This window comes from Bacillus sp. SRI_025 (genome assembly GCF_057592095.1).
Genome location: NZ_JBYEGB010000001.1, coordinates 1 through 230,075, shown reverse-complemented (window position 1 = coordinate 230,075; position 230,075 = coordinate 1). Strand labels below are relative to the sequence as shown.

Genomic DNA, 230,075 nt, shown 5'->3' with positions numbered 1-230,075 from the left:
AGGGATCTAAAGATTTATTAGATATGATTCTGTTTACAGACCAGTATTTAGCGATGCATGCTGATCATCACGATTCCTTTCCTTCTTTAAAGATCATTTTCACTGGGATTACGGAGGATAAATTAAGTGATCCCTATACATCGGCAGACATCGCAAGAGAAGCAAAGGCAGCCGAGCAGCGGGTAAGACGTGCGATCAACCAATCATTGAAACATATCGCATCACTTGGGCTAACCGACTTTTCCCATCCAACATTTGAAAATTACGCATCAAAATTTTTCGATTTCACCATCGTGCGAAAGAAAATGAGTGAATTGACGAAAGAGATGAGCGGAAGAGAAGAACACACCCGTATCAATGTGAAGAAATTTGTGCAGGTGCTTTATTACGAAGCAAAACGTATTTTTATGGAAGATTAAAAAAGACATGCTCTCCAATTAGGGAGACATGTCTTTTTTTGTGATGGATTGCAGGTGCATTTGCAGCACGGAGCGTATGAGCTGAGGCGGTAACCGATGAGGCTGTACAATTCCATTCAATGCAAGCCCATTAATGACCGCATAAAGCCGCTCAGTTTCTAATAAAAGATCGATATCATCTAGCAGCAGCCCATCCTCTTTCAATTTTAATAAACAATATTGGGCCGTTTGAAAAAGCTCGTCATACATCTTTGCATTGAGCGGCTGTAGATCTGGTTCAGTCAGTGCCTTGACTGAAAAAGCCTGCCACACCTCCATTTCAAATTTTCGTTCTTCATCAAGTGGAAGAACCTGCTCCAATAAAGTGATGACATTTTCCTCCGTTGAACCGTTTAATGGAAGCCCTGTAATCCGCTCCTTGACTCTTTCCTGAATTAAATTCATGGAGAATAAAAACAACTCTTGCTGTGTGGAAAAATAATGACGCATAGAGCCGGCTGAAATTCCAGCTTCTACTGCTATTTTTCGTACAGAAGCGCTTTCCAATCCCTCTTGTTTAATCACTCTCATTGCAGCTTGAGCGACCTTTTGTTTTTGTTTATGGTGATCGACGATTTTTGGCATACATTGATTTTAGCATAGCTGTTGTTTTTTTAACACATCTGTGTTATTTTTTATTTAATACAATTGTGTTAAAAAGGATGTGGGGGAAATTGGTCGGGTTATTGATTGTGGCATGTGAAATTGGTTTTTGGCTGTTTATTTTAATGGGGTTAACGCTTCGTTATGTGTTTAAACAGAAAAAGTGGGGTGCTTTCTTTCTTGTCTGTACGCCGGTTTTAGATCTCATCCTTCTTGCGGCTACTTATATAGATTTAAGACAGGGGGCTGTGGCGACTGTCATCCACGGGCTTGCGGCTGTTTATATTGGTGTGAGTCTGGCCTTTGGACATCAAATGGTGAAATGGGCAGATGCTAAGTTTGCTTATCGTTTTGCAGGAGGTCCTAAGCCAAAGGGAAAACCAAAGTACGGTAAAGAGCGGTCTATGTATGAAATGCTCGGCTGGGCTCGGCATGTCATTTCTTATGTCATCGGAGCGGGGCTGTTATATGGTTTGACCTATCTCATCCAAGCACCAGAGCGGACGGAAGCGCTGATGCAGCTTGTCAATACATGGGGAATGATCCTAGCCATTGATTTTGTCATTAGCATCAGCTACGTCATTTGGCCGAAAAAACATCCAGAAAATATAGCAGGCTGACAAAAAAGACAGGCGGATTCACTCCACCTGTCTTTCCTTATGATGACAACCCTTTGTAAATGGTGTCAATATTCCATTTCATCATCTTATAGTAGCTGTCTCCATCTTCACCTTTTTTTCCAATAGAGTCAGTGAAGACTTTCCCTTTGATTGGAACCCCGGTTTCCTCAGAGAGGCTTTCAAGGCTTCGTTTATCAACGCTTGTTTCAAGAAAGAGAGCAGGAACTTGATGATCTTTGACAAAATGAATGATGCGCTTCATTTGTCCTGGTGTTCCTTCACTTTCTGTGTTGATCTCCCAAATGTAGCCGGCTTTCAGTCCATACGCCTCTGCAAAATACTTGAATGCTCCTTCACTTGTGACTAGGAGCTTTTTGTCTTTTGGCAGCTGATCAAACTTGTCTTTTGCTTCATCGTGAAGCGCTTGAAGCTTTTTAATATAGGCTTCTGCATTTTTTTCGTAATCCTCTTTATGCTCAGGGTCCGCTTGAATGAGGGCATCTCGGGCATTTTGGGCATAAAGGATCCCATTTTCAACATTCAGCCATGCGTGGGGGTCCTGCTGGCTTTCGAGCCCTTTTGAAGACAAATGCTTCACTTTGACGCCTTTACTCAGCTCGGCTACAGGTGCATCATCCCCGTCCTTGCCGCTTGATTCGAGCAGTTTTTGAAACCAGCCGTTTCCTGTTTCAAGGTTCAAGCCATTATATAGAACAAGGTCTGCATCCGTCGTATATTGAACATCCTTTGGCAGTGGATCAAATTCGTGTGGGTCTGTACCAATGGGAACAATGCTGTGAATAGAGACATGCTGCCCGCCTACTTCCTTCACAATGTCATAAAGAATGGAGTAGGTCGTGACAACTTTTAAGGTGCCGTCATCTTTACCGGAATTACTTTGCTGGGTCGAACAGCCTGCGATGATCATAAGGGCAATGAATACTGCGGTCAAACGGATTGCAAATACCTTCTTCATATATGTCCTCCTTTTACATAGACGCTTCCTTTTTTAAGTGCGTTCGTTTTCGTTTAGATTTTAATGATCTCCATAGAATGCCTTGCTTTGGTGAAAAGATAAAGGCACTGCCGAATAAAATGGTGGCCACCAGCACGATGGAAGCACCAGACGATAAGTTATACGTAAAGCTAAGCCCTAGGCCTATGACAGCAGAAACCGCACCGAAAAAAGCAGATAAATAAATCATGATCCAGAGCCGGTCCGTCAAGAGATAAGCGGTGGCTGCCGGCGTGATCAGCATGGCAACGACAAGAATAATCCCAACAGTTTGCAGTGATGCAACGGTTACAAGGGTCAATAAGGTCATGAGAAAATAATGAATCAAGCGATTTGGTAAACCGTAAACCGAAGAAATCACCGGATCAAATGAACTAATGAGCAGTTCTTTGTAGAAAACGATGACGGCTAGCAAAATAAAAATACCGATGCCAAGTGTAATCCACATATCAGCTGATCGAACAGCTAGTACGTTTCCAAATAGAATATGATATAGGTCACTCGAACTTTTCAAAAATGTGATCAAAATAATCCCGATTGAGAAAAAGGCTGTAAAGACAATGCCGATGGCTGAATCATTTTTTATCCGGCTGTTTTGACTCACATAACCAATCCCAATCGCTGTTAACACGCCAGTTAAAACGGCACCGAAGAAAAAGTTAATTCCAAGCATATACGAGATGGCGACACCTGGCAGTACGGCGTGTGAAATGGCGTCTCCCATCAAGGCCATGCCGCGTAAAATGATAAAGCAGCCGATAACGCCGCAAATGATGCCTACCATGACGGATGTAAATAGCGCTTTTTGTAAAAAAGCATATTCAAAGAGTCCGGTTAAAAATTCCATTACACGTCTCCTCCTGCTGATTTTAAGAATGGCAGCTGTGTTTCATATGCTTCCAGCATGATCTCTGGGCGAAGAATGTCGTGTACAGGCCCTGCTTTGATGAGTTTTTTATTTAACAGAACAAGATGGCTGAAATAATCATCTGCCTTACTTAAATCATGATGGACAACCAAAATGGTTTTCCCTTCATCTCGTAATTCCTTCAAAATGCGCACCATCGTTTCTTCACTTGCCATATCAATTCCGACAAACGGTTCATCCAAACAGAAGAGCTGTGCGTTTTGAGCAAGAGCCCTTGCAAGGAAGACACGCTGCTGCTGCCCGCCGGATAACTCACCGATTTGTCTTTTGGCAAAGTCTTGCATTCCGACTTTTTCTAAACAGTGATACGCATATGCCCGGTCTTCTTTTTTTGGACGTTTCATTAGTCCGAGCTTCGGATATGTTCCAAGTAGTACGGTATCCAGTACATGAATGGGAAACGTCCAATCTAAATCATTTCTCTGCGGTACATAGGCGATCTGTTTTCTCACTTGTTTAAAGGGCTGTTCAAAAAAACGAATATCCCCTTGGTCTTTTTCAATTAAATCCAAACATGCCTTGAGTAACGTCGATTTACCAGCACCATTTGGACCGATGATTCCTGTCATTGTCCCTTCCTGTATGGAAAGAGAGACGTTCTCTAATGCATCTTGTCCGTGATATGAGACATGAAGACGGTCGATTGTTAAAGCATTTGACATCTCTTGCGGCCCCTTTCAATCATGATTGCACTTCCTAAAGATATATGCATAAAATAAATAATTTTGACTAAAGGATGAAATGATTCTCTAATGCTAATTTGTTTCCTTAGGGAAACTTTTATTTTATTCTAAGCGTCTGTCCTTCTTTTGTAAAGAGAAAAACTGAAAACGATCGTTTTTATGTTATGCGGGGAGCAGGGGACATGAGCTTGATTTATTGAAAATCCGTATGACAGAATCGGACACAAAAAAACCAATGATTTCTTCATAAATGATTGACAGAAGACAAGAACTCCTCATATAATAAAGGTAATCCAATATATGAATATATGCTCATATATAAAGTTTTTGATTTTTAATAGGTTTAATCGATCCAGGGAACGTTACTTATCATATAGAAAAAAGGTGAGAACATGAAAAAAATGAAGGATGAATACGTATTAAACGGTCTTGATTGTGGAAACTGTGCACGTAAAATTGAAACAGGTGTCAGCAAAATGGATGGCGTTGAAGCTTGTTCCGTTAATTTTGCGACAGGGACATTGACTGTCACACATGCAGATAAGCAAGAAACGATGTCAAAGCGTATTGAAAAAACGGTTCAGTCCATCGAACCTCATGTGAGTGTATCACCAAAAGAAGAAGGCCATCATCACGATCATGATCATGGGACAAAGAATTTAAAAGCGATTGTGCTTAAATTAATTGGCGGTGCAGTCATTGGAACAGCAGCTTATTTCATACCAGAAGATGGCTTACTAAAATTCATCACGTTTTTCGCAGCCTATTTACTAGTCGGCGGTGATGTTGTTTTTAAAGCGCTGAAAAATATCGTGCGCGGCCAAGTATTTGATGAGAACTTCTTAATGACCATTGCAACAGCTGGCGCTTTTGTGATTCAGCAATATCCAGAGGCACTTGCAGTGATGCTGTTTTACCAAATTGGAGAACTGTTCCAAGGGGCAGCAGTGAATCGTTCAAGACGATCCATTAGTGAATTAATGAATATTCGCCCTGAATATGCGAATCTCAAAGTAGGAAATGAAACGAAAAAAGTGAAGCCGGAAGAAGTAAAAGTCGGTGATCGTATCGTCGTGAAACCGGGCGAAAAAATTCCACTCGATGGCCTCGTCATTGAAGGATTTTCACTCGTGGATACCTCCGCATTAACAGGGGAGTCTGTGCCGCGGGATGTAGAAGCAGGGAAGGAAGTTCTTGCAGGATTTGTGAATCAAAACGGGATTCTTGAAATTGAAGTGCAAAAAGGACTTAGCGAGTCGGCAGTGACGAAAATTTTAGATTTGGTTGAGAATGCGAGCAGCCGAAAAGCGCAGACAGAAAATTTTATTACAAAATTTGCAAAATACTACACACCGGCTGTTGTTGTATTGGCATTACTGCTTGCCTTTGTGCCGCCGCTTCTCATTCCATCAGCACAATTGTCTGACTGGGTTTACCGGGCACTCGTTTTCCTTGTTATTTCATGTCCGTGTGCGCTTGTCGTATCCATCCCATTAGGATTCTTCGGGGGAATTGGTGCAGCTTCTAAACGAGGCATCCTTGTAAAAGGCAGTAACTATTTAGAAGCACTGAACTCTGTGAGCTATGCTGTATTTGATAAGACGGGCACACTTACAAAAGGAAACTTTACAGTGACCAATATCGTGACAGCTAGCGAAAAGTGGTCAGAAGAGGAGCTGCTTTCTTTTGCAGCTTTAGCAGAAGCTCATTCTTCACATCCGATTGCTGAATCAATTAAAGCAGCATATGGTTCGCCGCTTGATGAAAGCCAGATTGAAGCATATGAGGATATTGCAGGACATGGAATTAAAGCGACCATCAGTGGTTCACAAGTCTTAGCGGGAAATCATCGCTTGATGGAACGAGAAGGCATTTCATATGAAAAAGAAAAACGAAGCGGAACGGTTGTGTACATGGCCATTAACGGTGAGTTTGCCGGATCGATCTTGATTGCAGATGAATTAAAGGATGATGCAATTGAAGCCGTCTCCGCTCTAAAAGCGTCTGGCATTCAAACTGTCATGCTGACTGGTGATGCCAAGCAAGTCGGAACAGCGGTCGCCCAGCAAATTGGCATTGATGAAGTTCATGCAGAATTATTGCCGCAGGATAAAGTAACAAAATTAGAAGAAATTGATCAGAAAAAAGCGCCTCAAGAAAAATTATTATTTGTTGGGGATGGCATTAATGATACACCGGTATTAGCAAGAGCAGACATAGGTATTGCGATGGGCGGACTTGGTTCAGATGCAGCGGTAGAAGCAGCTGATATCGTCATTATGACAGACCAGCCGTCAAAAGTTGCAGAAGCCATCGCTGTCGCTAAACGAACAAGAAGAATTGTATGGCAGAACATCGCATTTGCTCTTGGGGTTAAAGGGGTTTTCCTATTACTCGGTGCATTTGGTATTGCGACCATGTGGGAAGCCGTCTTCTCGGATGTCGGTGTGACCGTACTCGCTGTTTTAAATGCCATGAGGGTGATGAAATAAAATTGTAAGGAAAAATTCATGAATACCATCTTTCATAATGAATCCCCTCTTGTTAAAATAGAAGAAGTTGGATAATGGCATTATTCTAAGCTATTATCCTTTTTCTTTTGAAGGAATGAAAAAGATAAGGTAGGTGCTTATGTGAGTAAAAAAAATAATCAATCTTCATCCATTAAATTTGCTGTTATTTTAACCATTATCGCAGCTCTTCTCATCGGATTATTCGTCGTCATTGGGAACAACAACAGCAAAGAAGCACAAACGGTTGACAGTAAGCCTTCTATTAAAGGACAGCCTGTCATGGGAGATAAAAACGCAGCCGTGCAAATTGTCGAGTTTGGGGATTATAAATGTCCTTCATGTAAATCATTTGAAACAGACATTTTCCCAAAACTGAAAGCGGACTACATAGATAAAGGCGATGTATCATTTTCGTTTATTAACTTACCACTTCCTGTTCATGGAGATGGCGCTGTATTAGCAGCACTAGCTTCTGAAGAAGTGTGGAAAGAAGATCCGAAAAACTTTTGGGCATTTCATGAAGCTGTCTATCAAGCACAGCCAGATAGTGAAGCAGAATGGGTTACGCCTGCTAAGCTGACGGAGCTAGCGAAAAAGACAACAAAAATAGATACGGACAAGCTTAAAGATAACCTATCAAAGAAAACATATCAGCCGCAGCTGAACACAGACGATCAGCTTGTGAACCAATATAAAGTGAATGCAACACCAACTCTTTTCATTAACAATAAACAAGTCCAAAACTTTTATGACTATGATGAAATCAAAGAATTAATTGATCAAGAGCTCAAAGGGAAAAAATCATGAAGAATAAGCTTGTTTACTTATACAGTGCTTGGATCGTCTCTATCGTTGCGACGATGAGCAGCCTGTATTTAAGTGAAGTAAAAAAGTTTATCCCATGTGATATGTGCTGGTTTCAGCGCATTTTCATGTACCCGCTTGTGCTTTTACTTGGAATTGCGACATTCAGAGGCGATGTCAAAATAAAATATTATGTCCTGCCTTTGGCTGTGATAGGCGCTTGTTTTTCTATTTATCATTATATGGAACAAAAGATACCTGGCTTTGCATCGATTCGCCCTTGCCTGAGCGGTATTCCTTGTTCTGTTGATTATTTGAACTGGTTTGGTTTTATCACGATTCCACTACTAGCCCTTATTGCATTTATTCTCATCATCATTAGTATGCTGCTGTTAAATGCAAAAGAAGATTGAAGGAGATAGCCTGCTTATAAGCGGGCTATCAGCGTGTAGACAAACCCTCGCATTCGTTGTCAGTCCTGCGCGCTGGTGCTCACGAATGTCAAATTCGCTCCGCTCCAGTACTCGTCCTTCCTAGACTTCAAAGGTTTTCTATCACGCTGAAAAGAAGACAAAGAGCTAAAATAAAGATCATTTTAGCCCTTTGTCAACAATCTGTAGCCTGCTTATAAGCGGGCTATTTTTTATTTTTGCAAAAAGATAAAATTTAAAGAAAATTTGTATTGCTTTTCGCCTGTGTCAGATATACATTAAGGGAGTAGTATTAGATGATTAGATAATGGTAAGGAGATAAGCGGAAAATGGCATGGGAAGTCTTAAGTATCATTGGCATTGTCGCATTCGCCATTAGTGGTGCGATTGTGGCAATGGAGGAAGAGTACGATATTCTTGGTGTGTACATTTTAGGGATTGTAACAGCATTTGGCGGTGGAGCGATTCGGAATCTATTAATTGGTCTTCCGGTGTCTGCTTTATGGTCACAGGGCAAAATGTTTACCATTGCCCTTGTATCTATTACGATTGTGTTTCTTTTTCCGAAGCTTTTGCTTAAGCACTGGAGCACATGGGGAAATTTCTCGGATGCGATCGGTTTAGCAGCGTTTGCGATTCAAGGCGCACTATTTGCTGTGCAAAGAGAACTCCCGCTCAGTGCAGTCATTGTGGCAGCCATTTTGACTGGAAGCGGCGGCGGAATTGTACGTGATTTATTAGCAGGACGAAAGCCGCTTGTGCTAAAAGCAGAAATTTACGCCGTATGGGCAGCCCTTGGCGGCTTATTCGTCGGACTCGGCTTAGCGCAAGGCGAGCTTGCTTTATATATGCTGTTTGTCATCCTCGTCGTATGCAGGGTTTGTTCCTACTTATTCAAATGGCGTCTTCCCGCCAGGTCTTATTTTTTAAATAAAGGGTGAAACGAAAAAAGGGCGATTCCGCTCTTTTTTTTTGTTTATTAAGAGCTCAATGTCAGCAGATGTTGGAGTTTTCGTGTAAAATAAAAAAAGGTCTATTGTTCATCATTTGAACAATACATATGATGAAAATTTTGTCAGCAGGCTGAATATCTGGATTCAGCCTTTTTTTGCCTAGATGGATTGTTATGTGTTGGTTTCACTTTTTGCGGAATACTAAAGAAGCACTTCTGATCGGACGGATGGATGAAATGAACACATCTTTGCATGTAAGCAAAACTTGACGAAAAATATACATAGGAGGGATATGTACTAGTGGAGATTTTTTTGGCAGTGCTCGTACTACTGGCACTCATTGCAGCATCTAATATTATCAATCGTTTTGTCCCCTTTATTCCTGTTCCGTTAATTCAAGTGGGCTTAGGAATATTGGTGGCAGCTTTTCCTTCAGGTTTACATATTTCTTTAAATCCTGAACTCTTCTTCGTTCTATTTATTGCGCCGCTGTTATTTAATGACGGGAAGCGTACCCCAAGGGACGAGCTATGGAAATTAAGAGCACCTATTCTTCTTTTAGCGCTCGGTTTAGTCTTTGCGACTGTCGTTGTAGCGGGATATACCATTCATTGGATGATTCCAAGCATACCGCTTCCAGCCGCATTTGCGCTTGCAGCGATTTTATCACCGACAGATGTGGTGGCAGTAAGTGCTTTATCCAGCCGTGTGAATATGCCAAAGGGCATCATGAGACTGCTGGAAGGCGAAGGGCTGATGAACGATGCATCAGGACTTGTCGCCTTTAAATTTGCCATTGCCGCAACAGTGACGGGAGCCTTTTCAATTGCTCAGGCATCCTTTAGCTTTGTACTCATTGCCGCAGGTGGTTTATTAACTGGATTTATTCTATCCTTCTTTATCATTCGTTTTCGCTATTTTCTCCGCCGTTTAGGAATGGACGATGTCACGATGCATATCATCCTGCAAATCCTTACACCATTTGTGATTTATTTAGCAGCAGAAGAAATTGGTGTATCCGGAATTTTAGCCGTTGTGGCCGGTGGTGTGACGCATGCTATTGAGCAAGATCGAATGGAAGCGAATTTAGCCAAACTGCAAATTGCTTCATCAAACACATGGAATATTATTTTATTTATTTTAAACGGACTTGTTTTCGTCTTACTTGGATTGCAGATTCCGGATGTTTCTACAGTCATTTTCCAAGATGAATCCTTTAACAATATGCAGGTGATTGGCTACATCTTAATTATTACACTATGTCTCATGGTGCTGCGGTTCTTATGGGTATGGTTGTTCTGGGCAGGAAAATGGAGTGCAACAAAAAAGCAAAATGTGAAAAAGCCGAAGTTTCGCGCCTCGATGCTGATGACATTCTCTGGTGTCCGCGGGGCTGTGACATTAGCCGGTGCCTTCTCTATCCCATTTACGCTTGCGGACGGATCACCATTTCCAGAGCGGCACTTGATTATTTTCCTCGCAGCAGGCGTGATCTTATGTACACTCATTTTAGCTAGTGTGTTACTGCCTCTTTTATCTGAGAAAAAAGACAAGCAGGTCGACGTGGACTTGGATACAAAGATTCAGCATGCAAAACGGAAGCTGCTCAGAAGTGCTATTAAAACGTTAAAAGAAGGGATGAATGAGGACAACAGGGAAGTATCCCTTGCACTCATCAATGATTACCGAATGAAGCTGAGAAATATCCAGCGTGAACCATACCAATTCGGGATGAGAAGACAAGAGAAAAAAATCAGACTGCATGGTATCAAAGCAGAACAGATGAAACTTCAACAATTAATTGATGATGAGAAAATTGACAAGGAAGAAGCTTATGAGCTGCAAGAGAGATTTCATGAGCTGGAAATGCTGTACTCAAACTCATTCAAAATTCGTTTTTCAAAGGTGAAGTTTCTCCGCTTGCTTCAATGGCTGCAATTATGGCGGCCGAATCAGCACATTTCAAACGGTATTTTAGAAAAAGAGGACTCGTATAAACAAATCCGTAAGAAAACGGCTGAAGCTGCGGTAGACTCGATCAAACAGCATATGACAGATGAAAACCAGCAAACGTGCCACCAAGTTATTGGTTTTTACAACCAAGTGATTTACCGCTGTGAACACGGTCCAAGCTTCTTCCAGCAAAAAGACCGTTCATTTGACCGAAAGAAAAAAGAGCTAAACTTCCAAGCTGTACAGACGATTCGAAATGAAATACAAACCTTATATGAAGATGGTGAGATCAACCGTGATATTGCCCATCATTTAAGAGAGTATATCAATGACATGGAAGCTGTTCTGCTCACTAATACGTGATGTTGTCATCTTCTCCCCCATGTTTTATGATGAAGAAAGAGAACGAGCAGGGGGAGATCAATGATGGCTTATTATGGAGCAATTGAAGCTGGGGGTACAAAATTTTGTTGTGCAATCGGTAATGAGCATGGAGACATCTTAGAGGAAATGACGATTCCGACAGAGCACCCGGATCAAACAATACAAAAGCTCATTCCATTTTTCAAGCAGCATGACATTGTAGCATTAGGGGTTGGCTCCTTTGGACCCATTTGTGTACAACAGGACGATCCTTCATACGGTTATATCATGAACACACCGAAAGTGGAGTGGAAGCAATACCCGTTCATTCCTGAGCTTGAGAAGCAATTAGGTGTCCCCGTATCTTTTACAACCGATGTCAATGCCGCAGCACTAGGTGAATTAACAAAAGGGGCAGCCAAAGGGCTAAGCAGCTGTTTGTATATCACGGTCGGTACAGGCATTGGTGCGGGGGCTGTTGTGAAAAATGAGCTTCTACACGGTCATTCACATCCTGAGATGGGGCATATCCTTGTCAGGCAGCATGAATCTGACTCATTTGCAGGTGTCTGCCCGTCACATGGAAATTGCTTAGAAGGACTGGCAGCTGGACCAGCGATTGAGAAAAGGTGGGGGAAACCTGCCAAAGAGCTGACGCAGGATGAAGCGGTTTGGGCACTTGAAGCGGACTATTTAGCACAGGCGCTTATGCAGTACTCGCTCATTTTAAGCCCAGAGCGCATCATCATGGGCGGAGGCGTCATGAAGCAAAAGCAGCTATTCCCACTCATTCGAGAGAAGCTAGCTGCTTATGTCAATGATTATGTGGACCTGCCGCCGCTTGATACATACATTGTCTCCCCTGGACTTGAGGACAAGGCTGGCATGACTGGTGCGCTGCTCTTAGCCATCGAAGCGAAGAGAAACGCCTGATAATAGAGTTTTGAAGCGCAACATGAGATAATGAAAGAGATGGAATCTATAAAAAAGGTGGTTGTTAAAATGGTCAAGAGCTTGAATGATACCGTAACACTGAATAACGGAGTGGAAATGCCTTGGTTTGGTTTAGGTGTATTCAAAGTGGAGGACGGCAATCAAGTGGTAGATGCCGTAAAAGCAGCCATACGGAACGGATATCGCAGCATTGATACGGCAGCTGTTTATAAAAATGAGACAGGCGTAGGAAAAGCGATTAAAGAATCTGGCGTGAAACGAGAAGACTTATTCATTACGTCTAAAGTATGGAACACAGATCAAGGCTATGATAAAGCGCTTGAGGCGTTTGACGCAAGCTTAAACCGATTAGGTCTTGATTACTTAGACCTCTATTTGATTCATTGGCCTGGACCAAAAGCAGATACATTTAAAGACACATGGCGCGCACTTGAGAAGCTTTATAAAGACGGGAAAGTCAGAGCTATTGGAGTCAGCAACTTCTATATTCAGCATTTAGAAGAGCTGTTAAAAGATGCTGAGGTTGTTCCAGCTGTGAACCAAGTGGAGTTTCACCCGAAACTGACACTTGTTGAACTGCGTCAATATGCAAAGGAAAAAGGGATTCAAATTGAGGCATGGTCTCCGCTAATGCAAGGGAAGCTATTAGATCATGACGTTTTGAAAGACATTGCTGCACGCTACAACAAATCTGTTGCTCAAGTCATCTTGCGCTGGGATTTACAAAGCGGTGTCGTGACAATTCCTAAATCAATCAATGAAGAACGTATTAAACAAAATGCAGACATCTTTGACTTCGAGCTTTCTAAAGAAGACATGGAAAAAATCGATGCATTAAATAATAACGAACGCGTCGGCTCGAATCCAGAGACGATGACGGTTGGGTTTGAATAAATAAAAAAATCCTCTTTCTCATGTGAGAAAGGGGATTTTTTACGTACTGCTTCGGCGCACAGCCAACAGCATGATAAAAGATAGAATCACAATACAAATCGTCCAAGCCCAAGCAAGCTCCATTCGTCCAGAATCAATTGCCACATAGATAGCGGTTGGGAGTGTTTGGGTTTTTCCTGGGATGTTGCCGGCAAACATTAGGGTTGCCCCGAATTCGCCAAGTGCTCTGGCAAAACTGAGGACACTGCCTGATAGAAGGGAAGGCAGAGCAAGTGGTACTGTAATGTAGGCAAAGACTTGAAATGAATGAGCACCATCTACTTTTGCAGCGCCTTCAATGTCTGACTCAATCGTAGAAAATCCAGCCTTTGCAGATTGATACATAAGCGGGAATGCCACAACTGTTGATGCAATAACTGCCGCCCACCAAGTGAAAATGACCGGCTGGTGGAAGATCCATTCAATCGCGCTCCCGATCATGCTATGCCTTCCGAATATGACGAGCAATAAAAAACCTACAACCGTTGGTGGAAGGACAAGCGGCATCATTAAAAGCGTTTCTACGATCATTTTTCCCTTAAATGTAGTTCGCGCCATCCAATAGCCAATCAATGTACCAAAAACAGTTGCCAGCAGCCCGCTTACAACGGCAACTTGCACGGACAGCCAAATGGGAGATAGGAATTCTTCAGTCAACATGGGCATTATGTCACTTGAAAGCCGTACTTTTTAAAAATTGATTTGGCTGTTTCTGATTGAAGAAATTGAAAAAAGGACTTGGCTTCCTCTACATGTTCTGTCCCTTTGACGATTCCTACTGGGTAAATGATTGGGGAATGCATGTCCTGATTGGCTTCAGCTGCAATTTTTACTTTTTTGGAAACGAGGGCGTCTGTCTTATACACAACACCAGCCTCCACATTTCCTGTTTCTACGTAGCTTAAAACTTGCCGCACATCCTTGCCGTATACAGCGTTCTTTTTCACTTGATCCCAGATGTTCAGCTTTGTGAAAATCTCTTTGCCATATGTACCAGCAGGAACGGATTCTGGTGTGCCAAGAGCAATCTTCCCTTTTATGTGCTGGGCGTCTTGAAAGCTTTTAATAGAGGAAGAATGATCATTTGGCACAATGAGTACAAGCTCATTTTGGATGGCATCCTTGATAAAATGTTGATCGATATCTCCAGATTGCACAAGCTCATCAAAGGGCGCTTCAGCTGCTGAGAAAAAGAGGTCCGCTTTTGCCCCTTGCGCAATTTGCTGCTTCAATGCGCCGGATGACCCGAAATTATTTGTTAATGTCACATTCGGATGCTCATCATTAAAGGCGGATTCAATTTCCTTTAGTGCATCCTGAAGACTTGCCGCTGCTGAAATGACAAGTTCTGTTTTTTTGCTTGTATCCGATGACTTCATCTCTGTTTGACACCCGCTCAGAAGCAAGCAGATGGCGATGAAGGGGAAGAACGCATACTTCATGTTCACACCTCTTATTCAATATCATGTGTATCCTATATTATAAGCAAACTTATTTGACCATTCATAGGCTTTCAGTAAAAAGAGAAAAGAAAAAGCCGCCAGATGGCGACTTTTTAATGCTGATAAAAACGCAGCAAATTCCCATTGATCACTTTGTCTGATAAGGAAAGTTCTTTATTGGCTTTTTCGATATAAGGCTGACACACCTCATCCTGTTCAACAGGTTCTTTTGTTTTTTGATCATAGCAGGTGTTCTTTGTATAGAGATAATCATCTGTAATAAAGTTCCCGTTTCTCAAAACAGCAAAAGGCGTCCGTTCGTTTGAAAATAAGTCATTGCCAAATTGAATGGCATCCTTCGTTTCAATACCGAGTAAGTGCAGGAGTGTCGGCTTCACGTCGATTTGCCCAGCTGTTTCAGAAATTGTCTGCGGTGCTTGATCTGTGACCCCCGGAATGTAAATTAAAAAGGGCACCCGCTGCAATTTCACAGCATCAAACGGTGTGATTTCATCTTTTTTAAGCAGCTCTGCCATTGCCTGATGATGTGCCTCGGAGATACCATAGTGATCCCCCATGAGGACAAACATTGTATTGTCATACAGTCCTTCTTCTTTCATGCGGTCAAAAAATGTCTTAATGGCTTCATCCTGATAGCGGACGGTCGTCACATAGCGGTTTAAAATGGCGCTGGACGAATCATATTCATCAATCAATTGATCCTTTGGATCGATTTCAAATGGAAAGTGATTGGTCAAGGTAATAAACGTGCTGTAATAAGGCGCCTTCAACTTTTTTAAATAATCAATGGATTGGTCAAAGAAGTCAATATCCTTTAAGCCCCAGCCAGTTGAATTCTGTTCATTGACCTGATACGAATCGACATCATAAAAACGGTCAATCCCAAACGATTCATACATGACATCACGATTCCAAAACGTTTTATTATTCGCATGGAATTGGACGGATTGATAGTTCTCTTTTTTCAACTGCTTGTATAACGTGTCGTATTCGTTGTCACTCGCTGTGAAAAAGACAGCGCCGCTGCTAGATGGGTAGAGGGAATTTGCGACAATAAACTCTGAATCCGATGTCTTTCCTTGCTCAGTCTGCTGATAAAATTCATCAAAATAAAAACTCTTTTTAGCGAGTTGATTTAAAAAGGGGGTGATGTATTGTCCATTCACCTTTTGATCAACGACAAATTGCTGTGTTGATTCAAGTGAAATGAACACAACGTTCTTACCTTTAGCAAGTCCAAAATACTCTTCGTTTGGTGCACTGTAATCAGCCTTTGTGTAGTTTGCTACGGTTGAAAGTGTATCTTCATCTGCAAAGGCTTTTTGTCCAATACGCGCTGTTTGGGCAGCGCCGTCATACAGGTGGAACTGGAACAGCCCAAGGTTTCGTACAATCACTTCTCGATCATAAGAGCTTGTCAGAAAGCGAGGGTGATCCATCATGGCTGAACTGACATGAAACAATAGAAAGCTGCAGCACACCGCATAATATGTTTTGATCGTTTTAAAGGAGGCTTTTGGCGCTAAAGGTTTGCGCTTTAACAGCCACGCCAGCACCACGAAATCAATGAGCATCAGTAAAAACAGCGGGTGAAATAATTCTGTCATACTGCTGCCCATATCTCCCATGTTTTTCGCTTGGAATAATACAGGGATTGTAATGAAATCAATATAAAATCCATAAAAGATCGTATTCGATATGAGAATCGCTGTCAAAATCAAATTTGCGGTTAATAAAAATACCTTTTGCTTCTTTTCATTTAAAAAAAGAGCAATCCCAAACAAAGGGAGCAAAAAGCTAAGTGGATTGATCAAAAGCAGCCATTCATGAAACAGATTGGCCGTTCGTATGTGAAATCCGAATTGATAAATGATGTATGTTTTCATCCACATGAAGAGGATGGAGTACACTAAAAACCAGTGATTTTTGAAAAACGCTTTCATTTATGTAGCTCCTCACCATTCTGTATTCAGCTGCAAGGCAAAAACACTTATCTTAAACCTACTAAAAAAATGAGGAATGATCAATTCATATCCTGTGTTTTTCGGAAAACTCTTTCTGATTCATTAGAATGGGATGGAGATGCCGCAGAGGACAGCGATGTAATAGCAGGTAACGACGGTGAGAGCAGCTAGTACGACTTGTTCTCCTGTGCTGCCTGTTTTGACATAGAAGGGAAGACGCACTTTAATGGAAGCCGGAAATAAAAATTTAATCCCATTCACTGTTCCTGCATCCAGAATGAGATGGCTTGCCATCCCGACTAGTAAACCGATACTTAGGCTGTCATTTGGAATGTATGTTGTTGCTAGAAAATAAATGATCAGCAAAAATAATAAACTGTGTGTAAACGTGCGATGACCGAACACACTGCTGATCAGTGTCGAGAGCAGCGGGAATTTTCTGCCGATTTTACTTTTTGTATGGCAAAGATCAGGGATCAGAGCACCTGCTGATCCAGCAGCAGCCATCGTCACTGGGTCGAATCCATAATAGTAGGCAACGGCTGTGGAGGCGGCAATTCCGCCCATGATGTGTGTTTTTCCTGTCATGATGCGTACTCCTGTTCTATCTTTAGTTCAAGTACTCACTATATCAAGGGAGGATTCATTCAGCAAGGCTTATTTCTAAAGAAAAAGAGGCCAAAAGGGTTGGCTGAATGGAAAAACATTCTATAATAAGGGGGAAGTCATGTTGATACTAACGATAAGGATGCGATTCGGATGGGTAATGCAGACATTTTAAAAGAAATTGTTCTTGTACATTATGAAGTCAGCCGTAAATTAAACCGCAAGTTACTTGAGTTAGAGAAAGACATCACGCCCCCACAGATATATGCTCTTTCTATTTTGATACAAGGCAAAGTATCACATGCCGAAGAGCTGAAGCAAAGACTCTCTTTAAACCCTGGTGCAGCCTCTATCGCACTCAATAAATTATGTGAGCAGGGTTATATTCAAAGAGAACGGGACAAGGACGATTCGTCACTTGTCCGTTTAGAAGTCACGGAAAAAGGGATGGCCATTTATGAAAAGCATACACGTCTTTTCGGAAAGGTGATTCAGCATATGATGTCAGACTTCACAAAGGATGATTTAAAAACCTTTCTGTCGTACTTGCAAAAAATGAGACAGACCTTTCATGATGATTGAGCCTCTTCCCTTGTATAATGCTGAGCGCTGTAGCACAAATTAAACAGGCAACCGCATTATATGAAAAGGGAGGAAACAGCGATGTCATTTTTCCAAAAGGATAAAAAAGCGAAAAGTGAGAAAAACCATCAGCAGGTAGATCAGCTGTTAGAGGAAGCAAGTAAAGAGCTAGCAGGCGATCCGCTTCAGGAAGCTGTACAAAAGAAGAAAAACAACCAACAATAAGCAGGTAAAGGGCAGAGAAAAGGTTCTCTGCCCTTTTTCTATGTTTTACCCTTTGACAGAAATGAGAATGTTTGATAACCTTCGTGTAGTAAAAATGAATAGAAATCCTCACGCTATGTCTCAGTGAGGTAGAGGTTGCGCGGATGATGAGTCACTCATAGGAGAGATGGAATCGTAGATCATGAGAAAAAAGGCATCAGCGCCGAAGTGTAGAGAGAGCTCCAACTTTCTTTATGCTGGGTCTGCATTGAATAAATGCAGGACTGCCACGTCTTTGAAGCGTGGAGGGCTATCCGGAGATCAAGGTGTATGTTTTGAAAAGCATGGACTTTTGTTCAGGCTTTTTTTTATGTTCTGAGTCACAAAAATAAGGGTATGCTGTTAAAAAGTAATCCATTATGAACATAAAGAATGCAAGTCATTGCTTCACAAATATATCAATGAAGATACTGCCGGGTCTGGTCCAAAGTGAATAAAACGGAGGTACGGAAATGGAACAGACAAAAAAATGGGGTTTTTGGTTATTGACGGCTTTTGTCGTCGGAAATATGGTAGGTTCAGGCATCTTTATGCTGCCAAGTACGCTTGCCCAGCACGCAAGTCCTTTAGGTGTGACGATGGCATGGCTTGTCACAGGCGGCGGTGTGCTGATGATTGCGCTTGTATTTGGGCATTTGTCCATTCATAAGCCGCAGCTGACAGCTGGACCACAAAGTTATGCAAGGGCGCTTTTTAAAGATCCGAAAAAAGGGAAAGCAGCTGGATTTACAATGGTTTGGGGATACTGGGTGGCAAGCTGGATTAGTAATGTCGCAATTATTACAAGTCTTGCTGGTTATTTAACGACTTTTTTCCCGATTCTCACAGTGAAGACTGAAGTTTTTACCTTTGGAAAAGAAGCGGTCACGCTTGGTCAGCTCATGACGTTTATCGTATGTACCCTTCTTCTATGGGGAACACATACCATTTTAATTACAAGCTTAAGTGCTGCAAGTAAATTGAATTTTATTACGACCTTTTCAAAGGTGCTTGGATTCGTCCTTTTTATTGTTGCGGGATTATTTGCATTTCAAACGGCATTATTTGAACATTACTACTTCCCGGTTGAAACAGGCAGCGAAGGAGTGCTTGGCCTTGGAGGTCAAATTCATCATGCGGCTATTTCCACACTATGGGCATTTATTGGAATTGAATCAGCTGTCATTTTATCAGGAAGAGCATCCTCACAGCGTGATGTGAAACGTGCGACGATTACAGGTCTTTTAATCGCACTTTCGATCTACATGATTATCACATTGATTACGATGGGCGTTCTGCCGCACGATCAATTGCAAGGCTCTGACAAACCATTCGTAGATGTGCTTCAGCTTATTATTGGGCCAGCTGGCGGAATTGTCATGGCTCTGCTGGCGATTATTTGCTTGTTTGGTTCGATGCTTGGGTGGATTTTACTTGGTTCAGAAGTACCGTATCAGGCAGCAAAGGCTGGTGATTTTCCAGCAGTATTTGCAAAAACAAACAAAAAAGGAAGCCCTGCTTTCGCTTTGACTGTTACAAATATTATGTCACAGCTGTTTATCTTCTCTGTGATGTCACGTACGATTAATGAAGCTTTTACCTTTTTAACTACATCAGCGACACTTGCGTATCTTATTCCGTATATTGTGTCTTCCATCTACAGCTTTAAGGTCATTATGCAAGGTGACACGTATGAGCTTCAAAAAGGAAATCGAACGAGAGACGGCATCATTGCACTTGTTGCCATGGGGTATTCAGCTTGGGTCATTATTTCAGGAACAGCCGACTTGAAAACTTTTGGTCTTGGAATCGGTCTATTCTTAGTAGGTATTTTGCTTTATCCATTCATGTCAAAAGGATTTGCCAAAGGAACGGTATAAGGAAGACGTTTCTCCATCTCTGGAGAAACGTTTTTTTATGATGCAGATGTCAATCGATCCACAATAAACTCTAGCTGACCTTCTAGTGACACTGGGTCATTAAAGAAGAAACCGACTGGATCTATTTCGAATACATGTTTATTTTTGACGGCAGGAAGTGATGTCCAAATGCTGCTTTGATACACTTGGTCACCTTTACTTTTTGAGCCGCTCCATGGACCTGTGAAAATATAGTCGCCTGCGAATTCTGGCAACTTCTCAAGAGAAATATTCGCATAGCCAACACCGCTGTCGATCGCTTCTTTTTTGACAGCCTTCGGTGCTTTTAATTTCAGCTCGTCATAAATGATTTCGCCCCCGCGGGCAAAGGTGTTTCCGAAGATATAAATGCCTTTATCAAATGGCGATACGATCGAGACCGTTTTGCTGCCAACAGCTTTGGTTACCTTTGGTTTCACCTCAGCAATTTTGGTATCCCATTTTGTGATCCATTCTGTTGCTTTTTTTGGTGTACCTGTCATTTTACCGAATTCTTTTAGCTGGTCTTTGAAAGAATATTGATTGTATTTTACCGCTACAGTTGGGGCGATTTTTTTGTATTGATCAAACTTCTCATCTTCCCCCCAAGCAATAATCATATCTGGCTTCGAAGCGGCTACTTTTTCGACCGATGGGGTCCTTCCGAGATTTTCCACTCCATCTGTTTTCCCTTTATAAAAAGGGTTTTTAAAGATGGGTGATGTTGTAGCAACCGGAGTTTTGCCGAGTGTGACGAGGTCCCCGTAATAGCTTTCTGCAAGAAGCACTATTCGTTTCGGATTTTTCGGAAGCTTCACTTCACCTTTTGCATCCTGATATGTCATCATGTCATTCTTTTTCGCTGCAGATTGTTTATTTGAAGTGCTGCCGCAAGCGGCTGTAAAGATCATAAGAATCGATAAAGAAATCAAAAGAAATCCAGTTCGTTTTTTCACAAAAGTTCTCTCCTATTCATTTTTCCTTGATAATGATTCTCAATTTCATTTTTTATCGTAACATGATAGGAACAAAAATGCATTGGCTAATTTAGGCCTAAAGAAAAATGGTGAAATTCTCACAATTTTTTTGTGAAAATAAAGAAATTTATCAGAACAATGATTTCAAAAAGAAAAGAAAGTGATATACTAGACTTCGAGATTGATAATCATTATCACTAATAGAGAATAAACATGAACGGAAAGGAAGAGACTGGTTTTGGGCTCACAATCGAATAAACAGCTGCCAGCCAGCGATGATACGATCGATATTGTCACGAAGCCTTTTGGAACAGCAGCTGTTATCATCATAGGAATCATCGCTTTAGCATTTGGTCTTTTTTTATCAGTATCATTAGGAGCGGCAAACATTCATCTACAGACTGTATGGGAAGCCGTTTTTCATTTTGATTCACAAGAAACTTCACATCAAATCATTCGGGAATTGAGGCTGCCGCGCACAGTTGGAGCCGCGCTCGTCGGTGCCTTTTTAGCCGTATCAGGTGCCATAATGCAAGGAATGACAAGAAATGCGCTGGCGTCACCGGAGATTATGGGTGTGACAAATGGCTCCGCATTTGCGATTGCCATTGCATTAGCATTTTTCCCTGGCCAATCTTCTTTCACATTAATTCTTTGGTCATTTATTGGAGCCGCACTCGGAGCTTCTATTGTATTTGGTGTCGGTACTATGTCAAAAGGGGGACTGACTCCGGTTAAACTCGCACTAGCTGGTACAGCGGTTGGAGCACTTTTGAGCTCAATTTCTTCAGCCATTGCCATCCGTTTTGACGTCGCTCAAGATATGAGCTTTTGGTATGCTGGCGGAGTGGCAGGTGTGAATTGGAGCAACATTCATATCATCATTCCAGTTGCCATTGCAGGACTAATCATTGCAATGATCCTTGCCCGTTCGATCACGGTTCTGAGCTTAGGTGAAGAATTGGCGAAAGGACTTGGACAGTATACGAAAACGGTCAAGGTGCTTGGCGTATTGGTTGTTATTCTTTTAACGGGTGCTGCCGTGTCGGTAGCAGGCTCTATTGGTTTTATCGGGCTTGTGATCCCTCATGTCACTCGATTCTTGGTTGGAGTGGACTATCGCTGGATTATCCCATGCTCCGCTATTTTAGGGGCCACTTTGTTAATTTATGCAGACATTGCTGCGAGGCTGGTCAACGCTCCGTTTGAAACGCCAGTCGGTGCCATCACGGCGATTATAGGCGTTCCTTTCTTCTTATATTTAGCTAGACGTGAAAGGAGCGGAATCTAAATGGAAATGGTGCAGCAAGCAAAGAAAAAGAAATATCAACGAACGATGCTCATGATCTTTTTCGCGATCGTAGCTGTGTTCCTTATTAGTTTAAATACCGGAGAAATTCGGATCTCTCCGATGGATACATTGAAAACACTTTTTGGATTCGGAAGTGAGATGGATGAGCTCGTATTATTCGAATTCCGACTTCCAAGAATGGTCATCGCTTTACTTGTCGGTGCTTCTATCGCTGTATCAGGCGCGATTTGGCAAGGCGTTTCTCAAAATGGTTTAGCTGACCCAGGTATTCTCGGCGTCAATGCCGGCGCTGGCTTTGCCGTTGTGCTATTTATTTTTGCATTTCAAGGCACGATGGCGAATTTAGGTGACTTTACGATTTTTGTACTGCCGCTTTTCGCGTTCGTAGGTGCAGGCTTTGCTGCATTTCTTATCTATGTGTTAGCGTGGAAAAAAGGCATCACACCTGTCCGATTGATTTTAACTGGTATTGGTGTGAATGCTGCATTTTCAGCAGCGATTGTGGTCATTCAGTTAAAAATGAGCCCAAATGATTTTAACCAAGCCATCGTGTGGTTATCTGGAAGTATTTATGGCTCGAGCTGGACGTATGTCCTGTCTGTTCTACCATGGATGGTGATTTTCCTTATATTCGCGATTGTCAGATCACGCTATTTAAATATCATGAATTTGGGTGATCAGCTATCCTATGGATTGGGCATTTCAGTTCATAAAGAAAGAAGCTTGTTCATGCTGATTGCCGTTGCATTAGCTGGTGCGAGTGTTGCTGTTGCAGGGAGTATTTCTTTCCTAGGGTTAGCCGCACCGCACTTGGCGAGAAAGCTTGTTGGGCCAAAGCATCAAGGAATGATACCGGCCTCCGCGTTAATTGGGGCGCTGTTATTATTATTGGCGGATACACTTGGCCGCGTCATACTTGCACCATCAGAAGTGCCAGTTGGCCTTGTCGTTTCTGCTTTAGGCGCACCTTACTTCATTTACTTATTGATGAAATCGAACTAATGAGGAAGGAGAGACAACATATGAAATCGCTCGAAACAGAAAAGCTTTGTATCGGTTATCAAGACCGTTTGATTGTAGAAGATTTGAATGTCAGTATCCCAAAAGGCAAGGTGACAACACTGATTGGACCGAATGGCTGCGGGAAATCAACCATTTTAAAAACGATGTCTCGTATTATGAAGGCCAATCGAGGAGCTGTTTATTTAAATGGCCAGGCTATCCATGAGACGCCGACAAAAGAAATTTCAAAACAAATGGCGATCTTACCGCAAACACCCGAAGCACCTAGTGGACTGACAGTGTATGAGCTTGTGTCATATGGACGTTTCCCACATCAAAATGGGTTTGGTCGCTTATCAAATGAAGATAAACGAATCATCAGATGGGCACTTGAGGAAACGGGAATGATCGCTTTTCATGATCGGCCAATTGAAGCACTTTCCGGCGGACAGCGCCAGCGAGTATGGATTGCGATGGCACTTGCCCAGGAAACAGAGCTGCTCCTATTGGATGAACCTACGACGTATTTGGATCTTGCACATCAGCTCGAGATTCTTCAGCTGTTAGAACGCTTAAATAGAGAGCAGGGGCGAACTGTGTTGATGGTCATCCATGATTTGAATCATGCGGCGCGTTTTTCACATTACATGATTGCCCTCAATCAAGGGAAAGTCATAAAAGACGGTACGCCTCATGAGGTCATGACCAAAGAGGTACTCAGTCAGGTATTCCATATTGATGCAGAAATTGTGCTTGATCCAAGAACGAATAAGCCGATTTGTTTAACATATGATTTAATGAATCATGAACGAAAGCTAGAAGCTGTAAATGGATAATAGATGTAAAGGAACTCGGTGCAGATGCCGGGTTTTTTTGCGTGTTTGAAACTTCCTAGTGCTGCTATTTTCTCCAGTTGATTTTTTTCTCTTTTATGCAGAAAAGAGGTACTTTTTTACTTTAGACAATGGTAATATACGGTTAGAGATCATAGCTAGAAAGGAAAGAGATGCGTGGAAACAGCAAAAATATTGATTGCAGATGACGAAGAAGCAATTGTGAAAATGGTTGAACGCGTATTAAAAAAAGAAGGATTCAAGCATATTTATAAAGCCTACCATGCAGATGAAGCATTAGATGTTGTCAAAAACGAGGACATCCACCTCTTACTTCTAGATGTGATGATGCCCGGTAAATCTGGCTTTGACGTTCTGCCTGAAATCAGAAAAGTAACGAAAGCGCCTATTTTTTATTTAACTGCAAGAACGTCTGATGTCGATAAACTGACGGGCTTTGCGCAGGGGGCAGACGATTATATCACGAAGCCATTTAATCCGCTTGAGCTAGTGGCTAGAATTAAGGCTCATCTAAACCGAACATACATCTCCTTACAGGAGGAACAAGAAGACACTCAAAGCCAGTATCATTATGCCCATTTCTCCTATCATCCTCATGCAGCCGAATTGAAAGTAAGAGGAGAGGTGACGGCATGCTCAGCTCAGCTTCTTTCTTTGCTGAAGTACTTTTGTGATCATCCGAATGTGGTTCTTTCAAAAGATCAAATCTATGAGAAAGTATGGGGCGTCCCATCATATGGTGATAACAACACTGTCATGGTTCATATTCGAAAGTTGAGAGAAAAGATCGAATTAGATCCGAGTCAGCCCGAATATATTGTGACGATCCGTGGTATGGGATATAAATTTATACCACACCCTGCAAAGGTCCTTCAATAGTTTATGAATTTACGAGCAAAACTTTTCTTTCACTTTGTCGGACAAATGTTTATTGTCATTGCCATTCTGATGATCGGGAATACGTTCTCTGAGAACTTATATTTAACAAAACACTATGAGAACATGACTGAAACTGGTTTAACTAAAGCTGATGGAGATACACTCATGAGCTGGCTTTATTTTAACGAGGATGGACAAATGGAAGCCGACGATCAGCTCAAGCAAGCAGTAAAAAAACGAGACGGCTGGCTGCAAGTGATTGATTCGAAAAAGAAAAACGTTTATAGCTATCACCGCCCTAAATCCATTCCAACATCCTATCAAAAGGATGAAATGATCAAGATCTTTGAAAAAAGAGAATTTAAAGATTACAAGATGTACTTCTGGCCAATTGAGATTGATCAAAAAAGCTTTATTGTGTTATACGGGTTCAAAACGAACAGTACAAAGGTAGCCAATTATCTGAAGCAGCACGAGAAAAATTTGGCTGCATTATCTCAATATTCGGTTGAAACGAAAGAATTCTTGAAGAGAATGAACGGATCTGTTCATCTGTTCAATGAAGAAGGAAAATATTTAAAAGGCATTCGGACCAACACCAGTTTGAAACATAACGTAACAGATATTGAATTGCTCAAGTATCAATCGAAGCCTTGGGAGTTTAGAAGTGACCTCACTTATATGAAGGTGAATAAAAACCTGTATATCATCGTTTCGGTACCAAATAAAGTATACAGCCCAGATGAGCTTTACGATAAAGAGAGAGACGCTTTAAATCAATATACAACCATCTTAATTGCAGGTCTTGCTCTCACTATTATCATTGTCATGACATTATGGTATTCGTATCGCTATGGGCTGCCAATTTATCACATTATTCGCTGGCTGATTTTCTTATCAAAAAATAAATTGCAGGAACCAACAAATAGAAAGGGAATTCCAGTCAGTAAAAATAAAAAAGGCCGTATTAAGCGGGAATACCGTTTATTTGAGGATATCCTAAAAACAATGGATCAGCTCACACATACGTTAAAAGAGAATGAAGCAAACCGAAGAAAAATTCAAACCACAAGGGAAGAATGGATTGCAGGATTGTCTCATGATTTGAAAACGCCTTTAAGTACGATTTACGGCTATGGACTCATGCTTGAATCCGATCAATATCAATGGTCCAAGGAAGAAGTCATGGAAATGGGACAGGTGATTCGTGAGAAATCAGAATACATGTCGACACTGATTGAGGATTTAAACCTCACGTACCGATTGAAGAATGGCGCCCTGCCTATTAATCGGAAACCTGTTGAACTCAGTGAATTTTTAGCTTCCATTATGGACGAGTTCTCAAGAAGCTCCTCATCAGAGGATTATCCATCCACCTTTGAAGATCAAACAGATGGTGTCATATTTGAGATCGATAAAGCCTGGTTCAGACGAGTGATTGAGAACCTGCTGGCGAATGCAGTGAAGCATAACGAAAAAGGCACTCATATTACAGCTGTTTTATCTGAAACAGATGAAGAAGTTCGGATCGAAATGAAAGACAATGGCCGCGGAATGGCACAGGAAACGGTGGATCACCTATTTAACCGCTACTACAGAGGGACAAATACAAATGATCCAACGAATGGAACTGGTCTCGGGCTTGCGATAGCAAAAGAGCTTGTCTTGCTGCATGACGGTGATATTCAAGTTGAAAGTGAACTAGGCACTGGAACAACTATTGCGATTATCCTAAAAAAATCATCACCTGTAAAATAGCCAAAAAACGATTTTCTTTTCTAAAGGGGATCGTTTTTTCCTGTTTTAGGATTGAAATCAAATTTGTAAACGATTACAATAAAATTGTTAACGTGAACAAATCATTTTTATTTATAAGAGAGATGGGGGAGTTTGATGAAAGCCTTTTTAGATGATCAGTTTTTACTCAACAATCAAACGGCGGAAAAGCTATATCATGAGTTTGCTAAGGACCTTCCAATTATAGATTACCATTGTCATTTAAGCCCCAAAGAAATCTATGAAAATAAAACCTTCCATAATATCACCGAAGCATGGCTTTACGGAGATCATTACAAATGGCGTGCCATGAGAGCAAACGGCATACCAGAATCACACGTCACAGGGGATGCCTCAGACTATGAGAAATTTCTGGCGTGGGCGAAGACTGTTCCCATGACCCTTGGAAACCCGCTCTATCACTGGACTCATTTAGAATTGAGACGATATTTTGGAGTTGAGGAACTTTTAAACGAAAAAACCGCACACATCATCTGGCAAAAAGTAAATGAAAAGCTGCAAGGAGAGGGTTTTGGTGCAAGAGACTTCATTGTGAAATCGAATGTTGAAACAGTCGTGACGACAGATGATCCAGTCGATTCGCTTTGCTATCATCAAAAACTGCGGGAAGAAGGATTCACTGTGCAAGTGCTGCCCGGATTTCGGCCTGATAAGGCACTTGATATAACGAATCAACTATTTACAGCGTATGTTCACGAACTGGCAGAGGCTTCTTCTACTCCAATCCAATCCTATCAAGACTTTTTAACAGCACTCCGTGCAAGAATTGATTTTTTCCATGAACAGGGCTGCCTGATCTCAGATCATGCTATTAACGAAATGACGTTTGAAGAAACGACGGAAGAAGAAGTGGAAACCATCTTTCATAAAAGAATGTCTGGGCATGCATTGACGGAAAAAGAGAAGATTAAATTTAAAACACAAACATTCATTAAGCTTGGTCAGGCTTACTATGAGCGGGGCTGGGCGATGCAGCTTCATATCAATGCGCTTAGGAACAACAATACGAAAATGTTTGAGCGGCTTGGGCCAGATACAGGGTATGATGCGATGAATGATGAAGACATTGCCAAGCCGCTTTGCCGAATATTGGATCGTTTAGAACAAGAACAGGCACTGCCAAAAACCATTTTATATTCCTTGAATCCAAGGGATAATGTTGTGATTGCCACATTGGCTGGAAGCTTTCAAGACGGAACGGCACCTGGGAAGATTCAGCACGGTACAGCTTGGTGGTTTAACGATACGAAACAAGGGATGACAGAGCAGATGATGGCTCTATCCAGTATTGGACTGATCAGCCGTTTCATTGGGATGCTGACAGATTCAAGAAGCTTTTTGTCGTATACAAGGCATGAATATTTTCGAAGACTGCTTTGCGATATCATCGGAGATTGGGTAGAAAAAGGGGAAGCTCCATATGATCTTGATCTGTTAGGGGGAATCGTGAAGGGAATCGGCTATGAAAATGCCAGACAGTATTTCCAATTTGACCGGGCGAAGCAGCTCCAGCATCCGAACAAAATGACATGAAGAAAATGAAAGCGATTTTATGATAAGATGGTAAAAAATCATAAAAGGCGGAATAGCATGACAGTCACAATTAAAGACATAGCAAAATTGGCAAACGTCTCTCATACCACGGTATCAAGGGCTTTGAATAACAGTCCTTTTATTAAAGAGAAGACAAAACAAAAGATTTTGTCGATTGCAAAACAGCTGAATTATTCACCGAATGTCCATGCGAGAGGCCTTGTATCACAAAAATCATTTACAATCGGTCTGTTTTTTACGAGTTTAACAGAGGGCACATCTTCAAGCTTCTTTGTGGATGCGTTAAAAGGTGTCAATAGCGTCATGACAGAGTATTATAATCTCTTTGTCAGAGGAATTGATGACTTTCACGATTATACAACCATTCATAAACAACGCTATGATGGCATTTTGCTCATGAGTCAAAGCGAGCACGATGAGGCGTTTATCCATCATGTGAAGAAACAGGGCATTCCCATCATTGTGCTGAATCGCCGTGTAGAAAGTCATGAAGTCATGAATATATTAGCAGATGATAGTCAAGGAGCTTACCAGGCTGCACAACATTTCATTCAGCAAGGTCATGAACAAATCGCCATCATTGAAGGGAAAGAAGGCTTTAAATCAACTCAAGAAAGAAAAGCTGGTTTCCTGCAAGCGTTAATTGATCACCAAATACCTATGAAGAAAGAATATATGATGAAAGGCGATTATCACATGAAAAGCGGCTATGAATCAATGGAATCGCTGCTGGCCCTTGATGAACCGCCAACAGCGCTCTTTTGCTCAAATGATGACATGGCGATCGGTGCAATGAATGCTTTATTTGCAAAAGGCAAAACGTGTCCAAATGATATTTCTATTATTGGTTTTGATGATATTGCATTTTCATCCTATACCACACCTGCATTGACAACGGTGAAAAAGCCGATTGAAAAAATGTGTGCACTTGGAGCAGAAGCCATCCTTTCAGTAATAAACGGTGAAGAGCAAGAAGAAGATCATATGGAAAAAGTGTATGTTCACACAGAGCTGATGATCAGAGATTCAGTTAAAAAGGTGCAGTAATCAGCACCTTTTCAGAAAAATGTTCACGTGTGCATATTACTTGGAGAGGGGAATCCATTTGAAACGATTATCAAAAGCCATTTACCCGGCACCTGAGTATCCGGAAACGATTTTGCAGATTGGTGAAGGAAATTTTATGCGAGGATTTATCAATTGGCACATCCAGAAGCTGAACGACTGCACAGATTTTAAAGGAAGAGCGGTTGTTGTCCCTCCTCGAAAAGGATCAGTGGCAGCCTTAAATGAACAAGATGGCTTGTACACATTATGTATTCAGGGATATCATGACCGGCAAGAAATGAATGAACGTATAATCATCCAATCGATTAGCAGAGGAATTAGTACGTATACGGATTACGAGGAGTTTTTACACGTAGCGGAAAACCCGGATCTCCGCTTTGTCTTCTCAAACACGACGGAGGCAGGACTTGTGTTCAAAAAGGAGGATCGTTTGGAGGATCGGCCACAAGCCAGTTTTCCAGGAAAGCTGACAGCGTTCTTGTATCACCGGTTTAAAGCTTTTGCTGGAGATGAGCGGAAAGGTCTGATCATTCTACCTTGTGAATTGGTTGAACAAAATGGTGATCGATTGAAAGAATATGTGATCAGTATGGCAACTGAGTGGGAATTGCCGCCTGCGTTTATGACATGGATAAAAGAGGCCAACACGTTTTGTAATACGCTTGTGGACCGGATTGTCCCTGGATTCTCTAAGGAAGCGGCTGAAATCGTAGAAAAGGAAGAAGGGTATATTGACGAATTGCTTGTCACGGCAGAATATTATCATCTTTTTGTCATTGAAGCACCTGCCTTCGTACAAAAGGAGCTCCCCTTTCAAGAAGCAGGGTTAAATGTTCTTTTTGTAGAGGATATTGCGCCTTATCGTATGAGCAAGGTACGAATTTTAAATGGTGCACATACAGCGATGGTGCCGATTGCTTACTCATGCGGTATAGAAACTGTAAAAGAAGCTGTGGATGATGAGCATGTTGGTCCGTTCATCCGGCGTATGCTGGAGGAGGAAGTACTTCCAGGACTTGAACTTCCTCAAGATGAGCTTCTTCTTTATACACAATCCGTTTGGGATCGTTTTTGCAATCCATTTGTAAAGCATCAATTGCTGGATATTGCACTGAATGGGGTATCCAAATTCCGAACCCGTAATCTTCCGTCATTGCTTGATTATGTCGAGCAAAAGAAACAGCTGCCAATGAAACTTGTGTTTTCACTTAGCAGTCTCATTTATTTCTACAGAGCATATGCAGGAAGGGTAAAGGATGATGAAACTGTGCTCACGCTCATGAAGGACGCATGGGAAAACCGTTCCAATGAAGCGGTTGCAGCGAGTATCCTTTCATACGAATCATTATGGGGCAGAGATTTAACCGATGTAAAAGGATTGAGTCAAGCTGTAGCTGATCAGCTTACCCTCATACAGAAGTACGGGATGAGAGCGGCTGTTCACCGAATGATGCGTCATCAATATGAAAATCAGGGGGAGAAGGCATGAAAGACTTTATTGTAATCCACCCTTCAGATAATGTCGGTATTGCTTTAAAAGGATTGGAACAAGGGGAAGAGCTGCAGCATCAAGGACATACGATTATCTTAAAAGAGACCGTTGGCAAAGGTCATAAGTTTGCATTGGCTGATATCAAGCAAAGAGAGAATATTATCAAATATGGCTATCCCATTGGTCATGCAGTGACTGCCATTTCTGCTGGGGAATGGGTGCATACGCATAATATTAAAACCAATCTATCTGGCAAGCTAGAATACGAATACCAGCCTTCATTATCAGAAAACCCCTATGAAAAAACGAATCTTACATTTAAAGGATATAAACGAAAAAATGGCGAAAGCGGAATCCGCAATGAGCTTTGGATTGTTCCTACCGTTGGATGTGTGAATGGCATCGCCGATCAAATGATCCAAATATTCACCGCTGAAATGGGTGGAAACATCCATCCTTTTGAAACAGCCCTCGTATTAAAGCACAATTATGGATGCTCCCAGCTTGGGGACGATCATGAAAATACGAAAACCATTTTACAAAATGCGGTGAAGCATCCTAACGCTGGAGGAGTACTTGTTCTTGGACTTGGGTGTGAAAACAATGACATTGAGGATTTTCAGTCCACATTAGGTGAATATGACCGTACGAGAGTGAAATTTTTAAGAAGCCAAGAAGTAGGAGATGAGATTGAGACGGGAGTCGCTTTACTCAAGGAAATTTATGATGCGGCGAAAGAAGATCATCGTGAAGATATTCCGTTATCTGAGCTGAAAATTGGCTTGAAGTGTGGAGGATCAGATGGATTTTCCGGTATTACTGCAAATCCGCTTTTAGGCAGACTGTCCGATTTTATTGTCGTGCAAGGCGGAACGACGGTGCTGACAGAAGTGCCCGAAATGTTTGGTGCTGAAACGATTTTAATGGAGAGAGCAGCATCAGAAGCGACTTTCGACAATATTGTGCAAATGATCAATGACTTTAAACAATACTTCTTGGATCATCGACAGCCGGTATATGAAAATCCTTCCCCGGGAAATAAAGCTGGTGGAATTTCGACATTAGAGGATAAGTCTCTCGGCTGTACACAAAAAGCAGGCACTTCTGATATTAAAGATGTATTGAAATATGGGGAGCTGCTGAAACAAAAGGGATTGAACTTATTAAGTGCACCTGGTAATGATTTGGTTGCTTCATCTGCTCTTGCTGCTTCCGGTTGTCAAATGGTGCTTTTTACAACAGGCAGGGGGACACCATTTGGTACGTTTGTGCCAACAATGAAGATCTCGACCAACACAGCTTTATATGAAACAAAAAAGCACTGGATTGACTTTAATGCCGGAGAACTGCTTGAAGATGTACCGGAAGATGTTGTGTTAGAAAAATTCATTTCAACGGTTATTGATGTGGCGAGTGGGAAGCTGTTAAATCATGAAAAAAACAATTTTAGAGAGCTGGCTATTTTCAAAACAGGTGTCACACTTTAAGGCGACTGGGGGATGAGAAAGTGTCTAAAAAACGGAATTTGATGTATATCACAGCAGGAACGGTACTAACTGGAGTCGGAATTGCTCGTTTAGCAAAGCAAGGGAAGAAAGATAAAAAAGCAAACGGGATCGATCAAGTGTTAAAGCAGATAAAAGCGCCGCATTTCCCAGATCGTGAATTGAATGTGGTTCATTATGGAGCAGATGCGGAAGGGAAAGAGTTATCTACAAATGCCATTCAGTCTGCCATCGATGAAGCACATCGGTTGAAAGGAGGAAGGGTGCTGATCCCAAGAGGGACGTTTGTGACAGGTGCTTTAGAATTGAAAAGCAATGTAGAACTTCATCTGCAGGAGAAAGCCTATGTGACATTCAGTCAAGACCCAAAGGATTATCTGCCTCTTGTACTGACAAGATATGAGGGGATTGAGCTTTATAATTATTCACCTCTCATTTATGCACACCATGCAGAAAATATCGCTATTACTGGAGCCGGAACGCTTGATGGCAGAGGGGATGAGCATCATTGGTGGCCTTGGAAGTATGGGACAAATGGCCAGCCCTCTCAAGATCAGGATCGTCAGCTCTTGTTTGAAATGGCGGAAAAGAGAATACCGGTAGAAGAAAGGGTATTTGGAGAAGGCCATTATTTAAGATCGAGCTTTATTCAGCCATACCAATGTCAGCAAGTTCTAATCGAAGGAGTGACAGTGAAGGATTCACCAATGTGGCAAATTCATCCTGTATTAAGTAGTCACGTCATCGTCCGCGGCGTTAAAATCATTGGGCATGGACCAAACACAGATGGTATCAATCCGGAGTCTTGCCGGAATGTGCTCATTGAAGATTGTTACTTTGATAACGGAGATGATTGTATTGCCATCAAATCGGGCAGAAACGAGGATGGACGGAGAATAGGGGTTCCATCTGAAAACATCGTCATTCGTAGAAATGAGATGAGGGATGGACACGGCGGTGTGACGATCGGGAGCGAGATTTCTGGCGGGGTAAAGTTTGTTTATGCAGAAGATAACGTAATGGACAGTCCGAACCTTGATCGGGCACTGCGTATTAAAACCAACTCTGTCAGAGGCGGTACGATTGAACATATTTATTTTAAAAACAATACAGTCAAAAGTCTAAAGCATGAAGTGATCTGTATCGACATGATGTATGAGGAAGGAGATGCTGGTCCGCATCGTCCTGTTGTACGTCATATTGAAGTAGAAGGACTCAAAAGCAACGGCGGACGATATGGTGTGAAAATAGCCGCATACGCACATTCTCCTGTTACTCATTTTAAAATGAAAGATTGTGTCATAGATGAAGTGGCGTATCCCTTATCTTTAGAGCATGCAGTTTCTCCTGATTTTCAGAAAGTCGTTATCAATGGAGAACCAATCAATCAATAGAAGAGTGAAAAACAGTCTTTTTAGAGGCTGTTTTTTTGTTTTATGAACAGAAAAGACGCTTTTAGAAATCACATATACAACCTATCTGCACTGTAGTATAATATTCCCGAAATTAGAAAAGAATTGACGAAAGAGATTTCGTTAAGCAGTACATAAACCAGGGGGTTCGCTCATGAAAAAGTTAACAGCTATTTGGCTATCGTTATTGCTTGTGATGGGTGTTTTAGCAGGATGTGCAGGCGCTGAGACAGATCATAAAGCAACAGGGTCACAAAATAAAGAAACGGCCACTGCGGCATTTCCAGTATCGATTAAAGATGCAGCTGGAAAAACGGTCGAAATCAAAGAACAGCCTAAACGAATTGTTTCGTTAATTCCAAGTAATACAGAAGTTGCCTATGCACTCGGCCTTGGAGATAAAATGGTTGGACGATCAGACTTTGATAATTATCCAAAGGAAGTCGAAAAGGTAGAGAAGATTGGCGGACTTGAATTCAATGTCGAGAAGGTCATTTCATTAAAGCCAGATCTTGTGTTAGCACATGCATCTCAAATGGGATCAAAAGAAGGATTTAAACAGCTTGAAGATGCAGGGATAAAAGTTCTGACTGTAAATGATGCAACCTCCTTTAAGGATGTGTACAAATCAATCGATATGATCGGTGAAGCAGCTGGCGTGAAAGAAGCATCAACAAAACTTGTAGACGAGATGAAAACAAAATTGAATGACATCAAGAAACAAGCAGAGACGATTTCAAAAGACAAACAAAAAACTGTCTTTGTCGAAGTGTCAGGTGCGCCTGAAATCTATACAACTGGTAAAAATACATTTATGGATGAAATGCTTTCTGTTATCCATGCCAAAAATGCTGCTGGCGATCAAACTGGCTGGGTGCAAATGACAGAAGAATCGATCATCAAACGAAATCCTGATGTCATCGTGACAATTGATGGTTCCAGCTTAGCTGATTTGAAAAAAAGAGACGGCTGGAATGCAATGAAAGCAGTGAAAGAAAAACAAGTCTTTCAATTGAATACGGATCTCGCATCAAGACCGGGACCGCGATTGGTTGAAGGAGTCGAGGCTCTTGCGAAAAGCGTCTATCCTGACACGTTCAAATAAATTGATCATCGCATATACATTAAGTGCTTTACTTCTTGTGATGAGCATTGGAATGGGAATCTCCTTTGGAAGCTTAGGGATTCCCATTCCTTCTATTCTTCGTATATTTATTCATGAACTATTCGGAATACAGTTTGGAACCATTGATTCCATCGATCGCAATATTATGATGAACATTCGGCTGCCAAGAGTCATATTAGCGGCATTAGTCGGAGCAGCACTGGCGTTATCTGGTGCAGCTTTTCAAGGTTTATTAAAAAATCCTCTCGCTGACCCTTATACGCTGGGGGTATCTCAAGGGGCATCAGTTGGAGCCGTAGCGACTCTGTTTTTTAGCTTGCAGCTCCCGCTTGTTGGCAGTTTCACATTGCCATTATTCAGTATGACAACGGCGCTTGTGACCCTGTGTCTCGTTCTCTTTTTTGCGCGTCTTGTTCATCGGGGGATGAGCATTTCTTCTTTAATTTTAACAGGAGTGATTTTTAGCTCTTTTTTGGGTGCGCTCATTTCATTGATGATTGCTTTAACAGGTGATGATCTAAAAGAGATCATTCATTGGCTGCTTGGCAGTGTGTCCATGAGAGGCTGGCGTTATATTGCGCTTTTTCTTCCTTTCTTTCTTATTGGGACCTTTACGTTAATGTTGATGGGGCGAGATTTGAATGTCATGACATATGGCGAGGAGAAGGCAAAGCTATTAGGTGTCCATGTGAAAAGGAGCAAATATATTGTGCTGCTGGCGGGCTCGATTCTGACCGGAAGTGCAGTAGCGGTATCAGGGACGATCGGTTTTGTAGGACTTGTTATTCCGCATTTTATCCGCCTCTTAACTATCACGGATCATCGGCATCTGCTGCCTTTGTCTATGTTGAACGGTGCTTCCTTTCTCGTATTAGCAGATGTGTTATCCCGTACCATCATTGAGCCGACTGAATTACCGATTGGCATCATTACTGCGTTAATTGGTGCACCTGTATTTGGCATCATCCTCATTCGTCAATATAGAGGGGGGACGCACGTATGATTCAAGTGAAGGAAATCAGAGGTGGCTATGGAGAGAAAGAGATCATTCGTGGCATTAGCCTTGAAGTAAAGCAAGGAGAATTTCTCGGTATACTCGGCCCAAACGGGAGCGGGAAGACGACCCTGCTTAAAATGATGGCAGGAATTTTAGCCCCTGAGAGCGGTGAAGTGCGCCTCGGCAGTCACCTTGTTCAATCCTATCAGCCAAAGGCGCTTGCGCAAAAGATGGCAGTTCTGCCGCAGAAAACGGATCAAGTTTTTTCATTTACGGTGGAAGAAACCGTCCAATTCGGCCGTTATCCATATCAAAAAGGGTGGCTGCAATCTGCCACGCAAGAAGATGTGCAGGTCGTCAGAAAAGTAATGGAACAAACGGGTGTTGCACAGTTTAAGGATCAACCCATCCATGAGTTAAGTGGCGGTGAACAGCAGCGTGTGTATTTGGCACAGGCATTGGCGCAGCAGCCTGAATATTTATTGCTGGATGAACCAACCAGCTTCCTTGACTTAGCCTATCAAAAAGATTTGCTTGATTTAATTAAAGAAGAAACGACTTCCTCTAGGTTAACGGTCATTGGCGTATTCCATGATGTGAACATTGCTAGTTTATATTGTGATCGGCTGCTGCTGCTTCATGAAGGAAAGACTGACATGTTAGGACTGCCGCATCACGTTTTGACCACCGAACGAATCAACCGTGTGTATGAAACAAATGTGACACCGCTCCAGCATCCAATTAGGGCAAACCCTCAGCTGATGGTTGAACCTTCCGCCCCTTCTAAAACATCAATTGTAAACATAGCGGATGGCTGGAGGACATATGGCTCAGAAGGAATGACATTTTCCATTAATCAGCCTCTTCGCATCCTTACCTCACATAAGGAAAACGGCGGGTTCTTTTGGAAAAGGTCGATTGGAACGGGAACGAAGACGCTTCATCATCAGTTAGAGCCAACTGAAGATATGCTGTTTTTCGAGCAAGCTAAAGGATTAGCGAAATACGCTGCAGAAGACGCCGAAGACGATATGATCCTTTACAGCATGCTTCAGCAGGAAAAGTTGAACATTTGGCTTATCCTGAAACGATCTTTATCAGACGGCGCAGCTGTTCAGCTCATAGGTCAGCTTATGCACATCATAAAGCAAGAAACAAGCATTCCAATCCATCATCTTTGTATTGCTGCACCCAATACGCAGGAAACGGAAGATGTTGACCTTCTACACGAAAGATTAGGACAAAAGGTGTATGGGCTTCTTCATAAGTTGAAAGTCATTCAAAAGTGAACGTACAGTTATATTTAGGTTAGTTGAGTAAAACAGTTGATATTGTAATGACTACACATATCTAAAATGTGTAGTCATTACAATTGTTCTTAAGAAAAAAAGCTGCCACAATGACAACCAGTTCTAATTTTATATCTAAGACGGTTGAATTCTAATTAGATGAAATGCCCTTTCCGCCTTGTGTTATTAAAGTATTGATTCTATCAATACCAGTAATAATTGGTTTCGCACGACTTATTAATGTTTGGGTAGCTTCATGACCTAGAGATGCTTGATGGGCATCTTCGTTTGCCCACACTTCATAAACATAAACAGAATTTGGTTCATTCTCGGAAATATTCACAAGATATATTTCACATTCATCCAAATTCTTCATTGATTCTGCTGCTTCTAACAGAATATCAACCATTTTTTCTTTTTCGCCTTCTTGTACCATAAACTTGTTAAATAAACTAAATTTACTCATACCATCCTCCTTCATTTTGTCTTAATCACATTTTAGACACTATAAACTATATCTTCAATCATTATTTTATAAGGAAATAAAAGGGGTGGTTGGCCTTCATAATGGACAAATGGTTCACTTTTCTGTTTCATTAATGACATTCATTCACCATGTTTTAGTAAAACAACTACATCCTATTTAGTTCGGGTTATACTAAAAGGACAAAGCAGTAGAAAAGGGGGAATACCGTTGAAACTTTATACGAAAACCGGGGATCAGGGACAAACAGGCTTGATCGGAGGAAGAGCCGATAAAGATGACGTGAGAGTTGAAGCTTACGGCACATTAGATGAGGCGAATAGCTTCATTGGACTTGCGCATGCAAATTTACGGCAGCATGGCGAATTGTTTCAGGACCTTTTGTCAGAGCTGATCGTTATACAGCATGAGCTGTTTGACTGCGGCGGTGATTTGGCAGCAGTGAAACCACCTAAAGAGGGCAAATTAACAGAAGCCTCTGTGGCAGTCCTTGAGGAAAGAATGGATGTCTATGTAGAAGAAGCTGCGCCGCTCACCAAGTTTATTTTACCGGGCGGTCAGGAAGGTGCTGCTCTTTTACATGTGGCGCGGACAGTCGTTAGAAGAGCAGAGCGGCATATTGTGACGCTTGCGAAACAGGAGGAGATTCCAACCGTTGCGCTCACATATGTAAACCGTCTATCCGATTATTTATTTGCTGCTGCCCGAATCGTGAATTATCGGCTTGGTGAAGCTGATGTTGAATATGAACGAAGTGCCGACGTGTTTCATTCTAAATAAGGAAAGCACTCTTCGAATGAGAAGAGTGCTAAACGTCTTCGTTCTGTAAGCACAGAAGGGATTCCAAGTCTTGCTTGTGCAATGAACACTTTATTTCGTATACAAATGCTTCATCAGCTCTTTGTTTTTTTGAATAAATATGTCATTGTGCGAAGAAACCATTCCACGAGCGCTTGCATCAGGCATTACGTATTGCTTCGCTTGGTTTACCGCATTCGCAGCATCTTGGAAAGCCCCAGCAATCAAATGTAATTTTCCTTCATGATGCAAAATATCGCCTGCTGCATAAATGCCCCGGACTGACGTCTCACTCAGTGGAGTTCCTGCAATCCAGTAATCCTTCTGCTCTAGTTTAATGGTACTATTCGCAAGTAATTCTTTGTCTCGTTCGTATCCATGATTGATAATGACTTCATCTATGGCTAGCTTATATAAAGTATCGTCCTGATTATTTTTGAGGACAACCGTTTCAATCCGCTCATGATCGTCTGCTGCGATGAGCTTTTCAATTGAGGTATGAAGCAGACATTGGACAGAGCTGTTATTAAGTCTTGATATTTCGGCTTCATGGCCTTTTAAAGCATCTTTCCGGTAGGTTAAATACACTTGCTTGGCAATCGGCTCCAGCTCATTCGCCCAGTCAATGGCTGAATTACCACCTCCTGAGATCAACACGGTTTTATCTTTAAAACGTGCAAGGGATTTGACCGTATAATGCAAATTTTGAACCTCAAATCGTTCTGCACCCTCAATATCCAATTTAATCGGCTTGAGGATACCTCCTCCAACAGCTAAAATGACGGTTTTGGAGTAATGTTTTTGATTGGACGCGGTGTGGAGAACAAAGTGACCTGTTTCATCTTGAGAAATAGAGGTCACCTTTTCTCCAAGTACGACCTTTGGATCAAAGGTCAGTCCTTGAGTAACAATTTGTTCAATCAGCTGCGAGCCTGGAACTGGCGTTAATCCTCCTATATCCCAGATCATCTTTTCTGGATAAACATGAACCTTTCCTCCAAGGAAAGGCTGGAATTCAATCAGTTTCGTTTTCATTTCACGCAATCCACTATAAAAGGCGGAAAACAATCCAGCAGGTCCGCCGCCAATAATGGTTACATCATAAACTTCCATATCCTGCATCGTATAATTCTCCCCACTTCTTTTGCTTCATTTATTTTTAAAAATGACCATAGTCATGATTTCATAGATGATTCATGCAGTCTCATTTATTTTCTAATTGCTGCTGCAAGGCTTCTAAAAACTGGATGCGGCTATAAGCAGGTCCTCCTTCAAGGAGTGGATGTACCACATTGATATAAACCTGATCCTTTTTAAAGGCCGTCATGTTTCGAATAACAGGATTCTTTTTCATGTCATCAAATGCCTGCCTTGCCTCTTGATTTTCATCCGTAGAAAATTGTACAAATAGATAATCCGGATTCATTTCCCCTAGCTGCTCGACAGAGATTGCTTCTTGTGTCTTTGCCAAACTAATCGGCTGAGGAACGGCGAGACCCAATTCGTTATACAAGACAGGATTGAAATACACATCTTCTGGATATACGAAGGCTTGTGCTCCCCGAATGCGAATGATGGCTACTTTTTTATCCTTGAGCTTTTCCTTTAACGAAGCTTTTGCGTCTTCGACATCTGTTTTGTATTGAGTGAGGATTTTCTCTGCTTTCGTTTGTTTTCCTGTTAATTCGGCCATTAGCTCTAAATTAGCCTCCCAATTTGTCGCGATATGGGAGATTGGAATGGTCGGCGCAATTTTCTCTAACTTGTTCAGTACGACTTGTTGAAATTTAGAGGAGCCTAAAATAACATCAGGCTTCAAACTTAATATTTTCTCAAAATTTGGCTGCTGTTTTTCACCGATTGATTCGGAATCGCTTGTGATTGAAGCAAATATTTTCGGAAACTTTCCTCCTACTGATATTGCCCCTGCCGGATGAACATCAAGTACAACGGCATCTTCCATCGCTTCCATTGCCCCAGTAATGACGATTTTTTCGGCTTTTTTCGGGATGGTATACTTTTTCCCAAGATACTCTATTGTTTTCGTAGCAGCATCACCTGAATTTTCAATTCCGGCATTTTTGCTTCCGGAGGCAGTAGTTGATTGCTTAGGCTTGTCTCCTCCGCCGCATGCCGCCATGATCAGCATCAATAAGGAAATGAAGCCGATGATCATTAATTTCTTATTCATCTTTTCAAAACTCCTCTCAAACTGTCTATTGTAGTCGTGCTTTATTTCATCCCCAGATGCTCACGTAAGGTGGATCCTATATATTCACTTCTAAATAAGCCATGTTGGACGAGTAAGGGGACCAATTCGTCAAAAAATAATTCTAGTGATTGTACTGAGCCCGGAAGAGCAATGAAACCGTCTAAAGCGCCTGCTTCAAACCATCTGGTTATTTCTCTCTGTGCATCCTCAGCTGTTCCCACGATGACCCAGTGTGCCGATCCAATGACCTCTGGTCTGGAGAGTAGTTCTCTTACGGTAGGCTGCGTTTGTACAATCAACCTGCGCAGCAAATCAGCATGAGTCTGACTGCGTACCTGCTCATCCAATCCTTGCAGCATATCGGCAGGAACGGGTTGATCTAAGGGAAGGTGACGAATATCGAGACCTAGAATCGATTGTATCGCTGCATAACCTTGTGCAGTGCTTAAATGGGAATGAGCCTCTCGATACATTTCATGCGCCTCATCACGTGTTTTTCCTATAAAAAAGTACAAGCCAGGCAGCACACGGATCTCATCCGGCTGGCGGCCATGCTTGCATGCTCTTCTCCTCATGTCTTTCCGTAATTCAATGCCTGAGGCCATATCAGGGGTTGCTGCAAACATCGCATCTGCAGTTGAAGCGGCAAAATCCCGCCCCGTTTCCGAAGCACCTGCCTGAAACAAAGGAATGGTTCCTGACGGATGAGCTGGCACATTAAGCGGCCCCTTAATTTGAAAGAAATGCCCTTCATGTTGAATAGAATAAATTCTCTCCTTGTCAGCAAACTGTCCTGTCGCTCGATTGATGAGCAGCGCCTCATTTGGATAGCTCTCCCAAAGCTTGCGTACAACATCCGTAAATTCCATCGCCTTCTTATATCGTTCTTCTGAGGTTGGCATGGGTGAATGGCTAAAATTATCGGCTCCGTCGATCGAAGTGACAATATTCCAGCCGGCACGTCCATTGCTGATCGAGTGCAAGGACTGAAGCTGTCTCGCCACTACATAGGGAGGGTTGAACGTAGTCGAGGCAGTTGAAACAAGTCCGATTCGATCCGTCTCATGAGCAATCGAAGCAAGCAGAACCGTTGGATCAAGACCGCCAAAGCCAGGGGAGTGATCCAATGACTCTATGTGGAGTGTCAGTGCATCCGGCTTAAAAAGAAAGTCAAGCTTGGCCATCTCTGCTCTCTTTGCAAGCTCAACGTAAAAGTTGGTTGAAAATAAGTGTTCTACCATGCTGCTCGGATGCTGCCAGCCTTTTCCCTTCAACCAGGTCGCTGACAAGGACAATCCGATACAAATCTGCCTTTTTTTGTTCACATCATCTGCCTCCCTGTCGTTGCTGATTATTAGTCAGCAATAATCGATATTGATAATCATTATCATTTAATAGTATAGCAAGGACCTCGTGAAATGCGAATACACAAATAGCGAATATCATATGCATTATTATCTAATCTGGACTGACAGAAGAGCGATGATCTTGATCGACTTCAATTTATGAGGCAGTTAGGCTGGTTATTTCATAGAGAGCTGTGGAATTCCTTTAAGGAATGAGGCTGGCGTCTATCGTTTTGAGAAGAAATACGACAGATTTATTTAGCGATATATGCGCTAGGCGGCACTCCGAATTTCTTTTTAAATAGTCTGCTAAAATATAGCGGATTGGGATAGCCGACAGTCATAGCAACGTCACGAATCGAAATATTGCCTGCCTTTAGTATTTCAAGCGCTCTTTCCATACGATACTGGATGACATAGTCAATTGGGTGAAGTCCGGTATATTTATGGAAAAAGTATGAGAAGCTTTTAGGATTCATATCGAACAGTTCAGCGAGATCCTGAAGTGTTAATGGAATCATATATTGTCCTCTAATATAAGCGATGGCTTCCTCAATGACCCTTTCATGAGGAGAGCTCTCTTCCTGCTTACAGCCCATTAGTATTTGATATAGGATGCGTAAAAATAATTCTTTGACTCGAAGTTTCCCCATTCCGCCAGGTGTATGGACATTCTGATGGAGCATGGTGAGTAATTCAATGATTCTCGGATTTGCTCCCGTTTCCAGCTTGAAAACAGTGTCACAGTCAGATTCTTTATCACAATTCAAATGATAGAAAAGTGAATGGTACTCGTATTCTGATTGACTGATCACCTGCAGGGCAAGCTGGCATCCTGGTGTTACATGGATGACGGACCCTGGCTGCAAATCGTAGCTCTTTCCATTAACATTCAGCCTAGCTTCCCCGCGAATACTGAAAAGAAAGCAAGCACTTTCTGTCTTAAACTCCCTTAATGTACTATGGGGCTGGATGACTAAACGATAGATTTCTTTTATGTGAAAAGGATGACTAGCAAATAGATCAGCTAGTTGATCTCTATTTATCAATATACGACACCTGCCTCTTACTTGATTTAGATACAACTTATTCTGTGATTCTACCATACGTTTAACAACACTCTTCTTTTCGATGAGTGTTTTTTGTTTGATTCAACCGTTCAGTCTGAGCATTGTTACGACTCTAGTCGCAATCAAAGATCAATCTGTAACACGTTTTGCCGGCTTTCTTTTTTGACTATAGTTAAAGCAAGGAGCAAGAAAGGAGGCATGAAGATGAAAATAACAAGTAAAACCATTATCGGTTCAATTTTATTGTTTGTCGGTTTATCCATCTTCTTTGGTGGTTCATTAGGTGGACTGATTCCGGTTTTGATTGGGGCATGGCTCATCTATGTAGGTGTTAAAAAATATGAAAAAGGCAGTAAAACCTCAGGGATCATTCTAGCAGTCATTGGTGTACTGATCGTCGTGCAATTCCTGCCGTTTTTACTCGGCATCGCATTTGCAGGGGTACTTCTTTATTTTGGCTGGTCGATGATTAATGGTGAATCTACCAAAAAATCATCAAGCAGAGCCTATATGGAGCCAAACACGGCACCCAATACGGAAGAACCGATTCACACGTCATTTGATCAAGAATGGGAAGACTTTTTAAAGAAAAAATAAAAGGAGGAACATCAAATGGTATTAAGAAGAGTAAGAGATATGTTTGTTGCAACTGTCAATGAAGGGTTAGATAAATTGGAGAATCCGCGTGTCATGCTGAATCAATACGTTCGTGATATGGAGGATGATGTTGCGAAAGCGAAACATGCCATCATCAAACAGCAAACGATTCAGCAAGGCTTCCTGCGAAAAGCAGAAGAGACGGAAGCATTTGCTGAAAAGCGAAAGAAACAGGCAGAGATGGCATATCATGCGGGAGAAGAGGAGCTTGCACGAAAAGCGCTCACAGAAATGAAGTATTTTGAAGAAAAGCACAACGAATATCAGGAAGCGTACCAGCAGTCTGTGAAACAATTGAAAGAGCTGAAAGAGCAATTACAGCACTTAGAAACGAAGCTGCGTGATATAAAAGACAAGAAACAGGCACTGATTGCAAGAGCCAATGCCGCACAGGCAAAGCAGCATATGAATGATTCCATCAATAAAGTAGACAGTGAAAGTGCATATAAAGAATTTCTTCGAATGGAGAACCGTATTGAAGAAATGGAAACAAAAGCAGGCAGTTATGCACAATTTGCGGATCAAGGGGCATATGCTCATTTAGACTATGCCGACGAGGTTGAAAAAGAATGGCAGAAACTGAAGCTTGAGAAAAAGCCTGAACAGCAGCAAGCAAACGTATAGAGATCACATCGGAAGAAAAGCAGGCTTTTTCTTCCGATATTTGATTTCTTTCTGTTTCGCTTTTCCTTATAATGAAAAGGTCAGAAGATAAAGGGATGGTATGAATGAAGCGATTAATCGGTCTAATTTGTATACTTGTAGGTATCTTTTTAATGATTGGCATGCTTTTCAAAAATGAAGGTCTCTTTCATTTAAGTTTTTCCCGTGAAAAACCAGTGACAACAGCTTCAGCAAAGACAGAGGAGATTGATCAATTAGATATTTCTCTTTCTGGGTTTCGCGTGAAGGTAAAACCTGAAAATCGTTCCGATATTTCCGTGACTGCTGTCAATGGAAAAGGGAAAATGTATGCGGAGCAAACAGGTGGTACCTTCAAAATTCGGGCTGAAAATAAAAGCTTCTTGTTTTTCACTCAATTTGAAAAAGGAGAGCTTTTGGTTAAAATTCCAACAGATTATCATAAAAATGTGAAGATTACAGGTGGAAGTGGCGTCAGTGAGATTGACGGAGGAGGAAAGCTGTCCCTTCAAGATGTGATACTCAAATCAACGAGTGGAAACCTCACAGCCGAGAATTTTTCAGCAAAAAATGTAGAAATCAAAGCAACCTCTGGCAGGATGGCAGTGTCGCATATCGATGCGAAGGATAGTGATATTGGGGCAACTTCAGGGCGTGCCGATATTAATGATGTCAAAGGCAAACTGCAATTGGGCATGACAAGCGGCCGAATGACGGCAAGTTTTGATACAATTGAGTCACCTGTCTCCTTTCAGATGACATCAGGGAGCGCGAAATTTAATTTGCCAGATGACGGAGATTTCAACGTTCAGGTGAAAAAAACAAGTGGAAGCGTCGATCACTCGTATGACTTTGATCAAGTGGAGAATGAAGGTCGAGGCTTTACAGGTACGCAGGGAAAAGGGACACATTTAGTCGATATTGAAATGACAAGTGGTAACCTCAAGCTGCGGTAATGAATGAAAGAAAAGGAAGGAGGCGAGTCAACTGCGTTTTACAAGGAATCAAATATTAGGCATCATTGTTGTGATTTTTGGTATTAATTTATTTCTCAAAATTATTGGGATCGGAGCAGATCTGTTTTGGCCTGTGTTTTTTGCGCTGGCGGGTTATTGGCTGCACTCACGATCCAAACGTTGGCTCGGTTCAGTTTCCTATATTTTTGCCGGCTTTCTCTTCTTAAAATTTCTGCTCAATATTACATTTAGTTTAACAGGTTACTTATTTGCGGCCTTTTTGATTTATGCCGGCTATCGCTTATTGAAAAATAAACCTGTTTTTGATGTCGATAAAAAGGAAACATCAGACGATGGGAAGCCTTCACTGAAAGTCAATCTTGAAAAAGAGGGCGATCAGAAGAAAACAAAAAGCCAGACAAAGCCGCGCAAAGAGCATGATTTTTTTATCGGTGAAGTCAGGCTGATGAAAAAGCCTTTTCAACTAAGTGATTTGACGATTTCAGGTTTTATTGGCGATGTTAAAATCGATTTATCAAAGGCGATCATTGCAGAAGAAGAGAGCACAATCGTGATTAGCGGACTGATCGGCGATGTGGATATTTACGTACCGCAGGATATTGAAGTATGTGTGAGTGCTTCAGCCGCGATTGGTGATATGAAAATCATAGATGAAAAAAGAAGCGGCTTCGGCAGTAAAGTGTATGTGATGACCAACGATTATGATGAGAGCAAACGAAAAGTGAAAATCTCCATCTCTCTACTGATCGGAGATGTGGATGTGAGATACTTATGAGGAAATTGCATTTAGGTATCCAGTGGCAATCTGTTCGTCTTGGAGTCGGCGTCTCGCTCGGTGTTGTAACGATGACGACACTGCTGATGTTTTTTTATTATCAGCTTGATCCAATGATCCTGCTTTCTACCCGCTGGTTTGGCATACCGTTTTTTTGTATTTTACTCATCGTTAGTCTTGCGATTGGGATTTCTGCCGCGAGTGTATTTGGCTATCAGCATAAGAAGAGGCTCGACCAGCTTGTAGAGTCGATTTTGAAGTTCGAAAATGGAAACTTTGCATACAGACTGCCGTCGCTTGGCGATGATGAAATTGGCTTAGCCGCCGATCAATTAAACGAAATGGCGAAGCGGGTGGAAGGGCAAGTAGCCTCTTTGCAAAAGCTTTCGAATGAACGGGCTGAATGGCAGGCTCAAATGAAGAAATCGGTTGTCTCAGAAGAGCGTCAGCGGCTGGCACGAGAGCTCCATGATGCGGTCAGCCAGCAGTTATTTGCGATTTCGATGATGACCTCAGCTATTCTTGAAGGCATGAAGGAAAAGGACGAAAAGATTTTAAAACAAATGCAGCTTGTCGAACGAATGTCTGGCGATGCACAAAATGAGATGCGTGCTCTTCTGCTTCATTTGAGACCGATCACTCTAGAAGGAAAAGACCTGAAAAAAGGCTTAATTGAGCTGCTAAATGAATTTCAAGCAAAGCAGCCGATTGATATTGATTGGGAAATCGAAGATGATGTTCCGTTATCTAAAGGAGTAGAGGACCACCTCTTCCGAATTGTGCAAGAAGCACTGTCGAATGTGTTTAGGCATGCAAAGGCGACAAAAGTGACAGTGCGTCTGCTCATAAGAAACCGTCAAGTGCAGCTAAAGATTATTGATAATGGTATTGGCTTTCAAACAGACCATGTGAAGACGGCCTCCTACGGACTGGAATCGATTCGAGAAAGAACAAGTGAGGTAGGCGGTGTCGCAGAGATTATGTCATTTGAGGGAAAAGGCACACAAATTGATGTGAAGGTTCCCATTTTTGATGAAGGAAAAGGAGAGAACGTTCGATGATTCGAGTGCTTTTAATCGACGATCACGAAATGGTTAGAATGGGGCTTGCGGCCTTTTTAGAGGCGCAGGCTGATATTGAAGTCATTGGTGAAGCGTCAGATGGACAAAAAGGTGTAGAGCTAGCCGTTGAATTAAGGCCAGATGTGATTTTAATGGATCTTGTCATGGAAGGGATGGATGGCATCGAAGCAACGAAAAGAATTTGTCAGGAAATTGAAGATGCCAAGATCATTGTTCTGACGAGCTTTATTGACGATGATAAAGTCTATCCAGTGATTGAGGCGGGTGCTTTAAGCTATTTATTAAAAACATCAAAGGCAGGAGAAATTGCGGATGCCATCAGATCTGCAAGTATCGGCGAACCAAGACTTGAATCGAAAGTGGCAGGAAAGGTCATGAATAAACTCCGTCATTCATCAAATGGGTCTATCCTTCACGATTCATTAACAGCAAGAGAAATGGAGATTTTGAAGCTGATTGCGGATGGGAAATCGAATAAGGTCATTGCTGAGGAATTATTTATTACAATTAAAACGGTGAAGACCCATATTACCAACATTCTTTCCAAACTTGATGTGGAAGATCGAACGCAAGCGGCTGTGTATGCCCACCGCCATAAGCTGATTCAATAAAAAAACAGCTTTCAAGTGAAAGCTGCTAGAACATGCGTAAAATTAGTCCTTCTGTCCTGTGATCGGACGTTCGGATAGTTGATGGAGCTCAGGAACTGGAAAAGCCTCCTGCTCCTTGGCCGATTTTTCTTCCAGGGTTTTCTTCATTTCGGATAAAAGCTTTACGCTCTCCTTTGCTGCTGCCGCTTTTTTTTCCTGCAAATCAATGATCTGTGAAAGTCCGACGAATAATCCGCCTCCCAATAGAAGGAGCGCAGGGGTTTGTCCATAATAAACCACGATCAAAAATGTGCTTGAAAAGCTGTCGGCTTCAATGAAGAAATCTTCTTTTGATTGCATGAATACAACGATTAACAGAAGTATCCCTAGAATCAAAAATAGAATGCCGGCCGAAAGTAAAGCTCGTTTCATGATTGACACCCTTTTTTTCTTACCATTTTAACATACTCTATAAAGATTGTGTTGCGCCCTTAGTCCCGAAGTCACGGATTTTCACATTTGCCTTGTAACGAATGTCCGATTCACTAAAAATCTCATCCCAATGCTTCGCTTCTTTTCGAAAGTCCTTCGGATATGCAATACTCGCTTTTTGAGAAAACCCGCAAATATCTGCTTTGATCTCATGCTGTAATTCCCCAATGAAATCTTTTACGGTTTTCTTTAATTGACGCTCCACTGCACCCTCAATCTCTTGAAGATACTTTTCATTAAATGCATTCTCACGCTCATTCCAATCCTCAGATAATCTTCCATCAAGTTCTACTGATACATCAAATTGATATCTTCCGCTGGCTTTTTTCTTCGTTTCAATGTTGTGTTTCAGTTTAAATATTTCATAAGAATAGATGCTGTGGTCATATTTAAATTCAATGACTCCACCTTTTCCTTCCCCTGTCAATAGGTTGTATGACTGCACGGCTAACGGAGAGATGTCGGTGAGAAATCGTTTGTTTTTAATAATAGAGGCACCGTCGAGTATTAATTTCCCTTGATCCACACTGACTTTTGGAACAGCAAAAGATACGTTGTTTTGCATAGCAGTAGAAATATCTCCTAATGAAACAGGCTTTAACATACGGATGGTCGATTTTGTATTCCCCGAAATATCATATAATGTAGAAGAAGCAGGCTGCCCATCATCATTGATTTTCAGCAAGTCTCCAGGCTTTTCAGCGGTCATAAAGACAAGGCTTCCTCTCCGCGTTTCATTGTCGCGAATAAATTGATTGATGACGAGGTCGAAATTATTTTCATTGATAAGCTCCTCAGAAAATAAATACACCCTCAGCTGCTGGGCGAAAATCCGATGGCTTTTGAGAGTCGTTGTTCGGAATATTTGATGCACGGAATCACCGCTAGTTTCAATAATCTTTGTTGGGTCTTTTACGCTGGATTCCTGTTCAATTTTTTGAGGAACAAGGACTTGCATAGATATTTTCAGCTTATGACCGTTATCTCCTTTATCTAAGCCATAACCAATCGCCATGTTGAGCTCCTCAATATTGGTACTATCCCAGCATCCACTTAATAGAACAAGGGCGAGTAATGCAAAGACCTTCTTCTTTTTCATGCTGTTTTCCGCCTCCTTTTCAAAAACACGATGATAAATAAGAGAAACGGGAGGATACCGAATAAAAGGAAAAATAAATGGTTTACATACGTTAAATAATTGCGCACTGTATCAACATCCTTTGGGAAAATGGCGGCAAAGTAGATGACAATTCCCATCAGCGCGAGCACGATCTTTTTAGGGAATTTTGTGAGTTTTGATAACCCCATTGCAGCAAAAAACGTATATCCTACAAAGCTCGTATAAAGTTGAACAAGCCAAACGATGAGCAAAAAGGATTCGATTCGCTCAATAAAGATTCCTTGTATATCAAACGATTGAAATAAGGCAATCGTCGGCCAAGTCAAAGTCGCTGTTTCTTTCACCGTGAACGCACCAACGACAAGAATATAGGTGAAAATATAGATGATCGCAGGAATCAAAAAGCCGACTGCGCCATAAGCAAAGGTGTGTTTTTGCGTTTTCATATAGACAGGCATAAACAGTATCATTTCAATGCCAACAAACGAAATGGCTGATGCGTTAAGGGATTTGAAGACAGGGGAGAATCCCTCTCCTAAAACAGGCCGGAGGTTATCTAACTTAAATTCTTGAACACTGAGTCCGTATGCAACAAATAAGATAATCAAGGTGACAATGAGGAAAAAGGGGCACAGTCTGGCAAAATCACCAATCCCACCGACTACGAGATAAAGGCCAACCAAAATAAAGCTGATCATTGTCACTGCTACAGGTGTGTTTTGAAGCAAAAAAAACTTCACCATTTCCGACATCGCTCGTACTTCATAGCTGGCAACGCCAAGAAAATAAATAATAATCAATATGTTAGCAAGAGCGCCAATGTACTTTCCAAGACCCTCATTTGTATAATCATAGTAAGAGGAGAAGGGGACTTTTTTCATCATAAGGACATTCGCAAAAATAAATACAATGTAAATGGCACTCATGAGCAAGAGCGCAATCCAGCCGTCAGGTGTAGCTGCAGCTTGAGCCATTGCTCTTGGCAGAATCATCATACTGGCACCTAATGTTGTATTGGCAATAATGGCACTTGCCTGATAGCTGGTGATCGACTCTTTATGATTGACCATATCGTTCTCCTTTCTTTTGATTTTTCAAAGGCAATCGAATGATGGAATTGTCTTCATTTTTATAGCTGAACACAAAATCTGGTGAAAAATAAGGCGTACCAAAACTTTTTTGCCGTGTTAAATGAGTAAGGAGAACGAGCATGAACAGCACAATCCCATATAAACCCAAAGTAGCTGCCGTAAACATAGACACAAAGCGGAGCACGCGGAACGACATGCCCATCCCGTATTGAGGAACAGTAAAGGACGCAAGGGCAATCACACTGACGATAATCACCATGATTGAGCTCACAATATGAGCCTGAACGGCCGCCTGTCCGATGACAACTCCACCTACAAGTCCAATCGTTTGACCGAGCGGATTTGGCAGCCTTAAACCCGCTTCCCGCAGCAGCTCAATCGTTATTTCCATAATGAGTGCCTCCACAATAGGAGGAAATGGGACATTTTCTCTTGTACTTGAGATCGAAATAGCCAGTGTTGTTGGTAACAGTCCTTGATGGAAGGACACAAGCGCAATATAAATAGCTGATAAAAATAATGTCAGAAAGATAGAGGTAAACCGCAGCATCCGAATGAGAGAGGCGGCGATCCACCTTTCATAATAATCATCAGGTGATTGCATAATCGTCGCGAGAGAAGCAGGTACAATTAACACAAAAGGAGAATGATCAACAAAAATGGCGACACGTCCATTATTTAAAGCAGACGCCACTTTATCCGGTCGTTCTGTGTTTTGGATTTGCGGAAAAGGAGAGTACACATTGTCTTCAATCAGTTCCTCAAGAACCCCAGAGTCTTGTATATCATCAATGGTGACTTGCTTGAGTCGTTTTTTCACTTCTTTTAAAACAGACGATTGAGCCATGCCATCTATGTACATGATGGTCACTTGGGTGTACTTCTTTTGTCCAATCTTCATATCAACCGTTTTGAGATCGGGGTTTTTCAAGCGCTGTCTTACAAGAGCTAAGTTCGTATCTAAATCTTCAATAAAGCCAATTTTCGGTCCTCTCACAACTGTTTCAGAGGTAGCATCCCCTATACTGCGTTTCTTCGTTCCATGCGTTTCTAAAATGTACGCATGCTGAAAACCGTTAATCAGTACCACGCAATGCCCATCAAAAATCGCAGCGACCAATTCCTCAGAAGTCTTCACCGAACGGGTGGTCATCATCGATAAATTGGATTCCAGCTTCTCTTTTGTGAGAGACGTATGATCTTGGAGAAGCAGCTTTAAAAAGGTTTGAATCTCCATCGTTTCGTTCATTTCTTTTATGTATAAATAGTAAACAACCTGTCCGTGAGGCAACGTTTTTTTCTCATGAACCAAGTCGTCCATTTCTTTTAATTGTGGAAGAATGACGGAGAGGTTATCGTATAAGTGCTCTTTTAATGGAGTTTGATTCATTCGGATCACCCGCCTCAAATCTTTTTCTTAGCATTACCTGCTTGAAAAAACAATATTCTGTGTTACATTATTTTGTGGTAAAAGAAAGAATGAGGGTTTTGGAGGAAACAAGATGGCACAGATTCGTTTAGCAGGAACAAAAGAGGAGATCGACCGTATTCTACAGTCGTTTGACAAGCATTATGAGGTGACTTATACATCAAAGGACTACGGAAAAACGAACCCAAAATACAAATATTCGAAGGATGTTCGCGTTTATATTGAACTAAAATTAAAATAAAGATAAAATTTTAATTGAAAACGCTTAAAGGATTTTCGTTTTTTGTATAGAATAGAGTTGAGTGATGAGAAGCTATGGAGGGATACATAATGACGGAATTTAGAATCGAAAAAGATACAATGGGCGAAATCAAAGTGCCGAAGGACAAGTTCTGGGGTGCACAAACACAACGAAGCAAAGAAAATTTCAAAATCGGTTCTGAGAAAATGCCAAAGGAAGTTGTGAATGCGTTTGCAATTTTGAAACGTAGCACAGCGATTGCCAACGAGCGTCTTGGCAACCTTGAAAGCGAAAAAGCAGAAGCAATTGCTGCTGTATGTGATGACATCATCAGCGGAAAGTATGACGAGCATTTCCCGCTTGTTGTTTGGCAGACAGGTAGTGGAACACAAAGTAACATGAACATGAACGAAGTCGTTGCAAATAGAGCAACTGCTTATTTGAAAGATAAAAATAGTGAGTTCAGCATTCACCCGAATGATGACGTTAACCGCAGCCAAAGCTCAAACGATACATTCCCAACGGCTATGCACGTGGCAGCTGTTTTAGCTGTGTACAAAAAGTTGCTGCCTGCTATTGACCAGTTAAGAACAACTCTTGATGAGAAAGCAAAAGCGTATCAAGAGATTGTGAAAATCGGCCGTACGCACTTGCAGGATGCAACACCGCTGACAGTTGGTCAAGAAATTAGTGGCTGGGTATACATGCTGGACCGTTCAAAAGAAATGATTCTAGAATCAACTGAAAAAATGAGAGAATTAGCCATTGGCGGAACTGCTGTTGGTACAGGCATTAACGCACATCCTGAGTTCGGTCAATATGTTGCTGAGGAAATCAGCCAGCTGACAGGTCAAACATTCAATTCTTCACCAAACAAATTCCATGCGCTGACAAGCCATGATGAAATTACGTATGCACACGGTGCCTTAAAAGCACTTGCAGCTGATTTAATGAAAATTGCCAATGATGTCAGATGGCTTGCAAGTGGCCCACGCTGTGGAATTGGCGAATTGATTATTCCTGAAAATGAGCCGGGAAGCTCTATTATGCCAGGAAAAGTCAACCCAACTCAAAGTGAAGCTTTAACTATGATTGCAGCACAAATCATGGGGAATGATGCCACAATCGGTTTTGCGGCAAGCCAAGGAAACTTTGAGCTGAACGTATTTAAGCCAGTCATCATTTATAACTTCCTGCAATCAGTTGAACTACTTGCTGACGGCATGAACTCATTCCATGACAAGTGTGCAGTTGGAATCGAACCAAACCTAGAAACAATTGAGAAAAACTTGAACAATTCATTGATGCTTGTGACGGCACTTAACCCGCACATCGGATATGAAAATGCAGCGAAAATTGCGAAGCTTGCTCACAAAGAAGGATTAACATTAAAAGAAGCAGCACTTCAATTAGAGCTGCTAACAGAGGAGCAGTTCGAGCAATTTGTGAAACCAGAAGAAATGGTGACACCAAAAGCGAAATAAGAAACCAGGGGCGGCTGCCCCTGGTTTTTTTCATTAAAAGTGATGCGTTTACAAATGATCCTCTTTCAAAATACGCAAAAGTGAATCAGAGTTGCTTTGCAGCGGTGCGTATAATTTTAATTGGTACAGCATGCCTTTCACGATGACTTGTCTTGGTTTTTGTTTGTTTAATTCATTTTCTAGTATGCCAAGCGCTTCAAATAATTCAGGTTCGTTCTTCACTTCATAGTGTGATTCAGCAATCTCTCTTAACTCCTTTAAAAGAGATTCTGTGAGCGGATCGAATGACCGTTCATAAATCGGACCAAACCAATCGCTCGCTTGATCTACAGAAATGAGAGGAAGGTCATTTCGCTTCATCATACCGCCCATCAAATCATCGATACGATGAATCATGGTTGTGGCAAGTTCTTCTGCTTCCAGCTGAAAATCATATAAAATCGCCAGCTCGAAATAAACGTGGCTCATGCCCTCAATCGTCAAACATAAATCAGCCATATAAGGAATAGCAGCATCTCCATATACTTGTTTAATGTTATCAATGTGAAGCTGGACGGTCGCAAGCCTAATTTGTTTTGCGAGCTGCTGCGTTTCTTCATTCAGTGGAAGCGCCCTGTCGCTCAGCTGCATTTTAATAAAATCCTTTTGCTGCAAAATATTATCATAATAGACAGTGAGCTGTTTTCGGTAGGCTTCTTTTGGTGTGCCGCCCTCTGTTTGAACCTCATGAATCCGGGTAAATACCTTATCGTAATAGTAATGAAGGATTGAAATGAGCAGTGCTTCCTTTGATTTAAAATAAAGATAAAAAGCACCCTTTGACATGTGGCATTCATCCGCAATTTCCTGAACAGACGTTGTGTTGTAGCCTTTGCTGGCAAATAATTTCATGCCAGCCTCAATGATCATTTTTTCTTTCTTTTTCAATATGAATGTCATCCTTTCTTACCGAGAGACAAATGTCTTAGGAAACGTGCGCAAAGAGATATGACTTATCGGTCATAAACGACGAAAGTTTTCAAAAATTAATCAGATTGTAACTTGTTTTTTACAGTGTAATTCTTTATATTATAAAGTAAGGTGACCAACTGGTCAAAATATGTGAAAGGATGATGTTCCATGAGAGAAATCGATGATATGATTAGACGCTTGCGAACAAAAGGGATTCAAGTAGAAAAAGTCAAAATGCCAAAAGAGACAACCATTGAAAAGAAATGGATGTATCAAGCTGGCAAAAAGATCAAAGCCACATACCGTGATTTCAATGGGTATTCATTCATCTAAAAAAGACTGCGGTCAAAAACCTACAGTCTCTTCTTTGGAACTATGATTGTATAACGTACACCTAGATCATCATTTTCAATAGATATGGACGCTTGATGCATTGAAAGGATTCTTTTGACAATGCTTAATCCAATACCGAATTCGCCCTTTTTTCCCTTACTAAAAGGTTCGTATAGGTTGGACAGCATATGTTCTTCAATTGGAGGACCGTCATTTCGAATAACAATGCGGATTTGCTCCTCTTCCTGTTTCATCTGAATATCAATCTTGCTTTTTGCGTATCGAAGTTGATTTTCTAGTACATTCTCAAATAATTTGCTCCATTGTTCTGGATCGCCTTCAAGAGCAGCCTCATCATCTAAGTCCACGTTCCACTGCAATTCATTTTTCGACCAGCGTATTCGGTCGACCACTTCCAGCATCGTATTACTGATTAGGAAGGAAGAATGTGCGGGATGTTGTTTTGATAAATAATCAAGCTTTGTTAAGTACAGCAGATCCTTGATTTTCTTCTCAAGCTTTTCCGCTTCACCTTCAATGACTTCCACCGTTTGTTCAAGATCTCCCTTAGGAAAAATACCATCTTTAATGGACTGCGTGTAGCCGCGGATGACCATGACAGGTGTTTTTAAGTCATGTGAAATATTCTGCAAAAGTGTCCGTTCTGTTTCATCCTTTTGAATGAGTTTTTGTCTCATTTCCTCAATGGTATGACCAAGCTTGCCAATTTCATCTTGCCGGTCAACGATGACAGGATCGTCCCAGTCCTCTTGTGCAATCCGTTTGACGTGTTTTTCAAACGCAACGATTGGTCGGGATAAATAGCGGGCAAGCCATATCGATGGAATCCAGCTTAGTAAAATAACGGTGCCTAAGATAAAGATCAGCTGTTTAAACAGCGTAAAGGACAGGTCGTCTCGATAAGAATCTGGTGCATAGGACAGAAGAATATATGGTGTATTGCCTGATGATACCTTTTTGATGACAAAAAAGATATGCTGGCCGTTCACCTCTTCAGAATACCGTTTCGTTGCGCTTTTTTGTTTTTTCACAAACGATTGGATTTTCTCAATAAAGGCATGCGGAAAAAACTGCGCCATTTGATCTAATTCATTTGACGGAATCAAAATGTGCTGCACGGAGCGGTTTTCCGGTGTCGACTTTGGCGAGCCGTCTCGGTTTAATGGATATTCTGTCAGCACTTGCTGTTCATTTTCAATATTTTTATAAATTTCATTTGTGAAGAAGTCACGTAATGTATTAGAAAATAGAATGATCAGGACAATGGAAATGGTGAGCAAAATGCCAGAGATCACAACCCAAATTTGAAAAGCGAGCGGTTTGTTCTTCATCCTTTCAGCATCCTATAACCAAATCCATAGATGGTCTCGACCTTTAAGTCGGGCATTTTTTTGCGCAGCCGTCTAACAAGGTCATCGACTACACGGTCTGTCCCGAAGTAATCATGTCCCCATATTTTGACGAGGATATCTTCACGAGAAAAAGCATGTCCCTGGTGATGTGTAAATAAAAGCAGCAAGTCAAATTCCTTAGAAGTTAAGTTAATGAGCTGCCCCTCTTCATACACCTCTCTTACATCCTCATGAATGACATAAGAAGAAATGGTTGTGACGCTTTGCTGCTGCGGGGTATCACTGTTTTTATACACAAGCTCCAGCAGCTTTTGTACCCGAATGATCAGCTCACGCGGAAGAAACGGCTTTGCAATATAATCACTGCTTCCCAGTTCTAAGCCGAGGACACGGTCGATATCGGCATCACGTGCTGAAATGAAAATGACCGGTACGTCAGGTGATGCGGCTTTGATTTCTTTAATGAGGGTGTAGCCGTCTGTATCAGGCAGCATGATATCTAAAATCCATAGATGCGGCGGCTTGTTCATTGCCTCGCGTGCCGCTGCTCCGGTTAAAAAAGAGGAGACATTCCAATCCTCACTCTCTAAATATTTGGTTAACAGTTCATTTAAGTTTTGTTCATCTTCAACTAAATAAATGGTGTACGACAAAGTCTTCCACATCCTCTCAACGTCATTATAACGGGATACAAAGGCGGCATGTCAACAATCACACGCTTTTTTCACAATTTCACATATTCTTCTCATCATTATCCCATAATGTTTGATTATGATAAGGTCAAGGGAAAAAAGGGCATAGAAAAAAGGCGGATGAATAGGTGCTTTTCATCAATGTGCGCACCTTGCTTTTTTTCTATGAATAAGTATTATATAATTTGACATATTGCCATAAAGTATTTTTCAATGATCTTTCCATTAAGAGGACATGAGTCCTATCTAGACATATGAAATGAAACATGATGTAAAGGAGTGCAAGCGATGGATTTCCGAAGAGAAGATGAAGAGAATAAGATGAATCATCCAGAAAACACGAATCAAGACAATGAAATGAACCATCAAGAAGATACCCATCAAGAGAATGAGAAACAAATAGACGCACCAGAAAAAGAGAAGGAACTCGTTTTACACCAGCATGAAATCGAAGCATCTGCCGCGCAGGAGAGTGTGACGAATCATTCTCCTCAAATGGTGGATGACCGTGCGTCAAAAAAGGAGAAAAAGCGGAAGGCGGCATGGCTCAGCCCGATTCTTGGAGGAATTATTGGCGGGGGTCTTGTACTTGGCATTACACCGCTTTTGCCGCAGTCACAGGATACAGCTGCCAACACGCAAACGCAGACCGCATCAAGTGAGCCGGCAGCCTCAGATAATTTCTCGACAAAACAAATCACCAATGCGACAAATGTTGCTGATATGGTAGAAGATTTAGAGCCCACCATTGTAGGGGTCTCAAACTATCAATCTACACAAAATTCATTTGGCCTGAGCGGTGATCAAACAGAAGCTGAAGCTGGAACAGGCTCTGGTGTCATTTTCAAAAAAGATGGTAAAAAAGCGTACATTATTACAAATAACCACGTTGTCGAAGGGGCCAATAAATTAAAGGTCACACTATACGATGGTAAAACAAAAGATGCAAAGCTTGTCGGCAGTGATGTCATGACAGATTTAGCCGTTGTTGAAATCAATGCAGACGGCATTGATAAAGTGGCAAGCTTTGGTGATTCTTCTAAGCTTCGTGCTGGAGATAAAGTTATTGCCATTGGGAATCCGCTCGGTGCACAATTTTCAGGTACTGTGACAGAAGGAATCATTAGTGGTCTTGATCGTACCGTAGAAGCAAATACGTCATCTGGTACAGTGGAGATGAATGTACTGCAAACAGATGCAGCCATTAACCCAGGAAACAGCGGGGGGCCACTGATCAATACAGATGGTCAAGTCATTGGTATTAACAGCTTGAAAATCAGCGAAAGCGGTGTGGAATCACTCGGATTTGCGATCCCAAGTAACGATGTCAAACCGATTGTAGATGAGCTGTTGAAAAATGGAAAAGTTGAACGTCCATACCTTGGCGTACAAATGATTGACCTTGAGCAAGTGCCTGAGACGTATCAGGAAAATACGCTCGGCTTATTTGATAAACAAATCGGCAAAGGCATTTACGTAAAGGATGTTTCAAAAGGTTCACCTGCGCAAAAAGCAGGCTTGAAATCTGGAGATGTCATCATCAAGTTCAAAGGGAAAGACGTAGTGAACAGCTCTCAGCTGAAAGAAATTCTTTACAAAGAAACAAAAGTCGGCGATAAAACCACAATGACTGTCATCCGTGAAGGAAAGAACAAAAATTTAGATATTACCCTTGGACAGTCAGAGAGCGAATAAATGAAAAAAACAGGTGGAGGTCAACATATCCACCTGTTTTTTTGTGCTTATTTTTTTGAAGAGAGTGTACGCAGTATGAGGTGTTCCCACATGTTCCACGGCAGAAGCTGTTTTGCTGTGAATGAAAGTCGTACGCCTTTTCCAACAAGATATCTCAGCCGTTTCAGCCGCTTTTTCTCTGCTAACCGAACAACAAGCGCTGCCACTTCACGAGGATCTCCATAGTTGGATTTCTGGGCATCAATATGGGCCATCATCTTTTGATAGAGTTTTATGTATTTCGATCCCTCTGCTGGCCGAATCATTTGCTCGTTCATGGAGGTATTCCAAATATTTGTTTGGAAAGAGCCCGGCTCAATTAAGGCCGCCTGGATACCGAACGAAGCTAGTTCAATCCGTAAGCTTTCTGTATAGCCTTCCAACGCAAACTTAGACGATACATATGGAGAAAGTGCAGGCATTCCCATTAATCCGCTGATACTGCTCATATTGAAAATCTTTGCGCCGCTCGTCATAAACGGCAGGACTGCTTGGGTCATTTCCATCACACCGAAGACATTCACTTCAAATTGCTGGCGGTACGTGTCAACAGGAATCTCTTCCGCAAAACCAGCAAAGGCTGTTCCCGCATTGTTCACAAGCAGGGTAATAGGTGCATAGGCATGAAGTTTCTTCTGAAATGCTTGGATCGACTGCGTATCCGTCACATCTAACGCTTCAATATGTATCATGCCGGATAAAGAGGCTTGCTCGATTTCTTCAGCGAGCTTTTTTGCATTGGTTTTCTGTCTGACGCCGGCAATCACTGTATAGCCCTGCTTGGCGAGACGTATCGTGATGAGCTTGCCAAAGCCGCTATTGGCACCAGTTACAATGGCTGTTTTTTTCATCATCCGGTTCTCCTTTTTGTTTAAATTTATCATAGTGAGATGTTTTATTGAATAACAAAAAGGAGCCTAGAGAAGAATAAAAAGCGATGCTATGAAATAGGAGGAAACACATGATGTGTTGGAAGAAGGCGGGACAAATAGGAGTGCTGCTCTTTATGCTGTCCGGCTGTCAATCAATTGAACCATTACAACAAACACATGAAGCAGAGGCAGAAAGTCTGTCAGCTGTTCAAATGAAGGAACTGCCATTTCAGCATCTGCATCTGCATGTACAATATGGACAGAAAAACGAATTATACGAAGCGACCTACCGTCAGGCAAGAGGCAAAGAGGAGGCAATCATTCGTGATCATATGAATGGGGTCCGCTATGAAGGGGAAGAAGCCTTGCGCGAGATGAAGATGAAGCTGAATGATATGTCGATTCCTAGTGCAAAGATCAATGAAGCGTATGTAAATGAACTATTAGCTGCTTTTAATTTAGATGATGATTATCAGCGGATTCAGATCGATCTGAAGCTCGAGGATGGGACCAAACGTACATTCCAAAGGAAGAAATAAACGAGACTTTCTCATTTTTTAATTGAAAATGATTTTCAAGATCACTTAAATCTGATACACTAAATTGAGATAAGTGATCTTTTACGTCTGTACATAGACGATATTTCATATAAAAATTTGGATGAGAAAAGGAGCGTTTGAGCGGAATGAGTGCCATTTCTACTGAAGGTTTAAGCTTAGGCTACGGAGAAACAATGATCATCGATGAACTAAATGTATCAATCCCTAAGGGTGAAATCACAGTATTTATTGGCAGTAATGGATGCGGTAAATCCACGCTACTTCGCTCTTTGGCCCGTCTCATGAAGCCAATGGGTGGTTCTGTCCTGCTTGAAGGTCATTCCATTGCAAAATTACCAACAAAAGAAGTAGCGAAACAGCTCGCTATTCTTCCACAAGGACCAGAAGCGCCAGAAGGATTAACTGTGCATCAGTTAGTGAAGCAAGGCAGATATCCTTATCAAAATTGGCTGAAGCAGTGGTCGAAGCAAGATGAAGAAGCAGTGAATCGCGCATTGAAGTCAACAAAGATGGAAGATCTTGCTGATCGGACCGTTGATTCATTATCAGGTGGACAAAGGCAGCGTGCATGGATTGCGATGACGCTGGCCCAAGAGACCGATATTATTTTGTTAGATGAGCCGACGACATATTTAGACATGACGCATCAAATCGAAATTTTGGACCTTCTGTTTGATTTAAATGAGAAAGAGCAGCGCACGATTGTGATGGTTCTTCATGATCTCAATCTCGCATGCAGATATGCTCATCATCTTGTCGCGATTAAAGACAAGTCAATTTATGCAGAAGGCAGACCAGAAACAGTGATTAATTGTGATCTCGTGAAAAATGTCTTTGATATGAATTGCCAAGTGACAACAGATCCTCTATTTGGAACACCATTATGTATTCCGCACGGTAGAGGACGCTGTATTGTGCAGCAAGCGCAAGCTGAAACATTTCTTGCTGCAAGATAATCGTATGTCAAAAGCCTGACATCTGTGTCTCACAGAGTCAGGCTTTTTTCTGAAAAAGGAGCGGAATGTCAATGGGAAAAGAATTAGAAGAAAAGCTGGAAGGCTTGCTTGATAAATATACAGAGCTGCTGCTCGGTGAATCAACAGACGAGCTGAAACAAGATGTGAAACAATGGGTGATCTACTCTCATATTGCCAAAAGCATGCCGCCGCTAGCAAAGCATTTCAATGAAACGTATCCGGAAGCAAAAGAAGAAATCAAACACACGATTCAACGAATCAAACAGTTGAACGAAGCTCATCGCGCCAATAAAGACCGTTAAAAAACTGCCAGCATCAGACTGGCAGTTTTTTTCTTATGACATTTGTGATGATCCGTACGGAGATTGATCTGTCAGTGTTTGCTGGAATTTCTGGTGTGTCTGCTGGAGCTTTTGCTGATCAGCCGCTTCAACAGAATACCAGCCATATCGGAACATGACATCATATAAATGTCTTTGTGTTTTCTGTGTTTCCAGCGCAATTCGCTGAATATCCTGGTAAAGAGATTCATGACTGAATTCATTGAGCGCTGTGTTGTATCCACTTGTCATGTATTTTTCAGTCGACAAGAGATCTGTAACGAAATCACGATCGTTCATGTTTGTAGTTGTGGGAACCGGGGTTTGTGGATTCCCGATTTTTTGTTGGTTTTGCTGTTCCATGTTTTTTCCTCCTATTGCATAAAGCCAGTAGACTGGCCTTGCCCTGAGCTGCCTAAATGCTGAAGAATTTGTGTGTAATGCTGATGATGCATTTGGCCAACTTGATTTAATTCTTGTTTCAATGTTTGATCCTGGCAATGCTCGGCCATAAAATGAGCCTTTTTCATGGCGATCAAGTTCCAGTTGAGCATATCCTCTAAGTACAAGGAATCCTTCACTGAAATGACTTCTGGGGGCATATTCATTGGCTGATTGTTCAACATGTGTTCCTCCTTACGATTTTGTTTCCTTACTGATTCTTTTTATATTGCTGATTTTGACTGGTTTTTTTCCCGCCTAGGTCTGCTTCCTGTGATGGACCTGCGTTTCCTTTTACACTTGCAGCACTTACGCCTGCTTTCGATGGGTTTTTCTTCAAACGAGACATGTGGACATCACCTCCATTCTTACAATTCCCTTTGATCTTTAATTCATACACCGCAAAATAAGGCACATGAGAATGTGTAAATTTTTGAAATCCGCTATTGAACTGTTTCGGAAAATCTTTTAAGATAAAGAAAGAGGCATTGCTTTTTTTTGGACAAAAAATGAATGACTGTTCATTCAAAATGTTTAGGGGGATATTTATGGGCAAACATATTCGCAAGGCGGCTGTCATTGGTTCAGGTGTCATGGGCTCAGGCATTGCTGCGCATCTAGCCAATATCGGGATACCAGTAACACTGCTAGATATTGTGCCAAATGAACTGACAAAAGAAGAAACGGCGAAAAAGCGAACGCTTGATCACCCTAGTGTTCGGAATCGATTAAGTCAAGAAGCGATGAAAAAATTGTTAAAGCAAAAGCCAGCACCTCTTACTTCAGCAAAAAACCTATCATACATCACACCGGGAAATTTCACAGACCACCTTTCCTTATTACACGATGCTGACTGGATCATTGAAGTCGTCACTGAAAAGCTCAGCATCAAACAACACGTATTCTCTCTCATCGACGAACACCGCAAAGAAGGAAGCATCGTTTCGAGCAATACATCTGGTATTTCGGTTGAAAAAATGGCAGAAGGGCGATCAGATGATTTTAAACGCCACTTTTTAGGCACACATTTTTTTAACCCAGCTCGTTATTTAAAACTCTTAGAAATCATTCCTATTCAGGAAACAGATCCAGAAGTACTGTCATTTATGAAAACGTTTGGCGAGGATGTACTCGGCAAAGGTGTGGTTGAAGCAAAAGACACACCGAACTTTATTGCAAACCGCATTGGCACGTATGGGCTTCTTGTCACAGTGCGTGAAATGCTTGAGAACAAATACACCATTGGAGAAGTGGATTCAGTCACAGGACCCCTCATTGGAAGACCGAAAAGTGCGACCTTCCGTACACTCGATGTAGTGGGGCTTGACACATTTTCTCATGTGGCACGAAACGTCTATGAACAGGTAGAAGGAAAGGAAAAAGAGATTTTCCAGCTGCCTGAGTTTATTGAAAGAATGCTTGAAAAAGGATGGATTGGCAGCAAGGCAGGACAAGGATTTTATCAAAAAAATGGCAAGGTCATTTTAGAGCTTGACCCAGTGACGCTCACATATGGAGAGCGCACAAAGCTCAAAGATCCAGGCATTGAGATGGCGAAACAGCAAAAGGGAACAAAAGCAAAGTTGAAAGCGCTTATTTATCAAGATGGCCGTGCAGGGCAATTGCTTTGGAATATGACAGCGCCCGTACTTCTTTATTCAGCGCATCTAAAAGGCGAAATTGCGGATGATATTCAGTCCATCGATAACGCAATGAAATGGGGATTCGGCTGGCAGCACGGCCCATTTGAGCTGTGGGATGCAATAGGCGTCAAAAAAGCCGCCGAGCGCATGGAAGCAGAAGGCCACAGCATCCCAGCATGGGTGCAAGACATGCTGTCAAAAGGACACGACACATTCTATCAAGAGAATGCTGATGGAGAGCGTGCGTTTTATCAGGATGGGGCTTACGTACAGGAAAAAGGGAACGACAAACATATTTCTTTAGCTAGATTGAAAAAGAAACAGGACGTCATCTTCAAAAATTCTGGTGCGAGCCTGATTGATATTGGTGATGATGTCGCCTTGCTCGAATTTCACTCTAAAAGCAATGCCATTGGACTAGATGTCATTGATATGATCAATCGCGCTGTTGATGAGACGGAAAAGAATTACAAAGGGCTTGTCATCGGAAACCAAGGGAAGAACTTCTGTGTTGGCGCCAACCTTGCCCTGATTTTAATGGAAGCACAGGACGACAATTTCTTTGAAATTGACTTTGTGATCAGGCGCTTCCAGCAGGCGATGATGAAGGTGAAATATAGCGACCGCCCAGTTGTAGCCGCACCGTTTGGGATGACATTAGGAGGCGGTACGGAGGTTTGTCTGCCGGCAGCGGCTATACAGGCGTCCAGCGAAACTTACATGGGACTTGTGGAAGCGGGAGTTGGACTGATTCCAGGGGGCGGTGGAAATAAAGAATTATATCTTCGTCACCTGCAAGGATCAGCGAAGCCGTCGCAGACGGCTATACAGGATGCCACGCTAAAAACATTTGAAACAATTGCAATGGCAAAAGTGTCAACTTCAGCTGAGGAAGCGCGGGATATGAACATGCTCCGCGTGAGCGACCGGATTAGTATGAACGGGGATCACCTGATCTATGATGCAAAACAACTGGTGCTCTCTCTTGATGAAGCCGGTTATCGTGCGCCGCTCAAGCAAAAGGTGCCGGTCATGGGAGAAACAGGCTATGCAGCGATGATTTTGGCTGCTGAAAATATGAGACTGTCAGGATACATTTCAGAGCATGACATGACTATCGTAAAAAAATTAGCTCATGTCATTTCCGGCGGGAAACTGCCATTTGGAACAGAGGTAGAAGAGCAATACTTATTAGAGCTTGAAAGAGAAGCCTTTTTAAGTCTTGTAGGAGAAGTGAAATCACAGGCACGTATGCAGCACATGCTCGTCAAAGGAAAACCTTTACGTAACTAAGGGGGAGTCAAAATGAGAGAAGCAGTCATTGTCGCTGGCGCAAGAACACCAGTAGGGAAGGCGAAAAAGGGATCGTTAAAACATGTCCGGCCTGATGATATGGGCGCATTATGTGTAAAAGAAACGTTAAAGCGTGCCGGTGAATACGACGGTCAAATAGATGATTTGATCATCGGCTGTGCAACGCCAGAAGCAGAGCAGGGGTTAAATGTAGCCCGAAATATTGGAGCACTAGCGGGACTGCCTTATACGGTACCTGCCATCACCATAAACCGCTACTGCTCGTCAGGTCTTCAGTCTATCGCTTATGCGGGTGAACGAATTATGCTCGGTCAGGCAGACACGATTTTAGCCGGAGGAGTCGAATCGATGTCGCAGGTGCCGATGATGGGGCATTCCATTCGTCCGAATGCTCTCTTGGCAGAGCAAGCACCTGAATACTACATGAGCATGGGGCACACGGCAGAGCAAGTGGCGCAAAAGTATCAGGTCACACGTCAAGATCAGGATGCCTTTGCGGTGAGGAGTCATCAAAAGGCAGCAAAGGCACTTCAAGAAGGGAAGTTTTCTGATGAAATTGTGCCCGTTGATGTAACAGACCGGCGGATAGGAGAACAATATCAATTAGAAGAGCATCAATTCACGTTCTCACAGGATGAAGGTGTGAGAGCAGGTACAACGGAAGAGATTCTTTCCACTTTGCGTCCAGCCTTTTCGACAAAAGGTACGGTGACTGCAGGGAACTCGTCTCAAACAAGTGACGGGGCTGCGTGTGTGATGATGATGGACCGCGAGAAAGCATCCTCACTTTCTCTTCAGCCGCTCGCTAAATTCAGAGCATTTGCTGTTGGCGGTGTACCGCCTGAGGTGATGGGAATCGGTCCGGTTGAAGCCATACCGCGTGCGCTGAAAATCGCTGGACTTGAGCTGAAGGATATTGGTCTGTTTGAATTAAACGAAGCGTTTGCCTCTCAGGCAATTCAAGTCATTCGCCATTTAGGAATTGATGAAGAAAAAGTGAATGTCAACGGCGGGGCAATTGCGCTTGGACATCCGCTCGGCTGTACAGGAACGAAACTAACGCTGTCACTTATTCATGAAATGAAACGGCGAAACGAGCAATTTGGCATTGTCACAATGTGTATCGGCGGGGGCATGGGAGCAGCAGGCATTTTTGAATTGATCTAAAGGGGGAAATCAGGATGAAAGCATTGGAAGATGTAAAAAAGGGTGGAAGCTTTTTAATTGATGAGACGAATTATGAGCATATCTTTACACCGGAGGATTTCTCTGATGAACATCAAATGATTGGAAAGACAACAGAGGATTATATTTTACAAGATGTGGTTCCGCATATAGATCAAATTGAAAACCATGAGTTCGAGCATTCGGTCAGGCTTCTCAAAAAGGCTGGTGAGCTTGGCCTTCTAGGAGCCGATGTACCTGAAGAATTCGGCGGGCTTGGATTGGATAAAATCAGTTCAGCAATCATTACTGAAAAATTCGCTAGAGCAGGCAGTTTCTCACTTTCCTATGGCGCTCATGTCGGTATTGGTTCTCTGCCGATCGTGCTCTTCGGAAATCAAGCGCAAAAGGAAACGTACCTGCCAGGACTCGCCTCTGGTGAAACCATTGCGGCGTACGCACTCACTGAGCCAGGATCAGGCTCTGACGCTCTTGGAGCAAAAACAACTGCGGTTCTGAATGAAGCAGGTACCCATTATGTCCTCAATGGAGAAAAGCAGTGGATCACAAACTCCGCATTTGCCGATGTCTTTGTTGTGTATGCGAAGATTGATGGTGAACACTTCTCTGCTTTTATTGTCGAAAAGGATTTTCCAGGTGTCAAAACGGGACCTGAAGAGAAAAAGATGGGCATTAAAGGGTCATCGACAAGAACATTAATTCTTGAAGATGCCCAAGTACCGAAGGAGAATTTGCTTGGTGAAGCCGGCAGAGGACATGTGATTGCCTTTAACATTTTAAATATCGGACGCTATAAGCTTGCAGTCGGCACAATCGGTGCATCAAAGCGCGTCATTCAATTGTCGGCCGAATATGCGAACCAGCGTAAGCAGTTCAAAACACCAATTTCTCAATTCAGCTTAATTGGTGAAAAAGCAGCCAATATGTCAGCAAAGCTCTATGCGATGGAAAGTGCTGTTTACCGTACGGTTGGATTATTTGAACAGCGGATGGGTCTATTAAGTGACGAAGAGCAAAAAGACGGCAAACAAATTGCTCAATCCATTGCGGAATATGCGATTGAATGTTCTCTCTGTAAAGTCCTTGGCTCTGAAACGTTAGATTATATTGTGGATGAAGGCGTGCAGATTCACGGCGGATATGGATTCATGCAAGAATACGAGGTCGAAAGAGCCTATCGCGATTCACGAATTAACCGGATCTTTGAAGGGACAAACGAAATCAACCGTTTGCTTGTACCAGGTACATTCTTGAAGAAAGCGATGAAAGGAGAGCTTCCGCTGCTTCAAAAAGCGCAGACCTTACAGGAAGAGCTGATGATGATGATGCCGGAAGAGCCAGGCGATCAGCCGCTCGATCAAGAAAAATATTTGCTCACCCATGCGAAAAAGGTCGCCTTAATGGTAGCTGGTATGGCAGCCATGAAATACGGGAAATCCTTAGACAAAGAGCAAGAAATTCTAGTGAACATAGCCGATATCGTCAATGAAATTTTTGCTGCTGAATCAGCAATTTTGCGTACGGAAAAGGCAATCGCTGCATCAGGCGCAGAAAAGAATGCTCAAAAGCTGGCTTACACACAAATTTTCACGCAGGAGGCTTTCTTAAAGATTGAAGCCCATGCAAAAGAATCCTTGATTGCGATGGAGGAAGGAGATTCACTCCGCATGAGCCTGTCAGCCCTTCGCAAGCTGACAAGATTTACTCCAATCAATGTCATCGCCAAAAAGCGTGAAGTGGCAAAACGAATCTTTGAAGCAGAGAAATATATCGTATAAGGATGGCTTAAAAGGTGCGGATATCACTCCGCACCTTTTTGTAAGCATACATTTAGGTTTTTAAAATATTTTGTGATAAAATGTTGTCACAATTTGCAGGAGGTGAAAATGGTGGCTTTAGATTTTTACGAATACCCATCTTGCGGTACATGCCGAAAAGCAAAAAAGTGGCTGGAAGCACACAATAAAGACATCAACAGCATACATATCGTCGAAGAGACGCCTGATAAAGAAACATTAAAAGCCCTTTACGAAAAAAGCGGTTTAGAGCTGAAGAAATTCTTTAATACAAGCGGACAAAAATACCGGGAGCTGCAGCTGAAAGATCAACTTCCTGCAATGTCAGAGGACGAGCAGCTAGAATTACTCGCGTCTAACGGAATGCTGATCAAGCGCCCGATTACAACAGACGGTAAACGAGTAACAGTTGGATTTAACGAAGATACATTTAAAAGCGTCTGGAAATGATGTAACTTTCATTCAGATTGTGGTATCTTCAATATAGATTGTAAGAAAAGACTGGAGGGGTATTGAATGAGCACACCAAAAGATTTACGTTATTCAGAAGAACATGAATGGGTCAAAGTAGAAGGAGATAAGGTGCGTATCGGTATTACGCATTTTGCTCAATCTGAGCTGGGCGATATCGTGTTCGTTGAGCTTCCTGAAGTAGGAGACAAAATCACAGCGGACGAGCCTTTCGGAAGTGTAGAATCAGTGAAAACAGTTTCTGAACTTTATGCACCGATCAATGGCACAATCGTCGAAGTGAACGATGAGCTGGATGACAGCCCAGAATTCGTCAACGACTCTCCATATGAAAAAGCATGGATGATCGTTGTAGAACCAGCTGATGCATCTGAAATCGAGAACTTAATGACTGCTGAGCAATATGAAGAAATGACAAAAGAAGACTAATTCATGTGAAATTGGACACTCTACCTTTATGGGGGGTGTCCAATTTGTCTTTTCAAAAAGAACAGGTGGATATAACAGAGCATGTCACTGGACGATTCAAAGAAAGCGGCATGGTGCTTTATCATCAAAATGAAGAGATTGGCACAATGATTAGTGAAAACCAATATGAGCTGAAATCGGGATATTCCTATGATCAAAATCGTTTTTATCGTCTAACGGATACGTTGACCGATGGGACAGAAAAATATGTAGACTGTGACGATGAAAATGGGTGGTGCTAATCACAGAGGAGACTGCAGTGAACAAAAACTGCAGTCTTTTTGATGACGAGGCGCCCAATCTTTACAACCTGGATGAAAGATTGTAATCTAAGGAAGAAGTGAATCAACGTCAAAAGGGCCGGGTGATCGTGATGAATGTCGAGATAGAAAAGGTCATCATTGTAGAAGGTAAAACAGATAAACAAAAGCTGAAAGAAGTCATAAGTGAACCTGTTACCATCATTTGCACCAATGGCACGATCAGTACATCGAAGCTGGACCAGCTTGTGGACGATTTAGTGGGGAAAGACGTTTACATACTAGCAGACAGTGACGATGCAGGCGACAAACTGCGGAAGCAATTTCGAAAAGAATTCCCTGAAGCACTTCATCTTTTTGTCGACAGAACGTACCGCGAAGTGGCCGCTTCACCGTCAGCCCACATTGCATCTATCCTATTAGCTGCAAACATTGATGTTCATTCGAAATATTTATGAGGGTGGACGTATATGAAAGAGATTGAAGAACACGAATTCAAAGAGATAGAGGACGATTTATTTCTTTTATACTTATATACACCGTTTTGTGGAACATGCCAGCTGGCAAAGAAAATGCTGGCAGTCGTAGACGCCATGCAGCCGGATGTACCATTTTACGAAAACAATTTAAACTACTCACCAGGCTTTGCAAAAGCATTTGAGATCGAGAGTGTTCCTTGCTTTCTACTTTTTAAAAAAGGAGAATTGGTGCAAAAAGGCTATGCCTTTCACTCAGTTCCATATCTTCATGAAATGATTGAAACCGCTAAATAAAGCGGTTTTTTGTCATATTTCAAGAAATTCATTTGAAAATTTGTCGAGTTATTTATAAAGGACAAGAAGATGTTTGTAGAGAAATGTTATGTATAACCAAATGACAGGGAGGTTATACATGTGGAAAATGTGAAAGCCCATGGTAACACAGGGCAGCGTTTATTATTAAAACCGCTGCTCTCATCATCATCCTTGAAGATTACATTTGAGGCGGAAACTGACTCTTGTACATTGATTGTGGATGAACGTGGTGAAGTGAAGAAACTACCTGCAATTGAGTTATCGGATCTCATCTTTTATGGTGAGAGGAAAGAGATTCTACAATTATTAGATGGAGATATGTCCTTACAGCAGTTAATCAGCAGAGGACAAGTCAAAGTCAAAGGGTCATTCCGTGCGCTCCTTAGACTAGAGGCAGTGCTTTGGCTGACGAACGGTTTTTTTCGAAAAATGATAACGTAGTTGTTTACTTGGAAATTAGCGATTTACAGCGTTGACATATCTCAGATAGCATGATATTCTACGTTAGTAAAAACATGAACATCACATAAAACAACATATTTTCTCTTATTAAGAGAGGTGGAGGGACGTGCCCTATGAAACCCGGCAACCGTCAGCATAGCTGAAATTGGTGCCAATTCACTCAAAGCCGCAGCGCTTTGAAAGATGAGAGAAAGGCGTAATTGACATAAAAGGCCTTTCTGCTTGCGTTGCAGTTAGGTCTTTTTTACTGACCTGACGTCAGGCTAGAGTCATGACAGAAAGAAGAATAAATAACGTATGTGATGGAAACCTATAGATTCAGCAAGAAAGCAGGTGATCAGACTGTGATTCATTTACAGAATGTATCAAAAACGTATCATTCAAAAAGCGGAAATGTTGATGCCGTGAAAGACGTCAACTTGGATATTGATAAAGGTGAAATATTCGGAATTATCGGGTATAGCGGTGCAGGAAAAAGCTCGCTTATTCGCCTATTAAACGGTCTGGAGCTGCCAACAGAAGGAATTGTTGAAGTGGCAGGCAACCGGATCAATGAAGTATCGAATGCGAAACTTCGGAAAGCAAGACAAGAAATCAGCATGATCTTCCAGCACTTTAATTTACTTTGGTCAAGAACGGTGAGACAAAACATTATGTTCCCGCTTGAGATCGCAGGTGTACCGACATCGAAACGGAGAGAACGTGCGAATGAACTGATTAAATTGGTCGGTTTAGAAGGAAAAGAAAATGCATACCCGTCTCAGCTGAGCGGCGGGCAAAAACAGCGTGTCGGCATTGCGAGAGCATTAGCGAATGATCCAAAGGTTCTTCTATGTGACGAAGCGACATCTGCGCTAGATCCGCAAACGACCGATTCAATCCTTGAGCTTTTGGCCGATATCAATAAACGGTTAGGGCTCACGATTGTGCTCATTACACATGAAATGCACGTCATTCGCAAAATTTGTCATCGCGTCGCAGTCATGGAAAATGGACGTATTGTCGAAGAAGGCGAAGTATTGCGCGTCTTCAGACAGCCGAAGGAAGAAATGACGAAGCGATTTGTGAAACAGCTTGCGGAACCAGAGGAAGCGAAAGAAACAATCGAGCACGTCCTAGAGCGAGTAAAAGAAGGTCAGGTCGTACGGTTGTCCTTTATCGGTGATTCTGCCGAGCAGCCACTGATCACAGAAATCATTCGATCGTTTCATGTCGATGTGAACATCCTTCAAGGGAAGATTTCTCAAACGCAGGAAGGCGCGTTTGGAACACTCTTTATCCACATTAATGGAGAAGAGACCGAGGTAGAAAAAGCCATCGCCTATATCCAAAGCAAACAGGTTGAAATCGAGGTGATGACATATGTTTGAGAAATGGTTTCCGAACGTTGATTTAGACGTCATCTGGAGTGCAACAGGAGAAACAGTTTATATGACACTGATTTCATTGGCATTTGCCTTTGTCATCGGGATTATCCTAGGGCTCCTGCTCTTCCTTACAGGAAAAGGCGGTCTTTGGGAAAATAAACCGATTAACACCGTCATTGGGGCAGTCGTCAATATTTTCAGATCGATTCCTTTTATCATTCTAATCATTCTATTATTAGGATTTACAAAACTCATTATGGGCACGATTCTTGGTCCAAATGCAGCACTCCCTGCCCTTGTCATAGGGTCAGCTCCATTCTATGCACGTCTTGTCGAAATTGCACTGCGTGAGGTAGACAAAGGAGTCATTGAAGCAGCACGATCAATGGGAGCAAAAACATCGACAATCATTTTCAAAGTATTGCTGCCAGAATCATTGCCAGCCCTTATTTCAGGTATTACCGTAACAGCGATTGCTCTAATTGGCTCTACTGCGATTGCAGGTGCAATTGGAGCAGGCGGACTTGGTGACCTCGCCTATGTGGAAGGGTACCAATCTGGTAATACAGATGTCACACTTGTAGCCACTGTGTTTATTCTCATCATCGTCTTTATTATTCAAATAATCGGTGATTTGATTACAAATAAAATTGATAAACGTTAAGGGAGGATTTATTCATGAAGAAATTGATTTTAAGTGCACTATTTCTAGCATTTGCAGGTATTTTAGCTGCGTGCGGTTCATCTAATAACGCAAGTGAAAGCAAAACCATTACGGTTGCCGCATCAAAAACGCCGCATGCCGAAATTCTTGAAGAAGCAAAACCACTTCTAAAAGAAAAAGGCTACGATTTAAAAGTGAAAGTACTTAGCGATTATAAAATGTACAACAAAGCGTTAGCTGAAAAAGAAGTGGATGCGAACTTTTTCCAACATATCCCTTACTTAAACGAAGAAAATAAATCAAACAAAGATTATAACCTAGTGAGTGCTGGTGCGGTTCACCTTGAGCCTTTCGGTATCTACTCTAAGAAATACAAATCAGTAAAAGATATTCCAAACGGCGGAACAATCATCATGACAAACAACGTAGCTGAACAAGGCCGTATGCTTGCCCTTCTGCAAAATGCTGGTGTCATCAAACTTGATCCAAAGGTTGATACAATCAACGCAACAGTAAAGAACATTAAAGAAAACCCAAAGAACCTAAAATTCAAAAAAATCGCGCCTGAATTAACTGCGAAAGCTTATGAAAACAGTGAAGGCGATGCTGTATTTATCAACGTCAACTATGCGATCCAAAATAAATTGAATCCGAAAAAAGATTCAATCGAACTTGAGCAAACAAAGAACAACCCATATGCAAACATCGTTGCGGTTCGCAAAGGTGACGAAAAATCAGATAAGATCAAGGCATTAATGGAAGTTCTTCACTCTGATAAAATCAAAGAATTCATCGACAAAAAATATGACGGTGCAGTATTGCCTGTATCTGAATAACAACATTTCAACCTCGCTTCTTTCAAAGCGAGGTTTCAGCATGTAGACAAACCCTCGCATTCTTTGTCAGTTCTGCGCTCCGGTGCTCACGAATGTCAAATTCGCTCTGCTCCGGTACTCGCCCTTCCTAGAATGCAAAGGTTTTCTATCACGCTGAAAGGAAGACAAAGGGCTAAAATAAAGATCATTTTAGCCCTTTGTCAACAATCTGCAACCTCGCTTCTTTCAAAGCGAGGTTTTTTGTGTATTTTTTCAAATCTCGCTCATAATAAAAACGTACAAATGACCTGAAGGGATGGAATCAAAATGAATGAACAGCATATGAGCGGATCCATGCAGCAATCACTGACTGATTATAAAACCGCAATGGGTGAATTCCAGAAGAAAATGCCGGTGTTTGGAAAGAAATTTAATGAATTTACGGAGCAGTGCTTTCAAAGCGATTCATTAACGCAAAAGGAAAAACAAATGATTGCCCTCGGCATCAGTATTCACGCGCAGGATGAATACTGCATGATTTATCATACAAAGGGAGCGCTCGATCAAGGGGCGACAGAAGAGAATTTGCTGGAGGTTGTCAGCGTGGCGGCAGCTTTTGGCGGCGGAGCAGCACTAAGCCAAGGAATCACTGTCGTTCAGCAATGTATTGATGAATTTGGAGGACAGACGCATTAAAAGAAGGAAAACAAGGTATTTTTCCATATCACGGAGTTGAGTACTTCTCAACCGAATGTGTGAGAAAATATGACGTCATAGAGCGTCATATCCCTTTTGAGTGAAGCCGCATACGTTTGCTACAATAAAGCTATACTCAAGGAAGGGAATGGTTTATTATTTGTTCGGACCATAGTACACTGGGATTGGATTATACCGCCGAGATGGAAAAGGCCATGCATCAAGCTCATGGCATGAGCTATGCAGAGTACGAAAGAGACCATGACTTAAGGATGAAAGTGGAATATAAACGAGAGCAGTCCTATCGAGATGAGAAAAGACAGCTCGCAAAAATGAATATAAGAGGCTAATAATAGCTGAGGGGCGGGGAGAACAGTTTCCCGCCCTTTCTTTATGAAAACAGTCTTTTCGACATAAATCCTTTTATCTACCTGCTTTTTTTGTTAGAATTTTGAGAGCATCCTCTCACGCTTATCGTGAATGTGTTGTATTCAGTTTTAATTTGTTATAAAATTAGAATGAGAATAAATTGAGAATAATGATTATTTTGGAGGTATCGATATATGACTGCTTCGACATTAACAATTAAGGACTTGCACGTTGAGATTGAAGGGAAAGAAATCTTAAAGGGTGTAAACCTCGAGATAAAAGGTGGAGAATTCCACGCAGTAATGGGACCAAACGGAACAGGTAAATCTACTTTATCTGCTGCAATTATGGGTCACCCTAAATATGAAGTAACAAAAGGCAGCATCTTGCTTGATGGCGAAGATGTCCTTGAAATGGAAGTAGATGAGCGCGCTCAAGCTGGTCTTTTCCTTGCGATGCAATACCCATCTGAAATCAGCGGTGTTACAAATGCTGACTTCCTTCGTTCTGCTATTAACGCACGCAGAGAAGAAGGCGATGAAATCTCTCTTATGAAATTCATCCGCAAAATGGACGAAAACATGGAGTTCCTTGAAATGGATCCAGATATGGCACAGCGCTACTTAAACGAAGGTTTCTCAGGCGGGGAGAAAAAACGCAACGAAATTCTTCAATTAATGATGATTGAACCAAAGATCGCCATCCTTGACGAAATCGATTCTGGTCTTGATATCGATGCCCTGAAAGTTGTTTCTAAAGGAATTAACAAAATGCGCGGCGAAAGCTTCGGCTGCTTAATGATCACTCACTATCAGCGTCTACTGAACTACATCACACCAGATCACGTTCATGTTATGATGCAAGGTCGTATCGTGAAATCTGGTGGACCAGAACTCGCACAGCGTCTAGAAGCAGAAGGCTATGATTGGATTAAAAAAGAGTTAGGAATTGAAGACGAAACTGTTGGTCAAGAAGCGTAAGCGTTAGGAGGATTATTGATGACATTAGAAACGAAATTATCAGTAGATCAAGATTATGTCAAAAGCTTCTCCGAGAAGCATCAGGAACCGGCATGGATGAGCTCCCTTCGCTTACAGGCTCTTGAAAAAGCAGAAGACCTCCCAATGCCAAAGCCTGACAAAACGAATATTTCAAAATGGAATTTAACGAATTTCAAACAGCATACAGTCGAAAGTGCACCATTTGGATCATTAGAAGAGCTTCCAGAAGAAGTGAAATCTCTTATTGATTTAGAGGACACAGATAAGACAGTTTACATTCAGCGTGATCAAACGCCGGCCTATTTGTCTCTTTCAGCTGAAGCGAAAGACAAAGGTGTGATCTTCACGGATCTTCATACAGCAATTCGTGAGCATGGAGATTTAGTGAAACAATACTTCATGACAGATGCAGTGAAAGTGGATGAGCATAAACTAACAGCTTTACACGCTGCTTTAGTCAATGGCGGAGCTTTCCTCTATGTTCCGAAAAACGTTGAGCTTGAAGCACCAATTCAAGCTGTTTATCTTCATGAAAATGACGAAACGACATTGTTCAACCATGTCATCGTCGTAGCAGACGATCATAGTGCTGTGACATATGTAGAAAACTACATCAGTACAGCAAAACCGGAAGAAGCGATCTTCAATATCGTTTCTGAAGTGTTCACAGGTGCAAACGCCCGCGTCACATACGGTGCTGTAGATAACCTTGCAGAAGGTGTCACAGTCTATGTGAACAGACGCGGCATGGCTAATGGCCGTGACAGTAAAATCGAATGGGCGCTTGGTCTGATGAATGATGGAGACGTCGTATCTGAAAACATCACAAAACTGATGGGCGACGGTACATTTGGTGATACGAAATCAGTTGTTGTCGGTCGAGGAAACCAAACTGAAAACTTTACAACAAGCATCATCCACTTCGGTAAAAACTCTGAAGGGTATATCTTGAAGCATGGTGTGATGAAGGATCAAGCATCCTCTATCTTTAACGGAATTGGCAAAATCGAGCATGGCGCAACAAAGTCAAATGCAGAGCAGGAATCACGTGTCCTCATGCTAAGTGAGAAAGCACGCGGTGACGCAAACCCAATTCTTTTAATTGATGAAGATGATGTGACAGCAGGGCACGCTGCTTCTGTTGGACGTGTCGATCCAATTCAATTGTACTACCTCATGAGCCGCGGAATTTCCAAAGAAGATGCAGAAAGACTTGTGATTTACGGCTTCTTAAATCCAGTTGTGAAAGAACTGCCGATTGAAGGAGTTAAAAAGCAGCTGATTTCTGTAATTGAAAGGAAAGTAAAATAATGAATATCAAAGACGTTCGTGAGCAATTTCCAATCCTTCATCAGCAAGTGAACGGACATGATTTGGTGTATTTGGACAGTGCAGCGACTTCTCAAAAACCAAGAGTGGTCATTGATGCAATGAATGAGTATTACCGGTCTTACAACTCGAACGTCCACCGGGGTGTTCATACCCTTGGCACAAGAGCAACGGACGCATACGAGGGTGCGAGAGAGAAAGTTCGTGCATTCATCCGTGCTTCATCTGTCCAGGAGATTATTTTTACTAGAGGTACAACGACTGCACTAAACACAGTGGCGATCAGCTATGCTAGAGACAATCTCAAAGAAGGCGATGAGATTGTCATTACGCATATGGAGCATCATGCGAATATCATCCCTTGGCAGCAAGCAGCGAAAGCAACTGGCGCCACATTGAAATACATTCCGTTACAGGAAGACGGCACGCTATCGCTTGAAGATGTGAAGCAAACGATCACACATCAAACGAAAATCGTCGCTGTCACACATGTCTCAAACGTATTAGGAACCATCAACCCAATTAAAGAGATCGCCAAAATTGCCCACGAACATGGGGCAATCATTGTCGTCGACGGTGCACAAAGCACCCCGCACATGCAAATTGATGTTCAGGATCTAGATTGTGACTTTTTCGCATTCTCTGGGCATAAAATGTGTGGACCGACTGGCATCGGTGTGCTTTACGGGAAGAAGGATCTTTTGAATAATATGGAGCCTGCTGAGTTTGGCGGTGAAATGATCGACTTTGTGGATCTGTATGATTCCACATGGAAAGAGCTGCCGTGGAAATTTGAAGCGGGAACACCGATTATTGCTGGCGCAGTTGGACTAGGAAAAGCAATTGACTTCTTAAATGACATCGGTATGGAGGAAGTCAGCCGTTACGAGCATCAGCTTGCCACTTATGCGCTTGAGCGCTTTAAGGAGCTTGATGGTGCGACTGTTTATGGACCGCAGCACCGAGCTGGGCTTGTGACGTTTAACTTAGACGACGTCCATCCGCATGATGCGTCAACTGTTCTAGATACGGAAGGTGTCGCCATTCGTGCTGGACACCACTGTGCACAGCCGCTCATGAAATGGCTTGGTGTATCAGCGACTGCAAGAGCAAGCTTCTATCTGTATAATACAGAAGAAGAGATTGACAAACTGATTGCAGCGCTCCGTAAGACAAAGGAGTATTTTACGAATGTCTTTTAATGTAAACTTAGACACACTGTACAGACAAGTGATTATGGATCATTATAAAAATCCGAGAAACAAAGGTGTGTTAAACGACAGCATTGTTGTCGATATGAACAACCCAACGTGTGGTGACCGTATTCGTCTCACGATGAAAATCGAAGACGAAAAAGTCACTGATGCGAAATTTGAAGGAGAAGGATGCTCGATTTCGATGGCATCTGCCTCAATGATGACGCAGGCGATTAAAGGGAAAGATATTGAAACAGCTTTGAAAATGTCTCAGATTTTCTCCGATATGATGCAAGGAAAAGAATACGACGATTCCATTGATCTTGGTGACATTGAAGCGCTGCAGGGAGTGGCAAAATTCCCAGCCCGCATCAAATGTGCAACATTATCCTGGAAGGCGCTTGAAAAAGGCGCATCTGCCGAAGATAACGGCAAATCATAAGATTGGAGTGAAAATGGATGGCTAAAAAAATGCCAGATGTTGGTGAATATAAATACGGCTTTTCTGATAAAGACGTTTCCATTTTCCGTTCAGAGCGCGGACTGACAAAAGAGATCGTTGAAGAAATTTCTCGTATGAAAGAAGAGCCTCAGTGGATGCTCGACTTCCGTTTGAAATCTCTTGAGCACTTTTACAACATGCCGATGCCACAATGGGGCGGAGATTTAAATGCATTAAACTTTGATGAAATTACGTACTACGTAAAGCCATCAGAGCGCTCTGAGCGTTCTTGGGATGAAGTACCAGAAGAAATCAAACAAACCTTTGATAAGCTTGGTATCCCAGAAGCAGAGCAAAAATATTTAGCAGGTGTATCTGCTCAGTATGAATCTGAAGTTGTGTATCACAACATGAAGCAAGACCTTGAAGATCTAGGCATTGTGTTTAAAGATACAGACAGCGCATTAAAAGAGAACGAAGACATCTTCCGTGAGCACTGGGCAAAAGTCATTCCTCCGACTGACAACAAATTTGCTGCGCTTAACTCGGCTGTATGGTCTGGTGGTTCATTTATCTACGTACCAAAAGGCGTAAAAGTAGATACTCCACTTCAAGCATACTTCCGTATCAACTCTGAAAACATGGGTCAGTTTGAGCGTACACTGATCATCGTTGACGAAGGCGCACATGTGCATTACGTAGAAGGCTGTACAGCTCCAGTTTACACAACAAACTCACTTCACAGTGCGGTTGTTGAAATCATCGTCAAAAAAGGCGGCTACTGCCGTTATACAACGATTCAAAACTGGGCAAACAACGTCTTCAACCTTGTCACAAAACGTACGATTTGTGAAGAGAATGCAACAATGGAATGGATTGATGGAAACATCGGTTCTAAGCTGACAATGAAATACCCAGCAGTCATCCTAAAAGGTGAAGGCGCTCGTGGTATGACATTAAGTATTGCCCTTGCAGGTAAAGGTCAGCACCAAGATGCAGGTGCAAAAATGATTCACCTTGCACCAAACACATCTTCAACGATCGTATCGAAATCAATTTCGAAACAAGGCGGTAAAGTAACGTACCGCGGGATTGTTCACTTCGGACGCAAAGCAGAAGGTGCACGCTCAAACATCGAGTGTGACACACTCATCATGGATAACAAATCAACATCTGATACAATTCCTTACAATGAAATCTTAAACGACAACATTTCATTAGAGCACGAAGCGAAGGTATCGAAAGTATCAGAAGAACAGCTATTCTACTTGATGAGCCGCGGAATTTCTGAAGAAGAAGCAACAGAAATGATCGTCATGGGCTTCATCGAGCCATTCACAAAAGAACTGCCAATGGAATACGCCGTTGAAATGAACCGTTTGATTAAATTTGAGATGGAAGGTTCTATTGGTTAACAAAAAACATTGATGCACAACGCTTTTTGAAGGCATTTAATTTCGAGTGATACCACTTGTTAATTAAGCCTTCATGGCGTTGTGTTTTTTTATGTAAATGTGGAGAAGTATCCAGTGTTCATCATCAACAAATGGCTCTTACTCACATTCCTGAAGAAACGACAGATGTATTTAGTTCGTGAAGTCAGATCCATCCCTCCAATATCATCATCATTAAAGCCATCATATTTTTCTGTGGAATCAAACTTATTTCTAAATGAACATAAATACTTGCAACATTTAAATTAGTACTGTATAGTTCTAATTATGACAAAGGTAAAATTAATGAATCAAAAACGTGTGCTTGAAGTAGCTGCAACATTATTTTTGGAAAAAGGGTTTGCTTATACAAGTATGGATGAATTAGTTCGTGTAAGCAAAGTGTCAAAGTCTAATGTGTATTATCACTTTTCTAATAAGGAGGAATTATTAGCAGGGGTCGTTGATTATTGGATTGACATGTATCAAGCTGCAATAGACGACGTAATTTCTCAGACCCAATTTTCAGTTGAAGATCGTATCCAAATGTTTTTAAAGCAATTATCAAAAGGAGTTCAGTCGAGAGAGTATAAGGGCGGCTGTCCATTTATTACTCTTTATATTCAAAGTCCTGCACAGGCCACGCAAATAAAAGAAAAAATAGGTCTTTTTTTTACAGGATTACAAAAGAAAGTTTCTCTATTGCTGAAACAAGGGGTAGAGAGCGGGGAATTCCGAAATACGATTCAGATTGATGAGGTGGCATCACTTTTTATTACAAATCTTGAAGGAGCGTTATTTATTTCAGAAACATTGAAGGATGCTACTGTCATCTCGAAAACAGCAGATCATTTATTTAACTTGCTTCGATAAAGAAGCATTTTTTTTACATCAAATTAGTACTAAGTAGTACTAAAAGGGAGACTTTATATGAAAACAGTATTTTTAACAGGTGGAACAGGCTTTATTGGAAAGCAATTAGTCGAAGAATTAGCCAAAGAGGATGTGAACATTCTTCTTTTAGTGAGGTCGAAAAGTAAAGCAACACGTATTTTTCAAGAAAGAGGCATTTTAAAACAGGAAGTGATGCACTTTATTGAAGGTGATTTAACGAAAATAGATTTAGGTCTAAGTGCTAAAGATATGAAGATGGTGTTGAAAACAGATGTGCTGATTCACGCAGGAGGCCCCATGGATATTCAAGCGACAAGTAAAGAGGCAGCTTCTGTCTTTTTAAATGGCGCCAAATATATTGGTGAATTAGCTAAAAATATTCATCAATTGAAGGGCTTGCAGCAATTTATTCATGTTGTCGGTTATATGAGTCCCTTTGATGATGAAAATAGCAAAATTGCCATTGATGTGTTTAAAGAAGGAAACAATTATTTGAAAATCAAAAATCCATATGAGAGAACAAAATTTTTAGCAGACCTTTATATCCGTCAACAGGCGTCAGCACTAGGTTATCCGCTGTCTGTCATTAATCCGCCAACTGTCGTCGGCAGTAGTAAAACAGGGAGTACAGAGCAGATAGCAGGATTAGGTTTGCTTGTGACAAGTATACGAAGAGGGCTCATGCCAGTGATTCCTGGAGGTAAGGGATATAGGCTGCCACTGATTTCAAACGATGAGTTTGCAAAATTTATTGTGCAGGTTCTCAGGATCGAACAGCCCGCTATTCAAACATATACACTTGTTGACGACAAAGAGCATGATCAGAACATTGCTGAATTATTAAGTGTGATGTCGGAAAGTATGAATATGAGAGCACCAAAAATCTCTGTCCCAATGCCGTTTATGAAAGCAATGATGAAAAGTGGAGTAAGTAAAATAACAAACATTCCTTCTGATGGACTCAATTTTATGACTAAACGAACATTTTCAAATGCTTCAGTGAAAAATATAATGGGAGGAGATTGGTTTAAGAAGACGAGCGTCATGAAATTTTTACCTGCCGTAGTAGCTGATCTGGATTATCGAATGATGGATCAACATGGTGAGCATCATCATTTATTTGAGCGAACATTATGCGATAACAATACGGTTTACCAATTACACGGAGAGGGGAAACCTTTTATTTTATTACATGGTTTATTGAGTGATGGAGAGGATTTATTTCCTTTAGCACAAGAGCTTCATAAAAAAACGGGTCAGCCTGTATGGATCTTGGATCTTCCAGGTTTGGGGCGTTCGCCATTTAAACGAGAGAAACATCTTCTAGATATCTATTTGAATGTAGTGAAAAAGTTATTGGAGAAAGCGGCTAATGGTGCACATCTAATTGGCCATTCATTCGGTGCGTTTATTCTACTGGAAGCATTGGGACAAGGGTACATAGATAAGAAGTATTCAATCACTTTACTTCAGCCGCCAGTTGCTAAAAAAAATGCTAAATCGCTAAATGTTCCTCAATGGATGAACAAATGGTCTTTAAAATTAGCAACTCCTAAAATGATAGAGCGTTATTTATTAAGTAATGGTTTGTTTGAAAGGGCGGAGAGCATCCCTGAACATTATATTGAAAAAATCAGAAACAGCTTTACGTCTCCTAGAATTTTAAATACGACGGTTCAGCTTAACCAGTTACTTTTGAAAAACGATCACGGTGATTTCAATGAAGAAACAAAGCATAATCTTCACATGATTTGGGGGGAGTATGACAAAGGCTATTCTGCTCCATCGCATCTTGGTAAGGTTGATTTTGTTCCATATGGTCATCATTTTCCTCTTAGCCATCCGAGTGAAACAGCAGCATTGGTTATAAAAAATAGTATACTAGCAGATGAGAGTGTGGGATAAATAAAGTATGTCGTAATTGAAATGAAGTCGCAGTGCTTGAGTGCTTGGGGTCTCGCCGATACACATCAACTGAAAGATTTTATAGCACCCTAAAACGAAAAAGGTGATTTTTATCAAAAAAAGCACGATTTTTCGTTTTGGGTCTTTTTGATTAAATAGAAGTTAACTAGGTGCATAAAACTGATCTAAGGTTTTCGTCATATCATCAGATGCCGATTGTAAGATCGCATCTTGCTCTAAAATCGCTGTTCCTTGTGCTCGGACAATATGAAATTGTTGAAAGCCCATCAAGTTTTGGAATATTTCTTTTAGGTAATGATGTGAAAATTCCAGAGGTGTATATCGATCGTTATTTGTGAAAATTGAGCCGCTTGCTTGAAGTAAAAGTACACGATAATCGTCAGTCATCAGACCAACAGAACCACTTTCTGTATATTTGAACGTTTCTCTCGCAATAAAGATATTATCTATATAATCTTTCATTCGTGAAGTCACATTGAAATTATGAACAGGTGACACGATCACAATTCGATGATGTGCTTTGAATTGAGCCAATAAAGCAGATGAAGCAGCGGCGATTTTTTCTTCCGTAGCCGTTAATGTTTGTTCGGATGCTTGCTTATCCCAAATACCTAGCAGCTGTTCTTTTTCGATACGAGGAATTTCAGTTCCATATAAATGCAAAATGGTTGGTTCTTCATGAGGAAACCTTTCTTTAAACTGTTCTAAAAATAGTGTTTGGAGTTTGTTTGAATAACTTTCTCGATGAGTGAAATCTGGGTGCGCGTTAATGATTAATGTTTGCATGTACATGCTCCTTTTCTTTTGATAAGCTGAGTATAAATGATAAAGGTGACAAAAGAAGGCACCTTTTTAAGAGGGAAAACAAATGAAAAAATCAGAACGATTAAACCAAGAACTTATTTTTTTAAGCGATAAACACTCTTTTCAGTTAAAGGATTTACAATCCGAATTTGGCATTTCTAAAAGGACGGCTTTAAGAGATATAGAAGAACTAGAGTCCATGGGCTTAGCTTTTTACGTTGAACCTGGCAGACACGGAGGATATCGACTGGTGAATCAATCTCCATTGGTTCCTATTTATTTCAATATAGAAGAAGTCCAAGCTATTTTTTTCGCTCTTAAAGCGCTAAACCTGGTGTCAGCAACACCATTTAAAAAATCCTACTCACAAATTCGGCAAAAGTTGTTTGCCACAATGTCTGATGAGAGAAAGCAAATGATTACGGAGACTTTGGATGTGATTCATTACTATAATGTCGCATCAGTTAGTGAACAAAATCATTTGGAATTGATTTTACAGGCAATGATGAAAGATCAAATCGTGAAGATGACGTACACTCAATATGAAAATAAATGGATCAGGCTGCAATTTCTTGAGTTGTTTTATCGAAATGGCATTTGGTTTTCTCAAGCATATGATGTTCAAAATAAAAAGTGGGGCATCTATAGATGTGACTTTATGAAGGACATGGTGATTGAAGAAGACGGCAAAGACATCTTTACGAAGGAAGAATTAAAAGAACTGCAGCTCGAATACGAAAAAACTTATCATGATATCTCATTTAAATGTCGATTAACGGAACAAGGAAAAGAAAAGTTTTTAAAGCATCATTACCCAAATATGAAATTGGAGATCGTTGATCATATTCCTTATATTGTGGGTGGGTACAATCAAGAAGAATTATCATATATGACACACTATTTGATGTCATTCGGGAAACATGTGAAAATTGAATACCCAGATGAATTGAAAGAAAGTTATTTGAATCAATTACGAGAAGTGATTGACAAGTATTGAAAGTGAACAGATTGTCTCTGAATTACAAAAGACTTCACCTATTAAAAAAGGCGAATTATAGCAATTCGCCTCTTTTTTTACTTCGCCACATGCATTGTGCTTGTTTTCGATTTATCATCAACCTTCCCATATGTCAGTTGACGCCAAATAAACTCCATCGGACCATATTTAAACCGCTTTAACCATAGTGTACTGAAGAGCACTAGGAAGACATAAACCCCCAGCCCAATCATGAACGTGCCAGCTGGCTGAAGATGATTGGCAAGTCCGGCTCCGTATTTCAGAAATAGCATTGTGCCAATGATGGAGTGAAGCAAATAACAGGTCAGTGACATGCGTCCGACTTTGGTAAAGACCATCAAAGCACCACGCAGCTGAGGAACGTGAATAAACAGCATCGCAAGTGTACTCATATAGAACATACTGCCTGTTAATCCGCCGTTTTGTTCAAGGACAGAGGCTATGTCCACCAATAGTGTATTTTCAAAAGGATTGACCGCTACTATGATCGTGCTGCTCTGTGTAATTAGAAACGCGATTGTGAAAATGATCCAAATGCGACTCCAAATCGCTTTTTTCGCCCCCATGTTTTTGAATAACTCCATTTTCACAAAATACACACCAAGTAAAAACATGAGGAACATAGAATAGATCATAGAAAATGAACCAGAAGCCATTGTGGCCAAATCTGTCCACCGGTCACCAATAGATGCTAGATAAGTCAGGCTGTTGTGGCTGGCTAGCTCGAAGTCAGCAAAATCCGGCTTGCCTGATGATACTGTGTTAACGGTATTGAACAGCATCGTGAAAAAAGGAGTGAGCAATTGAATCACAAAGAGCGTGATGAGCCAGTACAGGATGGTTTTAGCTTTACGTTTATAAAAGAAAAGTAACAAAAAGCCAGCGGCAGCATAATGGGTCAAAATATCACCAATCCAAACAAAGGTGACATGCAGGAGACCAATTCCTAAGAGAATGGCTAACCTGCGTGCAAACAGCTTGTTTGGGCTGTCAACCTTCTGAGCAGCTCGGTCCATAAAAATCATAAAACCAACCCCGAATAGAAAGGAAAACAGTGTAATGAATTTCCCCGAGGCAAACCAATTCACCACATTGTGAAAGACATCATTTGACTGCATGTCAAATCCCTTGGCCGAATCCACGATCAAAAAGTAATTGACTAGAATAATCCCCATTAAGGCGAATCCTCGTACGATGTCCAAGAAATGAACCCTTTCTCGCAGACTCATCGGTTGTCCGTGTGCTACTTTGTTTGCATTCATATCCATGCTCCTTTTCTTGTTATGATAAATGTCATTCGGATCAATTCATTGATCCTTACAATGAATCAATATACGGCTCAATTCTTAACAATTTATGAAGATCCAATTTTTTGAAAATAAATGTGACAAATTGATGGCGTATGCTCAACTTCATAAACTGTTAAGGTTTATGCTGTATCTTTTCACATAGCTAGATGATATATAGTAAAGACATAAAAGAAAGAACATCACATTACATGAGGTGAGAGACATGACCCATCGAATATTAGTCGTAGAAGATGATCAGGATATTGGTGAACTTCTGCAGGAATCCCTTACACGTGCAGGATATGAGGTGTTAAGAGCGATGAATGGCGAGCAAGCATTGAAGGTTGTGGATGATTCGCTCGATTTGGTGATTTTAGATGTGATGATGCCAGGGCTCTCAGGCATCGAAACGTGCCAGCACATAAGAGCTTCATCTAACGTTCCGATTCTATTTCTGACAGCCAAGTCGAGCACATTCGATAAAACTGAAGGATTACTTGCCGGTGGGGATGATTATATGACAAAGCCCTTCTCAGAAGAGGAGCTTCATGCTAGAGTCATTGCACAATTACGCAGGTATACCGTCTATCAGGAAAAGAAGGAGCAGGTAGAGACCTTTCTTGTTGGGGGCAAACTGAGGGTAAGTGAAGAATTTAATGAAGTATGGAAAGAAAACCAGCAAATTAAGCTGTCTGATCTAGAATATCGGATGTTAAAGCTGCTCATGAGCAGGCGAAACAAAATATTTTCTGCTCAAAATATTTATGAAAGCGTATGGGGACAGCCCTATTTCTATTGTTCCAACAATACGGTGATGGTGCATATTCGAAAGCTTCGTGCCAAAATTGAAGATGATCCTGCGCGCCCTGTATATATCAAAACCGAATGGGGAAGAGGATATCGATTTGGCACATCGTAAATATACACTGGCCAAAAAGCTGGCGCTGTTGATTTTGGCGGCTGCAATCGTAAGTGGTATTGTCTTTTTGACACTGCAAAAGATCACCAATGATTTGATCGATGGATATTTGAGTTCAGACGAGTATTACGAGCAGGAGTCAGCCAAGTATATACAAAAATTCAGCCGCTACGTGTCTGAGAATGAGCTGTCTTCAACGGATCGAAAAGCGTTTGGCGAGTGGGTGAAAAAAGAGAATTACATTAATTTGACCATTTTCAAGGATCAAGTGCTGCAATATGACTCTATTTATTCCGCTGCCGATGAATCGGCGTACGGAAAAGAAAAGATGACCCAGTACGCTGAACACCATTCGTATCCGATTCAGTTTAGCGACGGTAAAGGCCGCGTCATGGTGGACGGTTTCTATTCATCTCGCTACCATGATCTTGCCTTTACACTCGAGCTGCTCGGGGCGACGCTTATATTTCTCCTCATAGTTCTTCTTGGCATTCGCAAAAGTCTGCGCTACCTGCAAACGATTCATCAAGAGATTCATATTCTTGAAGGCGGAGAGCTGGACTATGAGATGACGGTAAAAGGGCATGATGAATTAGCGATGATTGCCAAAAGTATTGAGGATCTGCGAAAAGCCTTTTTAGACAAGCTTCAAGCCATTGATGAACTGCAAGAAGAGAGCCGCAGCTTGGTCACCGAAATGTCCCATGATATGAGAACACCGCTGACGTCGTTGATGATGAATCTGGAGTTTGCGAAAAAAGAAGAGACTGGAGCGGATACCCGTAAAGATCAATATATAGCGAGTGCCTACGGGAAAGCACTGCAATTAAAAAATCTGTCTGACAATCTGTTTGCCTATTTTCTGCTGGATAAAGAACATGAATCTGAGCTTGAGACCGTTGCAGTCAAAGAGGTGATTTACGATCTCCTGTCAGATCAGGTGGCCATTCTGCATCAAGAGAACTTTAAGGTTCATCTTTTAGGAGAACTGCCTGACAGCTATATCAATGTGAATGTCGAGCTGCTTGGCCGAGTATTTGATAATGTGATGTCCAATTTACGGAAATACGCAGATCCCAAAAAGAATATCAATCTCACGTTTTTATCCGATCAAGAAATCTTTGAGATCCATATCAGCAATGCGATAAACGAGACAAATGACTCGCAGGAAAGTACTGGACTTGGTGAACGAAGCATCAAACGAATGATGTCCCGCATGCACGGGCAGTTTGAAAGGATGGAAAAGAACGGCGTTTACTACATCGTGCTGCGATTTTGGAACATCAAAATGTAGAAAACAAATGAATATACTGGAATGGAGAGACAACTCAATGAAACGATTCAACAACTTCCAAAAGATACCTGATCTCTTACAAGGCCTTCTCAATATCTGTCTGTTCTTTTTGGCCATCGCTTTAAGTGTTCTCTTAATCAGTGAAACATGGTACATTGTCCAATTTGTTTATAAGACACTGTTTAACAAAGGAGAAAGCTATTATGGAATGCTTGGGGAACTGCTGATCTTCTTTATGTACTTTGAGTTTATTGCCTTAATTATTAAATACTTTAAATCTAACTTTCATTTCCCACTTCGTTATTTTATTTATATAGGGATCACAGCTGTTATCCGTTTAATTATCATTGATCATGAAGAGGCGGTATCGACCTTCTGGTGGGCGCTGGCCATTCTTGCTATGACCTGTGCACTCTTTATCGCGAGCAAAAGAGATGCTGCTCAAGAGCATGAGGAAGTGAAGTAAGGAAAGAAGACGAACGATGGACGTTCGTCTTTTGATCATTCATAAAGAGATGTACAGTATGATGAAAGGCGTTTGACAAAGCACGACTTTATTGACATGTTCTTATGGTATGCTTTAGAAAAAGTAAGACCTTCCCTCTGCAGGATATGAATGAATAGGATGCAGGAAGGAGGATGACTAATTCGGTTTAGTCATTCTCATTTCTGGCTAAAGGAGCGAAATCAATTGACACACACCAAGACAGAACCATTCTCGTTTACAAGTATGCAGCAAGCAGCCTCTGTACATATTCCAGAAAGACAATTCATTTCATCACATGATGGTACAAGCCTTGCGTATTATCCCTTTTTATCAGAAAAGAAGACGCAGGCCAATGTGATCTTGATTCATGGCGGTGGTGCTCATAGTTTGGCTGGTTATGAGCATATCGCTTACACATTGCAACATGACTTTCACGTAAATGTATTTTTACTTGATCTAAGAGGCCATGGCCATTCACAAGGAAAAAAAGGGGATACACCTAGTGTCACGGATGTATGGCAAGATATGTCGCAGGTTGTGGATGCCATTAAACAGGATCATAAAGGTGCCATCTACCTTTGTGGTCATTCTTCGGGAGCAGGCCTGCTGCTTAACTACTTGTCTTGGCCAAAAAAAAGAGAAGTAGACGGTTACTTTTTTATTGCACCTGAATTTGGCTATAAATCAGGTACTGCAAGGGCTGATCAAATTCCTTTTGCCACCGTTCAAGTATGGAAGTTCATTCTGTCTGCGATGACAAAAGGGAGTCTAATGAGTCATTCTGAAGCGGTACGTTTTCATTATCCTGCATGGGCAGTTGAGCAGGATCCGCTTCTGTTAACGACTATCACCGTCAATCTATCTCTTGCCTTAACACCATCTGCACCTAAGAAACAATTTGCGAAGATGGATCGGCCGTATGGCATGTTTGTAGGCAGCAAGGATGAGCTGTATGACGTCGAGACATTTCTCCCCTATCATGAGCTGCCGAAAGAACCAATCAAAAAACAATCAGTCTATCAAGTGCTGGAAGGACATACCCATTTGTCGATTTTACTAGAATCGGGAAAACAGATTGGCAGGACGATCCAAATGTGGAATCCTTCTATTTAGTATGAACAACTAGTCAATACTCTCCCATTTAATTAAAAATTTACATTGACACCATCCTTTTCTATGATAAAATCATAATGTGATAATGAGAATCGTTATCAAACGAAATGACTACATATAGAATGGATAGGTGAGGTACATGTTCAAGAAATCTTTTTGGTCGCTATTAGTTGTGCTCTCCATCGTTTTACTTGCAGCTTGCGGCAGCAATAGCAGTGACGGCAAGTCAGGTAATAAAGAGAAAACAAGGACTGTTGAAAGCGCTATCGGTTCAACTGACAATATTAAGGATAAACCAAAGCGTATTGTGACGCTGTACCAAGGAGCAACCGATGCAGCAGTCGCTATGGGCATTAAACCAGTGGGTGTTGTAGAATCTTGGCTTGAAGCACCTACGTATAAATATTTAAGAGATGACTTAAAGGATGTTAAAATTGTTGGGCAGGAAACACAGCCAAACTTAGAGGAAATTGAAAAGCTCAAGCCTGATTTGATCATTGCATCAAAAATCCGCCACGAGCAAATTTTTGATCAGCTGCAAGAGATCGCTCCAACTGTTGCAACTGAAACTGTGTTCACCTTTAAAGATACAGTGAAGTTGATGGGTGAAGCGTTAAATCAGGAAGACAAATCAAAAGAATTGCTGACGAAGTGGGATAACCGCGTCGCTGACTTCAAAGAAAAAGCGAAAAAAGACATCAAAAACTGGCCAATGAGTGTGTCTGTGGTCAACTTCCGTGCAGACCATGCTAGAATCTATCAAACTGGTTTCGCAGGGTCGATTTTAACAGAGCTAGGCTTTGAAGGACCTAAGAATGTCAAAGATAAAAAGCAAGACATTATTACACTGACAGACAAAGAGAGCATTCCGCAAATGGATGCAGATGTGATCTATTACTTCATGGATGATCAAGATAAGGCGGTTGAGAAAGCATATAAAGAGTGGACGAGTCATCCTTTATGGAAGCAGCTTGACGCAGTGAAAGCGAAACAAGTGCATAAAGTAGATGAAATCACTTGGAACATGGGCGGCGGTATTATCGCTGCAAACATGATGCTTGATGATATTTACGATCGTCTAGGAATTGATAAATAAGTCTTAACAGAGGAGAAAATGTGAACATACCATTTTCTCCTTTTTTCCATAACAGATTGAAAGCGGGAATTAGATGAGAAGTTTATTAAAAAAGGATTCAAGCAAAGCACTGCTTTTTGCTGGATTCATTGTGTTGATGTTGGTCTTTTTTATGCTCAGTATTTCCCTTGGGCAAACCTCCATTTCCCTCAAAGCCACCATCCATGCTTTTCTTCAATTTGATGAATCGGATCCAAACAGTGTGATTGTCATGACATCCAGATTATCAAGAGCTTTAATCGCAACGGTCGTTGGATCTAGCCTGGCGATTTCAGGTGCACTCATGCAGGCATTGACGAGAAATCCGCTTGCGGCGCCTGATTTATTAGGAATTAATGCAGGTGGACTCTTTTTTATCGTGATTTCGATTGTCTTCTTTTCAACAGAGTCGTTAACAGGCTATATGTGGACAGCCTTTCTAGGCGCAGCGATTGCAGGGATGCTCGTTTTTCTATTGGGTTCCATTGGAAGAGATGGATTGACGCCGGTTAAAATTGTCCTTGCAGGAGCGGCGATATCTGCCCTGTTTGCGTCTTTTACACAAGGTCTTTTAATCGTGAATGAACAGTCGATTCAAAGCATTTTGTTTTGGATGGCTGGTTCAGTGTCTGGAAGAAGCATTGATATGTTAATCCCTGTTTTGCCTTATATTTTAGGTGCGACGATTGTGGCGCTGCTTCTAGGACGTTCTATTAATGTTCTTTTGTCAGGAGATGATATTGCCAAAGGACTTGGCCAGCGTACACTGCTGCTGAAAATAACGATGGGTGTACTCGTCGTCTTTTTAGCAGGTGGTTCGGTCGCTGTTGCCGGTTCAATTGGTTTTGTTGGTTTTCTTGTGCCGCATATTGTGAAAAAGCTTGTCGGACCTGACCACCGCTGGGTACTGCCGTATTGTGCCGTTGTGGGGGCGTCGCTTTTACTTGCCGCGGATCTAGCGGCTCGTTTTCTGATCATGCCGCAGGAAGTGCCGATTGGTGTCATGACGGCGGTAGCAGGAGCGCCTCTATTTGTTTATCTCGTGCGCAAGGGGTTGAAGACAGGTGGCTAAAACATATACAGTGCGTTCTAAAGGCGGGCGCATTTCATTTCAATTTTCAAAGCGGACGTTTTTGATTTTACTTTTATTGACGGCCATTGCCTTTGGTTTATTTATTCTCAGTCTCAGTATGGGGAGCCGGTTCATTCAGCCGGTGGATGTGCTGCTTCATTTAATCGGTCAGGGAGAGGGAAATTCCTTTGTGTTAAATACGCTGAGGATTCCACGAACGCTGCTGGCTGTCTTAGTCGGAGCCTCGCTTGCGGTATCAGGGCTTATTTTGCAAGGATTGATTCGCAACCCGCTTGCATCGCCTGACATCATTGGGATTACGAGTGGTGCTTCGTTTGGTGCGATTATGTTCATCGTTTTTTGGATGGGCACTGTGCCCATTGCTTATCAATCCTTATGGGCGATTGCCGGTGCTTTTGCGGTATCGTGCCTGATCTATTTGCTGTCATGGAAAAAAGGGGTCAAACCGATCACACTTGTCCTAATGGGAATTGGGATTTCTGCCATTATGAAGGCATGTGTGACGTTTACGCTTGTTCTTAGTGATACGATGACAACGACTAAGTCATATATTTGGCTGACGGGCAGCTTATATGGTTCTACGATGAAAGACGTCACGGCGATGCTTCCTTGGGTGATGATTATTTTACCGATTGTCATGGTGTTAGCAAGAACGATGAATGTAAAAGAACTTGGAGATGATCTTGCAACAGGTCTCGGGGTAAAAGTGCAGGCGAAACGATTATTCTTTCTCCTGATGAGTGTGACATTGGCTGGTGTTGCAGTCGCATTTGCAGGCGGCATTGAATTTGTTGGACTCATGGCGCCGCACGTCGCACGGATGATCATTGGACGTTCATTCATAGCACTTGTCCCAGCATCTGCGCTTGTTGGAAGTATTCTCGTGATGCTGGCTGATCTTGTGGCTAGAACCGCATTTCTACCGTTAGATGTCCCAGCAGGTGTTTTTACGGCGGCAATTGGTGCACCATTCTTTATTTATTTGTTATATCAACAGCGAAATCGATAAACGAAAGATAGGGGTTTTGATATGAGGCCAGAGTGGGTTGAGAGAGAATTACTTGATTTCGGGGTACACATCACAAATGGACCAATGACATCTGATCGCACACTTGCTGCGCTTTTTTCAGAAGCAGCCGTCATACGTTTATTAGAAGCTGAAAAGGAAGCGATGCATGCACCCAATCTTGCGGTAGCAGCTTCTATGTTTTCAAAGCGGTATGCCTATTTAGCCGTCAGTTCCTCTCTTTATTTGATGACGCTGTATGACGGTGTCTATCAGTTTTCACCAGCAGCATGTGCATTTAGAGAGGATCGGAAAATTGAAATTGATGAGGCAGCGTGTTCGTTTGTTCCACTAGAAGGAGATCGGCATGAATGGAGAGAGAAGGTCGTACGTGCACTGTTTACGGAGTGTGTCACACCTCTTTTAGACGTGCTGAACCGCACATCAAAACTCTCTTCTCGTATTTTATGGGAAAATGTAGCGGTTCGAATCAACTCTCTTTATCGAAGCATGATGCGGGAAGCGGAAGAACCTGCGGTGAAGCAGCGTGTGCGGGAGGATTATCTGTATCTGAAGCAGGCGGCTGGGGATGTATTTGGAGCTCAGCAAAATCCATTTCAGCACAGTTTAAACCTAGACGACAGCTTACTTGAAACATCCAACCGGAAAACCTGCTGTATGTATTATAAGCTTGAGAAAAAATCAGAGAGTCTTGATTATTGTCTTGTTTGTCCTCTTGAACAAAAGAAAGGCACTGCTTGTTTATAGCAGTGCCTTTTTTTATTCCCAAATCTCACTTGCCCATTCAGGATGATCAATAAAAGGATTGCGGTTGTGCTGATACGTTTGATATATGATCTCATTGCGGTTCCGTTCGATTTGATCGACTGGGTCCTGCTTGTGCCATTTGAGAAGCACAGACATTTTGCCGTGAAGAGGCGAGCTTCCATTATTCACTTTGTCGTTTAATTCTAAATCTGGAAAGCGGTCATCACCCTCGTAGCGAACCGCCATATAAAAGAGCATTCTCGCAACATCTCCTTTGACCCGGCTGTGAGGTTCGAATGAGTCGCTATCGTAGAAATTGCCCGGCGCCCCTTTGTATTCATTACCGCCTGTATCAAAATCTAAATTTCCACGTGTGCTGTTCGTTTGCACATCTGTCGCACGAAGGTGGTGGAGATCTGTCCCAGGCCCCTGACTTGTCCCAAAATTGCCATGAGACTTTGCCCAGACATGCTCTCTGTTCCACTGGCCGACATTTCCACCATTCGCTTGCTTTGAGCGGGAGGCACCACTATAAAGCAGCAGCACATTGTTAGAGTTATTGGGGTCTTCATCTGTTTTCTTTAATGCATCCCAAACCTGGCTGTAGGATAGCTGCGTATGATCATCAATGATATCGTGTAAAGCCTTTTTAAGAGCGGGTCCTGATTTGCCAGCAGCAGATTGGTAATAGGAATCGATTTGACTTGTGGCGGCAGTTTGCGTTTGTTGTGCAGATGTTTCGTTTTGAAGCTGTAACGGGGAAAAGGTGATCGTTTGACTAGGTTCATTCGGATTGAAACCTTGAGCGTTTGCAGCTGGAGGCAGCGGGGCGGCGAATGTGCCGAATATCATGATTCCGGCGGCCACAGTTCCAAATAAAGTTCTTTTCATTCGATTTCCTCCTTGATAGGGAATGTATTCTCTTTATTTCTATCATATTGTCATGAAGAAATAAATGGATTTATCGTAAATTTTATGTAATGAGTTCGTAGGAAAAGAGATTGCTATTTTAAGAGCATTCCTGTATAAGTGGGCTTATAAGGATGGACAGCAAGGGAGAGGATGGATAACGTGAAAGAACTGCAAACACCTTCAAGAACGATAATGACACCGGGGCCCGTAGAAGTAGATCCGAGAGTGCTCCGTGTGATGAGCACCCCTATTCTTGGTCAATTTGATCCAGCATTTACACACATAATGAACGAAACAATGACCTTATTGCGGTCACTTTTTCAAACAGAAAACAAATGGGCTTATCCAATTGACGGTACGTCCCGTTCAGGGCTTGAAGCTGTGCTCGCCAGTGTGATTGAGCCGGGAGATTCAATGCTTGTGCCTGTCTTTGGCCGCTTCGGTCACCTGCTCATTGAAATAGGACAGCGCTACGGTGCTGAAGTACATACAATGGAATGTGAATGGGGGACGGTTTTTGATCCTGCCGACATCATCCAAGAAATAAAGCAGGTCAAGCCTAAAATCGTTGCCATGGTTCATGGTGAAACATCCACCGGACGATTGCAGCCGCTCAAGCAAATTGGTGAAGCATGCCGGGCTCTTGATGTGCTGTTCATTGTAGACGCTGTGGCGACCATTGGCGGTGTCGAGGTAAAAGTGGACGAATGGAAAATTGATGCGGCGATTGGCGGCACGCAGAAATGTTTATCTGTTCCATCAGGCATGTCACCTATTACATATAATGACCGTCTCGCAGCTGTCATTGAATCGAGGAAGAAAGTAGAAAAAGGGATTGCGACACAGGATGAATTACAAAAACAGATCGATATTTCTCCAATCAAAAGCAATTATTTTGATTTAAGCCAGCTTCAGGATTATTGGAGCCCAAGACGATTAAATCATCATACAGAAGCGACAACGATGCTCTATGCACTGCGAGAAGGGATTCGTCTTGTGCTGGAAGAAGGGCTGTCTGAACGTTTTCAAAGACACGCGTATCATGAAAAAGCCTTGATGAAAGGTCTTGAAGCGATCGGGCTTGAATTGTTTGGTGATCCAGATTGTAAAATGCCGGTTGTGACCTGTGTTGTCATTCCAAAGGGTATTGACGGAGAAGCGGTCCGTTTCGACCTGCTTCATCATTTTGGAATTGAGATTGCAAGCTCCTTTGGACCGCTTGCCGGCCGTATATGGAGAATTGGGACAATGGGCTACAGCTGCCGAAAGGAAAATGTGCTGTTTGTGTTAGCAGGGCTGGAAGCGATTCTCATCAAACACGGTGCATCTATCCATTGCGGAGCAGGGCTTCAGGCGGCTCTTTCTATCTATGAACATGCTGAATAGATACATCATACTCGCCACTGGCGGGTATTTTTTTATTTGGAAAAGAACGCTAATTTTTGAAAAACTAGACTTATAGATAAGGTTATCGCTATACTGGAGAAGTTCTCATCCTTTTTGTCATCATTTTCATTTATTTTGCAGAAAGAGGTTTTTTGTATGAAGAAGATGGGCAGATTATACATTTTGATGCTCAATATTTTTATTGCCATGCTTGGCTTTGGCCTCATTGTACCTGTTATGCCGAGTTACATCGAAGCCTTTGGCGCAACAGGAAAAACACTCGGTTTTCTTGTCGCTGCAACAGGCCTCACACAATTTGCGTTATCGCCGATCGCCGGCGCACTGACCGATCGATTTGGACGAAGAAAATTGATCATTGCCGGGATTGCCGGCTTTACGATTGCTCAGTTTATTTTTGCTTTTGCTGATCAGCTTTGGATGCTGTTTGTGTCTCGGTTTTTAGGCGGTGCTGCCGGGGCTTTGCTCATGCCGGCCATGTTTGCATACATCGCTGATATCACAAGTGAAAAGGACCGAGGGAAAGGAATGGGTCTATTCAGTGCAGCGATGACACTAGGTTTTGTCATTGGGCCGGGCGTAGGCGGCTATTTGGTTGAGTACGGGATCGCTTTTCCATTTCTCATTGCCGGTTCCTTTGCCGCCCTTTCTACTTTGTTATCCATCCTATTCTTACCTGAAACTTTAACAAAGGAAAAGCAGGAAGAGGCGCGGCTCAACAAGGACATTCATTTCAATCCTTTTGTACAAATGATCGAGGCCCTAAAGACATCGTACGGCTTTTTGTTTATATTGGCCTTTGTCCTCAATTTCGGGATCATTCACTTTGAATCGATTTTCGGCTTATATGTAGACCAAAAACACGGATTTTCACCGAAGGATATTGCGTTTGTGATTACGGTTGCGGGTCTCGCTGGGGTGCTTGTCCAAGGTGCGTTAGTGAATGCCTGTGTGAAACGATTTGGAGAGATGAGAGTCGTGCGTTATGCGCTGTTAGGTGCGGCTTTCATGCTGATCGCCTGCCGTTTTGCGCCGTCCTTTTGGTTGATCTTTACAGGTTCGATTTTATTTTTATCGGCTACGTCATTTGTCCGTCCAGCCCTCAATACATTGCTGTCCAAGATGGCAGGCAATCAGCAAGGGATAGCAGGCGGTCTCAATACATCCTTTATGAGCCTTGCCAATATCGTCGGACCGAGTCTTGCTGGTATATTATTTGATGTGAATATTGAGTTTCCTTTTATGTTTGGAACACTGGTGCTTTGCGTCAGTTTCGCTGCATCCATCGTGTGGGGAAAAAAGTGTAGCATGTTCATGCAGCGCAAGGAAGATTGTAGTTGATCTACAATCTTTTTTTATTGAATGAAATACATTTAGAAAAAATTCCAATTAGAAATAGTATATGTTTTATATTTTATCTAAATGAATAGTATAGTTTATCAATATTTACACCTTTTACTGAGATGAAATCCATAGATTTAGGTCTTTAAGATCAATAAAAACTTGTTAATAAAATACTAAAATATACATTTTGTGTAAAAAGTGATTGATTGGTTTTTTCCGCAATGGTAACATCAATCTCGACAGCATGAGGTAACTGAGATAATCAAGAGAAAAGGGGATAGAAAATGAAGAAGTTTATGTTTGCCATTATATTTTTTATCGTCACCATGTTTAGTACAGCAGTGCCATCAGCAGTTCATGCGGCAGAAATTGATCATGACAAGGTAGTTGGTTTTAGAGAAGTCAATCCAACAACTGTTACACAAAAAGCAGCGAAAAAATTTCAGCCTTATTTGAAAGTATGGCATGGATGTGTACCATTCCCAGCTGTAGATGCTGCTGGAAACACAAGCAGAGGGTTAAAAACGAGCGGTTCACATAATGGTGGATGCAGCAGTAATATCGGTCAAGTATATTCACGTTCAGATTGGTACAATGGCAGCTGGGCAATTATGTATGCTTGGTATTTCCCAAAAGATAATCCTTCACCGGGCTTTGGTCATCGTCATGACTGGGAATCCATTGTCGTTTGGATTGACAACCCAGCTGTAGCGAGCCCGCGTGTTCAATCGATTGCTTACTCAGGTCATGGGCAATATAAGAAAGCAGCACCGAGTGCCGCAAGTATTTTAGGAACAAATCCTTTGGTTGGTTATGATAGCAATTGGCCATTGAACCACGAGCTGGATGTAAGCGGCAATGTGAGCGGTAAAGGGATGCAGCCTTTAATTGGCTGGGATGATCTAACGCCGGCAGCAAGACATGCATTGAATACAACAGACTTTGGTAGTGCCAACGTACCATTCAAGGACAGTAACTTTAAAAACAATTTAGCAAAAGCTTGGTATCGATAAGAGTTAACCATGATAAAACCGATCATCTAAAAAATGATCGGTTTTTTATCAATAAAATCGCATCATCTCTCATATTTCACGACAGGTGATTTTTCTTTATGAAGCGCACGAATCATTGCATCATCTACGTGTAAATGCTCTTTCACTAATTGAGGCGGAGTTAAGGCCATCCACTGATTCAACGAAATATCTGCAAACCGGTCACTTTTAAAAATTTCTAAAAACCAAAGGCTCGTTTGGCCGATATTTTGGATGTAATGCCCCATACCAAAAGGAACATATCCAACATCACCTGCTCTGTAATTAAAGGTGCGGGCAGTACCTCCTGCTCCAAAGACCGTCATTTTGGCCGTGCCGGTTAAATAGTATTGCCACTCATCATTATTAGGGTGCCAGTGCATTTCTCTCATGCCGCCAGGTTTTACTTCGACAAGTGCAGCGGCAATCGTTTTTGAAATCGGGAAATTCTGTGAGTCGACAATTCGGACGGTTCCGCCTGAGGTCGTTAGCGGCTTTTGGCGAAGAAGCTGGTGCGTAAATGGCGGCTTGATGCTCCCGTATGGATCAGATACCATTTGGCTTTCTAAGGATGCCGGCGGTGAGCCTTGAAACATATAGCGCTGCTTATTCGGAATACGGTCAAACAATTTCTTAGGAACACCAAAATTGGCGGATAGAATCTCTTTCGGTGTATGGGCAAACCAGTCTGTGATCGTGAATGTATCAAATTCAGAAAAATCGCCATCATCAAATACAAGAAGGAACTCACATCCATCTTCAAGTCCTTGGATGGAGTGCGGGATACCAGGTGGAAAATACCACAAATCGCCTTCTTCTATATCAGTGATCATATTTCGCCCTTCTGCATCTACAGATGTGATGCGGGCTTTGCCTAAAATCATATACGCCCATTCCGCCTGTTTATGCCAATGAAGCTCACGAACACCTCCGCGTGTGAGCCGCATGTTGACACCTGCAATCGTTGTTGAAACAGGCAGCTCCCGCTTCGTAATTTCCCTCGACCAGCCGCCGTGATTCAAATGCATGTGTGTATCAGAAAATGAAAATTTTAAATTAGGAATTGTTCCGGCATCGGTTTTAGGGGGAACGAGCATATCTGGGTTCTCTATATCTCGAAGGACATCACGCGGGCCTAAGTCGGTGGCACCCGCGCCATCCTTTCGAATGGGCTGCGGGATGTGACGGAGCTCATCATCCATTTGTCATCCCTCCTCGAGACTCATTTTTCTCTTCCAAACTATATGAAGCTTCGGAAGAAAAAATTCAATCAGGATGGGATGTGAGAAATCTTTGAATACGGAAGGCTAAGCGCAGCCGCAATGTTGCGTCAGGATCTTTTAAGCTGATTCGAAGCAATTCTTCACACTTCTCAAGGCGATAAATGACCGTGTTGCGATGAATAGACAATCGTTTGGCTGTTTCTGAAATGTGGCAATGGGTTTCTAAATAGACAGACAAGGTGTGAAGAAGACTTTGATCGACTTGTGATGGTTCAGATAACGGGTGTAGGTGCAGCTGGTGAAACGTGATCATATCCTTTCTTGGAATAAGCCTTAGTAAATCTGGTACATCCTTCGCCTGATAAAATTGAATATAATCAGTTCGCGATGAGAGATGTCCGGTTTGAAGAGCCTCTAATGCTTCATTGTAGCCCTCAGACAGATGGTGGATTAGGCAGGCGGTCAAACTCACCCCAAAAGAAATGGTGTGATTCAATTGCAGTTTAACAAGCAGCTGCAATTGTTTTAAAAAAGAGATGAGACTGCCGCTAACCTCCGGCCAACTGCCAGTCTCCTCCATCAATACAACACCCATATCACCTTTGACAAACAGAAAGGCAGGAAATGGGCAGGTTAGAAGTGCACTTTCGAGCAGATCAATCACATGATCTAAAACCATTTGCTGCTCCATAAAACATGTGGTATCACTACGCTGGTCAAGCTGACAGATCATACATAGATAGCGGCATTCGGCGCTTAATCCAAACGATTGAGCGAAATGTAAATGATCTTGCTGGGAAAACGATGCCCTCTCTATCCATCTGCGAAAACCTTCATTTCTAGCACGCTTGGCCGTTTGCAGGGCGGCATATTGTCTCATACGAGCAATCGACATTTCGTTCACTGCTTTTGCAAGCATCCCATGCAATGCTTTATTCTGCGGGTGAATGAAAGAAAGGATGACCAGGTAATCACATGTTTGTTCGTTTAAATCAATCGGAAAGATGGAAAAGGTTTGTTTAGCATGTATCATCGAAAAAGAATGAGTTGTCCTGCTTCGAAAAAAGGGGAGAATGTGCATCCATTCTGGGCTCGTCATCATGGAGTTCGAGGTATACAGTATACGTCCATACTGGTTAAACAAATAGACAGGCTCGTGAATATTTCTGGCTATTTTTTGTAATATGTCAAACTGGTTATCGTCTATGTTCATATCCACTCAATCTCCTTTATTGGTGAAGATGAATAAAAAAATGGACAATCACTGTCAACATCTCTGATATGCATTTTATGTTATCAGCTAAAATCATTTTAGATAGAAAGTTGTTAATTAATATGACAAACAAACAGAGCGTCAGGACAAAATCACGTGCCACCAGTCATCTTCATTCAGAATTACGAGCAAATATGATATGTTGTAAACAGAAGAATTTCTTTCAGAAATATGGGGATCACAAAAGACAAAGGCTTCGAATGAGGAAGCCGTCTATACATGAGAGTGGCAAGAGGTGAGAAACATGATTTATATCGGATTAACTGGCTGGGGAGATCATGACAGTCTTTATCCGCCGAAAATTGGCAGCGCGCAAAAGCTGTTTCACTACGCATCAACGTTTCCCATTGTGGAACTAGATGCCAGCTTTTATGCGGTTCAGCCTGAGCGTAATCATGAAAAATGGATAAAGGATACTCCGGATGACTTTCAGTTTGTTGTGAAAGCATACCAAGGGATGACTGGACATCAAAGGGGGGAGATTCCGTTTGCTTCGAAGGAGGACATGTTTGATGCATTTATTCTTTCGCTGACTCCGCTCATTCGTGAAGGGAAACTCGCCATGGTGCTCTTTCAATTTCCACCTTGGTTTGATTGCAAAAAAGAGCACGTCCACTATTTAAGATGGTGTAAGGAGAAGATGGGTGATATTCCTTGTGCTCTCGAATTCCGAAACCGTACATGGTTTTCAGAGGAATTTTATGAGCAGACTTTATCCTTTATGGAAAAGGAAGGATGGATTCATTCCGTCTGTGATGAACCGCAAGTCGGAGAAGGCTCCATTCCGCCAGTCATACAAGCTACACACCGTGATAAAACATTGGTCCGATTTCACGGAAGGAATAAACAGGGCTGGCTTCACCCGGCAGACCATGAGAATTGGCGTGAAGTGAGATACTTATATTTATATAATGAAGCTGAATTAAAAGAGTGGAAAAAGAATCTCGACATCCTGCACCAGCAATCGAAAGATGTCTATGTCGTGTTTAATAATAACTCCGGCGGAGATGCAGCAGCAAATGGACAGCAGATGATTGATTTGCTGGATATTACGTATTCAAGTCTTTCTCCGAAGCAGTTAGATTTATTTAGTTAACCGAGAGCTGACTGAAGCTTTCAACCTGAATGAGACGGTCAGTGACAACTTGAGGGAGAGATCAACATGCTGCAGAAGCTATGGTTATATCATACAAACGACTTGCACAGCCATTTTGAGAACTGGCCAAAAATTGCAGCTTATATTGAAGAAAAGCGTCAAGTTCACGATCAGATGCTCTTGTTTGATATTGGCGACCATATGGATCGAGTGAACCTCGTATCCGAAGCTGATTATGGAAAGGTAAATGTCAAGCTCCTCAATCAGCTTGGCTATGATGGAGTTACGATCGGGAATAATGAAGGCATTACGCTGCCTCATGATCAGCTGGATCACCTATATGAGAATGCACAATTTCCTGTGGTCCTGTCTAATCTATTTGAGAAAGGCAAAAGGCCATCATGGGCAAAGCCCTATCATATGATCACAATGGAAAACGGACTGAGAATATGTCTCTTAGGCGTGACCATTGCGTATACACCTGTTTATGAAAAGCTGGGCTGGAACATTACTGATCCATTTGACAGCATACGGGACATGTTGCAGGAAGTGAAGGGTCAGGCAGATGTCATTGTGCTCTTATCCCATCTCGGTATTATCCATGATCGAGAGGTCGCTCGTGATTTCCCTGAAATCGACGTCATCCTAGGATCACACACGCATCATCTGTTAGAACAGGGCGAAATGGACAATGGGGTGCTGCTTGCATGCGCTGAAAAGTATGGGCATTATATTGGCTGCGTCGAGCTGACAATCGATACAGCACGCAAAGAGCTGATAGAGAAAAAAGCGACAGTGCAGTCGGTGGATCAGCTCATCAGTGAATCAAACGAAGCTATCACCACCTTACAGCAGGCAGAAAGAAGAGCCAAAGCACTCATGCAGGAAAAAGTCACAACGATTGAATCGAAGCTAGAAACGAAGTGGTTCGATGAATCTCCGCTTCCGCAGCTCTTAACAGATGCTATTAAAGATTGGTGCGGAGCGGAGATTGGCATGATGAATGCAGGTATGGTGCTTGAGTCATTAGAGGCAGGAATTGTCACAAGAGAAGAAATCCACCGGATATGTCCGCATCCCATTAATCCCATTCGGGTGACGCTTACCGGTCAACAGCTCATCGAAACGGTTCAGCGGGGCTGTGAAGAAAAAATGGAACAGCTGCGCATTAAAGGCTTCGGCTTTAGAGGTGAGCTGATGGGGAAAATGCTATATAGCGGCCTCAGCTATACATTAGAAGAAGGCGAGGCCAAACGGGTGAAGGATGTCTTTGTACATGGTCAATTGATCAAAAACGACGCCTCCTATTCAGTTGGCACAGTCGATATGTATACATTAGGGTCTCTTTTTCCTCATATCCGTGATCACGAACACATTGAATATTTTATGCCTGAATTTTTACGTGATGTTCTGACATGGCGCTTGAAGGAAGCAACATGAAATCCGCTTCAGCCTAACAACACGCGCCCTCTTTTCACATAGATTGTGATGAGAGGAGTGAAGGGATTTGGTGAATTTAACACCTATTACAATTGATGGCCATTCCTTTACAGCGGTCACCGTCAAACTGCCGAAGACAAATTTCATGGCAGTAACAAATGAACACGGGTATATCATGTGCGGTGCACTTGATGTCGGGCTCTTGAATGAAAAGCTTGCAGATAGAGGAATTATTGCAGGAAGAGCAGTTGGTGTAAGAACCATTGAGCAATTGCTCGATGCTCCTTTAGAATCTGTGACATACGCCGCAGAAGCGCTGGGCATCTCAGCTGGAACAATTGGAAGAGATGCATTATTAAAAATGGTGAAATAAAATAGAGAGATGATTCCTATCCCCCCGCCTGTCTGCATACACATGTAATGGAGAAGGGGGGATTTTTTATTGAGAATGAACCGCCGTTATCGCCCCTACAAGAAGGGCCCTTTGCCATTTCGTTACGTCATGCTGCTTGCGATCTTATTCTTTGTGCTCTCAACCGTGATTAGTTTGTTTTTTATCAACCGATCCATTAAACCAACCCTTATTCACATTGCTGAACTAGAAACAGAGCGCATCGCCAATCACCTCATACAATATTCAGTGCAAGACTTTGCAGACGATCAGGAGAATATGAAGGATATGGTGGTCATGAATACAAGTGAGAACGGAAAAGTGACGACCATCGATTTTAATGCGCAAGCAACATCGAAAGCCATGGCTGACCTATCACGTCATCTTCAGAAAAATTTAGAGGACATTGAAAAGGGGAACTTTCAAAAAGAGGCTAAAGAAGCGTTAAAGGATCAAACAGATGGACATGACGGCATTATATATAACATTCCGCTTGGGCAAGCATCCGGAAATGCACTCATCGCCAACCTCGGCCCCAAAGTACCTGTACGCTTTAGTGTGATTGGTGATCCGCATACGGACGTTGAGAAAAACATTAAGCCTTATGGCATCAACAATGCCTTGATTGATATTAGTGTTCTGATCGAGGTTAAGGTAAGAGTCATTATCCCATTTGCTTCTGAAACAATCGTAGTTAAAAACTCTGTTCCTGTCTCCATACAAGCCGTTCAAGGAGACGTACCAGATTATTATAATGGCAGCGGAACAAATTCAGGTGCTCCACCAATTGTTCTCCCAGAGAAAAAGGAGAAAAAGGAATAACAGCCCAACAATGATTGGGCTGTTTTTTTACGATTTTCGTTTCCGTTCAGCTCTTTCCCACGCCCTCAAATGAGGGTATGGGTCAAATGACCATTCCGTTCTACCGTTGTCTTTGTACATGCCATAGTGAAGATGCGGCGGAAATTTTCCTGCGGTGCCTGGAGGGCCGTAACCGGAGCTTCCGACAGATCCAATCACCTGACCTGGTTCAACTATTTGACCTGTCTTAAGTCCTTTCGCAAAGCCATTTAAGTGAGCGAAGTAATGATAATGATTATGAATATCTCGAATGCCTATCCGCCAGCCGCCAAAGCGGTTCCATCCTTTCATTTCAATCACGCCATACGATGTCGCACGAACGGGAAGTCCATAATGGGCAAATAAATCGGTTCCCTCATGAATTCTTCTTCCTCCAAATCCTCTCGCATCTCCCCATGTACTTCGGTAGCTGTAGTCAGCTCCAACTGGTAGAGGAAAAGCATGCTTTCCAAGATCAAGATGGCCGTAGTGCTTATATAGCTTCATAAAAGATGAAATGATTCCAACGGTTTGATCACGTCCATAATAGTCCCATAAGCCAATTTTTAATTGATCAATGCTGCTGCCGTAGTGAAGCAAGTATTGAGCAAACGTGAATAATACATCCTCATCGTCATCGCTGTCCGCTTTGCCATCCCCATTCCCATCAAGCCCAATTCCGTCAAACACTTTAATGCTTAAAGGAGAGGTATCCTGTTTATTCGGGTTTTCTGGTCCAATCCACATTTCCCGGGGAATGTAGATGCCAATGACGCCTTTTTGTTTCGGTAAATCTCTTCTGCTTTTTCGAATATTGTGTTCATACTGATCAACTGCAGCAAGTACATACCATGGAACCTGTGTTGTGATGGAGACTTTTTCATATAGGGCCATTCTCTGCTTCAATTCATCTGGCTGTTTGCCGGTCCCTTCTGCATGAACAGGTAAAGGGAGCATTGAAAGAGCAATCATGATGGCTAAAACCACTTTCACAAACGTCCATCTCCTTTCATCGAGCATCGTCTTCTACCGTTTAGTGTGGTTAGATCACTCTATTTCATAAGAAGAAAATGTTAGTAATTTTCTTCTGTTTTTTTAGGAGGCTTTTGGGTATTTTTGCAGCTCATTCCCTTGTTGTTCAATCTGTACTATGTTAAAGTGTCTAAAGAAAAGGCTTTAGGCCGAAGATTCAATTTTTTGCAGCTTCTTGGCTGCATCCATCGTATATAGCAGGAAGATTTTTGTAGATGCACCTTTAACGAATTCATATGGAGATGATGGAATTGGCAAAGAAGGAAGAGCACGTAAGAAAACCGGACTGGCTTAAAATTAAGCTGAATACGAATGAAAACTATACCGGTTTGAAGAAAATGATGCGGGAAAACAACCTGCATACCGTTTGTGAGGAAGCAAAATGTCCGAATATTCATGAATGCTGGGCAGTGAGAAGAACCGCTACATTTATGATCCTTGGATCTGTTTGTACGCGCGCATGCCGTTTCTGTGCGGTGAAAACTGGACTTCCAACTGAGCTTGACCTACAAGAGCCAGAACGCGTGGCAGATTCAGTAGCATTAATGAACTTAAAGCATGCTGTCATAACAGCGGTTGCAAGGGATGATCAAAAGGATGGCGGAGCAGGTGTGTTCGCTGAAACCGTTCGTGCGATTAGAAGAAAAAGCCCATTCACGACAATTGAAGTTCTCCCTTCAGACATGGGCGGTAATTATGATAACTTGAAGACGTTAATGGACACTCGTCCTGACATTTTAAATCACAACATTGAAACAGTGCGCAGATTAACGCCAAGAGTTCGTGCGCGTGCTACATACGATCGTTCATTAGAATTCTTGCGTCGTGCAAAAGAAATGCAGCCTGACATTCCAACAAAATCAAGCATTATGATTGGACTCGGTGAAACGAAGGAAGAAATCATTGAAGTCATGGATGATCTTCTTGCCAATAACGTGGACATTATGGCGATTGGGCAGTACTTACAGCCTTCGAAAAAGCATTTGAAAGTTCAAAAATACTATCATCCGGATGAGTTTGCAGAGCTGAAGGAAATTGCGATGTCAAAAGGCTTTAGCCACTGTGAAGCTGGGCCGCTTGTGCGCTCTTCCTACCATGCAGATGAACAAGTAAACGAAGCGTCTAAAAAGCGTCAGGCGCAAGCATAACAAAGAAAACGCCAGAGCTCTCTGGCGTTTTTTCTCATATTAATTTTGGCCATAAGGGGTGTTTCTTCTCATCGTACGGTCGGAATTCGTCATCCCATTTGCATCTTCTTTCGTTGAAATATCTCCACCTTGAGGGGAATACTTCATTTGCTGAATCGTTTTGGTTAAAATCTGGTCAAAATCACGTGAATTGGTTTGAAGACGTGAAAAATTGGCAATGGATTGAAAGTGCTCTGGATTATCAGAGACGTATACATGATAATAACGAGGGAGAACAGAAACCGCCGTTTTCTTTACTTGATCGGCAGATTCATCACGGTTTTTGTTTCCTGTTCGATACACGATGAGTGCATCCTCATCTGTCACAAGTGTCGCTGCATCTTTGATGTTTGGCAGCTGCACCGTTAAACTTGTAATCACGTGGGCAAGATGCTCACGATTTAAAGCAGGGGTTCTTTCTTTCTGATCCGTTACTTGCTGGCGCTGATAACGAACATATCCTGCTTTGTTTGTGTCTGCTTCTGGCATGTTGGAATTATTTCCTTCATGACGATCCGACAGACGGATGGTTTTACTTGAAGAATCTTCATCCACTTGCCGGTTCATACCTGATTGAAAGCCGCACCCGCCTAAAAGTATGCTGAGGAGAATCGCGGCTGTCAGTTGTTTCTTCATAAATGTGACCTCCTTTTTCCTTTAGCTTCGGCTAAATCGGAAAAAACATGCTTTAGCAATTGATGGAGTTCTTCCAATGAATTATCATTAAAGATGGATCGTTTAAAAAGAGGTGAGAAGATGATCGTCATTCAGAATGCTACCTTTGATCTTGTAAGAGATATCAAAGACGGCTTTAATGAAGAAGCGTTTAAAGCAAGGTACTCAGATATTTTAAATAAGTATGATTATATTGTGGGGGACTGGGGCTATAATCAGCTCAGGCTGAAAGGGTTCTTTGATGACCAAAACCAAAAGGCCACATTTGATACTAAAATCAGCACACTCGATGAATACATTTATGAATACTGTAATTTTGGCTGTGCCTATTTTGTCTTAAAACGAATCAGAAAATAACGCAAAGGGGAGCGTCATAATGTATTTCGTAGACAGAAAAAAGATTGAAGAGACATTACGTTTTTTCGAGGAGCAATATGAGTTGATGCAAAGTCATCAAACATGGACAAGCCCTTTAGAAAAAAAAGCACTGGAACGAATTGTTCATTTGCTCGTCGAATGTATTCTTGATACTGGAAATGACATGATTGATGGCTTTATTATGCGTGACCCAGGAAGCTATGATGACATCATGGATATCCTTGTTGATGAAAAGGTCGTACCAGAAGGTGAAGGCAGTCAGCTGAAAAAGCTTGTCTCATCCCGCAAAACACTTGTGCAGCAATATCAGGAAGTGGATCATCATGACTTATTGCAGGTCATCAGCGAAGTAGAGCAGGCGCTAGAGGTCTTTCCAAGCCGCATCCGTACCTACTTGGAGCAGGAGCTAGGCCCAGTATCAGCGTTTAAATAAAACCATTGGAGTTGTGAGCATCATGAAATACAAAGGCTATTTAATTGATTTAGACGGGACAATGTATAAAGGAACAGAAAAGATCGAAGAAGCAGGTCAATTTGTTCAGAAGTTAAATGAGTTGAACATCCCTTACTTGTTTGTCACGAATAACTCATCACGCACGCCAAAGCAGGTAGCGGAAAAACTCGTTTCCTTCGATATTCCAGCCACAGAAGAACAAGTTTTCACAACAAGTATGGCGACGGCCAATTATATTGCTGAGCAAAAGAAAGATGCGTCAGTTTACGTGATCGGTGAAGAAGGAATCAAGCAGGCGATTGAAGAAAAAGGGCTGACGTTTGGTCAGGAAGACGCAGATTTTGTTGTTGTTGGAATTGATCGAGGCATTACATATGAAAAATTAGCAGTAGGTGCGATTGCCATCCGTCAAGGCGCACAATTTGTCTCAACAAATGGAGATATTGCTATCCCAACAGAAAGAGGGCTTTTGCCAGGGAACGGTTCATTAACATCTGTACTGACCGTGACAACAACAGTTCAGCCGACATTTATCGGAAAGCCAGAATCCATTATTATGGAACAAGCGATGCGTGTGCTTGGAACAGATGTGTCTGAGACGCTCATGGTGGGTGATAACTATGATACGGATATTATGGCAGGAATGAATGCAGGGATGGACACATTACTCGTCCATACAGGTGTGACAACAAAAGAGCTGCTTCAGCAGTATGAAAAGCAGCCAACCTATGTCATTGATTCATTATCCGAGTGGATTGAGCGATTATCATAAAAAAAGAGGACAAGCGTTACGCGCGCGTCCTCTTTTTCTTTATTCTGCATTTCTCGCACTATGTGCCAGCCTGCTTGATGCGGCAGCAGCAATAGCGCCGACGATGTCATCTAAAAAGGTGTGGCATTCGCCTGTGGATTTATCGTTGAGTTTTCCGAGAATTCCTGGTTTTTCTTTATCGATATATCCGTAATTCGTAAAGCCGATCGAACCATAAATATTGACGATAGCAAAGGATAAAATTTCATCAACGCCATACAGGCTTTCGTCCGTTTCAAGTATTGATTGAAGCGGCTCAGTCAGCTTCTTTTGCTCGGCGAGTACGTCTAGTTCGACGCCCGTTAAAATCGCATTTTGGACTTCACGTTTTGCGATGACACGCTCCACATTGTGGATGCACTCTGTCATGTCTAAGCCAGGATGATATTTTTCCTGTAAAAAGTAGACAAGGTCTGCTATATCTTGAATGGTTACGCCTCGTTCTTGTAAACGGCGTCTTGCTGTTTTTTCTACTTCGTTCATCTCATGATGATGCGGCATGTATTCCTCACCCAATCCTCTTAATTTGTCCACAACGTGTAAAAAGCTTCGGATAGTAAATAGTATTCATAAATCCCTCAACCTGCGACTACGATATGATAAGAGATTGATCATAGGAACGCAGGTGAAAACATGAAAGAAACCATTTATCACACATTTGGTATTGATGTTCGTCAGTTTATGCCATATGGCAGTTATCAGAGCTTTCAAACGGCGGAGGCTCTCTTCCTCATTGTTCCTGTGTCTCATTTGCGAGAAGAAGAACTCGCAGAGATGTATCATATCAGTCAGTATTTACTGAATGCTGGAGACCCATACGTCGCTGTGTTTGAATTAACAAATGAAGAAAAGCCCACCTTTACTCATGGGAAGGAGCAGTACGCTTTATTAAAAGCAGCGCCTCCGATCTCAAGCCGCTCGTTTCAGCAAGCGTCAGAGCTGGCGGCCTTTCATGTTAGGGGAAGAGGCTTTCCATATGAAGTATCCGAAACAAAACGTGTCGGTGCCTGGAAGGAATTGTGGGCAAAACGATTAGATCAGCTCGAAGGCTTTTGGATGCAGCAAATGCATCAAAAACCGCTGGAACGGTTTGAACAAAAATTCATTGAATCGTTTCCGTATTATCTTGGATTAACGGAGAATGCCATTCAATATTTAGTCGATACTGAGCTCGATGATGAACCGAAAGAAGGTGACTCAGGCACTGTCTGTCATCAGCGCTTTTCACGTATTACATGGCCGCATGAGCAGCCGCTTCGTTTACCTGTGGATTGGGTCTTTGATCATCCAACCCGTGATATTGCAGAATATTTAAGAGAAACCTTTGTCCAGCATAAGGAAGATTTAGTGGAAGAAGGCTTTTCCTTTCTTCAGCAATATGAACAGGTGACACCTCTTTCCTCCTTTTCAAAGCGTTTATTATACAGCCGCCTGTTGTTCCCGCTTCATTATTTTGAAATTGTAGAAGGCTACTACATGTCTGGAGAAAATGAAAAAGCATATTATGAAGAGCGGTTAGATTACGTTTTAAATGATGCCAATCGCTATGAATACTTTCTAAAGGTTTTTCAAGAAATGAGCGCCATGCGAAGCGGCGGGAGCCCCATTCCGGCTATTGGCTGGATTCAGCCTGCAGCTGATTTGAAGTTTCAGTGAACAGACGAAACGTCTCTTTTCTCTTGAGACGTTTTTCGTTATGCTTAAAGAAATCGATTAAAGGAGTGTTCTTCTTGACGAAACCTTATGTCTATATCACAAGAAAGCTTGATGAAGCATCACTTACACCATTAAAAGAAGTCGCTCATGTTGAGATGTGGCCGAGCGAGGATGAGCCGTGTCCAAGAGAAGAGTTAGAAACACAGGCTGCTAAAGCGGATGCGCTTCTCACCATGCTGTCAGATCAAATAGATGAGCCCCTTTTATCAAAGGCCCCTAATGTCAAGGTGGTCGCAAACCTTGCTGTTGGCTATGACAATATTGATGTTGAAGCAGCCAAAAAGCGCGAAATCACCGTATGTCATACACCAGATGTCTTAACAGAATCGACGGCTGATTTAGCCTTTGCCCTACTGATGGCGTCAGCTAGACGCATTGTTGAGGCGAGTGATTGGATTAAGGATGGAAATTGGACAGGCTGGGGGCCGCTTCTTCTTGCCGGTGCGGATGTTCATCACAAAACGCTCGGGATTGTCGGAATGGGTAGCATTGGAACAGCACTAGCCAAGCGGGCCAAAGGCTTTAATATGAATATCCTTTATCATAATCGTTCCAGAAAACCCGAGGCAGAAGCGCAGCTTGGTGTGACATATGCGGATTTTGAGGAACTGCTCAAACAGTCTGATTTCATCGTCTGTCTGACGCCGTTAACCCCGGAAACAAAAGACATGTTTAATGAACAAGCATTTGATCTGATGAAGAACTCTGCTTATTTCATTAACGTATCAAGAGGACAGACTGTGGATGAGGATGCTTTATACGAGGCTGTCACGACAGGAAAAATTGCCGGAGCAGGTCTAGATGTATTTAGACAAGAGCCTGTCAGTCCATCTCATCCATTAACGACATTACCTAACGTCACAGTCCTCCCTCATATTGGAAGTGCTAGTGTCGAAACGAGAAAAACGATGATGCGTTTATGTGCTGAGAATATTGTACTTGTCTTACAAGACAAGCCAGCCAAAACGCCGGTTCGTTCATAATATAAAGCTTCCCGGTGTTCGGGAGCTTTTCTGACAAAAATATTTTGAAAATATAGAATCTTGATATAAATAGCTGTTAAGCGGTTTCATTCTGACAATCTCTTATTTTATTACCTTGTCAAAATGAGGATACCCCTTTATAATGTGTGTACATTGAATGTCTGTGTAAGGTTAACAAATGTCTTTTTAGAGAGGACATTTACGGAGAAAGGTGGAATTTCAGGTGAAGGCAATTCGAGTTGGGCTATTAGGATTAGGAACAGTGGGGAGCGGTGTCGTAAAAATTATCCAAGACCATCAGGATAAATTAATGCACCAAATCGGCTGTCCGGTATTAATACAAAAAGTGCTTGTGAGCAATCCCGATAAAAAAAGAGATGTGGATGTCGCAAGAGAGGTCTTCACAACTGAAGTATACGATGTGATTAGAGATCCAGAGGTCGACGTCATCATTGAAGTGATGGGCGGCATTGAAGAGACAAAACAATATTTAATAGATGCGTTGAATGAGAAGAAGCATGTCATTACAGCCAATAAAGATTTAATGGCGCTTTACGGTACGGAGCTTTTACATGTAGCGAAAGAAAATGGCTGTGATCTTTATTATGAAGCAAGTGTTGCCGGAGGAATTCCGATTTTGCGCACGCTGGAGGAAGGGCTCGCCTCTGACCGAATCACCAAGATGATGGGGATTGTGAACGGTACAACGAATTTTATTTTAACGAAAATGAATGTCGATAAAAGCGCATATGAGGATGTCTTAAAAGAAGCACAGGATCTTGGCTTTGCAGAAGCGGATCCGACAGCTGATGTAGAAGGACTGGATGCAGCCAGGAAAATGGCGATTCTTGCAAGACTCGGCTTTTCCATGAATGTAGATTTAGAGGACGTCAAGGTGAAAGGTATTTCTGATATCTCTGATGAGGATATTAATTTCAGTAAGCGGTTTGGCTATACAATGAAGCTGATTGGAATTGCTCAGCGGGACGGAGAGAAAGTAGAGGTCAGCGTTCAGCCAACCTTACTTCCTGATCATCATCCATTATCATCCGTTAACAATGAATTTAATGCGGTGTATGTCTACGGAAGTGCTGTAGGAGAAACGATGTTTTACGGACCTGGAGCAGGAAGTCTGCCAACGGCAACAGCTGTTGTATCAGACTTAGTCGCAGTAATGAAAAACATGCGCCTTGGCGTGAACGGAAGCGGATTTATCGCACCGCAGTTTGAAAAGAAGATCAAATCATCATCAGAAGTATTTGCTCAGCAATTCTTAAGAATTCATGTCAGAGATCAAGTCGGGGCATTCTCCCGCATTACATCTATTTTTTCTGAAAGAGGCATCAGCTTTGAAAAGATCCTTCAGCTTCCTGTGAAAGGACACGATGAGCTGGCTGAAATTGTGATTATTACACATCAGACCTCAGAAGAAGATTTCTCAAATATCCTGCAAAAATTAAACGACCTCGACGTGGTGGTTCAAGTGAAGAGCACGTACCGAGTAGAAGGGAACGGTTTAAGCTAATGAAATGGAATGGACTCATTGAAGAATTTCAAGAATTCTTACCAGTAAACGAATCTACACCTAAACTAACATTAAATGAAGGGAATACACCGCTGATCCATCTCGCCAAGCTTTCAGAAAAGCTGGGAATCGAGCTTCATGTGAAAACAGAAGGCGTGAATCCAACAGGTTCTTTCAAGGATCGAGGAATGGTCATGGCCGTTGCAAAGGCAAAAGAAGAAGGCAATGATACAATCATGTGCGCTTCAACAGGGAATACCTCTGCAGCAGCAGCGGCATATGCAGCTCGTGCTGATATGAAATGTATTGTCATCATTCCAGACGGGAAAATTGCCTTCGGTAAGCTTGCACAGGCTGTTATGTACGGAGCAGAGATCATTGCCATTGACGGCAACTTTGATGATGCACTGAAAATCGTCCGCAGTATCTGTGAAAAAGCGCCGATTGCTCTTGTTAACTCGGTCAATCCTTATCGAATTGAAGGACAAAAGACAGCAGCATTTGAAATCTGTGAGCAGCTAGGCTCAGCCCCGGACGTACTAGCGATTCCTGTTGGAAATGCCGGGAACATCACAGCCTACTGGAAAGGCTTCAAGGAATATCATGAGAAAAAAGGAACTGGACTGCCTGTCATGCGTGGTTTTGAAGCAGAAGGTGCAGCGGCAATCGTTCGAAATGAAGTGATTGAGCAGCCAGAAACAGTGGCAACAGCTATCCGTATCGGAAATCCAGCGAGCTGGAAACAAGCTGTGGCAGCCGCAGATGAATCAAACGGAATGATTGATGAAGTGACTGATGAGGAAATTCTTCATGCGTATCAATTGATTGCACGTGAAGAAGGTGTGTTTGCAGAACCGGGCTCATGTGCATCGATTGCGGGCGTGTTAAAGCAGGTGAAATCTGGTGAAATCAAGCCAGGCAGTAAAGTTGTTGCGGTACTAACAGGTAACGGACTGAAAGATCCAAATACGGCTATTGATATTTCACAAATCAAGCCGGTTACACTCGATGCAGATGAAGATCAAATTCTTGAACACTTAGAAAAGGCCGCACGCGTATGAGTGAAGCCTCCATGCTTTTTTCAATCACAGTACCGGGAAGCACTGCCAATTTAGGACCAGGCTTTGATTCAGTTGGAATGGCACTCAGCCGCTATTTAAAGCTATCGGTCTATGACCATGATAGCTGGCTGTTTGAAGCAGAAACAGATGTCGTGTCTGGGATTCCATCAGGCACCGACAACCTGATTTATCAAACAGCCAAAAAGGTTGCAGATGACTTTGGAAAAACACTCCCGCCTGTTCATGTCAAAGTGTGGAGTGATATTCCATTGGCACGGGGGCTTGGCAGCAGTGCTGCTGCCATCGTGGCCGCCATTGAACTCGCCAATCAGCTTCTTGAATTAAACATGACAGATGATCAGAAGCTCTTTTATGCAAGTGAGGTAGAAGGTCATCCAGATAATGCGGGTGCCTCTTTATTCGGTGGTTTACTGATTGGTCTTCATGAAGAAGACAAAACCCATGCCGTTAAAGTGCAGCATGTGGATGTAGATGTCGTCGTGGTGATTCCTTTTTATGAAGTGCTCACAAAGGATGCCCGTGATGTCCTCCCAGAGGATTTTTCCTATAAGCATGCTGTTAGTGCGAGTGCTGTAAGCAACGTACTTGTTGCCGCCTTAATGACACAAAACTGGCCGCTTGTTGGAGAAATGATGAATAAGGATTTATTTCATCAGCCGTACCGAACAATGCTCGTTCCAGAGCTGTCGAAGGTAGAGCATGTCGCTTCGCTCAAAGGAGCGTATGGAACAGCTTTGAGCGGTGCTGGGCCGACGATCCTCACCTTAGTGGAAAAAGGAAAGGGAGAAGCGCTGAAAGAACAGCTTGCCCAAAATTTCCCGCATTGCGAAGTCGATTTGCTGACGGTACCTGTAGAAGGTGTTGTCGTGCAGCATCATCCTGTTAATCAAGTAAAGAACGTGCTGTGAATCTGCACGTTCCCAGCGTGTAGACAAACCCTCGCATTCTTTGTCAGTCCTGCGCGCTGGTGCTCACGAATGTTCAATTCGCTCCGCGCCAGTGCTCGTTCTTCCTAGACTTCAAGGGTTTTCAATCACGCTGAAAAGAAGAAAAAGAGCTAAAATAAAGATCATTTTAGCCCTTTTTCAGCAATCTGAGAACGTGCTGTGAATCTGCACGTTCTTTTTTATGCTTGTTTTTATGGGAAGAAGCAGGGATTATTATTTAGAGGATCGAACTATTTTTTATGCATATAAGGGGGAGATACATTCATGAAGAAATTGATGTCGGTAGAAGATTTAACGAAGATTGTTTCTGTTTCTCATCCGGTTTATTCACCAGATGGAAAAAAGGCAGTCTTTACAAAAGTCACTGTGAATGAGAAAAAGGACGATTACAATATCCATTTATGGGTTCGAGATGAAGAGACAGAGGAGCTGGCACAATGGACATTTGAGGATGGAAAGCATCATCAGCCAGTTTGGTCAAAGGACGGCAGGCAGCTTGCTTTTATTTTGCAAAAGCCAAAGGAAGTCCCTCAGCTCGCACTCATAAAGAGCGAAGGAGGCGGCGTGCGTACTTTAACGAAGATTCCATACGGAGTATCTCACCCTGTCTTTTCTCCCGACGCAGCATTCATTTATGCGGCTGTGTCATTGAAACAACCAGAATCTGTTCATGATGAAAAAAAGAAAGAGCAAGATGAATTTGCTCCAGCGATATATGATGATTTGACCTATAAAGCAGATGGAAGAGGCTTTTTAGATGGGCGTGTCACACAGATCGTGAAAGTGGATATCCGTTCAGGAGAGGTAGAGCCTATCACGAGCGAGCAGGTTCATCATATGAATCATACGATTTCTCCTTGCGGCAAATGGCTTGCCTTTATTCAATTAAATCCACAGATACCTTACATAAGTGACGTGTGTCTTCTTTCATTAGAAGATGGTCAGACAAAAAAGATCACACAAGCAAACGGTGCTTATTCCACCGTATCTTTTTCTCCAAATGGAGAGAGTCTTTTGTATATTGGACATGAGCGTGAATTCCAAAATGCCACCTTCCCATCATTATGGCTGTATGATCTGAAAGAAGACAAGGCGGTTCAGCTATCAGAAATGCTCGATATGTATGTTGGAAACTGTATGGCAGGAGATAGCGTGATGGGAGAGGCCTATCAAGTTCCACAGTGGACAAAAGACAGCCAAGGATTTTATACGCTTGTTTCTGATCAAGGCAGTACAGGGATTTATTATTTCTCTATTGAAGGTTTAGCCTATCCAGTTCGACTAGAGGCGGAACATATCACCAATTTCAGCCTTCATCCAGATGAATCCAAACTGCTGCTCAGCCGGCTTTCACCTGTTTCACCAAGCGAGCTATATGAGCTGACATTAGGGGAGACAGAACTGAAGCAAATCACGTTTGAGCATCATGATTTTCTAAAGGAGTACGTCGTATCCGAACCTGAACCATTTTCTTTTCAGTCAAAAGATGGCGACGAGGTGCATGGCTGGTTTATGAAGCCTTCCAAGATGGAAGAGGGGGAGAAATATCCGCTCATTCTAGAGGTTCATGGCGGACCGCATGCGATGTATGGTTATACGTATTTTCATGAATTTCAAATGCTTGCTTCTGAAGGCTATGCCATCGTGTATATCAATCCGCACGGAAGTCATGGATACGGACAGATGTTTACCGACCGTGTGAGAGGAAGTTATGGTGACGTTGATTATGACGATGTTATGCAGGCTGTTGATCATGTGCTCAAAGCCTATGATTTCCTTGATGAAACAAGACTCGGCGTGACTGGCGGGAGCTATGGCGGTTTTATGACCAACTGGATTGTCGGTCAGACCGACCGCTTCCGCGCAGCTGTCACACAGCGCTCCATTTCAAACTGGATTAGCTTTTATGGCATTAGTGATATCGGTTATTTCTTTACAAGGTGGCAGATTGATGGGGATATTTATGATTCTGTCGATAAGCTATGGGATCGTTCTCCGCTAAAATATGTGAAGCAGATGAATACGCCGCTTCTCATCCTGCACAGCGATGAAGATTATCGCTGCCCAGTTGATCAAGCAGAACAGCTTTTTGTGGCATTGAAGGAGCTTGGGAAAGATACAAGATTGGTCAAATTCCCGAAGGCATCTCATGATTTATCCAGAAACGGCCACCCGGGGCAGCGTATTCAAAGACTGACCTTTATAAAGGAATGGTTTAGAGAAAAGCTAGCCTAATAAAAAACGACCCTTCAGCGTGCTGACAAACCCTCGCATTCGGTGTCAGTCCTGCGTGCTGGTGCTCACGAATAGAAAATTCGCTCCGCGCCAGTACTCGTCCTTTTCTTATCACGCTGAAAAGAAGACAAAGGGCTAAAGCCTTTGTCAATCATGAAAAAAACGACCCTAATTGGGTCGTTTTCATGTCATATATGAATTAGAAAACCTGTTCAACTTCTACAACGCCAGGCACTTCTTCTAATAATGCGCGCTCAATACCGGCTTTCAATGTAATGGTTGAACTTGGGCAGCTGCCGCATGCACCAAGAAGACGTAATTTCACAATGCCATCTTCAATGTCTACAAGCTCACAGTCTCCACCATCACGTAATAGAAATGGACGAAGTTTGTCCAGTACTTCCTGTACTTGGTCTTTCATTTCGACTTCAGTCATTAGATATAATCGCTCCTTTCACAACATATCACCATTATATTCATCTGGACGATAAAAATCTATTGATTGGTTTCAAAGTTTCCTTCTCATTATAGCACAATCTCATCTTGAAACAAAAAGTGATTTTGACTTTTTTCATCCAGAAAATTCAGCTAAAATGAAGAAAGAATAGGGGGCTTGTCAAATGAACAAAACTGTCGATCTTTATGTATATGGAAGAGATGTACTGTGCGCTAGCTGCGTGAATCTGCCTTCTTCAAAAGATACATTTGAATGGTTAGATGCAGCATTAAAACGAAAATATCCGAATCAGCCATTTCGCATCACATATATTGATATTGAGCACCCGCCAGAAAACGAACAACAAAAGGAATTGTCTGAACGAATTCTTGATGATGAATTTTTTTATCCACTTGTCTTAGTAGAGGATCAAATCGTTGGAGAGGGCAATCCGAAATTAAAAGACATTTATCAAGAAATGGAGAAATACGGGTACAAGGAGAACAGTGAATAAGCTGTTCTTTTTTTGTGGTATAAAACGAACAAACGTTCCTTTTTGCGTTGAAAAAGAACGCTTGTTCGTTTATAATGAAATGAAAGGAGCGTGAGCATCATGAATTATTTACTGAAACAATCTCTTCATCAGCAAGTACCGATTGAGATGATTTATATGAAGAAAAATGGAGAGTGCACGAAGAGAAAAATCATTGTACACCGTCAAACGGATCAGCTTATCCAAGCGTATTGTTTATCGAAGAAGACGATGAGAACCTTTCGTAAAGACTGCATTCTTGCCCTTGCTCCGATCAAATGGACCAACTCATCGGCACATGCCGTTTCATAGAAAAAAGCTCCCTCGTCACGAAGGAGCTTTGAGAAAAAATTCACAAGATTTTAGCCGTTGTGATGCTTGTACATCCAAAGGAGTCCAGATTTCAGGAGTCTTGGCACCCGACCAACAAGTGGACGATCAGCCACTAAGCCAAAGCCGGCTTTTTTCCCTAAAGAACCTAAAACACCTTTTAGCTTAAACTGTGGATAAGCCTCAGGAAGCGGCTCATTTTTCCAGCGTTTTTGCAGAGATTGGACAATTTGTTCTGCCTGCGCCTCAGCAAGCTGTGCACTTGGGGCATGAGGCAGACTTGCGCAGTCACCTACGACATATACATGCTCATCCCCTGGAAGATTATGATGAGGAGTTAATACGACGCGGCCTTGTGCGTCTTTTTCAACATCCATCTCTCGTACCACTTTGCTTGGCTGTATTCCTGCTGTCCACACGATGACATCTGCTTCAATTGCGTCATCATGGTTGTAAACGACACCTTCTTCAACCTTTGTAATATTGGCACAGTTAATGATCTTTACGTCATTTTCTTCAAACCACTTTTGCACATACAAACTTAATCTTTTTGGGAAGCTTGATAGTATCAACTCTCCGCGGTCAAAAAGAATAATGTTTAAATCAGCACGGCTTTCTCTTAGTTCACTGGCCAGCTCTACCCCGCTAAGTCCAGCACCGACGATGCCAACCGTTGCACCTGCGCTCAAATTGTTTAATTTGTTATACGCATGTCTTGACTGATCAATGGTTTGAATGCTGTATGTATGTTCTTTTGCACCAGGGACATTATGATACTTGTCCTCACAGCCGAGTCCAATCACAGTATCATCATACGGAATCGGTTCACGGTCGCTGAATAAGATCTGTTTGTTTTCAATATCAATTTTTTCTACTTCCCCGTATTGAATATCCAGCTTCGGATGCTCTGGAAAAGATACTCGAATGTGATGATCAGAGATCGTTCCAGCAGCAAGTGCATAATATTCTGTTTTTAAACAGTGGTAAGGATTTCGATCAATTAATGTGATAGTGACATCATCAGGTAATTGATTTGGCAATAAGCGGTGGAGAACCCGCATATTCCCGTAACCTCCGCCGATCAAGACTAAATTTTTCATGACGATTCTCCTTTTCCCCGTAGACATTGAAAAACACTTATACTAAAAAACTTTAAGTTAAAATACCAAATAAAATTATATCGAATTTACTGTGAAACCACAATAATTGTTTCAAAATAACCTACATATTCATCAGTTAGTCCTAAATAGTAAAACATTTTACGAGGAATAGGCGTAACGATACAGATGAAGCTCATATTTTGACTAATACAAGGAATTTCGGTAGGATGGTAAGGCAATGTGAGGTGAAGCACAGTGTTTCCACTGATCGAATTTTGTGTAAGTAATCTTGCACAAGGGTCTCAAGAAGCAAAAGAGAAGCTTGAAAAAGACCCAAACCTAGACGTAATGGAATACGGCTGTTTAAGCTATTGCGGCAAATGTATGGACTCCCCATTTGCACTTGTGAATGGAGAATTTGTTTCAGGAGAAAATGCAGAGCAGCTAGTCGAGCGTATTTATGCTTTTATAGAGGAAAACGACATGTTTTAAATGCACCACATGGGTCATGAGGTGCATTTTTTTCACTCTTCCACCTTCCATTTTTAAGGAGAATGAATGGAAAGCGTATTCAATATGTTATGCTAATAAAATATCATCAATATGAAACATCACACGAGAGAAAAAGAGGCATATGCATAATAAAAGCCCTTTGCCATGGCAGCAAAGAGCTTCTATGTATGAAAAACGGGGGATGATAAGATTGTCTCCTGAATCGACTCCTTTTATACTATAAAGAAACAACATTTTTGGAGGAAGCTCATGACATCATTTCAATTCACGAAAATGCACGGATTAGGAAATAATTATATTTACGTTAATCAGATGAAGGAACAGCTTCCAGAAGAGCAGCTATCAGAAATAGCGATTCGCGTTTCTTCTGTTTATACAGGAATCGGTTCTGACGGGATGATCCTGATTTGCCCATCAGATGTTGCACCTGTGAAGATGCGCATTTTCAACAATGATGGATCAGAGGGCAAAAACTGCGGTAATGGGCTGCGCTGCGTTGCAAAGTATGTGTATGAGCATCAAATTGTGACGGACACAACGTTCCAGATTGAGACATTGTCAGGACTCGTTGAAGCTACCGTTCACGCTCAAGATGGTCATGTTCAGCTAGTCACAGTAGATATGGGAAAACCACGATTTGAAAAAGAAGCGATGCCGATGCTTGGTGAACCGGCCAGCACAACAGTTAATGAGCCGCTTGATTTTGGCACTGCGAAATTAAATGGAACGGCCGTTTCAATGGGAAACCCGCACATCGTTTTTTATTTAGAGGACATTGAAAAAGCGCCTCTTCATACACTTGGACCGATCATTGAAAAACACGATATGTTTCCAGAAGGCGTCAATGTAGAATTTGTTGAAGTTGTCAGTGAAACCGAACTGCATTTTCGTGTGTGGGAAAGAGGCTCAGGCATTACACAGGCCTGCGGAACAGGGGCTTGTGCTGCGGCTGTATCCACAATTGTGAATGGGCAGGCAAAAAAAGAAACAGACATGACAGTTCATTTAGCAGGCGGAGACCTCATCATTCGCTGGAAAGACAATGACCACGTGCTTATGACAGGACCTGCGGAGACCATTTGTGACGGGACATTTTATCTCTAAACCATTTATTTGAGAAAAGGCATCATCACGTTTATAATTGAAAAAGAAACATCCAGTCAAAAGGAGGGATGATCATGAGTACACCAGTAACCATTACAGAAGCTGCTGCACTGCAGATTAAAGATATGATGAAAGAACATGAAGAAGAAAATGCGTTCCTGCGAGTGGGCGTAAAAGGCGGCGGCTGCAGCGGTCTTTCATACGGCATGGGCTTTGACCATGAAGTCTCAGAGAAAGACACGCAGTTCGAGCAGCACGGCATCAATGTCCTTGTCGACTCCGAAAGCCTTGATATCATGAACGGAACCATCATTGATTTCAAACAATCACTAATGGGCGGCGGTTTCACGATTGACAATCCAAACGCCATCGCATCATGCGGGTGCGGTTCTTCTTTCAGAACAGCAACGAATACCGGTACGCCTGAAGAGTGTTAAGAGTTAAAGCGATTCATTCTGTAAAACCATTTGTATAATGAAGACCTCCTCATATTAATCATTTTCTTGAGGAGGTTTTTTGTGTTGTTTTTAAAGATGCAAAAAAAGGACATGACTTCAATCACTCAGCACGTCCTCTTTATAAAGATATTTAATTAGAAAAAAGCTCGCAGTTTCTTAGTATTTCCTCTGTTCATCTTTCACATCTTTTCAAAAGGTTTCATCATGGTGTGTCGGAAAAAATGTTCTTTGTTGTGTTTCGTTGAGAATAACGTTTCGTATTAATCGATTGTATTCTCAATCATCATTTTCAAAGCTGTTCCCTCTTTTATGAAGAGTAGTAAAGACTTTCATCGCTTCGCTCATAAATGATGCCAAGCCCTCACCATAACGATCTATATTCTTTGTGAAACGTTCATCTTGAATATAGAGTTGGCCTAAACCGTAAAAAGCATCAAGAGAGTAATAACGAAAGTTTTCGTTTAAAAAGTCGTACCATTGTTTGATGACGATTTGCACCTCTTTGGATTTAGGGGAATGGCTGCGAAGAGAGGCTAGTTTATTCAATATGCTATCCCAGCTATCAGATAATTCAATTTGTTCATCTTTAGACAAATGATTTAGTTTTGAGCTGACTTCATCAACAGCTTGATTTCCCCAACGGTGACGAGCTTCTTCTTCATATTGACTAAATTTCATATTCATATTCTCAAACCTCTCTTTATATGTGTATTGAGTTTCTCCCGTTAAATGTTGTAGCGTCTTATCAATATTTCCGATCATTTTATTGAGATTATCTCGTTTCTCTATTAACATTTTTCTTTGTAGCATAAATGCTTCTTTCTTATTAAATGAAGAATTGTGCATCATCTTTTGGATTTCCTTCAATGGAAATCCAAGTTCCCTGAAAAATAGTATTTGCTGTAATGTTTCAAGGTTTTCTTCTGAATAGAGCCGATAACGATTATCTGTGACTTCACTTGGAGTCAATAAACCAATCTTGTCGTAATGATGAAGTGTACGAATGCTAATACCAAATAATTCAGCTACTTCTTTCACTTTCATTTCAATTCACCTCTCTTGATATCCACTATAAAATATGACGTTGCGTTAGGGTCAATCATCTTTTTAAAAATTTATATCATTGTTGATCTTGTTTGTGTTTTTTTCGAAAATCGCTCAATTTTGTTACAGCTGGCCCGAACAACTGGCTATTTCCACTCGAAAAGAGTATCATGAAAACCAAACATAAACTGTAGTGAGAAAAGAGGTTGCTGAGGTTTGAGTGAACAAATCAATTGCAGGAACTGTCATGAACTGATTCCGTATCGTTCCAAAACGTGTCCAGCTTGCGGGATTGAGAAGCCGCTTCCGAAAAAGGAACGTGTGAAGGATCGGGTGATTTTGGTTGTGGCAGGGATTGTTGTGGTGCTGCTTGCTGCAATGGTACTTGGAATGGCAAATGCCTATATTGGGGTTTTTAAATAAACGAAAAAGGAGTTCCGCGAGTGGGAACTCCTTTTTTGATCCGTTCTTATTTGTTTTCAAATAAGCTTGTGGAATGGAGAGGCTGTACACGGGCTTTCGGGTCCATGTAGGCTTTCGCATTGTTGACAGCAGTTGGTGCTTCACCAAATCCGCTTGCAATCAATTTGACTTTTCCTTCATACGTGCAGATATCTCCTGCCGCATAGAAGCCTTCGATGTTTGTTTCCATTGTAGATTTCACTACGATGGAGTTCTTTTCGATTTCAAGGCCCCATTGTTTGATTGGTCCAAGGGAGGAAACGAAACCGAAGTTGACGATCACATCGTCCACATCAAGCACTTGTTTTTTGTCGCCTTTGACTTCTTCTAGCACGATCTGTTCAATGCGGTCTTCACCAATGAGCTCAGTTGGCACAAATGGAGTCAGCACATTGACTTTCGAGTTGTGCAGGTTTTCTACACTGTGCTCATGTGCGCGGAATTTATCGCGGCGGTGAATGATGGATACTTCTTTTGCGATTGGTTCAAGCATAAGTGCCCAATCCACCGCAGAGTCTCCGCCGCCAAGAACGGCCACGCGTCTGCCGGCAAATTGGTTCAGGTCATTAATGAAGTAGTGCAGATTGCTTCCTTCAAATGATTCTGCTGTATCCAATTCAAGCTTTCTCGGTTGAAATGCACCGTTACCAGCTGTGATGATGATCGTTTTAGAGTAATGAACCTCTTGATTTGTGACAAGTTTAAAGATCCCATCTGCTTGCTTTTCAACTGTTTCAACTGCCTGCTCTAAGCAAATGGTTTGATCAAATTTATCCATTTGTTCCTTTAAGTTATCAACTAATTCTTGTGCGCGGATTTTTGGGAAACCAGCCACATCATAAATATATTTTTCAGGGTAAAGAGCGGATAGTTGACCGCCGAGCTGAGGAAGGCTTTCAATGATTTTCACACTTGCCTGTCTCATGCCTCCGTAAAACGCAGTAAACAATCCAACTGGGCCGCCCCCGATAACGGTAATGTCATATACCTTAGAATCTTCTTGCATTCCTTTAATCCTCCCAAATGAAAATTGTTATCACTATATCATATCATACCACATATCGTCGTTTGACTTGTTTTGAAAAACTTGTCGTTTTTTGATGCTGAAGCTTTGAAAAGGAGGAAAAAGTGAGAAAGACCGTTTATCATAAGGATTTTCAGTTTAAAGCCTTGAAAATTGGAGCAGAACTCGCTATTATTGTTAAGGGAACTAAATATTAATTTTTTATGAATTTTTGTCGGATACGGTCAAATGCTTTCGTTTTATGTAGGTGAAAGTTCAGATTTTCACATACTTATTTTTTTGTTTAAATTTCATAAAATGCCGCAAAGCGGTTGAGAATAACGATATGTAATTCTTTATCCGTTTTACAGCAAATTTAAAAAAGGTGGATGTGATTCCAGTGAATAAACCGAAAATCGTTGTATTAGGTGCAGGTTATGGCGGATTAATGACTGTAACAAGATTAACAAAACAGCTTGGCACAAATGATGCGGATATTACTCTTGTGAACAAGCATAATTATCATTACGAAACAACATGGTTACATGAAGCAAGTGCAGGTACACTTCATCATGACCGCTGTCGTTATCAAATCAAAGATGTGATTAACAGTTCCCGTGTCAACTTTGTACAAGCAACAGTTGAAAGCATTGATAAGGAAGCGAAGAAAGTTGTGACATCAGATGGCGAACTTTCTTATGATTACCTTGTTGTTGCACTTGGTGCTGTTCCTGAAACATTTGGTATTGCAGGACTGAAAGAATACGCATTCTCAATCTCTAACATCAACTCTGCTCGTCAGCTTCGTGAGCACATCGAGCTTCAATTTGCTACGTATAATACGGATGCTGAAAAACGTCCAGAGCGTTTGACGATCGTTGTCGGAGGCGCTGGATTCACAGGTATTGAGTTCCTTGGTGAGCTTGGAAACCGTGTGCCTGAGCTTTGCAAAGAGTATGACATTGATCAAAAAGACGTGCGTATCATCTGTGTAGAAGCTGCGCCAACAGCTCTTCCTGGATTCGATCCAGAATTGATCGACTATGCGATGAACTACCTTCAAGGTAAAGGTGTTGAGTTCAAAATCGGTACAGCGATCAAAGAATGTACGCCTGAAGGTATCATTGTTGGAAAAGACGATGATACAGAAGAAATCAAAGCTGCAACTGTTGTTTGGGCTGCAGGTGTACGCGGTAACCCAATCGTTGAAGAAGCTGGTTTTGAAAACATGCGCGGCCGCGTAAAAGTTTCTCCAGATCTTCGTGTACCAGAAAATGATGATGTCTTCATCATTGGTGACTGTTCATTGATTATCAATGAAGAAATCAACCGTCCATACCCACCAACTGCACAAATCGCTATGCAGCAAGGTGAGACAGTAGCGAAAAACCTTGCAGCACTAGTAAAAGGCGGTTCTCTTGAAAGCTTTAAGCCAGACATCAAAGGAACAGTTGCTTCTCTTGGTGAACACGACGCTGTAGGTGTTGCGTTTGGTAAAAAACTTCAAGGAACAAAAGCTTCTGCAATGAAGAAAATCATCGACAACCGTTCATTATTCATGGTTGGCGGACCAGGACTTGTTCTGAAAAAAGGAAAATTCAAGTTCTTCTAAACCGATATAGACAAAAACGTGTATCCCTGTGGTACACGTTTTTTCATGTTTGACGGAATATTTTCTCACTTGGTACTGGACAGTAAAATATGTTATGATGAATTATCAGAAAATTTAGATTAAGGAGTGAGCAATATGAATGCACAAACAAAGGAAAAAACATCAGCCTGTCAATATTGTTCAGGAAAAGGGTATTTTCAGCTATTGCTCGGCGGATCTGAAACGTGTGAGGAATGTAAAGGGACAGGAAAGAAGCGTTAATCGTTCTGCTTTTTCCATTGATTGACTTCATCTCTATTTCCAAGTTAAACTAATGATGGGATATTTGGGGGTGGAGATGAAGTGATCAGTTTACCAGTCGTTATCATTTCAGTTATTTTATTTTTCGTGTTATTCTTTGGCATTGGCTTTTTGCTCAATATGCTGCTGAGAATGTCATGGATTATGGCTATTTTATATCCAATTGTATGCCTTTTCATTATTAACAATCAAAAGATGATCGCTTATGTAAGAGAGCCTGGCACTGCTTTTTCAGGAATAGGAGACCGGATCGTCTCACTCGCTGCGGCAGATATCATCATCTTATTAAGCGGCCTGATCGGTGCGATCGCATCAGGTTTTGTCATTAATGCACTTCGAAAAAGAGGGTATCAAATGTTTTAACTCACTTGTGGACACGCAAGTGGGTTTTTTTGTTTCTCCTTTGCATAGTTTCCATTTTGTTTGGAAACAAATAGATGGGTAGAGGAGTGACAAATAGAGATGAAAACATGGATGAAACGATTGTTCATGACAGCGCTATTCATGATTGCACTTTTGACAAGCTTTACGGGCATATCTGGAGTCGAACCAAGTGATTTAGCTGCGTGGGTGAAAGAGACCGATGCGGGCAAGCAAGTGTCTTCTTTTTTTCAGCAGCCAAAAAGGGAAACGATGGCACTCAAAAGTGAAGACATGCGATCTGTTTCTCTCGAAGAAGCGTTTAATTGGAACGATTATCCGAAGCAGAAGGTTGTGGCAACCGGCTATACAGCAGGTGTGGAATCAACAGGCAAAACGAAAGAACATCATGCATATGGCATTACATATTCAGGCGTCAAAGTGAAACGTGATTTATATTCAACAGTGGCAGCCGACCCATCCGTTTTTCCGATTGGAACGGTGCTGTTTATCCCAAACTATGGCTACGGTGTCGTTGCAGATACCGGGAAAGCGATTAAAGGTCATAAGCTTGATTTATACTATGAAACCGTTGATGATGTGTATAGAGAATGGGGTAAAAAAGTGCTCGATGTTTATATCATCAAAAAGGGCGAAGGAACGTTAACGGAAAAAGACTTAAATCAGCTCAATGAAGCAGAATCGATGCAAGTATTCCGTCAGCAGTTTCAAGCCAATAAAGAATAAAAAAGCTTTGGTCCATTTAAGGTCCAAAGCTTTTTCGCTTCTACATGAAGTAATAATCTAAGATGAGTGTCAGCAAGATCCCTGTTAAGCCGCCGAAGAAGACTTCAATCGGCTTATGACCAAGAAGCTCTTTTAATTTCTTTTGCTTTTCTTTTTCTTCCGCATTTGGGAAATTCTTTGCTTCGGAAACAAATCGGTTAAAATCTGTTACGAGCTTGTTGAGAACAGTCGCCTGTTCTCCTGCCTGTCTGCGAACGCCTGTCGCATCAAACATAGTAATAATTGCAAAGATGGCGGAAATGGCAAAGATAGATGTATCTAGCCCGTGCTCTAAAGCCACTGCTGTGGAGAGTGCTGTTACTGCTGCGGAGTGTGAACTTGGCATTCCGCCTGTGCTTGTAATGAGCGACCAATCTAGTCGTCTAGAAATAATAAATTGAATCGGTACTTTTACAAATTGTGCAAAAAAGATGGCTGCTAGGCTGGCAAGCAGCGGAAAATTCGTCAGTACGCTCATGAACAAGAAACATCCTCTCTTTAAGAAAAAATATCGTGCGAAATGATGAACTAAAAATCCTAGTATGATGAAAAAATGATAGCAGTAAAAAATGCTGCCAAGTCCATGTTCATTATAACATTAAAGAAACTAGATGTGGAACGAGGAGAACACGGACAGGCTGCTTAGGTTTTCGCTGCTTTTTCATGATGCCCTTCCACGTGTGAAAATATAAATGTTCATCAAGTAAAGACAGACTGGCAATGATCGTATAGGCACGCAAATTTTGATATAATAGAAGTTCCAATGTGAAAAATGGAGTTCATTAAGGAGCGTGTGATAAATATGTTTTTCTCGACAAATGAATTGCAGCATAAAGATACACTGGCGATCGGACTTTTTCAAAAGAGCCAATTATCAGGAAAAGCAAAAGAAATGGATGAATTACTTGAAGGAAGAATCACTGAATTATTAAAAGAAGGCGACATTTCATCCAAACGAAATCAGCTTTCGAAGTTTTTCCCCTCCCCTGAAACAGGCATCAAACGCATTTATTTTGTCGGGCTTGGGAAGGAATCAGATTACACGTTTGAAGAGGCTAAAGAAGTGTTTGCCCATTTATTTAAAAAGCTTCATCAAGATAAAAAGCAAGCGGTTTCTGTCTTGCTGGATACGTTTGTTGGAAAGGATCTGCCTGCTCAAGATGCAGCCCATGCCCTTTCTGAAAGCTGCCTTTTAGCTACATATGAATTGCAGGATTTTAAACATAAAACAAATGAACCAGATCGCTTTATCGAGTTTGTTTATGCAACGACGGAGCATGATCAAGCTGAAATTCAGGCGAGTCTGAAAGTCGGCGAAGTGTACGGACAGTCAGTCAATTCGGCCCGTACCCTTGTGAATATGCCGCCGAACATGCTCACATCCTCTGATCTCGCTTCGTATGCGGCAGAGCTTGCATATAAATATGAATTTGAGATTGAAATTTTAGATAAAGAACAAATGGAAGAGCTCGGAATGGGCGGTATTTTAGCCGTCAATAGAGGCTCAACCGAACCGCCAAAACTCATCGTGCTGAAATACCAAGGCAAGGAAGAATGGACAGACGTCATCGGCCTTGTTGGTAAAGGCATCACGTATGATACCGGCGGCTACTCTTTAAAGCCAAGAGCGAGTATGGTTGGCATGAAAACAGATATGGGCGGCTCAGCCTCTGTTTTAGGCGCAATGGAAATCATCGGAGAACTTCGCCCAGAGCAAAATGTCATTGCGGTCATCGCCTCAACGGATAATATGATTTCCGCAGACGCTATGAAGCCGGATGACGTCATTGTGTCACTAAGTGGGAAAACAATCGAAGTGCTCAATACAGATGCAGAAGGCCGTCTTGTTTTAGCAGATGGGGTGACATATGCGAAGCAGCACGGTGCCTCTGTCCTTGTAGATGTGGCCACATTAACAGGCGGTGTCATTGTGGCGCTTGGAAATGAGACAACAGGCGTAATGACCAATAACGATGAGCTGTACGCTCAGTTTAAAGAAGCATCAGAAGAATGCGGTGAAATGATCTGGCAGCTGCCAATCACGGAAAAAGATAAGAAACGAGTACGAAACAGCAAAATGGCTGATCTCAATAACTCACCAGGCCGTGATGGTCATGCGATCATGGCAGGTGCTTTCATTGGTGAATTCGCAGAGGATACGCCTTGGGTTCACTTAGATATTGCAGGAACTGCAACAACAGAAAAACCTTCATGCTTTGGGCCAACAGGGGCAACAGGTGTGATGGTAAGATCACTTGCTACATTTGTGGAACGATTTGAAGGAACAAAATAAGGGATAAGGCTCTGCCGGATGGCAGAGCTTTTTTATGTAGGACATACGCCATTTGACGAAGTTTTTTTTATATGGTAACATACGTTGGTACTTTAATTATCTACTACATTAGTAAACTAAAGGATTTCGGGGGTTTCACCATGAATGCAGTTGTTTTAGCGGTTGTTTTAATGTTGATATTAAGCTTACTGCGGGTCAATGTCGTGATTGCGCTGGCAATAGGCGCTTTAGCTGGCGGACTTGCAGGTGGATTAGGCTTGGGAGGAACAGTGAACGCCTTTACGGACGGACTCGGAGGAAATGCAACCGTGGCGATTAGTTATGCGTTATTAGGGGCATTTGCGGCGGCACTGACGAAAACAGGTCTGCCAGATGCTATGGTTGAAGGAGCAGTGAAGCTTCTAGGTAAAGAAGGCGATTCAAGACGGAAAACACTATCAAAAGTGCTCATCGTTCTTGTTATTTTGATCGTGTCCTGTTTTTCACAGAACGTCGTTCCTGTTCACATTGCCTTTATCCCAGTCCTCATTCCGCCGTTATTAAAGGTGTTTAACGAGCTTCAGATTGACCGCAGACTGCTAGCGTGTGTCATTACCTTCGGACTCACTGCACCATATATATTACTTCCAGTCGGTTTTGGACAGATTTTCCACGGAATGCTTCGTGACAATATGAAGGAAGCGGGTCTGACCGTAAACCTTGCAGATATTCCGTATGCGATGCTGATTCCTGTAGCAGGAATGGTTCTTGGCTTGATTGTTTCCATTTTTGTATATCGAAAGCCGAAGGTATATGAGAATCGTGAAATTACAGATGTAGAGAAATCGGCTTATACGAAAAAAAGCTTATTCTTTGCCGGTCTTGCTATTCTCGTTTCGTTGATTGTCCAGCTTTATCTATCGCAAAGCCTTGGTGTGGAAGGAATGATCTTCGGTGCACTCGCAGGACTGCTTGTCTTGTTTGTGACTGGAATGATGAAACGCGATGAAGCAGATGAACTCATTACATCTGGAATGAATATGATGGCATTTATCGGTTTTGTTATGCTTGTTGCCGCTGGGTTTGCCAACGTTTTAACAAAAACAGGAGACATTGAATCTCTTGTCAAGGCATCTTCCCAATTTATCGGCAACAGCCAGAGCCTTGCAGCGATTTTAATGCTGCTTGTCGGCCTGCTTGTGACAATGGGGATCGGATCATCATTTGCAACGATTCCGATTATTACAACCATCTTTGTTCCACTTTGCTTACACTTAGGATTTAGTCCAATGGCCACCATTGCCATTATTGGCTCTGCTGCGGCTGTTGGAGATGCAGGTTCACCTGCAAGTGACAGTACGCTTGGACCAACATCTGGATTGAATATGGATGGACAGCATCACCACATTTGGGGAACTTGTGTCCCGACTTTTATCTATTATAATATTCCGCTTGTTCTGTTCGGCTGGCTGGCGGCGATTATTCTGTAAAATGAAAAGCTTGTAGAGAAAACGATGATGTTTTTTCTATAAGCTTTTTTGTTGTTCGTAGATGAAAAAATAATTAGGACAAAAGTATGAATTAAATGAATCTTTCTTCCTCTATCTTACGTATATATGCTGATAAAAATGAAAAGGGGAAGATGGGATATGTCATTTTTTAAAAAGCTAGCGGCAAGTGCTGGGATTGGTGCAGCGAAAGTAGATACCATTTTGGAGAAAAACGCTTATTATCCAGGACAAGAAGTAAAGGGAACTGTCCATGTAAAGGGCGGGAAAATCTCTCAGGAAATCCGTCATATCAATGTTAAAATTGAAACACAGTATGTGATTGTAAAAGATGATGAAGAGCGTAGAAAATATGCCAACATCCATTCTGTCCGGGTGGCGGATTCTTTTACCATCCAGCCTGGAGAAAAGCATGAATTTCCGTTTTCATTTATTCTTCCTATTGATACCCCGATGACGATCGGAAAAGTAGAAATTGCAGTGGAGACAGACCTTGATATCCAAGGCGGAATCGATAAATCTGACTATGACCGCATTTTCGTTGAAGCACATCCTTGGGTGAGAAATGTACTGGAGGCCACTAGAAATCTTGGCTTCCACCTGAACGAAGCAGACTGTGAGCAAGCACCTTACTTTCAGCGGCGCCTGCCATTCGTCCAAGAATTCGAGTTCATTCCGACATCAGACTACTATCGCTATATGCTTGATGAGCTAGAGCTGATTTTTCTGATAGATGAAGGCGGCTTAGACATTGTTTTTGAAGTCGACCGCAGAGCAAGAGGCCTGAGAGGATGGCTCGAAGAGATGTATAATGAAGGAGAACAGCTTGCGCGCTACCGCTTCAGTCCATCAGATCTTGAAAATGTAGAAGTGCTTGAAGGAATGCTAGAACAAATCATAGATCAATACGCTGAGTAACGATGAAAAAAGAGCCTGAATGATGACAGGCTCTTTTTTCTATGATACAGCTTCTTGTTTTCGAAAGGATGTGGCTTTGGATACAGAGCGATAAATTTTAGGTGCCAGCATCGCAAGTAATATAGTCAATGCGTAGTCTTTTACCATAAACCAGATCATAAAGAACCATGTGGTTTGATAGGAAATCGGTGCATCGAGCCATACATTTAATGCGAGGTATGTATAGGTCGTTCCGATCACATACATCACGGTCGTACCAGCAATGGCTGCAAGCAAAAAGCGACCAAAGCCAGGGTTTTTTCTTTTTTCTAGAATGAATCCGGCAAGCCAGGCAGCAGGGATGTACGATAATACAAAGCCACCGCTTTTGCCTAAAATGACCCCAAAGCCCGCAGAGAACTGGGCGAATACAGGTGCACCAGCAATTCCAACCAAGGCATAGACAATCATAGCTAATGCCCCAAGCCGTCTGCCGAGTAAGAGACCGGCAAGCACACAAAAAAACGGCTGCATCGTAAGTGGAATTCCGCCGACTTGTAAAAACGGCACAATGGATGTGATATTGGCCCCGATAGCCATGAGTGCAGCAAACATTCCGACTAGCACAAAGTCAGCAGTTCGTGTCTTCTTTTGCATGATGTTTCCCCCTGTCTTATCTGTACAAATAGATTAAGGGGAAGAAGAAATTTTGTCAACTTGTTTTTATTTTAAGTTAACAATAAAAACCCGCCCATCAAGAGGGCGGGTAGTTGATTAAGCTTCAGTCATAAAAGTGGCATCGATGGCTTTGCTGACAGGTACGTAATCATAGCCGAGATCACGAGCAACCGCTTCGTACGTGATATGTCCGTTCATGACATTGACACCTTCTGCGATGGCATTGTTTTCTCTAATGGCTTTTGCAACGCCTTTATTCGCAATTTGCAGTGCATATGGAACAGTGACATTCGTTAACGCAACAGTTGATGTCCGCGGAACCGCACCTGGCATGTTGGCGACAGCATAATGCAATATGCCGTGTTTTTCATAAGTAGGCTGGTCATGGGTTGTGATATGATCAATGGTTTCGACAATGCCGCCTTGATCAATCGCTACATCTACAATGACAGAACCAGGTTTCATTTGTTTCACCATTTCTTCTGTCACAAGTGTCGGTGCTTTGGCACCAGGAATCAGCACAGCACAAATGAGAAGATCTGCTTCACTGACTGAATCTGCAATGTTGACAGGGTTGGACATTAACGTTTTCATTTGATGGCCAAATTGGTCGTCCAGCTGACGCAGGCGTTCTGCATTTACATCAATCAGGGTGACATCTGCGCCAAGTCCGATTGCCATTTTCGCTGCGTTTGTTCCAACAACTCCGCCGCCAATAATGGTGACCTTTCCTCTTGATACCCCTGGTACACCTGCAAGTAAAATACCCTTTCCGCCTTTTGGCTTTTCTAAAAATTGTGCACCTATTTGAGCGGCCATTCTGCCTGCTACTTCAGACATAGGTGTGAGAAGAGGGAGTGATTTTCCGTCCGTTACGGTTTCATAAGCAATGGCTGTAACGCCTTTTTGTTTTAATGCTTCAGCCAAGGAGGGCTCTGCGGCTAGATGCAGATACGTAAATAAGATGAGTCCTTCTCTGAAATAAGGATATTCCTCAGGTAATGGTTCTTTTACTTTCATGATCATATCAGAAGATGCCCATACATCTTTCGCCTGATCAAGAATCTCTGCACCAACAGATACATAATCGTCATCAGTGAATCCGCTTCCAAAACCAGCGTTTGTTTCAATTAAAATCTGATGTCCAGCTGAAAGCAATTGAGAAGCTGCTCCTGGTGTTAATGCCACTCGGTTTTCATTGTTCTTAATTTCTTTCGGAATGCCGATGATCATGTTTATTCCTCCTATGCTTATCTATTGATATTGTATGTCTAGTGTATCCTGAAAGTTTAGAAAATTCTTCGGTTGAAATAAAAAATAAAAAAACGCCTCTTTGTGAAATTTCACAAAGGGACGTTTTTTAGCTTCATATCAAGGTATATGGTCATTTTCTCATTCATGTTTTTTAAATCAATTTCTGCGATATCTGTAATCCGTTTTAATCGATAATTTAAGGTATTGATGTGGATATTTAATTGCTTTGCGGCAATATTGGCATTGCTGTCACAGTCAATAAACCGTTCAAGTGTTTCGACGAGGTTGGAATGATGCCTCAGGTCGTAATCCTCCAGCTTCGATAAAGAGTAACTGGAGTAAGAAGAGCCCTTTCGCTTCTCAGCAAGCACATCAAGGTATTGATAAATGCCTAGTTCAGAAAAGCTGTTTAAACGTTCTGTTTCAACTGGAAAGCGTTCTTTCGTTTTTAATACAGCCAGTGCTTCTTTATAGGAAGGCTGAATTTGAGAGATGTTATCGTAAATTCCTCCAATTGCTGCCTGAACATGCTGAATATGATACCGGTCCGCAAGCTGCTGCAGCATGCCGCTTGTGAATTGTTTAATATCTTGAAGTGGATGTTCTGTTTTTGGTGAGACAAGAATAATGAATTCGTGAAAATCAACAGTCGTTAACAATACCTGTACTTGCTGTGTTGTTTCAAGCAGATAGGACAGCTTTTTTTCTGTCTCCTCTGTGAGTTCGTCACGAAGACGGAAGATGATGATGGCATATGTGTCTGGACATCTGATGCCAAGTCTTAAAAAAAGGTCAAGCATCTCATCCTTTTCATGAATATGACCCGTAAGCATCTTCCAGAAAAGCTCCTGATTGCGTTCCTCTGTTTTTGTTTTTCGAATTTGTAAATTGAGTAATTTGTTTTTCACGGCATGTGCTGCCATTTTGAGAAGGTCCATTTCTTCTTCTGAAAATGGCTGTGCGGATTCAATCGCCCAAATAAATCCAAGCACTTCTTTGTCCTTCCAGATGGATATGGCGACCCTGCTAGATAAACCCACCTCTGCAATTTGAGGGACACGAAGCGGTTCGTCTGTTTTAAGGAGTGTAGGAATGATGCCGTCCTTCCAAAGCCGATTGATGACTTTTTCCGGTACCCGGCGGGAGATAATGGTTGAAGTTCTGGCGGGATCAGTAAAATCATTGTGTGTGCTATATGCCAATAATCGATGATGAGTATCTTCTATAGTAATAGGGCAATTGAGCACATCACTTATTTGGTCTGCCACATCCTCTAAACGATCAAGACTATACTTAAACGGATCTGTCTTTTTTGTCATAAAAAACCCCTGCTTTTTCGAATATTTCACGTACTTACATTATGAAGAGAATGAGGTACGTAAATCAACAAAAAACTGCCATAAACTTAAAAAAACAAAAAGTGTGAGAAGCAAGCAAGTGGATGTTGAAGCACGATGAAAAAGAAATAGTACAATAATAACGTAGTAAAAAATCAATAGGCGGAAAGGTCCACCAAAGTCGGTGGATACTTATTAAGAATATATGACCAAAAAACTGTTAAATACTAGATAAAAAGCGAAAAAACAGTAATTCTATAGACTCATTTTGTAAAATAAAAACAGATTTGTTTGACTGTGTATCATTTCTGTTTTTATAATAATAACGTCAAAAAATAAGTGGATTAGCCCATTATATGGCGGCTATGCACGGGAGGTAATGAGGAATATGTCAGGAATTATTCGCGTAACCCCAGAAGAACTAAGAGCGACCGCTAAGCAATATGGTGTTGAAAGTCAAGAAGTGTTAAACCAAGTTGATCGTCTAAATAGAATGATCTCTGATTTAAAAGGAATGTGGGAAGGTGCTTCTAGTGAAGCATTTGCTGATCAATACGAACAGCTTAAGCCTTCATTTATCAAAATGTCTGATCTATTAACAGATGTCAGCAATCAGCTTGATCAAACGGCAAATACACTTGAAAGCACTGACCAAGACATCGCAAGCCAAATCCGCGGCTAATCAAGGGGATTTCCTTTCTAAGTGTGAAAAGCAGAAACAGCGCCGAGTCTGTCAATGGATGCCGGCGCTCTTTCTATTTTGTGAGGTGGAAATTTGTGTATATCGATATTACCATCGACTTAAAAAATTATGATGGCAGTGTGTTTGATTTGAGACTATCAAATTATTTACATATTAAACAAGTCATCCATATCGCCTGGCAGGCAAAACAAATCTCGCTTCCAAAGCGGGAAGGCGGATGGGTGCGAGTAGTCAATAAGAAAGCTGTGTTTTCAGGCGAATATAAGCTGTCAGACTGCGGGATTACCACAGGAGACAGGCTGGAAATACTATGAAAGGACTTTTGTAAATGGCAGATAAAAAGAGTTCCTATTTAGAAGAACAATTAGAAGCAGTCATGAAAAAAGAGGGAGGCACCTATACCTTTATTTTTCAAAAAGAGACAATTAAACTCTTAGACGGTTTAGAAGCGGCACCGATCAAAGACATCAATCCTTCATTTCAGAAAGAGATTCAATTAACTGAAGATGAGGTCATCATTTCTATTCAACCGCCTCCTGCCTATCAGGAATTTCGTTTCATCCATGCAAAGGATGAAAAAAGCAAATGGATTTTTTCATACCAGCTTGTCGATGCAGTTCTTAAACACGACGTGAAGCGGCTGCATCCTATTGTTTCTCCTGAAAACATTGTTTTTCATCAAGGCTTAGCTCCTGCATTTTTGCATTATGGAGTCAAAGAAAGCATCCCGCCATATGAAACTGATCAGCATCGCCTGTTAAAAGAGGTCAAGGCCGTCGTTCTTCGAGTGGTTGACCATGAATATCAATTTCAAGAATATGTGGCTTACAATGAAACGTTGAAATTATCTGAGCTGGCAAAAGAAATTAGTGAAACGAAGTCGCTGGAAGAATTGTCAGCTTTGATTGAGCAAAAGATCAAAGCAATCGATACGAAAGAAAAAACGCTATTAACCATCCCTAAAAAGAAATGGAAGATTGAGCGATACATCGGACTAGGTCTGCTTGTTCTGCTAATCCCTGCATTGGTGTACACCATTTACACCTTCTTTTTTGCCATGCCAAAACAAGAAGCATACGTCGAGGCAAACAAATATTATCTCAACAAGCAGTACAGTCAAGTGGTGGATACGTTAGAGAAGTATCCAGCCAATAAAATGCCAGTCTCTCTTCAATATGAACTGGCCATTTCGTATGTACAAACGAATCAAGGCAGCCTCTTACTTGATCAGCATAAAAAAGAAATCACAGAAACGTACACATTACAGACAGATCCGCAATACTTCCTATTCTGGATTCATATTGGACAAGGCAATAGCAAGGAAGCACTTGATATTGCACGGGTGCTTGGAGACGACAGGTACATATTCACGGCACTCGTCGCCTACCGCAATGAAATTCAAAACGATGACAACCTTTCTGCTGAAGAAAAACAAAAACAGCTAGATCCAATCATTAAAGAAATGGCGAAATATGAAGAAAAAGAAACAGCCGAGACAAACACAAGTGACTCCTCGGGCGCAAGCCAAACAGATGAAACAGCTGAACAAAAAGAGCAGTCAAAAGCCGATCAAGAGAAAAAAGAGAAAGAATCTGAAGCGAAAAAGAAAACCTCTCAGACAAAAAAAGATGAGAAAAAATAATTCTTTCGATACAACTGACAGTTGGTGCTGTCCGATGAGGAGGTGGAGCGTTTGAGTCTTCTTTGGGTTTTTTATGAGGAGGATTATCAAACCGTCCGTTTAGATGAGCAGTTCAATCGAGAAGCTCTGATTGGACCTGAAATAGAGCATACGGTGACAATCCCTTCACTTTCATTTGATGAAGGGACAATTCGTTTATCTCCTGATGAACCTAATGATGGTTTTACTATTTATCAGGGGAATGAAAAGAAAGGCAAATTACTTCCACATGAACCATATCAGCTTGGTTCACTCACATTTATTTTAATGGATGCACATCATGATCAGCATATTTATTACCTAGGAAATAGAGTTGAGCTGTCTTTTTCACGTGATGAGAAAGATGAGATCGATGTGTGGAAAGAACAAGCTCATTCCATGTTTCAAGATGCCAACCAGTTCACTTTAGAGAAAATCAAAGGAACATGGTATGTCATGCCTCAGGACGAGACGATTTACGTGAACGGAAAGAAAATCAACGGTCCAGAGAAGGTTTATGCCGGAGATGAGCTGTTCTGGAACTTTCTGACGGTGACATTTATAGATGATGATTTATTACAGGTGACAGCTTACGAACCTTTTCAAACGCGTTTGGAAAAAACAAGACCTCCAAGCACAGAAACAAAACAAAAATACCCTTCATACAGACGTACACCGCGTTTGATTTATGATTTACCAGATGACCGGGTATCCTTTAGCTTTCCTTCGCAGGAGAGTGAAAATAACAGCAGAGGGCTTTGGCTTGTTGTCCTTCCGCCGCTTGTCATGCTCCTTGTGATGGGGATTGTCGCCCTTATCCAGCCGCGCGGAATCTTTATTGTCGTGTCGATGGCGATGTTTATCATGACGTTAATTACATCGTCCGTTCAATACTTTAAAGAAAAATCACAGCGCAAAAGACGAGAAGAGAAGCGGCAGCGAGTCTATTCTCTTTATTTAGAAAATAAGCGGAAAGAGCTGCAGGAGCTGTATGACCGCCAGCAATATATTTTGACGTATCATTATCCGTCATTTGAACAAATGAAGTATTTAACATCAGAAATCAGCGGCCGCATTTGGGAAAAGACGCTTGTGAGTGACGACTTCTTGCATCTGCGTCTTGGAACGGGCGCAGTCCCATCAAGCTATGAATTATCGATGAGCGGCGGCGATATGGCCAACCGGGATGTTGATGACTTAATGGAACAAACGCAGCACATGCAAAAAGTATATCGTGAAGTGAAGAATGTCCCGATTACATTCGGCCTTGCGGATGGTCCAACAGGATTAATTGGGAAGCCTGCGATTGTGAAAAATGAGCTTCATCAGCTTGTCGGACAGCTTGCTTTCTCGCACAGCTATCACGATTTGAGATTTGTCTTTATCTTTCATGAGCAGGAGTATGAGAATTGGGAATGGATGAAATGGCTTCCGCACTTCCAGCTGCCTCATACATATGGCAAAGGGTTTATTTACAACGAACAAACACGTGATCAGCTGTTGTCCTCGATTTATGAAATTTTACGTGAGCGTGATTTAGAAGAAGAAAAAGAGAAGAAAATCTTTACGCCTCATTTTGTGTTCATCGTGACAAATCATGAGCTCATTGCCGAGCATGTGATTTTAGAATACTTAGAAGGCAGCCGAACAGATCTTGGTATTTCCATCATCTTTGCAGCAGAAACAAAGGAAAGCTTAGCTGAAAATATTTCGACGCTTGTCCGTTATATTAACGAAGAAGAAGGAGATATTCTCATTCAGCACAAGAAGGCAGTACGAATTCCGTTTCAGCTTGATACACATCAGCGCGGGGACAATGAACTGTTTGCCAGAACCCTGAGAACATTAGATCATCAAGTCGGTATGACCAATTCGATTCCTGAGACGGTCTCATTCCTTGATCTTTTCCATGCCAAACAGGTAGATGACATTGGCATTCGTGAAAAATGGCTGACTTCAGAAACGGCCAAATCATTATCAGTGCCGATCGGTTATAAAGGGAAAAACGACATTGTCGATCTGAACTTGCATGAAAAAGCACACGGCCCGCACGGACTATTGGCGGGAACAACGGGGTCAGGGAAAAGTGAATTTTTACAGACGTATATTTTATCGCTCGCTGTACATTTTCATCCGCACGAAGTTGCTTTCCTGTTGATTGACTACAAAGGAGGCGGAATGGCGCAGCCGTTCCGAAATATTCCTCATTTACTTGGAACGATCACCAATATTGAAGGCAGCAAGAACTTTAGTGAAAGAGCGCTTGCCTCAATTAAAAGTGAATTGAAGAAAAGACAGCGGCTGTTTGATCAGTATCATGTGAATCACATCAATGATTATACGAAGCTCTACAAGGAGAAAAAGGCTGAGCAGGCAATGCCTCACTTGTTCTTAATCTCTGATGAGTTTGCTGAATTAAAAAGTGAAGAGCCAGACTTTATTAGGGAGCTTGTCAGTGCTGCACGTATCGGCCGAAGCCTCGGGGTCCATCTGATCTTAGCTACCCAAAAGCCAGGCGGGGTCATTGATGACCAGATTTGGAGTAACTCCCGCTTTAAGGTCGCACTCAAAGTGCAAGATGCGTCAGACAGTAAGGAAATTTTGAAAAATAGTGATGCAGCGTCCATTACCGTCACAGGCCGCGGCTATTTACAAGTGGGCAATAATGAAATTTATGAATTGTTCCAATCAGCTTGGAGCGGTGCACCATATATGGAAGATGGCTACGGGTCAGAAGATGATATTGCCATTGTGACTGATACTGGTCTTATTCCGTTATCAGGAGTAAGCACGGAGCCAGCAGTGAAAAAAGAGACAGTGACGGAAATTTCTGCTGTTGTGGATGAAATTGAACGTATGCAGCAAGAGCTTGGAATTGAGAAGCTGCCAAGTCCATGGCTTCCACCGCTTGAAGAGCGGATCCCTAAAACACGTTATGCGTCGAGTGAAGAGCATGTCTTCCATTTTGCGCTTGTCGATGAACCAGATCAGCAAAGCCAGCATCCACTTTCTTATCAAATGATGGAAGATGGGAACATTGGCATCTTTGGTTCCTCCGGCTACGGCAAATCACTTGCTGCTACAACACTATTGATGAGCTTTGCGGAGAGGTATTCACCTGAAGAATGGCACGCATATATTTATGATTTCGGAAACGGAACATTGCTTCCGTTAGCCAAACTGCCGCATACGGCGGATTATTTCTTAATGGATCAGATGAGAAAGATTCAAAAATCAATGAAGCGTCTGCGGGAAGAGGTTGAATATCGCAAGCGGTTATTCAGACAGCAAGAAATGAGTCATATCAAAATGTACAATGCCTTAAATGAGAAAAAGCTTCCTTTCATTTTTATCGTGATTGATAACTTTGACATTGTCAAAGACGAAATGCATGATCTCGAATCTGAATTTATTCAGCTGAGCCGTGACGGACAATCACTAGGTATATACTTCTTGATTACGGCGACCCGGGTAAATGCAGTGCGTCAATCGCTGATGAACAATCTGAAAACTAAGATTGTCCATTACTTAATGGATCAAGGAGAGGCGTACTCGATTATTGGCAGACCGAAATTCAGTTTAGAGCCGATCCCAGGACGAGTGATTATCAACAAAGAAGAGCTTTATTTTGCGCAAATGTTTCTGCCAGTTGAAGGAGAGAACGATCTCGAATTGTTTGAGCATCTGAAACAAGAGATACAGCTTCTTCATGACCGCTTTGAAGCAACCGAAAAACCAAAGCCTGTGCCAATGCTTCCTGATAAGCTGACAGTTTGGGAGCTTGAAAGTCGTTTAGATGAACAAAAACCGCCTTATGACATTCCAGTCGGATTAGATGAGGAATCTGTGGCACCTGTTTATTTTGACTTGAAAAAGAATAAACATTGCCTCATCATCGGTCAAACGCAGCGAGGGAAAACAAATGTGACAAAACTAATGCTTGATCAGCTTTTAGTGGCAAAGCCTGAAAAACTGGCAGTCTTTGATTCAATTGATCGAGGTCTATCCCATTATGCAAAAGAAGAGAACATTGATTACCTTGAAACAAAGGATGATATCACGGAATGGGCAGAAGAAATGGACCGCTTATTCAAGGTGCGGGAAGAGATGTATGTCGAAGCTGTACGCCGAGGAGAGACCGATCAGCTGTCATTTCCTCAAATTGTGCTTGTGATTGATGGCATTACGCGTTTTCAGCAGACGATCGATCCGCGTCTTCAAGATCAATTGGCTGATTTCATGAAGTCATATGCACACTTAGGCTTCAGCCTGATTGCATCAGGAAATCATACCGAGTTCAGTAAGGGTTATGATGCACTCACAAACGAAATCAAACAAGTTCGTCATGCCATGTTACTCATGAAAAAATCAGAGCAAAACATCATACCGCTTCCGTATGCAAGACAAGAACCAGACATTCAGCCAGGCTTCGGCTATTTGGTTGAAAACGGGAAAGAGAAGAAAATCCAGGTTCCTTTATGTGCGGTAGAAAGGAAGAGTGTTCAATGACAGAGCAGCAAAAAAGCTCCATCAAAATCATATCCACCATGATATTAATTCTTGTGCTGCCGGTTTTGTTTTTCCACCTGATTGGAGATGATCCGGCAAAGCAGAAGAAGAATGCCACACGAAATATTGCGGTGGTCAATGAGGATATGGGGGCGAGTGAAAGTGAAAACACGGCTCGTTTCGGACAGGATGTTGTGGCAGCATTGTCAGAGCGTCCTGATTATACATGGACTGTAGTGAATCGCAGTGCGGCGGAAAATGGACTGAAAAACAGAAAGTATGACGCTGTCCTCTATATTCCGTCTGACTTCTCTAAAAATGTGCTGAGCTATGATAAAGACCATCCGGAAAAGGCGTCCATTCAATTTTCGATTCAAGATCAGCTCAATGCAGTCAATAAAGAGAAAGTGCAAAGAGAGCTGGAAAATGCACAAAAGAAAATGAATGAACAGATGTCGACGTTATACTGGAGTTTTGTATCACAGGAAATTGGCAATGTGAGAGAAGAGTTTGAGCATATTGTCGGCAAAGAAGTCGAATTCCAAAACACGATGTACAACTTCTATAAACCGAACTCGAACAAACTATCAGATGCCGTACAGCAGCAGAAGAAACAAATAGAAGAATTAAAGAATGCAATGGCCGATTCACAGAAACAATATAAAGACGGCTTGAGTACAACAGAAGAAGCAAAGAACCAGTTAAAGGACTTTGTGAAAGTAGTCGATCAATACCAGCAGTATCAAGACAAACAAAAGGATCTCTTGATCAAAGCGCAATCAACAAGCCAAAAGCAAATCCAGCAAGGGCTCAAACAGCTCGCTGACATTCAAAACCAAAATGCCCGCAGCTTTAGTGATCAAATGGGCGGACTTAAAACAGACATCAACGGGGTACAAAGCCAGCTGAAAACAACTGACAGCGCCATCCAATCTGTTCAAAGGTCGAGAGAAGAGGCTATTCCTAAGCAATCAACGGGATTAACGGAACTTGTGAAGACGTCTCAGGAAGAACTGATTAAAAAGTATGAAGAGCGTTACTTAGAAGATTATCGAAATAAAATATCAGCCCTGCAGACAAAGCTATTAGCAAAAAGGCAAGAGTTAATGGACGAGCCGGAACCGCCAGTTGATTCTGATGATGACGGGCCATCAGACCAAGATAATGAAAACCCAGAAGAGATTGGGATTAACTTAGATGAAGAAACAAATGAACTCTCACAAATTTCAATAGAGATGAATGAGCTTGCGGATCAATTAGGAGAACCGGAAACACCGCCTTCGACTGAAGATGGGGAACAAGGTGAAAGCGGTGAAAATCCTGCTCAGCCAGATACTAGCAGTAAGAATTCATCGCAGGATGACCTAAAAGCACTCTCAACTCGCTTAGATGAAGTGAAAAAGAAAATTCAAGAAAAAGCTGCTGCTCATAATGACGAATTGAAAGATAAAGTGAGTCAAATGAGTAAAGAGCTTGAGAGTCTGACGAAAAAAGTAGATAAACTTGAAAAGATGATTCTATCGTTACAAGATCGATATAATGTCATTCCAAATGAAATCAAAAATCAGGAATCATCCATTGTCAGCAAAGTAAAAGAGCTGAAGCGCAGAAATTCACCGATTAGTAATGTCTTTAGCGATAATCTTTTTGAGAAAAAATTTGAAACGAAATCAACAAGAACTAAAAAATTAATGGACTATTCAAATCAACTCTCTCAGCTAGAGCTGATGATCGCAAATGTCTATCAACCATCTAATAACTCTTCTCTATATGACACAAAAGGAGAAGAAATCCAATCCATCCTCTCCATCAAAAAAGAAGAAACAGAAAACTGGGATAAGCTCAAAAACCAGATGCTGACATCAAACGATGATGTGTCTACTTTTATTGATGAGATGCAGAAGTTTTCAGATGGCTATGCGGAGTACATCACGACTCAGCAAGCAAGCATGGAACAGGAATTACAGACAATTGCTGAAAGTGCGGACAATGTAGCTGAGCAAATGGCTGATCAAGGAGATGCGGTATATACAGCAGACCTTGCAGGCAGTTCAATTGTTGTCAGTGCACAGGATTCAATTGGTCAGGAAGTGCTTCGTCTTTCTGAAAATATGAGTTCGTTAACCGACCGCCAAAAAGGGGTGGCGGATTATACGAATAACATTGAAGAGAGTGTCACAACAGTTCAAGAAAAAGCAGATACGCTGAATGAAAACTGGAGCAAGAATGTCGACTCTACAAAACTTGTTCAGCAAGATTTAAAAGGTATTTTAGGAAATACATTAAGTGATCAAGGCAACAGCAACTATGTGTATAACCATTTAGCCAATCCGCTAAAAATCAGCGGCGATGTGCCGGAAGAAAAAACGCAGACTGTACCGCCGGTCGTCATTTTGGTCATTGTGATGATCAGCAGTTTGTTAATTGGCTTTTTCAGCTCGTATTATGCGTCAGCTCCGATGCTGGTCAAAGGTGCACTGTTTGGCATCTTAAATCTATTAGTCGGACTCATGATCAGCTTGTTTGGACTGAACATTTACAAGCTTGCAGATGATCAAGCCATTCAATGGTCGATCTTCACCATTTTGTTATTAGTGGCGTGCTCTGCCTTTATTCGCACGGCCTTCCTTTTCGGTTCCATTGCCGGATGGATGGCAGCAACGGCGCTTATTTTCTTCTTTGTCGCACCATTAATTGATTTGGTGATGCCGAATTTCCACTTTACCAATCCAGTGACAGACGTGTACCTGTCGATCCAATATGGAAATGGAGACACCTTTGGAATGGGCGTCACAGGGTTAGTGATTTTAACTGTCCTTTTCATGGTCGTACCGCTTGTGAAAAAGCTATGGAAAGATAAAACAGAGGAACGTGATGTGACTCATGAAGCTTAATCTATTCGTGAAAGGGGCGGCACTCGCTGCCGTTTCCCTTTTTCTCCTCATCCCTGCCGCTTTTGCTGCTGGTGAAGATACGGATACGAATGTCAAGCCGAATGAATATCAGGAAAAGGAGCTCAATATTAACTCGAGTATATTGAGGGATCAAACGAAATATGAACAAAGTAAAACAACGTCAAAGGTCAAAACAGACATTCATTTTGCTGAACCGCCTAAAGCCCCGGGTGGATCTCTTTCTCCGCAGCTTTTCAGTGATCTAAAAGAGAACCCACCCAAAACACCAGCTCACATGATGAAAGAGATGAATATTTCTTTTAGTGATTCGGCTGTATCAGCACCTTCTGAGGATGAACATGAGAAGCAGACATCAGCACTGCTTCCGATTATCTTTGGTTTCTTGATAGCCCTTGGTCTCGTCGTGATGATTATCCTGATTCCAAAGGTGAATGCGAAGGCTGAAAAGAAATAGTCTGTCTCTTTTAAAAGAGGCAGGCTTTTCTTTATGCAGATTGCTTGATGTCATACCGTTTCACTACGTAAAATAGTGATATCAAGGGAGGAGATTGTCATTCGAATTTCAATCGTTACAGGCGGATCAAAAGGTTTTGGCCTAGCACTTGTGAACAGGCTGCTTTCACGCGGGGATCATGTGTACACAGCAGCAAGAAGTGCATCGCCGATATCCCATCCAAAGCTCACACATACTCAGGTCGATCTGACGGATGAAGAAGCAGCGGCCAAATGGCTTCAACATAGTCTCACGCCGCAAACTCTGGCAGATGATGATGACATCTTATTCGTCAATAACGCAGGAATGGTTACACCTATCAAACGCGTTGGACAAGGGGGACAGGATACGCTTCATGAGCATTACAAGTTGAATCTTGTCATTCCTGTTTTGCTGAGCCATGTGTTTGCCAAGCAGACTCAATCATTTAACGGGAAGAAAACGATCGTTCATCTCTCTTCTGGAGCGGCGAAAAACCCATACAAAGGCTGGAGTGCGTATTGCAGTTCAAAGGCAGGACTCGATATGTTTATGAGGACTTTTCATGAGGAACAGCAGGACGAGGAGCATCCGATCAACACGTTTACCTTTTCACCCGGCACGATCGATACAGATATGCAGGGGGAAATTCGGAAGTCATCAAAACAAGACTTTGAACAAATAGACCGTTTTCAGCAATTATATGAAACAGGCACACTGAAGAGTCCAGATGAAGTCGCAGGGATTTTGCTCGATCTTTTAGGAGATGATCCAGCTGGCGGATGTGTCTACGATGCACGTGAGTATGTGAAAAAGCAGTCATAACGACTGCTGCAGCGTAAAGACAAACCCTCGCATTCGGTGTCAGGCCTGCGTGCTGGTGCTCACGAATGTCAAATTCGCTCCGCGCCAGTACTCGGCCTTCCTAGACTTCAAGGGTTTTCATATCACGCTGAAAAGAAGAAAAAAGCAGTCATAACGACTGCTTTTTTCGTATTGTACAAGCAAAAACAGCTCATTTGACATAAGCTATTTTGGAGACTCATAGAAAATATAACAGAACATTTGAGTTTCTTTTCAGAATATGTTAGGATGCTAAAAATATAGATAAGGAGGGGTTTCCATGAGAAAGGTTACATTAATGGATGTTTACACCCATCCAGTCGCTCAAAAATATTTAAATCGTTCAGGTAAAGCCCATGCGATTGCTTGTGCTTATCACGCATTCAAACTGGCGGTGCAGGCTGGGATTAATCCAGATCTCGCTGTGAAAGCAGCCCTCTTGCATGACATCGGCCACTATGAATGGTATACAGCTGGCGGAGAATGGGATTACGAGACATATAGACGGAATGATATTCATGCCATTAAAGGCGCGGAGCGTGCTCACAAACTGCTCATACGCCTCGGTGAGGAACCAAAGGCAGCCAAAGATATTGCGCTTGCAATTCTGCTTCATACGGATTCATATTTGCCAGAGGGCGACCTTCATAAGGACACACTCCAGCAAATCGTTAAGAAAGCAGATGAAATGGATGAAGAGCCTGGCGGGCATCACCATTACAGACAAATAGACGAATCACTTGCAATGAAAAAAATCACGGAATTGGATCAGAAAGTGCAGCAGGCACTTCAGCCCATGAAACGCTCTGTTTAGTATGGAATGTCACCATGAATATTTCCATGCTGATCGACATACAATGTGCGAATAACGGTACGGTTAAATGCTGATGTACCTGATGCAGTGAGTCCAGTGTAATGAACCGTGACAGAATAAGCACCTTCTTTTTTCAATTGAACAGCTGATGAAGCAGTTGTTTTGAGAGGATGATCTTTTTGGGCATCCTTAAAGTAAAAGGTTTCTACTTTCTTGCTTAATCGTTTAATCAGACCGCTTGAATGGGTTGATGCATCATCCCCTGATTTCGCTGCTTCTGCTTTGATTTCTTCATTTAGTGGTGAATCAAAGGATACGAGCAGCAAATAAGGAGTCATTTTTTCTGAATTTGATCGAATTGTCCATTTTCCAGGAACGGGTTTATTGATTTGCACATGGTGCGAAAATGCGCCTTCATATGGGAAAGATGCTTCCGATGTCTTCAGATTTGTTAAGACGTCTCCATTTGGGGCGATGATTTCCGGCCGCGCCTCCTGCCTTTCATTTAACCACTGAATCGATAAGCCATTCGTTCCTTCCTCTACATAGAACGCTTCTGTTTTATCCTTTTCACTTTCTCCGCCTTTCACATAAACATCTGTATTCAGCTCAGTAGAGTTCGGGCTCTCTATATTTTCACTTCCAGTGCTTGCGGCATTTGCCAGCAGCTGATGCTGGAACACAGGGAACATGCTTGTGCCGTTTTTAATGGAGTTGTGATCCCATTTCCCTGTTAAAATATTGTTTGCATATGATAGTCTTGTGCTGCTTACCGTGACGGCGCCATCGTTTGCACCAAAGCTCTTTAAATACATGCCGCCTAAGTACAGCACCCCGCCAAATGTGCCCCATTCCGATCCCGAATAAGTGATGTATTTTTGAGGAAACTTCTCCAGCTTGTCGGTTTCACTTCGAAAAGCCGCCATGAGCCCCGTTTGCAAAGAATAGAGCGCATCGCTTTTTTGTCCAAGAATTTCCGCGAGCCAGCTTCCGCCCTTGCTATACGCTAAATCTGCCAGCGGCGTCCCGTAATGAGGGGAGCCAAGTGTGATGACCTTCTCTACATATGGATGGGCATTGTGATACACGAGTGCGGACTGTGTATCCACCCCGCCTTTACTATGACCAATCACAATGAGTTTTCGACCGAACACATCATAGATTTCTTTTAGCTTTTCTGCTAATAGTTTGCCATTCTTTTTCGTATCCTGATCTGGATACAAATCTATGAATGCGCTTTCGTATCCGTTCAGAACAGCTTGCTTTGCCATGTCGTTTCGGTCGAACCATGTGGAGGAGGAGCTGTTAATGCCGTGAACAAAAACAAGTGGCGGTTTTGACTCGTCTTTTTGAACTGGCGCTTCTCCTTTAAACCACTTCCCCGGTGTCCCAGGTTCATCTCCAATTGATCCTGCATACGCATAACTTGCAAAGGAAAAAAAGAGCATGACAGCAGCGAGACAGATGAGTTTTTTCAAGATCCTTCACCTCTTCAAATGATTTAAGTTGTTGGCAGCACCAATCTATTATACTTCCAAAAGATGTAAAATAACATAAAATGTTAAAATATGGTATTTATGTTGTGGGTTTGCCCTGAGTGACATTCACATGGGTCATTGCATACGCTGTGGGTAAATACACAAGTAAAGGGGCAGGTAGGATGGCACAACAAGGAAGTCCACAGCTTGTTTCATTAGTTGATCCATATGTTTATCAAACATTGCAGAAAGTAATCGGTATGAGATTAATTGTTCAAACAGTGAAAGATACGGTGCGTGGAAAATTGAAAGAAGTCATGCCGGATCATATTGTCATTGAGGCAGGGGCAAAATCAGTTTTTTATGTGCGGATCCAGCAAATTGTATCGGTGATGCCTGATCACAGTGAAAGAGTGTAACAAGCAGACGCAAAGGTGTCTGCTTTTTTCATGCTTACAGAATGTATATCTGGAAAAAGTGCATGATATACCAATTGTTCTTTTTTTTACAAAAAATAAGGTTCTAAAACAAGAAGCAGTTGACAGAAGGTGGGTTGAATAGTAGTTTTTTAATAAGATCAATACGTAACAGGAGGAGCATCTTTGTTAAAATCTAAAGTTCATTTTTGGACATTCCAAATATTACTTGTTTTACTCATTGTTTATGTATCAACAAAGGTTTCGTTTTTATTTCAGCCGATTATTTTATTTGCTTCAACCTTGTTTGTTCCCATCTTACTGGCTGGAATTCTCTTTTTCATCTTTAATCCAATTGTTCGATTTTTGTCCAAGAAAATTCCTAGGACACTGGCTATCCTGATCATTTATCTTTTGTTCATCGGACTCATCACGTTCATTGTGAATGCTGCGGGACCGATTATTGTCACGCAGGTCGGTGGACTTGTCAAAAGCTTCCCTGGTTATGTGACGGATATGCAGAAATTTATGAATGACTTCTCGCATTCTAAAACATTTACTTGGATGATGAACCAAGATTATGTCTCCGTCTCGAAGTTTGAACAGACAATTGTTTCGACATTAAAAGATTTGCCGGAAAATATTGCTTCAAGTATGTCTGCTGTGTTTGGCGTGATTGCCAATATTGCTTTAGCTGTGATCACAGTTCCGTTCATTTTGTTTTATATGTTGAAAGACGGACATAAGTTTCCGGACAAGCTCGTTCAATTTTTGCCAATGCCTTACCGTAAAGAAGGATTGAAAATCTTTAAAGAATTAAACGATACGCTTGCGGCTTACATACAAGGGCAGATTGTTGTCTGTTTATTTGTTGGAGTGGCTTGTTTTATCGGGTACTTATTAATTGGTGTGAAATATGCGCTCATTCTCGGTATTATCATTGCGGTCACAAATGTGATTCCTTACCTTGGGCCATATCTTGGCGCGGCACCAGCTGTGCTTATTGCGTTTCTTGATTCGCCTGGAAAAGCGGTGGTGACAGTCATTGTCATTCTTGTCGTACAGCAAATTGATGGAAACGTCATTTCTCCTTTGATTATTGGGAAACGCCTCAACACACATCCTTTGACCATTATCCTTTTATTAATTGGGGCAGGAAGCTTTGGCGGGATCCTTGGTATGATCTTTGCGGTTCCTGTTTATGCACTGCTCAAAGCCATCACCTTGAATATTGTCAGATTGGTGCAGCTGCGTCAGCGCTCTCGTAAAGAACAGCATTTAAACGTCTAGGGCAGATGCACACCTTTTCCCTTTTTGAATAAGATGATTGACATAAGCAGATAGGGGGAGATTCTGATGCCTGCAATCGTTGGACCTATTCATATTGAGTCGTTAGGAGGAAACGGTGCGGCTACTTTCGGTGATGTCCTGGCTATTGCTCCTTTGGCTGTAGACCACTCTACTGGCGGGGCAGGAGCCTTTAATTCAGGTGATTATATGTCACTTACAAGTGATCCGAATGCCACAATGCTTTGGGACTTCACATTGTTTGGCCAGCCTCAATCATTTAACGCATAGAAAGACAGCTGATGATTACAGATCAGCTGTCTTTTTTATTTTTCATACACGTATTTTTGAGCTGGGCATATGATGTGGGGAGAAAAGGTGGTGGAAAGATGCCAGCGATTGTTGGACCTATTCATATTGACCGTGTGATTGGGAATGGTTCTGCACATTTCGGTGATGTTTTTGCCATTTCGCCAAAAAGTGTCGATCACTCCGCCGGTGGTTCAGGTACCTATAATGCAGGGGACTTTGTCCAATTTTTTAGCAGTCCAAACGTTACGTTTATGTGGGATATAGACCTGATCAGCCAGCAAAAGAGCTTTAATGCGTAGCCAGCTTTGAAAGGGAATTCCTTTTCAGAAGCTGTCTTTTTTTATGGTACAATGGATATGGATGTAAGAAGAAAAAAGAGGTGTGAACAGAGTCAAATGAAAATTAGAAAAGCACACATCACAAGCGGACAACCAAAGACCTACAATGTATATTTACATGAAAATAAAAAAGAATATAAAACGCTTGTAGCCGTACCTGACATTGAATGGAGTATTTCCATTGCGTATGAGGACGAAAAAGAGCAGCTCATCCATTCGCTTGAACAATCTTTAATGGAAAGAGTAGAAACAGACGAAGCCCGTGACCTCGCACTCAAGATTGTGCACTGGGTCACAGAAATGTAAATTTAGAAACCAGGAGTGAAAACAGCGATGAAAGAAGAATCCGTAGACTTTTATTTGCAGCAGGGGATATTTGGACATGCTGAAACAAAACCTGATGAACGAAGGATGTTTCTTGGTTCATTAAGGGAACGAGCGCTTCTCGCCCTCACAAAGGGACAGGTATCAAGAAATAAACCGTATCAAGAGGTGGAGCAAGTATTGAAGGCCAATCGACAGGCCTCCCTTCTTTTAAATGGTGAACTGTCCTATGCTTCTTATTCTCAATATGTGAAAATGGCAAATGCCGCTGGATGTTCCTTTAAAGTGGTGAATCATCATGAAGCGCACTCTCCATTTGGTCTTGTCATAGAGATGCCAAGTGCGGTCAATCAAGAGCACATCTATCTAAAAGATGAGCTGTTTCAAAAAGCTTTTTCTCATGAATCTGTTGAATAGGTTTCCCTAGTGAAATGAATAAGATATAATGATTCAAAAGAGCATATGGGAGAGATGCGGATGGGCAAAGCGTTGATTTGTATTGATTATACAGTTGATTTTGTTGCAGACGATGGAAAACTGACATGCGGAAAGCCTGGACAGGCGATTGAGTCTAAGATCACAGAGATCACTTCTTCATTTATTGATGAAGGCCACTTTGTCGTCTTTGCTGTCGATCATCATGAAGAAGAGGACCCTTATCATCCAGAGACAAAGTTATTTCCGCCCCATAATATTCGCGGAACAGAGGGTATTGAACTTTATGGACAACTAAGTTCACTATTTCACACGTCAAAACATTTAAAACATGTCTACTATATGGAAAAAACAAGATACTCTGCTTTTGCAGGCACTCAATTAGAAATGAAACTGCGCGAGCGCGGCATCACGGAACTTCACTTAGCCGGCGTATGTACCGATATTTGTGTACTTCATACAGCTGTTGATGCGTACAATAAAGGCTTTGAACTTGTGATTCACCAAAATGCTGTGGCGAGTTTTAATGAAGCGGGGCACGAGTGGGCACTTTCTCACTTTGAGCAGTCGCTTGGTGCGAAAGTGGTTAAGTAAGGGAAGGAGAATGGAAGTTGGAGCATCGGTTTAATGACGACAGTTTATCACTACATACAGATCTTTATCAAATTAACATGGCAGAAACGTATTGGAGAGACGGCATACATGAGAAGAAGGCAGTCTTTGAACTCTTCTTTAGAAAGCTTCCATTTGACAATGGCTTCGCTGTATTTGCTGGCTTAGAAAAAGCGATTGAATATTTATCGGACTTTTCCTTCACTGAAAGCGATCTCGCGTATTTAAAAGATGAACTTGGTTATAAAAGCGATTTCATTGACTATTTAAGCGGATTGTCCTTTACAGGTACACTTCATTCAATGCGAGAAGGGGAAATTGTCTTTGCGAATGAACCGATTATGCGCATCGAGGCAACGCTTGTTGAAGCTCAGTTAATCGAAACGGCATTGCTCAATATCGTGAATTTCCAGACGCTGATTGCAACAAAAGCAGCTCGGATTAAAGGAATCATTGAAGATGAGACAGCTTTAGAATTCGGAACAAGACGTGCACATGAAATGGATGCGGCGATGTGGGGAGCAAGAGCGGCACTCATCGGCGGGTTCCAAGCAACAAGTAATGTTCGTGCTGGAAAACGCTTCAACATCCCAGTATCAGGAACACATGCTCACGCACTTGTACAAGCATACCGCGATGAATATACAGCATTTAAAAAATATGCTGAAACACATACAGACTGTGTCTTTTTAGTCGATACGTATGATACTGTCAGATCAGGTATTCCGAATGCGATTAAGGTAGCGAAAGAATTTGGAGACAAAATCAACTTCATTGGTGTCAGACTAGATAGCGGGGACCTTGCATACTTGTCTAAAAAAGCTAGAACAATGCTGGATGAAGCAGGATTCCATGATGCAAAAGTCATTGCATCAAGCGATCTTGATGAACACACCATTATGAATTTAAAAGCACAGGGCGCCAAAATTGATGTGTGGGGTGTTGGGACAAAACTGATCACAGCATTCGATCAGCCAGCCCTCGGTGCAGTGTATAAACTGGTGTCCATTGAAGAAAACGGCAAAATGAATGATACCATCAAAATTTCATCCAACCCAGAGAAAGTGACAACACCAGGCCGTAAACGGGTGTACCGCATTATTAATCAATTGAACCATCATTCTGAAGGTGACTACATTGCACTTGAAGAGGAAGATGTTCATAGTGAGGATAAACTAAAAATGTTCCATCCTGTGCATACATTTATTAGTAAATTCGTAACAAACTTTGTGGCGAAAGATCTTCACGTCCCGATTTTTGAACAAGGTAAACTTGTCTATGACAATCCAGATATTCAAACGATTCAAGCCTACGTGCAGGACAGTCTTGGACTCTTCTGGGAGGAATACAAACGAATCAGCAAACCAGAAGAATATCCAGTCGATTTGAGTCAAAAATGCTGGGATAATAAAATGCAGTTTATCCATGATGTGAAAAATAAAATCAAAAAAGAGCTTTATGAAAGCGAATGATTAGAAGAAAGGGAGATCATCAAGCCGGATGGTCTCTTTTTTTTATTTTGACCGATTGAAAATGAACTAAAAGCGCAATCATTTGGTATACTGAAAGCACATCTTGTTTGTCATGGCATAAAGGAGGATTGGAGCAGTTGAGGGTGTTTGTTGCGAGACAGCCTATTTTTAACAGAAAAGAACAAGTCGTATCATATGAGCTGCTTTATAGAGATAGTGAAACCAATACATATAGCGCTGAAGACGGTGATCAAGCGACAACGGACCTCATTATCAACAGTTTTCTAAATATCGGCATCGAAACACTGACAGAAGGAAAACGATGCTACATTAATTTCACCGAAAGCTTGCTTTCATCTGATCTGCTCACCTATTTTGATCCGCATCAGCTTGTGATCGAGATATTAGAAAATGTACCGATTACCCCGGCACTTATTATGAGATGTAAGCAGTTAAAAAAATGGGGATATACGATTGCACTCGATGATTTCTTCCTAAACGGAACACATTATAGTGACAAGCTGCTTGAGGAACTCCTCTATTGCATTGATATTTTAAAAATTGACTTTCTGAAAACGACAACGCAAGAACGAAGAGCTATTCTGAATACGTATAAAAAGTATCGCCTTCGATTTCTAGCAGAAAAAGTAGAAACGAGAAGAGAATATGAAGAAGCGCTAGAAGCGGGTTTCCACCTGTTTCAAGGGTATTTCTTTAGTGAGCCGCATGTGATATCAGGACGAGCATTATCGACCAGCTTCCATGCGTACCATCAGCTTTTAAATGAGTTAAGCAAGGACCAGCCGAATATCCAGACCGTGACCCATTTTATTGAAAGTGACCTTTCGCTATCATATCAATTATTAAAAATGCTGAATTCAGGCGGCATGAGACGTCTATATCAAATTAAGAGTATCCGGCAGGCGATTATCCTGCTTGGGTTTAATGAAATTCGGCGCTGGATCTTTATCCTTTCATTTAAAGAACTGAATGTCCAAGCTAACTCAAGCCAAAAAGAAATTATCAAAATGTCATTCATTCGTGCCAAAACGTGTGAACTGATTGCCTATCGGACTGAACGAGAGCACCCTGCCTCTTATATGCTGACAGGCATGTTTTCTCTCATCGATACACTTGTCAGGGCAGATATTACAGAACTTGTGAAGGAGCTGCCGCTTTCTGATGAAGTTGGCGAGGCACTGCTTGGCTATGAAAATGATTATTCTTTTGTGCTAGGTGTGGCCAAACGTATTGAACGAAATGAATGGGATGATGAAATGTTCGATGGAAATCTCCCGAAACAGGAAGCCTATGGCTGTTATATAGAAGCCATTGAATGGTGCCATAAAATGTTTGAATCTTAAGAAAAGCCGCTCGCGTGAGAGCGGCTTTTTCTTTGTCATGCCCACTGTAAAAGAAGGAAAAGTCTGCTGGAGGCAAGAGACAAGTAGATTCGAATGCCTTCTGGACTAAAGCGGATATCAATGCCGCTTTTCACCCCGATTTGCTTTAACATTCGGATGACACTTGTCGAATCAGAGCGCTCAGCAGCCTCCATGATGCGCTGCGCAAACGGAAGAGAGCTGGAAATTTGCTGCGTGATGAGTGAAGCATCAGCAACGAGACGGGCTGATTCCTTTGCGGCTCGTTGAAATGAGTGGGCATCAACTGGAGGAAAAGTCATTGGCGTGCGCGTCGGGTATGCGCTGTTCATTGCGGGAACCTGCAAAGCAGGATAAGGTACATAGTAAAACACATGGTCACCTCTTCTCTCATTGGCGTGAAATTGGACGGATATCTGTTCTAAATGTATGTAGAAAATCAGAATAAAGAATCAAAATGATCTTTCTATCTTTGTAATTCCAGCATAAAAATAGGTACTTTTGCGGTCAATTTCGGTGAATGTCGCCAAAAAATTGCGGTGTCCACAATAGCGTCTGTCGTCTGACCTATGACACGCAAAAACGAAGATATAGAGGGGATCGTACGTTCTGTTAGGAGAGAAGTGTGACGAATGATGCCTATTCCTGTCGCAAAAATGACGCAATTCCCTTGAAATTGAGATAAAAGTATGATTTGAAAAGTCAGAAAATGATGAAAAAAGACCTATTGAATTTTGCGGTATCGCGCACACGTTTTGTGCATACTTTTCGGTGAAAAAATACTCAATTACATTTACACTGTTAGTAACAGATCAAATACTTATGACCCAATCACCATACACAAATACATTGATCTTCCAAAAAAGGAGAGTGGAATCGATGGAAAAGTATGAAATCGAAGAACTTAAACAATTATTATGGAAACTTGAAAACGAAATCAGAGAAACAACGGCTTCTCTTCATAACATTAACAAAAGCATTGATCAATACGACAAATATGAATATGTGAAAATTTCTTAAAGACTTGATAATCATCAAGTCTTTTTTTTATCCAAATACATACAAAAAAAGGATATATTATTATATAATTGTTAAATAGCGATGTCAGTGGACATTTGCTCATGTCTTTTTAGTAAAATAAAAGGCGAAAGGGTGAGGTACAAGATCGAGTATGCTAAACTATCTAGAGAATACAAAAATCAAGCAGAATATGTCTGATTTTATTCAACATGCAGTCAGGCAGAATGATTTACAAAAGCTGCTTCTGAAATTTACTGATATAAAGAATGAATTCCCTTTTGGACAATTAGCTTACCAGCATTATGAGGCATTTGGCGGTCAAGACAAGCAAGCGATTACAAAACTGGCAGCAGGGATTGAACTTCTCATCTTATCAGCCGATATATTAGATGATATTGAAGATCAGGACAATGATTCGTATCCTTGGATGAAATGTCAGAGCGGAATTGCGATTAATGCGGCGAATGTTCTTTTTGTATTGAGCTTTGAAGTCTTTTCAAAGCTTGATCATGCACCGGAGCTTTTAAACAGTGTATACTCCTATTCCTTTCAGTCAATGCAAGGACAGTATTTGGATATGACACTGGAGCCGGAGAATGAGCAGGATTGTTTAAATATCATGAAGTTAAAGGCAGGATCACTGTTTGTGTTACCCTGTATGTTAGGGGTTATCTTGGCAACAGGTTCATTTGAAAAAAATGTAGAAGAATATGCTTATTATCTAGGCATGGCAGAGCAGCTTGAAAATGACTATGTGGCTCTTTTTAATAAAAAGAATATTGATTTTAAAAGAATGCAAACATTACCGCTAGTATATTTAAAAAATGAATTTAATCCATCCAGTTCAGACTTGCTCAGTTATTATCAATCAGAGGATAAGAGCATCGGCTCTGAAGAATTAAAGGATAAATTAAAAGAATCTGGTGTTCAACAATATGTATTTATTATGAGAAACCTTCTCAGAAATAAGTTTAAAGAAGCATTCAAAATACTACATTTAGAGGCTTCTAAAAAGGAAAAGCTAATACTCTTTTTAATTGGAGATGGAGAAGATGAACATTCAGAAACTAGTTAGTTATCTAGTGGAGAATCCTTTGGCATTAAAGCAAGTTGCAAATGGAAATGCATCGTTACTTCACGTTGATCAAGTGACTGCAAGCATTATTGTTGAAGGTTTTCAAAAAGAAGACACCATTAGATCAAAAAAATGGAGAGATGCTGGGTGAGTATAGAGGGTCTATGCAAAAATTTTACTCGAAATTAACTTTTATTTTACTGATCCTTAGCTTCATTTATGTGATTTATATTTCCTACATCAATGTGTTTAATATTTTTGTAGGAGCAGTCGTTTCGGTGAATAGTGACGGACAACTTGAAATAGAGGATGTTGTAGATTTTACAGACAGCTATTATGCTGGTGTGAGAAAAGGCGATATCATCCTTGAAGTGAACGGTAATAAAGAACCAACCAAAGAAGTAAGACGAGGTTATTTAGCGAATGTCAAGAGCTTAGTTGTTGATAGACATGGTGATGAAATTGAAATAGAGAATGTAAGCTTATTAAGTCAAGAAAATCTGTTTATTTATTTAATACCTATCATTTTTTATTCGATTTGTTTATTCTGTATATTTATGATTTTAAAAATCAATAAATCTAGGAAAAAAGAGTCTGCATACATTCTTGCTCTCTTTTTGCTAGCTGTTGCTGTAGCCTATGTAAGTTCTGGCGGCTCTGGTAAAGGGGAATATATTAGCGGTTTTATCGTCATTTCTACGATGACTTGTGTACCGCCGTTGTATATGCACTTTATGTATCAATATATAAAGGAATTAGGAACGGAAATTATTAGTTGGCGTGTACTTCTTTGTTTGTATGCCGTCCCTTTTATAAATATTGTATTAGAAATTCTGTTTAAAAATATGGTTTTAGCTGCTTTTAACTTACTTTCATTCTTTGCACTTGCATTTATTACGATTATTATCACTTTAAAGGCTGCTAAAAAGTTGAAAGGGACTGAAATCGGAAATGTCCTTAGTGCCTTTGCACTTATTTTGATCTCATCATTCAGTCCATTTATGCTATTTTTTATTATTCCTTATTTGTTTCATAAATATTTTATTTCACCTTATATCCTTGCATCGTTCGCTCTATTGATTCCGTTTTTTTTAGTCTATCAATTTATGACAAATAAATTATATAATGTTGATTTCTTCTTGGGGAGAATCAAATATTATAGTCTTTTAGCCATCACACCTACTATAGTGGTAGTCGTTATTTTTGATTTCATTCAGAAGCCAAGTGCTAACTTTTATACAATGAAATTTACGATTATCACGTATATTCTTATGCTCACTGTCTTCTATTTTAAAGAAATCATCGATTTCCGTTTTCGTCTGAAGCGTTTTTCAGAGAAGCATAATTATCAGGACAGTGTGTTTAAATTCACGCAGCTCATTCGTGAAGCGTCATCACTTCACCAAGTGTTATACCATTTGAAATACACCATTTTAGAAGTGCTTGTTGTTAATAAAGCTTTTGTGCTGCAAGTGAAGGCAGATGGACAGGTTGAAGAGATTGATGAATCGACAGAGGACAGTAAGCTATGGAAAAGGTATGTAGACCAATTTCAAGAATTATTAGGTGAAGTTGGTAAAATCATTGCGCTTGATAAAGGATTTATGATGAAAATTGGTGAGCGGGGCGGTCACTCTTTTGTGATTTGCTGTTTATCTAATTTACGGACACCAAAATTATCTCGTGATGAAATTTCTTGGTTGAAAACATTGGCATTTTACACCAGTGTCAGTTTAGAAAATGTCGTCAAGATCGAAGAATTGATGGAGCATCTTGACGATTTGAAACAGCGCGAGGCCAATCCTGCGTGGCTGAAGAAAATCATGTTTGCCATGGAAGAAAAGCAGCGCTCAGATTTAGCGAGGGATCTTCATGATTCCGTGCTGCAGGACTTGATATCGTTAAAAAGGCAGTCAGAGATGTTTTTAACGAATTTCCAAAACAACCAATGCCCAACCTCCATTGAAAATTCGCTTGTCTCATGGAACGATCAAATGTCTAAAGTGATTCAAACGACGAGAGAAACATGTCATGAGCTTCGGCCTCAGCTGCTGTATGATTTAGGTTTAGTAAAGGCGATATCGAAGCTGACTTCTCAAATTCAGGAGGAAGCACCGTTTCATATTAGGCTGAATACGACACGCTTTGATAAAGAATTGGACATTGATATTGATTCACAGCTGAATATTTACCGTATTGTTCAGGAGCTGTTATCTAATGCCCTGAAGCACTCTAAGGCCACTCAAGTGTTAGTGATGCTAATTTGTATTAAAGATCAGGTTGTTCTTCACTATGAGGATGATGGAGTCGGTTTTGATGCAAGTCATCTTGATCAGCACACAATGAGCATGGGGCTTTCGGGAATTAGAGAACGAGTGAAAGCGTTAAATGGAAAGCTTCAAATTCACACAGCACCGGAAAAAGGGCTCAAGGTGAAAATTGAAATGGAATTGTAACCATTTATTAAGGATTAAGACTTGGCATCAGCCAAGTCTTTTATATAAAATGGAAGTGAGTGATTTAAAGGGAGGAAGACATGAAGAAGATATTGGTCATTGATGATCATCCGGCTGTCATGGAAGGGACAAAAAGCATATTAGAATCAGACCAGCAGCTATCAGTCGATTGTTTAAGTCCTGATGCAGAAGCCGCCTTTTTAAAGACGCATGACTTTTCCATCTATGATGTGATTTTAATGGATTTAAATCTCGGGGATATCAATGGAATGGACATAGCGAAACAAATTTTAGAAACCAACCATCAAGTGAAAATTATCATTTATACAGGGTATGAAGTAGATGATTATTTTGAAGAGGCTATTCGGGCTGGATTACACGGTGCAATTAGTAAAACAGAGACGAAAGACAAAATTATTGAATACATACACCGGACATTGCAAGGAGAAGTTGTCATTCAGCTGTCCTATTTAAAGAAATTAATTTCACAGCAGCAAGAAAAGCCAGAACAAGCGCAGCAGACTGACCACGATCTCTTAACGGAACGGGAGTGTTTGATCCTTAGAGAAGTGGAAAAAGGATACACGAACCAGGAGATTGCCGATGTGCTTCATTTGAGCAAACGGTCAATTGAGTACAGTTTGACATCCATCTTTAATAAGCTGAATGTTGGATCTCGTACAGAAGCGGTGTTAATTGCCAAGTCTGAAAGTGTGCTGTAAACGTGTGAAGGGAGAGGGCCTTAATGAATGTGAGCGGATCAAATACACTGCTTGAGGCACTAGGCATTGAGATTATAGAGTGCAATGAATCACGATGCGTTGCAACAATGCCAGTCGATCACAGAACAAAACAGCCATTTGGACTACTGCATGGAGGAGCATCTGCTGCTCTAGCAGAAACAGTGGCGAGCATGGGGGCTGCGGCTCATTTAGACTTAACGCAGCAAGTTTGCTCAGGTATTGAAATCAATGCCAATCATTTAAAATCTGTGCGCGATGGAGTTGTGACAGCGACAGCTGTTCCTGTGCATGTAGGACGGCGTACAATGGTATTTCAAATCGATATAAAAGATGATCGAGACCGGCACATCTGTACGTCCAGATGCACACTTGCTGTCATTGATCGCATATAAAAAAGCTCCCGGTGCAGCGGAAGCTTTTTTTATATGCACGTTGAGAGATAAAAAAAAGAATGGCCCAACATATCAGGCCATTCTTTTTCGCTTTTTATAAATAAGAATCTTCTTTTCGTTTAATTACAAAGTTACGGAAACCGCCATAATCATCTTGTACACTGCGTTTGTCGAGCTTAACACCAGTATTGTAGGCGGCTCTTCCGATTAAGTGTGCGCCGACTGGTGCTGTCAGGAAGATGAATACGATGCCGAGAAGGATTTTTGCAGAAATAACGCCTGCAAGAAACCATTCATGAAAAAACACACCTACTAAAATCAGAACAACGCCAAGTGTCGATGCTTTTGATGCAGCATGCATACGTGTGTAAACATCCGGCAGGCGAAGGACACCAATAGCTGAAATCAAACAGAGGATAGCGCCCAGCAGGATAAAGAAAATGACGATGGCTTTAGCGATGACGATCATTTTCAATCACTTCCCCTTTCTCAAGAAATTTGGAAAAAGCGACAGTACCGATAAAGGCAAGGATACCGAGCAGTAAAATAATCTCAAAGAATGCAGTTGTTTTCAGTAAAATTGAAACGATGGCTGTCATCCCAATTAAATTGATTCCTATCGCATCAAGCGCACTCACACGATCAGGAATAGACGGACCTTTGATCACTCGTATCACAAAAAGCAAGGTAGACAGCGCAAGAATGCCAAGTGAAATTTGCAAAATGAGTTCCATTACTTACCGCTCACCTCCTGAATCGCTTTTTCAAATGAAACCCGGATATCGTGAATGGCTTTTTCAGCATCTTCAATATCCATCGCATGAATGTATAAAATGGAACGATCGTCGGAAATATCAATCACTAGTGTACCTGGTGTCAATGTAATCATATTAGCCAGTATGGTGATTTCCCAATCTGTTTTCAAATCCGTACGAAAGGCGAAAATACCGGGCTTAATCTTGAGCTTTGGAGATAATACGGTCTTTAATACACTTAAATTGGCAAGAAGCAGCTCGCGAATAAAAATGATGATCAGCTTGAAAATCGCATAAAGGGCATAGCCGTAAAAACGCTGCGGGAAAAATCGACGCAGCATAAAAATGGCGATCATCCCTAATGCAAAACCTGATACAAAGTCTGCGGCTCTGTATGTGTCATTCATAAACATCCATGTAAAGGCGAGGAGAGCGTTTAGTAATATTTGAAAAGCCATGTTCATCTACTCCTTCAGCACAGCTTGAATATATTTTTCTGGTGTAGAGAGCATTTCCGCTGCTTGATTGATATAAGGGGCAATGAACTCTGTCCCTAACCCAATGGCAAGCGATAAGACGACAAGCAGTACGCCAGGGTACACCATTCCTTTAATTGACGGCTTTCTTCGTCGCATATCCTGTTCCTCGCCCCAAAATGCGGACATGAAAATCTTCATAATAGAGTAGAGGACAAGGAGGCTGGACAGTAAGACCAAGATAGAAAACGTCATGTATCCAGCAGAAAATCCACCTTCCACAATTTTTAGTTTTCCAACAAAGCCACTCAGCGGCGGAATTCCTGCCAGCGATAAAGCCGAAATGAAAAACATCCATCCTAATAGAGGCTGAGATTGAATCAGTCCGCCCATTTTTTTCAGTTGGTTTGTGCCAGCGTACACAAAGAGGGCACCTGCCAGCATAAATAAAGCCCCTTTGATCACCATGTCGTGAATGAGATAATAAATGGCTCCTTGGAGTGATGCAGGTGTGTTGGCTGCAAATCCAAACAAAATGACCCCAACAGCTGTGACAATATTATAAATCACAATCTTCTGCACATCAGAATAGGCGATCGAACCTATCACACCGAATATCACCGTCAGTGCGGCAAGCCACGCCATGAGTGTATGGGTGAAGCCTGTATCGTGTATAAAAATTAATGTAAAGACTCTGGCAATCGCATATAAGCCAACCTTTGTGAGCAAAGCACCAAAAAGAGCTGAAATCGCTGCTGGCGGTGCATGATACGATCCTGGCAGCCAGAAATAAAGCGGGAAGATCCCAGCTTTTAAGCCGAATACAATGAGGAACAGGATGGAAATAACAGTGATTAACCCTGTTTGCCCTGATTCAGCTATTTTCACACTTAAATCAGCCATATTGAGCGTACCCGTCACTGCATATAAGCAGGCAACTCCGACAATAAATAATGCCGACGAGATGATATTAAACACAATATATTTGAGTGATTCACGAAGCTGAGGCTTTGATCCGCCTAATACAATGAGCATATAAGAGGCCATCAGCAGTAATTCAAAGAAGACAAACAGGTTGAATATATCTCCCGTTAAAAAGGCTCCGCTCACGCCAGCTAACAAAAACTGCACGCCAGAATAATAGAAGAGCCGCTCTCTTTCTTTCCCAATCGTTTGAAAGGAGAAGAGGACTGTCACAAGCCCGACAACGGAAGCAGTCAGCACAAGGAGTGCAGCAAATTGATCGGCGACAAGGGCAATCCCAAATGGTGCTTTCCAGCCGCCTAAATAAAGGGTTTGTATCCCATTTGTGAAAATCGTTTGAACCAAATATGCATTACATATAATGGCTGAGAGAGATGCCAAGACACTAAAAACTCTTGACAGCATGATGTTTTTATTCATAAAAATCAATAGTGTAGCAGCTAGTAATGGAATTAAAATAGGCAGGATCACGAGATTATTCATGCTGATCATTTCCTCTCATTTGATCCATGTCATCTGTTCGCAGCTCTTGGAAGGCTCGGAAGGCCATGACAAGTAATAAGGATGTCACACCAAAAGCAATGACAATGGCTGTTAAAATTAATGCTTGCGGCAATGGATCTACATAGGATGTGAGCCCCTCTTTTAGAACTGGAGGCGCTCCCTTTTTTAAGCCGCCCATTGTTAAAAGAAGCAAGTGGACGCCGTGACTCAAAACAGCAGTACCGACGATGACCCGCAGAAGGCTTTTTGACAGCATCAAATAGGTCGCCGCCATAAAAATAATTCCGACGATAATAGACATTAGAAATTCCATTATTCCTTCTCTCCAATCATTTGAATAATGGTCATGGTGACACCGACAACGACCAAATACACACCGATATCAAACAGGACGGCTGTCGCCAGTTCTGTTTTTCCTAAAAACGGTAATTGGAAATAATCAAATGCATGTGATAGAAAAGGTGCACCGAATAGAAAGGATCCCATACCTGTCAGGATCGCAACGAGCAAACCGGCTCCAGCTACATAAATAAAGTCAAAGGGTAAAATGCGTCTTACTGTTTTCAGATCATAGGCTAAAAGCAGAAGAACGACAGCCGCAGAACTCATCAGGCCGCCAATGAATCCGCCGCCAGGATTGTTATGCCCCGCAAGAAATAGGTGAAGGGAGAAAAGCAAGATGATGAATGCTGTGATTTTTGTTGTGACTTGCAAAAGCATATCATTCGTATCAATCTTTCTCATCGCCGCACACCTCTCTTCCGTTTTGCTTGTGTTTTTAATAACCCATAAATACCAAGTGCCGCAATGGCGAGCACAGTGATTTCAAAAAGGGTGTCAAAGCCCCTGAAATCGACAAGAATGACATTGACAATATTGTCACCGCCAGCAAGTTTGTAGCTGTTTTCAATAAAGTAAGTTGAGATAGTGTCAAGTGACTGCTGACTTGTGGAAGCGAAAGCTAGACAAGTGACAACAACCCCAACACCTAATGAAATGATGAAATTGGTCATTTTGAATCTTCTCGTTTTTTGCTTTAAGCTCAGCTTCGGCAAATGATAGAAGCAAAGCAAAAACAGTGCGACAGAAATCGTTTCAATAATCAGCTGCGTCAGCGCAAGGTCAGGTGCTCTGAAAATCACGAAGAATAATGACAGCGTGTAGCCCATGACACCTAGAGCAATAATAGCTGTTAATCGTGAGCTTGCGAATACTGTTGCAATCGTCGCCGCCACCATCACAAGTGAAAGAATCACCTCATACGTGCCAATTGAGGCAGCCTGATCTGTTTGAAATGAAAAGGCCTGCTGATAAAACATGACGCCGCCAATGACGATAATCATGAACCCAAACACATAAACAAGATAGTCACGAAGAAAACCAGTCATATAACTGTTTGTCAAGCGGTATGACCCTTTTTCCAAACCGATAAGAGAGCGGTCGTATAAAGCGTTAAATGACCATTTTTCCTTAAAGATGTTGTACATTGGACGCCATTTTGAAAGCGTCAAGTAGCCGATTGTGCCGAGTACAACAACACCTATTGTCATATAGAGCTCTGGCTGGAAGCCATGCCATGCTTCAATTTTCACAGAAAAACGGCTTCCTGTTTCAATCGCTTCAGGAATGATCGCCGCAATTGCGGGTTCGATGACAGAATAGGCAAGAATATTAGGGAAAAAGAAGAAGGTGACCACAAGTGCAGCTAGAATGATTGGCGGAATGAGCATGCCGATCGGTGCTTCATGCGGTTTTTTCTCCAATTGGTCTATATTCAGACGGCCTCTAAAAGTTTTAAAGAGGAGCATCATACTATAAATGAACGTAAAGACACTAGCAAGCCAAGCAAGTGCAGGGATGATAGCACCCCATGTTGAAACGTCCGTAAAGCTGATGTCAGAAATTCGTATCATACTTGTGAAAAATAGCTCTTTACTTAAGAAACCGTTAAATGGCGGTAATCCGGCCATTGAAAATGTACCGATTAACGTAATTGTGAAGGTAATCGGCATGATCGTCATTAATCCGCCTAATTTCCGAATGTCACGAGTTCCTGTTTCATGATCGATAATACCTGCTGCCATAAAGAGACTGCCTTTAAACGTAGCATGGTTAATGAGGTGAAAAATAGCTGCAAGAATGGCTGCGCCAAAAAAGGCAGGATTGTTTTCATGAATCGCAGCTGCGCCGACGCCAAGCATGAGCATAATCATGCCGAGCTGACTCACTGTCGAATAGGCCAGAATGGCTTTCAAATCGTTTTGCCGGACGGCGTGGAATGATCCCCAGAATAATGTGACAAGTCCAACAATGGAAATGGTCCAGAACCATACCTCTGATATAGCAAAGATTGGACTGAAGCGGGCAACAAGATAAATACCGGCTTTCACCATCGTAGCAGAATGCAGATAACTGCTCACAGGGGTCGGTGCTTCCATTGCATCAGGCAGCCAGATATAGAATGGGAACTGCGCTGATTTCGTAAAGGCACCTATTAAGATTAGGATCATGGCAGGAATAAAGTAAGGTGATGCCATAATGAGCTGAAGCTGATTGACTGCTTCACGAATACTGAATGAATCAGTAATCAGGTAAATGAGGATGAAGCCACCAAGCATAGCTAATCCGCCAAAAACAGTAATAAGCAGTGATTTCGTTGCTCCATACCTAGAGCGCTCCCGCTTATACCAATACCCAATTAAGAGGAAGGAAGAGATACTCGTTAACTCCCAAAACAAGTATAGAACCACCATGTTGTCAGAAAGAACGACACCCAGCATCGCGGTCATAAACATGAGCAAATACGTGTAGAAAGAGCCAAGCTGTTCTTTTTCCTTTGATAAGTAGAAAATACTGTACAGTACCACAAGTGCGCCGATACCTGTAATTAATAAAGCAAATAACAGGCTGAGACCATCGACATACACAGTGAAATTCATCCCTAAAGATGGAATCCATTCAGCCTGTGAGAAAAGCGTTCGTCCATTCGAAGTGATATGTAACATTTGGATGAAATAGGTAAATAAAAGAATCGGCAAGATGAGAACAAACCATCCTGTATGTATACGCTTCACATATTTGTAAAGGAAAGGTACAACAAAAGCGAGTAAAAAAGGTGATAGGATGGCGAAGTGAATAAGCTGCAAGAAAATGAACCTCCTTTGATCAATATAAATTCACGTTCTAAAGAACTGGTAATTAAAATTATAGCGTAAATACAGCCATAGTGCATTGGTTTGAAATGAATTCAAGCAAACTGTATTTGTTTTAGGTTCTTTTGACCACAAAAATAATTTTATCAAAAATGACACTCATTGTATATTGTTTTGTTTTTCGTACATGCTTTTCTTAAAGGAGCTGATCAAATGAAACGAAAGATCGCCATCAGCTTAAGCCTATTCTGCACGATTTTAGGAGGAGCATTCTTGATTGACCGAAATGATCAAAAAAGGTGGCAGGCCGGGAGTGAATGGCCTCTGTTTTCTGAGCATCTTCTTCACATGAGCTATCAAGAAACCAAGTTGTATCCTTTTCAGCCCAGGGAATATTTACGAATTGTATTAGCTGATGAATAAGAGATCCTATAGGATAAAAGAAATATAAAAAAAGCATGAGCCCATGTGAGAGCTCATGCTTTTTATGTGTGGTAGTTTAACTAAACATTCTGAGTAAGATCGTTGCACAGATAACAGTTGCTGCTCCGCCAAGTCGTGTAGATACTTGTGCGAAAGGCATAAGACCCATTCTTCCAGAAGCTGAAAGAATTGCAACATCACCAGTACCGCCAAGTCCGCTGTGACAGCCAGTGACAATAGCAGATTCTACTGGATACATGTTCATTAGTTTTCCAACGAAGTAACCAGAACCAACCATTGCGAGTACAACAGCGATACATACGCATACGAATGGAAATGAGATGACAGTTGCTACATCATCAAGTGGAATGTATAGAATACCAAGACCAACCATTAGCGGCCATGTAAAACTTCTTGATACAAACTTGTAGAACTGCTGTGAGCCATTTTGAAGATGCTGAGGCATCACGTTTAAGTATTTGATTAAAGCAGCAAGAACAATCATTAAGATTGGACCTGGAATATGAACAAAGCTTTCTAACAAACCACCAAAGATGAAGGTTGTACAAGCAACGAGTACACCAGCACCCATTAACCCGAAATCAACTTTTGCATCCATATCTGGCTGTTCGAAAATTTCGTTTGCTTCTTTAGATTTCACAAGACGGCCATTCCCATTTAGTTCAGGACGTTTCTCACCAAGCTTCTTCATTGCGCCAGCACAGATAATGGCAATGACGTTCCCAATGACAGCCGCAGGGATTAATTGAGAAATTAATGACTCTGCTGATACACCAAGAATTTGTGAATAAGCGATAGATAATGGCAAAATCCCTTCTCCAACACCACCGGCAATAATCGGTACAATAATGAAGAAGAATGAATGATGCGGTGTGTAACCAACTAAAAGGCCAACAAGGATACCAGCACTCACAGCTGCAATTGTACCTGCAACTAGAGGGACAAACATACGAATAAGGCCTTGTACTAAAACAGTCCGCTGCATCCCAAGAATACTACCTACTACAAGAGCAGAAATATAGAAGTAAAGGAAGTTCGACGTTTTCATAAGAGACGTAACCGCTTCCAATGAGTTCGGATTCAGAACATTAAAAAAGACCAGGAACGATGGTACGAATAAAGAAAGAATCGCCGGTCCACCAATATCTTTTAAGATTGGAATACGTTGTCCTACATCTCCAAGGAAAATCCCCAAAATCATAATAACAGCGAAACCACCAAGCATATTTGCTGGAATTTTATTAAAATAAGCGGCAGTTAAAATAATCGCTGCAAGTACTAAATACACAGGTAGATCAATAACACCAATTTTCCAAGACATGATCTTACGGAAAACGCTTTTATTATTGTCAGAATCGTCTGTAATCGATTTCAATTGTTGTGCATTAGCCACATAAACACCCCCAAATGCTATTTGTCTCAATTGTAGAAGATTCTGTGACACTCATCTATTTATTAAACTAAAATAAGTGTAATAAAAGTAAAATAAACAGGAGTTTTTGAGTTTTTTATCATACAAAAATCCCCTGAAGATAGTTTGTCCTTCAGGGGATTGATCATACATCGTATTTATCGTTTTCCTTTTAAATAAGGTGTACCAAGTGCTTTCGGTGCATCGGCACGTCCAATGAAGCCAGTAAGTGCTAAGATGGTGAGCACATATGGTGCTATGAGCATATACACATTCGGTATATCTTGGAACAGCGGCAGGAGAGAACCAATGATGCTTAAGCTTTGAGCAAATCCAAAGAATAAAGCAGCTCCCATTGCGCCAAATGGATGCCATTTACCGAATACAAGCGCAGCTAGTGCGATAAAGCCTTGTCCAGTAATGGTAGCATGGGAGAAATCAAGCGCGATCGTTGAGGCATAAACAGCCCCGCCCAGACCGCCAAACAGTCCACTAATGAAGACAGCGATATAACGCATCCGGTACACTTTGATTCCCATTGTATCAGCTGCCATTGGATGCTCTCCAACTGCACGAAGACGAAGACCAAATGGCATTTTAAATAAAACAAACCATGCAACCACCGCAAGGGCTAAAGCAAGTATGGACGTATAATAAACATCTTTAAAGAAAATATCACCAATGATCGGAATGTCACTTAAAAGGGGAATATCTCCTTTATAGAAAGGTTCTGTAATTTTATCAGTTTGTGCTTTTCCGTAAATCAGTTTTACGACAAACAATGTAGCGCCAAGTGCCAGCATGTTAATGGCCACACCACTGACCGTTTGATCAGCTCGGAAGGTAATGGTCGCGACTGCATGAATCAGTGAGAACAATCCGCCAACGGCCATTCCAACGAGAAGCCCAAGCCACGGGGTCAAGGCTCCAAACGTATCAGCAAAAAATAAGTTAAAGATAATACTGGAAAATGCTCCGACGACCATCAAACCTTCAAGACCGATATTGACAACACCTGATCTTTCTGAAAAGACGCCTCCAAGAGCGGTTAAAATAAGTGGTGCAGCATAAACAAGTGTAGCTGGGACGATGATTTCAAGTATTTGCAGAAATCCCACTTATTTTCCCCCCTTTTTCTTCATTTGTTGAATCACAAGACGAATAATATAGCTTGAGGCGACGAAAAGAATGATGATCGCAATGACAATATCAACAACCTCAGTCGGTACGCCTGATTCAAGCGGCATATTTAATGCACCGACCTTCAATCCACCAAGCAATAATGCAGCAAGGACAACACCAACAGCCGTATTTCCACCTAATAAAGCGACAGCAATTCCATCAAAACCTACGCCAGTAAACGAGCCTTTAATAGAGGCATATTCAAATGTACCAAGACCTTCCATAGCGCCTGCAAGACCTGCAAAAGCACCTGAAATGAGCATCGCATAAATGATATTGCGGCGAACGTTCATGCCAGCATATTGTGATGCCTGCTGATTCATTCCAACAGCCCGTAACTCAAACCCTTTAGAAGTTTTTTGAATAATGACCCACATCACGACCGCCGCAATAATGGCAACAAAAATACCGTTATGCATCCGGGAGAAATCAGTGATCTGCTCAAAAAATCCAGAGCGAAGAGAGGCAGTGGCATCGATTTTATCTGTTTTATCTTTATTATCTGTTAAGACATTTGAGATTAAATAGTTTGTGACATGAAGGGCAATGTAGTTCATCATGATGGTGACGATGACCTCATGCACATAAAAACGAGCTTTTAAAAATCCGGGAATAAAGCCCCATAGAGCACCTGCAGCAGCTGCGGTGATGAGTGCAAGCGGCAGATGAATATACATAGGTGCATGGACAGTTGTTCCAATCCATACAGCAGCTACCCAGCCAACAAGCATTTGACCTTCGACACCGATATTAAACAGGCCTGTCCGAAATGCAAAGGCAACAGCAAGACCTGATAAAATATAAGGTGTCACTTGCCTGATGGTTTCTCCCATATAATAGGTTTCACCGAAAACGCCATTCCAAAGGGCGCCATAGCCTTCGATGACACTATAACCGCTTGCCAGCATAATAATGGCCCCAACCAAAAGACCAAGTACAATGGCTATAAGCGGAATCAGCAGATTTGTTAAGCGATTAGACATTTGCTTCTTTCCCCACTTCCTGTTGCGTACTTCCAGCCATTAATAGGCCAAGCTCTTGCTCTGTTGTTTCTTTTGGATCAACAATGGCCACAATGCTGCCTTCGAAAATGACAGCGATCTTATCACTAACATTGATAATTTCATCAAGCTCAAAGGAGATGAGCAAAACGGCTTTGCCAGAGTCTCTTTGCTCAATGAGACGTTTATGAACAAATTCAATCGCACCAACATCAAGTCCTCGTGTCGGCTGAGCGGCAATTAATAAATCAGGATTGCGGTCCACTTCACGGCCGATAATGGCTTTTTGCTGGTTACCGCCTGACAGGGCGCGCGCTTCTGTATATTCACTCGGTGTTCTGACGTCATACTCCGCAATGATTCGTTTTGCCTTTTGATAAATATTCTTCATATTCAATAAGCCGAATTTTGAATAAGGACGCTGATAATACGTTTGTAAGGAAATGTTTTCTCCAATTGAAAAATCGAGTACAAGTCCATGTTTATGACGGTCCTGAGGAATATGTCCAATCCCAGATTCGGTCACTTTACGAGGCGGGAGATTTTGAATGGCTTTCCCGTTTAGCATGATCGTGCCAGATTCTGATTTTTTTAGACCGGTAATGGCTTCAATTAATTCAGACTGGCCATTGCCGTCTACCCCAGCAATTCCAACAATTTCGCCAGCCTTTACTGAGAGGTTTAACTGTTTGACCGCTTCAATTCCTCTGGCGTCTTTTACTGTGAGGTCTTGAATTTGAAGAACTTCCTCAGCAGGAGAAGCAGCTTTTTTGTCTGTTTTAAATGACACTTCACGACCAACCATGAGGCTTGCAAGTTCGTCTTTATTTGTGCTTTCCACATCAAGTGTACGAATACCTTGACCTTTTCGGATAATGGTCACGCGATGACAGGCATCCATAATTTCTTTCAGCTTATGGGTGATTAAAATAATGGATTTGCCTTCATTGATTAAGTTTTTCATGATTTGTATGAGTTCTTTGATTTCTTGAGGTGTTAAAACGGCCGTTGGTTCGTCGAAGATCAAAATGTCAGCGCCGCGGTAAAGTGTTTTTAAGATTTCTGCACGCTGCTGCATACCGACAGAGATGTCAGATACTTTTGCGGCAGGATCTATTTTTAAACCATAGCGGTCAGAAAGCTCTTGTACTTGCTGTATGGCTTGCTCTTTGTCAATCTTTCCAAACTTCTTTGGCTCTTTACCTAAAATGATGTTTTCAGCGACAGTAAAGGTATCGACAAGCATAAAGTGCTGATGCACCATTCCGATGCCTAAATCACTAGCATCATTTGGACTAGAGATGGTCACGGGTTTTCCGTGTACCTTGATTTCACCTTTTTCAGGCTGGTACAGTCCGAAAAGCACGTTCATGAGCGTTGATTTTCCAGCGCCGTTTTCACCAAGCAGCGCATGAATTTCGCCCTTTTTTAGCTGCAGCGTAATGTTGTCGTTTGCTACAATGCCAGGGAATTCTTTGCGTATATTCAACATTTCAATGACATAATCCACAGGTTTAACCGCTCCTTTTTTAGGGTGCTGATGAAGATAAAAACTAGCAAAAGAAAAGCTGCAAAACGAGGCTGCAGCTTTTCTTTTACCACCTTTTACGAATAAAGAGGAGGTAAAGGAGAGGCAAGGGGATAAGGCGCGCTTATCCCGATGCTCAAATTAAGCTTTAAAATCTTTTAATTCATCGCGTGTTGCAGGGATTTTGATTTCGCCCTTGATGATTTTTTGTTTCCATTCTTCCACTTTCTTTAATACATCTTTATCAAGGTTTTCCTTAGATGGAGAGATGTCAAGAGCGCCTTCTTTCAGACCGTATGTGATCACTTCGCCGCCAGGGAACTTACCATCTTTTGCTTTTGTTGTTAAGTCTTGTACCGCTGTGTCTACTTTCTTAACCATAGAAGTAAGAGTGACACTTTGTTTTGTTCCAGGTACTTTTCCTTCGTCATACTGGTCTTTATCTACACCGATGACCCAAACTTTACGGTTAGGATCTGCTTTTTTCAGGTTTTTCGCTTCTGTGAAGACACCAGTTCCAGTGCCGCCAGCAGCATGATAGATGATGTCGACGCCAGATTTGTACATGCTTTCAGCTGTTGCTTTACCGATGTCAGCCTTATCGAATGCACCAGCATATTTCACTTCAACTTTTGCTTTCGGGTTAGCAGCTTCAACACCTGCGCGGAAACCGACTTCGAATTTTCTGACTAATTCAGAATCAACGCCGCCGACAAAACCAATTTTGTTTGATTTTGTTGTAAGAGCAGCCGCAACACCCACAAGGAATGATCCTTCGTTTTCGTTAAAAACGATGCTGGCCACGTTGTCTTTTTTCACGACTGCATCAACGATAGCAAAGTGGTTTTTCTTACGTTGATCCGCAATTTCAGATATAGCATCTTCCATTAAGAAACCAATTCCGTAAATCAGATCGAATTTCTCACGAGCAAGTGTGTTTAAGTTTGTTGTATAGTCAGCATCTGATTTAGATTGTAAGTAATCAAAGCCGTTTTTACCTTTTTTTAGATTGTTGTCTTTCCCAAATGCTTGTAAACCTTCCCAAGCTGATTGGTTAAACGATTTGTCATCGACACCACCGACATCAGTTACCATTGCAACAGTGAATTGATCTTTATCTTTTTTGCTTTCACCGCTGTTTGAGCCAGAGTTGCCGCATGCTCCAAGGATGGTTCCTGCTGCTACGACTAAGGACAATGCTAGTCCAATTTTGCGCTTCTTCAAAACATAACCCCCTATAAAATTTAAAAGTTTCAGAAAAGTCTCGCGAAAAAAGACCGATCTATCTCTTCTCACCCTAAAGAGGGTATTTTATCCTGCTTTCTCACGAAACTTATGGAGGACAGGAGAGAAGATGTAAGACATCAGACTTATATCTCGTTGAACTAATCAATCATAATTTATCATTTCCCATCGAATAAATAAATAGAAATTTGTTTTATTTTTAAAAAAATGTTAAATGGCTTTATTTGATGTCTTTTTATCTGCCGAAATATGATATAATGCCGCTTTTGTGATGTGCTCTATTACAGTAGAACCACTGATATCAAGGGGTTTGTTACATCGTATGCCATAAAAAAACATCTGGCCTTTCGTGAAGGTCAGATGTAACAGTTTAAAGATATTGCTGAATCAAATTCATATTGCTCGTGTTCAGTTTATATTGGAAAACAGGACGTCCAATTGTCCCATAAGCCATTTCAACATCCACCACTTCGATGTCCTCAAGGAATTTCAAATATTTTCTAATGGAGACTTGAGAGATTTCTGTATGATTGGCTAGGTCTTCGGTCGTGAAAGCCTGCTGACCAAATGATTGAATGCTTGTCCATATGAGTTTGAGTGTGCTTTTGGTCAGGCCTTTTGGCAGGAGGACTTTTTCCGCCTCTGCTTTTTTATGAAAAAGCTTCGCATCTAAATCATTTTGCGAAATGCTGTTCATGGATTGATACAGGGCGTGTTTCCGTTTATACTCTGCCAGTGCTGATTGGAATCGTTCGAACTCAAAAGGTTTGATTAAATAATCAACCGCTCCGTTTCGCATCGTTTGCTGAACAACGTCCACTTCATTTGCAGCCGAAATGACAATGACATCAACGGCATGATTTTGCTGGCGAATTTCTGTTAGTAAAGCCAGCCCATTTTGACCTGGCATATAAATATCGAGCAGTACGAGGTGAATGACTTCTGTTTTTAACACTTCAAGCGCCTGCTGAAAAGAGGTGGCAATCCCCTTTAACTCAAAGCCATCGATTTGGGTCAGGTAGCGTTTGTTCAGCTCCCCAACCATTGGATCATCTTCTACTATTAACACATTAATCATGTGAATCCTCCTTTTGTTTATACGGAATGCGAAGACTAAAGGTCGTTCCTTCTCCTTTTTCACTCGTGACAATCATATGTCCATTCAATTTCTTGATGCTTTGGTCAACGAAGTAGAGTCCGAAACCTCGGTCTTCTCCTTTAGTTGAAAAGCCTTGATCAAACATGATGTATTGTTCTTCTTTTGTGAGACCAACACCTGTGTCCGTGATTTCAATGTGAAGCTGCTCCTGAACGTATCTGAAGGAGATCGAGATGTTTTTCGTCTCAGTATGTGAAACCGCATCGAGTGCATTATTTAATAGGTTGCCAATCACGGTAATGAGGTCATGCGTCACTGCCGGGTCCTCTGTATTTGGCACTTGTGTGCTGCAAATAACCTCCAAGGAAGCGCCTTGTTCCCTGATATAGCTTTGTTTTCCTAGTAAAAATCCTGCTAAAACAGAGTTTTTCACATGGTTGATGATTTCATTTGTTTCCGTTTGCTGATAAATGGCAATATCTTTGATGTAGGTGCCAAGGTCATCGTAGTTTTTGAGCTGGACCAAACCTAAAATGACATGAAGCTTGTTCATAAATTCATGTGACTGGGCACGGAGGGCATTCGCATACATTTTGACCCCGCTAAGCTGCTCAGCCAGGTGTTTGACTTCTGTTTTGTCACGGAAGGTGGCGATGGCCCCGACAATCTCATCATTTACTGTAATTGGTACTTCATTAAAAACGAGCTCCAGTCCATTCATTCTCACGTCACGATCAAGCAGTGGCTTGCGTGTTTCAATGACCTGTTTTAAGCCGCTTGAAGGGAGGAGAGTTTGAACATCTTGTTCTCTAGGATCAACCATAATGCCCATATTATGAAAGAGTCGTTTTGCCTCTGCATTGGCCAGCTTGATTTTACCGTGCTGATCGACGGCAAGAATCCCTTCTTTTGTTGATTCTAGCATGGCACTTCGTTCTTTTAGCAATGTGGCAATCTCATCCGGCTCAAGTCCAAACATAATCTTCTTCACTTTTCTTGCCACAATGAGTGCCCCGATGATGCCAGATAGGAGGCTGAGTGATGTGACGAAGTAGAGTGGAAGTAAGCTTTGATGAATAATCAAGTCAATTTCCTTTAACGTAATCCCTACGGCTACAGCCCCGAGCTGCTTACCATTTTGATCATAAACAGGAACAAAAGCACGCATGGATCTGCCGAGTGTTCCAGAAGCCGTACTAATATGTTCTTTTCCCTGTAATGCTGCTTTTTCATCACCGCCGGCAAACCGTTTCCCAATCTTCTGCGGATTCGGGTGTGTTTTGCGGATACCTTTCATATCCATGACGACAACGAATTCGGTTTTGGTGATTTGCTGAACATTTGTTGTATATTTTCGTAATGCTGAATATGAATGATCTTCTAATGATTGTGCTGTGATCGGTGCCTCTGCGACCATTTTGGCAGTAGAGAGAGCAATGTCACGCTCCTGTTGATGAATGTTCTTGGCTGTTTCCGACCATATCGTAAAGAATGTGATACAAAGGGAGATCAGGACAACGATACACACAAAGATCGTTAGCCGTGTTTGCAGTCTTAAAGTTTTTTTCACGAGTATACCCCTAACGCACGATTTTTTCGTAACAGTAATACTTTAACGGGAAAATGTAAGTTTGTGAAGGAATGTACGTGCAAAATCATAAATTTGATTTTGCTGTCAGTTTACTTTGAAAGCATCTTGTCAATCCGTTTTAAGTGAGCCATAATAAATGTGAGCTTATGAGAAAGGAACTATTTATGAAAAATACATATTTGACTGGATATTTTCCGCTGATTTCAATCTTACTATTCAGCTCTGCTTTTTCGATTTTTACAGTAGGTATCACAACTGATTTCTTGACTCAAGCAGGTATTTTAAAAGGAATGCTGGAATTTTTCTCAGAACAGGGCATCCGTCTTGCTCTTTTTGCCGCTTTTGCACTTGTTTATTTTATGATCTTATCTGCCTTAAAACTGATTGCAGATACGGTATTAGAGCTGGCGTTACTCTTTTTCGCTAAGGACCCTGAAGGGGAGAACTTAAAGAAAATTCGGATTGCATCCGTTGTTTATTTATTTGCCAGCTTGCTTGCATTTCTGTTGACGCAGCAGCTCATTCTGCTAGTCGGACTTTTTGCATTAGCAAGTCTTGTCTATTTTATCTGGGTTGTGGTTCGCATTTATCAATCGCTTAATATGCTGAATTTGATTGGATTTATGATGTTTATTCTGCTGTTTTGGGCGACGTTTTTGATCGGTATTTTGTACTTATTTATTAAGCTTTATAACAGTGTGATGGCAAGTCTGCCTTCGTAAGCAGACAAAGAAAGCATCCTCCTATCATTGGAGGATGCTTTTTTTATGAAAGAAACCGCTTTTGAATATCGGGTGTAGGCATCATACAAGATGTTTTTTGACCAAACCATTTGTAGCGATTTTTTGCAATCAGCTCATAAAACCAATCACGGATTGGGCGAGGTATGGCAAGGAGTAAAAAGCTCCATCTGTAGATTCCTTTTAAATGCCGCGCGGCTTTTAAGATGCCTGTTGACTTCGTATAAAGGGTCCCTTTTTCAATATAAATGAATGAATTGAACTCTTCTAAAGGCAAACCGTTTTCCTTTAAGATACGTTGTCCTGTATCTGATTGTAATGAAGCGAACATCATCCGTTCTTTCGGATCGCGCTTAATCACAAATTGAACAGCTCCGCTGCACACGTTGCAGACACCGTCAAATAAAATTAAATGGGATGGATGTGTTGAATGCATCGCAATCAAACCTCCTGTTTATCTGGCGTATTGCATCGTATTTTTCCAAATACGTAAGTGCGGGCTTGAACGATAAATCGATTCAACCGTTCCTCTATCTCTTCCAACCCAGACACCCATTGTGTACTGATCTGTCAGTCCCACAAACCAAATATCTTTGTAGTCATTGGATGTTCCTGTTTTACCACCGATGTAAGGGGCATTGAAATTCGCTTTTTTCCCTGTTCCACTTTTTACAACGGAGGAAAGCAGCTTACGCATCGTTTCATTTGTCCGCTGAGAATATACTTGCTTTGGCGACTCTTTCCACTTGTAAAGGGTCTTGCCGTTTAAGTCTGTCACTTTTGTGATCGAATGACTTTGTGTGTAGGCTCCTTGGTTGCCAAAAACGGTGTACGCATCTGTTATTTCTAGCGGTGAGAAGCCTTTCGTAAATCCGCCAAGTGCAGAAGGTAGGCGGTAATCATCCGCTACGATATGCTCGAATGAGAACTTCTCTAAATAGCTGAAGCCTTTTTTGACACCTACTGTATCCAGCATTCGGATTGCAGGGGTATTGTAAGAATTTTTAAAGGCTGTTTCAAGTGTGACTGTTCCATACGTTTTATGATTATAGTTTTGCGGGCAGTAACCGCTGCTGCAAAACTTGCCGGCACTGATTGTGCTTGAAGCCGTTGCACCGGTTTGATCAATATAAGGCGCATAGTCTAAAAGCGGCTTAATCGCAGAACCAGGCTGTCTTTGCGCTTGATAAGCGTAGTTGAAATCAAATTTCTTATAGTTTTTCCCGCCAGCAAGTGCAGCAATTTGATGCGTTTCATGATTAATGACGGCTGATCCGCCTTCGACCCCTTGGTAAGGCAATTGAGCATTTAGCTGATAGACAGCTCTTTGCTGTAAGGAAGGGTCAAGCGCCGTATAAATCTTCACGCCATCCTGGAGCAGAGCACTGACCTTTTCAGATAATTCTTTTTGAATGGCCTTTTTTGTTTCAGCCGTTTTGGCCTTCTTCAATCGTTTTGTAAAGCCCTCCTGATCAGACACAAGATCGGTAAACTCTTCATTGGCATATGTCACATAGTCAGGATAAAGGTTTTTCTTTTCACTTAAGGATAGGCTGATTTTTTCTTTAACGGCTTTTTTGTATTGCTTTTTGGTGATGACGCCATCTTTCTTCAAAATACCAAGCAGCCGTTCTTGGCGTTTCTTTGTGTGCTTGAACTGTTTTAATGGGTCATACAGTGTTGGGTTGTTTGGAATAGCAGAGATAAATGCCATTTGTGCGAGTGTTAAAGAACTAAGCGGCTTATCAAAATAGTAATTAGCCGCAGAACCGACACCGTAAACACCATTACTGAAATAAATCGTATTTAAATAGCTTTCGAGAATTTCATCTTTCGAGAATTTCCGCTCAAGTTCATAGGAATAGAGCAGCTCTGTAAACTTTCGGCTGAACGAACGTTCATGGCTTAAATATAAGTTGCGGGACAGCTGCTGTGTGATTGTACTCGCACCTTGGCTGATGCCATGGTTTTTGACGTTTGCAGCAAGGGCACGAACCACCCCCATAAAGTCAATTCCTTTATGGTCATAAAAGTTGCGGTCCTCTGAACGAAGGAACAGCTCCTTCACAGGTTCAGGAATTTTATCGTATTTCACAAACACTCGGTTCTCATCGTTTGAGACGATCTCGGAGATGAGAGAACCATCCCGGTCATACATATAACTGTTTTGGGAAAAATCTATCTTTTCCAGCTTGATTTTTTGATCAAGCACTTCGTTAACAGGCTTTACACTTGCAGCTTCTTCCTTTGATAGATAAAAAGTCAGAGCAAATAATGGGATGAGGGCAGCAAGTAATAACCAACCAATGATTGCACGAAACATGAGGTCACTCACTTTCTTCAATTTTCTAGCCATATCGTACCATTCTTTTGCGAATACGAGAAGGTTATTTTTAGAAAAGAATGGGCGTGAAGTCTAGTGAATAAGGCTTTTCTGCAAGAAAAAAAGAGTGTCTGAAGATGATCAGACACTCCTTTCCTTTGTCTTCGCATGCGAGCGGACCGCCCATAAAAATAACGCGCCAAACAGAAAAATGCCGGCAGTGACATAAAAGACAGCTGGAATCCCGTAATGACTCGCCACAATGCCGCCGATTACCGGACCGACGACATTCCCAAGAAAGCGGAAGCTGACATTGTATCCGAGCACTTCACCTTGCATAGAAGCAGGTGCTTTGATCCGAATATACGCTGTCGTACATGGAATAATGCCGCCAAGTGCCATGCCGTATAGGAAACGGAAAATGACTAACATCACGTACGAATCCGCCATCGCTTGCGGGATGAATAAAATAGAAGAGAGGATGAGAAGGGCTAGCAGCACCTTGTCATGACCAATTCGATCTCCGAGATCTCCCCATTTTCGCGTAAACAGCAAATTGCCAAGTCCAGTTGCAGAAAATGCAAGCCCCGCATAAAAAGCGAGATTGACAGGACCATGTAAATCATGAATGTATAAAGCCAAAAGCGGCTGAATGCTAAAGTTCCCTACTTGTGTAATAAACGTTAAAAGCATCGTGACTATAAGTAAAGGCTGTTTGAAAATGTGAAAGAGTACATCCTTCCGTGAGTAAGAAACACGCTTTGCTTCTTTTGACCGGATCGGCTGTTCCTTCACTCCGAAGATAATCACAATAGCTGACACATAAATGACAGCCGCTGTGAGGAAAAACGTATAAATAAATCCGACGCTGTCTGCCATGAATCCGCCCATTAATGGGCCAAACAATCCTCCGGCGACATTACTCATCTGCATCGTTCCAAGGGTTTTACCGGCAGTTGCCTTTTCGGTCTGTGCAGAAATCAGTGCCATGGAAGTCGAGATAAAGCCTGTGACAAGCCCCATGAAGAGCCTTAATGCGAATAGCTGATACACGGTGTGAACAAGCCCCATTAATAGAATACTTGTGGCGATGCCAATACCGTTAATTAATAATATCTTTTTATAGCCATGCCGGTCGCCAATCCGCCCCCAAATCGGAGAGATCAGGAAGGCCGTTAAAAACGTGACCCCAAAGACATAGCCGCTCCATCTTTGAACAAATTCATTTGAATAGCTGCTATCAAGAGATTCTATGTAAAGTGATAAAAAAGGGACGATCATTGTAATGCTCGCAGATACAAAAAAGTTCACAAACCACATGATGTACAAGTTTTTCTTCCTGTTTGTGATAGAGACCACCTTCTTTATTTATTTCGTGTTCCTTAATAATTATAAAGGAAAATAAACGATCTTTCATCAGATGAATAGGTTGGGCGTAGTGAATCTGCATTATTTTCACGAAAATGAAGTGATTTCAAGGTCAGCCTTAATATAATGGTATGAGAATGAAAACTGACGAAAAAGTGAGGTGAGACTGGTGGAACAGAAGACGGTGCTTGTGGTCGATTTTGAATTTACGATGCCTGATGGAAAATATCATCCACAAAACTTTTTTCCTGAAATTATTGAAGCTGGGGTAGTGAAAGCAACAGATGAAACGATCATAGACACATTCTCCAGCTACGTCAAACCGAAAAAGTTCCCAAAGCTGACGAAGCGCTGTAAATCATTCCTCGGAATTACGCAGGAGGATGTAGAGAGCGGGATTTCATTTGAGGTGTTTATCGAGAAGCTCGTGTCACTTGATGGGGGAGAGAATTGTGAGATTATTACGTGGGGCAACATGGACATGAAGGTATTGAAGCAAAATTGTATGCTTAATCATATTAGCTTTCCTTTTAAGGGGAAACTGAGGGATCTTGCCTTTGAATATAAAACCTTTTTTGGTGACCGCACACTGACAGGGCTTCGAAAAGCGGCAAAGGAATATGGCAGTGAAGGAGCTGGTAAGCATCATAAAGCACTCGATGATGCCATGACGACTTATCAGCTGTTAACCCTTTTTGAAAAAGACAGAGCCTATGTGGAAAATCCGCAAACAACCAAAATTGGTGAGCTGATCGATTTCTCGCATTTTTTTGATTCGGCTGATTAACGGACGTCTTCTGGAAAATAATCTTTCTCAAGAGAGGATAGGCACGCTCTTGATTTTTCAGCCCATTTGGAATCATCCGCATGGAGTGCTTGTTTCAATTTATCTACAGCTTCTTTCAGTGACTCTTCATAATCAGGTATATCGCCATCATAAGGTTTCACCATATGATGAGGGATATTGGTCTGTTCTCTATAGGCCAAAGCCCGCCTCTCCTGGAAAAAAGGCACGTCTGCTTCTTTCGGATGATGCAGGTCGCCTTGAGTGGGATGTGTCAGAACGGCTTTTACTTGAACGAGATAGGTCGATGGTTTCACTGCTGTCACTTCCCCAACGTATACACCTGTTTTATAAAAACCTTTCACAACTTGTCCAATTTGAATGTCTGTCATGTGAAATTCCTCCATTTCCTTCTCATAGGAAGGTATTTCATTTCTTTTAGCCAATATAGTGAAGTAAACGAGCAAAAGGGGGAATGGCGAGATGTCATTCATCGTACTTTTTCTACTATATTTTCCTGAAGATAAAAGGGAGTACATCCCGGCGGCAATCACCACGGTGATTTTCTTTATTGCTGCGTTTATTTGTTTTCGTCTCATCGTGCGTGCGTCTAGAAAGCAGGAGCGGATAGATGAAAAAAGAACAAAAAAAATGGATTAATCATTTTCTTCTTGTATCTTCAGGAAATTTTACGGTGACGGTTGTTCCAGACTGCAGCGAGCTTTTGAAACGAATGGTACCATGGTGATTTTCAATAATTGAAAAAGTCACTGTCAGCCCAAGCCCAGTCCCTTTGTTTTTCAAGGTGTAATACGGTTCGCCAAGCTTTTTCATTTGGCTTTCTGTCATACCTACACCGTTATCAACGAAATAAAGGCAGATTTTATGATTTTCTTTCGAAGCAAAAAGTTCAACCTTTCCTTCATGTTCGGGAGCTGCTTCTATCGCATTTTTGATTAAATTAATCATGACTTGCTTGATCTTCGTTACGTCACCTTGAATGTATAAGTCAGGTTCAATGGATTGATGAATCGTGACCGATTTAAAATTCGCATAGGATGTCATCAGTGATGCACATTCCTCAAGTAATTTAGATAGATTGAGTGATTCAATTTGATAATAGTTTTGTTTTGCGATGTCAAGATAACTCGTGATAATGTCCTGCGCCCGGTCTAATTCGGATAGAACAAGATTTTTATAATCTTTATTGGCAGGCGGCTCTTTTGTATGATCACTCGAAAAGAGCAATTGAATAAATCCTCTCACAACTGTCAGCGGATTGCGTACTTCATGGGCGACACTTGCAGCAAGTTCACTTACCATGGTCAGTTTTTCTGACTGGACAAGCTGTGTTCTCATTTCCGCATTTTCTTTAACGAATTCAATGGAATAGATACTGAGCACAAGAAAGAATATGTAGTAAAGAGTTGAGAAAAATAACTCAAGGAGCTTTTGCTGCATAATAAAAGCTGGGCTGTATTCCAGTAAGCTGACCGCAAGCAGTCCAATGTAAATAAAGAATCCTTTGGATAAACCGATAAGCACTCCGTAAAAAAGCTTATTTGGCTTCGAATATTGATGCCATTTTCGGTAGAACAGGAACGGGATGAAAAAGTAAATTGGGACAACAATGAGTCCAATCCATAAGAAAGAGCCATACATCACGAATTTGACAATGATGCTTATCAAGATGGCAACGCTCCCCGCCATGTATCCTCCGTATAAAATAGCAAGTACAAGGGGAATGGATTGAAGCCCAGTCTGCAAATCTAAAATCGAACCAACTGGATACATAATACATAGTGCTGAAGAGATGGATGCGAATACTGTGATGAGCAGTTTATTCGTTTTTGGGAAATGAGCAGGGGTCCGGCTTAGCCATAGCGCATGATATAAAAAAATTGGAAATAGAATAAAAGATACATGGAGCAGAAAATCCTTGAACATTTCCATTTAAATGCTCTCCTCGTAAATAATAGTAATTCCTCTCATTATATCATTTCATGTACAAAGTAGATATGATAAAAGGAGGGTTTTTTTCTTTAAAAAGAACACCCGTTAGGATGTTCTTTCTACCGTATAGATCTTATTCAGCTGATGGCGTGAACGCTTGATGAAGACGTTTCAGTCCTTCTTTGACTGTTGAAGCAGGACAGCCGAGATTCATCCGAATAAAGCCGTCTCCTTCTTGTCCATACACGTGGCCAAGCTCTAGGATCACTTTCCCTTTTTTCAGCAGATTCCGCTTTAATTCCGCTTGACTGAATTGATAATCCCGAATGTCCAGCCACAATAAATAAGAAGCATCTGGTTTCATATAACGCATATTTGGAAGATATTCGTCGATATAGTCCATCGCCATCTTCATATTGCCTTCGAGATAAAGAACAAGGGCATCAAGCCACTCATCCCCGTGGCGGTATGCTGCTTCCATCGCTGGAATCGCAAATGCATTCAGTTTGGACAGTCCGTTTCTTTGCAATTCATTGGTGAAAAGGGTTCTTTTTTCTTCATCTGAAATGATAATTGCAGACGCCTGCAGACCCGCTAGATTAAAGGTTTTACTCGGCGCAATACACGTTACCGTGATATGTGCAATGTCGTCAGAAAGGCTGGCGAAGGGAACATGCTGCTTCCCATAAAGCATCAAATCAGAATGAATCTCATCTGAAACGACTGTGACTCCATGCTTCACACAGAGGTCTCCAACTCGCTTTAATTCCTCTTTTGTCCACGCTCTTCCAGACGGATTATGCGGATGGCATAGGAACATGAGCTTTGCTTGTGGTCTGCTCAGTTTTTTCTCTAAATCATCAAAATCCATCATATAACGGTTGTTTTCTATTTTTAAAGGATTGGTTGAGACTGTACGTCCATTTCGCTCAATCATTTGATAAAAAGGTGTATACACTGGTGACTGTATAACTACTTCGTCATGCGGTGCTGTAAAGGCTTGAACTGCAAAACTAAGGGCCGTTACAATTCCTGGTGTAAAAGTGACCGCTTCTGTCTGAATGGTCCATCCGTGTCTTCTTTTGAGCCATCCAGCTACTGCTTGCTGCGTATCCTGATCTTGAAATGCATAGCCAAATACACCATGGTCTAATCGCTCTTTCAATGCATCAAGGACGACCTGCGGCGCTTTAAAATCCATATCGGCCACCCACATCGGGAGGGCATCCGTTGTCAGGAACAAAGACTCTGCTTGATCCCATTTCACTGATTTTGAACCTTTACGTATGATCTGTTCGTCGAAATTCATGAAACCCACCTCTAGCTGTTTTTCAACCATTCTTGGTTGTGCTAAAATAAACATCACAAAATTTATTATAAGCGGTGATACCGATGAAAGATAGTCAAGCTGTAGAAGAGATGATTCAATTCATTAAGGCATGGGACCCTTTTCATTATGGAGAGGATTTTTATGAAACGGAGCCTGCTGACGTCATCAGTGCATTATACGACGCAGAAGACCCGTTATCTTTAGCAAAAGAGATTCAAGCCATCTACCATCACTCATTTGAACAGCTTCTTCCGATAGAGAGCTGTCAGCACACTGCAAATCAGCTTTTTGTCTTGCGAGACAGCAACTCCTGTTCACGCTAAGACAGGCTGAAATGTCCGATTTGATCAGACACAAAGACCGGATTTTCCTCAGGAATGAGGTGCCCGGTTTTTTTTAATGCATGTAAGGTCGAATTCGGCAGATCTTTGTGCAGTCTTTCGCCTATTTGAATGGGAACGATTCGATCTTCCTCGCCCCAAATGAGCAGCACGGGTGTTTCCATTTTCTTTAAAACGTCCGAGGTTAAATCTCCTTCCCGGTGCCGAATCAAACGAAAGATCCCCCGAAAGATTTGATCATCTGTAAATGGTTTTAAATATCCGTCGACCATCTCTTGATCAATGATGGAGTGATCATGCACAACGGCAGTTAAATTTTTCATAATGCCCTGCTTTAAAAGCTTTCTTTTTAGATACAGATAAAAATAAGGAATATATGTGCTGTAAACGAGTGATCTTTTTGACTTATTCAAATATCCAGAGCTGCACAAAAGAACCGCCTTTTCAAATAGGTCCGGCCGCTCAGTAGCAGCGTATAAGGCAATCTGTCCTCCCATTGAATGGCCTACTAGAATCGCATGCTGAATCTGTAAATAACCAGCTAGCTCAATAATAATTTTTCCCATGTTGCGATAGCTGTAAATAAACGTATTCGACTTCTCGGACTGTCCAAATGGCGGCAGATCTATCGCAATTAAATTGAAGTCCTGCTTTAGAAGCGGAATGAGTTTTCGATAGCTGAAGGTAGAAGAGAAGAGACCGTGAATTAAGATCAATGTCTTCTTGCCCTCATTTGGATAGTGCTCGTAATAGATATCTAAACCGAATGTACTTTTCATATAAGCTGGCTGAACAATGTCCACATTCTTCACTCCGATACTTGATACTCTCTCTGTTAGGTGACTGTATTGTACCCTAAAAAGTGGATTTTAAGCTATCATTAGAATCTTTTCCCTGCTTAGCATAATGGGAAAAACGTGCTATAATGTTCAGAAGATTTTTTAAAACTAGCTTTTATAATCTGAGGTGTGAAATCAAATGAAACTAACAGAAAAAGAAACTGAAATATTAGAGATTTTAGATGAAAACAGCCGCGCCGATTTAAATACAATTGCAAAAATGGCAGGCGTGACAACAGAAGAAGCCGAAGCCATCATTCAAAAACTTGAAGATCAAAAAGTCATTATTGATTATTCAACCATGATTGACTGGCGAAAAGTGGATGGCCATGAAGGCGTTACAGCAATGATTGATGTAAAAGTGACACCAAAAAGAGGCGTCGGATTTGACGAAATTGCTGAACGGATTTATCGGTTTCAGGAAGTGGAGTCTGTCTATCTCATGTCAGGTGTTTACGATCTTTCCGTTGTGATCCGCGGAAGATCAATGTCTGATATTGCCCGCTTCGTATCTGAAAAATTATCGACACTTGATTCCGTTGTTTCAACAACTACCCACTTTATTTTGAAAAGATATAAACATGATGGGAAAGTGTTTGAAACAGGAGACGATGACAAAAGAATCGTGGTGTCTCCTTAAATGAAAAAGTCTTATTTATCTGAAACGGTACAAAGCATTCAGCCGTCAGGTATTCGGAAATTCTTTGATTTGGCTGCCACAATGGAAGGGGTTATCTCCCTTGGTGTCGGTGAGCCGGATTTTGTGACAGCTTGGAATGTCAGAGAAGCAAGTATTATGTCATTAGAACAAGGACTGACCTCCTATACGGCGAATGCAGGTTTAATCTCTTTGCGAAAAGAACTGAGCCACTATTTATATAAGCGGTTTCACATTGACTACAGTCCAGAAGAAGAACTCATTATCACAGTTGGTGGAAGCCAGGCACTTGATTTGGCCTTTCGTGCGATATTAAACAGCGGGGATGAAGTGATCATTCCAGAGCCTTGTTTCGTAGCATACGGGGCGCTTACGACACTTGCAGGCGGAGTGCCTGTCTATTTAAGTACATCCGCTGAAAAAGATTTCAAAGCGGATTCTGCTGATCTTCGCACAAAGCTGACGCCGAAGACAAAAGCCATTTTGCTTTGCTCGCCATCAAATCCAACGGGATCTGTTTATTCAAAGGAAGAGCTTGAAGATATTGCTCAATTTGCGAAAGAGAATGATCTGCTCATTATTACGGATGAGATTTATGCAGAGCTGACATACGATGAAGCTTTTACAAGCGTGGCGGCTATTCAGGATATGAAAGAAAGAACGATCTTGATTTCAGGCTTTTCTAAAGGGTTTGCTATGACAGGCTGGCGCTTAGGATATGTGGCAGCACCACCTGTACTGCGCGATGCCATGCTGAAAATACATCAATATTCTATGATGTGCGCGCCGGCGATGGCACAATATGCGGCAGAAGAAGCATTAAAAAATGGGCTTGAAGATGTAGAGAAAATGAAGAAAAGCTATAGAAGACGCCGTAATTTGTTTGTCGGCTCCCTGAATGAACTAGGCCTCACATGCCACCAGCCCAACGGAGCATTTTACGCGTTCCCATCGATTAAAAGCACAGGCATGACATCAGAACAATTTGCTGAGGAGCTGCTCCTAAGTGAAAAAGTCGCTGTTGTTCCTGGGAATGTATTCGGACCGAGTGGTGAAGGTCATATTCGCTGTTCATATGCTTCGTCACTTGATCATCTTCAGGAATCACTTTCAAGAATTCAGCGCTTTTTGCAGGCTCGACAAGTGAAGGAAGAAGCATCAGCCATCTTAAAATAAAAAAAGGCATCAATCCAAATGGACTCATGCCTCACAAATTAGGGGGGAATACTAGAAAGCATTCTTGTTTTCAGGTATTCCCCCTTTTAATCTAATCTAAACCCATTTAAAAAATATTTTGCGTAACTGCCCGTTCTGTGATATAGTTTTTAATTGCGTATAAACGAATATTAAAACATTTATTTAGGAGTTGTTATCATGGCGACAAAGTTTGAAGTAGGCAGTGTTTACACTGGTAAAGTAACAGGATTACAAGCGTATGGTGCGTTTGTTGCATTAGATGAAGAAACTCAAGGACTTGTGCATATTTCTGAAGTAACACATGGCTTTGTAAAAGACATCAACGAGCACCTTTCAATTGGTGACGAAGTACAAGTAAAAGTTCTTTCTGTTGATGAAAATGCAGGTAAAATCAGCCTTTCTATCCGTGCGACACAAGAAGCACCTGAAAGAAAAGAAAGCAAACCAAAGAAACAAAGACCACAGCAAGTGAAAGAAGAAGCTGCTGCACCACAAGGTTTCAATACGCTTAAAGATAAACTTGAAGAGTGGATTGAGCAATCAAACCGTAAAGACCTTATTAAGAAATAATAAAAAGCACCGCTTCAAACGGTGCCTTAGGCTGCCTCATGTAGGCAGCCTTTTTATTTAACGAACCTCTGGATTCGGCTCGTCACGGCGAACAGCTTCTTCGCTTGGCTTGAACAACAGACCAAGGTTGACAAGACCTGCAATTCCAACAAGACCATAAATAATACGTGATAATGCAGAACCTTGTCCGCCAAAGATCGCTGCTACTAAGTCAAATTGAAAAAAGCCGATTAGTCCCCAGTTAATAGCACCGATAATCGTGAGCACGAGGGCAATACGCTGAATAGCACTCATCGTGATTCCTCCTTTCGCTACAGCATCAATACATTTATATTTTGCAGATTTTTAGCCAAACTATGCGTAAGAAAATGGATGAAAGCAAATTACTTTACTTTTGGAATGAATGAGGCGCATAATGTAGCGCGAGGAGGAGATCACATGGATCGATTTACTTATTGGAACCCAACGAAATTAATTTTTGGAAAGGGAGAAGTATCAGCCCTTTCAGATGAACTCAAACACTACGGAAAAAACGTATTACTTGTATATGGTGGAGGCAGTATTAAACGAAACGGCCTTTATGACCAAGTTGTCAGCATCCTAAAAGAATCAGGAGCTGCCATCACTGAACTTGCTGGCGTAGAGCCAAACCCGCGCTTAACGACAGTAAGAAAAGGGGTCGAGCTTTGCAAAGAGAACGATATTGATTTTATTTTGGCAGTTGGCGGCGGCAGTGTCATTGATGCGACAAAAGCAATCGCTGCTGGTGCGAAGTACGATGGAGATGCTTGGGATATCGTGACACGTAAGCACGTCCCAATGGAAGCTATTCCGTTCGGTACTGTGTTGACACTTGCCGCAACAGGCTCTGAAATGAACTCTGGATCAGTTATCACAAACTGGGAAACAAATGAGAAGTATGGCTGGGGAAGTCCAGCAGTTTTCCCGAAATTCTCTATTCTGGATCCAGTCAACACATTCACTGTGCCTAAAAACCATACGATTTATGGCATGGTTGACATGATGTCACATGTGTTCGAACAATATTTCCATCACACAGAAAATACACCTTATCAAGATCGTATGTGTGAAGGACTTCTTCGCACTGTCATTGAAACGGCACCGAAGTTGATCGACGATCTAGAGAACTACGAGCTGCGTGAAACCATTTTATTCACTGGTACAATTGCGCTTAATGGAATGCTTTCAATGGGGGCACGTGGTGACTGGGCATCTCATAACATTGAGCATGCAGTATCTGCTGTCTATGATATTCCTCATGCAGGCGGACTTGCAATCTTGTTCCCGAACTGGATGAAACATGTCATTCAAGAAAACCCAGGCCGTTTTAAACAATTAGCGGTGCGTGTATTTGATGTAGATCCTGCGGGCAAAACAGATGAAGAAGTCGGCTTAGAAGGAATCGACAAGCTGTCAGCTTTCTGGACAAGTCTTGGTGCGCCAAGCCGTTTAGCGGATTATGATATCAACGATGAGAAAATTGATTTAATTGCAGACCGTGCAATGGCACGCGGTGAATTTGGTCAATTTAAAAAGCTAAACAAAGAAGATGTTTTAGCCATTCTGAACGCTTCTTTATAATTGAACAACAAAAGATAGCTGCTTGCGGGCAGTTATCTTTTTTTGAGTTCATCGTGTACATATGTTACAGTAGTCTTTCATGTTTTTGGATATATTCGTTGTAAGGAGATGTTTCAACAGATGGAGAATTTTATTTACTACAATCCAACAAAATTGATGTTTGGAAAAGGACAACTAGAAGGACTCAAAAGCGAACTCGCTCGTTATGGAAAACGAGTGTTACTTGTATATGGCGGCGGCAGCATTAAGAAAAATGGTCTTTATGACAATGTCATCCGTGCGTTAAATGAAGCAGATGCTGAAGTGTTTGAGCTGTCTGGCGTTGAACCAAACCCGCGACTCACAACAGTGAAAAAGGGAATCGATATCTGCCAAAAAGAGAACATTGATTTCTTATTAGCCGTTGGCGGCGGGAGTGTGATCGACTGTACAAAAGCAATTGCAGCCGGAGCAGAGTATGACGGTAATGTGTGGGATATTATTTCAAAGAAAACAACCGCTCAAAAAGCTTTGCCGTTTGGCACAGTACTGACACTTGCAGCAACTGGTTCAGAAATGAACCCGGACTCTGTCATCACAAACTGGGAAACGAATGAAAAATATGTGTGGGGCAGCTCTGTCACTCACCCTGCTTTTTCGATTCTAGATCCTGAGCATACGTATTCTGTGCCAGAAAACCAGACAGTGTATGGTATGGTTGATATGATGAGCCACGTTTTTGAGCAATACTTCCATAATGTGAAAAACACGCCTCTACAAGATCGGATGTGTTTTGCTGTTCTTCAAACGGTCATCGAAACAGCACCAAAACTGCTGGAGGACTTACAAAATTATGAGCATCGTGAAACCATTCTTTATGCAGGAACGATTGCTTTAAACGGCACGCTGCAAATGGGTTACTTTGGCGACTGGGCGTCCCATACGATTGAGCATGCTGTGTCTGCTGTCTATGACATTCCGCATGCAGGCGGGCTTGCTATCCTCTTCCCAAACTGGATGCGCCACACACTCGATCATAATGTCGAACGCTTTAAAAACCTTATGTTGAACATGTTTGACATCGAAACAGAAGGAAAGTCAGATCGTGACATCGCATTAGAAGGAATCGACAAACTGTCAGCGTTCTGGACAAGCCTTGGTGCACCAAGCCGTTTAGCTGATTATGACATTGGTGAGGATCAGCTGGACAAAATTGCTGACATTGCAGCAAAAGAAATGGAATATGGTGGTTTTGGAAACTTTATGAAACTAAACCGTGATGACATTCTATCGATTTTGAAAGCTTCTTTATAATTCAGAGTGCCGCTTCTCCGAATGAGAAGTGGCTTTTTGCTATGCCAGTGACGATCACTTGATTTCAAAAGCTAGTTCCGCTAAAGTGAAAGGGACAGAACTAACGTAATGGAGGGCTTACAAGCGATGACACATATTCAATTTGACTACTCGAAAGCGTTACCTTTCTTTCAAGAACATGAGCTTACATATTTAAAAGATTTTGTGAAGGTGGCCCATCATAATATTCATGAACAAACGGGTGCAGGCAGTGACTATTTAGGCTGGGTGGACTTGCCGAAGCAATATGACCGCGAAGAATTTGCCCGCATTAAAAAAAGTGCAGATAAAATTAAGTCTGACTCTGACGTCCTGCTTGTTGTCGGAATCGGCGGGTCATATCTAGGTGCACGTGCGGCAATTGAGTTTTTGAACCATTCTTTCTATAACACTTTGCCAAAAGGCAAGCGCAAGACACCACAAATCATTTTTATTGGAAACAACATCAGTTCTTCTTATTTAACAGATGTGATGGATCTATTGGAAGATGCAGATTTCTCCATTAATGTGATTTCAAAATCTGGTACAACAACAGAGCCAGCCATTGCGTTCCGCATCTTTAAAAAGCTCCTTATTGAAAAATACGGTGCTGAAGAAGCGAAAAAACGTATTTATGCGACAACTGACAAGGCACGCGGTGCACTGAAAACATTAGCAACTGAAGAAGGCTATGAATCATTTATCATCCCTGATGATGTAGGTGGACGCTATTCTGTATTAACAGCAGTCGGTCTTTTACCAATCGCTGTGAGCGGAGCGGACATTGATCAGATGATGGAAGGTGCGGCAAAAGCAAGCGAAGACTTCGCTTCATCTGAGCTTTCTGAAAATGCGGCTTACCAATATGCTGTCGTCCGCAATGTCCTTTACAATAAAGGCAGAACGATTGAAATGCTGATTAACTATGAGCCAGGCCTCCAATATTTCGCAGAATGGTGGAAGCAATTATTCGGTGAAAGTGAAGGGAAAGATGAAAAAGGAATCTATCCTTCATCTGCTAACTTCTCAACAGATCTTCATTCACTTGGCCAATATGTTCAAGAAGGAAGAAGAGACTTGTTTGAAACAATCGTCAATGTAGACAAGCCTCGACATGAGCTTGTAATTGAAGCAGAAGAACAAGACCTTGATGGCTTGAACTATCTAGCAGGAAAAACGGTTGATTTCGTCAATAAAAAAGCATTTGAAGGAACGATGCTTGCCCATACAGATGGAAAAGTACCGAACCTTATCGTGACAATTCCTGAGATGGATGCTTATACATTCGGATACCTTGTGTACTTCTTTGAGAAAGCATGTGCGATGTCTGGATATTTACTAGGCGTCAATCCATTCGATCAGCCTGGAGTAGAAGCTTATAAAGTGAATATGTTTGCTTTACTAGGCAAACCGGGCTTCGAAGAGAAAAAAGCAGAGCTTGAAAGCCGTTTAAAACAATCATAAGGCGAAAAAGCACACCTTTTCATAAAGGTGTGCCCAGATTGTTGACAAAGGGCTAAAATGATCTTGATTTTAGCCCTTTGTCTTCTTTTCAGCGTGATAGAAAACCTTTGAAGTCTAGGAAGGACGAGCACCGGAGCGGAGCGAATTTGACATTCGTGAGCACCGGAGCGCAGGACTGACACAGAATGCAAGGGTTTGTCTACACGCTGAGCACACCTTTACATAAAGGTGTGCCTTTTTTGTTTTCTTCAGGTTCCTGTGCAAGCTTTCCTATGTTCTGTACATAGAATAATAAATGGAGGAGGGTGAAAAATGAGGACGAATCATGTCTATATTCATGATATTTCTGGCCAGGCAATCGTGAACTTTGGCAATGTCGGACGCATTTGTTCTAAGAGTACTACGAAGGAAACAGCAGGTTCCGGCAGCGATAACGAGACGAATCAATCAACCAATCAAAGCTTATTTGATGCCGCGTTTACAAACAATGTACAAATCGCGAGAGGAAATGTATGAATTCCTCTCTTTAACGAACCCTAATAAAAAAGGAGGGTTTCGTATGATTCATGTACCATCCAGGCTGCCTGGTGAAAGCTTTTCACTTTACCATTTAGAAGAAACGATGAAGCCGCTCGGTTATGTCATTAATGGGAACTGGGATTATGATCACGGGTATTTTGATTATAAAATTGATAACCGTGATGGCTATACCTTTCTCAGAGTTCCTTTTACAGCCGAGAAAGGCCAGCTGGATCAGCCAGGGGTTGTGGTGAAAATGGGACATCCATTTCTCTTAAAGCATGTATATCAAGACAAGTTAGATGATCATGCGATGGTTGGAAATGTGGGCGCATCCTTTAACCAATTCCAAGAACCAAAAGAGAAAGATGGAGATGTATCAAAGGCTTATGCTGAGATTGGCTTTTCACTCGTCAAGGAATTAGAAGACGCACTGCTTTAAAGGCTGATCAGTTCATCCTCTGGATGAAGCTCATAGCCAAAGGGAGGATTCATCATGGGTCCTTCTTTTTTTTGTACGCCAACGATGATCACATGATGCTCTAAAAAGTGATGGAGCGCTGTTAAGAATGTTTCTCCGGCTAATGAAGCTGGTACAGGTATGATCGTGACGTGTTTATGCAACGTCATATGTCGTTTTTTCTTAATCGCCGTAAGCTGTTCCTTTATTAGAAAATGTTCAACCATTAAATGATTGACAGCATCAGAGGTATGAATGACTTGGTTGGCGCCAGCACGCTCGGCATTTTTCACGTAACGATCTGTTAAAATTTCAATTAAACAATATAGCGAAGGGTTTAAGCCTTTTGCAGCAAGTAAGGTTAAGACACTCTGCATATCGGCTGTCACTTCATTTTCATGCTGATCTGCGGTAATCATCAGTGTATCTGCACCGGTAATATTGGCTTTCCGGAGTGTGCCGTCTTCGGTCCCATGTCCTTTAATAAAATGAACATTTTCCAAAAGAGGCCCCTCTTTCAAGGAGTCATCAATCAGCACAATCGGCATGGCTGGATCAATCGTTTGAAACGACTGAAGCAGTTTGTTCGTCTTCTCATTCCAGCCGACGATAATCAGGTGTCCTTCCCCCTTAAAGGCTACCTTGCCCTCAACATAATGGTGCTGCTTGCTGAACACAGCGGCGGCAAGTGTGGCGAAATAAGCGGTGACAAAGCTGGCTCCGATAAAAATGAGTGCCATACCCGCCACCTGCCCTGGCATGGTTTGCGGAACAAAATCACCGTAGCCAACCGTAGAGACTGTAATGAGCGCCCACCAGATCCCATCAAAGATCGTATGATACTGCTTCGGTTCAAGTAAAACGATTAATTGTCCAAAAAAAAGAAGCAAGAAACAAATGATAATAGCAATTCGAAGATAAAGCGGCCACCTTAGCCAAGCGATAAAGATACGGTTTGATTTCATCGGACTCTTCCTTTCAGGAGAATGCTAATGTCAGTATGCCCGATTGAGGAAAGATTTTTTCATCTTCGTCATGTATTGAAATAGAACCCATATCTTAAAATAAGGGAGAAGAAGGAGGGAATTCGAATGTCGTTCGTTCAAAAGACCGTACTTCTTTTTATTGGTGTGCACTTTTTATCATCAGCTGTCATCTTACTCGTGTTTGATTTAAATGCTGTGAATCATTTTATGAATGATTTTTCATGGCTGCATTTTTTTCAAGAACTTTATGGTACAGTGACCTTTTATACAGCTTGCTTAGGTGTGTTCTTCTTTTTCATTGGTGCGGTCATTCCCCTGAAAAAGACCTAGTGCTTTTTGCTGTACATGGTACATAAAAGTCATTAAAATTGTAAATAAATATATAAAATAAAAAGGAAGCTGATGAGCATGCTGTTTTTTTATTTTTTAACATTTGCCGCATTGGGATTATCATTTTGGGCACAATTTAAAGTGAAGAATAATTTTGAAAAGTATTCAAAGGTGGAAGCATCCAGTATGAAAACAGGCGCTGAAACCGCTCGATATATTTTAGATCGCAACGGGTTATACGATGTGCCCGTTGAACCGGTAAGAGGAACTTTGACTGATCATTACGACCCGACGCAGCGTGTGGTTCGTTTATCTGAACCTGTGTACTACGGCCACTCCATTTCGGCCATTTCAGTCGCATCACACGAGGTTGGACATGCCTTGCAGCATCAGGAATCCTATGGTGCGCTTGTTTTGAGACATAAAATCTTTCCTGTCGTGAACTTTGCATCTGGTGTTGCTCCGCTTCTTTTCCTTGGTGGAATTTTGCTCAGCAGCCTTAACTTAATCGGGCTTGGGATCATTTTGTTCTCAGCAGCTGTATTCTTTCAGCTTGTGACATTGCCTGTCGAGTTTAATGCAAGTTCTCGTGCAAAAGATATCATTGTTTCAGAAGGAATCATTAGAAGCAGTGAAGAAAGAGGCGTGAACAAGGTGTTAAATGCTGCAGCTCTTACGTATGTAGCAGCAGCCCTTGTCTCCCTGTTTGAATTGCTCCGTTTTGTAATGATCTTCCTAAATGGCCGTAATGATTAATTGATGCCAGAGGAGGTGAGCCCTTACCAGTGTTAGGTAAGGGTTTTTTTGTACATTTTAAACGTATTTTTAGTCATATTACTCATTGCTGCGACAGCATTTTTTGTTGTCACTGAATTTGCGATTGTGAAAATTAGAGGCTCTAAAATCAACCAGCTGATTGAAAGCGGTGATAAAAGGGCCATCCATGTTCAAAAGCTGATATCAAATCTAGACGAATATTTGTCCGCCTGCCAACTAGGAATTACCATCACAGCTTTAGGCTTAGGGTGGCTGGGTGAGCCGACGGTGGAGCATTTTCTGCATCCGCTTTTTGAAAAAATCGGGCTTCATTCCGCATTAACTGACATCCTTTCGTTTATCATCGCATTTGTGATCATTACGTTTTTACATGTTGTTGTTGGAGAACTCGCGCCTAAAACAATTGCCATTCAAAAGGCAGAGGCCGTCAGCCTTGTGACAGCAAAACCACTCATCTTTTTCTATAAAGTCATGTACCCGTTTATTAAAGCATTAAATGGAGCTGCACGAAGCATCGTGAAATTATTTGGTTATCATTCTGTCAAAGAACATGAGGTGGCGATTAGTGAGGAAGAATTGCGACTCATTTTATCTGAAAGCTATGAGAAGGGTGAGATTAACCAATCTGAGTACAAATATGTGAATAAAATCTTTGAATTTGATAACCGAGTGGCGAGAGAGATCATGATCCCGCGTACAGAAATTTCAGCTATAGAGATTGAACAGACCTTAGAAGATGTGACCCATTATATGCTGAACGAAAGGTACACACGCTACCCTGTTATTAAAGAAGACAAAGATCATGTGATTGGAGTTATCAATAGCAAAGATGTATTTAAAGCGAGTTTCCTAAATCAAGATGTATCTATTGAAGACTTAATGCGTCCGGTGATCCGGGTCATTGAAAGCACCCCTGTTCAAGAATTGCTCATTTTGATGCAAAAGGAACGAATCCATATGTCAGTGCTCGTAGACGAATACGGAGGTACAGCGGGACTTGTCACAGTAGAGGACATATTAGAGGAAATTGTCGGAGAGATTCGAGATGAATATGATCAGGATGAAACACCTCACATCGTGAAAAAAGGTGATTTCCATTATGTGATGGATGGGAAAGCGTTAATTGACGAAGTAAATGATTTATTGGATTTAGCCATTGAGAATGATGATGTTGATACAATTGCAGGCTGGATGATGACGCATAAATTTGATTTTGACATTGGAGATACGATTGAAGCAGAAGGCTGTGAATTTACGATCATTGATGCTGAAGACCACCATATTCGAACCATTGAAGTCAAAAAGGTTCACTTTTCTTAAAAACCTCGTACTGCTTGACGAGGTTTTTTTGCTTGGTAAACTTTAGGTAAGAAGATTTGTTTCACATAAAAAGGGTATGAATTTATAGAAAACGTCAAAAAGGGGCAGCTCATATGAAAAAAATCAATGTACAAACAGACAGACGCGATGGCATGATCGACGTCACACACGAGGTTCTCCAATATGTCAGGGAAACAGGCATACAAAACGGAACTGTCATCGTCTATTGTCCACATACGACAGCAGGGATCACCATTAATGAAAATGCGGATCCAGATGTGAAACGGGATATGCTTCGCCGGCTTGATGAAGTCTTCCCGTGGGAACATCCAAAGGACCGCCATATGGAAGGAAATACGGCAGCACATATGAAAGCGAGTTATATGGGGGCGTCTCAGCATGTTCTCATTCATGATGGAGATCTTGTACTTGGCACGTGGCAGGGAATCTATTTCTGTGAGTTTGACGGGCCGAGACATCGTCATTTTTATGTACAAGTGTCGTCAAACGAGTAAGAAATGGGGGAAGTAAATGGGGGATATCAAAAAGTTACTGCAGATTGAACATGGAATCATCCAAGCGCCAATGGCAGGAGGAGCTGTGACACCGCAGCTGGCAGCCGCTGTTTCGGAATACGGAGGGCTTGGAAGCCTGGCAAGTGGATATGTGCAGCCTGACCATTTAAGACAGCAGATTAGGGAAGTCAAACAACTGACATCTCGCCTGTTTCAGGTCAATGTGTTTGTACCAGAGCCAATTCCAGAAGTGAAAAAAGAGGATGTGGCATTTTGGGAAAAGAGACTGCCTGCACGCCCGTCAGCAGATAGGATGCCAAACGAAGAAGAATTGTGGGATGATTTTGAACAAAAAATCAACATTCTTCTGGAAGAAGACGTTCCGATTGTTTCCTTTACATTCGCCTGTCCAAAAGAACAAACGATTCACCGCTTAAAACAAAAGGGAACCTTTTTAATCGGAACGGCCACAACAAAAGAGGAAGCACTTCTTTTAGAGGAAAAAGGAATGGATGCCATTGTTCTGCAAGGAAGTGAAGCAGGGGGGCATCGCGGCACATTTTTACGTGCAAAAGGAGACGCACTGATGGGACTGATCAGTTTGATCTCTGATGTCAAACCGCTCTGCCGCGTGCCATTGATTGCCGCCGGAGGCATCACGGACCGAGCAGGTGTGAAAGCAGTGCTGGCGCTTGGAGCAGATGCGGTTCAAATCGGCACAAGGTTTTTAGCCAGCCAGGAAAGTGCTGCGGCAGAGGTATACAAGAAGGCCATTTTACAGGCAGAAGGCAGTGAAACAAGGGTGACAAGGCTTTTTTCTGGGAAAAGAGCGAGAGGTATTGTGAATCAGTGGATGGAGGATGAAAGCCTGCATGAAGATAGGGTTCTTCCTTATCCAGTTCAGCATGTATGGACAACACCGATGCGAAAAGCAGCCGCTGCCGGCGGTAAACCTGAACAAATGGCTCTGTGGGCAGGACAGGGCGTTGGACGTATTCACTCGATTTTAACCGTTGAAGACATCATGCACGAACTGACGAAGAGATAAAATCATGACGGGTGGTGTGACAGGATGGACATCTTAAAACATTCCTACCGAAAAAAAGGTCAGATTGAATTTTGGTTTGATGATTTTCCTCATTCTCCTGCCGTCCTTACGCCCATTCGTCATTACTATTTTGTTCGATATGTGAAGTGGAGCAGGCACGATCCACCGGTCACAAGAAAAGATTTAGAAGAAATGGAGATCCTTGCGAACACGATGCTTGGCACACTCCAAAATTATCGTAAACGCAAGGCATACAAAAGCCCCTTGTCATAACCAATAGACAAGAGGCTTTTTTTAGCTGCCAAACATTTGCCTGAGATAAATCACATCCATCCGAGTAGTCTGAGGTAATAAATAAGCGGATTGAACTGCACCTGGCCGTCTTCGCTTATTCAGTTTGTCGATAATTTCTGCCGCTGTTAAAATTCCAAGCCCATGACCGTAATATTGATCTTCTCCTAAGTAAATCACATTTTCCCCGCGCCATTGCGACTGCTGATAGCTAAACTCTGGATTTTCGAAATATAAACAATCTCCATAGATAAAATCATTTCCGCGCTCTGTATAAATTGACAATGTATCATAGTGCCAGTCATACAGTGTTAAACTGCGAAGTCTTCGGTTAAACTTCTCCTCGCCTACTGTTTGCAAGACCCCCATATAAAACACAATGACAATCGCCGTTGCGCATTCAAATGCATATTTTGAACCATTTTCAAAAATGTCTTTAATGCCTCTAGATGGCTCCACTTGATAGCGCAGCTCTAGTGCTCCTGCTTCCGATACACGCCAAAACGCATCATTTGCACGCGATCTTTGAAAGATGGCAAATGAGGCACCGCTTTTATTTAAATCTCTTGCAGCATTCATAATGTTCGATCTTAAAGTGACCTCAAATAACAAATCAGATGCTTGCCTATAGCGGAACGTACCATTCGAGGCCTGTAACTGCATCAAAATGATCCGCTTTTGTCCTTCTAGCTGAAACGATGCCAGCTGCTCATTAGTCACTGGCTGTCCTGAAAGGATAATCATATGAAAAGCGCCCCCTTTAGTATTAGCGTATGCAGGGTGCTTGGGCAAGGAATCAATTTGTGAAAATAAACAAAAAGTCATCCTTTTTATTTGAAAAACATGAAAATAATATCAAGCCGTCCGATATATAAAATAACGTTTAAAAGGAGGAAAAACATGAAAAGTGTCATAAAATGGTTGAAAAAACCATCGATTTCTAAAAGATTGATTATTTCATTCACACTTGTTCTCGTCTTGCCCATTATTACACTCAGTACGATTTCATATCAGATTGCCAAAGAAGAACTAGATCATGAAATCATGTACGGAGCAAATGCAAGAGTCAATGAACTGAATGACATGATCGAGCAAAAGCTTTCGAATAAGGAAAATGCGGTGAAACTTTTTACTGAAACATCTACTGCTGCAGACTTTAAAAAGAAAAATCAGGACGAACTGTATGAGCATCTTGAGATATACAGCAAAATCAATGAAGAAGATGTGGTTGGTTTTTATGCAGCAAGTAAAAATCGTGATTTCATTCAGTTTCCTAAAGTAGACATGCCAAAAGGCTATGATCCAACAACACGCGATTGGTATCAGCAAGCAATGCAGAATGAAAAAGGAGAGCCAGTTGTCACCAATCCATACATTTCTGCTACAACAAACGGCATGGTAGTCACGATTGCCCAGCGCCTGAAGGACGGGTCGGGAGCGATCGGAATTGACATTGATGTGCAAGACATTGTAGATAAAATAAAAGATATTAAAATTGGACGAGAAGGATATCCAATTATTGCAAATAAAAATAAACAAATTGTAGCCCATCCAGAAGAAAAATCAGGATCTAAGGTCACAGAAAATATTTCATCTATCCTTTACAGCGGCAAAGAAGGAACATCAACTTATGAGAATAAAGGAGAACAAAAACGTATCGTTTTTGTAACAAATGATTTAACAGGTTGGAAAATTGCTGGAACGATGTTTGTATCAGAAACAGAAGAAGCAGCACAGCCAGTTTGGAATTCTGCCATTATTCTTTTAATTTCTTCATTTATCCTTGGTGGTGTCGCTATCTTCTTCATCGTTCGCTCGATCACAATTGGACTGAGAAGGCTTGTTGATTTCTCAGAAAAAGTGAGTGAAGGGGATTTAACAGAAACCCTCGAAACGAAATCGAAGGATGAAATAGGAGATCTCACAAGAAGTTTCAGCAAGATGAGTGAATCTCTTCGTGACGTCATTCGCGCTGTACAGCAATCTGTCGACAATGTGGCTTCGGCTTCAGAGGAGCTGACGGCAAGTGCCAGTCAAACGAGTCAAGCAACAGAGCATATCACGATGTCGATTGAACAATTTTCAAATGGAAATGAAGCACAAAACGAGAAAGTAGAATCTAGTACGAATCAGCTTGTGGCAATGAACGAAGGATTACAAGATATGTCACAAACCTCATCTGAAGTAGCTGCTGTCTCACTTCAATCAACAGAGGCGGCTGGTCAAGGCGGGCGAATTGTTGAAAGCACAGCGAGCCAAATGAAACATATTGATACATCCGTACAAGAAGCAGAACAGGTCATGAAAGAATTAGAATACAAGTCTAAAGATATTACGAGTATTTTAAATGTCATTAACGGCATTGCGGATCAAACAAACTTACTTGCGCTTAATGCAGCAATCGAAGCAGCAAGAGCAGGTGAATCAGGACGCGGCTTCTCCGTCGTTGCCGAAGAAGTGCGAAAACTAGCTGTCCAATCCGCAGATTCAGCGAAAGAAATTGAGAAGCTTATCCAAGAAATTGTGTTAGAAATTGCTAAATCTCAAGATATGTTCAAAGCAGTCAATCGAGAAGTAAACGCAGGGCTCGGTATGACAGAAGAAGCTAAAGAAAGCTTCCAGCACATTTATGAGGCGGCAGAAGGAATGTCGAAAAAACTGTCACAATTAAACGATACAGCCATTGACCTATCGAGCGGTTCAAAGCTTGTTTCACAAGCGATGCAGGAAATGCGCCAAGTCTCAAGAGAAAGCGCAGCAAACATTCAGGACATTGCGGCTTCAGCAGAAGAGCAGCTAGCATCTATGGAAGAAATCACGTCTTCTTCTGTAACACTTGCTAACATGGCAGAGGAGCTAAAAGAGCTCACAAGTCAATTTAAAATTAATTAAATAATGATGAAAAAATATCCAGAATTGTCTGGGTATTTTTTTTATTTTTAAACGTCATTTCCAGTCTCTAAAAATACACCTTTCATCCGATATTAACTTTAGAGAAGTAAAGGGGGAAAGTTAAAATGGGAAAAATGATCCAATGGTTCAAAAAACCATCCATTTCAAAAAAATTAATCATTGCCTTCTTGGTAGTTCTTATCCTGCCAACCGTGGCACTGACAATTAGTGCGTTTTTTACATCAAAGACAGAGCTAGACAAACAGATTATGGGCAGTGCGATGAGTCAGGTCAATGCATTTGATACCTTAATCAATGAGAATATTGGAAACAAATCAGATGCTGTGACACTGTTCTCAGATTCACTCAAAGCGTCTAATCTTCAAGAAAAAAATAGAAATGCAACCATTAAAGAATTACAGCAATTTGGAAAAATTAATGAAAAAGATGTTTCTGCGATCTATGCAGGCTCTGAAAAGGGATTGTTTATGCAATACCCAGTCCAAAAGATGCCGGATGGCTACGATCCAAGAGAACGTCCTTGGTATCAAGAGGCATTGAAAGCAGAAAACGGCAAACAAGTCATCACAAAACCATATGTAGCAGCATCCACAGGCAAAATGGTGATCACAATTGCCCAAAAAACGAAAGATGGTTCAGGTGTCATTGGTCTTGATATGGAAATTGACAGCCTGCTCCAAAAACTAAAAGAAATCAAAATTGGGCAAAAAGGCTATGCTTTCATGATGGAGAAAGATCAAACGGTTTTAGCAGATCCAACCCAAAAGTCAGGAAGTCAGGTCAATGAAAATCTGGCCAGTATTATTTATAAAAACAAAGAAGGAAGCGGCAGCTATACCCTCAAAGGAACAGATAAAAAGGTTGCATATGTCACCAATGAATTAACCGGCTGGAAAATTGGTGGAACGATGCTCGTATCTGAAGTAGAAGAAGCGGCAAAGCCCGTTTTCAATACTGCCATTATCGTATTCAGTGTCACACTCATTGTAGCAGGAACCCTTATTTTCTTTATCGTCCGCTCTATTTCAAAAAGATTATCCAATCTTGCCCGTTTCTCGAAAAAAGTCAGCGATGGTGATTTGCGCGATAAGCTTCAGATCCAGTCAGATGACGAAATTGGACAAGTTGGTAAAGGCTTTAATACGATGATTGATTCATTGAGATCCCTCATTGGAGCCGTTCAAACTTCAGTCGAAAATGTCGCATCTTCATCAGAAGAACTGACTGCCAGTGCAGGACAGACAAGTAAAGCAACTGAGCATATTACACTAGCCATTGAACAATTCTCCAGCGGAAATGAAAGCCAAAATGATAAAGTCGAATTGAGCTCAGTCGAGTTAGAGGAAATGAACCGTGGTCTTCAAAATATGAATGAATCAGCTGAGTCTATTACGGCTTCATCGATCAAATCAACAGATATCGCAGGAGAAGGCGGACAGCTTGTTGAAAAAACGGCCTCTCAAATGAATGTTATTGATCAGTCCGTGAAAAAAGCAGAGAACGTCATCAGGGCGCTTGAAAATAAATCTAAAAACATTACCCAAATTCTCGGTGTCATCAATGGAATTGCCGATCAAACGAATTTACTTGCACTAAATGCAGCAATTGAGGCAGCAAGAGCTGGTGAATCTGGCAGAGGATTCTCCGTTGTAGCAGAAGAAGTAAGAAAACTTGCGGTTCAATCTGCTAACTCGGCAAAAGAAATTGAGAATTTGATCAATGAAATCGTGCAAGACATCGACGTATCCCAGGAAGTATTCACTGCGGTGAATCGAGAAGTTCAATCAGGCCTAAGCTTCACTGAACAAACGAAAGTAAGCTTCCACAATATTTTCGACATGACAAAAGAAATTTCTAACCAGCTTCAAACAATGAATCAAACCGTTGTCCAGCTTTCAAAAGGCTCTGCACATGTGTCAGAGGCTGTTCGTGAGATCGCAGACGTATCACGTGAAAGCTCAGCAAATATTCAAGACATTGCTGCTTCAGCAGAAGAACAACTGGCATCAATGGAAGAAATCAGCTCATCCTCTGCCACACTCTCTTCGATGGCAGAAGAATTACGCGATTTAATTAGCAAGTTTAAAGTTGAATAGACATGAAGAAAAGAGCCTCCAACTAGAGGCTCTTTTTATTTATTGAATAAAAAGAAATAGGTAATTGTACTTATTTTTTGGTTTTTTTGAACATTATTCCTTGAAAAATAATTCATATTACCTAAGAATAGAAGAGAAAGACCACAAATCATAAATCAAAAGGAGTAGAGTTATGAAAAAAATCAACTTTTTTAAGCACTTTACGATGTCGAAGAAATTAATTACTGCATTTTTAGCGATTCTCCTAGTGCCAATTCTCGTATTGGCCGCATTTTCTTATGAAGTGGCATCAAAGTCTCTCAATGATGAGATTATGTCTAGCGCTGCAAATGGTGTTCAACAATTAAATGAACTCATTAATAAAGATATACAGCCTAAAATTGACATTGTTTCATACTTATCCAAATCGGTCAAAAAGAGTGAATTGGCTGCTAAAAACAAAGATTTACTCAAAGTGAAATTAGAGCAATTATCGGAAACAGATGACGATGTAGTAGAAGTATTTGTTGCAGATCAAAATGGTAAACTAACTGAATATTCCGAGATACACAAAGATAATGCAAAGAGCGCAAAAAATGAACCATGGTTTCAGCAATCGATGGGAGATAAGAAACTCATTATTTCAGATCCTTTTACAAGTAAGTCATCTGATGACCTGCTCATCACAATATCAGAACAATTAGCAGATGGATCTGGTGTGATCGGGGTAAATGTACGATTAAATACGGTTATAAAAGATACAAACAGCATCAAAATTGGCCAAGAAGGCTATGCGTTTATCGCCACCTCAGATCAGCGTTATGTTGCCCATAAAACCGATAAGGCTGGGACAAAGCTGACTGGTGACTTTATCTCGAAATTGTATGATAAAAAACAAGGCAGCTTTGAATATGAATACAATGGCCAGCCGAAGCAAATGTTTTTTGACACAAATGAAGCAACAGGCTGGAAGCTTGCTGGAACGATGTATGTGAATGAAGTAAAAAAAGCCGCTCAGCCAGTGCTCGACTTAACAATGATCATCCTTGCGGCTGCGATTGTCATTGGCGGAATCGCGGTTTATTTTATTATTAAATCGATTCGAAAGCCACTGATAGAGCTCTCTGAATCGGCTGAGAAAATCAGTCAAGGTGATTTGACCCAGCATATTGAAGTTCGTACGCACGATGAAATAGGTAAACTTGCGCAAAGCTTTAACGACATGTCAGCAAAGCTGAAACAAGTCATTCAAGCTGTTCAAAATTCGATTGAAAATGTGGCTGCTTCGTCTGAAGAATTAACGGCAAGTGCAGGACAGACAGCTCAAGCGACCGAGCATATCACATCCTCTATTGAACAGTTCTCAAACAGCACTGAACATCAAAATGATATGATCGAAAAAAGCTCAGTTCAGTTAAACGAAATGGATCGCAGCCTATCGCATATGGTCGACACGACCTCTCATATGATGGAATCGTCGATCGAATCGAGCAAAACCGCTCAGGCTGGAGGAGAACTCGTTCAAAAAACAGCAGGTCAAATGCAAACCATTGAGCAGGCAGTAAAAGAAGCAGAGCTTGTCATTGCAGGTTTAGAGCAGAAATCAAAGGATATTACAAATATTCTGGGGGTCATCAACGGTATTGCGGATCAAACGAATCTCCTTGCTTTAAATGCTGCGATCGAAGCTGCACGAGCAGGTGAAGCTGGCAGAGGCTTCTCTGTTGTCGCAGAAGAAGTCCGCAAGCTGGCAGAGCAGTCAGGAAGCTCTTCAAAAGAAATTGAAAGTCTGACGAACGAAATTGTGGAGGAAATAGAAAAATCGCAGAAAATGTTTAAACAAGTAGCAGGGGAAGTACAGTCAGGATTAAACATTACAGATGAAACAAAAGTGAGCTTTGAGAAAATCACTGATAAAACATCAGAAATGACAGAACAAATGAAACAAATGAACGGATCAGCCAAAGAGCTATCACATGGCTCAAATGATATTTCTCATGCGGTGAATCAAATCAAAGAGCTCTCAAGAGAAAGCTCAGCAGGCTTCCAAGATATCGCAGCTTCAGCAGAAGAGCAGCTTGCATCTATGGAAGAGATCAGTTCTTCCTCTGCCACTTTATCTCAGATGGCAGAAGAACTAAGAGAGCTCATTAAACAATTTAAAATGTAAGAGAGTAGCGAAACACCTGACGCCAAAACGTCAGGTGTTTTTCCATTCAATGCATATAAATTGGGTAATTTGGACTTATTTAGACTTTAATAAGTTAAAAAAGTAAAGAACCTAGTAGTACTTCCGATATATATACTATCTTACTAAAAGGAGTTTTCTTTTTTATGAAATTCATACAGTATTTCAGAAAGCCATCTATATCAAAAAAGCTCGTATTCTCTTTCTTATTTATTCTTTTATGCCCAATCATCGTATTGGCATTCTCTTCATATCATACGGCAAGCACCTCCTTAAATGATCAAATTATGCAAAGCGCAAAGGAAAATGTAGAGCAGCTAGATAAAAATATTACCAAGGTTGTAAAAGTGAAAACAGACGCAGCCGATTTCTTTAGCAAATGGATCACGGAGAAAAAGCTCAAGCAAAAAGGCACGACCGATATTCAAGGACGCTTTGAGCAGTTCATGAGTATGAATGATGATACAGAAGGTATTTTTGTCGCTTCAAGTGACGGCAAAGTGTTTTCAAGATATCCTAATCAAAAAATGCCTGCCGATTATGTCGCAACTGAGCGGGATTGGTATAAAGACGGCTGGGCGAAAAACGGCGAGCTGTCTATATCAGCTCCATATGCAACGGCATCAACCGGTACGCTGGTGGTGACGATTTCTAAAAAACTAGAGGATGGATCAGGCGTCATCGCGATGAACCTAGACATTGCGAATCTAGTAAAAGAGTCCAATAGCATTAACATTGGGAAACAAGGCTATGCCTTTATTGGAAGTCCGGATCGCACATATGTGGCACATCCAAAGAAAAAAGCAGGAACGAAATTATCTGGTGAATGGTTAGAAAAAATGTACTCACAAGATAACGGATCTATGAGTTATATGTTTGAAGGGAAAGAAAAGCAAATGGAGTTCACGACAAACAAGGCGACTGGCTGGAAGATTGTCGGGACGATGTTTGTCAGTGAAGTAGAAGAAGCTGCACAGCCAGTTTTTAATATGGCCGCCATCATTTTAGCCGGCGCGCTTATCATTGGCGGGATTCTGATCTTCTTTATCATCCGTTCCATTACAAAACCACTTTCCACTCTTGTCTCTTCTTCGAAGAAGATCAGTCAGGGAGATTTGACAGAAAAAATTGATGTCCGCTCAAAAGATGAAATTGGACAGCTTGGCACAAGCTTTAATGAAATGAGTGAGTCTCTAAGAGATGTCATTCAAGCTGTACAAACATCTGTTGAGAATGTCGCTTCATCATCTGAAGAACTGACGGCAAGTGCAGGTCAAACAACAAAAGCAACCGAACATATTACATCGTCTATTGAAACATTCTCAAACGGCAATGAAAATCAAAGCGAAATGGTGGAGCAAAGCGCAGTTCATTTAAAACAAATGAATGAAGGACTGAACGAAGTTGCCGAAACGTCTGATGTCATCACAGCTTCATCTGTTCAATCAAAAACTGTCGCAGAAACAGGCGGCCAGCTTGTGGAGCAAACTGTCGGCCAAATGAAGACGATTGACCATTCAGTGAAAGAAGCTGAAGGCGTGATTAACGGACTAGAGCATAAATCAAAAGATATCACAAACATCCTAGGCGTGATTAACGGCATAGCGGATCAAACGAATTTACTTGCACTAAATGCCGCTATTGAAGCAGCACGCGCAGGCGAGTCAGGCAGAGGCTTCTCTGTTGTTGCGGAAGAAGTGCGTAAACTAGCGGTTCAATCATCAGATTCAGCAAAAGAGATTGAAAAGCTTGTGAATGAAATCGTCTCTGAAATTGAAACATCTCAAAATATGTTCAAAGCAGTGAATGAAGAAGTAAAGAACGGTCTTACTATTACAGATCAAACGAAAGAAAGCTTCTCACAAATAAATGAGCAAACAGCGGAAATTGCAGCAAGAATGAATGAAATGAATACAACAGTGCGCGAGCTGTCGAAAGGTTCTGAGCAAATTTCTAAAGCAGTGAATGAAATTGCAGATGTATCAAGAGAGAGTTCAGCAAGCATCCAAGATATCGCAGCTTCAGCAGAAGAACAGCTTGCTTCGATGGAGGAGATTAGTTCTTCATCCACGACTCTTTCCCAAATGGCGGAAGAATTACGCGATTTAATTAAAAAATTCAAGATCAGCGAATAAGGTCAAGTGGTTCTCCTCGAGGGGAACCGCTTTTCTTTTTAAGAGGACATCTCGTACAATAGAGGAAATCGAAAGAAGAGGAGAGATAGAATGCGTTTATCAGATAAGAAGGTCATTGCGTTTGTCAGTGATGATTTTGAAGATTTAGAGCTGTGGTATCCAGTTCTGCGTTTAAGAGAAGAAGGGGCGACTGTCCATCTTGTAGGTGAAAAAGCAAATCATGAGTACATCGGGAAGTATGGTGTGCCGGCAGTATCTGATGCAGATTTTTATTCCATTCAAGCTGATGATTATGATGCTGTGCTTGTCCCTGGCGGATGGGCGCCTGATAAACTGCGCCGCTATCCAGAAGTATTAGACATCGTCCGTACATTTGATGCGAAGGCAAAACCAATCGGGCAGATTTGCCATGCCGGCTGGGTGCTGATTTCAGCAGGAATCCTGAAAGGCAGACAAGTGACAAGTACACCTGGTATTAAAGATGATATGACAAATGCCGGTGCGGACTGGTTTGATGAGGCGGTCGTCACAGATGGCCACCTCATCTCCAGCAGACGTCCGCCGGACCTTCCGCCGTATGTAAAAGCATTTGCGGATGTGTTAGCGGCAAAATAAGCGACTGACACGAAACTTAAAAAACAAAGGGCGAACCAAAAAATAATTCGCCCTTTGTTCATCATTTTATGCCCTATACATTTTGTCTGTCGGCAGGATACATCACGCCCATTTGTCTTCTTGCTTCGTCCATGACGGACATGGTTTGAACAGATAACGCAAATGTATTGACCGGGGACTGCCCCATTCCCTGCTGAATACACTCAATAAAATGATTGATTTCATAAGACATAGCTGGCTGATCATCTTTGAGCGAGATGTCAGTTTGATGTCCGTCACGGTCATGTATCGTGATTCGTGAAGGCCGGTGGAATTGATCAATCACCATCGAGGCATCCTCGCCTTGAATTTCAGCCGATAAATGAGACGTTGAAATTTTAGAATGAAAAAGAAGTGCTTGATGCCCGTCATACCGTAAAAGGACTGCCCCATTCCCATCCACACCAGAAGAAAGCTTATAGCCTCTCGCGGTGATTTGATTCGGCAGACCAAATAAGGATATGACTGGGTAAACGAGGTACACCCCGATATCCATTAACGAACCATTGGATAACTCCGGCTTAAAGGCATTTGGAAGCTCGCCGTTTCGATAGGCATCGTATCTTGAGGAATATTTACAGTAATGCGCGACCACTTGCCTGATAGGTCCAAGCTGATCAAGATGCTGTTTGATTTGCAGAAAGTTTGGCAGAAATGTCGTTTTCATCGCTTCCATTAAACACACTTGATGTTTTTTCGCTGCGGCAATCATTTCTTCCACTTCTTTTCGATGAGAGGCGAATGGTTTTTCGCATAAAACATGCTTTTGATGCTCCATCATTAACATGGCTTGCTCTTTATGAAGGGCATTTGGACTCGCAATATACACGGCATCGAACGTATCACTTTCCGCCATTTGTTGTAAGTTCGTAAAAACCGTCTCAATCCCGTATTTTTCGGCAAAGGCCTGTCCTTTTTCAGCGGACCGTGAATAGACGGCTGTACATGTAAAGTCAGCGATTCCTTCACCAGCTTGTAAGAACCGATCTGTAATCCAGTTCGTTCCGATGACAGCAAATCGAATCATGTGATTCCCTCCTTCTGCTTTCCTCTGATTATACATGCTTTGAAAGCGTTTGTATGAAAGAATATTCTTTTTATTGAAAAGCGGATGAAACCTTTATATAGGCTGATGCGTCTTACATAAAGGATATAAATGTACGAAAAGTGGGTAGTTTCTTCCTTCTTCGGGTAATACTCAGGATAGAAGGGAGAGGAGGAAACATGAAGCGCGTCCTGCATATAGGAAGTACATACACCTTTGCGCTTTTATTCATAGTTGCTGGTATTTTTCATGTAATAGAGCCGGGCGGCTTTGCTCGCATGATGCCAGGCTGGCCATTTCCATATGTAATGGTCTATGTGACTGCATGTCTTGAATGGCTGCTGGCCGTGCTGCTGCTTTTGCCGAATTCCAGGCTTGCAGCGGCAAAATTCATTGCTGTCTATCTTGTACTCATTTTCCCGGCAAACTTATTTGCTGCACGTGAGGGAATACCATTTCCAGGTCAAGAAAATACAGAACAAGCTTTGCTATGGATAAGACTTATTGGACAGCCGATTCTCATTGTATGGGCGATGTCTATTGCAAAATGGGAAAAAAGCTGAAACAATGATCACCATATCATGATCAAGTAGTGTACAATTTACTCATAAAATAGCCCGTGTTTGGAGGAACGATATGAATTCTATGCAAATGTGGAGCAGTCGATTTAGAAAATTTTTTCTTGATAACAAGTTTGTTCTCTTTTTACTCGTCCTGCTATTAATCGGATTGAATATCCTTGTTTTCATGAAAACATCATTTATTTTCACACCGCTCATTGTACTCGTCAAAACCATTGCCTTACCGATTATTTTAACGGGGGTTGTGTATTATTTATTAAATCCAATTGTCAACTTGTTAGAGAAAGCAAGAATCAAGCGGATCTATTCCATTTTGCTTTTATATATAGTCATTATTGGGATTATTACAGTGACCATCGTGTCTATTATTCCTTTTTTACAAGCTCAAACCATGAGTCTATTTCATAATCTTCCGAAATACGTCGATACAGTAGAAGAACAAATTAGACAATTAACAGGAAGTAACTTTATTAATCAAGTGCAAAAAACGATGAACTTTAACGTGTCTGAATTGGTAAGTAAAGCATCTAGTCAAGCGACGAAGATTTTGGAAAGTACCTTTACCGGTGTAGGAACATTCTTAGGGGCGCTCACAGAAGTTATCATCTCGATCGTGACGGTGCCGTTCATTCTGTTTTATCTATTAAAAGACGGCAAAAAGCTGCCTGACTATTTCTTGAAATTCATTCCAAATAAAATGAGAGAACATACACATATCGTGCTTCACGAAATGAACCACCGGCTGAGCTCGTATATTCGCGGACAGATTATTGTCAGCTTCTGTATCGGTGTTCTTCTGTTAATCGGTTATATGATCATTGGACTTGACTATGCGTTGCTGCTTGCTATCATTGCGGCATGTACAAGCGTAGTACCTTACCTTGGGCCAACAATTGCGATTACACCAGCGATTGTGATTGCACTTGTGACGTCACCAGTGATGCTTTTAAAACTCATTATTGTCTGGACAGTGGTTCAGCTCATTGAAGGTAAATTTATTTCGCCTCAGGTGATGGGGAAAAACCTTCATATTCACCCAATTACGATTATTTTTGTTCTATTAACAGCTGGTAAATTGTTCAGCGTCATCGGCATCATTGTCGCTATTCCGACGTATGCCGTTCTGAAGGTTATCACAACCCACCTGTTTGATTGGTTTAAAATGCGGTCCAATTTGTATAAAGAAGAAAAGGTTTGATGTCATAATCTTTTTTTGAAAAAAATATAGTATCATAAAGACGAGCTTTCGATAAAGGAAGCTTGTCTTTATGTGGACATAGATGTTTGGCGTGTTCAAAAGATCAGAATTGAAAGGAAAGAAAATCATGAATCTATGGGATTTATTCGTGGCACTGGTTTTAGGAATTGTCGAAGGATTAACAGAGTACGCACCTGTTTCATCTACAGGTCACATGATCATTGTCGATGATCTTTGGCTAAAATCAAAGGAAATTATTACGCCAGAAGCGGCTAATACATTTAAAGTCGTGATTCAGTTAGGCTCTATTTTAGCTGTCATGATCGTGTTTAAAGATCGTATTTTAAACTTATTGGGCTTAAAGAAAAATATCACCGAAGAACAAAAGCGCAGCGGGCATAAGCTGACCATCGCCCAAATTGCTGTTGGACTTGTTCCAGCCGTCATTTTAGGATTCTTATTTGAAGATTATATTGATAAATACTTATTTGACGTCAGAACGGTCGCTGTCGGTTTGATTTTAGGGGCAGTGCTGATGCTTGTCGCTGACTGGATCAATAAACGGAAAACAGAAACAAGCTCTGTCGATAACATGACGTACAGACAGGCGCTTTATATTGGACTGTTTCAATGTTTGGCATTATGGCCAGGCTTCTCGCGCTCAGGTTCGACGATCGCAGGCGGGGTTATTCTTGGTTTGAATCACCGTGCTGCGGCAGACTTTACATTTATCATGGCGATGCCAATTATGGCGGGAGCAAGCTTGTTAACCCTTGTGAAAAATGCTGAATATTTAACAACAGACATGCTGCCATTCTTTATCGTCGGCTTTGTGAGTGCGTTTGTTGTGGCTCTCTTTGTTGTTCGATTCTTCCTAAAACTGATCAATAAAATCAAACTGGTGCCTTTTGCGATATACCGAATTATCCTAGGTGTGATTTTATTTATCCTGTTCATGTAATATGTAAACTACTCTTTATAAAAGAGTAGTTTTTTTGTTATTTCGCCTAATTAAACAGTAAAAACACCCTCTTAATTGGTAGAATAAGAATTTTTTTCATAAATTAGTGTTTAAGAGACAGAGAAAGGGGTAGTACATAAACATACCAATTAAAGGAGGAGTTAGAAAATATGAGAAAAACAAGTAAAATGTTTGTTGGTTCTGTCATCGCCACGTCAATGATTGCTGCCCCTCTATCTCTTACGACTTTTGGTCAAACGGCTGAAGCTGCTACAACAACAGGTGTTGATGGAAGTGTCTCAATTGATCCAGTAGCCATTGCCGATAAAATTGAACAAGCAGTAAAATCATCTCAAAATCGTGATGGATTCGTAAAAAACGCGGCATACAGTGCGTTCTATGAAGCAGGTCAAAACTACAACGTAGTTGTCCAAAATTTAAGCCAAGATCACGACTTTAGCGGTCTGAACAATGTTGTCTACTATGATAGTGTTGAATATGACGGTATTACGTTTGGTATTTGGGTATTTGAAGATGGTACGTTTGTCAACAATGGTGACGGTGGATATATTAACTGGACGTTTGTTGGCAGCTTTGACCGAGAAGATGGAAGCGGAACTGTCGATTTTCATAAAAGATTCTAATCTTAGAAGTCTGCCGGTGAATCGGCAGACTTTTTTTATAACGCACATTCTTCTATTTCAAACCCTAAATCCTCAATGATGTGATGATCCGTTTGGACTTGCTGGCCTTTTGTGGTTAAATAATCACCAACGAAAATCGAATTTGCCGCATAAAGTGCGAGCGGCTGGAGTGTCCGTAAATTAAACTCTCTACCTCCCGATACCCGAATTTCCTTTGTTGGATTGACAAATCTCATCATTGCCAGCACTTTCAATGCTTTGATCGGATGTGTCCGTTCTTGATGCTCAAGCGGTGTTCCTTCAATGGCATGAAGAAAGTTGACTGGAATTGAATCCGCATCAAGTGCTCTAAGCGCAAAAGCCATTTCAACGATTTGCTGATTGGTTTCACCCATTCCAATAATGACCCCTGAGCAAGGTGACATGCCAGACTGTTTGACCTGCTCAATGGTCGACACGCGGTCATCGTATGTATGAGTTGTCGTAATGTGAGCATGATGTTCATGATGTGTATTGATATTGTGATTATACCGATGAACACCCGCTTCCTTCAGCCGCTTCGCTTTGTCTTCATTTAATAACCCAAGACAGGCACACACCTTCAAAGGCATCGTTTCAGTGATTTCCTTTACTGCTGCTGTAACTTCATCTAATTCCCTATGAGAAGGCGCTCTCCCGCTTGCCACAATACAATAAGTCCCGGCTTTTCTTTTGAGAGCCTCACGCGCCCCTGCCACAATGGTTTTTTGATCAAGCATTGTATATCTTTCAACCGGTGCTTTTGAAATCATCGACTGTGAACAATATCCACAGTTCTCAGGGCAATATCCACTTTTTGCGTTGAAAATCATATTTAATTTCACCTTTTTTTGAAAAAAATGAAATCGTACTTGATAGGCTGCATGCATAATAGGTAACAATTCACTATCGTCAGCTTCAAGAATGTCTAAAGCCTCTTGCACCGTAATCGGTTCATTTTTCATGGCCTTCTCCGCTATCGCTTCCCAAGATAAAGACAGTTGCTCTTTCATCATTAATGCCTCCCTTATTATGTTAACTTATTTTTATTAAAAGTTAACATAATGGGGAGGTGTTGGCAATCACGAATCAAATGAAACCAACTTTAAACATCAAAAGGCGATGACTCCATGTCATCGCCTTCAGATATGTAAAGCTAGATTGCTTATCGAACCGTAATATAGTTAATGACAAGCTCGCCTTGTGAATTATAGTAAGAAACGGTTACTGAACCGCGTTGTACGGCACGAATCCAAGTGAAGTTTGGAGCCGTTTGATCTAATTGAATCGCATACGTTGCACCCGACACAGAAATTTGGCTTGCTGGAAGAGAGACGGCGATTGAAGAACCTACAGAAAGCGTACGGTTCACTGTAATTACTTTATTCATAATAGGAGCTTTTGCTATGACTGGTTCTTTTGGCTGTGCAGCTGCATGAGCACCTTCAGTTTGGGAGAACGTAAGAGCACCTAAAGCAGCTAAAGACAATGTACAGACTTTCATGAATTTTTTCATCGGTAACACTCCTTTTTTTGGTATATACATATATTAATATTAATAGAATTATATGTCAATTGAAATATGTGAAAAAAGAGTAATTATGGTGAAAATTGTCACATATTATGTCGGGAAAGACATATATTTAAAAAAACACATGATTTTTTATTCATATGCTCTTTCTTTTTTAAGGGAAAAAAGAGGTATAAAAAAAGCTGGGTTCATCCCAGCAACGTAAAGCAGATGAAAGAGTGATTACTGGTCGTCTCGCTGTTTTGGCTGACGGCCTTTTTGCTTCTCTTTCTCTCTAATGTAGTTAATAAAATCGATGGTTTGTCTTCGTGCTTCTTCGGAAAAATCTGAGGCGGCTTTAAACGCAATTTGCAAATCAGGATCGTCTGCAAGATCGTCATCGTGTCTGCCTTTGTCCTTACCTGTGAGAAGATAATCGGTTGAGACCCCATATAACTCAGCAATTTTCACAATCATTTCACCGTCGGGCTTTCTCAAGCCATATTCCCAGTTTGCATAAGTGGACATCGCCTTTAATCCGAGTTTTTTAGCAACTGTTGACTTGCTCCATCCATGCTTCTCTCTTAATTCAGTTAAAATCTTCCCAGTCAAATTATCCATCAGAAACACCTTTTTTCATGTTATGAGTAAATTTTATCATGAATTACACGGAAAAGATAAATAAATACACAAAAAGAATAAAAATATGGTTGACTTACTCGTTTTGTGTATATTATCATAATGAATATAACTTACACATATTGAGTAAGAGGTGGAAAGATGAAACTTGAAAATTTACGAGAAGAGCGCATATTGCAAGGAAAAACACAAACCTATATGGCGAAAAAATTAGGTTATAAGTACACAAGCGGCTATGCGAATATAGAGATGGGCAGAACGAAGCCAAGCTTAGAAATAGCAAAGCATATTGCAGATCTGCTAAATACCGGTGTTCAAGAGCTTTTTTTTGGTCAGAAGTTACACAATAAGAGTAATTATCTAGAAGAAGATCAGTTCTTAGAAAAGGAGAGACGAGCAGAATGAATATTGAACATCCAATGGTGACACAGATGAGTAACTTTGGTTATCCAAAAAGCTACTGGTCATATGACATGAAACGATATGGATACCAAACAGAAATTGATGACAGTTTGGAGGGATCTGAAGAAGATGAGACATCAGCTGATGTTTGATGCTAGAAAAGAAGCGCAGCTTTGTTTAGACCAAGCTGGCGGCTGGATCGCCTTTTTTCAACAGAAACCGATGTTTGTTTTTGCCACAGCAGAAGAGAAAGAGACATATATGACCCTCCTGAAAGCTAAGTCGATGACAATAAAGGAGGAATCAGGGCGACGTGAAACGATGGAAGCAAATCATGACATTTTTGAAATGCTTGCTCAAAGCGAGTAAAAACGAACAAGACATCCGCCAGTGGGCAGAGGATGACGGGAGATCATAACATGGTCATCCATTTAATCATTGAACATGAACATTTGTTAACAAAAGAGACATTGATGAAAAGAATACGATCAGCTGCAAAAGTACAATGCCCGCAAAAATTAGAAGGCGCACTATCACTTGAAATTCGTTTATTTGATCACATGCCGCTTAACATTGCTGACTGCCAAAAAAAGCGTACATACGCAGAAAAAGGGTTGATACGCCCGATACACGTCAGCATCTTACAGCCAAGTCTACAGCATATTCAAGAAGCACTTCATTCTATAGCTGATCAAGTCCCTCTGCAGATTGTCGATTTAAGAGTTTCCCAGTTTTATAGTATGTGTGAAAGAGTTGAAATCATTATCAATACGGTAGGTAGTGGCACGAGGCCATCACCAAAAAAGGAGACAAGCATATGAACGAGCCAAAACAACTATTCATTCAAGATAACCAAACATTTGTCGGTGAGATGGAAAAAGGAAAAATTCAAGTCATCGTGTTAGATGGAAATGTAGGAACGGCTTATCAAATGGATGTACCTGAACATGGAAAAACCATTATTCAAACGGCAAAAGGTCATTTTGCAAGAGTAGATCACGAGATTGGTTTTAAAATCAGCTAACTGACTAAACACATCAAATCATAATACGTCCAAGACGGAAAGCCTGCGGACACTGATCAAGACCCTGTTAAAAGGGGACCTGATTGGTGTCCGTTTTTTATTTTCTTAAAAAAGGGAGAGAGCCAATATGCAAGATTTACTCATTGAATATAAAAGAGCCTTAAAGAATGCTAGAAAACAATATGAACCATTTAAAGAAAAAGAAGAACATCAGCTGTCCGTTCAAGACAAGCATGATAAAAAAATGATCGCCAGTATGGTGAGCGATCTAGAATACGTAGTAGAATGGCTACAAATCGGAAGAGAGCCAGGTGCGCGCAGAGGGTTAGACAGACGTTCAGTCTATCAGCGAACCATTCTTGCAAATCCAGAAGTGTTAGAGGCTTTATCACATGAATATACCCTTATTCAAGAGAAAGAAAGAGAAGTCAGTGAGAGAGACAAAAAACGAATTGATGAAGCTTTGTCTGTTTTAACAGATCGAGAAAAGGATGTATTCTTTATGCACACAACACAAGGATTATCGTTTAGCGAGATTGCGGTCATGCTGGATGTCAAAAAAGGAACTGTGCAAAAACATATGGAAAGAGCGCGGACGAAGATGTCCAAAAAAGTACAAGAACGCCTATTCAGAGCTGCTGAATAGGCGTTTTTTCTATCCAAAATAAATCAGCTAAAGCTTGTCTTACAGTTGCCACCTATAGTTAGAAAGACCAAACGAATGTTTGCTAGCCCTACACAAATGATTCCTTCAAAGGGAATCATTCGAATTAAAAGGAGGCGGCAGGTGAATGTAAATGAAAGATAAACGGATAGAGGCCAAGCAGGATTATATGAAGGGGATGACGTACCAGCAAATTGCTGATCATTACAATGTCTCGATCCATACCGTCAAATCGTGGAAAAGGCGATACGGATGGCAAAGACAAAAAACTTCGTCAAAGCAAGCACACTCAATCTTCAATCAATTTCTTTCAGATGAAACGATTGAAATCATGGAGAAAATGGATGGACGCACATCGCTTGATTTAATCTGGGATCAAATTCAAATTCAATATGCAGCCATTATTCGGGCGCAGCGAATCATGTATGTAGCAGATCAAGAGGACATGATCAAAGAGTTGAAAAAGGCGGCATACATGCCTTCTTCATTAGAAGAAACAGGAGAAGGCATTCAGCCAGAACTAGACATCACCTCAGAAGAATATTCGTTTCAATTTTCATGGGATCGGCATGCGACGTTTCTAAATGCACAATCCCGTGCAATGGGTGAACTCAGGCGTTTAATAAAACAGTTTGAAGAGCTCGCACATGCGAAGGATGAACGAAGATTAAGGCTGAAACAAATTGAACTGACGATCGAAAAAACAAAAAAAGCAGTGCGTGAAGAAAAAGAGGAAGATCTTCAAATCATGATCAAGCGAAAAGAGGACGACTCATGACGCCATTGATTGAAAAAGAAGTCAATCCTCACTTTGAACACTTTCTATTCGATTGGAATCAAAAGTTTCAATTTTTAGTTGGAGGCTATGGCTCCTCTAAAAGCTATCACATTGCTTTAAAGCTCGTCTTAAAGCTGCTGGAAGAAAAACGGACAGCACTTGTCATTCGAGAAGTGTATGATACGCACCGCGAATCAACCTTTTCTTTATTACAAGAGATCGTCAGCGACCTCGGCATCGACCATGTGGTGAAGTGCCGAAGTTCGCCGCTTGCACTGACGTTTCGAAACGGCAGCAGCATCTTATTTAAAGGGCTGGACAAACCTGAAAAATTGAAATCAATCAACAACATCTCGATCATTTGGATTGAGGAATGTTCAGAGGTTTCTTATGAAGGCTTTAAAGAGCTGCTTGGAAGGCTGAGGCATCCATCCTTACCGCTTTATATGATGTTATCGACCAATCCTGTTGGTCAGGATAATTGGACGTATAGACATTTTTTTCGAGATGAACAGCTGAAGCGTTTTGTTTTAGATGATGAAACCTTATACAAAAAGCGAACCGTTGTTATCAAGGATACGTATTACCATCACTCCACGGCAGAAGATAATCTATTCCTTCCTAAAAGCTACGTGAAGCAGCTGGATGAGCTGAAAGAGTATGATCCAGACCTCTATCGCATTGCGAGGAAGGGATATTTCGGGATCAATGGCACAAAGGTTTTTCCTCAGTTTGAGGTGAGAAGCCATTCTGATGTATTAGAAGCCATTCAGCAGATTGACAGACCGCTGAAACGAGCAGGCATGGATTTTGGATTTGTTGAATCATACAATGCGCTCATTCGGCTAGCTGTCGATCATGAAAAAAAGTACTTATATATTTATTGGGAATATTACGACCGCGGGAAAACAGATGATGAAACAGCCCTTGACTTGAAAGAGTTCATTGAATCAAAAGAACTGATTAAAGCCGATGCAGCCGAACCTAAAACCATTCACTATTTTCGGCAGCGCGGCTTTCAAATGGTGGCGGCACATAAGTTCCAAGGCTCACGTTTACAGTATACAAAAAAGATCAAACGGTTTAAGAAAATTATTTGTTCTGATGCATGTCCATATACCATCTATGAACTTCAATCACTAACCTATAAGGCAGATAAGGATGGACGTCTAGAGGAAGATGAATTTCAAATCGATCCACACACATTATCAGCCATCTGGTATGCGCTGGATGATTATGAAGTGACAGATTTGAAACAGACTGCCTCGGAGCGTGTCCGTCCAAACAGAGAGAGGAGGTCCATACAATGAAACAATTGAAAGCAACCATTATGAAGGCAAACATGTCTGATCATACAAAACAAATGTATGCAGATGAATTTTCCTACGAAAAGGATGACATTGTTCCCCCGCCTTACAATATTAATGAATTAAAAAGTATGGCAGAATATTCAACCATTCTTCAGCAATGTATTGATGCGTATAAGACCAATATTTTAGGCTTTGGTTTTGGTGTAGAATATGCCTTTGACTTTAATGCAGAAGGCGTGAAACCGGCAAAAAAGAAGGCAGCAGAGAAGGAATGGACAAGACTTGAAGAGTTTACGAAATACATGAACTATGATGAGTCTGCTGATGTGGTGCTTGGCTATGTCATCGAAGACCGGGAGAAAACAGGGAATGGTTTTTTAGAAGTTCTCCGAGATGGCCAGGGAAAGCCGGCAGGAATCGAGTATTTAGATGCGCTCCATATCCGCATTTGCAAGCTGAGTGAGCCAGTCGACGTCGAGTTTCGGTATACAGAAAACGGCGAATTGAAAACAATGAATCGAAAGAAGCGATTCCGTAAATATGTGCAGGTGATCAATGAAAAGAAAGTCTTCTTCAAGGAGTATGGTGATCCCCGCATTTTACATTGTGAAACAGGCAAATACGATGACACCACCCCAGAGCCGCTGCGTGCAACAGAAGTGATTCATTTTAAAATCGGCAGTGGAACGTATGGGATTCCCCGCTGGATTGGCAACATCGTCAATATGTATGGGGCACGCAAGGCAGAAGAACTGAACTACCTTTATTTTAAACAAGGGCGGCACGTACCTGGTGCCATCATTGTCGAAAATGGAATGCTGTCTGAGTCATCCTATCAGCAGCTTCAAGATTATATGGACGATATTGAAGGCTCTGATCATGCACATAAGTTTCTATTGCTTGAAGTCGAAGGTCTCCCGACGGAAAAAGGGTTAACTGGAGAAGAAGATGTTTCAAATGTCAAAGTGAACTTCAAATCCTTAGCAGAGATCTTGCAAGAAGATGCACTCTTTTTAGAATACGATGAAAAAACAAGAAACAAAATCCGCTCTGCTTTTCGACTGCCGCCTATTTATACAGGTGAGTCTCAAGACTATAACAAAGCGACAGCCGATACGGCGCGGAAAACAACAGAAGAACAGGTATTTCAGCCTGAACGGCACCTCATCACAGGGAAACTCAATACCCTTTTCCTGCCGGATCTTGATATTTGGCATGTCCGTTTCCTATTAAATGGTCCTGACTTTAGAGACCCATTAGAGATTGCCAAGGTTCTGACACCATTTATTCAGGCTGGGGCAGTGTCACCAAACGATTTGCGAGATCTGGCGGGACGTATCCTTGGGAAAACGTTAGAGGAATGGCCGGAGGATCTCTATCACAGACCTTTAGAAAGCCGCATGACACCAGCTGAACAACAGCCTCAACGAGAGCCAGATCAGTTGAAAGAATAAACCGAAGCGCGTGCGCTTTTTTGAAAGGGGGTGAACATATGCCAAGAGAATTAAAAAACGCAAAAATTACGCATGTTTCCTACGTGGACAGAGCCGCAAACAAAAAGAAATTCTTTTTGATGAAGGCAAAGAAAAGCCAGCCTGACTTTCAAAAAGAGGTGAGTGTGCTGACAAAGGCAGAAGATGCTCATCGCCTTGTGTATGGTGTCGTGTATGAACCGAATACACCTGATGCACACCAAGACTTTATGTCTGCCAAAGAAATTGAAAGAGCAGCACATGGTTTTATGAAGGATGCCCGCCACATTGATAAGCAGCATGATTTTCAACATGGTGTTGGAGAAGTGGTTGAATCATACATTGCACCAGCTGATTTTGAAGTAGGCGGTGAGCTGATTCGAAAAGGATCTTGGGTGCTTGTAACAAAGGCTTCTCAAGAGATTTGGGATCAAATTCAGAAAGGCCACATTACAGGATATTCAATGGCAGGAACGGCGGACATCGTAGCAATTGAAGAACAAGATCAGCTCCTATCTCAAAGCACGAATGAGAGAGGGCTTTTTTCTTTGCTGAAAAATTTCTTTTTGAAAGAGGAAGGTGCAAACATGTCACAACAATTTTGGAGCGTTTTAGACCACCTGCTGGAAACCTTACAGTCAAGTGATGGTGATGAGGCGGGTGTAAGATCAGCGCTTGAGCAATTGCTGCCAATCGTGCAGGAGATTTTGAAGACAGAAGATGTGCTTCAAACGATTGGTGAAAGGCCAGCCTCCGTACAAAAACAAGACGCCGCTTTGACGACGGAGCAAGTACGAGAGCTTGAAAAAGCAAAAATGGCCATCGAAAACGTCTTACAGCATGCTGAACAGCAGGAAACAGATCAAACTGGAGAAGAACCTGTCCAAAAGGTGCTTGAGCAAGCCGTAGCACCAATTCGTCATCAGCTTTCTTCTTTAGAGAAATCAGCCAGCAGAGAAAAAGCTGCGCTTGAGCAAGTGCTTCAGCAGCAGCTTTTGCCTATTTCAGAGCGGATTCACATGCTTGAAAAAGCGCGCGGCATGTCAAAACAAACAATCCACGATACACAAAACGACAGTACAAAGCCCATATGGGATGGCTTACTATAAGCCTAAATAAGGAGGAAATAGTGTGAGAAATCAAGAGTTGATTCGCAAGGCCGAAATGACACTTGCCAGCTTAAAAACCGGCGGTCTCATGAACGCAACCCAATCCAACACATTCATTAGAATGATGCAAAATACACCAACCGTTTTAAATGATGCACGTATCATTCCGATGGAAAGTGATTCACAAAAAATCGAAAAAATCGGCTTTGGCCAGCGTATTTTGCGCCCAGCAGAAGAAGGCAAAGCGCTTGATGCGAAAGACCGTGTTGTCCCAGCGACAAGCACTGTCCAGCTAAATGCGAAAGAGGTTATCGCAGAGATCCACATGACCTACGACAGCATTGAAAACAATATTGAGAAAGACGGCATTCAGCAGACGATTATGCAAATGCTCGCTGAACGAGCAGCCGTTGACATTGAAGAGCTCATCGTCAATGGCGATACGACTTCAGCAGATCCATTTCTAGCTCAAATGGATGGCGTGAGAAAACAAGCAGTATCTCATATCGTAGATGCAAACGGAGCGGAAATTAGCCGCCAAATGTTTAAGCAAGCTTATAAAGCGATGCCGTCAAAATATTTACGCGTCCCTCAGGATTTCCGTTTCTACACATCCCCAAGCTTAGAAGTTGAGTGGAAGGATCAAGTAGCAAACCGTCAGACGGGCCTTGGAGATGCGGCCATTCAAGGCGGACTTTCTTCTGCATTCGGTGTGCCGGTCAAAGGTCTTGCCAATATGCAGCCATATGACGAAGCGGGAACAGACGTATCAGATATTTTGCTGACACATCCTAAAAATATTATCGTAGGTTTCTCTCGAAATATTCGAATTGAAGTAGAAAAAGATATTCGCAGCCGTAAATTTATTATTGTCCTCACAGCGAAGCTAGACAGCAAATTTGAGGAAGAGGATGCTGTAGCAAAAGTGATGAAAGTGAAAGAGTAGGTGACGGCAGACCATGATCATTTCTGCTGAAGAACTGCAGGCCTATTCTGTATTTGATCGTGTGAAAAATCGATCTGTAGAAAGACTGACAGCAGATATTATCGAAGCAGAAGCTGCGGTATTTCAGATCGTAGGTCACGATTTCTCAAGCGAAAAATATCAGCCTCTCCCTGAAAAAGCAAGAATCGCATTATTAAAAATGGCCCAATATTTTGCCATGCTGAATGATGACGAATCTATGATGAAAGGCTTTATGTCAGAGAAAATGGGCGATTATTCATATGCAAAGGCAGCTGATCAAGTGAAAGGCAGACCCTATGTATATGCCTTGCTAGTAGATTACATTGAACCAACATTGACTGCCGGCAGTGCCAAACTAAAGGTGAGATCATTATGAGCTATCAATCTCTATTAACAGATCGCTGTGATCTTTTTCACCTTGAACATAAGGAGTCTGCCCGCGGGAAATTTGGAATACCAGCTGATGATTTACAAATGACACTTTCCTATCCCGATGCTCCCAGCCTGGCCGATCTAGCTTGTTATGTCATAGAAAAGAACCAGTCACTTGTGCAAGAAGAGCCGAATACAGTCATTTATCAATCCTATCTTGTCCATTTTCCTTTAGGAAGTGATATTCGCTTGCATGACAAAATGGTGTGGAATGGCGTGTCACTCAAATTACAGCAGCCTAAAAAAGTGAAAAATCATCACATCGAAGTGATGGCAGTCAGGAAGGAAAATCTATGAAAATTGATGGACTTGACCGGCTGATTTCACAACTGCAGACAGCGTGTGATGGCGGCTTAAAGGCAGAATATCAAGTTTGGCTGGAGGACATGGGCCTAGAGTTTTTAGACATCATTCAGGATGAATTAATCAAGGAGAATGCTGTTGATACAGGACGGCTTCTAAAATCCTTTACACAAGGCGACAAGGAGAATCATTTTTTCCTTTCAAAGGGCGGTCTCACACTTGAAGTGGGAACGCAGCTTGAATATGCCTCCTATGTCAATGACGGACATGCCACTTCTTCAAGTGGAGAGCGAAGATGGGTGCCTGGCAGATGGACTGGCAGCCGCTTTGAATATGATCCGAATGCAAGTACAGGAATGATGCTTGCCTCTCAATGGATTGAAGGTAATGGCTACTGGGATCATGCTGTCATGCTCTATGAGCAAATGTTTGAACAGTCGCTGGATCGAAAGCTGCAAAGCTGGTTCGATCGACATTTTGGGAGGTGATGGAATGAATCAAGAAGTCGGGGCAATCATGCATTATATCTACACACACTTTCCTGTGACAATGTATGATCGTCTTTTGCCAGAACGCTTTCAAGTGCCATCCGTTTATGTGCCGCCTGTGACAGTGATCAGTGGTCCAGATACGGTTTCTACCTTTATGAAATCTTATTCGCTGCAAGTGAAAGTCTTTCATATTGATACAGAAAAAGCACATGATGCGGCAGAAACAATCGTTGATGCATTGCTTGCTGATCGTCAAATCATTCAGATGATGAGTGAAGACGGAGAGGTGCTTGATGATTATGTCCGCATAAAAAGAGTGGAAACAAGAATGATAGATCAAGGCGTAGCAGCGATTGTCCTGACATGGGATAGCAGCTATTGGTACAACCGAGACAAACAGGCAAGCCTTGAAGATATCAACTTTTCAGATGGGGTGATCAAACGTGAGCAAGACTAAAAATGCACAGCCCGCTCAAACAGCCGGCGAAGAAAAAGAATTTGGCTTTTCATTTGAAGCCTTAAAGGAGCACAGCAAGGATCTTTTTGGGGTCAAACCAGAAATCCTTGAAGGGGCTCTTTTTTATATCAAAGATCAACCAATTACAAAAACAGAAGCGAAAAAGCACATTGATGCTTTTTTGTCCAAGGAGGTTTAAAGAATGAACGGAGGCACTTTTACACCAGGTACAGAGAAAAAGCGTCCTGGCATTTACTTTAATTTTAAAACAACAGCAGAGCAGCGAATTACTTTAGGCGACCGAGGTACGGTGGCACTTCCTCTTGTGATGAGCTGGGGAGAACCAAAAACCTTTATTTCCGTTTCAAATATGGAAGACTTAAATAAGAAGGTTGGACTTAACATTGATGATAAGTCACTTCTTCTTTTCCGTGAAGCAAAGAAAAAAGCGCAAACGGTCTTGCTTTACCGCTTAAATGAAGGGGAGCCGGCCAAAGCTGAAATTGCTGAAAACTTTGTGGTCACAGCAAATTATGGCGGCCTAAAAGGAAATGAGATCACAGTACAAGTGGCAGAAAATGTACTGGATAGCACAAAGCGCGATGTTATCACTTATCTGGGAACAGATATTGTGGACAAACAGGTTATCACTGATGTCAAAGATCTTGTGAAAAACAAGTACGTTCAATTTTCTGGTGAAGGTGAAGCAGTCATCACAGCTGGTGTGGCACTAAGCGGCGGGAAAAACGGCGTGGCAAGTGTTGCAGATTATACAGCTTTCCTAGAAGCAGCAGAAACAGAATACTTCGATGTCATTGCCCTTCCAGTCGATAATAGTGAGCAATTAAAAGCAACCTTCGCTTCATTTATCGAACGTTTACGTGATAAGCAAGGACGTAAGGTGCAAGGGGTTGTGGCGAATTATGCAGCTGACCAAGAAGGAATCATCAATGTGACAAGCGGTGTTGTACTCGAAGATGGAACAGAACTAACTCCTGCTCAAACAACAGCATGGGTCGCAGGTGCAAGTGCCGGAGCAAACTTCAATCAGTCACTCACCTTTGTGGAATACGAAGGAGCAGTCGATACATTAGAACGCCTTGACAATGATCAAGTAGAATACCGATTATCACAAGGGGAGTTCATTTTCACCTTTGATGCGAGAGATCGCACGGTGAGTGTTGAAAAAGATATTAACTCCTTGACAAGCTTCACAGCTGAAAAGAACCAGCAAATGGCGAAAAACAAAATCATTCGTGTGCTTGATGCGATCAACAATGATTTAACATTCGAATTAAAAAATCTGATTAAATTACGCAAAGCCAATGGCAATGACATTCCAGCATCAGATGATGGTGTGCAGCTTGTGAAAACACTGATTACCCAGTATCTCACACAGCTTCAAGATGGCAGCGGCATTACAGGCTTTAACTCAGAAACAGATATCGTGATCGGCCTCAATGAAGATCGTGATGGATTTATCATCGATTTAGCGGTTCAACCAGTAGATGCAGCAGAAAAATTCTATTTCAATGTGGAGGTGAAGTAAGATGGCTTTTAAAGCGCAAAATACTATTTCAGGTAAAGAAGGTCGTCTTTTCTTAGAAGGTGAGGAGCTTGCATTTATCAAAACCTTCGAAGCAAACGTGGAGAAAAACAAATCAGAAGTGAACGTCATGGGCCGCCGAATGACTGGTCATAAAACAACGGGAGCAAACGGAACAGGAACGGCAACCTTCTATAAAGTTACGTCCCGTTTCGTTCAATTGATGCTCAATTACGTGAAAAAAGGAGAAGATCCATATTTCACTCTTCAAGCTGTCATTGACGATAAATCATCAGGCCGTGGCACTGAGCGTGTGACATTATTTGATGTCAACTTTGATTCAGCTAAAATCGCTGGATTGGATGTTGATTCAGAGGCGCTTGAAGAAGAAGTTCCTTTCACGTTTGAAGACTTTGATCTTCCTGAGAAGCTGAAGAATACTTTCTAAGAAAAGTGGAGGAAATCAGCTAATTAATTAGCAAATTAAAAACTGAATATGCTATAATGCAGTTGTAATACAGCCGTCTTGAAGCCGTCTAAATTTCGTCTGGCAACGTCTTGTATTCGATTCATTAAAATATGTTTACATGCAAAGCTATTTGCATACAATAAAAAAGCCAGGATGCTCTAACATCCCGGCAATGTACAATGAGGCCCTCAAAGGGGCTGGCTAATCAATTTAGATAGTTTTTAGGATAGACTTCCCCTTCAACCGTCCAAAGCTCAAGGGGAGTCTATTTTTTGTTTATATACGTCAACAAAGTAAGGATAAACATCCCGAATAAAAACATGAGGGAAATCGCTTCAAATGTTGACATATGCATCACCCCCTTCCTATCGGGGATGAGCCAGACGCCCTTGAGCAAGCCATTCAATTGTACAATTAAAATTATACATGAAAAGATTGGAAAGCACATTCAAAAAATGGATGTGCTTTTTTGCATTCAAAAAAACATAACAAAGGGAGTTTTTAAACATGAGTGAAAAACAAACATTTGATCTTTCATTTTTTATGCCAGGACAAACAGTAGAAGCGGAAGAAGTCAAAGTACCGATTTCTAAGCGTTTTGTTGATAAAAAAGGGAATGTCATTCCTTTTGTCTTTAAAGCTATTACAACTGAACGTATTGATGAACTGGAAAAAGAAAACACAACCTTCAAAAATGTCAAAGGCAGAGGACGTGTGAAAGACTTAGACAGCCAGCGCTTCTACGCACGTATTGCAATTGAATCGACGATTTACCCAGATTTCCGTTCAAAGGAATTAAGAGAAGCCTACAGCACACAAGATCCAGTTGAAGTAGCAAAACGTGTCCTGTCAGTTGGCGGTGAATATGCGAACTGGTTAAACAAAGCAATCGAAATCAACGGATTCGAAGATGAAATTGAAGATTTAGAAGAAGCAGCAAAAAACTAATAAAAGATGGGGATAAAGAAGCCGTGTTTTTATATTACGCGATGCACGAACTTCACTACTCCCCATCTGAACTCCTTGATTTATACGAATCACCAAGACCATTCAAAGCATTTCTTTTCGGACTGATCAGCTACAAACTAGACATGCTAGAAAAAGAAGCAAAGAAAGGAGGTAAGTAAATGGCGAAACTTACAGCGCGATTTGAATTAGAAGACCGGGTTTCGAATAAGCTATTACGCATTCAAAAACGGTTTCAAACGTTTGAGAAGCAGCTCAAACCATTTAGAAAACCGGTGAAAATAAGCCTAGAAATGGATGAAAAGAAGCTGAGAAATCTCACTTTATCACTCCGGAAAATTTCAGCTGTTTCCATGACGCTGGATCAGGGAATCTATCGTGATCTAAAATCATTAAAAAATCAGTTAAATATGTTACCGAATTATATGGTCATATCCATTCAAGCAAAGGGACTGGATGTCATTAAAACCAGCATAGATCGTTTGAGACAAGTGGGGACAAGTCCCATGATGATGACGTTTAAATTGAACGATCAATTATCAGGTAAAATATCATCAATCAAAAAATCAATCCTTCAGCTCATCAACAGAACGTACTATATGAGATTAAACATGGTTGATCAAGCCACCGCAGCAATTCAACGAATCAAAAAGACACTCAAAAGCTTGACGATGTCCAAACACGAAATCAGAGTGTCAGTTCAAGACAATGCAAAAAGTAAGCTGAAAAAACGAGATCAGGCAGAGTCTGTTGTGAAAGAAAAAACCATAAAAAAAGAGCCTGAGGCTGCTAGTCCATCAGCTAAAACGGATGAACCTAAACAGAGTTTGCTACAGAACTTTGCCAATAAAGGATTAAATGAAATTCAAAAATATGCAGGTGACGTTGCAGACAAAGTGAAGGAAAAATTGAGTCCTAGAAAGTTTTGGGATGAAAAAGCACTTCCTTGGGTTGAAAATAAAATGGAAGAGTACAAACAAGATGTGATCGGAAGAATTAAAGAGAAGATTAAATTTAATCCTGAAAAAAAACTAGATCAATGGGTGAAGACTGGATTAGATCGTCTCTTTGGAGCAAGTGATCAATCAAGTGAAAATAGCAGTACCACTCCGGCACCAACAACAGCACCAACAACAGCGCCAACAACAGCGCCAACAACGGCTCCGACAACTGCACCATCTAATTCGGCTCCTAAAACGCAGCCTAAGCCGCGAGGTGGAAAAGGTTTGTTTCGCAGTAGTTGTTGCCCTTGTTGTGCAAGAGGTATAAGCAGCCGAGGATCGACTAAAGCGAGAAATGGCCGTTCACCGAGACGACCAACAAATCCAAATGCCACATCAAGAACCGAAATGAATAGAAGGCCTCCAAGTAAATTAGGGAAACTGAAAACAAATGCAGGTAAGTTATTTGGAAAAATCCCTAGTGGACTAAAGAAAGGTGCGGGTATCGCAGCTTCAGTTGGCGGACTTACGGGTCTAATGAAAGGTGGCAAGGGGTTAAGTGGACTAGGGGATGCGGTAAAAAATATCGGTAAAGGGAGCGGCAAATTATTAAAGAAAGTTCCTATTCTAGGTGGTTTACTTAGTGCAACAAATTTAATCGGTATGAAAAAAGAGAATGCTGGTGAAAAGATCGGTACGACTGGAGGCGGTATCGCCGGCGGGATGGCAGGTGCAGCAGCAGGTGCAGCTATTGGAAGCGTAGTTCCAGGAGTAGGTACAGCCATCGGTGGTCTAGTAGGCGGCATTGCTGGAAGTATGGGCGGCGAATCTATCGGTGAAACGATCGGAAAATGGTTTGATGGCGGCGGATTTGAAAAGATTGGCCAAAAAGCCATTGAAATTAAAGATCAAATTGTTGAAGTTTGGTCAACAGTTGCGACTTGGTTCACAGAAAATGTCTGGACACCATTAAGCAGCACGGTTGTCACAGTAGCATCATCCATCTGGTCGAGTTTAGTCAATGCCTGGACGTGGATTCAAGAAACATTCAGTACAGT

At 41.6% G+C, this 230,075-nt stretch carries 241 protein-coding genes, 6 pseudogenes and 2 riboswitches (1 of these 249 running past the window's edge); of the genes and pseudogenes, 175 read left to right on the top strand and 72 right to left on the bottom strand.

Translation table 11 applies throughout. The features are described from left to right. Positions 1–419: the 3' portion of a response regulator gene (locus AC20OE_RS01235; RefSeq protein ID WP_268473790.1), read on the top strand. The gene continues 514 nt to the left of window position 1, outside the view; the window shows 419 of its 933 coding nt (coding positions 515–933); the start codon falls outside the window, past its left edge; it ends in the stop codon at positions 417–419. 18 nt (positions 420–437) lie between these two features. Here AC20OE_RS01235 and AC20OE_RS01230 read toward each other — a convergent pair whose 3' ends face one another. Next, positions 438–1,043: a TetR/AcrR family transcriptional regulator gene (locus tag AC20OE_RS01230; protein WP_487268092.1), complete on the bottom strand. Its 606-nt coding sequence runs from the start codon at positions 1,041–1,043 to the stop codon at positions 438–440. Positions 1,044–1,132: 89 nt separating this feature from the next. Here AC20OE_RS01230 and AC20OE_RS01225 point away from each other — a divergent pair, with 89 nt between their 5' ends. Continuing rightward, entirely contained in the window at positions 1,133–1,681 is a 549-nt protein-coding gene (locus AC20OE_RS01225; protein ID WP_099663694.1) for a hypothetical protein, read from the top strand. Positions 1,682–1,718: 37 nt separating this feature from the next. On the opposite strand, the gene AC20OE_RS01220 is transcribed toward AC20OE_RS01225, so the two are convergent. The 3 genes from AC20OE_RS01220 to AC20OE_RS01210 are packed head-to-tail and all read right to left on the bottom strand — an operon-like array spanning position 1,719 to position 4,286. Continuing rightward, on the bottom strand, positions 1,719–2,657 hold the full coding sequence (locus tag AC20OE_RS01220; RefSeq protein WP_039181414.1) for a metal ABC transporter substrate-binding protein: 939 nt from the start codon (positions 2,655–2,657) through the stop codon (positions 1,719–1,721). A gap of 13 nt (positions 2,658–2,670) precedes the next feature. Beyond that, positions 2,671–3,543, bottom strand: a complete 873-nt coding sequence (locus AC20OE_RS01215; RefSeq protein WP_099663696.1) for a metal ABC transporter permease — start codon at positions 3,541–3,543, stop codon at positions 2,671–2,673. Then, on the bottom strand, positions 3,543–4,286 hold the full coding sequence (locus AC20OE_RS01210) for a metal ABC transporter ATP-binding protein (RefSeq protein WP_039181408.1): 744 nt from the start codon (positions 4,284–4,286) through the stop codon (positions 3,543–3,545). The genes AC20OE_RS01215 and AC20OE_RS01210 overlap by 1 nt, the downstream gene beginning before the upstream one ends. Before the next feature lie 413 nt (positions 4,287–4,699). Here AC20OE_RS01210 and AC20OE_RS01205 point away from each other — a divergent pair, with 413 nt between their 5' ends. The 7 genes from AC20OE_RS01205 (at position 4,700) to AC20OE_RS01175 (ending at position 13,172) form a co-directional block, all read left to right on the top strand. Further along, the gene (locus tag AC20OE_RS01205) at positions 4,700–6,799 is read left to right on the top strand and encodes a heavy metal translocating P-type ATPase (RefSeq protein ID WP_058838165.1); all 2,100 of its coding nucleotides are present in this window, start codon (positions 4,700–4,702) and stop codon (positions 6,797–6,799) included. A 141-nt stretch (positions 6,800–6,940) separates the two neighbouring features. Further along, positions 6,941–7,627, top strand: a complete 687-nt coding sequence (locus AC20OE_RS01200) for a DsbA family protein (protein ID WP_025094107.1) — start codon at positions 6,941–6,943, stop codon at positions 7,625–7,627. Next, positions 7,624–8,037, top strand: a complete 414-nt coding sequence (locus tag AC20OE_RS01195; protein WP_047202387.1) for a disulfide oxidoreductase — start codon at positions 7,624–7,626, stop codon at positions 8,035–8,037. Before AC20OE_RS01200 ends, AC20OE_RS01195 begins: the two co-directional genes overlap by 4 nt. Before the next feature lie 347 nt (positions 8,038–8,384). Next, positions 8,385–8,996 carry a trimeric intracellular cation channel family protein gene (locus tag AC20OE_RS01190; RefSeq protein WP_059375048.1) on the top strand — a complete coding sequence of 204 codons (612 nt, stop codon included), beginning with the start codon at positions 8,385–8,387 and terminating at the stop codon, positions 8,994–8,996. Positions 8,997–9,308: 312 nt separating this feature from the next. After that, complete coding sequence (locus tag AC20OE_RS01185) at positions 9,309–11,324, top strand: Na+/H+ antiporter (protein WP_064498042.1); 2,016 nt, start codon at positions 9,309–9,311, stop codon at positions 11,322–11,324. Positions 11,325–11,387: 63 nt separating this feature from the next. Continuing rightward, a complete protein-coding gene (locus AC20OE_RS01180) occupies positions 11,388–12,257 on the top strand; it encodes an ROK family protein (RefSeq protein ID WP_487268086.1) in 870 nt (289 codons plus the stop codon). A gap of 69 nt (positions 12,258–12,326) precedes the next feature. After that, entirely contained in the window at positions 12,327–13,172 is an 846-nt protein-coding gene (locus AC20OE_RS01175) for an aldo/keto reductase (protein WP_341084462.1), read from the top strand. A gap of 39 nt (positions 13,173–13,211) precedes the next feature. Here AC20OE_RS01175 and modB read toward each other — a convergent pair whose 3' ends face one another. The 4 genes from modB to AC20OE_RS01155 all read right to left on the bottom strand — a co-directional run bounded on the left by modB (position 13,212) and on the right by AC20OE_RS01155 (position 17,226). Continuing rightward, a complete protein-coding gene (modB, locus tag AC20OE_RS01170; RefSeq protein WP_487268084.1) occupies positions 13,212–13,877 on the bottom strand; it encodes a molybdate ABC transporter permease subunit in 666 nt (221 codons plus the stop codon). Then, positions 13,877–14,653 carry a molybdate ABC transporter substrate-binding protein gene (gene modA / locus AC20OE_RS01165; protein ID WP_487268082.1) on the bottom strand — a complete coding sequence of 259 codons (777 nt, stop codon included), beginning with the start codon at positions 14,651–14,653 and terminating at the stop codon, positions 13,877–13,879. The genes modB and modA overlap by 1 nt, the downstream gene beginning before the upstream one ends. A 113-nt stretch (positions 14,654–14,766) precedes the next feature. Then, positions 14,767–16,617, bottom strand: coding sequence for an LTA synthase family protein (locus tag AC20OE_RS01160; RefSeq protein WP_487268080.1), 1,851 nt, complete (start codon positions 16,615–16,617; stop codon positions 14,767–14,769). A gap of 123 nt (positions 16,618–16,740) precedes the next feature. Further along, entirely contained in the window at positions 16,741–17,226 is a 486-nt protein-coding gene (locus AC20OE_RS01155; protein ID WP_047202394.1) for a metal-dependent hydrolase, read from the bottom strand. A 171-nt stretch (positions 17,227–17,397) separates the two neighbouring features. Between AC20OE_RS01155 and AC20OE_RS01150 the strand changes: the two genes are divergently transcribed. From AC20OE_RS01150 to AC20OE_RS01140, 3 genes are all read left to right on the top strand, one after another. Next, positions 17,398–17,826 (top strand): MarR family winged helix-turn-helix transcriptional regulator, encoded by a 429-nt coding sequence (locus AC20OE_RS01150; protein WP_024423455.1) that lies wholly within the window; start codon positions 17,398–17,400, stop codon positions 17,824–17,826. Between the two features lie 81 nt (positions 17,827–17,907). Beyond that, positions 17,908–18,051 (top strand): small acid-soluble spore protein SspJ, encoded by a 144-nt coding sequence (sspJ, locus tag AC20OE_RS01145; RefSeq protein ID WP_024423454.1) that lies wholly within the window; start codon positions 17,908–17,910, stop codon positions 18,049–18,051. A 121-nt stretch (positions 18,052–18,172) separates the two neighbouring features. Continuing rightward, a riboswitch (Lysine riboswitch) is annotated at positions 18,173–18,351 on the top strand. 191 nt (positions 18,352–18,542) lie between these two features. Then, positions 18,543–19,949: an amino acid permease gene (locus AC20OE_RS01140; RefSeq protein WP_039181382.1), complete on the top strand. Its 1,407-nt coding sequence runs from the start codon at positions 18,543–18,545 to the stop codon at positions 19,947–19,949. 35 nt (positions 19,950–19,984) lie between these two features. Here AC20OE_RS01140 and AC20OE_RS01135 read toward each other — a convergent pair whose 3' ends face one another. Further along, entirely contained in the window at positions 19,985–20,923 is a 939-nt protein-coding gene (locus tag AC20OE_RS01135; RefSeq protein ID WP_039181380.1) for an iron-hydroxamate ABC transporter substrate-binding protein, read from the bottom strand. A gap of 259 nt (positions 20,924–21,182) precedes the next feature. Between AC20OE_RS01135 and AC20OE_RS01130 the strand changes: the two genes are divergently transcribed. The 13 genes from AC20OE_RS01130 (at position 21,183) to AC20OE_RS01070 (ending at position 37,231) form a co-directional block, all read left to right on the top strand. After that, positions 21,183–22,235, top strand: a complete 1,053-nt coding sequence (locus AC20OE_RS01130) for a FecCD family ABC transporter permease (protein WP_369879933.1) — start codon at positions 21,183–21,185, stop codon at positions 22,233–22,235. Then, complete coding sequence (locus AC20OE_RS01125) at positions 22,236–23,258, top strand: FecCD family ABC transporter permease (protein ID WP_064498048.1); 1,023 nt, start codon at positions 22,236–22,238, stop codon at positions 23,256–23,258. A 20-nt stretch (positions 23,259–23,278) separates the two neighbouring features. Next, entirely contained in the window at positions 23,279–24,094 is an 816-nt protein-coding gene (locus AC20OE_RS01120; protein ID WP_039181374.1) for an ABC transporter ATP-binding protein, read from the top strand. Positions 24,095–24,268: 174 nt separating this feature from the next. Further along, positions 24,269–24,991, top strand: coding sequence for a response regulator transcription factor (locus AC20OE_RS01115; protein WP_059375037.1), 723 nt, complete (start codon positions 24,269–24,271; stop codon positions 24,989–24,991). Between the two features lie 3 nt (positions 24,992–24,994). Continuing rightward, complete coding sequence (locus AC20OE_RS01110; RefSeq protein ID WP_487268074.1) at positions 24,995–26,749, top strand: HAMP domain-containing sensor histidine kinase; 1,755 nt, start codon at positions 24,995–24,997, stop codon at positions 26,747–26,749. A gap of 135 nt (positions 26,750–26,884) precedes the next feature. Beyond that, entirely contained in the window at positions 26,885–28,321 is a 1,437-nt protein-coding gene (gene uxaC / locus AC20OE_RS01105) for a glucuronate isomerase (RefSeq protein ID WP_487268072.1), read from the top strand. Between the two features lie 57 nt (positions 28,322–28,378). Next, the gene (locus tag AC20OE_RS01100; protein WP_106025616.1) at positions 28,379–29,389 is read left to right on the top strand and encodes a LacI family DNA-binding transcriptional regulator; all 1,011 of its coding nucleotides are present in this window, start codon (positions 28,379–28,381) and stop codon (positions 29,387–29,389) included. A gap of 58 nt (positions 29,390–29,447) precedes the next feature. Next, positions 29,448–30,899: a tagaturonate reductase gene (locus AC20OE_RS01095; RefSeq protein ID WP_039181359.1), complete on the top strand. Its 1,452-nt coding sequence runs from the start codon at positions 29,448–29,450 to the stop codon at positions 30,897–30,899. Continuing rightward, on the top strand, positions 30,896–32,389 hold the full coding sequence (locus AC20OE_RS01090; RefSeq protein WP_487268070.1) for a UxaA family hydrolase: 1,494 nt from the start codon (positions 30,896–30,898) through the stop codon (positions 32,387–32,389). Before AC20OE_RS01095 ends, AC20OE_RS01090 begins: the two co-directional genes overlap by 4 nt. Before the next feature lie 20 nt (positions 32,390–32,409). Beyond that, positions 32,410–33,801, top strand: a complete 1,392-nt coding sequence (locus AC20OE_RS01085) for a glycoside hydrolase family 28 protein (RefSeq protein ID WP_366204028.1) — start codon at positions 32,410–32,412, stop codon at positions 33,799–33,801. Positions 33,802–33,973: 172 nt separating this feature from the next. Beyond that, positions 33,974–34,924, top strand: a complete 951-nt coding sequence (locus AC20OE_RS01080) for an ABC transporter substrate-binding protein (protein WP_039181350.1) — start codon at positions 33,974–33,976, stop codon at positions 34,922–34,924. Further along, the gene (locus AC20OE_RS01075; RefSeq protein ID WP_064498054.1) at positions 34,890–35,948 is read left to right on the top strand and encodes a FecCD family ABC transporter permease; all 1,059 of its coding nucleotides are present in this window, start codon (positions 34,890–34,892) and stop codon (positions 35,946–35,948) included. The genes AC20OE_RS01080 and AC20OE_RS01075 overlap by 35 nt, the downstream gene beginning before the upstream one ends. Continuing rightward, positions 35,945–37,231 (top strand): heme ABC transporter ATP-binding protein, encoded by a 1,287-nt coding sequence (locus tag AC20OE_RS01070; RefSeq protein ID WP_058838146.1) that lies wholly within the window; start codon positions 35,945–35,947, stop codon positions 37,229–37,231. The genes AC20OE_RS01075 and AC20OE_RS01070 overlap by 4 nt, the downstream gene beginning before the upstream one ends. Before the next feature lie 151 nt (positions 37,232–37,382). Here the strand turns inward: AC20OE_RS01070 and AC20OE_RS01065 are convergent, their stop codons facing one another. Then, positions 37,383–37,697, bottom strand: coding sequence for a putative quinol monooxygenase (locus tag AC20OE_RS01065; RefSeq protein WP_039181343.1), 315 nt, complete (start codon positions 37,695–37,697; stop codon positions 37,383–37,385). 228 nt (positions 37,698–37,925) lie between these two features. Here AC20OE_RS01065 and AC20OE_RS01060 point away from each other — a divergent pair, with 228 nt between their 5' ends. Next, a complete protein-coding gene (locus AC20OE_RS01060; RefSeq protein WP_487268066.1) occupies positions 37,926–38,495 on the top strand; it encodes a cob(I)yrinic acid a,c-diamide adenosyltransferase in 570 nt (189 codons plus the stop codon). 90 nt (positions 38,496–38,585) lie between these two features. Here AC20OE_RS01060 and AC20OE_RS01055 read toward each other — a convergent pair whose 3' ends face one another. The 4 genes from AC20OE_RS01055 to AC20OE_RS01040 all read right to left on the bottom strand — a co-directional run bounded on the left by AC20OE_RS01055 (position 38,586) and on the right by AC20OE_RS01040 (position 43,120). Beyond that, positions 38,586–39,635 (bottom strand): NAD(P)/FAD-dependent oxidoreductase, encoded by a 1,050-nt coding sequence (locus AC20OE_RS01055; RefSeq protein ID WP_252056681.1) that lies wholly within the window; start codon positions 39,633–39,635, stop codon positions 38,586–38,588. 82 nt (positions 39,636–39,717) lie between these two features. After that, complete coding sequence (locus tag AC20OE_RS01050; protein ID WP_487268064.1) at positions 39,718–40,704, bottom strand: ABC transporter substrate-binding protein; 987 nt, start codon at positions 40,702–40,704, stop codon at positions 39,718–39,720. A 41-nt stretch (positions 40,705–40,745) separates the two neighbouring features. Next, positions 40,746–42,050 (bottom strand): NtaA/DmoA family FMN-dependent monooxygenase, encoded by a 1,305-nt coding sequence (locus AC20OE_RS01045; RefSeq protein WP_059375013.1) that lies wholly within the window; start codon positions 42,048–42,050, stop codon positions 40,746–40,748. A 275-nt stretch (positions 42,051–42,325) separates the two neighbouring features. Continuing rightward, positions 42,326–43,120 carry an AraC family transcriptional regulator gene (locus AC20OE_RS01040; protein WP_039183310.1) on the bottom strand — a complete coding sequence of 265 codons (795 nt, stop codon included), beginning with the start codon at positions 43,118–43,120 and terminating at the stop codon, positions 42,326–42,328. Positions 43,121–43,345: 225 nt separating this feature from the next. On the opposite strand from AC20OE_RS01040, the gene AC20OE_RS01035 reads away from it, so the two are divergent. From AC20OE_RS01035 to liaR, 6 genes are all read left to right on the top strand, one after another. Further along, complete coding sequence (locus tag AC20OE_RS01035; RefSeq protein WP_039181331.1) at positions 43,346–43,738, top strand: hypothetical protein; 393 nt, start codon at positions 43,346–43,348, stop codon at positions 43,736–43,738. Between the two features lie 15 nt (positions 43,739–43,753). Continuing rightward, on the top strand, positions 43,754–44,422 hold the full coding sequence (gene liaH, locus AC20OE_RS01030; protein ID WP_058838141.1) for a stress responsive protein LiaH: 669 nt from the start codon (positions 43,754–43,756) through the stop codon (positions 44,420–44,422). Positions 44,423–44,526: 104 nt separating this feature from the next. After that, positions 44,527–45,396, top strand: a complete 870-nt coding sequence (liaG, locus tag AC20OE_RS01025; RefSeq protein WP_228280162.1) for a LiaG family protein — start codon at positions 44,527–44,529, stop codon at positions 45,394–45,396. 31 nt (positions 45,397–45,427) lie between these two features. After that, on the top strand, positions 45,428–46,192 hold the full coding sequence (liaF, locus tag AC20OE_RS01020; protein ID WP_039183309.1) for a cell wall-active antibiotics response protein LiaF: 765 nt from the start codon (positions 45,428–45,430) through the stop codon (positions 46,190–46,192). Then, positions 46,189–47,253, top strand: a complete 1,065-nt coding sequence (liaS, locus tag AC20OE_RS01015; protein ID WP_039181324.1) for a two-component system sensor histidine kinase LiaS — start codon at positions 46,189–46,191, stop codon at positions 47,251–47,253. Before liaF ends, liaS begins: the two co-directional genes overlap by 4 nt. After that, entirely contained in the window at positions 47,250–47,885 is a 636-nt protein-coding gene (gene liaR, locus AC20OE_RS01010; protein WP_024426015.1) for a two-component system response regulator LiaR, read from the top strand. Before liaS ends, liaR begins: the two co-directional genes overlap by 4 nt. A 42-nt stretch (positions 47,886–47,927) precedes the next feature. On the opposite strand, the gene AC20OE_RS01005 is transcribed toward liaR, so the two are convergent. From AC20OE_RS01005 to AC20OE_RS00990, 4 genes are read right to left on the bottom strand one after another with little or no spacing between them, the layout of a single operon-like run. Next, positions 47,928–48,296 carry a hypothetical protein gene (locus AC20OE_RS01005; protein ID WP_039181321.1) on the bottom strand — a complete coding sequence of 123 codons (369 nt, stop codon included), beginning with the start codon at positions 48,294–48,296 and terminating at the stop codon, positions 47,928–47,930. Between the two features lie 37 nt (positions 48,297–48,333). After that, entirely contained in the window at positions 48,334–49,455 is a 1,122-nt protein-coding gene (locus AC20OE_RS01000) for a Ger(x)C family spore germination protein (protein WP_099663708.1), read from the bottom strand. Further along, entirely contained in the window at positions 49,452–50,546 is a 1,095-nt protein-coding gene (locus tag AC20OE_RS00995) for a GerAB/ArcD/ProY family transporter (RefSeq protein ID WP_039181316.1), read from the bottom strand. The genes AC20OE_RS01000 and AC20OE_RS00995 overlap by 4 nt, the downstream gene beginning before the upstream one ends. After that, positions 50,533–51,957, bottom strand: coding sequence for a spore germination protein (locus AC20OE_RS00990; protein ID WP_039181313.1), 1,425 nt, complete (start codon positions 51,955–51,957; stop codon positions 50,533–50,535). The genes AC20OE_RS00995 and AC20OE_RS00990 overlap by 14 nt, the downstream gene beginning before the upstream one ends. 112 nt (positions 51,958–52,069) lie before the next feature. Here AC20OE_RS00990 and AC20OE_RS00985 point away from each other — a divergent pair, with 112 nt between their 5' ends. Next, positions 52,070–52,237, top strand: a complete 168-nt coding sequence (locus AC20OE_RS00985; protein ID WP_003213147.1) for a YvzF family protein — start codon at positions 52,070–52,072, stop codon at positions 52,235–52,237. Between the two features lie 89 nt (positions 52,238–52,326). Further along, entirely contained in the window at positions 52,327–53,721 is a 1,395-nt protein-coding gene (gene fumC / locus AC20OE_RS00980; protein ID WP_024423418.1) for a class II fumarate hydratase, read from the top strand. A 48-nt stretch (positions 53,722–53,769) separates the two neighbouring features. Here fumC and AC20OE_RS00975 read toward each other — a convergent pair whose 3' ends face one another. Then, a complete protein-coding gene (locus AC20OE_RS00975) occupies positions 53,770–54,648 on the bottom strand; it encodes a TetR/AcrR family transcriptional regulator (protein WP_099663709.1) in 879 nt (292 codons plus the stop codon). Positions 54,649–54,840: 192 nt separating this feature from the next. On the opposite strand from AC20OE_RS00975, the gene spxO reads away from it, so the two are divergent. Further along, positions 54,841–55,005, top strand: coding sequence for an anti-adapter protein SpxO (gene spxO / locus AC20OE_RS00970; protein ID WP_003212782.1), 165 nt, complete (start codon positions 54,841–54,843; stop codon positions 55,003–55,005). 20 nt (positions 55,006–55,025) lie between these two features. Here the strand turns inward: spxO and AC20OE_RS00965 are convergent, their stop codons facing one another. Beyond that, positions 55,026–56,357, bottom strand: a complete 1,332-nt coding sequence (locus AC20OE_RS00965; protein ID WP_099663710.1) for a HAMP domain-containing sensor histidine kinase — start codon at positions 56,355–56,357, stop codon at positions 55,026–55,028. Next, a complete protein-coding gene (locus tag AC20OE_RS00960; RefSeq protein ID WP_099663711.1) occupies positions 56,354–57,031 on the bottom strand; it encodes a response regulator transcription factor in 678 nt (225 codons plus the stop codon). The genes AC20OE_RS00965 and AC20OE_RS00960 overlap by 4 nt, the downstream gene beginning before the upstream one ends. A 327-nt stretch (positions 57,032–57,358) precedes the next feature. Here AC20OE_RS00960 and AC20OE_RS00955 point away from each other — a divergent pair, with 327 nt between their 5' ends. Beyond that, positions 57,359–58,765 (top strand): S1C family serine protease, encoded by a 1,407-nt coding sequence (locus AC20OE_RS00955; protein ID WP_099663712.1) that lies wholly within the window; start codon positions 57,359–57,361, stop codon positions 58,763–58,765. 47 nt (positions 58,766–58,812) lie between these two features. Here the strand turns inward: AC20OE_RS00955 and AC20OE_RS00950 are convergent, their stop codons facing one another. After that, on the bottom strand, positions 58,813–59,655 hold the full coding sequence (locus tag AC20OE_RS00950) for an SDR family oxidoreductase (RefSeq protein ID WP_487268055.1): 843 nt from the start codon (positions 59,653–59,655) through the stop codon (positions 58,813–58,815). A gap of 113 nt (positions 59,656–59,768) precedes the next feature. Between AC20OE_RS00950 and AC20OE_RS00945 the strand changes: the two genes are divergently transcribed. From AC20OE_RS00945 to AC20OE_RS00935, 3 genes are all read left to right on the top strand, one after another. Next, positions 59,769–60,215 carry a YusW family protein gene (locus AC20OE_RS00945; protein WP_180272447.1) on the top strand — a complete coding sequence of 149 codons (447 nt, stop codon included), beginning with the start codon at positions 59,769–59,771 and terminating at the stop codon, positions 60,213–60,215. 146 nt (positions 60,216–60,361) lie between these two features. Then, positions 60,362–61,192: an ABC transporter ATP-binding protein gene (locus tag AC20OE_RS00940; RefSeq protein ID WP_008347057.1), complete on the top strand. Its 831-nt coding sequence runs from the start codon at positions 60,362–60,364 to the stop codon at positions 61,190–61,192. Between the two features lie 71 nt (positions 61,193–61,263). Continuing rightward, positions 61,264–61,515 (top strand): DUF2573 family protein, encoded by a 252-nt coding sequence (locus tag AC20OE_RS00935; protein WP_058838132.1) that lies wholly within the window; start codon positions 61,264–61,266, stop codon positions 61,513–61,515. Between the two features lie 33 nt (positions 61,516–61,548). On the opposite strand, the gene AC20OE_RS00930 is transcribed toward AC20OE_RS00935, so the two are convergent. The 3 genes from AC20OE_RS00930 to AC20OE_RS00920 are packed head-to-tail and all read right to left on the bottom strand — an operon-like array spanning position 61,549 to position 62,323. Then, complete coding sequence (locus AC20OE_RS00930; protein ID WP_039181293.1) at positions 61,549–61,896, bottom strand: spore coat protein; 348 nt, start codon at positions 61,894–61,896, stop codon at positions 61,549–61,551. Positions 61,897–61,907: 11 nt separating this feature from the next. Continuing rightward, entirely contained in the window at positions 61,908–62,159 is a 252-nt protein-coding gene (locus AC20OE_RS00925; RefSeq protein ID WP_047202428.1) for a hypothetical protein, read from the bottom strand. Positions 62,160–62,185: 26 nt separating this feature from the next. After that, on the bottom strand, positions 62,186–62,323 hold the full coding sequence (locus tag AC20OE_RS00920; protein WP_003212904.1) for a YuzL family protein: 138 nt from the start codon (positions 62,321–62,323) through the stop codon (positions 62,186–62,188). Between the two features lie 199 nt (positions 62,324–62,522). Here AC20OE_RS00920 and AC20OE_RS00915 point away from each other — a divergent pair, with 199 nt between their 5' ends. The 21 genes from AC20OE_RS00915 (at position 62,523) to AC20OE_RS00815 (ending at position 82,478) form a co-directional block, all read left to right on the top strand. Next, positions 62,523–64,910 carry a 3-hydroxyacyl-CoA dehydrogenase/enoyl-CoA hydratase family protein gene (locus AC20OE_RS00915; protein ID WP_099663713.1) on the top strand — a complete coding sequence of 796 codons (2,388 nt, stop codon included), beginning with the start codon at positions 62,523–62,525 and terminating at the stop codon, positions 64,908–64,910. Positions 64,911–64,922: 12 nt separating this feature from the next. Next, entirely contained in the window at positions 64,923–66,098 is a 1,176-nt protein-coding gene (locus AC20OE_RS00910) for an acetyl-CoA C-acetyltransferase (RefSeq protein ID WP_058838130.1), read from the top strand. A gap of 14 nt (positions 66,099–66,112) precedes the next feature. Further along, on the top strand, positions 66,113–67,894 hold the full coding sequence (locus tag AC20OE_RS00905) for an acyl-CoA dehydrogenase family protein (RefSeq protein WP_487268050.1): 1,782 nt from the start codon (positions 66,113–66,115) through the stop codon (positions 67,892–67,894). 111 nt (positions 67,895–68,005) lie between these two features. Beyond that, the gene (locus AC20OE_RS00900) at positions 68,006–68,362 is read left to right on the top strand and encodes an arsenate reductase family protein (RefSeq protein WP_024423406.1); all 357 of its coding nucleotides are present in this window, start codon (positions 68,006–68,008) and stop codon (positions 68,360–68,362) included. 66 nt (positions 68,363–68,428) lie between these two features. Continuing rightward, positions 68,429–68,812 (top strand): glycine cleavage system protein GcvH, encoded by a 384-nt coding sequence (gene gcvH / locus AC20OE_RS00895; protein ID WP_008347039.1) that lies wholly within the window; start codon positions 68,429–68,431, stop codon positions 68,810–68,812. Positions 68,813–68,856: 44 nt separating this feature from the next. After that, on the top strand, positions 68,857–69,093 hold the full coding sequence (locus AC20OE_RS00890) for a YusG family protein (protein WP_039181284.1): 237 nt from the start codon (positions 68,857–68,859) through the stop codon (positions 69,091–69,093). A 131-nt stretch (positions 69,094–69,224) separates the two neighbouring features. After that, positions 69,225–69,569, top strand: coding sequence for a toprim domain-containing protein (locus AC20OE_RS00885; RefSeq protein ID WP_024423404.1), 345 nt, complete (start codon positions 69,225–69,227; stop codon positions 69,567–69,569). A 12-nt stretch (positions 69,570–69,581) separates the two neighbouring features. Then, positions 69,582–69,884, top strand: coding sequence for a thioredoxin family protein (locus AC20OE_RS00880; protein ID WP_024426005.1), 303 nt, complete (start codon positions 69,582–69,584; stop codon positions 69,882–69,884). A 120-nt stretch (positions 69,885–70,004) separates the two neighbouring features. Continuing rightward, positions 70,005–70,346, top strand: a complete 342-nt coding sequence (locus AC20OE_RS00875; protein WP_024423403.1) for an SCP2 sterol-binding domain-containing protein — start codon at positions 70,005–70,007, stop codon at positions 70,344–70,346. A gap of 102 nt (positions 70,347–70,448) precedes the next feature. Beyond that, positions 70,449–70,557: riboswitch (SAM riboswitch) on the top strand. Positions 70,558–70,711: 154 nt separating this feature from the next. Beyond that, complete coding sequence (locus AC20OE_RS00870) at positions 70,712–71,737, top strand: methionine ABC transporter ATP-binding protein (protein WP_099663718.1); 1,026 nt, start codon at positions 70,712–70,714, stop codon at positions 71,735–71,737. After that, the gene (locus AC20OE_RS00865; RefSeq protein ID WP_059374992.1) at positions 71,730–72,398 is read left to right on the top strand and encodes a methionine ABC transporter permease; all 669 of its coding nucleotides are present in this window, start codon (positions 71,730–71,732) and stop codon (positions 72,396–72,398) included. Before AC20OE_RS00870 ends, AC20OE_RS00865 begins: the two co-directional genes overlap by 8 nt. Before the next feature lie 14 nt (positions 72,399–72,412). Then, positions 72,413–73,234: a methionine ABC transporter substrate-binding lipoprotein MetQ gene (gene metQ, locus AC20OE_RS00860; protein ID WP_024423400.1), complete on the top strand. Its 822-nt coding sequence runs from the start codon at positions 72,413–72,415 to the stop codon at positions 73,232–73,234. A gap of 306 nt (positions 73,235–73,540) precedes the next feature. After that, positions 73,541–73,909 carry a carboxymuconolactone decarboxylase family protein gene (locus AC20OE_RS00855; RefSeq protein ID WP_003212803.1) on the top strand — a complete coding sequence of 123 codons (369 nt, stop codon included), beginning with the start codon at positions 73,541–73,543 and terminating at the stop codon, positions 73,907–73,909. Positions 73,910–74,124: 215 nt separating this feature from the next. Continuing rightward, positions 74,125–74,259: a YuzK family famiily protein gene (locus AC20OE_RS00850; protein ID WP_254965641.1), complete on the top strand. Its 135-nt coding sequence runs from the start codon at positions 74,125–74,127 to the stop codon at positions 74,257–74,259. Positions 74,260–74,472: 213 nt separating this feature from the next. After that, positions 74,473–75,258 (top strand): Fe-S cluster assembly ATPase SufC, encoded by a 786-nt coding sequence (gene sufC, locus AC20OE_RS00845; RefSeq protein ID WP_007500355.1) that lies wholly within the window; start codon positions 74,473–74,475, stop codon positions 75,256–75,258. 18 nt (positions 75,259–75,276) lie between these two features. Continuing rightward, positions 75,277–76,590, top strand: a complete 1,314-nt coding sequence (gene sufD, locus AC20OE_RS00840) for a Fe-S cluster assembly protein SufD (protein ID WP_024423399.1) — start codon at positions 75,277–75,279, stop codon at positions 76,588–76,590. After that, positions 76,590–77,810, top strand: coding sequence for a cysteine desulfurase (locus AC20OE_RS00835; protein WP_487268041.1), 1,221 nt, complete (start codon positions 76,590–76,592; stop codon positions 77,808–77,810). The genes sufD and AC20OE_RS00835 overlap by 1 nt, the downstream gene beginning before the upstream one ends. Further along, positions 77,800–78,246 (top strand): Fe-S cluster assembly sulfur transfer protein SufU, encoded by a 447-nt coding sequence (gene sufU / locus AC20OE_RS00830; protein WP_487268039.1) that lies wholly within the window; start codon positions 77,800–77,802, stop codon positions 78,244–78,246. The genes AC20OE_RS00835 and sufU overlap by 11 nt, the downstream gene beginning before the upstream one ends. A gap of 17 nt (positions 78,247–78,263) precedes the next feature. Continuing rightward, positions 78,264–79,661, top strand: a complete 1,398-nt coding sequence (gene sufB / locus AC20OE_RS00825; protein ID WP_017368012.1) for a Fe-S cluster assembly protein SufB — start codon at positions 78,264–78,266, stop codon at positions 79,659–79,661. 324 nt (positions 79,662–79,985) lie between these two features. After that, positions 79,986–80,552: a TetR/AcrR family transcriptional regulator gene (locus AC20OE_RS00820; protein ID WP_366204015.1), complete on the top strand. Its 567-nt coding sequence runs from the start codon at positions 79,986–79,988 to the stop codon at positions 80,550–80,552. 57 nt (positions 80,553–80,609) lie between these two features. Then, positions 80,610–82,478, top strand: coding sequence for an alpha/beta fold hydrolase (locus AC20OE_RS00815; RefSeq protein WP_487268036.1), 1,869 nt, complete (start codon positions 80,610–80,612; stop codon positions 82,476–82,478). Positions 82,479–82,640: 162 nt separating this feature from the next. Here the strand turns inward: AC20OE_RS00815 and AC20OE_RS00810 are convergent, their stop codons facing one another. After that, positions 82,641–83,285 carry an FMN-dependent NADH-azoreductase gene (locus tag AC20OE_RS00810; RefSeq protein ID WP_099663636.1) on the bottom strand — a complete coding sequence of 215 codons (645 nt, stop codon included), beginning with the start codon at positions 83,283–83,285 and terminating at the stop codon, positions 82,641–82,643. A gap of 82 nt (positions 83,286–83,367) precedes the next feature. Between AC20OE_RS00810 and AC20OE_RS00805 the strand changes: the two genes are divergently transcribed. Next, a complete protein-coding gene (locus AC20OE_RS00805) occupies positions 83,368–84,300 on the top strand; it encodes a helix-turn-helix transcriptional regulator (protein WP_099663635.1) in 933 nt (310 codons plus the stop codon). A 77-nt stretch (positions 84,301–84,377) separates the two neighbouring features. Here the strand turns inward: AC20OE_RS00805 and AC20OE_RS00800 are convergent, their stop codons facing one another. Next, positions 84,378–85,583: a DUF418 domain-containing protein gene (locus AC20OE_RS00800; RefSeq protein WP_099663634.1), complete on the bottom strand. Its 1,206-nt coding sequence runs from the start codon at positions 85,581–85,583 to the stop codon at positions 84,378–84,380. Positions 85,584–85,833: 250 nt separating this feature from the next. Here AC20OE_RS00800 and AC20OE_RS00795 point away from each other — a divergent pair, with 250 nt between their 5' ends. The 8 genes from AC20OE_RS00795 to AC20OE_RS00760 all read left to right on the top strand — a co-directional run bounded on the left by AC20OE_RS00795 (position 85,834) and on the right by AC20OE_RS00760 (position 93,404). After that, positions 85,834–86,529 (top strand): response regulator transcription factor, encoded by a 696-nt coding sequence (locus tag AC20OE_RS00795; protein ID WP_059374981.1) that lies wholly within the window; start codon positions 85,834–85,836, stop codon positions 86,527–86,529. Then, positions 86,516–87,823: a HAMP domain-containing sensor histidine kinase gene (locus AC20OE_RS00790; RefSeq protein ID WP_487268032.1), complete on the top strand. Its 1,308-nt coding sequence runs from the start codon at positions 86,516–86,518 to the stop codon at positions 87,821–87,823. Before AC20OE_RS00795 ends, AC20OE_RS00790 begins: the two co-directional genes overlap by 14 nt. 37 nt (positions 87,824–87,860) lie before the next feature. Further along, positions 87,861–88,289, top strand: a complete 429-nt coding sequence (gene psiE / locus AC20OE_RS00785) for a phosphate-starvation-inducible protein PsiE (protein ID WP_039181241.1) — start codon at positions 87,861–87,863, stop codon at positions 88,287–88,289. A gap of 225 nt (positions 88,290–88,514) precedes the next feature. Beyond that, complete coding sequence (locus AC20OE_RS00780; RefSeq protein ID WP_257218413.1) at positions 88,515–89,423, top strand: alpha/beta hydrolase; 909 nt, start codon at positions 88,515–88,517, stop codon at positions 89,421–89,423. Between the two features lie 139 nt (positions 89,424–89,562). After that, positions 89,563–90,519 carry an ABC transporter substrate-binding protein gene (locus AC20OE_RS00775; protein WP_487268029.1) on the top strand — a complete coding sequence of 319 codons (957 nt, stop codon included), beginning with the start codon at positions 89,563–89,565 and terminating at the stop codon, positions 90,517–90,519. Between the two features lie 73 nt (positions 90,520–90,592). Next, positions 90,593–91,609, top strand: a complete 1,017-nt coding sequence (locus tag AC20OE_RS00770; protein WP_034282660.1) for a FecCD family ABC transporter permease — start codon at positions 90,593–90,595, stop codon at positions 91,607–91,609. Next, on the top strand, positions 91,602–92,639 hold the full coding sequence (locus AC20OE_RS00765) for a FecCD family ABC transporter permease (protein WP_039181233.1): 1,038 nt from the start codon (positions 91,602–91,604) through the stop codon (positions 92,637–92,639). The genes AC20OE_RS00770 and AC20OE_RS00765 overlap by 8 nt, the downstream gene beginning before the upstream one ends. Before the next feature lie 21 nt (positions 92,640–92,660). Then, positions 92,661–93,404, top strand: a complete 744-nt coding sequence (locus AC20OE_RS00760) for an IucA/IucC family C-terminal-domain containing protein (protein WP_059375973.1) — start codon at positions 92,661–92,663, stop codon at positions 93,402–93,404. Positions 93,405–93,416: 12 nt separating this feature from the next. On the opposite strand, the gene AC20OE_RS00755 is transcribed toward AC20OE_RS00760, so the two are convergent. Continuing rightward, positions 93,417–94,295: an endonuclease I family protein gene (locus AC20OE_RS00755; RefSeq protein ID WP_487268026.1), complete on the bottom strand. Its 879-nt coding sequence runs from the start codon at positions 94,293–94,295 to the stop codon at positions 93,417–93,419. A gap of 171 nt (positions 94,296–94,466) precedes the next feature. On the opposite strand from AC20OE_RS00755, the gene AC20OE_RS00750 reads away from it, so the two are divergent. The 3 genes from AC20OE_RS00750 (at position 94,467) to AC20OE_RS00740 (ending at position 98,077) form a co-directional block, all read left to right on the top strand. Continuing rightward, on the top strand, positions 94,467–95,702 hold the full coding sequence (locus AC20OE_RS00750; protein WP_487268024.1) for a pyridoxal-phosphate-dependent aminotransferase family protein: 1,236 nt from the start codon (positions 94,467–94,469) through the stop codon (positions 95,700–95,702). 156 nt (positions 95,703–95,858) lie between these two features. Beyond that, a complete protein-coding gene (locus tag AC20OE_RS00745) occupies positions 95,859–97,061 on the top strand; it encodes an MFS transporter (protein WP_212042234.1) in 1,203 nt (400 codons plus the stop codon). 287 nt (positions 97,062–97,348) lie between these two features. Further along, complete coding sequence (locus AC20OE_RS00740) at positions 97,349–98,077, top strand: NPP1 family protein (RefSeq protein ID WP_039181218.1); 729 nt, start codon at positions 97,349–97,351, stop codon at positions 98,075–98,077. A gap of 62 nt (positions 98,078–98,139) precedes the next feature. On the opposite strand, the gene AC20OE_RS00735 is transcribed toward AC20OE_RS00740, so the two are convergent. Together AC20OE_RS00735 and AC20OE_RS00730 are read right to left on the bottom strand one after the other, a co-directional pair. Next, positions 98,140–99,297 carry an oxalate decarboxylase family bicupin gene (locus AC20OE_RS00735; protein WP_212042233.1) on the bottom strand — a complete coding sequence of 386 codons (1,158 nt, stop codon included), beginning with the start codon at positions 99,295–99,297 and terminating at the stop codon, positions 98,140–98,142. A gap of 64 nt (positions 99,298–99,361) precedes the next feature. Next, the gene (locus AC20OE_RS00730) at positions 99,362–100,531 is read right to left on the bottom strand and encodes a PucR family transcriptional regulator (RefSeq protein ID WP_144490152.1); all 1,170 of its coding nucleotides are present in this window, start codon (positions 100,529–100,531) and stop codon (positions 99,362–99,364) included. A gap of 304 nt (positions 100,532–100,835) precedes the next feature. Here AC20OE_RS00730 and AC20OE_RS00725 point away from each other — a divergent pair, with 304 nt between their 5' ends. From AC20OE_RS00725 to yunB, 4 genes are all read left to right on the top strand, one after another. Beyond that, positions 100,836–101,687, top strand: a complete 852-nt coding sequence (locus AC20OE_RS00725; protein WP_064498081.1) for a DUF72 domain-containing protein — start codon at positions 100,836–100,838, stop codon at positions 101,685–101,687. A gap of 66 nt (positions 101,688–101,753) precedes the next feature. Next, a complete protein-coding gene (locus AC20OE_RS00720; RefSeq protein WP_268465221.1) occupies positions 101,754–103,127 on the top strand; it encodes a bifunctional metallophosphatase/5'-nucleotidase in 1,374 nt (457 codons plus the stop codon). A 67-nt stretch (positions 103,128–103,194) separates the two neighbouring features. Beyond that, positions 103,195–103,500, top strand: a complete 306-nt coding sequence (locus AC20OE_RS00715; RefSeq protein ID WP_024425980.1) for a YunC family protein — start codon at positions 103,195–103,197, stop codon at positions 103,498–103,500. A gap of 69 nt (positions 103,501–103,569) precedes the next feature. After that, complete coding sequence (gene yunB, locus AC20OE_RS00710) at positions 103,570–104,340, top strand: sporulation protein YunB (RefSeq protein WP_217016280.1); 771 nt, start codon at positions 103,570–103,572, stop codon at positions 104,338–104,340. Between the two features lie 27 nt (positions 104,341–104,367). Here yunB and AC20OE_RS00705 read toward each other — a convergent pair whose 3' ends face one another. Beyond that, a complete protein-coding gene (locus tag AC20OE_RS00705) occupies positions 104,368–105,315 on the bottom strand; it encodes a M23 family metallopeptidase (protein ID WP_268465269.1) in 948 nt (315 codons plus the stop codon). Between the two features lie 326 nt (positions 105,316–105,641). On the opposite strand from AC20OE_RS00705, the gene lipA reads away from it, so the two are divergent. Continuing rightward, positions 105,642–106,538 (top strand): lipoyl synthase, encoded by an 897-nt coding sequence (gene lipA / locus AC20OE_RS00700; RefSeq protein WP_008360456.1) that lies wholly within the window; start codon positions 105,642–105,644, stop codon positions 106,536–106,538. Between the two features lie 39 nt (positions 106,539–106,577). On the opposite strand, the gene AC20OE_RS00695 is transcribed toward lipA, so the two are convergent. Beyond that, complete coding sequence (locus AC20OE_RS00695; protein ID WP_268465225.1) at positions 106,578–107,213, bottom strand: YhcN/YlaJ family sporulation lipoprotein; 636 nt, start codon at positions 107,211–107,213, stop codon at positions 106,578–106,580. Positions 107,214–107,333: 120 nt separating this feature from the next. Here AC20OE_RS00695 and AC20OE_RS00690 point away from each other — a divergent pair, with 120 nt between their 5' ends. The 3 genes from AC20OE_RS00690 to AC20OE_RS00680 are packed head-to-tail and all read left to right on the top strand — an operon-like array spanning position 107,334 to position 108,856. Then, complete coding sequence (locus AC20OE_RS00690; protein WP_039181199.1) at positions 107,334–107,609, top strand: YutD family protein; 276 nt, start codon at positions 107,334–107,336, stop codon at positions 107,607–107,609. Between the two features lie 19 nt (positions 107,610–107,628). Further along, positions 107,629–108,063 (top strand): DUF86 domain-containing protein, encoded by a 435-nt coding sequence (locus AC20OE_RS00685; protein ID WP_039181197.1) that lies wholly within the window; start codon positions 107,629–107,631, stop codon positions 108,061–108,063. Between the two features lie 19 nt (positions 108,064–108,082). Further along, on the top strand, positions 108,083–108,856 hold the full coding sequence (locus AC20OE_RS00680; RefSeq protein WP_099663641.1) for a TIGR01457 family HAD-type hydrolase: 774 nt from the start codon (positions 108,083–108,085) through the stop codon (positions 108,854–108,856). A 39-nt stretch (positions 108,857–108,895) separates the two neighbouring features. Here AC20OE_RS00680 and AC20OE_RS00675 read toward each other — a convergent pair whose 3' ends face one another. Continuing rightward, complete coding sequence (locus tag AC20OE_RS00675; RefSeq protein WP_025094161.1) at positions 108,896–109,396, bottom strand: phosphatidylglycerophosphatase A family protein; 501 nt, start codon at positions 109,394–109,396, stop codon at positions 108,896–108,898. A 132-nt stretch (positions 109,397–109,528) separates the two neighbouring features. On the opposite strand from AC20OE_RS00675, the gene yutH reads away from it, so the two are divergent. From yutH to AC20OE_RS00645, 6 genes are all read left to right on the top strand, one after another. After that, entirely contained in the window at positions 109,529–110,551 is a 1,023-nt protein-coding gene (gene yutH / locus AC20OE_RS00670; RefSeq protein ID WP_268465227.1) for a spore coat putative kinase YutH, read from the top strand. Between the two features lie 74 nt (positions 110,552–110,625). Further along, a complete protein-coding gene (locus AC20OE_RS00665; RefSeq protein WP_268465229.1) occupies positions 110,626–111,594 on the top strand; it encodes a 2-hydroxyacid dehydrogenase in 969 nt (322 codons plus the stop codon). 223 nt (positions 111,595–111,817) lie between these two features. Then, positions 111,818–113,119, top strand: a complete 1,302-nt coding sequence (locus AC20OE_RS00660; protein WP_047202460.1) for a homoserine dehydrogenase — start codon at positions 111,818–111,820, stop codon at positions 113,117–113,119. Next, complete coding sequence (gene thrC, locus AC20OE_RS00655; RefSeq protein ID WP_144494200.1) at positions 113,119–114,180, top strand: threonine synthase; 1,062 nt, start codon at positions 113,119–113,121, stop codon at positions 114,178–114,180. Before AC20OE_RS00660 ends, thrC begins: the two co-directional genes overlap by 1 nt. Then, positions 114,177–115,109 carry a homoserine kinase gene (gene thrB / locus AC20OE_RS00650; protein ID WP_024423360.1) on the top strand — a complete coding sequence of 311 codons (933 nt, stop codon included), beginning with the start codon at positions 114,177–114,179 and terminating at the stop codon, positions 115,107–115,109. Before thrC ends, thrB begins: the two co-directional genes overlap by 4 nt. Positions 115,110–115,412: 303 nt before the next feature. After that, positions 115,413–117,383, top strand: coding sequence for an alpha/beta hydrolase family protein (locus AC20OE_RS00645; RefSeq protein WP_487268014.1), 1,971 nt, complete (start codon positions 115,413–115,415; stop codon positions 117,381–117,383). A 199-nt stretch (positions 117,384–117,582) separates the two neighbouring features. Here AC20OE_RS00645 and AC20OE_RS00640 read toward each other — a convergent pair. After that, positions 117,583–117,882, bottom strand: a pseudogene (locus tag AC20OE_RS00640) (NifU family protein). Between the two features lie 121 nt (positions 117,883–118,003). Between AC20OE_RS00640 and AC20OE_RS00635 the strand changes: the two are divergent. Both AC20OE_RS00635 and AC20OE_RS00630 read left to right on the top strand, forming a co-directional pair. Further along, entirely contained in the window at positions 118,004–118,333 is a 330-nt protein-coding gene (locus AC20OE_RS00635; RefSeq protein WP_047203329.1) for a YuzD family protein, read from the top strand. Between the two features lie 99 nt (positions 118,334–118,432). Continuing rightward, on the top strand, positions 118,433–118,663 hold the full coding sequence (locus AC20OE_RS00630) for a hypothetical protein (RefSeq protein ID WP_039181181.1): 231 nt from the start codon (positions 118,433–118,435) through the stop codon (positions 118,661–118,663). A gap of 50 nt (positions 118,664–118,713) precedes the next feature. Here the strand turns inward: AC20OE_RS00630 and AC20OE_RS00625 are convergent, their stop codons facing one another. Next, entirely contained in the window at positions 118,714–119,781 is a 1,068-nt protein-coding gene (locus AC20OE_RS00625) for an NAD(P)/FAD-dependent oxidoreductase (RefSeq protein WP_034282611.1), read from the bottom strand. Between the two features lie 255 nt (positions 119,782–120,036). Here AC20OE_RS00625 and AC20OE_RS00620 point away from each other — a divergent pair, with 255 nt between their 5' ends. The 3 genes from AC20OE_RS00620 to AC20OE_RS00610 all read left to right on the top strand — a co-directional run bounded on the left by AC20OE_RS00620 (position 120,037) and on the right by AC20OE_RS00610 (position 121,835). After that, positions 120,037–120,273: a YuzB family protein gene (locus tag AC20OE_RS00620; protein WP_008346813.1), complete on the top strand. Its 237-nt coding sequence runs from the start codon at positions 120,037–120,039 to the stop codon at positions 120,271–120,273. A gap of 270 nt (positions 120,274–120,543) precedes the next feature. Continuing rightward, positions 120,544–121,398 carry a diaminopimelate epimerase gene (gene dapF / locus AC20OE_RS00615; protein ID WP_059375945.1) on the top strand — a complete coding sequence of 285 codons (855 nt, stop codon included), beginning with the start codon at positions 120,544–120,546 and terminating at the stop codon, positions 121,396–121,398. 74 nt (positions 121,399–121,472) lie between these two features. Continuing rightward, positions 121,473–121,835 carry a HesB/IscA family protein gene (locus AC20OE_RS00610; RefSeq protein WP_024423354.1) on the top strand — a complete coding sequence of 121 codons (363 nt, stop codon included), beginning with the start codon at positions 121,473–121,475 and terminating at the stop codon, positions 121,833–121,835. Between the two features lie 297 nt (positions 121,836–122,132). On the opposite strand, the gene AC20OE_RS00605 is transcribed toward AC20OE_RS00610, so the two are convergent. After that, positions 122,133–122,900, bottom strand: coding sequence for a MerR family transcriptional regulator (locus AC20OE_RS00605; protein ID WP_180272439.1), 768 nt, complete (start codon positions 122,898–122,900; stop codon positions 122,133–122,135). Between the two features lie 216 nt (positions 122,901–123,116). On the opposite strand from AC20OE_RS00605, the gene AC20OE_RS00600 reads away from it, so the two are divergent. Next, positions 123,117–123,323, top strand: a complete 207-nt coding sequence (locus AC20OE_RS00600) for a hypothetical protein (RefSeq protein WP_012011136.1) — start codon at positions 123,117–123,119, stop codon at positions 123,321–123,323. A 46-nt stretch (positions 123,324–123,369) separates the two neighbouring features. On the opposite strand, the gene yumC is transcribed toward AC20OE_RS00600, so the two are convergent. Further along, on the bottom strand, positions 123,370–124,368 hold the full coding sequence (yumC, locus tag AC20OE_RS00595) for a ferredoxin--NADP reductase 2 (RefSeq protein ID WP_039181175.1): 999 nt from the start codon (positions 124,366–124,368) through the stop codon (positions 123,370–123,372). Positions 124,369–124,759: 391 nt separating this feature from the next. Here yumC and AC20OE_RS00590 point away from each other — a divergent pair, with 391 nt between their 5' ends. The 4 genes from AC20OE_RS00590 to AC20OE_RS00575 all read left to right on the top strand — a co-directional run bounded on the left by AC20OE_RS00590 (position 124,760) and on the right by AC20OE_RS00575 (position 127,384). Further along, entirely contained in the window at positions 124,760–125,977 is a 1,218-nt protein-coding gene (locus AC20OE_RS00590) for an NAD(P)/FAD-dependent oxidoreductase (protein WP_024423350.1), read from the top strand. Between the two features lie 135 nt (positions 125,978–126,112). Beyond that, entirely contained in the window at positions 126,113–126,238 is a 126-nt protein-coding gene (locus AC20OE_RS00585) for a YuiA family protein (RefSeq protein ID WP_158333015.1), read from the top strand. Between the two features lie 81 nt (positions 126,239–126,319). Beyond that, on the top strand, positions 126,320–126,640 hold the full coding sequence (locus AC20OE_RS00580; RefSeq protein WP_039181171.1) for a YuiB family protein: 321 nt from the start codon (positions 126,320–126,322) through the stop codon (positions 126,638–126,640). Positions 126,641–126,739: 99 nt separating this feature from the next. Then, a complete protein-coding gene (locus tag AC20OE_RS00575) occupies positions 126,740–127,384 on the top strand; it encodes a 3D domain-containing protein (protein ID WP_039181168.1) in 645 nt (214 codons plus the stop codon). Positions 127,385–127,424: 40 nt separating this feature from the next. Here AC20OE_RS00575 and AC20OE_RS00570 read toward each other — a convergent pair whose 3' ends face one another. Continuing rightward, positions 127,425–127,901, bottom strand: a complete 477-nt coding sequence (locus AC20OE_RS00570; protein ID WP_024423347.1) for a divergent PAP2 family protein — start codon at positions 127,899–127,901, stop codon at positions 127,425–127,427. 324 nt (positions 127,902–128,225) lie between these two features. Between AC20OE_RS00570 and AC20OE_RS00565 the strand changes: the two genes are divergently transcribed. The 3 genes from AC20OE_RS00565 to AC20OE_RS00555 all read left to right on the top strand — a co-directional run bounded on the left by AC20OE_RS00565 (position 128,226) and on the right by AC20OE_RS00555 (position 132,121). After that, positions 128,226–129,716, top strand: coding sequence for a leucyl aminopeptidase (locus AC20OE_RS00565; protein WP_039181166.1), 1,491 nt, complete (start codon positions 128,226–128,228; stop codon positions 129,714–129,716). A 140-nt stretch (positions 129,717–129,856) separates the two neighbouring features. Beyond that, the gene (locus tag AC20OE_RS00560) at positions 129,857–131,185 is read left to right on the top strand and encodes a Na+/H+ antiporter family protein (protein WP_059375941.1); all 1,329 of its coding nucleotides are present in this window, start codon (positions 129,857–129,859) and stop codon (positions 131,183–131,185) included. Positions 131,186–131,344: 159 nt separating this feature from the next. Beyond that, positions 131,345–132,121, top strand: a complete 777-nt coding sequence (locus tag AC20OE_RS00555) for a sporulation protein (protein ID WP_059375939.1) — start codon at positions 131,345–131,347, stop codon at positions 132,119–132,121. A 39-nt stretch (positions 132,122–132,160) separates the two neighbouring features. Here the strand turns inward: AC20OE_RS00555 and AC20OE_RS00550 are convergent, their stop codons facing one another. The 3 genes from AC20OE_RS00550 to adeR form a co-directional block, all read right to left on the bottom strand. After that, positions 132,161–132,757 carry a biotin transporter BioY gene (locus AC20OE_RS00550; protein WP_059375935.1) on the bottom strand — a complete coding sequence of 199 codons (597 nt, stop codon included), beginning with the start codon at positions 132,755–132,757 and terminating at the stop codon, positions 132,161–132,163. Between the two features lie 117 nt (positions 132,758–132,874). Beyond that, a complete protein-coding gene (ald, locus tag AC20OE_RS00545) occupies positions 132,875–134,011 on the bottom strand; it encodes an alanine dehydrogenase (protein ID WP_047203321.1) in 1,137 nt (378 codons plus the stop codon). Positions 134,012–134,121: 110 nt separating this feature from the next. Continuing rightward, a complete protein-coding gene (adeR, locus tag AC20OE_RS00540; RefSeq protein ID WP_487268005.1) occupies positions 134,122–135,351 on the bottom strand; it encodes a sporulation transcriptional activator AdeR in 1,230 nt (409 codons plus the stop codon). Between the two features lie 406 nt (positions 135,352–135,757). On the opposite strand from adeR, the gene AC20OE_RS00535 reads away from it, so the two are divergent. From AC20OE_RS00535 to AC20OE_RS00500, 8 genes are all read left to right on the top strand, one after another. Then, positions 135,758–136,051, top strand: coding sequence for a WXG100 family type VII secretion target (locus AC20OE_RS00535; protein ID WP_003213769.1), 294 nt, complete (start codon positions 135,758–135,760; stop codon positions 136,049–136,051). Positions 136,052–136,146: 95 nt separating this feature from the next. Beyond that, positions 136,147–136,386 (top strand): ESX secretion system protein YukD, encoded by a 240-nt coding sequence (gene yukD, locus AC20OE_RS00530; protein ID WP_003213579.1) that lies wholly within the window; start codon positions 136,147–136,149, stop codon positions 136,384–136,386. Positions 136,387–136,400: 14 nt separating this feature from the next. Continuing rightward, complete coding sequence (gene essB, locus AC20OE_RS00525) at positions 136,401–137,714, top strand: type VII secretion protein EssB (protein ID WP_487268002.1); 1,314 nt, start codon at positions 136,401–136,403, stop codon at positions 137,712–137,714. Positions 137,715–137,765: 51 nt separating this feature from the next. Continuing rightward, positions 137,766–142,241, top strand: coding sequence for a type VII secretion protein EssC (essC, locus tag AC20OE_RS00520; protein ID WP_487268000.1), 4,476 nt, complete (start codon positions 137,766–137,768; stop codon positions 142,239–142,241). Then, entirely contained in the window at positions 142,238–145,135 is a 2,898-nt protein-coding gene (gene esaA / locus AC20OE_RS00515; RefSeq protein ID WP_474892297.1) for a type VII secretion protein EsaA, read from the top strand. Before essC ends, esaA begins: the two co-directional genes overlap by 4 nt. Then, positions 145,125–145,610, top strand: coding sequence for a type VII secretion protein EssA (essA, locus tag AC20OE_RS00510; protein WP_039181152.1), 486 nt, complete (start codon positions 145,125–145,127; stop codon positions 145,608–145,610). Before esaA ends, essA begins: the two co-directional genes overlap by 11 nt. A 99-nt stretch (positions 145,611–145,709) precedes the next feature. Beyond that, entirely contained in the window at positions 145,710–146,453 is a 744-nt protein-coding gene (locus tag AC20OE_RS00505) for a (S)-benzoin forming benzil reductase (RefSeq protein ID WP_257218414.1), read from the top strand. Positions 146,454–146,751: 298 nt separating this feature from the next. After that, positions 146,752–147,285 (top strand): HD domain-containing protein, encoded by a 534-nt coding sequence (locus AC20OE_RS00500; protein ID WP_024423336.1) that lies wholly within the window; start codon positions 146,752–146,754, stop codon positions 147,283–147,285. Here the strand turns inward: AC20OE_RS00500 and AC20OE_RS00495 are convergent. Beyond that, positions 147,282–148,763: an esterase/lipase family protein gene (locus AC20OE_RS00495; RefSeq protein WP_039181149.1), complete on the bottom strand. Its 1,482-nt coding sequence runs from the start codon at positions 148,761–148,763 to the stop codon at positions 147,282–147,284. The two genes, AC20OE_RS00500 and AC20OE_RS00495, sit on opposite strands and share 4 nt — an antisense overlap. A gap of 182 nt (positions 148,764–148,945) precedes the next feature. Here AC20OE_RS00495 and AC20OE_RS00490 point away from each other — a divergent pair, with 182 nt between their 5' ends. The 9 genes from AC20OE_RS00490 (at position 148,946) to AC20OE_RS00450 (ending at position 155,323) form a co-directional block, all read left to right on the top strand. Further along, positions 148,946–149,182: a YuzF family protein gene (locus tag AC20OE_RS00490; RefSeq protein ID WP_024423334.1), complete on the top strand. Its 237-nt coding sequence runs from the start codon at positions 148,946–148,948 to the stop codon at positions 149,180–149,182. Between the two features lie 183 nt (positions 149,183–149,365). Next, positions 149,366–150,469: an AI-2E family transporter gene (locus AC20OE_RS00485; protein WP_041088455.1), complete on the top strand. Its 1,104-nt coding sequence runs from the start codon at positions 149,366–149,368 to the stop codon at positions 150,467–150,469. A 66-nt stretch (positions 150,470–150,535) separates the two neighbouring features. Next, a complete protein-coding gene (locus AC20OE_RS00480) occupies positions 150,536–150,757 on the top strand; it encodes a spore germination protein (protein ID WP_003213446.1) in 222 nt (73 codons plus the stop codon). Positions 150,758–150,855: 98 nt separating this feature from the next. Then, positions 150,856–151,077: a spore germination protein gene (locus AC20OE_RS00475; protein ID WP_024425952.1), complete on the top strand. Its 222-nt coding sequence runs from the start codon at positions 150,856–150,858 to the stop codon at positions 151,075–151,077. Positions 151,078–151,173: 96 nt separating this feature from the next. Beyond that, the gene (locus tag AC20OE_RS00470) at positions 151,174–151,422 is read left to right on the top strand and encodes a YueH family protein (RefSeq protein ID WP_098677647.1); all 249 of its coding nucleotides are present in this window, start codon (positions 151,174–151,176) and stop codon (positions 151,420–151,422) included. Between the two features lie 27 nt (positions 151,423–151,449). Continuing rightward, positions 151,450–151,857: a YueI family protein gene (locus AC20OE_RS00465; protein WP_099663621.1), complete on the top strand. Its 408-nt coding sequence runs from the start codon at positions 151,450–151,452 to the stop codon at positions 151,855–151,857. Positions 151,858–151,917: 60 nt separating this feature from the next. After that, positions 151,918–152,469, top strand: coding sequence for a cysteine hydrolase family protein (locus tag AC20OE_RS00460; protein WP_024425949.1), 552 nt, complete (start codon positions 151,918–151,920; stop codon positions 152,467–152,469). 17 nt (positions 152,470–152,486) lie between these two features. Next, positions 152,487–153,959, top strand: a complete 1,473-nt coding sequence (locus tag AC20OE_RS00455; protein ID WP_024423327.1) for a nicotinate phosphoribosyltransferase — start codon at positions 152,487–152,489, stop codon at positions 153,957–153,959. Between the two features lie 137 nt (positions 153,960–154,096). Continuing rightward, positions 154,097–155,323: an EAL and HDOD domain-containing protein gene (locus AC20OE_RS00450; RefSeq protein WP_047203313.1), complete on the top strand. Its 1,227-nt coding sequence runs from the start codon at positions 154,097–154,099 to the stop codon at positions 155,321–155,323. Between the two features lie 35 nt (positions 155,324–155,358). Here AC20OE_RS00450 and AC20OE_RS00445 read toward each other — a convergent pair whose 3' ends face one another. Further along, positions 155,359–155,715: a YuzC family spore coat inner layer protein gene (locus AC20OE_RS00445; RefSeq protein ID WP_099663620.1), complete on the bottom strand. Its 357-nt coding sequence runs from the start codon at positions 155,713–155,715 to the stop codon at positions 155,359–155,361. A gap of 505 nt (positions 155,716–156,220) precedes the next feature. Between AC20OE_RS00445 and degQ the strand changes: the two genes are divergently transcribed. The 6 genes from degQ to AC20OE_RS00415 all read left to right on the top strand — a co-directional run bounded on the left by degQ (position 156,221) and on the right by AC20OE_RS00415 (position 161,027). Next, the gene (degQ, locus tag AC20OE_RS00440; RefSeq protein WP_003213123.1) at positions 156,221–156,361 is read left to right on the top strand and encodes a degradation enzyme regulation protein DegQ; all 141 of its coding nucleotides are present in this window, start codon (positions 156,221–156,223) and stop codon (positions 156,359–156,361) included. Between the two features lie 151 nt (positions 156,362–156,512). Next, positions 156,513–157,436 (top strand): polyprenyl synthetase family protein, encoded by a 924-nt coding sequence (locus AC20OE_RS00435; protein ID WP_058838082.1) that lies wholly within the window; start codon positions 156,513–156,515, stop codon positions 157,434–157,436. Beyond that, entirely contained in the window at positions 157,414–157,587 is a 174-nt protein-coding gene (comX, locus tag AC20OE_RS00430) for a competence pheromone ComX (RefSeq protein ID WP_058838081.1), read from the top strand. Before AC20OE_RS00435 ends, comX begins: the two co-directional genes overlap by 23 nt. Positions 157,588–157,600: 13 nt before the next feature. Further along, positions 157,601–159,892, top strand: coding sequence for an ATP-binding protein (locus tag AC20OE_RS00425; protein ID WP_487267990.1), 2,292 nt, complete (start codon positions 157,601–157,603; stop codon positions 159,890–159,892). Positions 159,893–159,972: 80 nt separating this feature from the next. Further along, positions 159,973–160,614, top strand: a complete 642-nt coding sequence (comA, locus tag AC20OE_RS00420) for a two-component system response regulator ComA (RefSeq protein WP_024423322.1) — start codon at positions 159,973–159,975, stop codon at positions 160,612–160,614. A gap of 23 nt (positions 160,615–160,637) precedes the next feature. Continuing rightward, the gene (locus AC20OE_RS00415; RefSeq protein ID WP_059375892.1) at positions 160,638–161,027 is read left to right on the top strand and encodes a hotdog fold thioesterase; all 390 of its coding nucleotides are present in this window, start codon (positions 160,638–160,640) and stop codon (positions 161,025–161,027) included. A gap of 94 nt (positions 161,028–161,121) precedes the next feature. Here AC20OE_RS00415 and mnhG read toward each other — a convergent pair whose 3' ends face one another. The 7 genes from mnhG to AC20OE_RS00380 are packed head-to-tail and all read right to left on the bottom strand — an operon-like array spanning position 161,122 to position 166,892. After that, positions 161,122–161,496, bottom strand: coding sequence for a monovalent cation/H(+) antiporter subunit G (gene mnhG, locus AC20OE_RS00410; protein ID WP_024423320.1), 375 nt, complete (start codon positions 161,494–161,496; stop codon positions 161,122–161,124). Then, positions 161,480–161,761, bottom strand: a complete 282-nt coding sequence (locus AC20OE_RS00405; protein WP_039181117.1) for a Na(+)/H(+) antiporter subunit F1 — start codon at positions 161,759–161,761, stop codon at positions 161,480–161,482. Before AC20OE_RS00405 ends, mnhG begins: the two co-directional genes overlap by 17 nt. After that, a complete protein-coding gene (locus AC20OE_RS00400) occupies positions 161,761–162,240 on the bottom strand; it encodes a Na+/H+ antiporter subunit E (protein WP_059375889.1) in 480 nt (159 codons plus the stop codon). Before AC20OE_RS00400 ends, AC20OE_RS00405 begins: the two co-directional genes overlap by 1 nt. 6 nt (positions 162,241–162,246) lie before the next feature. After that, complete coding sequence (locus AC20OE_RS00395; RefSeq protein WP_044332445.1) at positions 162,247–163,725, bottom strand: Na+/H+ antiporter subunit D; 1,479 nt, start codon at positions 163,723–163,725, stop codon at positions 162,247–162,249. Continuing rightward, complete coding sequence (locus AC20OE_RS00390) at positions 163,718–164,059, bottom strand: Na(+)/H(+) antiporter subunit C (RefSeq protein WP_024423316.1); 342 nt, start codon at positions 164,057–164,059, stop codon at positions 163,718–163,720. The genes AC20OE_RS00395 and AC20OE_RS00390 overlap by 8 nt, the downstream gene beginning before the upstream one ends. Next, positions 164,059–164,490, bottom strand: coding sequence for a Na(+)/H(+) antiporter subunit B (locus AC20OE_RS00385; protein WP_039181111.1), 432 nt, complete (start codon positions 164,488–164,490; stop codon positions 164,059–164,061). Before AC20OE_RS00385 ends, AC20OE_RS00390 begins: the two co-directional genes overlap by 1 nt. Beyond that, positions 164,487–166,892, bottom strand: coding sequence for a Na+/H+ antiporter subunit A (locus tag AC20OE_RS00380; protein ID WP_341084361.1), 2,406 nt, complete (start codon positions 166,890–166,892; stop codon positions 164,487–164,489). The genes AC20OE_RS00385 and AC20OE_RS00380 overlap by 4 nt, the downstream gene beginning before the upstream one ends. A gap of 219 nt (positions 166,893–167,111) precedes the next feature. Here AC20OE_RS00380 and AC20OE_RS00375 point away from each other — a divergent pair, with 219 nt between their 5' ends. Beyond that, positions 167,112–167,321 (top strand): hypothetical protein, encoded by a 210-nt coding sequence (locus AC20OE_RS00375; protein ID WP_024423313.1) that lies wholly within the window; start codon positions 167,112–167,114, stop codon positions 167,319–167,321. A gap of 76 nt (positions 167,322–167,397) precedes the next feature. Here AC20OE_RS00375 and AC20OE_RS00370 read toward each other — a convergent pair whose 3' ends face one another. The 7 genes from AC20OE_RS00370 to malK form a co-directional block, all read right to left on the bottom strand. After that, entirely contained in the window at positions 167,398–168,735 is a 1,338-nt protein-coding gene (locus AC20OE_RS00370) for a 2-hydroxycarboxylate transporter family protein (protein ID WP_487267984.1), read from the bottom strand. A 176-nt stretch (positions 168,736–168,911) separates the two neighbouring features. Then, entirely contained in the window at positions 168,912–169,871 is a 960-nt protein-coding gene (locus tag AC20OE_RS00365; protein WP_024423311.1) for an ABC transporter permease, read from the bottom strand. Beyond that, entirely contained in the window at positions 169,872–170,918 is a 1,047-nt protein-coding gene (locus tag AC20OE_RS00360) for an ABC transporter permease (protein ID WP_039181102.1), read from the bottom strand. Next, positions 170,911–172,446, bottom strand: coding sequence for an ABC transporter ATP-binding protein (locus AC20OE_RS00355; protein ID WP_039181099.1), 1,536 nt, complete (start codon positions 172,444–172,446; stop codon positions 170,911–170,913). The genes AC20OE_RS00360 and AC20OE_RS00355 overlap by 8 nt, the downstream gene beginning before the upstream one ends. 159 nt (positions 172,447–172,605) lie before the next feature. Continuing rightward, positions 172,606–173,688 carry a BMP family lipoprotein gene (locus AC20OE_RS00350; protein ID WP_039181096.1) on the bottom strand — a complete coding sequence of 361 codons (1,083 nt, stop codon included), beginning with the start codon at positions 173,686–173,688 and terminating at the stop codon, positions 172,606–172,608. Between the two features lie 391 nt (positions 173,689–174,079). Next, positions 174,080–174,787 carry a response regulator gene (locus tag AC20OE_RS00345; protein ID WP_024423307.1) on the bottom strand — a complete coding sequence of 236 codons (708 nt, stop codon included), beginning with the start codon at positions 174,785–174,787 and terminating at the stop codon, positions 174,080–174,082. Then, on the bottom strand, positions 174,780–176,378 hold the full coding sequence (gene malK, locus AC20OE_RS00340; RefSeq protein ID WP_144490171.1) for a malate sensor histidine kinase MalK: 1,599 nt from the start codon (positions 176,376–176,378) through the stop codon (positions 174,780–174,782). The genes AC20OE_RS00345 and malK overlap by 8 nt, the downstream gene beginning before the upstream one ends. A gap of 185 nt (positions 176,379–176,563) precedes the next feature. Here malK and AC20OE_RS00335 point away from each other — a divergent pair, with 185 nt between their 5' ends. Beyond that, the gene (locus tag AC20OE_RS00335; protein ID WP_039181089.1) at positions 176,564–177,121 is read left to right on the top strand and encodes a YufK family protein; all 558 of its coding nucleotides are present in this window, start codon (positions 176,564–176,566) and stop codon (positions 177,119–177,121) included. Positions 177,122–177,164: 43 nt separating this feature from the next. Here the strand turns inward: AC20OE_RS00335 and AC20OE_RS00330 are convergent, their stop codons facing one another. From AC20OE_RS00330 to AC20OE_RS00320, 3 genes are all read right to left on the bottom strand, one after another. Next, entirely contained in the window at positions 177,165–177,575 is a 411-nt protein-coding gene (locus tag AC20OE_RS00330; protein ID WP_268474728.1) for a thiol-disulfide oxidoreductase DCC family protein, read from the bottom strand. 18 nt (positions 177,576–177,593) lie between these two features. Continuing rightward, complete coding sequence (locus tag AC20OE_RS00325) at positions 177,594–179,495, bottom strand: transglycosylase domain-containing protein (RefSeq protein ID WP_487267979.1); 1,902 nt, start codon at positions 179,493–179,495, stop codon at positions 177,594–177,596. A gap of 108 nt (positions 179,496–179,603) precedes the next feature. Next, positions 179,604–180,782: an MFS transporter gene (locus AC20OE_RS00320; RefSeq protein ID WP_221885112.1), complete on the bottom strand. Its 1,179-nt coding sequence runs from the start codon at positions 180,780–180,782 to the stop codon at positions 179,604–179,606. Between the two features lie 217 nt (positions 180,783–180,999). Between AC20OE_RS00320 and kapD the strand changes: the two genes are divergently transcribed. Beyond that, a complete protein-coding gene (gene kapD / locus AC20OE_RS00315) occupies positions 181,000–181,617 on the top strand; it encodes a 3'-5' exonuclease KapD (RefSeq protein WP_058838073.1) in 618 nt (205 codons plus the stop codon). Here kapD and kapB read toward each other — a convergent pair. Continuing rightward, complete coding sequence (kapB, locus tag AC20OE_RS00310) at positions 181,614–182,006, bottom strand: kinase-associated lipoprotein KapB (protein ID WP_039181082.1); 393 nt, start codon at positions 182,004–182,006, stop codon at positions 181,614–181,616. The genes kapD and kapB overlap by 4 nt on opposite strands. 91 nt (positions 182,007–182,097) lie before the next feature. Here kapB and AC20OE_RS00305 point away from each other — a divergent pair, with 91 nt between their 5' ends. Continuing rightward, entirely contained in the window at positions 182,098–182,274 is a 177-nt protein-coding gene (locus AC20OE_RS00305; RefSeq protein ID WP_251181223.1) for a hypothetical protein, read from the top strand. On the opposite strand, the gene AC20OE_RS00300 is transcribed toward AC20OE_RS00305, so the two are convergent. Further along, the gene (locus tag AC20OE_RS00300) at positions 182,275–183,567 is read right to left on the bottom strand and encodes a sensor histidine kinase (protein ID WP_268502509.1); all 1,293 of its coding nucleotides are present in this window, start codon (positions 183,565–183,567) and stop codon (positions 182,275–182,277) included. Positions 183,568–183,700: 133 nt separating this feature from the next. Then, positions 183,701–184,876 (bottom strand): MalY/PatB family protein, encoded by a 1,176-nt coding sequence (locus AC20OE_RS00295; protein WP_330545487.1) that lies wholly within the window; start codon positions 184,874–184,876, stop codon positions 183,701–183,703. Between the two features lie 83 nt (positions 184,877–184,959). Here AC20OE_RS00295 and AC20OE_RS00290 point away from each other — a divergent pair, with 83 nt between their 5' ends. Continuing rightward, a complete protein-coding gene (locus AC20OE_RS00290; RefSeq protein ID WP_111292493.1) occupies positions 184,960–185,220 on the top strand; it encodes a DUF1871 family protein in 261 nt (86 codons plus the stop codon). On the opposite strand, the gene AC20OE_RS00285 is transcribed toward AC20OE_RS00290, so the two are convergent. Next, positions 185,217–186,041 (bottom strand): alpha/beta fold hydrolase, encoded by an 825-nt coding sequence (locus AC20OE_RS00285; protein ID WP_487267975.1) that lies wholly within the window; start codon positions 186,039–186,041, stop codon positions 185,217–185,219. The two genes, AC20OE_RS00290 and AC20OE_RS00285, sit on opposite strands and share 4 nt — an antisense overlap. Before the next feature lie 175 nt (positions 186,042–186,216). On the opposite strand from AC20OE_RS00285, the gene AC20OE_RS00280 reads away from it, so the two are divergent. The 3 genes from AC20OE_RS00280 (at position 186,217) to yugI (ending at position 188,502) form a co-directional block, all read left to right on the top strand. After that, a complete protein-coding gene (locus AC20OE_RS00280) occupies positions 186,217–186,717 on the top strand; it encodes an Lrp/AsnC family transcriptional regulator (RefSeq protein WP_003213765.1) in 501 nt (166 codons plus the stop codon). Continuing rightward, the gene (locus AC20OE_RS00275; protein ID WP_064498106.1) at positions 186,718–187,911 is read left to right on the top strand and encodes an aminotransferase; all 1,194 of its coding nucleotides are present in this window, start codon (positions 186,718–186,720) and stop codon (positions 187,909–187,911) included. A 198-nt stretch (positions 187,912–188,109) separates the two neighbouring features. Continuing rightward, positions 188,110–188,502: a S1 domain-containing post-transcriptional regulator GSP13 gene (gene yugI / locus AC20OE_RS00270; RefSeq protein ID WP_008345795.1), complete on the top strand. Its 393-nt coding sequence runs from the start codon at positions 188,110–188,112 to the stop codon at positions 188,500–188,502. 57 nt (positions 188,503–188,559) lie between these two features. On the opposite strand, the gene AC20OE_RS00265 is transcribed toward yugI, so the two are convergent. After that, a complete protein-coding gene (locus AC20OE_RS00265) occupies positions 188,560–188,796 on the bottom strand; it encodes a DUF378 domain-containing protein (protein ID WP_003212952.1) in 237 nt (78 codons plus the stop codon). 144 nt (positions 188,797–188,940) lie between these two features. Between AC20OE_RS00265 and AC20OE_RS00260 the strand changes: the two genes are divergently transcribed. The 5 genes from AC20OE_RS00260 to AC20OE_RS00240 all read left to right on the top strand — a co-directional run bounded on the left by AC20OE_RS00260 (position 188,941) and on the right by AC20OE_RS00240 (position 193,840). Beyond that, positions 188,941–190,104, top strand: a complete 1,164-nt coding sequence (locus AC20OE_RS00260; protein WP_251181220.1) for an iron-containing alcohol dehydrogenase — start codon at positions 188,941–188,943, stop codon at positions 190,102–190,104. A 120-nt stretch (positions 190,105–190,224) separates the two neighbouring features. Further along, complete coding sequence (locus tag AC20OE_RS00255; RefSeq protein WP_058838068.1) at positions 190,225–191,397, top strand: iron-containing alcohol dehydrogenase; 1,173 nt, start codon at positions 190,225–190,227, stop codon at positions 191,395–191,397. A 126-nt stretch (positions 191,398–191,523) separates the two neighbouring features. Next, entirely contained in the window at positions 191,524–192,879 is a 1,356-nt protein-coding gene (locus AC20OE_RS00250; protein WP_024423293.1) for a glucose-6-phosphate isomerase, read from the top strand. A gap of 312 nt (positions 192,880–193,191) precedes the next feature. Then, the gene (locus tag AC20OE_RS00245; protein ID WP_231746875.1) at positions 193,192–193,395 is read left to right on the top strand and encodes a spore germination protein; all 204 of its coding nucleotides are present in this window, start codon (positions 193,192–193,194) and stop codon (positions 193,393–193,395) included. A gap of 43 nt (positions 193,396–193,438) precedes the next feature. Next, complete coding sequence (locus AC20OE_RS00240; protein WP_024423291.1) at positions 193,439–193,840, top strand: YugN-like family protein; 402 nt, start codon at positions 193,439–193,441, stop codon at positions 193,838–193,840. Here the strand turns inward: AC20OE_RS00240 and AC20OE_RS00235 are convergent. After that, positions 193,837–194,823 carry a potassium channel family protein gene (locus AC20OE_RS00235; protein WP_058838066.1) on the bottom strand — a complete coding sequence of 329 codons (987 nt, stop codon included), beginning with the start codon at positions 194,821–194,823 and terminating at the stop codon, positions 193,837–193,839. The genes AC20OE_RS00240 and AC20OE_RS00235 overlap by 4 nt on opposite strands. Before the next feature lie 126 nt (positions 194,824–194,949). On the opposite strand from AC20OE_RS00235, the gene AC20OE_RS00230 reads away from it, so the two are divergent. From AC20OE_RS00230 to AC20OE_RS00205, 6 genes are all read left to right on the top strand, one after another. Beyond that, a complete protein-coding gene (locus AC20OE_RS00230; protein WP_058838065.1) occupies positions 194,950–195,174 on the top strand; it encodes a YuzI family membrane protein in 225 nt (74 codons plus the stop codon). 81 nt (positions 195,175–195,255) lie between these two features. Further along, positions 195,256–195,930, top strand: coding sequence for a zinc metallopeptidase (locus tag AC20OE_RS00225; protein ID WP_024423288.1), 675 nt, complete (start codon positions 195,256–195,258; stop codon positions 195,928–195,930). 48 nt (positions 195,931–195,978) lie between these two features. Continuing rightward, complete coding sequence (locus AC20OE_RS00220; RefSeq protein ID WP_024423287.1) at positions 195,979–197,271, top strand: hemolysin family protein; 1,293 nt, start codon at positions 195,979–195,981, stop codon at positions 197,269–197,271. Positions 197,272–197,384: 113 nt separating this feature from the next. Continuing rightward, a complete protein-coding gene (locus tag AC20OE_RS00215; protein WP_058838064.1) occupies positions 197,385–197,786 on the top strand; it encodes a secondary thiamine-phosphate synthase enzyme YjbQ in 402 nt (133 codons plus the stop codon). 16 nt (positions 197,787–197,802) lie between these two features. Continuing rightward, on the top strand, positions 197,803–198,834 hold the full coding sequence (locus AC20OE_RS00210; protein ID WP_461198511.1) for an NAD(P)H-dependent flavin oxidoreductase: 1,032 nt from the start codon (positions 197,803–197,805) through the stop codon (positions 198,832–198,834). Positions 198,835–198,858: 24 nt separating this feature from the next. Further along, a complete protein-coding gene (locus AC20OE_RS00205) occupies positions 198,859–199,107 on the top strand; it encodes a hypothetical protein (RefSeq protein WP_058838062.1) in 249 nt (82 codons plus the stop codon). Between the two features lie 21 nt (positions 199,108–199,128). On the opposite strand, the gene AC20OE_RS00200 is transcribed toward AC20OE_RS00205, so the two are convergent. Continuing rightward, positions 199,129–199,869 carry a protein-glutamine gamma-glutamyltransferase gene (locus AC20OE_RS00200; protein WP_039181052.1) on the bottom strand — a complete coding sequence of 247 codons (741 nt, stop codon included), beginning with the start codon at positions 199,867–199,869 and terminating at the stop codon, positions 199,129–199,131. Between the two features lie 99 nt (positions 199,870–199,968). On the opposite strand from AC20OE_RS00200, the pseudogene AC20OE_RS00195 reads away from it, so the two are divergent. The 9 genes and pseudogenes from AC20OE_RS00195 to AC20OE_RS00155 form a co-directional block, all read left to right on the top strand. Then, positions 199,969–201,075 (top strand): annotated as a pseudogene (locus tag AC20OE_RS00195) (cache domain-containing protein); the annotation flags it as partial. Further along, entirely contained in the window at positions 201,067–202,017 is a 951-nt protein-coding gene (locus AC20OE_RS00190) for a methyl-accepting chemotaxis protein (RefSeq protein WP_369880190.1), read from the top strand. The pseudogene AC20OE_RS00195 and the gene AC20OE_RS00190, both read left to right, overlap by 9 nt. A gap of 125 nt (positions 202,018–202,142) precedes the next feature. Continuing rightward, a pseudogene (locus AC20OE_RS00185) lies at positions 202,143–203,189 on the top strand (HAMP domain-containing protein); the annotation flags it as partial. Beyond that, positions 203,184–204,134 carry a methyl-accepting chemotaxis protein gene (locus tag AC20OE_RS00180; RefSeq protein WP_369880188.1) on the top strand — a complete coding sequence of 317 codons (951 nt, stop codon included), beginning with the start codon at positions 203,184–203,186 and terminating at the stop codon, positions 204,132–204,134. The pseudogene AC20OE_RS00185 and the gene AC20OE_RS00180, both read left to right, overlap by 6 nt. 172 nt (positions 204,135–204,306) lie before the next feature. Next, positions 204,307–205,344 (top strand): annotated as a pseudogene (locus AC20OE_RS00175) (HAMP domain-containing protein); the annotation flags it as partial. Further along, positions 205,336–206,283: a methyl-accepting chemotaxis protein gene (locus tag AC20OE_RS00170; RefSeq protein ID WP_369880186.1), complete on the top strand. Its 948-nt coding sequence runs from the start codon at positions 205,336–205,338 to the stop codon at positions 206,281–206,283. The pseudogene AC20OE_RS00175 and the gene AC20OE_RS00170, both read left to right, overlap by 9 nt. Before the next feature lie 164 nt (positions 206,284–206,447). After that, positions 206,448–207,491 (top strand): annotated as a pseudogene (locus AC20OE_RS00165) (HAMP domain-containing protein); the annotation flags it as partial. Further along, positions 207,483–208,436, top strand: coding sequence for a methyl-accepting chemotaxis protein (locus tag AC20OE_RS00160; protein WP_371412190.1), 954 nt, complete (start codon positions 207,483–207,485; stop codon positions 208,434–208,436). The pseudogene AC20OE_RS00165 and the gene AC20OE_RS00160, both read left to right, overlap by 9 nt. Positions 208,437–208,526: 90 nt before the next feature. Beyond that, positions 208,527–209,051 carry a type 1 glutamine amidotransferase domain-containing protein gene (locus AC20OE_RS00155; protein ID WP_024423278.1) on the top strand — a complete coding sequence of 175 codons (525 nt, stop codon included), beginning with the start codon at positions 208,527–208,529 and terminating at the stop codon, positions 209,049–209,051. 73 nt (positions 209,052–209,124) lie between these two features. Here the strand turns inward: AC20OE_RS00155 and AC20OE_RS00150 are convergent, their stop codons facing one another. Beyond that, a complete protein-coding gene (locus AC20OE_RS00150; protein ID WP_487267964.1) occupies positions 209,125–210,117 on the bottom strand; it encodes a Gfo/Idh/MocA family protein in 993 nt (330 codons plus the stop codon). A gap of 197 nt (positions 210,118–210,314) precedes the next feature. Between AC20OE_RS00150 and AC20OE_RS00145 the strand changes: the two genes are divergently transcribed. The 4 genes from AC20OE_RS00145 to AC20OE_RS00130 all read left to right on the top strand — a co-directional run bounded on the left by AC20OE_RS00145 (position 210,315) and on the right by AC20OE_RS00130 (position 213,519). Then, positions 210,315–210,698 (top strand): DoxX family protein, encoded by a 384-nt coding sequence (locus AC20OE_RS00145; protein WP_487267962.1) that lies wholly within the window; start codon positions 210,315–210,317, stop codon positions 210,696–210,698. A 73-nt stretch (positions 210,699–210,771) separates the two neighbouring features. Continuing rightward, positions 210,772–211,914: an AI-2E family transporter gene (locus AC20OE_RS00140; protein WP_058838056.1), complete on the top strand. Its 1,143-nt coding sequence runs from the start codon at positions 210,772–210,774 to the stop codon at positions 211,912–211,914. Between the two features lie 127 nt (positions 211,915–212,041). Continuing rightward, a complete protein-coding gene (locus AC20OE_RS00135; RefSeq protein WP_039183288.1) occupies positions 212,042–212,875 on the top strand; it encodes an undecaprenyl-diphosphate phosphatase in 834 nt (277 codons plus the stop codon). A gap of 170 nt (positions 212,876–213,045) precedes the next feature. Then, positions 213,046–213,519 carry a hypothetical protein gene (locus AC20OE_RS00130; protein ID WP_024423274.1) on the top strand — a complete coding sequence of 158 codons (474 nt, stop codon included), beginning with the start codon at positions 213,046–213,048 and terminating at the stop codon, positions 213,517–213,519. A gap of 35 nt (positions 213,520–213,554) precedes the next feature. Here the strand turns inward: AC20OE_RS00130 and bioB are convergent, their stop codons facing one another. The 3 genes from bioB to AC20OE_RS00115 all read right to left on the bottom strand — a co-directional run bounded on the left by bioB (position 213,555) and on the right by AC20OE_RS00115 (position 215,668). Continuing rightward, the gene (bioB, locus tag AC20OE_RS00125) at positions 213,555–214,550 is read right to left on the bottom strand and encodes a biotin synthase BioB (RefSeq protein ID WP_099663603.1); all 996 of its coding nucleotides are present in this window, start codon (positions 214,548–214,550) and stop codon (positions 213,555–213,557) included. 152 nt (positions 214,551–214,702) lie between these two features. Continuing rightward, positions 214,703–215,053, bottom strand: a complete 351-nt coding sequence (locus tag AC20OE_RS00120; RefSeq protein ID WP_039181025.1) for a hypothetical protein — start codon at positions 215,051–215,053, stop codon at positions 214,703–214,705. Positions 215,054–215,290: 237 nt separating this feature from the next. Further along, positions 215,291–215,668, bottom strand: a complete 378-nt coding sequence (locus tag AC20OE_RS00115; protein ID WP_059375849.1) for a helix-turn-helix domain-containing protein — start codon at positions 215,666–215,668, stop codon at positions 215,291–215,293. Positions 215,669–215,827: 159 nt separating this feature from the next. On the opposite strand from AC20OE_RS00115, the gene AC20OE_RS00110 reads away from it, so the two are divergent. From AC20OE_RS00110 to AC20OE_RS00025, 18 genes are all read left to right on the top strand, one after another. Continuing rightward, positions 215,828–216,091: a helix-turn-helix transcriptional regulator gene (locus AC20OE_RS00110; RefSeq protein WP_059375848.1), complete on the top strand. Its 264-nt coding sequence runs from the start codon at positions 215,828–215,830 to the stop codon at positions 216,089–216,091. Then, positions 216,088–216,240, top strand: a complete 153-nt coding sequence (locus AC20OE_RS00105; protein WP_180272436.1) for a hypothetical protein — start codon at positions 216,088–216,090, stop codon at positions 216,238–216,240. Before AC20OE_RS00110 ends, AC20OE_RS00105 begins: the two co-directional genes overlap by 4 nt. Beyond that, complete coding sequence (locus AC20OE_RS00100) at positions 216,218–216,457, top strand: hypothetical protein (protein ID WP_099663602.1); 240 nt, start codon at positions 216,218–216,220, stop codon at positions 216,455–216,457. Before AC20OE_RS00105 ends, AC20OE_RS00100 begins: the two co-directional genes overlap by 23 nt. Positions 216,458–216,507: 50 nt before the next feature. Continuing rightward, complete coding sequence (locus tag AC20OE_RS00095; protein WP_059375845.1) at positions 216,508–216,909, top strand: RusA family crossover junction endodeoxyribonuclease; 402 nt, start codon at positions 216,508–216,510, stop codon at positions 216,907–216,909. A 50-nt stretch (positions 216,910–216,959) separates the two neighbouring features. Further along, entirely contained in the window at positions 216,960–217,112 is a 153-nt protein-coding gene (locus AC20OE_RS00090) for an XtrA/YqaO family protein (RefSeq protein WP_371412189.1), read from the top strand. Between the two features lie 127 nt (positions 217,113–217,239). Then, entirely contained in the window at positions 217,240–217,758 is a 519-nt protein-coding gene (locus AC20OE_RS00085; RefSeq protein ID WP_039181011.1) for a sigma-70 family RNA polymerase sigma factor, read from the top strand. Positions 217,759–217,909: 151 nt separating this feature from the next. Continuing rightward, a complete protein-coding gene (terS, locus tag AC20OE_RS00080) occupies positions 217,910–218,554 on the top strand; it encodes a phage terminase small subunit (protein ID WP_024423266.1) in 645 nt (214 codons plus the stop codon). Positions 218,555–218,562: 8 nt separating this feature from the next. Continuing rightward, the gene (locus AC20OE_RS00075; RefSeq protein WP_162253746.1) at positions 218,563–219,864 is read left to right on the top strand and encodes a PBSX family phage terminase large subunit; all 1,302 of its coding nucleotides are present in this window, start codon (positions 218,563–218,565) and stop codon (positions 219,862–219,864) included. Beyond that, complete coding sequence (locus AC20OE_RS00070) at positions 219,861–221,318, top strand: phage portal protein (protein ID WP_487267956.1); 1,458 nt, start codon at positions 219,861–219,863, stop codon at positions 221,316–221,318. The genes AC20OE_RS00075 and AC20OE_RS00070 overlap by 4 nt, the downstream gene beginning before the upstream one ends. Before the next feature lie 38 nt (positions 221,319–221,356). Beyond that, the gene (locus tag AC20OE_RS00065; protein WP_058838048.1) at positions 221,357–222,445 is read left to right on the top strand and encodes an XkdF-like putative serine protease domain-containing protein; all 1,089 of its coding nucleotides are present in this window, start codon (positions 221,357–221,359) and stop codon (positions 222,443–222,445) included. Between the two features lie 22 nt (positions 222,446–222,467). Further along, positions 222,468–223,391, top strand: a complete 924-nt coding sequence (locus AC20OE_RS00060) for a phage major capsid protein (RefSeq protein WP_024425904.1) — start codon at positions 222,468–222,470, stop codon at positions 223,389–223,391. Between the two features lie 13 nt (positions 223,392–223,404). Continuing rightward, positions 223,405–223,788: a protein YqbG gene (gene yqbG / locus AC20OE_RS00055; protein ID WP_099663600.1), complete on the top strand. Its 384-nt coding sequence runs from the start codon at positions 223,405–223,407 to the stop codon at positions 223,786–223,788. Continuing rightward, on the top strand, positions 223,785–224,141 hold the full coding sequence (locus tag AC20OE_RS00050; protein ID WP_059375836.1) for a YqbH/XkdH family protein: 357 nt from the start codon (positions 223,785–223,787) through the stop codon (positions 224,139–224,141). The genes yqbG and AC20OE_RS00050 overlap by 4 nt, the downstream gene beginning before the upstream one ends. After that, a complete protein-coding gene (locus AC20OE_RS00045) occupies positions 224,138–224,635 on the top strand; it encodes an HK97 gp10 family phage protein (RefSeq protein ID WP_059375833.1) in 498 nt (165 codons plus the stop codon). Before AC20OE_RS00050 ends, AC20OE_RS00045 begins: the two co-directional genes overlap by 4 nt. Positions 224,636–224,639: 4 nt before the next feature. Continuing rightward, positions 224,640–225,095, top strand: coding sequence for a phage tail terminator family protein (locus AC20OE_RS00040; protein ID WP_039180991.1), 456 nt, complete (start codon positions 224,640–224,642; stop codon positions 225,093–225,095). After that, entirely contained in the window at positions 225,082–225,294 is a 213-nt protein-coding gene (locus tag AC20OE_RS00035; RefSeq protein ID WP_039180988.1) for a YqzN/YkzM domain-containing protein, read from the top strand. The genes AC20OE_RS00040 and AC20OE_RS00035 overlap by 14 nt, the downstream gene beginning before the upstream one ends. Before the next feature lie 3 nt (positions 225,295–225,297). Next, positions 225,298–226,644, top strand: coding sequence for a phage tail sheath family protein (locus AC20OE_RS00030; RefSeq protein ID WP_058838046.1), 1,347 nt, complete (start codon positions 225,298–225,300; stop codon positions 226,642–226,644). A gap of 1 nt (position 226,645) precedes the next feature. Then, complete coding sequence (locus AC20OE_RS00025; protein ID WP_024423257.1) at positions 226,646–227,089, top strand: phage tail tube protein; 444 nt, start codon at positions 226,646–226,648, stop codon at positions 227,087–227,089. A 286-nt stretch (positions 227,090–227,375) separates the two neighbouring features. Here AC20OE_RS00025 and AC20OE_RS00020 read toward each other — a convergent pair whose 3' ends face one another. Next, positions 227,376–227,432 carry a putative holin-like toxin gene (locus tag AC20OE_RS00020; RefSeq protein WP_231730857.1) on the bottom strand — a complete coding sequence of 19 codons (57 nt, stop codon included), beginning with the start codon at positions 227,430–227,432 and terminating at the stop codon, positions 227,376–227,378. Between the two features lie 185 nt (positions 227,433–227,617). Here AC20OE_RS00020 and AC20OE_RS00015 point away from each other — a divergent pair, with 185 nt between their 5' ends. The 3 genes and pseudogenes from AC20OE_RS00015 to AC20OE_RS00005 all read left to right on the top strand — a co-directional run. Next, positions 227,618–228,058 carry a phage tail assembly chaperone gene (locus AC20OE_RS00015; protein ID WP_012011040.1) on the top strand — a complete coding sequence of 147 codons (441 nt, stop codon included), beginning with the start codon at positions 227,618–227,620 and terminating at the stop codon, positions 228,056–228,058. 41 nt (positions 228,059–228,099) lie between these two features. Then, positions 228,100–228,237 carry a hypothetical protein gene (locus AC20OE_RS00010; RefSeq protein ID WP_095285871.1) on the top strand — a complete coding sequence of 46 codons (138 nt, stop codon included), beginning with the start codon at positions 228,100–228,102 and terminating at the stop codon, positions 228,235–228,237. Then, positions 228,238–230,075 (top strand): annotated as a pseudogene (locus AC20OE_RS00005) (transglycosylase SLT domain-containing protein); the annotation flags it as partial.

Excerpts from the sequence above, each read along its gene's own strand:
- AC20OE_RS01230 (WP_487268092.1), bottom strand. The coding sequence starts at position 1,043 with ATGCCAAAAATCGTCGATCACCATAAACAAAAACAAAAGGTCGCTCAA.
- AC20OE_RS01220 (WP_039181414.1), bottom strand. The coding sequence starts at position 2,657 with ATGAAGAAGGTATTTGCAATCCGTTTGACCGCAGTATTCATTGCCCTT.
- AC20OE_RS01215 (WP_099663696.1), bottom strand. The coding sequence starts at position 3,543 with ATGGAATTTTTAACCGGACTCTTTGAATATGCTTTTTTACAAAAAGCG.
- AC20OE_RS01210 (WP_039181408.1), bottom strand. The coding sequence starts at position 4,286 with ATGTCAAATGCTTTAACAATCGACCGTCTTCATGTCTCATATCACGGA.
- AC20OE_RS01205 (WP_058838165.1), top strand. The coding sequence starts at position 4,700 with ATGAAAAAAATGAAGGATGAATACGTATTAAACGGTCTTGATTGTGGA.
- AC20OE_RS01195 (WP_047202387.1), top strand. The coding sequence starts at position 7,624 with ATGAAGAATAAGCTTGTTTACTTATACAGTGCTTGGATCGTCTCTATC.
- AC20OE_RS01190 (WP_059375048.1), top strand. The coding sequence starts at position 8,385 with ATGGCATGGGAAGTCTTAAGTATCATTGGCATTGTCGCATTCGCCATT.
- AC20OE_RS01180 (WP_487268086.1), top strand. The coding sequence starts at position 11,388 with ATGGCTTATTATGGAGCAATTGAAGCTGGGGGTACAAAATTTTGTTGT.
- AC20OE_RS01175 (WP_341084462.1), top strand. The coding sequence starts at position 12,327 with ATGGTCAAGAGCTTGAATGATACCGTAACACTGAATAACGGAGTGGAA.
- modB (WP_487268084.1), bottom strand. The coding sequence starts at position 13,877 with ATGCCCATGTTGACTGAAGAATTCCTATCTCCCATTTGGCTGTCCGTG.
- modA (WP_487268082.1), bottom strand. The coding sequence starts at position 14,653 with ATGAAGTATGCGTTCTTCCCCTTCATCGCCATCTGCTTGCTTCTGAGC.
- AC20OE_RS01160 (WP_487268080.1), bottom strand. The coding sequence starts at position 16,617 with ATGAAAGCGTTTTTCAAAAATCACTGGTTTTTAGTGTACTCCATCCTC.
- AC20OE_RS01155 (WP_047202394.1), bottom strand. The coding sequence starts at position 17,226 with ATGACAGGAAAAACACACATCATGGGCGGAATTGCCGCCTCCACAGCC.
- AC20OE_RS01150 (WP_024423455.1), top strand. The coding sequence starts at position 17,398 with ATGGGTAATGCAGACATTTTAAAAGAAATTGTTCTTGTACATTATGAA.
- sspJ (WP_024423454.1), top strand. The coding sequence starts at position 17,908 with ATGTCATTTTTCCAAAAGGATAAAAAAGCGAAAAGTGAGAAAAACCAT.
- AC20OE_RS01140 (WP_039181382.1), top strand. The coding sequence starts at position 18,543 with ATGGAACAGACAAAAAAATGGGGTTTTTGGTTATTGACGGCTTTTGTC.
- AC20OE_RS01125 (WP_064498048.1), top strand. The coding sequence starts at position 22,236 with ATGGAAATGGTGCAGCAAGCAAAGAAAAAGAAATATCAACGAACGATG.
- AC20OE_RS01120 (WP_039181374.1), top strand. The coding sequence starts at position 23,279 with ATGAAATCGCTCGAAACAGAAAAGCTTTGTATCGGTTATCAAGACCGT.
- AC20OE_RS01110 (WP_487268074.1), top strand. The coding sequence starts at position 24,995 with ATGAATTTACGAGCAAAACTTTTCTTTCACTTTGTCGGACAAATGTTT.
- uxaC (WP_487268072.1), top strand. The coding sequence starts at position 26,885 with ATGAAAGCCTTTTTAGATGATCAGTTTTTACTCAACAATCAAACGGCG.
- AC20OE_RS01100 (WP_106025616.1), top strand. The coding sequence starts at position 28,379 with ATGACAGTCACAATTAAAGACATAGCAAAATTGGCAAACGTCTCTCAT.
- AC20OE_RS01090 (WP_487268070.1), top strand. The coding sequence starts at position 30,896 with ATGAAAGACTTTATTGTAATCCACCCTTCAGATAATGTCGGTATTGCT.
- AC20OE_RS01080 (WP_039181350.1), top strand. The coding sequence starts at position 33,974 with ATGAAAAAGTTAACAGCTATTTGGCTATCGTTATTGCTTGTGATGGGT.
- AC20OE_RS01070 (WP_058838146.1), top strand. The coding sequence starts at position 35,945 with ATGATTCAAGTGAAGGAAATCAGAGGTGGCTATGGAGAGAAAGAGATC.
- AC20OE_RS01065 (WP_039181343.1), bottom strand. The coding sequence starts at position 37,697 with ATGAGTAAATTTAGTTTATTTAACAAGTTTATGGTACAAGAAGGCGAA.
- AC20OE_RS01055 (WP_252056681.1), bottom strand. The coding sequence starts at position 39,635 with ATGCAGGATATGGAAGTTTATGATGTAACCATTATTGGCGGCGGACCT.
- AC20OE_RS01050 (WP_487268064.1), bottom strand. The coding sequence starts at position 40,704 with ATGAATAAGAAATTAATGATCATCGGCTTCATTTCCTTATTGATGCTG.
- AC20OE_RS01035 (WP_039181331.1), top strand. The coding sequence starts at position 43,346 with ATGAAAATAACAAGTAAAACCATTATCGGTTCAATTTTATTGTTTGTC.
- liaH (WP_058838141.1), top strand. The coding sequence starts at position 43,754 with ATGGTATTAAGAAGAGTAAGAGATATGTTTGTTGCAACTGTCAATGAA.
- liaG (WP_228280162.1), top strand. The coding sequence starts at position 44,527 with ATGAAGCGATTAATCGGTCTAATTTGTATACTTGTAGGTATCTTTTTA.
- liaS (WP_039181324.1), top strand. The coding sequence starts at position 46,189 with ATGAGGAAATTGCATTTAGGTATCCAGTGGCAATCTGTTCGTCTTGGA.
- liaR (WP_024426015.1), top strand. The coding sequence starts at position 47,250 with ATGATTCGAGTGCTTTTAATCGACGATCACGAAATGGTTAGAATGGGG.
- AC20OE_RS01005 (WP_039181321.1), bottom strand. The coding sequence starts at position 48,296 with ATGAAACGAGCTTTACTTTCGGCCGGCATTCTATTTTTGATTCTAGGG.
- AC20OE_RS01000 (WP_099663708.1), bottom strand. The coding sequence starts at position 49,455 with ATGAAAAAGAAGAAGGTCTTTGCATTACTCGCCCTTGTTCTATTAAGT.
- AC20OE_RS00995 (WP_039181316.1), bottom strand. The coding sequence starts at position 50,546 with ATGGTCAATCATAAAGAGTCGATCACCAGCTATCAGGCAAGTGCCATT.
- AC20OE_RS00990 (WP_039181313.1), bottom strand. The coding sequence starts at position 51,957 with ATGAATCAAACTCCATTAAAAGAGCACTTATACGATAACCTCTCCGTC.
- AC20OE_RS00985 (WP_003213147.1), top strand. The coding sequence starts at position 52,070 with ATGGCACAGATTCGTTTAGCAGGAACAAAAGAGGAGATCGACCGTATT.
- fumC (WP_024423418.1), top strand. The coding sequence starts at position 52,327 with ATGACGGAATTTAGAATCGAAAAAGATACAATGGGCGAAATCAAAGTG.
- spxO (WP_003212782.1), top strand. The coding sequence starts at position 54,841 with ATGAGAGAAATCGATGATATGATTAGACGCTTGCGAACAAAAGGGATT.
- AC20OE_RS00965 (WP_099663710.1), bottom strand. The coding sequence starts at position 56,357 with ATGAAGAACAAACCGCTCGCTTTTCAAATTTGGGTTGTGATCTCTGGC.
- AC20OE_RS00955 (WP_099663712.1), top strand. The coding sequence starts at position 57,359 with ATGGATTTCCGAAGAGAAGATGAAGAGAATAAGATGAATCATCCAGAA.
- AC20OE_RS00950 (WP_487268055.1), bottom strand. The coding sequence starts at position 59,655 with ATGAAAAAAACAGCCATTGTAACTGGTGCCAATAGCGGCTTTGGCAAG.
- AC20OE_RS00945 (WP_180272447.1), top strand. The coding sequence starts at position 59,769 with ATGTGTTGGAAGAAGGCGGGACAAATAGGAGTGCTGCTCTTTATGCTG.
- AC20OE_RS00940 (WP_008347057.1), top strand. The coding sequence starts at position 60,362 with ATGAGTGCCATTTCTACTGAAGGTTTAAGCTTAGGCTACGGAGAAACA.
- AC20OE_RS00935 (WP_058838132.1), top strand. The coding sequence starts at position 61,264 with ATGGGAAAAGAATTAGAAGAAAAGCTGGAAGGCTTGCTTGATAAATAT.
- AC20OE_RS00930 (WP_039181293.1), bottom strand. The coding sequence starts at position 61,896 with ATGGAACAGCAAAACCAACAAAAAATCGGGAATCCACAAACCCCGGTT.
- AC20OE_RS00925 (WP_047202428.1), bottom strand. The coding sequence starts at position 62,159 with ATGTTGAACAATCAGCCAATGAATATGCCCCCAGAAGTCATTTCAGTG.
- AC20OE_RS00920 (WP_003212904.1), bottom strand. The coding sequence starts at position 62,323 with ATGTCTCGTTTGAAGAAAAACCCATCGAAAGCAGGCGTAAGTGCTGCA.
- AC20OE_RS00915 (WP_099663713.1), top strand. The coding sequence starts at position 62,523 with ATGGGCAAACATATTCGCAAGGCGGCTGTCATTGGTTCAGGTGTCATG.
- AC20OE_RS00910 (WP_058838130.1), top strand. The coding sequence starts at position 64,923 with ATGAGAGAAGCAGTCATTGTCGCTGGCGCAAGAACACCAGTAGGGAAG.
- AC20OE_RS00905 (WP_487268050.1), top strand. The coding sequence starts at position 66,113 with ATGAAAGCATTGGAAGATGTAAAAAAGGGTGGAAGCTTTTTAATTGAT.
- gcvH (WP_008347039.1), top strand. The coding sequence starts at position 68,429 with ATGAGCACACCAAAAGATTTACGTTATTCAGAAGAACATGAATGGGTC.
- AC20OE_RS00885 (WP_024423404.1), top strand. The coding sequence starts at position 69,225 with ATGAATGTCGAGATAGAAAAGGTCATCATTGTAGAAGGTAAAACAGAT.
- AC20OE_RS00880 (WP_024426005.1), top strand. The coding sequence starts at position 69,582 with ATGAAAGAGATTGAAGAACACGAATTCAAAGAGATAGAGGACGATTTA.
- AC20OE_RS00865 (WP_059374992.1), top strand. The coding sequence starts at position 71,730 with ATGTTTGAGAAATGGTTTCCGAACGTTGATTTAGACGTCATCTGGAGT.
- metQ (WP_024423400.1), top strand. The coding sequence starts at position 72,413 with ATGAAGAAATTGATTTTAAGTGCACTATTTCTAGCATTTGCAGGTATT.
- AC20OE_RS00855 (WP_003212803.1), top strand. The coding sequence starts at position 73,541 with ATGAATGAACAGCATATGAGCGGATCCATGCAGCAATCACTGACTGAT.
- AC20OE_RS00850 (WP_254965641.1), top strand. The coding sequence starts at position 74,125 with ATGCATCAAGCTCATGGCATGAGCTATGCAGAGTACGAAAGAGACCAT.
- sufC (WP_007500355.1), top strand. The coding sequence starts at position 74,473 with ATGACTGCTTCGACATTAACAATTAAGGACTTGCACGTTGAGATTGAA.
- sufD (WP_024423399.1), top strand. The coding sequence starts at position 75,277 with ATGACATTAGAAACGAAATTATCAGTAGATCAAGATTATGTCAAAAGC.
- AC20OE_RS00835 (WP_487268041.1), top strand. The coding sequence starts at position 76,590 with ATGAATATCAAAGACGTTCGTGAGCAATTTCCAATCCTTCATCAGCAA.
- sufU (WP_487268039.1), top strand. The coding sequence starts at position 77,800 with ATGTCTTTTAATGTAAACTTAGACACACTGTACAGACAAGTGATTATG.
- sufB (WP_017368012.1), top strand. The coding sequence starts at position 78,264 with ATGGCTAAAAAAATGCCAGATGTTGGTGAATATAAATACGGCTTTTCT.
- AC20OE_RS00820 (WP_366204015.1), top strand. The coding sequence starts at position 79,986 with ATGAATCAAAAACGTGTGCTTGAAGTAGCTGCAACATTATTTTTGGAA.
- AC20OE_RS00815 (WP_487268036.1), top strand. The coding sequence starts at position 80,610 with ATGAAAACAGTATTTTTAACAGGTGGAACAGGCTTTATTGGAAAGCAA.
- AC20OE_RS00810 (WP_099663636.1), bottom strand. The coding sequence starts at position 83,285 with ATGCAAACATTAATCATTAACGCGCACCCAGATTTCACTCATCGAGAA.
- AC20OE_RS00805 (WP_099663635.1), top strand. The coding sequence starts at position 83,368 with ATGAAAAAATCAGAACGATTAAACCAAGAACTTATTTTTTTAAGCGAT.
- AC20OE_RS00800 (WP_099663634.1), bottom strand. The coding sequence starts at position 85,583 with ATGAATGCAAACAAAGTAGCACACGGACAACCGATGAGTCTGCGAGAA.
- AC20OE_RS00795 (WP_059374981.1), top strand. The coding sequence starts at position 85,834 with ATGACCCATCGAATATTAGTCGTAGAAGATGATCAGGATATTGGTGAA.
- psiE (WP_039181241.1), top strand. The coding sequence starts at position 87,861 with ATGAAACGATTCAACAACTTCCAAAAGATACCTGATCTCTTACAAGGC.
- AC20OE_RS00775 (WP_487268029.1), top strand. The coding sequence starts at position 89,563 with ATGTTCAAGAAATCTTTTTGGTCGCTATTAGTTGTGCTCTCCATCGTT.
- AC20OE_RS00770 (WP_034282660.1), top strand. The coding sequence starts at position 90,593 with ATGAGAAGTTTATTAAAAAAGGATTCAAGCAAAGCACTGCTTTTTGCT.
- AC20OE_RS00760 (WP_059375973.1), top strand. The coding sequence starts at position 92,661 with ATGAGGCCAGAGTGGGTTGAGAGAGAATTACTTGATTTCGGGGTACAC.
- AC20OE_RS00755 (WP_487268026.1), bottom strand. The coding sequence starts at position 94,295 with ATGAAAAGAACTTTATTTGGAACTGTGGCCGCCGGAATCATGATATTC.
- AC20OE_RS00750 (WP_487268024.1), top strand. The coding sequence starts at position 94,467 with ATGGATAACGTGAAAGAACTGCAAACACCTTCAAGAACGATAATGACA.
- AC20OE_RS00745 (WP_212042234.1), top strand. The coding sequence starts at position 95,859 with ATGAAGAAGATGGGCAGATTATACATTTTGATGCTCAATATTTTTATT.
- AC20OE_RS00740 (WP_039181218.1), top strand. The coding sequence starts at position 97,349 with ATGAAGAAGTTTATGTTTGCCATTATATTTTTTATCGTCACCATGTTT.
- AC20OE_RS00735 (WP_212042233.1), bottom strand. The coding sequence starts at position 99,297 with ATGGATGATGAGCTCCGTCACATCCCGCAGCCCATTCGAAAGGATGGC.
- AC20OE_RS00730 (WP_144490152.1), bottom strand. The coding sequence starts at position 100,531 with ATGAACATAGACGATAACCAGTTTGACATATTACAAAAAATAGCCAGA.
- AC20OE_RS00725 (WP_064498081.1), top strand. The coding sequence starts at position 100,836 with ATGATTTATATCGGATTAACTGGCTGGGGAGATCATGACAGTCTTTAT.
- AC20OE_RS00720 (WP_268465221.1), top strand. The coding sequence starts at position 101,754 with ATGCTGCAGAAGCTATGGTTATATCATACAAACGACTTGCACAGCCAT.
- AC20OE_RS00705 (WP_268465269.1), bottom strand. The coding sequence starts at position 105,315 with ATGCTCCCTTTACCTGTTCATGCAGAAGGGACCGGCAAACAGCCAGAT.
- AC20OE_RS00695 (WP_268465225.1), bottom strand. The coding sequence starts at position 107,213 with ATGAAGAAACAACTGACAGCCGCGATTCTCCTCAGCATACTTTTAGGC.
- AC20OE_RS00690 (WP_039181199.1), top strand. The coding sequence starts at position 107,334 with ATGATCGTCATTCAGAATGCTACCTTTGATCTTGTAAGAGATATCAAA.
- AC20OE_RS00685 (WP_039181197.1), top strand. The coding sequence starts at position 107,629 with ATGTATTTCGTAGACAGAAAAAAGATTGAAGAGACATTACGTTTTTTC.
- AC20OE_RS00675 (WP_025094161.1), bottom strand. The coding sequence starts at position 109,396 with ATGCCGCATCATCATGAGATGAACGAAGTAGAAAAAACAGCAAGACGC.
- yutH (WP_268465227.1), top strand. The coding sequence starts at position 109,529 with ATGAAAGAAACCATTTATCACACATTTGGTATTGATGTTCGTCAGTTT.
- thrC (WP_144494200.1), top strand. The coding sequence starts at position 113,119 with ATGAAATGGAATGGACTCATTGAAGAATTTCAAGAATTCTTACCAGTA.
- thrB (WP_024423360.1), top strand. The coding sequence starts at position 114,177 with ATGAGTGAAGCCTCCATGCTTTTTTCAATCACAGTACCGGGAAGCACT.
- AC20OE_RS00645 (WP_487268014.1), top strand. The coding sequence starts at position 115,413 with ATGAAGAAATTGATGTCGGTAGAAGATTTAACGAAGATTGTTTCTGTT.
- AC20OE_RS00635 (WP_047203329.1), top strand. The coding sequence starts at position 118,004 with ATGAACAAAACTGTCGATCTTTATGTATATGGAAGAGATGTACTGTGC.
- AC20OE_RS00630 (WP_039181181.1), top strand. The coding sequence starts at position 118,433 with ATGAATTATTTACTGAAACAATCTCTTCATCAGCAAGTACCGATTGAG.
- AC20OE_RS00625 (WP_034282611.1), bottom strand. The coding sequence starts at position 119,781 with ATGAAAAATTTAGTCTTGATCGGCGGAGGTTACGGGAATATGCGGGTT.
- dapF (WP_059375945.1), top strand. The coding sequence starts at position 120,544 with ATGACATCATTTCAATTCACGAAAATGCACGGATTAGGAAATAATTAT.
- AC20OE_RS00610 (WP_024423354.1), top strand. The coding sequence starts at position 121,473 with ATGAGTACACCAGTAACCATTACAGAAGCTGCTGCACTGCAGATTAAA.
- AC20OE_RS00605 (WP_180272439.1), bottom strand. The coding sequence starts at position 122,900 with ATGAAAGTGAAAGAAGTAGCTGAATTATTTGGTATTAGCATTCGTACA.
- yumC (WP_039181175.1), bottom strand. The coding sequence starts at position 124,368 with ATGCAAGAAGATTCTAAGGTATATGACATTACCGTTATCGGGGGCGGC.
- AC20OE_RS00585 (WP_158333015.1), top strand. The coding sequence starts at position 126,113 with ATGAATGCACAAACAAAGGAAAAAACATCAGCCTGTCAATATTGTTCA.
- AC20OE_RS00575 (WP_039181168.1), top strand. The coding sequence starts at position 126,740 with ATGAAAACATGGATGAAACGATTGTTCATGACAGCGCTATTCATGATT.
- AC20OE_RS00570 (WP_024423347.1), bottom strand. The coding sequence starts at position 127,901 with ATGAGCGTACTGACGAATTTTCCGCTGCTTGCCAGCCTAGCAGCCATC.
- AC20OE_RS00565 (WP_039181166.1), top strand. The coding sequence starts at position 128,226 with ATGTTTTTCTCGACAAATGAATTGCAGCATAAAGATACACTGGCGATC.
- AC20OE_RS00560 (WP_059375941.1), top strand. The coding sequence starts at position 129,857 with ATGAATGCAGTTGTTTTAGCGGTTGTTTTAATGTTGATATTAAGCTTA.
- AC20OE_RS00555 (WP_059375939.1), top strand. The coding sequence starts at position 131,345 with ATGTCATTTTTTAAAAAGCTAGCGGCAAGTGCTGGGATTGGTGCAGCG.
- AC20OE_RS00550 (WP_059375935.1), bottom strand. The coding sequence starts at position 132,757 with ATGCAAAAGAAGACACGAACTGCTGACTTTGTGCTAGTCGGAATGTTT.
- ald (WP_047203321.1), bottom strand. The coding sequence starts at position 134,011 with ATGATCATCGGCATTCCGAAAGAAATTAAGAACAATGAAAACCGAGTG.
- adeR (WP_487268005.1), bottom strand. The coding sequence starts at position 135,351 with ATGACAAAAAAGACAGATCCGTTTAAGTATAGTCTTGATCGTTTAGAG.
- AC20OE_RS00535 (WP_003213769.1), top strand. The coding sequence starts at position 135,758 with ATGTCAGGAATTATTCGCGTAACCCCAGAAGAACTAAGAGCGACCGCT.
- essB (WP_487268002.1), top strand. The coding sequence starts at position 136,401 with ATGGCAGATAAAAAGAGTTCCTATTTAGAAGAACAATTAGAAGCAGTC.
- esaA (WP_474892297.1), top strand. The coding sequence starts at position 142,238 with ATGACAGAGCAGCAAAAAAGCTCCATCAAAATCATATCCACCATGATA.
- essA (WP_039181152.1), top strand. The coding sequence starts at position 145,125 with ATGAAGCTTAATCTATTCGTGAAAGGGGCGGCACTCGCTGCCGTTTCC.
- AC20OE_RS00500 (WP_024423336.1), top strand. The coding sequence starts at position 146,752 with ATGAGAAAGGTTACATTAATGGATGTTTACACCCATCCAGTCGCTCAA.
- AC20OE_RS00490 (WP_024423334.1), top strand. The coding sequence starts at position 148,946 with ATGGCACAACAAGGAAGTCCACAGCTTGTTTCATTAGTTGATCCATAT.
- AC20OE_RS00480 (WP_003213446.1), top strand. The coding sequence starts at position 150,536 with ATGCCTGCAATCGTTGGACCTATTCATATTGAGTCGTTAGGAGGAAAC.
- AC20OE_RS00475 (WP_024425952.1), top strand. The coding sequence starts at position 150,856 with ATGCCAGCGATTGTTGGACCTATTCATATTGACCGTGTGATTGGGAAT.
- AC20OE_RS00470 (WP_098677647.1), top strand. The coding sequence starts at position 151,174 with ATGAAAATTAGAAAAGCACACATCACAAGCGGACAACCAAAGACCTAC.
- AC20OE_RS00465 (WP_099663621.1), top strand. The coding sequence starts at position 151,450 with ATGAAAGAAGAATCCGTAGACTTTTATTTGCAGCAGGGGATATTTGGA.
- AC20OE_RS00460 (WP_024425949.1), top strand. The coding sequence starts at position 151,918 with ATGGGCAAAGCGTTGATTTGTATTGATTATACAGTTGATTTTGTTGCA.
- degQ (WP_003213123.1), top strand. The coding sequence starts at position 156,221 with ATGGAAAAGTATGAAATCGAAGAACTTAAACAATTATTATGGAAACTT.
- AC20OE_RS00435 (WP_058838082.1), top strand. The coding sequence starts at position 156,513 with ATGCTAAACTATCTAGAGAATACAAAAATCAAGCAGAATATGTCTGAT.
- comX (WP_058838081.1), top strand. The coding sequence starts at position 157,414 with ATGAACATTCAGAAACTAGTTAGTTATCTAGTGGAGAATCCTTTGGCA.
- AC20OE_RS00425 (WP_487267990.1), top strand. The coding sequence starts at position 157,601 with ATGCAAAAATTTTACTCGAAATTAACTTTTATTTTACTGATCCTTAGC.
- comA (WP_024423322.1), top strand. The coding sequence starts at position 159,973 with ATGAAGAAGATATTGGTCATTGATGATCATCCGGCTGTCATGGAAGGG.
- AC20OE_RS00415 (WP_059375892.1), top strand. The coding sequence starts at position 160,638 with ATGAATGTGAGCGGATCAAATACACTGCTTGAGGCACTAGGCATTGAG.
- mnhG (WP_024423320.1), bottom strand. The coding sequence starts at position 161,496 with ATGATCGTCATCGCTAAAGCCATCGTCATTTTCTTTATCCTGCTGGGC.
- AC20OE_RS00405 (WP_039181117.1), bottom strand. The coding sequence starts at position 161,761 with ATGGAACTCATTTTGCAAATTTCACTTGGCATTCTTGCGCTGTCTACC.
- AC20OE_RS00400 (WP_059375889.1), bottom strand. The coding sequence starts at position 162,240 with ATGGCTTTTCAAATATTACTAAACGCTCTCCTCGCCTTTACATGGATG.
- AC20OE_RS00395 (WP_044332445.1), bottom strand. The coding sequence starts at position 163,725 with ATGAATAATCTCGTGATCCTGCCTATTTTAATTCCATTACTAGCTGCT.
- AC20OE_RS00390 (WP_024423316.1), bottom strand. The coding sequence starts at position 164,059 with ATGGAATTTCTAATGTCTATTATCGTCGGAATTATTTTTATGGCGGCG.
- AC20OE_RS00385 (WP_039181111.1), bottom strand. The coding sequence starts at position 164,490 with ATGAGAAAGATTGATACGAATGATATGCTTTTGCAAGTCACAACAAAA.
- AC20OE_RS00375 (WP_024423313.1), top strand. The coding sequence starts at position 167,112 with ATGAAACGAAAGATCGCCATCAGCTTAAGCCTATTCTGCACGATTTTA.
- AC20OE_RS00360 (WP_039181102.1), bottom strand. The coding sequence starts at position 170,918 with ATGTCTAATCGCTTAACAAATCTGCTGATTCCGCTTATAGCCATTGTA.
- AC20OE_RS00345 (WP_024423307.1), bottom strand. The coding sequence starts at position 174,787 with ATGATTAATGTGTTAATAGTAGAAGATGATCCAATGGTTGGGGAGCTG.
- AC20OE_RS00335 (WP_039181089.1), top strand. The coding sequence starts at position 176,564 with ATGAAAAATACATATTTGACTGGATATTTTCCGCTGATTTCAATCTTA.
- AC20OE_RS00330 (WP_268474728.1), bottom strand. The coding sequence starts at position 177,575 with ATGCATTCAACACATCCATCCCATTTAATTTTATTTGACGGTGTCTGC.
- AC20OE_RS00325 (WP_487267979.1), bottom strand. The coding sequence starts at position 179,495 with ATGGCTAGAAAATTGAAGAAAGTGAGTGACCTCATGTTTCGTGCAATC.
- AC20OE_RS00320 (WP_221885112.1), bottom strand. The coding sequence starts at position 180,782 with ATGTGGTTTGTGAACTTTTTTGTATCTGCGAGCATTACAATGATCGTC.
- kapB (WP_039181082.1), bottom strand. The coding sequence starts at position 182,006 with ATGACAGACATTCAAATTGGACAAGTTGTGAAAGGTTTTTATAAAACA.
- AC20OE_RS00305 (WP_251181223.1), top strand. The coding sequence starts at position 182,098 with ATGTCATTCATCGTACTTTTTCTACTATATTTTCCTGAAGATAAAAGG.
- AC20OE_RS00300 (WP_268502509.1), bottom strand. The coding sequence starts at position 183,567 with ATGGAAATGTTCAAGGATTTTCTGCTCCATGTATCTTTTATTCTATTT.
- AC20OE_RS00295 (WP_330545487.1), bottom strand. The coding sequence starts at position 184,876 with ATGAATTTCGACGAACAGATCATACGTAAAGGTTCAAAATCAGTGAAA.
- AC20OE_RS00290 (WP_111292493.1), top strand. The coding sequence starts at position 184,960 with ATGAAAGATAGTCAAGCTGTAGAAGAGATGATTCAATTCATTAAGGCA.
- AC20OE_RS00280 (WP_003213765.1), top strand. The coding sequence starts at position 186,217 with ATGAAACTAACAGAAAAAGAAACTGAAATATTAGAGATTTTAGATGAA.
- AC20OE_RS00275 (WP_064498106.1), top strand. The coding sequence starts at position 186,718 with ATGAAAAAGTCTTATTTATCTGAAACGGTACAAAGCATTCAGCCGTCA.
- yugI (WP_008345795.1), top strand. The coding sequence starts at position 188,110 with ATGGCGACAAAGTTTGAAGTAGGCAGTGTTTACACTGGTAAAGTAACA.
- AC20OE_RS00265 (WP_003212952.1), bottom strand. The coding sequence starts at position 188,796 with ATGAGTGCTATTCAGCGTATTGCCCTCGTGCTCACGATTATCGGTGCT.
- AC20OE_RS00260 (WP_251181220.1), top strand. The coding sequence starts at position 188,941 with ATGGATCGATTTACTTATTGGAACCCAACGAAATTAATTTTTGGAAAG.
- AC20OE_RS00255 (WP_058838068.1), top strand. The coding sequence starts at position 190,225 with ATGGAGAATTTTATTTACTACAATCCAACAAAATTGATGTTTGGAAAA.
- AC20OE_RS00250 (WP_024423293.1), top strand. The coding sequence starts at position 191,524 with ATGACACATATTCAATTTGACTACTCGAAAGCGTTACCTTTCTTTCAA.
- AC20OE_RS00245 (WP_231746875.1), top strand. The coding sequence starts at position 193,192 with ATGAGGACGAATCATGTCTATATTCATGATATTTCTGGCCAGGCAATC.
- AC20OE_RS00240 (WP_024423291.1), top strand. The coding sequence starts at position 193,439 with ATGATTCATGTACCATCCAGGCTGCCTGGTGAAAGCTTTTCACTTTAC.
- AC20OE_RS00235 (WP_058838066.1), bottom strand. The coding sequence starts at position 194,823 with ATGAAATCAAACCGTATCTTTATCGCTTGGCTAAGGTGGCCGCTTTAT.
- AC20OE_RS00230 (WP_058838065.1), top strand. The coding sequence starts at position 194,950 with ATGTCGTTCGTTCAAAAGACCGTACTTCTTTTTATTGGTGTGCACTTT.
- AC20OE_RS00215 (WP_058838064.1), top strand. The coding sequence starts at position 197,385 with ATGAAAAAAATCAATGTACAAACAGACAGACGCGATGGCATGATCGAC.
- AC20OE_RS00210 (WP_461198511.1), top strand. The coding sequence starts at position 197,803 with ATGGGGGATATCAAAAAGTTACTGCAGATTGAACATGGAATCATCCAA.
- AC20OE_RS00205 (WP_058838062.1), top strand. The coding sequence starts at position 198,859 with ATGGACATCTTAAAACATTCCTACCGAAAAAAAGGTCAGATTGAATTT.
- AC20OE_RS00200 (WP_039181052.1), bottom strand. The coding sequence starts at position 199,869 with ATGATTATCCTTTCAGGACAGCCAGTGACTAATGAGCAGCTGGCATCG.
- AC20OE_RS00190 (WP_369880190.1), top strand. The coding sequence starts at position 201,067 with ATGAGTGAATCTCTTCGTGACGTCATTCGCGCTGTACAGCAATCTGTC.
- AC20OE_RS00180 (WP_369880188.1), top strand. The coding sequence starts at position 203,184 with ATGATTGATTCATTGAGATCCCTCATTGGAGCCGTTCAAACTTCAGTC.
- AC20OE_RS00170 (WP_369880186.1), top strand. The coding sequence starts at position 205,336 with ATGTCAGCAAAGCTGAAACAAGTCATTCAAGCTGTTCAAAATTCGATT.
- AC20OE_RS00160 (WP_371412190.1), top strand. The coding sequence starts at position 207,483 with ATGAGTGAGTCTCTAAGAGATGTCATTCAAGCTGTACAAACATCTGTT.
- AC20OE_RS00155 (WP_024423278.1), top strand. The coding sequence starts at position 208,527 with ATGCGTTTATCAGATAAGAAGGTCATTGCGTTTGTCAGTGATGATTTT.
- AC20OE_RS00150 (WP_487267964.1), bottom strand. The coding sequence starts at position 210,117 with ATGATTCGATTTGCTGTCATCGGAACGAACTGGATTACAGATCGGTTC.
- AC20OE_RS00145 (WP_487267962.1), top strand. The coding sequence starts at position 210,315 with ATGAAGCGCGTCCTGCATATAGGAAGTACATACACCTTTGCGCTTTTA.
- AC20OE_RS00140 (WP_058838056.1), top strand. The coding sequence starts at position 210,772 with ATGAATTCTATGCAAATGTGGAGCAGTCGATTTAGAAAATTTTTTCTT.
- AC20OE_RS00135 (WP_039183288.1), top strand. The coding sequence starts at position 212,042 with ATGAATCTATGGGATTTATTCGTGGCACTGGTTTTAGGAATTGTCGAA.
- AC20OE_RS00130 (WP_024423274.1), top strand. The coding sequence starts at position 213,046 with ATGAGAAAAACAAGTAAAATGTTTGTTGGTTCTGTCATCGCCACGTCA.
- bioB (WP_099663603.1), bottom strand. The coding sequence starts at position 214,550 with ATGAAAGAGCAACTGTCTTTATCTTGGGAAGCGATAGCGGAGAAGGCC.
- AC20OE_RS00120 (WP_039181025.1), bottom strand. The coding sequence starts at position 215,053 with ATGAAAAAATTCATGAAAGTCTGTACATTGTCTTTAGCTGCTTTAGGT.
- AC20OE_RS00115 (WP_059375849.1), bottom strand. The coding sequence starts at position 215,668 with ATGGATAATTTGACTGGGAAGATTTTAACTGAATTAAGAGAGAAGCAT.
- AC20OE_RS00110 (WP_059375848.1), top strand. The coding sequence starts at position 215,828 with ATGAAACTTGAAAATTTACGAGAAGAGCGCATATTGCAAGGAAAAACA.
- AC20OE_RS00105 (WP_180272436.1), top strand. The coding sequence starts at position 216,088 with ATGAATATTGAACATCCAATGGTGACACAGATGAGTAACTTTGGTTAT.
- AC20OE_RS00100 (WP_099663602.1), top strand. The coding sequence starts at position 216,218 with ATGAGACATCAGCTGATGTTTGATGCTAGAAAAGAAGCGCAGCTTTGT.
- AC20OE_RS00095 (WP_059375845.1), top strand. The coding sequence starts at position 216,508 with ATGGTCATCCATTTAATCATTGAACATGAACATTTGTTAACAAAAGAG.
- AC20OE_RS00090 (WP_371412189.1), top strand. The coding sequence starts at position 216,960 with ATGGAAAAAGGAAAAATTCAAGTCATCGTGTTAGATGGAAATGTAGGA.
- AC20OE_RS00085 (WP_039181011.1), top strand. The coding sequence starts at position 217,240 with ATGCAAGATTTACTCATTGAATATAAAAGAGCCTTAAAGAATGCTAGA.
- terS (WP_024423266.1), top strand. The coding sequence starts at position 217,910 with ATGAAAGATAAACGGATAGAGGCCAAGCAGGATTATATGAAGGGGATG.
- AC20OE_RS00070 (WP_487267956.1), top strand. The coding sequence starts at position 219,861 with ATGAAACAATTGAAAGCAACCATTATGAAGGCAAACATGTCTGATCAT.
- AC20OE_RS00065 (WP_058838048.1), top strand. The coding sequence starts at position 221,357 with ATGCCAAGAGAATTAAAAAACGCAAAAATTACGCATGTTTCCTACGTG.
- yqbG (WP_099663600.1), top strand. The coding sequence starts at position 223,405 with ATGATCATTTCTGCTGAAGAACTGCAGGCCTATTCTGTATTTGATCGT.
- AC20OE_RS00050 (WP_059375836.1), top strand. The coding sequence starts at position 223,785 with ATGAGCTATCAATCTCTATTAACAGATCGCTGTGATCTTTTTCACCTT.
- AC20OE_RS00045 (WP_059375833.1), top strand. The coding sequence starts at position 224,138 with ATGAAAATTGATGGACTTGACCGGCTGATTTCACAACTGCAGACAGCG.
- AC20OE_RS00040 (WP_039180991.1), top strand. The coding sequence starts at position 224,640 with ATGAATCAAGAAGTCGGGGCAATCATGCATTATATCTACACACACTTT.
- AC20OE_RS00030 (WP_058838046.1), top strand. The coding sequence starts at position 225,298 with ATGAACGGAGGCACTTTTACACCAGGTACAGAGAAAAAGCGTCCTGGC.
- AC20OE_RS00025 (WP_024423257.1), top strand. The coding sequence starts at position 226,646 with ATGGCTTTTAAAGCGCAAAATACTATTTCAGGTAAAGAAGGTCGTCTT.
- AC20OE_RS00015 (WP_012011040.1), top strand. The coding sequence starts at position 227,618 with ATGAGTGAAAAACAAACATTTGATCTTTCATTTTTTATGCCAGGACAA.
- AC20OE_RS00010 (WP_095285871.1), top strand. The coding sequence starts at position 228,100 with ATGCACGAACTTCACTACTCCCCATCTGAACTCCTTGATTTATACGAA.